226 protein-coding genes, 1 other RNA gene, 3 pseudogenes and 1 riboswitch (2 of these 231 cut by a window edge) are annotated in these 230,686 nt (G+C 43.1%); of the genes and pseudogenes, 218 read left to right on the forward strand and 12 right to left on the reverse strand.

Going from position 1 to position 230,686, the window contains the following annotated elements; all coding sequences use genetic code 11:
- The 5 genes from DWZ93_RS01815 to DWZ93_RS01835 all read left to right on the forward strand — a co-directional run.
- A protein-coding gene (locus DWZ93_RS01815; protein WP_118451837.1) for a homocysteine S-methyltransferase family protein crosses the window boundary here: on the forward strand, window positions 1–798 show its final stretch. It extends 1,608 nt beyond the left edge of the window; only the last 798 of its 2,406 coding nucleotides appear in the window; its start codon lies off the left edge, out of view; the stop codon is at window positions 796–798.
- A gap of 41 nt (window positions 799–839) precedes the next feature.
- Window positions 840–2,351, forward strand: a complete 1,512-nt coding sequence (locus tag DWZ93_RS01820) for a 4Fe-4S dicluster domain-containing protein (RefSeq protein ID WP_118451838.1) — start codon at window positions 840–842, stop codon at window positions 2,349–2,351.
- 65 nt (window positions 2,352–2,416) lie between these two features.
- Window positions 2,417–5,056, forward strand: coding sequence for an alanine--tRNA ligase (gene alaS / locus DWZ93_RS01825; RefSeq protein WP_118384286.1), 2,640 nt, complete (start codon window positions 2,417–2,419; stop codon window positions 5,054–5,056).
- 152 nt (window positions 5,057–5,208) lie between these two features.
- The gene (gene rpsU, locus DWZ93_RS01830) at window positions 5,209–5,385 is read left to right on the forward strand and encodes a 30S ribosomal protein S21 (protein ID WP_004054229.1); all 177 of its coding nucleotides are present in this window, start codon (window positions 5,209–5,211) and stop codon (window positions 5,383–5,385) included.
- 254 nt (window positions 5,386–5,639) lie between these two features.
- Window positions 5,640–6,881 (forward strand): aspartate aminotransferase family protein, encoded by a 1,242-nt coding sequence (locus DWZ93_RS01835; protein WP_118384285.1) that lies wholly within the window; start codon window positions 5,640–5,642, stop codon window positions 6,879–6,881.
- A gap of 38 nt (window positions 6,882–6,919) precedes the next feature.
- On the opposite strand, the gene DWZ93_RS01840 is transcribed toward DWZ93_RS01835, so the two are convergent.
- Complete coding sequence (locus DWZ93_RS01840) at window positions 6,920–7,483, reverse strand: Maf family protein (protein ID WP_118451839.1); 564 nt, start codon at window positions 7,481–7,483, stop codon at window positions 6,920–6,922.
- A 78-nt stretch (window positions 7,484–7,561) separates the two neighbouring features.
- On the opposite strand from DWZ93_RS01840, the gene DWZ93_RS01845 reads away from it, so the two are divergent.
- Window positions 7,562–8,104 (forward strand): prolyl-tRNA synthetase associated domain-containing protein, encoded by a 543-nt coding sequence (locus tag DWZ93_RS01845; protein WP_118384283.1) that lies wholly within the window; start codon window positions 7,562–7,564, stop codon window positions 8,102–8,104.
- A 53-nt stretch (window positions 8,105–8,157) separates the two neighbouring features.
- Window positions 8,158–8,850, forward strand: a complete 693-nt coding sequence (locus DWZ93_RS01850; RefSeq protein ID WP_330421719.1) for a pentapeptide repeat-containing protein — start codon at window positions 8,158–8,160, stop codon at window positions 8,848–8,850.
- 208 nt (window positions 8,851–9,058) lie between these two features.
- Here DWZ93_RS01850 and DWZ93_RS01855 read toward each other — a convergent pair whose 3' ends face one another.
- Window positions 9,059–10,183 (reverse strand): DUF4317 domain-containing protein, encoded by a 1,125-nt coding sequence (locus tag DWZ93_RS01855; RefSeq protein WP_118382619.1) that lies wholly within the window; start codon window positions 10,181–10,183, stop codon window positions 9,059–9,061.
- Between the two features lie 225 nt (window positions 10,184–10,408).
- Here DWZ93_RS01855 and DWZ93_RS01860 point away from each other — a divergent pair, with 225 nt between their 5' ends.
- The 18 genes from DWZ93_RS01860 (at window position 10,409) to rnpB (ending at window position 28,640) form a co-directional block, all read left to right on the forward strand.
- Complete coding sequence (locus tag DWZ93_RS01860) at window positions 10,409–11,560, forward strand: D-alanyl-D-alanine carboxypeptidase family protein (protein WP_243061063.1); 1,152 nt, start codon at window positions 10,409–10,411, stop codon at window positions 11,558–11,560.
- 66 nt (window positions 11,561–11,626) lie between these two features.
- On the forward strand, window positions 11,627–12,553 hold the full coding sequence (locus tag DWZ93_RS01865; RefSeq protein WP_147364650.1) for a metallophosphoesterase: 927 nt from the start codon (window positions 11,627–11,629) through the stop codon (window positions 12,551–12,553).
- A gap of 35 nt (window positions 12,554–12,588) precedes the next feature.
- Window positions 12,589–13,332, forward strand: a complete 744-nt coding sequence (locus tag DWZ93_RS01870) for a segregation and condensation protein A (RefSeq protein WP_118382622.1) — start codon at window positions 12,589–12,591, stop codon at window positions 13,330–13,332.
- A 16-nt stretch (window positions 13,333–13,348) separates the two neighbouring features.
- On the forward strand, window positions 13,349–13,921 hold the full coding sequence (scpB, locus tag DWZ93_RS01875; protein ID WP_118382623.1) for an SMC-Scp complex subunit ScpB: 573 nt from the start codon (window positions 13,349–13,351) through the stop codon (window positions 13,919–13,921).
- A gap of 77 nt (window positions 13,922–13,998) precedes the next feature.
- Entirely contained in the window at window positions 13,999–15,297 is a 1,299-nt protein-coding gene (locus tag DWZ93_RS01880; RefSeq protein WP_118451842.1) for a D-alanyl-D-alanine carboxypeptidase family protein, read from the forward strand.
- Between the two features lie 165 nt (window positions 15,298–15,462).
- Complete coding sequence (locus tag DWZ93_RS01885; RefSeq protein ID WP_118451843.1) at window positions 15,463–17,451, forward strand: 2-isopropylmalate synthase; 1,989 nt, start codon at window positions 15,463–15,465, stop codon at window positions 17,449–17,451.
- A 139-nt stretch (window positions 17,452–17,590) separates the two neighbouring features.
- Complete coding sequence (locus tag DWZ93_RS01890) at window positions 17,591–19,030, forward strand: acyl-CoA carboxylase subunit beta (RefSeq protein WP_118451844.1); 1,440 nt, start codon at window positions 17,591–17,593, stop codon at window positions 19,028–19,030.
- Between the two features lie 14 nt (window positions 19,031–19,044).
- Window positions 19,045–19,827 (forward strand): OadG family transporter subunit, encoded by a 783-nt coding sequence (locus DWZ93_RS01895; RefSeq protein ID WP_243007008.1) that lies wholly within the window; start codon window positions 19,045–19,047, stop codon window positions 19,825–19,827.
- A 13-nt stretch (window positions 19,828–19,840) separates the two neighbouring features.
- The gene (locus DWZ93_RS01900; RefSeq protein WP_118382627.1) at window positions 19,841–20,218 is read left to right on the forward strand and encodes a biotin/lipoyl-containing protein; all 378 of its coding nucleotides are present in this window, start codon (window positions 19,841–19,843) and stop codon (window positions 20,216–20,218) included.
- A 57-nt stretch (window positions 20,219–20,275) separates the two neighbouring features.
- Window positions 20,276–21,427 (forward strand): sodium ion-translocating decarboxylase subunit beta, encoded by a 1,152-nt coding sequence (locus DWZ93_RS01905; protein ID WP_118382628.1) that lies wholly within the window; start codon window positions 20,276–20,278, stop codon window positions 21,425–21,427.
- Between the two features lie 55 nt (window positions 21,428–21,482).
- The gene (locus DWZ93_RS01910) at window positions 21,483–22,898 is read left to right on the forward strand and encodes an oxaloacetate decarboxylase subunit alpha (RefSeq protein WP_118382629.1); all 1,416 of its coding nucleotides are present in this window, start codon (window positions 21,483–21,485) and stop codon (window positions 22,896–22,898) included.
- Between the two features lie 12 nt (window positions 22,899–22,910).
- Window positions 22,911–23,549, forward strand: a complete 639-nt coding sequence (locus DWZ93_RS01915) for an HAD family hydrolase (protein WP_118451845.1) — start codon at window positions 22,911–22,913, stop codon at window positions 23,547–23,549.
- 79 nt (window positions 23,550–23,628) lie between these two features.
- A complete protein-coding gene (gene spoIVA / locus DWZ93_RS01920) occupies window positions 23,629–25,101 on the forward strand; it encodes a stage IV sporulation protein A (protein ID WP_118451846.1) in 1,473 nt (490 codons plus the stop codon).
- Window positions 25,102–25,257: 156 nt separating this feature from the next.
- Window positions 25,258–26,406 carry an iron-containing alcohol dehydrogenase family protein gene (locus DWZ93_RS01925; protein ID WP_118382632.1) on the forward strand — a complete coding sequence of 383 codons (1,149 nt, stop codon included), beginning with the start codon at window positions 25,258–25,260 and terminating at the stop codon, window positions 26,404–26,406.
- Between the two features lie 140 nt (window positions 26,407–26,546).
- Entirely contained in the window at window positions 26,547–27,017 is a 471-nt protein-coding gene (locus DWZ93_RS01930) for a MogA/MoaB family molybdenum cofactor biosynthesis protein (protein ID WP_118382633.1), read from the forward strand.
- A gap of 16 nt (window positions 27,018–27,033) precedes the next feature.
- On the forward strand, window positions 27,034–27,711 hold the full coding sequence (locus DWZ93_RS01935) for an MBL fold metallo-hydrolase (RefSeq protein WP_118451847.1): 678 nt from the start codon (window positions 27,034–27,036) through the stop codon (window positions 27,709–27,711).
- Window positions 27,712–27,766: 55 nt separating this feature from the next.
- Complete coding sequence (gene rnhA / locus DWZ93_RS01940; protein ID WP_118451848.1) at window positions 27,767–28,240, forward strand: ribonuclease HI; 474 nt, start codon at window positions 27,767–27,769, stop codon at window positions 28,238–28,240.
- Window positions 28,241–28,287: 47 nt separating this feature from the next.
- Window positions 28,288–28,640: RNase P RNA component class A (gene rnpB, locus DWZ93_RS01945), an RNA gene on the forward strand.
- 68 nt (window positions 28,641–28,708) lie between these two features.
- Here the strand turns inward: rnpB and DWZ93_RS01950 are convergent.
- Both DWZ93_RS01950 and pyrB read right to left on the reverse strand, forming a co-directional pair.
- The gene (locus DWZ93_RS01950) at window positions 28,709–29,176 is read right to left on the reverse strand and encodes an aspartate carbamoyltransferase regulatory subunit (protein WP_118382636.1); all 468 of its coding nucleotides are present in this window, start codon (window positions 29,174–29,176) and stop codon (window positions 28,709–28,711) included.
- 10 nt (window positions 29,177–29,186) lie between these two features.
- A complete protein-coding gene (gene pyrB, locus DWZ93_RS01955) occupies window positions 29,187–30,104 on the reverse strand; it encodes an aspartate carbamoyltransferase (protein ID WP_118451849.1) in 918 nt (305 codons plus the stop codon).
- A 279-nt stretch (window positions 30,105–30,383) separates the two neighbouring features.
- Here pyrB and pheA point away from each other — a divergent pair, with 279 nt between their 5' ends.
- From pheA to DWZ93_RS01975, 3 genes and pseudogenes are all read left to right on the forward strand, one after another.
- Window positions 30,384–31,514 (forward strand): prephenate dehydratase, encoded by a 1,131-nt coding sequence (gene pheA / locus DWZ93_RS01960; RefSeq protein WP_118451850.1) that lies wholly within the window; start codon window positions 30,384–30,386, stop codon window positions 31,512–31,514.
- A gap of 26 nt (window positions 31,515–31,540) precedes the next feature.
- Window positions 31,541–32,833 carry an ATP-binding protein gene (locus DWZ93_RS01965; RefSeq protein WP_118451851.1) on the forward strand — a complete coding sequence of 431 codons (1,293 nt, stop codon included), beginning with the start codon at window positions 31,541–31,543 and terminating at the stop codon, window positions 32,831–32,833.
- Window positions 32,834–32,910: 77 nt separating this feature from the next.
- A pseudogene (locus tag DWZ93_RS01975) lies at window positions 32,911–33,033 on the forward strand (sulfite exporter TauE/SafE family protein); the annotation flags it as partial.
- 6 nt (window positions 33,034–33,039) lie between these two features.
- On the opposite strand, the gene DWZ93_RS01980 reads toward DWZ93_RS01975, so the two are convergent.
- The 3 genes from DWZ93_RS01980 to DWZ93_RS01990 are packed head-to-tail and all read right to left on the reverse strand — an operon-like array spanning window position 33,040 to window position 35,828.
- A complete protein-coding gene (locus DWZ93_RS01980) occupies window positions 33,040–33,369 on the reverse strand; it encodes a branched-chain amino acid transporter permease (protein ID WP_118451852.1) in 330 nt (109 codons plus the stop codon).
- Window positions 33,366–34,067 carry an AzlC family ABC transporter permease gene (locus DWZ93_RS01985; protein WP_118451853.1) on the reverse strand — a complete coding sequence of 234 codons (702 nt, stop codon included), beginning with the start codon at window positions 34,065–34,067 and terminating at the stop codon, window positions 33,366–33,368. The genes DWZ93_RS01980 and DWZ93_RS01985 overlap by 4 nt, the downstream gene beginning before the upstream one ends.
- Before the next feature lie 18 nt (window positions 34,068–34,085).
- Entirely contained in the window at window positions 34,086–35,828 is a 1,743-nt protein-coding gene (locus tag DWZ93_RS01990; protein WP_118452065.1) for an Rqc2 family fibronectin-binding protein, read from the reverse strand.
- A 158-nt stretch (window positions 35,829–35,986) separates the two neighbouring features.
- On the opposite strand from DWZ93_RS01990, the gene DWZ93_RS01995 reads away from it, so the two are divergent.
- From DWZ93_RS01995 to DWZ93_RS02175, 36 genes and pseudogenes are all read left to right on the forward strand, one after another.
- On the forward strand, window positions 35,987–36,868 hold the full coding sequence (locus DWZ93_RS01995) for a YicC/YloC family endoribonuclease (protein ID WP_118451854.1): 882 nt from the start codon (window positions 35,987–35,989) through the stop codon (window positions 36,866–36,868).
- An 11-nt stretch (window positions 36,869–36,879) separates the two neighbouring features.
- Window positions 36,880–37,500, forward strand: a complete 621-nt coding sequence (gmk, locus tag DWZ93_RS02000; protein ID WP_118382643.1) for a guanylate kinase — start codon at window positions 36,880–36,882, stop codon at window positions 37,498–37,500.
- Window positions 37,501–37,504: 4 nt separating this feature from the next.
- Window positions 37,505–37,750 (forward strand): DNA-directed RNA polymerase subunit omega, encoded by a 246-nt coding sequence (gene rpoZ, locus DWZ93_RS02005; protein ID WP_118382644.1) that lies wholly within the window; start codon window positions 37,505–37,507, stop codon window positions 37,748–37,750.
- Window positions 37,751–37,820: 70 nt separating this feature from the next.
- The gene (rimO, locus tag DWZ93_RS02010) at window positions 37,821–39,143 is read left to right on the forward strand and encodes a 30S ribosomal protein S12 methylthiotransferase RimO (RefSeq protein WP_118451855.1); all 1,323 of its coding nucleotides are present in this window, start codon (window positions 37,821–37,823) and stop codon (window positions 39,141–39,143) included.
- Window positions 39,143–39,685, forward strand: a complete 543-nt coding sequence (gene pgsA, locus DWZ93_RS02015; protein WP_118382645.1) for a CDP-diacylglycerol--glycerol-3-phosphate 3-phosphatidyltransferase — start codon at window positions 39,143–39,145, stop codon at window positions 39,683–39,685. The genes rimO and pgsA overlap by 1 nt, the downstream gene beginning before the upstream one ends.
- A gap of 10 nt (window positions 39,686–39,695) precedes the next feature.
- A pseudogene (locus DWZ93_RS02020) lies at window positions 39,696–40,181 on the forward strand (CinA family protein); the annotation flags it as partial.
- Window positions 40,172–41,605, forward strand: coding sequence for a GNAT family N-acetyltransferase (locus DWZ93_RS02025; protein WP_118451857.1), 1,434 nt, complete (start codon window positions 40,172–40,174; stop codon window positions 41,603–41,605). The pseudogene DWZ93_RS02020 and the gene DWZ93_RS02025, both read left to right, overlap by 10 nt.
- 104 nt (window positions 41,606–41,709) lie before the next feature.
- On the forward strand, window positions 41,710–42,402 hold the full coding sequence (locus DWZ93_RS02030) for an iron-sulfur cluster assembly scaffold protein (protein WP_118382648.1): 693 nt from the start codon (window positions 41,710–41,712) through the stop codon (window positions 42,400–42,402).
- 93 nt (window positions 42,403–42,495) lie between these two features.
- Window positions 42,496–43,506, forward strand: a complete 1,011-nt coding sequence (locus DWZ93_RS02035; RefSeq protein ID WP_118382649.1) for a GGGtGRT protein — start codon at window positions 42,496–42,498, stop codon at window positions 43,504–43,506.
- 190 nt (window positions 43,507–43,696) lie between these two features.
- Window positions 43,697–44,092 (forward strand): DUF6591 domain-containing protein, encoded by a 396-nt coding sequence (locus tag DWZ93_RS02040; RefSeq protein WP_118383773.1) that lies wholly within the window; start codon window positions 43,697–43,699, stop codon window positions 44,090–44,092.
- A 237-nt stretch (window positions 44,093–44,329) separates the two neighbouring features.
- The gene (locus DWZ93_RS02045) at window positions 44,330–45,814 is read left to right on the forward strand and encodes an AAA family ATPase (protein WP_118383772.1); all 1,485 of its coding nucleotides are present in this window, start codon (window positions 44,330–44,332) and stop codon (window positions 45,812–45,814) included.
- A gap of 152 nt (window positions 45,815–45,966) precedes the next feature.
- Window positions 45,967–46,734, forward strand: coding sequence for a hypothetical protein (locus DWZ93_RS02050; RefSeq protein WP_118383771.1), 768 nt, complete (start codon window positions 45,967–45,969; stop codon window positions 46,732–46,734).
- A 23-nt stretch (window positions 46,735–46,757) separates the two neighbouring features.
- The gene (locus DWZ93_RS02055) at window positions 46,758–47,477 is read left to right on the forward strand and encodes an ABC transporter ATP-binding protein (RefSeq protein ID WP_118383770.1); all 720 of its coding nucleotides are present in this window, start codon (window positions 46,758–46,760) and stop codon (window positions 47,475–47,477) included.
- A complete protein-coding gene (locus tag DWZ93_RS02060) occupies window positions 47,477–49,855 on the forward strand; it encodes an ABC transporter permease (protein WP_118451858.1) in 2,379 nt (792 codons plus the stop codon). The genes DWZ93_RS02055 and DWZ93_RS02060 overlap by 1 nt, the downstream gene beginning before the upstream one ends.
- A gap of 98 nt (window positions 49,856–49,953) precedes the next feature.
- Window positions 49,954–50,045, forward strand: a riboswitch (NiCo riboswitch).
- A 107-nt stretch (window positions 50,046–50,152) separates the two neighbouring features.
- Window positions 50,153–51,031 (forward strand): cation diffusion facilitator family transporter, encoded by an 879-nt coding sequence (locus DWZ93_RS02065; RefSeq protein ID WP_118383768.1) that lies wholly within the window; start codon window positions 50,153–50,155, stop codon window positions 51,029–51,031.
- Between the two features lie 269 nt (window positions 51,032–51,300).
- Entirely contained in the window at window positions 51,301–51,594 is a 294-nt protein-coding gene (locus tag DWZ93_RS02070; RefSeq protein WP_118383767.1) for a hypothetical protein, read from the forward strand.
- Window positions 51,595–51,597: 3 nt separating this feature from the next.
- Window positions 51,598–52,185 (forward strand): 2'-5' RNA ligase family protein, encoded by a 588-nt coding sequence (locus DWZ93_RS02075; RefSeq protein ID WP_118383766.1) that lies wholly within the window; start codon window positions 51,598–51,600, stop codon window positions 52,183–52,185.
- Complete coding sequence (locus tag DWZ93_RS02080) at window positions 52,176–52,583, forward strand: DUF3592 domain-containing protein (protein WP_118451859.1); 408 nt, start codon at window positions 52,176–52,178, stop codon at window positions 52,581–52,583. The genes DWZ93_RS02075 and DWZ93_RS02080 overlap by 10 nt, the downstream gene beginning before the upstream one ends.
- Before the next feature lie 131 nt (window positions 52,584–52,714).
- Complete coding sequence (locus tag DWZ93_RS02085) at window positions 52,715–52,927, forward strand: hypothetical protein (protein ID WP_118451860.1); 213 nt, start codon at window positions 52,715–52,717, stop codon at window positions 52,925–52,927.
- A 130-nt stretch (window positions 52,928–53,057) separates the two neighbouring features.
- Window positions 53,058–53,705, forward strand: coding sequence for a TetR/AcrR family transcriptional regulator (locus DWZ93_RS02090; protein WP_118451861.1), 648 nt, complete (start codon window positions 53,058–53,060; stop codon window positions 53,703–53,705).
- 92 nt (window positions 53,706–53,797) lie between these two features.
- Window positions 53,798–54,586 (forward strand): class I SAM-dependent methyltransferase, encoded by a 789-nt coding sequence (locus DWZ93_RS02095; RefSeq protein WP_118451862.1) that lies wholly within the window; start codon window positions 53,798–53,800, stop codon window positions 54,584–54,586.
- Window positions 54,587–54,700: 114 nt separating this feature from the next.
- Window positions 54,701–55,762, forward strand: a complete 1,062-nt coding sequence (locus DWZ93_RS02100; protein ID WP_118451863.1) for a helix-turn-helix domain-containing protein — start codon at window positions 54,701–54,703, stop codon at window positions 55,760–55,762.
- 81 nt (window positions 55,763–55,843) lie between these two features.
- Window positions 55,844–56,314 (forward strand): MATE family efflux transporter, encoded by a 471-nt coding sequence (locus DWZ93_RS14905; protein WP_243061065.1) that lies wholly within the window; start codon window positions 55,844–55,846, stop codon window positions 56,312–56,314.
- Between the two features lie 4 nt (window positions 56,315–56,318).
- Window positions 56,319–56,765 (forward strand): MATE family efflux transporter, encoded by a 447-nt coding sequence (locus DWZ93_RS14910; protein ID WP_243061067.1) that lies wholly within the window; start codon window positions 56,319–56,321, stop codon window positions 56,763–56,765.
- Between the two features lie 234 nt (window positions 56,766–56,999).
- Window positions 57,000–58,289: a phosphopyruvate hydratase gene (gene eno, locus DWZ93_RS02110; RefSeq protein WP_118452066.1), complete on the forward strand. Its 1,290-nt coding sequence runs from the start codon at window positions 57,000–57,002 to the stop codon at window positions 58,287–58,289.
- Between the two features lie 222 nt (window positions 58,290–58,511).
- Window positions 58,512–59,639 (forward strand): aldo/keto reductase, encoded by a 1,128-nt coding sequence (locus tag DWZ93_RS02115; protein ID WP_118451864.1) that lies wholly within the window; start codon window positions 58,512–58,514, stop codon window positions 59,637–59,639.
- 3 nt (window positions 59,640–59,642) lie between these two features.
- Window positions 59,643–61,445 (forward strand): ABC-F family ATP-binding cassette domain-containing protein, encoded by a 1,803-nt coding sequence (locus DWZ93_RS02120; protein ID WP_118383761.1) that lies wholly within the window; start codon window positions 59,643–59,645, stop codon window positions 61,443–61,445.
- Between the two features lie 119 nt (window positions 61,446–61,564).
- Entirely contained in the window at window positions 61,565–62,062 is a 498-nt protein-coding gene (gene ilvN, locus DWZ93_RS02125) for an acetolactate synthase small subunit (RefSeq protein WP_118383760.1), read from the forward strand.
- 95 nt (window positions 62,063–62,157) lie between these two features.
- Window positions 62,158–63,177, forward strand: a complete 1,020-nt coding sequence (ilvC, locus tag DWZ93_RS02130) for a ketol-acid reductoisomerase (protein WP_118383759.1) — start codon at window positions 62,158–62,160, stop codon at window positions 63,175–63,177.
- 99 nt (window positions 63,178–63,276) lie between these two features.
- Complete coding sequence (locus tag DWZ93_RS02135) at window positions 63,277–66,342, forward strand: glycoside hydrolase family 2 TIM barrel-domain containing protein (protein WP_118451865.1); 3,066 nt, start codon at window positions 63,277–63,279, stop codon at window positions 66,340–66,342.
- A gap of 13 nt (window positions 66,343–66,355) precedes the next feature.
- Complete coding sequence (locus DWZ93_RS02140; protein ID WP_118383758.1) at window positions 66,356–67,069, forward strand: response regulator transcription factor; 714 nt, start codon at window positions 66,356–66,358, stop codon at window positions 67,067–67,069.
- Window positions 67,053–68,207: a sensor histidine kinase gene (locus DWZ93_RS02145; RefSeq protein ID WP_118451866.1), complete on the forward strand. Its 1,155-nt coding sequence runs from the start codon at window positions 67,053–67,055 to the stop codon at window positions 68,205–68,207. The genes DWZ93_RS02140 and DWZ93_RS02145 overlap by 17 nt, the downstream gene beginning before the upstream one ends.
- A 75-nt stretch (window positions 68,208–68,282) precedes the next feature.
- Window positions 68,283–68,792 (forward strand): ABC transporter ATP-binding protein, encoded by a 510-nt coding sequence (locus tag DWZ93_RS02150; protein WP_118451867.1) that lies wholly within the window; start codon window positions 68,283–68,285, stop codon window positions 68,790–68,792.
- A gap of 804 nt (window positions 68,793–69,596) precedes the next feature.
- Window positions 69,597–70,907, forward strand: coding sequence for a hypothetical protein (locus DWZ93_RS02160; protein ID WP_118049210.1), 1,311 nt, complete (start codon window positions 69,597–69,599; stop codon window positions 70,905–70,907).
- Window positions 70,908–70,959: 52 nt separating this feature from the next.
- Window positions 70,960–71,586 (forward strand): hypothetical protein, encoded by a 627-nt coding sequence (locus DWZ93_RS14915; RefSeq protein ID WP_243008125.1) that lies wholly within the window; start codon window positions 70,960–70,962, stop codon window positions 71,584–71,586.
- Window positions 71,587–71,774: 188 nt separating this feature from the next.
- The gene (locus tag DWZ93_RS02175; RefSeq protein ID WP_118049211.1) at window positions 71,775–72,311 is read left to right on the forward strand and encodes a hypothetical protein; all 537 of its coding nucleotides are present in this window, start codon (window positions 71,775–71,777) and stop codon (window positions 72,309–72,311) included.
- 74 nt (window positions 72,312–72,385) lie between these two features.
- On the opposite strand, the gene DWZ93_RS02180 is transcribed toward DWZ93_RS02175, so the two are convergent.
- A complete protein-coding gene (locus tag DWZ93_RS02180; protein WP_044961784.1) occupies window positions 72,386–72,622 on the reverse strand; it encodes a helix-turn-helix domain-containing protein in 237 nt (78 codons plus the stop codon).
- A 118-nt stretch (window positions 72,623–72,740) separates the two neighbouring features.
- Between DWZ93_RS02180 and DWZ93_RS02185 the strand changes: the two genes are divergently transcribed.
- The 62 genes and pseudogenes from DWZ93_RS02185 to DWZ93_RS14820 all read left to right on the forward strand — a co-directional run bounded on the left by DWZ93_RS02185 (window position 72,741) and on the right by DWZ93_RS14820 (window position 134,165).
- Window positions 72,741–73,142: a hypothetical protein gene (locus tag DWZ93_RS02185; protein WP_118049212.1), complete on the forward strand. Its 402-nt coding sequence runs from the start codon at window positions 72,741–72,743 to the stop codon at window positions 73,140–73,142.
- A 60-nt stretch (window positions 73,143–73,202) separates the two neighbouring features.
- Window positions 73,203–73,520 (forward strand): DUF5720 family protein, encoded by a 318-nt coding sequence (locus DWZ93_RS02190; protein ID WP_118049213.1) that lies wholly within the window; start codon window positions 73,203–73,205, stop codon window positions 73,518–73,520.
- Between the two features lie 110 nt (window positions 73,521–73,630).
- Window positions 73,631–74,539, forward strand: coding sequence for a ParM/StbA family protein (locus DWZ93_RS02195; RefSeq protein WP_118049214.1), 909 nt, complete (start codon window positions 73,631–73,633; stop codon window positions 74,537–74,539).
- Complete coding sequence (locus DWZ93_RS02200; protein ID WP_118049215.1) at window positions 74,536–74,811, forward strand: hypothetical protein; 276 nt, start codon at window positions 74,536–74,538, stop codon at window positions 74,809–74,811. The genes DWZ93_RS02195 and DWZ93_RS02200 overlap by 4 nt, the downstream gene beginning before the upstream one ends.
- 155 nt (window positions 74,812–74,966) lie before the next feature.
- Window positions 74,967–75,518 carry a hypothetical protein gene (locus DWZ93_RS02205; RefSeq protein ID WP_118049216.1) on the forward strand — a complete coding sequence of 184 codons (552 nt, stop codon included), beginning with the start codon at window positions 74,967–74,969 and terminating at the stop codon, window positions 75,516–75,518.
- Window positions 75,519–75,598: 80 nt separating this feature from the next.
- Window positions 75,599–76,888, forward strand: a complete 1,290-nt coding sequence (gene dcm / locus DWZ93_RS02210; protein WP_330417412.1) for a DNA (cytosine-5-)-methyltransferase — start codon at window positions 75,599–75,601, stop codon at window positions 76,886–76,888.
- 6 nt (window positions 76,889–76,894) lie between these two features.
- A complete protein-coding gene (locus DWZ93_RS02215) occupies window positions 76,895–77,854 on the forward strand; it encodes an amidoligase family protein (protein ID WP_118049218.1) in 960 nt (319 codons plus the stop codon).
- Window positions 77,855–77,863: 9 nt separating this feature from the next.
- On the forward strand, window positions 77,864–78,361 hold the full coding sequence (locus DWZ93_RS02220; RefSeq protein ID WP_118049219.1) for a gamma-glutamylcyclotransferase family protein: 498 nt from the start codon (window positions 77,864–77,866) through the stop codon (window positions 78,359–78,361).
- Between the two features lie 54 nt (window positions 78,362–78,415).
- Window positions 78,416–82,801: a SpaA isopeptide-forming pilin-related protein gene (locus tag DWZ93_RS02225; RefSeq protein WP_118049220.1), complete on the forward strand. Its 4,386-nt coding sequence runs from the start codon at window positions 78,416–78,418 to the stop codon at window positions 82,799–82,801.
- Entirely contained in the window at window positions 82,779–83,561 is a 783-nt protein-coding gene (locus tag DWZ93_RS02230) for a class B sortase (protein WP_055214687.1), read from the forward strand. Before DWZ93_RS02225 ends, DWZ93_RS02230 begins: the two co-directional genes overlap by 23 nt.
- Before the next feature lie 602 nt (window positions 83,562–84,163).
- Window positions 84,164–84,466 carry a type II toxin-antitoxin system RelB/DinJ family antitoxin gene (locus tag DWZ93_RS02235; RefSeq protein WP_009248024.1) on the forward strand — a complete coding sequence of 101 codons (303 nt, stop codon included), beginning with the start codon at window positions 84,164–84,166 and terminating at the stop codon, window positions 84,464–84,466.
- A 1-nt stretch (window position 84,467) separates the two neighbouring features.
- Window positions 84,468–84,782, forward strand: coding sequence for a type II toxin-antitoxin system RelE/ParE family toxin (locus tag DWZ93_RS02240; RefSeq protein ID WP_009248023.1), 315 nt, complete (start codon window positions 84,468–84,470; stop codon window positions 84,780–84,782).
- 98 nt (window positions 84,783–84,880) lie between these two features.
- Window positions 84,881–86,041, forward strand: coding sequence for a methionine adenosyltransferase (gene metK / locus DWZ93_RS02245; protein ID WP_118049221.1), 1,161 nt, complete (start codon window positions 84,881–84,883; stop codon window positions 86,039–86,041).
- On the forward strand, window positions 86,041–87,012 hold the full coding sequence (locus DWZ93_RS02250; protein ID WP_009248021.1) for a DUF3991 and TOPRIM domain-containing protein: 972 nt from the start codon (window positions 86,041–86,043) through the stop codon (window positions 87,010–87,012). Before metK ends, DWZ93_RS02250 begins: the two co-directional genes overlap by 1 nt.
- A gap of 5 nt (window positions 87,013–87,017) precedes the next feature.
- Entirely contained in the window at window positions 87,018–87,815 is a 798-nt protein-coding gene (locus tag DWZ93_RS02255) for a hypothetical protein (RefSeq protein ID WP_044961791.1), read from the forward strand.
- A 99-nt stretch (window positions 87,816–87,914) separates the two neighbouring features.
- Window positions 87,915–88,949, forward strand: a complete 1,035-nt coding sequence (locus tag DWZ93_RS14920) for a hypothetical protein (RefSeq protein ID WP_227080768.1) — start codon at window positions 87,915–87,917, stop codon at window positions 88,947–88,949.
- 18 nt (window positions 88,950–88,967) lie between these two features.
- On the forward strand, window positions 88,968–89,774 hold the full coding sequence (locus DWZ93_RS02265; RefSeq protein WP_009248018.1) for a DNA-methyltransferase: 807 nt from the start codon (window positions 88,968–88,970) through the stop codon (window positions 89,772–89,774).
- An 81-nt stretch (window positions 89,775–89,855) separates the two neighbouring features.
- A complete protein-coding gene (locus DWZ93_RS02270) occupies window positions 89,856–90,182 on the forward strand; it encodes a DUF7768 domain-containing protein (protein WP_009248017.1) in 327 nt (108 codons plus the stop codon).
- 126 nt (window positions 90,183–90,308) lie between these two features.
- Entirely contained in the window at window positions 90,309–90,686 is a 378-nt protein-coding gene (locus tag DWZ93_RS02275; protein WP_118049222.1) for a DUF3789 domain-containing protein, read from the forward strand.
- Between the two features lie 8 nt (window positions 90,687–90,694).
- Window positions 90,695–91,003 carry a plasmid mobilization protein gene (locus tag DWZ93_RS02280; protein ID WP_118049223.1) on the forward strand — a complete coding sequence of 103 codons (309 nt, stop codon included), beginning with the start codon at window positions 90,695–90,697 and terminating at the stop codon, window positions 91,001–91,003.
- Window positions 91,004–92,278 (forward strand): relaxase/mobilization nuclease domain-containing protein, encoded by a 1,275-nt coding sequence (locus tag DWZ93_RS02285; protein WP_118049224.1) that lies wholly within the window; start codon window positions 91,004–91,006, stop codon window positions 92,276–92,278.
- A gap of 14 nt (window positions 92,279–92,292) precedes the next feature.
- Window positions 92,293–93,093, forward strand: coding sequence for a PcfB family protein (locus DWZ93_RS02290; RefSeq protein ID WP_118049225.1), 801 nt, complete (start codon window positions 92,293–92,295; stop codon window positions 93,091–93,093).
- A 66-nt stretch (window positions 93,094–93,159) separates the two neighbouring features.
- Window positions 93,160–94,050 carry an ArdC-like ssDNA-binding domain-containing protein gene (locus tag DWZ93_RS02295; RefSeq protein ID WP_243008136.1) on the forward strand — a complete coding sequence of 297 codons (891 nt, stop codon included), beginning with the start codon at window positions 93,160–93,162 and terminating at the stop codon, window positions 94,048–94,050.
- Between the two features lie 81 nt (window positions 94,051–94,131).
- Window positions 94,132–94,443 carry a hypothetical protein gene (locus DWZ93_RS02300; RefSeq protein WP_118049226.1) on the forward strand — a complete coding sequence of 104 codons (312 nt, stop codon included), beginning with the start codon at window positions 94,132–94,134 and terminating at the stop codon, window positions 94,441–94,443.
- Between the two features lie 18 nt (window positions 94,444–94,461).
- The gene (locus DWZ93_RS02305; protein ID WP_118049227.1) at window positions 94,462–94,740 is read left to right on the forward strand and encodes a DUF4314 domain-containing protein; all 279 of its coding nucleotides are present in this window, start codon (window positions 94,462–94,464) and stop codon (window positions 94,738–94,740) included.
- Between the two features lie 32 nt (window positions 94,741–94,772).
- Complete coding sequence (locus tag DWZ93_RS02310) at window positions 94,773–95,456, forward strand: type IV secretory system conjugative DNA transfer family protein (RefSeq protein ID WP_330417414.1); 684 nt, start codon at window positions 94,773–94,775, stop codon at window positions 95,454–95,456.
- A 677-nt stretch (window positions 95,457–96,133) separates the two neighbouring features.
- On the forward strand, window positions 96,134–98,041 hold the full coding sequence (gene ltrA / locus DWZ93_RS02315; RefSeq protein WP_118049228.1) for a group II intron reverse transcriptase/maturase: 1,908 nt from the start codon (window positions 96,134–96,136) through the stop codon (window positions 98,039–98,041).
- A gap of 101 nt (window positions 98,042–98,142) precedes the next feature.
- Window positions 98,143–99,234 (forward strand): VirD4-like conjugal transfer protein, CD1115 family, encoded by a 1,092-nt coding sequence (locus DWZ93_RS02325; RefSeq protein WP_330421704.1) that lies wholly within the window; start codon window positions 98,143–98,145, stop codon window positions 99,232–99,234.
- Window positions 99,235–99,242: 8 nt separating this feature from the next.
- Window positions 99,243–99,611: a hypothetical protein gene (locus DWZ93_RS02330; RefSeq protein ID WP_055056439.1), complete on the forward strand. Its 369-nt coding sequence runs from the start codon at window positions 99,243–99,245 to the stop codon at window positions 99,609–99,611.
- A gap of 63 nt (window positions 99,612–99,674) precedes the next feature.
- On the forward strand, window positions 99,675–100,514 hold the full coding sequence (locus DWZ93_RS02335; RefSeq protein ID WP_025655176.1) for a hypothetical protein: 840 nt from the start codon (window positions 99,675–99,677) through the stop codon (window positions 100,512–100,514).
- A 14-nt stretch (window positions 100,515–100,528) separates the two neighbouring features.
- Window positions 100,529–100,999, forward strand: coding sequence for a DUF4313 domain-containing protein (locus DWZ93_RS02340; RefSeq protein WP_118049231.1), 471 nt, complete (start codon window positions 100,529–100,531; stop codon window positions 100,997–100,999).
- A gap of 6 nt (window positions 101,000–101,005) precedes the next feature.
- The gene (locus DWZ93_RS02345; RefSeq protein ID WP_118049232.1) at window positions 101,006–101,452 is read left to right on the forward strand and encodes a PrgI family protein; all 447 of its coding nucleotides are present in this window, start codon (window positions 101,006–101,008) and stop codon (window positions 101,450–101,452) included.
- The gene (locus tag DWZ93_RS02350) at window positions 101,445–103,775 is read left to right on the forward strand and encodes a VirB4-like conjugal transfer ATPase, CD1110 family (protein WP_330417415.1); all 2,331 of its coding nucleotides are present in this window, start codon (window positions 101,445–101,447) and stop codon (window positions 103,773–103,775) included. The genes DWZ93_RS02345 and DWZ93_RS02350 overlap by 8 nt, the downstream gene beginning before the upstream one ends.
- 70 nt (window positions 103,776–103,845) lie before the next feature.
- Entirely contained in the window at window positions 103,846–104,646 is an 801-nt protein-coding gene (locus DWZ93_RS02355) for a DUF6674 family protein (RefSeq protein WP_118049234.1), read from the forward strand.
- 30 nt (window positions 104,647–104,676) lie between these two features.
- Window positions 104,677–105,024 carry a hypothetical protein gene (locus DWZ93_RS02360; protein ID WP_118049235.1) on the forward strand — a complete coding sequence of 116 codons (348 nt, stop codon included), beginning with the start codon at window positions 104,677–104,679 and terminating at the stop codon, window positions 105,022–105,024.
- Between the two features lie 27 nt (window positions 105,025–105,051).
- A complete protein-coding gene (locus DWZ93_RS02365; protein WP_118049236.1) occupies window positions 105,052–106,761 on the forward strand; it encodes a lysozyme family protein in 1,710 nt (569 codons plus the stop codon).
- A gap of 155 nt (window positions 106,762–106,916) precedes the next feature.
- Window positions 106,917–107,279, forward strand: a complete 363-nt coding sequence (locus DWZ93_RS02375; RefSeq protein ID WP_182001913.1) for an MmcQ/YjbR family DNA-binding protein — start codon at window positions 106,917–106,919, stop codon at window positions 107,277–107,279.
- Window positions 107,280–107,320: 41 nt separating this feature from the next.
- Window positions 107,321–109,120, forward strand: coding sequence for a DNA/RNA helicase domain-containing protein (locus DWZ93_RS02380; RefSeq protein WP_118451868.1), 1,800 nt, complete (start codon window positions 107,321–107,323; stop codon window positions 109,118–109,120).
- Window positions 109,121–109,380: 260 nt separating this feature from the next.
- Window positions 109,381–110,070: a response regulator transcription factor gene (locus DWZ93_RS02385; protein ID WP_118049240.1), complete on the forward strand. Its 690-nt coding sequence runs from the start codon at window positions 109,381–109,383 to the stop codon at window positions 110,068–110,070.
- Entirely contained in the window at window positions 110,067–111,095 is a 1,029-nt protein-coding gene (locus tag DWZ93_RS02390) for a sensor histidine kinase (RefSeq protein ID WP_118049241.1), read from the forward strand. The genes DWZ93_RS02385 and DWZ93_RS02390 overlap by 4 nt, the downstream gene beginning before the upstream one ends.
- Before the next feature lie 20 nt (window positions 111,096–111,115).
- The gene (locus DWZ93_RS02395; RefSeq protein WP_118049242.1) at window positions 111,116–111,793 is read left to right on the forward strand and encodes an ABC transporter ATP-binding protein; all 678 of its coding nucleotides are present in this window, start codon (window positions 111,116–111,118) and stop codon (window positions 111,791–111,793) included.
- Window positions 111,780–114,377 (forward strand): ABC transporter permease, encoded by a 2,598-nt coding sequence (locus tag DWZ93_RS02400; protein WP_118049243.1) that lies wholly within the window; start codon window positions 111,780–111,782, stop codon window positions 114,375–114,377. Before DWZ93_RS02395 ends, DWZ93_RS02400 begins: the two co-directional genes overlap by 14 nt.
- Window positions 114,378–114,391: 14 nt before the next feature.
- Entirely contained in the window at window positions 114,392–114,568 is a 177-nt protein-coding gene (locus DWZ93_RS14815) for a hypothetical protein (RefSeq protein WP_173895385.1), read from the forward strand.
- Window positions 114,569–114,712: 144 nt separating this feature from the next.
- A pseudogene (tnpA, locus tag DWZ93_RS02405) lies at window positions 114,713–115,140 on the forward strand (IS200/IS605 family transposase).
- Window positions 115,141–115,444: 304 nt separating this feature from the next.
- On the forward strand, window positions 115,445–116,110 hold the full coding sequence (locus DWZ93_RS02410) for an ABC transporter ATP-binding protein (RefSeq protein WP_055214763.1): 666 nt from the start codon (window positions 115,445–115,447) through the stop codon (window positions 116,108–116,110).
- A 14-nt stretch (window positions 116,111–116,124) separates the two neighbouring features.
- Window positions 116,125–118,506, forward strand: coding sequence for an ABC transporter permease (locus tag DWZ93_RS02415; RefSeq protein ID WP_118049244.1), 2,382 nt, complete (start codon window positions 116,125–116,127; stop codon window positions 118,504–118,506).
- A 206-nt stretch (window positions 118,507–118,712) separates the two neighbouring features.
- Complete coding sequence (locus tag DWZ93_RS02420; RefSeq protein WP_118049290.1) at window positions 118,713–119,402, forward strand: response regulator transcription factor; 690 nt, start codon at window positions 118,713–118,715, stop codon at window positions 119,400–119,402.
- Window positions 119,399–120,430: a sensor histidine kinase gene (locus DWZ93_RS02425; RefSeq protein WP_118049245.1), complete on the forward strand. Its 1,032-nt coding sequence runs from the start codon at window positions 119,399–119,401 to the stop codon at window positions 120,428–120,430. The genes DWZ93_RS02420 and DWZ93_RS02425 overlap by 4 nt, the downstream gene beginning before the upstream one ends.
- A gap of 125 nt (window positions 120,431–120,555) precedes the next feature.
- Window positions 120,556–121,221, forward strand: a complete 666-nt coding sequence (locus DWZ93_RS02430) for an ABC transporter ATP-binding protein (RefSeq protein WP_018595836.1) — start codon at window positions 120,556–120,558, stop codon at window positions 121,219–121,221.
- Between the two features lie 11 nt (window positions 121,222–121,232).
- Window positions 121,233–121,643 carry a hypothetical protein gene (locus DWZ93_RS14925; protein ID WP_243008129.1) on the forward strand — a complete coding sequence of 137 codons (411 nt, stop codon included), beginning with the start codon at window positions 121,233–121,235 and terminating at the stop codon, window positions 121,641–121,643.
- 14 nt (window positions 121,644–121,657) lie between these two features.
- Window positions 121,658–123,628: an ABC transporter permease gene (locus DWZ93_RS02435; protein ID WP_243008130.1), complete on the forward strand. Its 1,971-nt coding sequence runs from the start codon at window positions 121,658–121,660 to the stop codon at window positions 123,626–123,628.
- A 5-nt stretch (window positions 123,629–123,633) separates the two neighbouring features.
- A complete protein-coding gene (locus DWZ93_RS02440) occupies window positions 123,634–126,018 on the forward strand; it encodes an ABC transporter permease (RefSeq protein ID WP_118049246.1) in 2,385 nt (794 codons plus the stop codon).
- Between the two features lie 253 nt (window positions 126,019–126,271).
- Window positions 126,272–127,180: a hypothetical protein gene (locus tag DWZ93_RS02445; RefSeq protein WP_055055119.1), complete on the forward strand. Its 909-nt coding sequence runs from the start codon at window positions 126,272–126,274 to the stop codon at window positions 127,178–127,180.
- 89 nt (window positions 127,181–127,269) lie between these two features.
- Window positions 127,270–127,686, forward strand: coding sequence for a DUF523 domain-containing protein (locus DWZ93_RS02450; protein ID WP_118049247.1), 417 nt, complete (start codon window positions 127,270–127,272; stop codon window positions 127,684–127,686).
- A gap of 210 nt (window positions 127,687–127,896) precedes the next feature.
- A complete protein-coding gene (locus DWZ93_RS02455) occupies window positions 127,897–128,592 on the forward strand; it encodes a response regulator transcription factor (RefSeq protein WP_055055120.1) in 696 nt (231 codons plus the stop codon).
- A gap of 5 nt (window positions 128,593–128,597) precedes the next feature.
- Window positions 128,598–129,515, forward strand: a complete 918-nt coding sequence (locus DWZ93_RS02460; RefSeq protein ID WP_055172819.1) for a sensor histidine kinase — start codon at window positions 128,598–128,600, stop codon at window positions 129,513–129,515.
- A gap of 134 nt (window positions 129,516–129,649) precedes the next feature.
- A complete protein-coding gene (locus DWZ93_RS02465) occupies window positions 129,650–130,576 on the forward strand; it encodes an ABC transporter ATP-binding protein (protein ID WP_055055122.1) in 927 nt (308 codons plus the stop codon).
- On the forward strand, window positions 130,569–131,378 hold the full coding sequence (locus tag DWZ93_RS02470) for an ABC transporter permease (protein ID WP_055055123.1): 810 nt from the start codon (window positions 130,569–130,571) through the stop codon (window positions 131,376–131,378). The genes DWZ93_RS02465 and DWZ93_RS02470 overlap by 8 nt, the downstream gene beginning before the upstream one ends.
- Window positions 131,379–131,383: 5 nt before the next feature.
- Window positions 131,384–132,157, forward strand: a complete 774-nt coding sequence (locus DWZ93_RS02475; RefSeq protein WP_055055124.1) for an ABC transporter permease — start codon at window positions 131,384–131,386, stop codon at window positions 132,155–132,157.
- A gap of 374 nt (window positions 132,158–132,531) precedes the next feature.
- On the forward strand, window positions 132,532–132,714 hold the full coding sequence (locus DWZ93_RS02480) for a hypothetical protein (protein ID WP_118451869.1): 183 nt from the start codon (window positions 132,532–132,534) through the stop codon (window positions 132,712–132,714).
- 50 nt (window positions 132,715–132,764) lie between these two features.
- Window positions 132,765–133,442 carry a hypothetical protein gene (locus DWZ93_RS02485; protein WP_207643087.1) on the forward strand — a complete coding sequence of 226 codons (678 nt, stop codon included), beginning with the start codon at window positions 132,765–132,767 and terminating at the stop codon, window positions 133,440–133,442.
- 24 nt (window positions 133,443–133,466) lie between these two features.
- On the forward strand, window positions 133,467–134,165 hold the full coding sequence (locus DWZ93_RS14820; protein ID WP_173895375.1) for a response regulator transcription factor: 699 nt from the start codon (window positions 133,467–133,469) through the stop codon (window positions 134,163–134,165).
- 51 nt (window positions 134,166–134,216) lie between these two features.
- On the opposite strand, the gene DWZ93_RS02495 is transcribed toward DWZ93_RS14820, so the two are convergent.
- A complete protein-coding gene (locus DWZ93_RS02495) occupies window positions 134,217–134,540 on the reverse strand; it encodes a winged helix-turn-helix transcriptional regulator (RefSeq protein ID WP_055055126.1) in 324 nt (107 codons plus the stop codon).
- Window positions 134,541–134,666: 126 nt separating this feature from the next.
- Between DWZ93_RS02495 and DWZ93_RS02500 the strand changes: the two genes are divergently transcribed.
- The 12 genes from DWZ93_RS02500 to DWZ93_RS02560 all read left to right on the forward strand — a co-directional run bounded on the left by DWZ93_RS02500 (window position 134,667) and on the right by DWZ93_RS02560 (window position 148,933).
- Entirely contained in the window at window positions 134,667–135,185 is a 519-nt protein-coding gene (locus DWZ93_RS02500) for a nitroreductase family protein (RefSeq protein WP_055055127.1), read from the forward strand.
- A 327-nt stretch (window positions 135,186–135,512) separates the two neighbouring features.
- On the forward strand, window positions 135,513–135,944 hold the full coding sequence (locus DWZ93_RS02510; protein WP_055172821.1) for a sigma factor-like helix-turn-helix DNA-binding protein: 432 nt from the start codon (window positions 135,513–135,515) through the stop codon (window positions 135,942–135,944).
- A 578-nt stretch (window positions 135,945–136,522) separates the two neighbouring features.
- On the forward strand, window positions 136,523–138,496 hold the full coding sequence (locus DWZ93_RS02515) for an ATP-dependent DNA helicase (protein WP_118049249.1): 1,974 nt from the start codon (window positions 136,523–136,525) through the stop codon (window positions 138,494–138,496).
- A 178-nt stretch (window positions 138,497–138,674) separates the two neighbouring features.
- Window positions 138,675–139,790 (forward strand): tyrosine-type recombinase/integrase, encoded by a 1,116-nt coding sequence (locus DWZ93_RS02520; protein ID WP_118049291.1) that lies wholly within the window; start codon window positions 138,675–138,677, stop codon window positions 139,788–139,790.
- 12 nt (window positions 139,791–139,802) lie between these two features.
- On the forward strand, window positions 139,803–141,548 hold the full coding sequence (locus DWZ93_RS02525) for a tyrosine-type recombinase/integrase (RefSeq protein ID WP_118049250.1): 1,746 nt from the start codon (window positions 139,803–139,805) through the stop codon (window positions 141,546–141,548).
- A complete protein-coding gene (locus DWZ93_RS02530) occupies window positions 141,541–143,037 on the forward strand; it encodes a tyrosine-type recombinase/integrase (RefSeq protein ID WP_118049251.1) in 1,497 nt (498 codons plus the stop codon). The genes DWZ93_RS02525 and DWZ93_RS02530 overlap by 8 nt, the downstream gene beginning before the upstream one ends.
- Window positions 143,024–143,407 (forward strand): DUF6262 family protein, encoded by a 384-nt coding sequence (locus DWZ93_RS02535; RefSeq protein ID WP_118049252.1) that lies wholly within the window; start codon window positions 143,024–143,026, stop codon window positions 143,405–143,407. Before DWZ93_RS02530 ends, DWZ93_RS02535 begins: the two co-directional genes overlap by 14 nt.
- Window positions 143,408–143,569: 162 nt before the next feature.
- The gene (locus DWZ93_RS02540; RefSeq protein ID WP_055214789.1) at window positions 143,570–144,928 is read left to right on the forward strand and encodes a KAP family P-loop NTPase fold protein; all 1,359 of its coding nucleotides are present in this window, start codon (window positions 143,570–143,572) and stop codon (window positions 144,926–144,928) included.
- 81 nt (window positions 144,929–145,009) lie between these two features.
- A complete protein-coding gene (locus DWZ93_RS02545) occupies window positions 145,010–145,237 on the forward strand; it encodes a hypothetical protein (RefSeq protein ID WP_118451870.1) in 228 nt (75 codons plus the stop codon).
- Window positions 145,234–147,636 carry an FtsX-like permease family protein gene (locus DWZ93_RS02550; protein WP_118451871.1) on the forward strand — a complete coding sequence of 801 codons (2,403 nt, stop codon included), beginning with the start codon at window positions 145,234–145,236 and terminating at the stop codon, window positions 147,634–147,636. Before DWZ93_RS02545 ends, DWZ93_RS02550 begins: the two co-directional genes overlap by 4 nt.
- Window positions 147,637–147,652: 16 nt before the next feature.
- Complete coding sequence (locus DWZ93_RS02555; RefSeq protein WP_147364651.1) at window positions 147,653–148,252, forward strand: hypothetical protein; 600 nt, start codon at window positions 147,653–147,655, stop codon at window positions 148,250–148,252.
- Between the two features lie 213 nt (window positions 148,253–148,465).
- Window positions 148,466–148,933, forward strand: a complete 468-nt coding sequence (locus DWZ93_RS02560; protein WP_118451873.1) for a hypothetical protein — start codon at window positions 148,466–148,468, stop codon at window positions 148,931–148,933.
- A gap of 158 nt (window positions 148,934–149,091) precedes the next feature.
- On the opposite strand, the gene rpsT is transcribed toward DWZ93_RS02560, so the two are convergent.
- Window positions 149,092–149,355, reverse strand: coding sequence for a 30S ribosomal protein S20 (gene rpsT / locus DWZ93_RS02565; RefSeq protein WP_118383749.1), 264 nt, complete (start codon window positions 149,353–149,355; stop codon window positions 149,092–149,094).
- Between the two features lie 181 nt (window positions 149,356–149,536).
- Between rpsT and gpr the strand changes: the two genes are divergently transcribed.
- The 45 genes from gpr to rnfB all read left to right on the forward strand — a co-directional run bounded on the left by gpr (window position 149,537) and on the right by rnfB (window position 196,867).
- Window positions 149,537–150,502 (forward strand): GPR endopeptidase, encoded by a 966-nt coding sequence (gene gpr, locus DWZ93_RS02570; protein ID WP_118383748.1) that lies wholly within the window; start codon window positions 149,537–149,539, stop codon window positions 150,500–150,502.
- An 80-nt stretch (window positions 150,503–150,582) separates the two neighbouring features.
- Entirely contained in the window at window positions 150,583–151,761 is a 1,179-nt protein-coding gene (locus tag DWZ93_RS02575; RefSeq protein ID WP_243061069.1) for a stage II sporulation protein P, read from the forward strand.
- Window positions 151,762–151,864: 103 nt separating this feature from the next.
- A complete protein-coding gene (locus DWZ93_RS02580) occupies window positions 151,865–153,787 on the forward strand; it encodes a DNA gyrase/topoisomerase IV subunit B (RefSeq protein WP_118451874.1) in 1,923 nt (640 codons plus the stop codon).
- A gap of 17 nt (window positions 153,788–153,804) precedes the next feature.
- Window positions 153,805–156,045 (forward strand): DNA gyrase/topoisomerase IV subunit A, encoded by a 2,241-nt coding sequence (locus tag DWZ93_RS02585; RefSeq protein ID WP_118451875.1) that lies wholly within the window; start codon window positions 153,805–153,807, stop codon window positions 156,043–156,045.
- A 239-nt stretch (window positions 156,046–156,284) separates the two neighbouring features.
- Complete coding sequence (gene rimP, locus DWZ93_RS02590) at window positions 156,285–156,752, forward strand: ribosome maturation factor RimP (protein ID WP_118383745.1); 468 nt, start codon at window positions 156,285–156,287, stop codon at window positions 156,750–156,752.
- 24 nt (window positions 156,753–156,776) lie between these two features.
- The gene (gene nusA / locus DWZ93_RS02595) at window positions 156,777–157,985 is read left to right on the forward strand and encodes a transcription termination factor NusA (protein WP_118383744.1); all 1,209 of its coding nucleotides are present in this window, start codon (window positions 156,777–156,779) and stop codon (window positions 157,983–157,985) included.
- Window positions 157,986–158,024: 39 nt separating this feature from the next.
- On the forward strand, window positions 158,025–158,285 hold the full coding sequence (rnpM, locus tag DWZ93_RS02600; protein WP_118451876.1) for an RNase P modulator RnpM: 261 nt from the start codon (window positions 158,025–158,027) through the stop codon (window positions 158,283–158,285).
- Window positions 158,272–158,583, forward strand: coding sequence for a YlxQ family RNA-binding protein (locus DWZ93_RS02605; RefSeq protein ID WP_118383742.1), 312 nt, complete (start codon window positions 158,272–158,274; stop codon window positions 158,581–158,583). The genes rnpM and DWZ93_RS02605 overlap by 14 nt, the downstream gene beginning before the upstream one ends.
- Before the next feature lie 29 nt (window positions 158,584–158,612).
- A complete protein-coding gene (gene infB, locus DWZ93_RS02610) occupies window positions 158,613–161,459 on the forward strand; it encodes a translation initiation factor IF-2 (RefSeq protein ID WP_118451877.1) in 2,847 nt (948 codons plus the stop codon).
- A gap of 50 nt (window positions 161,460–161,509) precedes the next feature.
- Window positions 161,510–161,893 carry a 30S ribosome-binding factor RbfA gene (rbfA, locus tag DWZ93_RS02615; RefSeq protein ID WP_118383740.1) on the forward strand — a complete coding sequence of 128 codons (384 nt, stop codon included), beginning with the start codon at window positions 161,510–161,512 and terminating at the stop codon, window positions 161,891–161,893.
- Entirely contained in the window at window positions 161,871–162,833 is a 963-nt protein-coding gene (locus DWZ93_RS02620; protein ID WP_243061071.1) for a DHH family phosphoesterase, read from the forward strand. Before rbfA ends, DWZ93_RS02620 begins: the two co-directional genes overlap by 23 nt.
- Window positions 162,834–162,836: 3 nt before the next feature.
- Window positions 162,837–163,736 (forward strand): tRNA pseudouridine(55) synthase TruB, encoded by a 900-nt coding sequence (truB, locus tag DWZ93_RS02625; protein WP_118451878.1) that lies wholly within the window; start codon window positions 162,837–162,839, stop codon window positions 163,734–163,736.
- Between the two features lie 15 nt (window positions 163,737–163,751).
- Entirely contained in the window at window positions 163,752–164,684 is a 933-nt protein-coding gene (locus DWZ93_RS02630) for a bifunctional riboflavin kinase/FAD synthetase (RefSeq protein ID WP_118451879.1), read from the forward strand.
- 105 nt (window positions 164,685–164,789) lie between these two features.
- Window positions 164,790–165,698, forward strand: a complete 909-nt coding sequence (rbsK, locus tag DWZ93_RS02635) for a ribokinase (protein ID WP_118451880.1) — start codon at window positions 164,790–164,792, stop codon at window positions 165,696–165,698.
- Window positions 165,698–166,675 (forward strand): LacI family DNA-binding transcriptional regulator, encoded by a 978-nt coding sequence (locus tag DWZ93_RS02640; protein ID WP_118451881.1) that lies wholly within the window; start codon window positions 165,698–165,700, stop codon window positions 166,673–166,675. The genes rbsK and DWZ93_RS02640 overlap by 1 nt, the downstream gene beginning before the upstream one ends.
- Window positions 166,676–166,839: 164 nt before the next feature.
- The gene (locus tag DWZ93_RS02645; RefSeq protein ID WP_158574271.1) at window positions 166,840–167,829 is read left to right on the forward strand and encodes a Gfo/Idh/MocA family protein; all 990 of its coding nucleotides are present in this window, start codon (window positions 166,840–166,842) and stop codon (window positions 167,827–167,829) included.
- A gap of 37 nt (window positions 167,830–167,866) precedes the next feature.
- Entirely contained in the window at window positions 167,867–168,862 is a 996-nt protein-coding gene (locus DWZ93_RS02650; protein WP_118451883.1) for a VOC family protein, read from the forward strand.
- A gap of 199 nt (window positions 168,863–169,061) precedes the next feature.
- Window positions 169,062–170,066 (forward strand): LacI family DNA-binding transcriptional regulator, encoded by a 1,005-nt coding sequence (locus tag DWZ93_RS02655; protein WP_118383733.1) that lies wholly within the window; start codon window positions 169,062–169,064, stop codon window positions 170,064–170,066.
- Window positions 170,067–170,218: 152 nt separating this feature from the next.
- Window positions 170,219–172,522: a glycyl radical protein gene (locus DWZ93_RS02660; protein WP_118451884.1), complete on the forward strand. Its 2,304-nt coding sequence runs from the start codon at window positions 170,219–170,221 to the stop codon at window positions 172,520–172,522.
- Between the two features lie 10 nt (window positions 172,523–172,532).
- Complete coding sequence (locus tag DWZ93_RS15130) at window positions 172,533–172,703, forward strand: glycine radical domain-containing protein (RefSeq protein ID WP_118451885.1); 171 nt, start codon at window positions 172,533–172,535, stop codon at window positions 172,701–172,703.
- 36 nt (window positions 172,704–172,739) lie between these two features.
- A complete protein-coding gene (locus tag DWZ93_RS02670) occupies window positions 172,740–173,687 on the forward strand; it encodes a glycyl-radical enzyme activating protein (RefSeq protein WP_118383730.1) in 948 nt (315 codons plus the stop codon).
- A 143-nt stretch (window positions 173,688–173,830) separates the two neighbouring features.
- Complete coding sequence (locus DWZ93_RS02675) at window positions 173,831–174,895, forward strand: autoinducer 2 ABC transporter substrate-binding protein (protein WP_243061072.1); 1,065 nt, start codon at window positions 173,831–173,833, stop codon at window positions 174,893–174,895.
- A 113-nt stretch (window positions 174,896–175,008) separates the two neighbouring features.
- Window positions 175,009–176,502, forward strand: a complete 1,494-nt coding sequence (locus DWZ93_RS02680) for a sugar ABC transporter ATP-binding protein (protein ID WP_118383729.1) — start codon at window positions 175,009–175,011, stop codon at window positions 176,500–176,502.
- Entirely contained in the window at window positions 176,502–177,503 is a 1,002-nt protein-coding gene (locus DWZ93_RS02685; RefSeq protein WP_118383728.1) for an ABC transporter permease, read from the forward strand. Before DWZ93_RS02680 ends, DWZ93_RS02685 begins: the two co-directional genes overlap by 1 nt.
- A 15-nt stretch (window positions 177,504–177,518) precedes the next feature.
- Window positions 177,519–178,502, forward strand: coding sequence for an ABC transporter permease (locus DWZ93_RS02690; RefSeq protein WP_118383727.1), 984 nt, complete (start codon window positions 177,519–177,521; stop codon window positions 178,500–178,502).
- 15 nt (window positions 178,503–178,517) lie between these two features.
- A complete protein-coding gene (locus DWZ93_RS02695; RefSeq protein ID WP_118383726.1) occupies window positions 178,518–179,528 on the forward strand; it encodes a dihydroxyacetone kinase subunit DhaK in 1,011 nt (336 codons plus the stop codon).
- Window positions 179,529–179,546: 18 nt separating this feature from the next.
- Complete coding sequence (locus tag DWZ93_RS02700) at window positions 179,547–180,170, forward strand: dihydroxyacetone kinase subunit L (RefSeq protein WP_118451886.1); 624 nt, start codon at window positions 179,547–179,549, stop codon at window positions 180,168–180,170.
- A 77-nt stretch (window positions 180,171–180,247) separates the two neighbouring features.
- A complete protein-coding gene (locus DWZ93_RS02705; RefSeq protein ID WP_118383724.1) occupies window positions 180,248–180,712 on the forward strand; it encodes an ureidoglycolate lyase in 465 nt (154 codons plus the stop codon).
- Between the two features lie 19 nt (window positions 180,713–180,731).
- Entirely contained in the window at window positions 180,732–182,282 is a 1,551-nt protein-coding gene (locus tag DWZ93_RS02710; RefSeq protein ID WP_118383723.1) for an FGGY-family carbohydrate kinase, read from the forward strand.
- 56 nt (window positions 182,283–182,338) lie between these two features.
- Window positions 182,339–182,986: a ribulose-phosphate 3-epimerase gene (gene rpe, locus DWZ93_RS02715; RefSeq protein ID WP_158567113.1), complete on the forward strand. Its 648-nt coding sequence runs from the start codon at window positions 182,339–182,341 to the stop codon at window positions 182,984–182,986.
- Window positions 182,987–183,124: 138 nt separating this feature from the next.
- Window positions 183,125–183,391: a 30S ribosomal protein S15 gene (gene rpsO, locus DWZ93_RS02720; protein ID WP_118383721.1), complete on the forward strand. Its 267-nt coding sequence runs from the start codon at window positions 183,125–183,127 to the stop codon at window positions 183,389–183,391.
- 264 nt (window positions 183,392–183,655) lie between these two features.
- Complete coding sequence (locus DWZ93_RS02725) at window positions 183,656–185,743, forward strand: polyribonucleotide nucleotidyltransferase (protein WP_118451888.1); 2,088 nt, start codon at window positions 183,656–183,658, stop codon at window positions 185,741–185,743.
- A gap of 246 nt (window positions 185,744–185,989) precedes the next feature.
- Window positions 185,990–186,148, forward strand: a complete 159-nt coding sequence (locus DWZ93_RS14825; RefSeq protein WP_199665564.1) for a hypothetical protein — start codon at window positions 185,990–185,992, stop codon at window positions 186,146–186,148.
- Between the two features lie 173 nt (window positions 186,149–186,321).
- Entirely contained in the window at window positions 186,322–186,825 is a 504-nt protein-coding gene (locus tag DWZ93_RS02730) for an SEC-C metal-binding domain-containing protein (protein ID WP_118383720.1), read from the forward strand.
- A 57-nt stretch (window positions 186,826–186,882) separates the two neighbouring features.
- Window positions 186,883–187,803 (forward strand): MurR/RpiR family transcriptional regulator, encoded by a 921-nt coding sequence (locus DWZ93_RS02735; RefSeq protein WP_118383719.1) that lies wholly within the window; start codon window positions 186,883–186,885, stop codon window positions 187,801–187,803.
- 2 nt (window positions 187,804–187,805) lie between these two features.
- A complete protein-coding gene (locus DWZ93_RS02740) occupies window positions 187,806–189,035 on the forward strand; it encodes an NAD(P)/FAD-dependent oxidoreductase (RefSeq protein ID WP_118451889.1) in 1,230 nt (409 codons plus the stop codon).
- A gap of 14 nt (window positions 189,036–189,049) precedes the next feature.
- On the forward strand, window positions 189,050–189,727 hold the full coding sequence (gene cmk, locus DWZ93_RS02745; protein WP_118383717.1) for a (d)CMP kinase: 678 nt from the start codon (window positions 189,050–189,052) through the stop codon (window positions 189,725–189,727).
- Entirely contained in the window at window positions 189,724–190,578 is an 855-nt protein-coding gene (gene ispH, locus DWZ93_RS02750; protein WP_118383716.1) for a 4-hydroxy-3-methylbut-2-enyl diphosphate reductase, read from the forward strand. Before cmk ends, ispH begins: the two co-directional genes overlap by 4 nt.
- Window positions 190,559–191,641 (forward strand): 30S ribosomal protein S1, encoded by a 1,083-nt coding sequence (rpsA, locus tag DWZ93_RS02755; protein ID WP_118383715.1) that lies wholly within the window; start codon window positions 190,559–190,561, stop codon window positions 191,639–191,641. The genes ispH and rpsA overlap by 20 nt, the downstream gene beginning before the upstream one ends.
- A gap of 217 nt (window positions 191,642–191,858) precedes the next feature.
- Entirely contained in the window at window positions 191,859–193,181 is a 1,323-nt protein-coding gene (rsxC, locus tag DWZ93_RS02760) for an electron transport complex subunit RsxC (RefSeq protein ID WP_118452070.1), read from the forward strand.
- Window positions 193,182–193,205: 24 nt separating this feature from the next.
- Entirely contained in the window at window positions 193,206–194,159 is a 954-nt protein-coding gene (locus DWZ93_RS02765; RefSeq protein WP_118383713.1) for an RnfABCDGE type electron transport complex subunit D, read from the forward strand.
- A complete protein-coding gene (locus DWZ93_RS02770) occupies window positions 194,159–194,743 on the forward strand; it encodes an RnfABCDGE type electron transport complex subunit G (protein WP_118383712.1) in 585 nt (194 codons plus the stop codon). Before DWZ93_RS02765 ends, DWZ93_RS02770 begins: the two co-directional genes overlap by 1 nt.
- 16 nt (window positions 194,744–194,759) lie before the next feature.
- Complete coding sequence (gene rsxE / locus DWZ93_RS02775; RefSeq protein WP_118383711.1) at window positions 194,760–195,476, forward strand: electron transport complex subunit RsxE; 717 nt, start codon at window positions 194,760–194,762, stop codon at window positions 195,474–195,476.
- Window positions 195,477–195,481: 5 nt separating this feature from the next.
- Complete coding sequence (locus DWZ93_RS02780) at window positions 195,482–196,057, forward strand: electron transport complex protein RnfA (RefSeq protein WP_118383710.1); 576 nt, start codon at window positions 195,482–195,484, stop codon at window positions 196,055–196,057.
- Between the two features lie 12 nt (window positions 196,058–196,069).
- Entirely contained in the window at window positions 196,070–196,867 is a 798-nt protein-coding gene (gene rnfB, locus DWZ93_RS02785) for an RnfABCDGE type electron transport complex subunit B (RefSeq protein WP_118383709.1), read from the forward strand.
- A gap of 172 nt (window positions 196,868–197,039) precedes the next feature.
- On the opposite strand, the gene DWZ93_RS02790 is transcribed toward rnfB, so the two are convergent.
- The gene (locus tag DWZ93_RS02790; protein ID WP_118451890.1) at window positions 197,040–198,029 is read right to left on the reverse strand and encodes an FAD:protein FMN transferase; all 990 of its coding nucleotides are present in this window, start codon (window positions 198,027–198,029) and stop codon (window positions 197,040–197,042) included.
- Window positions 198,030–198,202: 173 nt separating this feature from the next.
- Here DWZ93_RS02790 and DWZ93_RS02795 point away from each other — a divergent pair, with 173 nt between their 5' ends.
- From DWZ93_RS02795 to DWZ93_RS02885, 20 genes are all read left to right on the forward strand, one after another.
- Window positions 198,203–198,568, forward strand: a complete 366-nt coding sequence (locus tag DWZ93_RS02795; protein ID WP_243061074.1) for a NusG domain II-containing protein — start codon at window positions 198,203–198,205, stop codon at window positions 198,566–198,568.
- A gap of 9 nt (window positions 198,569–198,577) precedes the next feature.
- Window positions 198,578–199,072, forward strand: a complete 495-nt coding sequence (locus DWZ93_RS02800; protein WP_118383707.1) for a Gx transporter family protein — start codon at window positions 198,578–198,580, stop codon at window positions 199,070–199,072.
- Window positions 199,073–199,104: 32 nt separating this feature from the next.
- The gene (ruvA, locus tag DWZ93_RS02805) at window positions 199,105–199,713 is read left to right on the forward strand and encodes a Holliday junction branch migration protein RuvA (RefSeq protein WP_118451892.1); all 609 of its coding nucleotides are present in this window, start codon (window positions 199,105–199,107) and stop codon (window positions 199,711–199,713) included.
- A gap of 15 nt (window positions 199,714–199,728) precedes the next feature.
- Window positions 199,729–200,727: a Holliday junction branch migration DNA helicase RuvB gene (gene ruvB / locus DWZ93_RS02810; RefSeq protein ID WP_118383705.1), complete on the forward strand. Its 999-nt coding sequence runs from the start codon at window positions 199,729–199,731 to the stop codon at window positions 200,725–200,727.
- Between the two features lie 86 nt (window positions 200,728–200,813).
- Complete coding sequence (gene zapA, locus DWZ93_RS02815) at window positions 200,814–201,227, forward strand: cell division protein ZapA (RefSeq protein ID WP_118383704.1); 414 nt, start codon at window positions 200,814–200,816, stop codon at window positions 201,225–201,227.
- Window positions 201,228–201,312: 85 nt separating this feature from the next.
- Window positions 201,313–203,457 carry a U32 family peptidase gene (locus tag DWZ93_RS02820; RefSeq protein ID WP_118451893.1) on the forward strand — a complete coding sequence of 715 codons (2,145 nt, stop codon included), beginning with the start codon at window positions 201,313–201,315 and terminating at the stop codon, window positions 203,455–203,457.
- A gap of 7 nt (window positions 203,458–203,464) precedes the next feature.
- Window positions 203,465–204,949, forward strand: a complete 1,485-nt coding sequence (locus DWZ93_RS02825) for an FtsW/RodA/SpoVE family cell cycle protein (RefSeq protein ID WP_118383702.1) — start codon at window positions 203,465–203,467, stop codon at window positions 204,947–204,949.
- 37 nt (window positions 204,950–204,986) lie between these two features.
- On the forward strand, window positions 204,987–206,324 hold the full coding sequence (locus DWZ93_RS02830; protein WP_199665880.1) for a peptidoglycan D,D-transpeptidase FtsI family protein: 1,338 nt from the start codon (window positions 204,987–204,989) through the stop codon (window positions 206,322–206,324).
- A gap of 12 nt (window positions 206,325–206,336) precedes the next feature.
- Window positions 206,337–206,660, forward strand: coding sequence for a hypothetical protein (locus DWZ93_RS02835; RefSeq protein WP_118451895.1), 324 nt, complete (start codon window positions 206,337–206,339; stop codon window positions 206,658–206,660).
- Between the two features lies 1 nt (window position 206,661).
- Window positions 206,662–207,621 (forward strand): DUF2953 domain-containing protein, encoded by a 960-nt coding sequence (locus tag DWZ93_RS02840; protein ID WP_158574272.1) that lies wholly within the window; start codon window positions 206,662–206,664, stop codon window positions 207,619–207,621.
- 18 nt (window positions 207,622–207,639) lie between these two features.
- Window positions 207,640–208,029: a GerW family sporulation protein gene (locus DWZ93_RS02845; RefSeq protein ID WP_118383698.1), complete on the forward strand. Its 390-nt coding sequence runs from the start codon at window positions 207,640–207,642 to the stop codon at window positions 208,027–208,029.
- A gap of 269 nt (window positions 208,030–208,298) precedes the next feature.
- A complete protein-coding gene (locus DWZ93_RS14830; RefSeq protein ID WP_199665563.1) occupies window positions 208,299–208,439 on the forward strand; it encodes a hypothetical protein in 141 nt (46 codons plus the stop codon).
- Window positions 208,440–208,568: 129 nt separating this feature from the next.
- Complete coding sequence (gene rpmB / locus DWZ93_RS02850; protein WP_118383697.1) at window positions 208,569–208,757, forward strand: 50S ribosomal protein L28; 189 nt, start codon at window positions 208,569–208,571, stop codon at window positions 208,755–208,757.
- Window positions 208,758–208,927: 170 nt separating this feature from the next.
- On the forward strand, window positions 208,928–209,287 hold the full coding sequence (locus tag DWZ93_RS02855; RefSeq protein WP_118383696.1) for an Asp23/Gls24 family envelope stress response protein: 360 nt from the start codon (window positions 208,928–208,930) through the stop codon (window positions 209,285–209,287).
- Window positions 209,288–209,302: 15 nt separating this feature from the next.
- Window positions 209,303–210,964 carry a DAK2 domain-containing protein gene (locus tag DWZ93_RS02860; protein ID WP_118451897.1) on the forward strand — a complete coding sequence of 554 codons (1,662 nt, stop codon included), beginning with the start codon at window positions 209,303–209,305 and terminating at the stop codon, window positions 210,962–210,964.
- 4 nt (window positions 210,965–210,968) lie between these two features.
- Complete coding sequence (gene recG, locus DWZ93_RS02865; RefSeq protein WP_118451898.1) at window positions 210,969–212,999, forward strand: ATP-dependent DNA helicase RecG; 2,031 nt, start codon at window positions 210,969–210,971, stop codon at window positions 212,997–212,999.
- A gap of 78 nt (window positions 213,000–213,077) precedes the next feature.
- Window positions 213,078–213,284: an alpha/beta-type small acid-soluble spore protein gene (locus tag DWZ93_RS02870; RefSeq protein ID WP_118383694.1), complete on the forward strand. Its 207-nt coding sequence runs from the start codon at window positions 213,078–213,080 to the stop codon at window positions 213,282–213,284.
- A 93-nt stretch (window positions 213,285–213,377) separates the two neighbouring features.
- Window positions 213,378–213,977, forward strand: a complete 600-nt coding sequence (rsmD, locus tag DWZ93_RS02875; protein WP_278337069.1) for a 16S rRNA (guanine(966)-N(2))-methyltransferase RsmD — start codon at window positions 213,378–213,380, stop codon at window positions 213,975–213,977.
- A gap of 29 nt (window positions 213,978–214,006) precedes the next feature.
- Window positions 214,007–214,492: a pantetheine-phosphate adenylyltransferase gene (gene coaD, locus DWZ93_RS02880; protein ID WP_118383692.1), complete on the forward strand. Its 486-nt coding sequence runs from the start codon at window positions 214,007–214,009 to the stop codon at window positions 214,490–214,492.
- 3 nt (window positions 214,493–214,495) lie between these two features.
- Window positions 214,496–215,110: an ATPase gene (locus tag DWZ93_RS02885; RefSeq protein ID WP_118383691.1), complete on the forward strand. Its 615-nt coding sequence runs from the start codon at window positions 214,496–214,498 to the stop codon at window positions 215,108–215,110.
- Here the strand turns inward: DWZ93_RS02885 and DWZ93_RS02890 are convergent.
- Complete coding sequence (locus DWZ93_RS02890; protein ID WP_118451899.1) at window positions 215,104–216,060, reverse strand: transporter; 957 nt, start codon at window positions 216,058–216,060, stop codon at window positions 215,104–215,106. The two genes, DWZ93_RS02885 and DWZ93_RS02890, sit on opposite strands and share 7 nt — an antisense overlap.
- Before the next feature lie 118 nt (window positions 216,061–216,178).
- On the opposite strand from DWZ93_RS02890, the gene DWZ93_RS02895 reads away from it, so the two are divergent.
- From DWZ93_RS02895 to DWZ93_RS02965, 15 genes are all read left to right on the forward strand, one after another.
- Entirely contained in the window at window positions 216,179–217,615 is a 1,437-nt protein-coding gene (locus tag DWZ93_RS02895) for an aminoacyl-histidine dipeptidase (RefSeq protein WP_118451900.1), read from the forward strand.
- Window positions 217,616–217,669: 54 nt separating this feature from the next.
- On the forward strand, window positions 217,670–218,359 hold the full coding sequence (locus tag DWZ93_RS02900; protein ID WP_118383687.1) for a M23 family metallopeptidase: 690 nt from the start codon (window positions 217,670–217,672) through the stop codon (window positions 218,357–218,359).
- Window positions 218,360–218,429: 70 nt separating this feature from the next.
- Window positions 218,430–219,824, forward strand: a complete 1,395-nt coding sequence (locus DWZ93_RS02905) for an RsmF rRNA methyltransferase first C-terminal domain-containing protein (protein WP_118451901.1) — start codon at window positions 218,430–218,432, stop codon at window positions 219,822–219,824.
- 32 nt (window positions 219,825–219,856) lie between these two features.
- The gene (locus tag DWZ93_RS02910) at window positions 219,857–220,567 is read left to right on the forward strand and encodes a pseudouridine synthase (protein ID WP_118451902.1); all 711 of its coding nucleotides are present in this window, start codon (window positions 219,857–219,859) and stop codon (window positions 220,565–220,567) included.
- Window positions 220,564–221,238, forward strand: coding sequence for an HAD family hydrolase (locus DWZ93_RS02915; protein WP_118451903.1), 675 nt, complete (start codon window positions 220,564–220,566; stop codon window positions 221,236–221,238). Before DWZ93_RS02910 ends, DWZ93_RS02915 begins: the two co-directional genes overlap by 4 nt.
- A gap of 2 nt (window positions 221,239–221,240) precedes the next feature.
- Window positions 221,241–223,145, forward strand: a complete 1,905-nt coding sequence (locus DWZ93_RS02920; protein WP_118451904.1) for a YgiQ family radical SAM protein — start codon at window positions 221,241–221,243, stop codon at window positions 223,143–223,145.
- Window positions 223,146–223,186: 41 nt separating this feature from the next.
- Window positions 223,187–223,765 carry a hypothetical protein gene (locus DWZ93_RS02925; RefSeq protein ID WP_118451905.1) on the forward strand — a complete coding sequence of 193 codons (579 nt, stop codon included), beginning with the start codon at window positions 223,187–223,189 and terminating at the stop codon, window positions 223,763–223,765.
- Window positions 223,766–223,820: 55 nt separating this feature from the next.
- A complete protein-coding gene (locus tag DWZ93_RS02930) occupies window positions 223,821–224,795 on the forward strand; it encodes an RluA family pseudouridine synthase (protein WP_118451906.1) in 975 nt (324 codons plus the stop codon).
- A 26-nt stretch (window positions 224,796–224,821) separates the two neighbouring features.
- Window positions 224,822–225,364 (forward strand): Holliday junction resolvase RecU, encoded by a 543-nt coding sequence (locus DWZ93_RS02935; protein WP_118383681.1) that lies wholly within the window; start codon window positions 224,822–224,824, stop codon window positions 225,362–225,364.
- Between the two features lie 75 nt (window positions 225,365–225,439).
- Entirely contained in the window at window positions 225,440–226,690 is a 1,251-nt protein-coding gene (hisZ, locus tag DWZ93_RS02940; protein ID WP_118383680.1) for an ATP phosphoribosyltransferase regulatory subunit, read from the forward strand.
- A gap of 28 nt (window positions 226,691–226,718) precedes the next feature.
- A complete protein-coding gene (gene hisG / locus DWZ93_RS02945) occupies window positions 226,719–227,354 on the forward strand; it encodes an ATP phosphoribosyltransferase (RefSeq protein ID WP_118383679.1) in 636 nt (211 codons plus the stop codon).
- A 45-nt stretch (window positions 227,355–227,399) separates the two neighbouring features.
- Window positions 227,400–228,698, forward strand: coding sequence for a histidinol dehydrogenase (hisD, locus tag DWZ93_RS02950; protein WP_118383678.1), 1,299 nt, complete (start codon window positions 227,400–227,402; stop codon window positions 228,696–228,698).
- Window positions 228,699–228,731: 33 nt separating this feature from the next.
- Window positions 228,732–229,319: an imidazoleglycerol-phosphate dehydratase HisB gene (hisB, locus tag DWZ93_RS02955; RefSeq protein ID WP_118451907.1), complete on the forward strand. Its 588-nt coding sequence runs from the start codon at window positions 228,732–228,734 to the stop codon at window positions 229,317–229,319.
- An 11-nt stretch (window positions 229,320–229,330) separates the two neighbouring features.
- Complete coding sequence (gene hisIE / locus DWZ93_RS02960) at window positions 229,331–230,614, forward strand: bifunctional phosphoribosyl-AMP cyclohydrolase/phosphoribosyl-ATP diphosphatase HisIE (protein WP_118451908.1); 1,284 nt, start codon at window positions 229,331–229,333, stop codon at window positions 230,612–230,614.
- A 67-nt stretch (window positions 230,615–230,681) separates the two neighbouring features.
- Window positions 230,682–230,686, forward strand: partial view of a hypothetical protein gene (locus tag DWZ93_RS02965; protein WP_118383675.1) — the 5' portion only. It continues 301 nt past the right edge of the window; only the first 5 of its 306 coding nucleotides appear in the window; it begins with the start codon at window positions 230,682–230,684; its stop codon lies off the right edge, out of view.

The following is a 230,686-nucleotide window of genomic DNA, read 5'->3' on the forward strand; positions in this document are numbered from 1 at the left end:
AATGGACTGAGTGCAGGTATTGTAAATCCATCGTCTGAGGATATGATGCGATCTTATTATTCTTATTGTGCATTGATGGGATATGATGAGAATTTTGAAACATACATTGGAAAATACGGTAATCGTACCGCAGAAGCAACCGCGCAGTCAACATCGCAGAGTGCAGAAATTACCCTGTCTTCTGCGATTGAAAAAGGATTAAAGGAAGAGGCACACCTGATTACAGCGCGTATGATCGGAGAGGGACAGAAGCCGCTTGATATTATTAATCAGGAACTGATCCCAGCACTTGATAAAGTAGGAAAAGGCTTTGAAAAAGGTACCGTATTCCTGCCACAGCTGTTGATGAGTGCGGATGCTGCAAAGATTGCATTTTCGGTGATCAAAGACAGTATGAGCGGTGACGAAGTGATGGAGGAAGCGCAGGATAAAGTCATCCTTGCGACCGTAAAAGGTGATATCCATGATATCGGCAAGAATATTGTAAAGGTATTGTTAGAAAATTACAGTTTCGATGTGCTGGATCTTGGTAAAGATGTACCGCCGGAGAAGATTGTTGAGACCGCGATCGAGGAAGACGTAAAGTTGGTCGGATTGAGTGCATTGATGACAACAACGGTAATCAGTATGGAAGAGACTATCAGACAACTTCGAGAAAAGAAGCCGGACTGCAAAGTAATGGTAGGAGGTGCCGTACTGAATCAGGAGTATGCGGATATGATCGGAGCAGATTTCTACGGTAAGGATGCAATGCAGTCGGTATATTATGCACAGTCAGTATTTGGAAGAGAAAGTTAAAAATAATATCAATATACATATGAGAACGAGGAGGCAATAATATGATCAGAGGACTAGACACAACCGTTAAACGATTGAGACACCAGGTATTTACAGAGGTAGCTAATCTCGGATTCAATGTGAATCCGGATACGCTGAATGATGATATGGAAGCAATTCCGTATAAAATGGTGAATGAAGACACACCGAGATACAGAGAGAACATATACAGAGCCCGTTCTATTGTCAGAGAACGTCTGCGTCTGGCAATGGGACTGTCGCTCAGACCGGAGGATAAACCGGTGCATCTGACTGCCGGCGTGGAAGCAAGTAATATTTCTGAAAAATATTATGAGCCGCCGCTTATGCAGGTGATTCCGTCAGCCTGTGAAGCATGTGAGGCAAAGGGATACGAGGTCAGCAATATGTGTAAAGGATGTCTGGCACATCCTTGCATGGAAGTCTGTCCGAAGGGCGCAATTTCCTTTGTGAAGGGAAAGTCCTTTATTGATCAGAGCAAATGTATTAAGTGTGGTAAATGTAAATCTGCATGTCCGTACGATGCGATTGCTAAAAAAGAGCGCCCATGTGCGATGGCATGTGGCGTAGGGGCAATCGGTTCCGATAAGATGGGACGTGCCAAGATTGATAATGACAAATGTGTATCCTGTGGCATGTGTATGGTAAATTGCCCATTTGGAGCAATTTCTGACAAGTCACAGATTTTCCAGCTTGCGCGTGCACTGTCTGAAGGAGAAGAAATTATTGCAGAACTGGCACCGGCTTATATCGGACAGTTTGGTGACAATGTAACACAGAGAAATATGAAAGAAGCTCTGAAAAAACTTGGATTCAAGGAAATTTATGAGGTGGCGCTCGGAGCAGATATCGGTGCGATCGCAGAAGCACACCATTACGTAGAGAAAGTAGCAACCGGAGAATTACCATTCCTGCTGACTTCCTGCTGTCCATCCTGGGCAATGCTTGCAAAAAAGCAGTTCCCGGATATGGTGGATCAGGTGTCTCAGGAGCTGACACCGATGGTAGCAACCGCACGTACCATTAAGCAAAAGCATCCGGATGCACGTGTGGTATTTATCGGACCTTGTGCTGCCAAGAAGCTGGAAGCCAGCCGCAGAACCGTGCGGAGTGATGTGGACTTTGTTATTACATTTGAAGAATTGCAGGCAATGTTTGATGCGAAGAAGATTGTACCGTCAGAATGCGGTGGCAATTCTTCCCTGCACAATGCGACTGGAGCAGGCCGTGGATATGCGGTAGCAGGCGGTGTGGCAGAAGCCATTGAAAAATGTATTAACGAATACTATCCGGGCGTTCCTGTACACATCGAGCATGCCGAAGGACTTGCAGAATGTAAGAAGGCACTGATGCTTGCCAAGGCCGGACGTATGAATGGATGTCTGATTGAGGGCATGGGCTGTCCGGGCGGTTGTGTTGCAGGAGCAGGAACGAATATTTCGATTCCGAAAGCGCAGAAAGAGGTTAAGAGTCTTGTAAAGAACTCCAGCAAAGCACTTCCGGGAAAAGAACTGGTAGAGATACAATTGGATTAGCTGCTGTTTGACAAAATACGGAGAGCTGATTATAATTAAGACTAGCGATTTTTTAGGAGGACGATATGCAGAAGTACGGAGTAAACGAACTGAGAAAGATGTTTCTGGAGTTCTTTGAGAGCAAGGGACATCTTGCAATGAAGAGTTTTTCACTGGTGCCTCATAATGATAAGAGTCTGCTTCTTATCAATTCTGGTATGGCACCGCTTAAACCATATTTTACAGGACAGGAGATCCCACCGAGAACAAGAGTAACTACATGTCAAAAATGTATTCGTACCGGAGATATTGAGAATGTAGGTAAGACTGCACGACACGGTACATTTTTCGAGATGCTGGGTAACTTTTCGTTTGGTGATTACTTTAAGAATGAAGCAATCCACTGGACATGGGAATTCCTGACAGAAGTAGTAGGTCTGGATGCTGACAGACTGTATCCATCTATCTATTTAGAGGATGATGAGGCATTTGAGATCTGGAACAAGCAGATTGGTATTCCGGAGGAACGTATCTTCCGTTTTGGTAAAGAAGATAACTTCTGGGAGCACGGTTCAGGTCCATGCGGTCCGTGTTCAGAGGTATATTATGACCGTGGTGAGAAATACGGCTGCGGCAAGCCTGGATGTACGGTAGGTTGTGAATGTGACCGTTACATGGAGATCTGGAACAACGTATTTACCCAGTTCGACAATGACGGTCATGGTAATTATACAGAGTTAGAGCAGAAGAACATTGATACCGGTATGGGACTGGAGCGTCTGGCATGTATCGTGCAGGATGTAGATTCTATGTTTGATATTGATACGTTATTCGCACTGCGTCAGCATGTATGTAGTATGGCTGGTGTTGAATACGGCAAGGATGATCAGACAGATGTGTCTATTCGTGTTATTACAGACCATATCCGTTCTGTAACATTTATGATTTCAGATGGTATTCTGCCTTCCAACAGTGGACGTGGATACGTTCTTAGAAGATTGCTCAGAAGAGCATGTCGCCATGGAAGACTGCTTGGTATCAAAGGAGCATTCCTTGTGGAACTGGCAGAGACCGTTATTGAAGGTTCCAAGGATGGATATCCGGAACTGGAAGAGAAGAAAGACTTTATCTTCAAGGTAATCACCAAGGAAGAAGAGCAGTTCAATAAGACCATCGATCAGGGGCTTTCTATTCTTGCAGGAATGGAAGCAGAGATGGCAAAGAAGGGCGAGACAGTACTTGCCGGAGAAGAGGCGTTCCGTCTGTATGACACTTATGGATTCCCTGTAGATCTGACCAAGGAGATCCTGGAAGAAAAGGGAATGCAGATTGATGAAGAAGGCTTTAAGAAAGCTATGGAGGCTCAGCGTGAGACTGCCAAAGGTACGTTCGGTGAGCATAACTATATGGGAGCAGATGTGACGATTTACGAATCTATTGATCCATCTGTAACGACAGAGTTTGTGGGATATGATCATACAGAGTATGAGTCTCCGGTAACGGTTCTGACTACCGAAGATGAGATTGTAGATGCATTGTCTGATGGTGACAGGGGAACAATCTTCGTAGAGAAGACTCCATTTTACGCTACCAGCGGTGGACAGCAGGCAGATACCGGTGTAATCCGCACAGCAGATTTTGAATTCCAGGTAGAGGATGTGAAGAAACTTCTGGGTGGCAAGATCGCTCATGTCGGACATGTTGCCAGGGGTATGGTAAAAGTTGGTGATACAGTAACACTTGAGATTGACAAAGAGAAGAGAGCACTGTCTGGAAGAAACCACAGCGCTACCCATCTGTTACAGAGAGCACTGCGTAATGTGCTTGGCAACCATGTAGAACAGGCCGGTTCTTATGTGGATGAGCACAGACTGCGTTTCGACTTTACACATTTTTCAGCGATGACACCAGAAGAACTGGAGAAAGTAGAGCAGATCGTCAATGAACAGATCCGCGCACATCTTCCGGTTAAGGTTGAAAATATGCCAATCGAAGAGGCAAGAAAAACAGGGGCAGCTGCATTGTTCGGCGAGAAATATGGTGATATTGTACGTGTTGTAAGCATGGGTGATTTCTCTATCGAATTCTGTGGCGGTACTCATGTGGAGAATACAGGTGTGATCAATGCATTCAAGATCATTTCCGAAACAGGTGTAGCAGCAGGCGTGCGTCGTATTGAAGCACTGACATCTGACGGACTGCTGGCTTACTATGATGAGACAGAGAAGAAGCTTGAGGAAGCAGCTAAGATCCTGAAGACAACGCCGGATCAGTTGGCAGAGAAGCTGACTCACCTTCTTGCGGAGAATAAGTCACTGAAGTCTGAATTGGAAAGTGCTAAGAGCCAGCTTGCAAAGAACGCTCTTGGTGATGTTATGGATCAGGTTGTCGAAGTAAATGGCGTGAAGTTCCTGGCTGCTCATATTTCAGGAGTCGATATGAATGAATTGCGTGAACAGGGCGACCAGTTGAAAGAAAAGCTTGGAGAAGGTGTACTCCTTCTGGCATCTGATGTAAATGGTAAGGTTAATCTGGTAGCTATGGCAACAGACGGAGCCATGGCTAAAGGAGCACATGCAGGCAAGCTGATCAAAGAAGTCGCAGCTGTAGTAGGCGGTGGCGGCGGTGGCCGTCCGAATATGGCGCAGGCCGGTGGTAAGAATCCGGCAGGAATTACTGACGCACTTAGCAAAGCGAAGGCAGTTCTGGAGAGTCAGCTTGCATAGATTGCACAGAATGGCAAGCTTTTAGCAGAAAAATCCAGAAAGTTATTGACGAAGCGAAAATATATGCTATAATCTAATGTAGTGCAAAAAATATACCCGAACAGTCATATATTGCACAATTTACGGCTGGAGGGGAGGTTAGGTGTGAGACTATGTCAAATGTAATCGTTAAAGAAAACGAGACGTTAGATAGTGCTTTACGCAGATTCAAAAGAAACTGCGCAAAGGCTGGAATCCAGCAGGAGATTCGTAAAAGAGAGCATTACGAGAAGCCAAGCGTAAGACGTAAAAAGAAATCTGAAGCAGCTAGAAAACGTAAGTATAACTAATATGTGCAAATAAAAGCAGAGTATCGTATGGTACTCTGCTTTTTTATCCAACGATGCTTGGAATATGACTTTGAGCGAGTTTGCGTTAAGACGCGCTTAAATTTTTTTGAAAAAGTACTTGACGAATTTTAGACTGAGGTCTATAATGCAATCAAACGAAAGGCAAAGGCGCCATGCATGATATATGCGTGGTGCCTTTTTCTTTTATAAAATTATAATTATTCAGACTTGGGAAATGAAATGGAGGAATTAACATGAAGTTAAAGGACACAGGACTTACAGCACAGGAATTGAAAGATATGGTCAACAAATATATGATCGAGACCTATGCGAGATATGATTTTATTGCAGAGCGTGCAGAAGGAATGTACCTTTATGATGAGAACGGAACACCATATCTTGATTTTTACGGCGGCGTAGCAGTTAATAGCCCTGGCAACAGAAATCCAAAGGTTGTAGCAGCAGTCAAGGATCAGGTAGACGATATCATGCATACCTTTAACTATCCATATACAGTACCACAGGCATTACTTGCTAAGAAGATCTGCGATACCATCGGAATGGATAAGATCTTTTATCAGAACTCTGGTACAGAAGCAAATGAATGTATGATCAAGATGGTCCGTAAATACGGCATTGAGAAATTTGGACCAAACAGATATGAGATCATCACAGCAAAAGAAGGATTCCATGGAAGAACAATGGGAGCTGTAGCAGCAACAGGACAGCCTGATTCAGCAATCCAGAAAGATTTTGGACCAATGCTTCCTGGATTCTCCTATGCAGAATATAATAACCTGGAAGATTTCGCTTCTAAGGTAACACCAAATACCATCGGCATTATGATTGAGCCTGTACAGGGCGAGGGTGGTGTACATCCTGCAACACAGGAATTTATCGAAGGTCTTCGCAAGCTGTGCGATGAGAAGGACATCGTGCTGATGTTTGATGAGGTACAGACTGGATGGGGACGTACCGGAGCACCAATGGCATACATGGGATACGGAGTAAAGCCTGATATCGTATCTATGGCAAAGGCTATGGGAGGCGGAATGCCGATCGCAGCATGCTGTACAACAAAAGAAATCGCAGAGGCATTTGGCTCAGGAACACATGGTTCTACATATGGCGGACATCCGGTAGCATGTGCAGCTGCACTGGCATCTATCTCAGAGATTCTTGACAAAGATCTGAGCGGCAATGCAAAGGTTGTCGGAGAGTATATGGTAGAGCAGATGGCAAAACTTCCTCATGTAAAAGAAGCAAGAGGACGCGGACTTCTGGTAGGATGCGAATATGATCTGCCGATCGCTCTGGAAGTAAAATGGGGTTGCATGAGACGCCATGCGCTGATTACAGCAATCGGTTCAAGTGTAAACCGTATGATTCCACCGCTTATTGCTACAAAAGAAGATGTAGATAAACTGATGGGAATCATGGAAGAATCTATTAACGAAGCAGTAGAAAAGTATCAGAAATTAACAAAAGCTGCATAGCATAAAACAAACTCCTAATATAAAGGATATGCCGGGTATTAAACCAGCATATCCTTTTTAAGTTCCTGATAAAGTCTTGCTACAGGAAGTCCGACTACATTATTATAGTCGCCGTGTATTTCTTTTACATGGATAGCAAAAGTTCCCTGAATACCATAAGCGCCGGCTTTGTCCATTGGATCACCGGAAGCGATATAGCGAAGCAGATCCTGGCGGTCTACCGGGTAAAATGTGACATCTGTACGCTCACAAAAAGTCTTCATAGAAGTGCCATGAATGATGGCAACGCCGGTATATACCTGATGGGTGCGGTCAGCTAACATCGACAGCATATTCAGAGCTTCTTCTTCATCCTCGGGCTTACCGAGAATTTCGTCGCGGTATACAACGATGGTATCTGCGCCGATCACTACATCGCCATTCTTGGCATGATTTTTCCAGACATCCATTGCCTTCTGGCGGGCAAGCTCCATAACGATATCGGGTGGTGCTTCGCCTGTGATTTTTTCTTCAATCCCAGATGGAATAATATCAAAGTAAATGCCGCATTTTGCAAGGAGTTCCCGGCGTCTTGGGGATGCCGAGGCAAGGATATAGTTCATGCTGATAACCTCTTTTCTTTTAGATTCTGTTGAATTATAATTGTATTATAACGGAAAAATGAACAGGAGGGAATACCAATGTACATCAGTGAAATCGTAACTACAGTTCCAGAAAATGTGAAAGAAAGAGCTTCTCTTGAACAGAAAGTGTATCAGGTGTTTCAAAAGCTGGGAATCCCATTTGAAAGAGTAGATAATGATCCGGCCGCATCTATGGAAGAGTGCAGAGGGATTGGTGAAGTGTTTGGTTCACCGGTAAGAAAAGATGTTTTTTTATGTAATCAGAAAAAGACGAGCTTCTTTTTGTTAGTTATGCCGGAGGAAAAAGCATTTGATACATCAGCCTTTAGTAAAAAACTGGGAGTGTCGCATATGTCATTTGCTTCACCGGAACTTATGTGGGAGCATCTTGGTACAAGACCAGGATCAGCTAGTGTTGTAGGTTTGCTGAATGATGAAGATGACTATGTGCAGTTAATCCTGGATAAAGAAGTAGCAGAATCAGAGTATTTTGTATGCAATACAGGGATTAATACGACACATCTGAAGATCCGGACACAGGATCTGATTAAGAAGTTTCTTCCGTATACACATCACAGACCGAGAATTGTAGATTTGTAGACTACATAATATAGATTTGGGGATATGGTAAGGGATGTGGTTTTGTGCGAAAAATGGAGTATGAAGAACTGGAACAAATACTAAATGAACGCAAAGATAATGAGAAACTGGAACTTAGAGATCTGGAATTTGATGATATGGATCTGTCAGACAGAGACCTTCACAATATAGACTTTGAGGTATGCATGTTCTGCAATGTCAAGTTAGATGGAGCAGATCTGTCAGAGTCCAGTGTGAAGAATGCACAGTTGGACGGATGCTCGTTACGTAGTGTTAATTTTCAAAATGCTGAGATGTGGGGAGCCTGTATGCGTGGGTGTGATATGACAGGTTGCAATATCTGTGGCGCAAATCTGTATGCAGCGGTATTGGAGAATGCAATTCTGACAGATGTTAAGGCAGATGAGAATACCAAGTGGTATCGTCTGCGATGTCCGGAGACAGGAGCGTTTGTTGCATACAAAAAATGTGTATATGACCGGATTGTGCAACTGCTGGTTCCGGCGGACGCCAAACGCACTTCATCTACGTATCCGGCCTGCCGGTGTAATAAGGCGAAAGTGCTTACGATCAAAAGCTTTGATGAAACAGAAGAATTTGATGAAGCGTGGTCTTTGGTAGATGAGAATTTTGTCTATCGTAAAGGTCAGTGGGTAGAGGTGAAAGATTTTAACGAAGATCGGTGGTTCGATTCTACTACAGGAATTCATTTCTGGATGAACAGGGAAGAAGCGATGAAATATTAAAAAATATTAAAAGAAAAGCCAGAGCTTTCAAGATGTATATCAGCTGGGAGTCAATCCCCCAGCTGATATAGCCTCCGGCAGGATTGCAGAGGTGCGCAGTAGAAGTATGTCATGCAATTGCATGACGCGCACCTCGCAGCAAGAATGCCGAGGCATTCTTGAACAAAAATCACCTGAAAGTTCTGGCTCATTTATTATGTGAGATCTATTATTTTGCATTTACAGCGATACCGTTGACTTCGACCTCTTCATCGATCGGAATGACCAGACATTTTCTGCCGTCAATGACCTGAATATCCACCAGATCAGCACGATCCGGGTTGACATTCACCACAATCTCAGGTGTTTTGACGCTGAACTTGCGGGTTTCGGCAATGTTCGATGCAAGCAGGGTGGTCTGTCTGCCGATGGTTTCATCGTAATCTTTGTCAAAGCTTTCCATCTTTTCTTCCGGTACGCCGCTGGCGGTGAAGAGGCGTTTGACTTCCTGCTTGCCGAGAGTCAGCGGTTCCGGTGCATCCTTGGTCTCCTCAATCATTTCATTTAGATTTTCGTGAATCGTGCGGACAACCGAATAATCGCAGTCATCCTTTAAGGTGCTGACGAGAATATCCTGGAAAGATTCTTTCTGCGTGCCGGCACTTATGGCTTCGCTGCAGCCTAAGACATTTGCCACAAAGTAATCCTGCAGTTCTTCCGGCTTCTTAGAATAGAACATCAGGTGATGCAGGTCGGTGCTGCGGTCATTAAACGCCGGGAAGAGGAATGCATTGGCAGGCATGCCCACTACCCAGTCGCGGACACGGTCTTCAATACTGTTATTGACAGCGTTGTAGCAGAGCCCAGGCTTAGACATGGCTACCGGACAGATGCAGCAGAGAATGTGCTCATAGACCTCATCGGAAGCGTCAAACATTTCCATGCCGTCAGTAGACTTGCCAGGGATATCATATACCGCATGGATCAGCAGGATCAGATAATGTTCGCCAAAATCATAGAATTCAATGACCTTATCATAGAATTCTTCCAACAGAATATCATCTTGTAATTTACTTTCTTTCAGGCGAAGCAGAGACTCCTGTGTACCGCCTGCAAGCTCCTGCTCCAGGGGAAATTCCATGTGGATCAGGTTCTTGCCGATCGTGCCGGACAGGGCTTTTTTGAAAATGTCAAAGTATTTGAAGGATTCTTCTTCCGGAAGTGACAGGAACGCTTCTTTGAATTCCATTTTTTTCTCCTTGTCACCATCTACATAACAGCCGCAGATGCGGGTGATCGCACAGTTCTCCGGGGAAAACTGTTTGCGTATTTCAAGTATTTCTTTCTTATTCATATTGATCTCTCCATTCCGCCGCAGAGTACGGCACAAAGTAAAATCTATTTTAGCACAAAAGAAGAGAAGAGTGCAAATAATCTGGATTAAGATATGAGTGAATAAATCACAAGTTCTATTTATGACATTTGCGGCTTACAATAGTAATAAATACTCAGGGTGTGGTATATAATGCGTAAAATTCTGATTTATCCACTAACTATATTATTACTATTGTCAGGAGTAATGTTGCAGCTGGCAAACGTATTTACGTTACAGGCAGAAGGACAGCAGACATCCGGACCGGAGATTACTTCTCCCTCTGCGATATTGATGGAAGCTGCTGGTGGTAATGTGATCTGGGAGAAAGATGCGGATACCAAACGTGCTCCTGCAAGTGTGACGAAAGTTATGACGTTACTGTTGATCTTTGATGCACTGGAGGAAGGAAAGATTGCATTAGAGGATGACGTGCAGACGTCGGAGTATGCGGCGTCCATGGGTGGATCACAGGTGTTTTTGGAGCCGGGTGAGACACAGACGGTAGATACGTTGATTAAATGCATTGCCGTGGCAAGTGCGAATGACGCTTGTGTTGCTATGGCTGAGTATATCAGTGGCAGTGAGGAAGCATTTGTGGAGCAGATGAATCAGCGGGCCGAGGGACTTGGTATGGTGAATACGCATTTTGTAAATTGTAATGGTCTGGACACAGATGGACATGAGACGACAGCCAGAGACATTGCACTGATGTCAAGAGAACTGATCATTCATTATCCGAAGATTCATGAGTATTCCATGATATGGATGGATACAATCACACATGTGACCAGAAAAGGGACATCAGAATTTGGGCTTACAAATACCAATAAGCTGATCAGACAGTATGCTTATGCAACCGGACTTAAGACAGGATCTACAAGCAATGCGGGATTCTGCGTGTCGGCTACGGCTGAAAAGGATGGTGTGGAATTGATTGCAGTGATCATGGGGGCGGACAATTCCAAAGACCGCTTTCAGGATGCTGTAAAGCTTCTGGATTATGGATTTGGGAAATGTACTTTTTACGTGGATGATGCGGTAAAAAATGTGGCGGAAGTTCCAGTGACAGGGGGTATACAGGAAGAAGTGTCCGCACATATGGCTGGGGAGTTTCATTACGTGGATACCACAGGAGCAGATCTGAGTCAGATACGCCGGAAGGTGGAAGTCAGGAAAGGACTTCGGGCGCCGGTGGGAAAAGGTGATCCGGCAGGAGAGATGGTCTACTATCTGAACGGCAAGGAGATTGGCAGGCAGAAGCTTGTAGCGTCAGAAAATGTGGGACGTATGCGGTATACCGATGCACTGGAACGGACCATGGATCGGTTTTTCCTTGAAAATGCAAAACATCAATGATAAGCTGAAAGTATCTGTAATAAACATATCGGAGGAATATCAGTGAAAAAGTTGAAGAGGAAATCTTTGAAAATACGAAAGAATATCAAAGAGGCTGCTCTTGCTGCAATTACAGCGGGCAGTCTTTCTGTTGTTATGGAACTTCGCCGGGAGTTGAGTGAATTTTTAATAAGGAGATATCGGATCTGTGTGCCTGACCCAAGAGGGATAGGGCAGGATAGCCAGACGACAGTGAAACTTGTCTTTTTATCAGACCTTCATGGCAAACGCTATGGAACAGGTAATCAGGAGCTGATTCGCGCAGTGAAGCATGAGAAGCCTGATTATATCCTGGTCGGCGGTGATCTGGTGACTAGGTCGAACCCAAAGACAGATGCGATAGCACTGGAACTCATCAGGCAATTGGTAAAGATCTGCCCAGTCTATCTCGCTAATGGCAACCATGAACAGAAGATGCGCATTTGCACAGAAGAATACGGAGACCGGTATGAGAAATATATGGCTGCAGTGCAGGAAGCAGGTGTCCATGTGCTGGAAAGTGCATCCGAAGAAGTGTCTATGAAGGGCGTGCCGGTGCAGATAAGCGGACTGGAGCTCCCAGTCAAATGTTACGCCCGATTCTTTGCACAGAAATTGCAGATTCAGGATGTGAGAGATGCAATCGGAGAACCGAAAGAAGGATGCTATCAGATCCTGCTTGCACACACACCGGTATTTATGCCGGTATATCAGAAGTGGGGGGCGGATATGACATTATCCGGGCATCTGCATGGAGGGATAATCGGACTTCCCGGAATCGGAGGACTGATTACACCGCAGGCAGTACTATTTCCTAAATATGCGGGCGGTATTTACAGAGAAGGAAAGCATGTTGGTATTGTCAGCCGTGGACTTGGAACCCATACGGTGAATCTCAGATTCTGTAATCCGGCAGAACTGGTGTCTGTATCATTAGAATTCCACTCTTGTGAAAATGTGGATAATCCAGTATAATAGTAGAGTTAATGACTATGAAGAGAGGATAAGCTATGGGAATACCGGTAAAGCTTCAGGTGTTTGAGGGACCGCTGGATCTGCTCTTGCATCTGATTGATAAAAATAAAATAGATATCTACGATATTCCTATTGTGGAGATCACCAGCCAGTATATGGATTATATCCGGGCAATGGAAGAGGAAGATCTGAACATTATGAGTGAATTTCTCCTGATGGCGGCTACACTGTTGGATATTAAGTGCCGGATGCTTCTTCCGAAAGAAGTGAATGAAGATGGCGAGGAAGAAGACCCAAGACAGGAACTGGTGGAACAGCTGCTTCAATATAAGATGTACAAGTATATGTCTTATGAACTGAAGGACCGTCAGCTTGATGGGGAACGCTATCTGTACCGCGGACCAGACATTCCGGATGAAGTGGCAGATTACGTGGAGCCAGTGAACCTGGACGAGCTTCTTGGCGATCTGACACTTGGCAAGCTTCATAGTATTTTTAAAGAAGTAATGAAACGGCAGACAGATAAGATCGATCCTGTGCGAAGTAAGTTTGGTAAGATCGAGAAGGAAGAGATAACGGTCGAGGTGAAGATGACCGAAGTAGAGGCATATGCGCTGATGCATGAGAGATTCAGCTTCCGGGATCTTCTGACCAGCCAGAGCTCCAAGACACAGATCGTGGTGACATTTCTGGTAATCCTGGAAATGATGAAAGCAGGTAAGATTTCAATCGAACAGGAACAGCCGTTTGACGATATTGTTATTACATCGCAGATGTAATACAGGAGGATATATAGTGGAAATCAACAGATTAGAAGGAATTATTGAGTCCATTTTATTTACCATGGGTGATTCAGTGGAACTGTCTAAGATTGCACTGGCGATAGGACATGATGAGGACACCACAAGAAGGATCATCCATTGTATGATGGATAAGATCAATGGCGCAGAAGAGCGTGGCGTGAAGATTATCGAACTGGAAGACTCCTTTCAAATGTGTACCAAGGCAGAAAGTTATGAATATCTGATACGCATTGCAAAACAGCCTCGCAAATACACGCTGACAGACGTACAGCTAGAGACACTTTCGATTATTGCATACAAACAACCGGTAACAAAGCTTGAGATTGAGAAGATCCGTGGTGTGAAGTCTGACCATGCAGTGAACCGCCTTGTGGAGTATAATCTGGTCTGTGAGGTTGGCAGGATGAATGTGCCGGGAAAGCCAATTCTGTTTGGTACGACAGAAGAATTCCTGCGCAGATTTGGCATCCAGTCGCTGGATGATCTGCCGAGCATGAACCCAGAGCAGATTGAGAACTTCAAAACAGAAGCGGAGGAAGAAGCACAGTTAAAGCTGGATATTTAAATCAGTCAGGTATTTCATGGAATGGATAGCGCAGTGGATACATACATATAGATTGAGAATCGGCTGCGGAGGAACATATGAAGCGTATCTGGAAGAACAGATATAAGAGATATATCGCAGTGATGGTAATGTTCATAAACAGTGTTGTATTTTTTATAGCTGGAACTGTAACGCATGGAGCAGAATCAGTGAAAGCGGAGCAGACTGCGGAATTGTCAGAACCTGAGGAAGCGGAACAAAACGTGCTTGCAGGACTTCATGCGAGATATGCGGTATTGCTGGATGGTGACAGTGGAAGAGTACTGCTTGAAAAGGATGGAGATGTAAAACGCCCCATGGCAAGCACTACGAAGATCATGACCTGCATTCTGGCTTTGGAACATATGAAGAGTGAACAGGAAATAGTGACAGCGTCAGCCGAAGCTGCATCGCAGCCAAAGGTCAGGCTGGGAGTCCGGGAAGGACAGCAGTTTTATCTGCGAGACCTTCTCTATTCTCTGATGCTGGAATCACACAATGACAGTGCAGTTATGATAGCGGAGCATATCGGAGGAAGTGTCCGGGGCTTCGCTTCTCTTATGAATAAAAAAGCGGCAGAGATTGGTTGTGAAGATACTTATTATATTACGCCTAACGGACTGGATGCATCGGATGAACAGGGAACACACTCGACTACGGCAAGAGAATTGGCGCTTGTGATGAGGTATTGTCTGATGGAGTCGCCGAAGAGTCAGGAGTTTCGGGAGATTACCGGCGCAGCAACGCAACAGTTCCGGGATGTGGAGGGCAGACAGTCATTTTCCTGCACCAATCATAATGCATTTCTGACTATGATGAATGGGGCGGTGTCGGGGAAAACCGGATTTACCGCAGATGCCGGATACTGCTATGTGGGTGCACTTCAACGGGACAGCAGAACATTTATTGTTGCACTTCTGGCATGTGGCTGGCCGAATCACAAGACGTATAAATGGCAGGACACCAGAGCGCTAATGGAGTATGGTCTGAAGTATTATAAGAAACAGAGATATGATGGCAATGTGGGTCTGCCACAGCTAAGTGTGGCAGACGGTATTCCGGAAAATGGTGCACTGAGCGGTGTGTCTACGGTGAAGCTTCAGATCAGAGACAGAGAGAAAACAGATATTCTTCTTCGAGAGGATGAAGAACCGGCATACCGCACTCTGTTGGCAGATACATTAAAAGCAGCAGTAAAGGCGGGAACAGATGCCGGGACAGTGCAGCTTGTACTGGATAATCAGGTTCTGGCAGAATGGAAAGTGGAGACAGCAGAGAGTATTGCAAAACGCGATTACATATGGTGTTTGTGCCAATTGATGATGCAATTTACACATATGAATAAAATAAATCAATAAAAGTGATTAAAAACGTCACTATTATTTTCGGTAAACCTGTGATAGACTAAGTGACAGTTAAAAAAGGACAAAGAAATTGATGATTATTTATCTGGGTCCTGTGAAATACAATATGATTTTCTAAGCGATCAGATTGCTTTGGATTACATAGAAGGGAAGGATATTATGAAGAACAGCAGTAAATATGAGAGACAGTATTTTATGCCGTCAGAGGTCACCTATGACTGGGTAAAGAAGGAGTATATTCAGGCACCGCCAGTATGGTGCAGTGTAGACTTGCGTGATGGTAATCAGTCACTGATCGAGCCTATGAATCTGGATGAGAAGCTGGAGTTCTTTCAGTTGTTAGTAGATGTTGGATTCAAGGAGATTGAGGTTGGATTCCCGGCTGCTTCTGATACAGAATATCAGTTTATGCGTACATTGATCGAGAAGGATATGATTCCGGACGATGTAACCGTTCAGGTGCTGACACAGGCCAGAGAGCATATCATTAAGAAGACATTTGAAGCTGTAAAGGGCGCTCCGCATGCAGTTGTTCATCTGTACAACTCAACATCTGTTGCGCAGAGAGAACAGGTGTTTAAGAAAGATAAAGAGCAGATCCTGAAGATTGCGGTAGATGGTGCGAAGCTGTTGAAGACGCTGGCAGATGAGACAGAAGGCAACTTTACATTTGAATACAGTCCGGAGAGTTTTTCAGGAACTGAGGTAGAATACGCAGTAGAGGTATGTAATGCAGTATTAAATGTGTGGGAGCCAACAGCTGACAATAAGGCAATCATCAATATCCCTACAACGGTTGAAAATGCAATGCCGCATGTATTTGCCACACAGCTTGAATATGTACATAAGCATCTGGCACACAGAGACAATGTAGTGTTAAGCCTTCACCCGCATAATGACCGTGGATGTGGTGTGGCTACAGCAGAGCTTGGTATGCTGGCAGGCGCAGATCGTATCGAAGGTACATTGTTCGGTAACGGTGAGCGTACTGGTAACGTAGATATTATTACACTTGCTATGAACATGTTCTCTCATGGCGTAGATCCGAAGCTTGATTTCTCTGACATGAAGAAGATCCGTGAGACATACGAGCGCCTTACAAGAATGCATGTATATGAAAGACAGCCATATTCAGGAGATCTGGTATTTACTGCATTCTCCGGTTCTCATCAGGATGCGATCGCCAAAGGTATGGCATGGAGAGACGCAGGTAAGAGCGAGAAATGGACCGTTCCGTATCTGCCGATCGATCCGCAGGATGTGGGAAGACAGTATGATTCGGATGTTATCCGTATCAACAGCCAGTCTGGTAAGGGTGGCGTGAACTACATCCTGAAACAGAGCTATGGTATCAACCTTCCAGAGAAGATGCGTGAGGAAGTAGGATACCTTGTAAAGGGTGTATCTGACAGAGCACACAAAGAGCTGACACCGGAATGGGTATATCAGATCTTTAACGATAACTATGTCAATGCAAAGAGCGTATTTGCTATTGATGAGTGCCATTTCAAACAGACTGACGGTATTATCGCAGACGCAACGATCCAGCATGGCAGTGACACAAGAATTGTGACAGCTTCCGGTAACGGACGTCTGGATGCAGTAAGTAATGCGATCAAGCAGTATTTCAATATCAGCTATGAGCTGAGATATTACGAGGAGCATTCATTGACACGCGGTTCTTCCTCTAAGGCAGTTGCATACGTAGGTATCGTATGCCAGGGTAAGACCTACTGGGGTGTTGGTATTGATGCTGATATCATCAAAGCTTCTATCGAGGCATTGATCGTAGCGGTTAATAAACTGGATCAGATTAATACAGCAGATACAGTCAATGATCCGCGTATGATTGAAATCATGAATTATATTCAGGCTAATTACATTGATGTGACACTGGATGACCTGGCAGAGAAGTTCTACCTTTCTAAGCCGTATCTGTCCAAGTACATCAAGGAGAAATCCGGAGTAACATTTGGGGAACTGGTTAAAAAAGTACGTATGAAAAAAGCACGTGCAATGCTGAAGAGCAGCAGTATGACTGTTGAAAATATTGCATTGACCGTAGGATACCAGAACGTGGAACACTTCAACCGTCTGTTTAAGAAAGCATACAATATGACGCCGGTTCAGTTCCGTAATCAGAAATAATATAAAAGAAGGGGTGTTATCTGTAAAAAAAGCAGATAATACCTCTTTTTTTTATCCAAAGATTGAAATTAGGAAAAATAACGGATATAATGTAGGATGTTAAAGTATTAAAATAAGGAAATGAATGGAGGGCTGTTTTATGAATAGTGTTACAGCAGATAGCACAGCCGTAATGAGAATAGCTGCGTTGCTGGATGAAGGCAGTTTTGTGGAGATTGGTGGAGCAATCACGGCAAGATCTACAGATTTTAATCTGCAGAATGCCCCGACACCGGGAGATGGTGTCCTTACAGGATATGGTCTGATTGATGGTAATCTGGTTTATGTGTACTGTCAGAATCCGGAAGTGCTGCATGGAACGATCGGTGAGATGCATGCAAAAAAGATAGCCAATGTATATGATATGGCAATGAAAATGGGAGCACCGGTGATTGGATTGATCGATTGTGCAGGTATGCGTCTGCAGGAGGCTACGGATGCATTGTATGGATTTGGTAATCTTTACCTGAAACAGACTATGGCATCAGGAGTGATTCCACAGATTACAGCTGTGTTTGGTGCATGTGGTGGCGGACTTTCTGTAGCAGCAGGTTTGTCTGATTTTACATTTATGGAAGCAGAGAAGGCAAAATTGTTTGTGAATTCTCCAAATGCGATTCCTGGAAATTGTGAAAGCAAGTGTGACACAGCTTCAGCAGAGTACCAGAGCAGTCAGTCTGGGTTAGTCGATGGAACCGGAAGTGAAGCAGAGATTCTTGGAAAGATCCGAGAACTGATCTGTATGCTCCCGGCTAATAATGAAGACGAATCACCTTATGCAGAATGTGCAGATGATCCGAACCGCATTTGTGCTGATCTTGCAGGAACTGTTGCAGATACGGGACTTCTTCTTGCGAAGATTGCAGATCAGCAGTATTTTCTAGAATTAAAAGAAGATTATGCGAAAGATATGGTGACAGGTTTCCTTCATTTGAATGGTCAGACGGTGGGAGCGGTTGCAAACCGTTCTGTTATCTATGACATAGAAGGTAATGCAGAGAATGTATCAGATGGAGGACTCAGTGTAGAAGGAGCAGAGAAAGCAGCAAGATTTGTGGAATTCTGTGACGCATTTCATATCCCGGTGCTGACAGTGACCAATATAAATGGCTTCAAAGCATCGGAAGAAAGTGAACGGAGACTTGCAAAAGCTTCTGCAAGACTGGTATATACATTTGCCAATGCAACTGTACCGAAGGTCAATGTGATTGCCGGAAAAGCATATGGAAGTGCAGGGGTTGTGATGAACAGTAAGTCGGTCGGCGCAGATATGGTATATGCATGGCCAGAGGCTGAGATTGGTATGATGGATGCGGAGCTTGCAGCAAAGATCATGTATGCAGATGAGACAGCACAGGTGCAGAGAAAAAAGGCAGAAGAATACAGGGAGCTTCAGTCAAGTCCTGTATCAGCAGCCAGAAGAGGCTATGTGGATACCTTGATCCAGCCGGAGAATACAAGAAAATATGTGATCGGAGCGTTTGAAATGCTTGCTACCAAGCGGGAAGAGCGTCCGTTTAAGAAGCATGGAACAGTATAGAGAGGTGAAGCAGAGTGAAGAATAAGATTCGTGTTTTAACAGGAATGTTGATTATGATCCTTCTGCTTACAGCGGGTTGTGGTAAGAAGGAGACGCTTGCTTATGATCAGCAGACTATCACGCAGATTACGGAATTTATGATCGATTACAGTTCCAGTGCGGATGAGCAGACGGTAGAACAGCTTAAGGCAATGAGAGAGTCCACTTTTGAAGATCAGCTTGCCAATATGAACTTATCCATTACTCCGGATAATTTTGTGAGCGTGGTTGAGGCGTGGAAAGTCGGTGAAAAAGAATGTGGTGCGTATGTGGATCATGGTGCTTATACAATCGAAGCAACTGCGGATGAACTGCATGTGACTACAGAAGCGAAGTTCCAGAATCGTGATGCGGAATTGGAATTTGTGTTTGATAAGAACCTGTATCTGGAAAGCCTGACTGTAGGTGCCCATTATTCAATGGGAGAGATTCTGGAAAAAGCCGGAATGAATACACTTCTGGGAATGGGAACGGTATTTGTGGTACTGATATTGATCTCCGTGATTATTTCATTATTCAAATATATACCGGCAATGCAGGAGCGTATGAAGAATAAGAAGTCTAAAAAGAAAGATGTCACAGCCGGTACAGAAGAGACCGCTCAGGCAGATATTACAGAAGCTGCGGACAATGTGACGGAGGATGAAGAGCTTGTAGCAGTCATTGCGGCAGCAATTGCAGCGGCAGAGGGTACTACAACAGATGGCTTTGTGGTAAGAAGTATTCGAAGAAGACCATCAAACAAATGGAATCGATAATGGAGGAATAAGGATGAAGAGCTATACAATTACAGTAAATGGAAATGTATATGATGTAACAGTAGAAGAAAAGGGTGGTGTGACACCGGCAGCAGCACCGGCACCTCAGGCAGCACCTGTAATGGCACAGGCTCCACAGGCAGCACCGGCACCGGCTGCAAAATCCACAGGAGCAGGATCTGTTCAGGTGAAGGCAGGAGCAGCAGGCAAGGTATTTAAGATTGAAGCCGGTGTGGGACAGACAGTAAAGCGCGGAGATGCGGTGGTAATTATTGAGGCAATGAAGATGGAGATCCCGGTTGTGGCACCAGAAGACGGAACAGTAGCAAGCATTGATGTGGCAGTAGGAGATGCTGTAGAAGCAGGCCATGTACTTGCAACCATGAATTAATATGACAGGAAATGGCATAACAGATGTTATGTAATAGACACAACTGGAGGTTATAAAATGGAATATATTTCAACAACATTACAGAACCTCGTGCATCAGACAGCGTTTATGAATCTGACGGGAGGCAATCTGGTCATGATCGGAGTCGCCTGCTTTTTCCTGTATCTTGCTATCCGGCACGAGTTTGAGCCGTTACTTCTGCTTCCGATTGCATTTGGTATGCTGCTTGTTAATATCTATCCGGATATTATGCTGCATGCGGAAGATTCTGCAAACGGAACCGGAGGACTGCTCTATTATTTCTATATTCTGGATGAATGGGCAATTCTGCCGTCGCTGATCTTCATGGGCGTAGGTGCGATGACAGACTTTGGACCGCTGATCGCTAATCCTAAGAGCTTTCTTCTTGGAGCAGCAGCGCAGTTTGGTATCTTTGCGGCATATCTGGGAGCAATGGCAATGGGATTCTCAGATAAAGCAGCAGCTGCTGTATCTATTATCGGTGGAGCTGATGGACCGACATCCATTTTCCTGGCAGGTAAATTACAACAGACAGGTATTTTGGGACCAATCGCGGTAGCAGCGTATTCTTATATGTCATTGGTGCCGATCATTCAGCCACCGATCATGAAGCTTCTGACAACGGAGGAAGAGCGTAAGATCAAGATGGAGCAGCTGAGGCCGGTATCGAAGCTTGAGAGAATCCTGTTCCCGATCATTGTAACGATCGTGGTATGTATGATTCTCCCGACAACAGCACCGTTGGTTGGTATGCTGATGCTTGGTAATCTGTTCCGCGAGTCGGGTGTGGTAAGACAGTTACAAGAGACAGCTTCCAATGCGATGATGTATATTGTAGTTATTCTTCTTGGAACTTCGGTAGGAGCAACTACCAGTGCAGAGGCATTTCTGAACTGGGATACATTGAAAATTGTGGCACTGGGACTGATCGCATTTGCATTTGGTACAGCAGCCGGAGTCCTTTTCGGTAAACTTATGTGCAAAGTAACGCATGGTAAGGTGAATCCACTCATAGGATCGGCAGGAGTATCAGCAGTACCAATGGCAGCCAGAGTATCACAGAAAGTAGGAGCGGAGGCAGATCCGACTAACTTCCTGCTGATGCATGCCATGGGACCGAATGTGGCAGGTGTAATCGGAACTGCGGTAGCAGCCGGAACATTTATGGCGATATTCGGAGTATTCTAAGATGTCCCGGACATCAGAATCATTAGGAAGAAATGGACGTTAGGAGGAATAACGAATGGCAGAGATAGAAAAGAAACCAGTAAAAATAACAGAAACCATCCTGCGCGATGCGCATCAGTCTCTGATTGCAACCCGTATGACAACAGAGCAGATGCTGCCGATTGTAGAGAAGATGGATCAGGTGGGATATCATTCCGTAGAATGCTGGGGAGGTGCAACGTTTGATGCATCCCTCAGATTCTTGAAGGAAGACCCATGGGACAGACTTCGTAAATTCCGTGACGGATTTAAGCATACCAAGCTTCAGATGTTGTTCCGTGGACAGAATATTCTGGGATACCGCCCTTATGCGGACGATGTGGTAGAGTATTTTGTAGAGAAATCCGTGGCCAATGGTATCGATATTATACGTATATTTGACTGCCTCAATGACCTGCGTAATCTGCAGACAGCAGTATCAGCAGCGAATAAAGAAAAAGCAGAGGCACAGGTGGCACTTTCCTACACACTGGGAGATGCCTATACGTTGGATTACTGGGTAGACATTGCAAAGCGGATTGAAGATATGGGTGCAAATTCTATCTGTATCAAGGATATGGCAGGACTTCTGCTTCCTTATCAGGCAACCGAACTGATCGGAGCATTGAAAGATGCTGTAGATCTTCCGATTCAGCTGCATACACATTATACATCAGGAGTAGCCTCTATGACTTATCTGAAAGCAGTGGAAGCCGGCGTAGATGTTATCGATACAGCAATTTCACCATTTGCGCTTGGTACTTCACAGCCGGCAACAGAAGTTATGGTAGAGACATTTAAGGGAACTCCGTACGATACCGGACTGGATCAGAAATTGTTGGCGGAGATTGCAGATTATTTCCGCCCGATCCGCGATGAGGCACTGGCAAGTGGACTGTTAAATCCGAAGAATCTTGGTGTCAATATCAAGACACTTCTGTATCAGGTACCAGGCGGCATGCTGTCTAACCTGACTTCTCAGTTAAAAGAGCAGAATGCAGAAGATAAATACTATGAAGTGTTGGAAGAAGTTCCGAGAGTACGAAAGGATCTGGGTGAACCGCCGCTTGTTACACCGTCTTCACAGATCGTGGGTACACAAGCTGTATTCAATGTGCTGATGGGTGAGCGCTATAAGGTTGCAACCAAAGAGACGAAAGATATTTTGCGCGGTAAATACGGAGCAACGGTAAAACCTTTTAATGAAGAAGTAAAGAAAAAAGTCTTGGGAGATGATCCGGATACCATTACCTGCAGACCTGCAGATTTGATTCCGGATGAATTAGATACCCTGCGTAAGGAATGTGAACAGTGGATCCAGCAGGATGAAGATGTACTGACATATGCGTTGTTCCCGCAGGTTGCAGTGGATTTCTTTAAATACCGGGAAGCACAGCAGACGAAGATAGATCCGGATAAGGCTGATAAAGAAACAGGCAGCTATCCGGTGTAGTGAGAGGTATTAATGATTAAAAATGTGATATTTGACGTGGGTCGTGTATTGGCGGCCTACGATTATCAGAGCTATCTGAATCGTAAAAATTATAGTGAGGAAGAACAGAAGATCATTAAAAAAGCCATGTTTGAGAGTCAGACATGGCTTTTGGCAGATCGCGGCGAGGTACCGGAAGGGAAACTCCTGGAATTGTTTGTAAATAATGATCTGGAGCATGAAGAACTGATCCGGGATGCTTATGAGCATATGGAGGAAGTGATTTGGTTATTTCCGTATACTATGCAGTGGGTTAAGGATCTCAAAGAGCAAGAGTACAAGATCTATGTGTTGTCTAATTATGGAGAGGAATTACTTACGCGGACAAAAAGTAAACTTGAATTTCTTCCATATATGGACGGAGTTGTATTTTCATATGAGAGTCATTTTCTGAAACCGGAGGCAGACAGCTATCATTATCTGTGCCGCAAATATAATATCTGTCCGGCAGACAGTGTATTCTTAGATGACCGTCCGGAAAATGTGGAAGGTGCCAGAGTATACGGCATACATGGCATTTTATTTGAAAGCTATGGACAGGCAGATCAGAAACTAAAGGAATTGATTCGTTTGTATGAGGAAGATGACCGCATGTCATATTGTATGGAGTAATCTTGCATAAACTCTGCTTCTAAATGTCCCATTTTCTGCATATACTCTAACAGCACATACGGAGAGGGGCAGAAAGCAGATGGATGCGAATCATTTATACAAGGACATACAGGCAAGGACGAATGGTGAGATCTACATAGGAGTTGTGGGACCGGTACGCACCGGCAAATCCACCTTTATCAAGAGATTTATGGAGATTCTTGTGCTGCCGCATATGACAGATGAACCGGATAAGGCGAGAACCAGAGATGAACTTCCACAATCAGCGTCAGGGAAGACAATTATGACCACAGAACCCAAATTCATCCCTAAAGAGGCGGCAGAGATCCGTCTGATGGATGATGTGGCGGTGAAGGTGCGGTTAATTGACTGTGTAGGTTATATGGTGGATGGTGCTTCCGGATATATTGAAGAAGGGGAAGAACGTCAGGTAAAGACGCCCTGGTTTGATCAGGAGATCCCGTTTACCAAGGCAGCCAGCATTGGTACTCGCAAGGTGATCCATGAACATGCGACAATAGGTGTTGTGGTAACAACCGATGGAAGCATCGGCGAACTGGGGAGAGAACAGTACCTGGAAGCAGAAGAGAAGACAATCCGGGAACTGCAGAGTATCGGGAAACCATTTGTGGTGGTAGTGAATTCAGAGAAACCTTACAGTCCGGAAGCAAGGAAGATTGCGGAAGAAATTGAAAAGACCTGGCAGGTACATGCAATTCCGGTTAACTGCGAGCAATTGAAAGAAGAGGATATTCAGAGGATACTGGAAGCAGTACTTGCTACATTTCCGGTATCTGAGATTGCGTTTTATATTCCCAAATGGGTGGAAATGCTACCGCTGGATCATAAAATCCGGCAGGATATGACGACACATATCCGCAATCTGATGGATCAGGTTGGTGAAATGGGTGATGCATCTACAGGAATCAGCAAACCTGACAGTCCGTACATTACTGATCTTAGGGTAGAGAAGATTGCCATGGACAGCGGACGGATCCAGATTCGGATTGATGTAGACGAAGCATTTTATTATGAGATGCTCAGTGAAATGACAGGATCACAGATTGACGGAGAATACAGTCTGATCACAGAATTGAAAGAATTGTCAAAGCTTAAAAACGAGTATGAGAGCGTGCGCGATGCATTTACCAGTGTGAAAATGAAAGGCTATGGCGTAGTCAGCCCGACCAGAGATGAGATAACACTGGATGAACCGGTGGTTATCCGTCAAGGCAATAAATACGGCGTGAAGATTCATTCATCGGCACCGTCAATTCATCTGATCAAGGCAAATATTGAGACGGAGATCGCACCGATTGTAGGAGATGAAAAGCAGGCAGAGGATCTGATCACTTATATTCATCAGATGGCGAGTGAGGAAGATGGTATTTGGAATACCAATATCTTTGGTAAATCGGTGGAAGATCTGGTGATGGATGGTATGCGGAATAAAATGGCAGTGATCAATGATGAGAGCCAGACCAAGCTGCAGGATACGATGCAGAAGATTGTCAATGACAGTAATGGCGGACTGGTGTGTATAATTATCTGAAATTCGGGTTGCTTTTTTAAAGCGTAGGTGTATAATAAACACAGAAAAAGATGACAAAGATGTCAGAATCGTACGGATAGTGCGTATTCTGGCATCTTTTTTGCGCAAAGAGCGTTTTAAAAGTGGCTCTGAAGAAAAGAAAAAGGAGAAGAGGTTATGAAAGAATTTTCGTTTAAGGTACCGCAGAATATTGTATTTGGGGAGGGAAGCATCCGTAAGCTTCCGGAACTTCTGAAGGAAAGCGGCTGTACAAATGTATTGATCATTTCCGGCCCGCGTCTTCGAAAGATGGGAAAGGTAGATGAAGTCGCAGGATACGTAAAAGAATCAGGAATTGGCTGTGATATGTTCACTGATGTAGAAGGTAATCCGTCCGTAGATACTGTAGACAAGGCAGCAGCAAAATATCGTGAAATGAAAGCAGATGGAATCGTGGCATTCGGTGGTGGAAGTCCGATGGATGTGGCTAAGGCTGTAGCTCTTGTGGCGAAATATGGCGGCTCTATCACAGAATACGAAGGCGGCGATAAAGTACCTGGACCGGTAGATACGATTATTGCTATTCCGACTACTGCAGGAACAGGAAGTGAAGTGACAACATTCTCTGTAATTACAGATCATACCAGAAATTATAAACTGTCTGTATTCAGTTTTGATCTGCTTCCAAAATATGCGATCCTGGATCCGGAACTTCTTACATCTATGCCGGCATCTGTTGCTGCATCCTGTGGAATTGATGCGATGATCCATGCACTGGAGTCTTATTTGTCAAGAGCAGCATCTCCGTTCTCAGATGCGATGGCAGAAAAGGCACTGGAACTGATCGGAGGAAATATCAGACGTTTTGTTGCTAACAGAGAAGACATTGAGGCAGCAAGTGCAATGTTGACAGGAAGTATGTTCGCAGGAATTGCATTTTCGTGGGCAAGACTGGGAAATGTACATGCTATGTCTCACCCGGTCAGTGCATTTTTTGATGTGCCGCATGGGGTTGCGAACGCCATTTTGCTGCCGGTTATCGTAGAGTACAATGAATTGGCTGATCAGGGACGTTACGCAAAGTTATATCAGTTCATTTCAGAAGATCATAAGATTCCGGAAGACTTCCATGCTTCTATGCTGACAGAAGAAATCCGCAGGCTGAACAAATCTCTTGGTATTCCTGCAGGTCTTGCTGAGGCAGGCGTGACAGAAGATAAGATTCCGGAAATGGCTGCAGATGCCATGAAGAGTGGTAATATTCTTGTTAATCCACGTCAGAGTACATTAAAAGATATTGAAATGCTCTATCACAAAGCAATGTAAGATATTGCGCGTGTAAGGTGATATGCGTGTGGCAGATGGTAAAATGTGAGAATGCTGTGATGTGGTGAAAAGCTTGCAAATACAGTGAATAGTTGTTATTATTATGGATAGGAACAAATGAAGATATTTGGAGGTACATCATGAGAGTTGCAGTTATTACGGCAAGTACGCCGATTTACAGAGGACAGGAAGAGGATGCCAGCGGCAAGGTGATCCGTCATATTTTAGAGGAAGCCGGACACGATATCGTATTTCAAAAAGCACTTCCATGTGACAAGACTGTACTTTCTACAGTAATGCAGAGAATGGTAGATGGAGAACTCGCAGATCTGATTCTTACAACAGGAGGAGCAGGATGCGCAGCCGGTGATTGTATGCCGGAAGCTACCATGGAGATTGTGGACAGACCGGTACCGGGTATCCCGGAGGCTATGCGTGCATATACATCTCAGATGACAAAACGTGCAATGCTGAACAGAAGCGCAGCAGGTATCAGAGGAAATGTACTGATTGTGAATCTTCCGGGTAAGCCAGGGGCAGCAAAGCATTGTCTGGAGTATATTCTTCCGGAGATCACACATGCAGTTAAGCTGATCCAGAAGCAGGTATAAGTGGGAGAGACTACATATGAACGTTACCTATATACAGCACAGTGGATTTTCCGTGGATTTTGCAGATATGATGCTTGTGTTTGATTACTGGATGGGAGAGATTACGATTCCAGAGGACAAGCCGGTTTATGTATTTGTAAGTCACGCACATCATGATCATTTTAATGAAGAGATCTTTGAGTGGGAAAGAAGCGGTGTGGATATTCGTTACATTCTGTCGGATGATATCAACGCAGATCCGGCAGAGAACCGGATCTTGTTAGTTCCGGATGAGTTCTGTGACCTGGGTAATATAAAGATAAAGACGCTTCGCTCTACAGATGAGGGCGTAGCGTTCTTTGTTTCTATACAGACATCAGAATCAGCCCAGGAGGTTCATATCTATCATGCAGGGGATCTGAACTGGTGGCATTGGGAAGAAGAGGGCACAGAGTATAATCAGCAGATGAAAGAAGATTATCAGAATGCCCTGCGGTTAATGGAAGGGGAACATGTTGACGTGGCGTTTGTCCCGGTAGATCCAAGACTCGAGGATGCATATTACTGGGGAATTGACTGGTATATGCGCCACACGGATACGGAACGAGTGTATCCGATGCATATGTGGGGGCAGTATGAGATCCAGGATCGTCTGCTGTGCCAGCCGGAGACAGCACCATATCGTGAACGGATTGTGAAAGTGATGGCATCATGATATTGGATGAATCAGCAGATGATGCAATGGATTATAAAAGCGAGAGGTTAAAGTAATGAAAGTTAAGATTTATACAGATGGAGCGGCACGGGGGAATCCGGATGGTCCAGGAGGGTATGGTACCGTTCTGGAGTATGTGGATACAAAGGGAGAACTCCATACCAGGGAACTGTCCCAGGGATATATTAAGACAACCAATAACAGAATGGAACTTATGGCAGTCATTGCGGGGTTTGAAGCTTTAAACCGTCCATGTGAGATTGAATTGTATTCAGATTCCCAGTATGTGGTAAATGCATTTAATCAGCACTGGATTGACGGATGGATCAAAAAGGGCTGGAAACGTGGTAAGAATGAACCGGTGAAGAATGTAGATCTCTGGAAGAGATTGCTGCAGGCAAAAGAACCGCACATGGTGACATTTAACTGGGTCAAAGGCCATGCAGGACATCCGCAGAATGAGCGATGCGATGAGCTCGCTACAACAGCGGCAGATGGCAAGGATCTGATTGCAGATGAAGGGATCTAATCTTGCATGGAAACGTAAGATGTGATAAAATGAAGAACCGTGAGATTCAAGTATGACAAGTAATCGCGGCTGCGAATGCCGAAAGGCTGCAGGTGAGGAAAGTCCGGGCTTCACAGGGCAGGATGCCGGATAACGTCCGGTGGAGGTGACTCCAAGGCCAGTGCAACAGAAATATACCGCCTGATCTTTGGATCAGGTAAGGGTGGAAAGGCAGCGTAAGAGACTACCGCCCTGCTGGTAACAGCAGGGGCACATGTAAACCCCATCCGAAGCAAGACCGAAAAGAGAAGATACGGCGGCCCGTCGGTTCTCAGGTAGGTTGCTTGAGCCTGTTGGCAACAGCAGGTCTAGATAGATGATTACTCAACGACATAACCCGGCTTATCGTTGTGCTTGAACCCACTTGAATGTAAAAAAGATTGCGCATTTCGCGCAATCTTTTTAGTTACATCGGGTCAGCCCCGGTCTTTATTTTGCTTTTATTTTCTTAGAACGGAGACGACCGTCATACTTTTCTTCGCAGTATTTACAACGATAAGTTTCCGTCTCAGGATCTGTCAGCACAAAAATATGAGACAGTCCATGTTCGATGGAAGTAATACATCTCGGATTCTTGCAGCGAATCACATTGCAGATCTGTTTAGGCAGATGCAGAGCTTTTTTCTCAACAATCTTCTGATCTTTGATGATGTTGACTGTAATATTGTGATCAATGAAGCCAAGGATATCAAGATCCATAAAGTCAATCGGGCATTCAATCTTCATAATGTCTTTTTTACCCATTTTACCGCTTCGTGCATTCTTAATAATAGCAACACAGCAGTCTAATTTGTCCAGATTCAGATATTTATAAATTTCCATGCTTTTACCGGCCTCAATATGATCCAGTACGAAACCTTCCGAGATACGACCGACGCTTAATGTATTTTCTACCATAATGAGCCTCCTATACTTCAATATTTAACAGTGTCAGAATCAGAGCCATACGTGCATATACACCGTATTGAACCTGCTTGAAATATGCAGCACGCGGATCTTTGTCTACCTCTACTGCAATTTCGTTAACACGAGGAAGCGGATGGAGAACCAGCATATCTGATTTGGCAAGTTCCATCTTCTGGGCATCCAGAATGTAGAAGTCTTTCATACGTACATAATCTTCCTCATTGAAGAAACGCTCCTTCTGTACGCGGGTCATATAGAGAAGATCCAGTTCCGGCAGTGCGTCTTCCATGCGGACTACTTCTTCATATGGAATGTTGTTCTTATCCAGTACATCCTGTCGCATGTAACTTGGAAGACGAAGTTCTTCCGGAGAAATAAGGACGAATTCGATTCCCGGATAGCGCACCAGTGCATGGATCAGTGAATGTACGGTACGTCCGAATTTCAAGTCGCCGCAGAGACCGATCTTCATGTGGTCCAGTCTGCCTTTCAGAGAGCGGATTGTCATAAGGTCTGTCAGCGTCTGGGTAGGATGCTGATGACCACCGTCTCCGGCATTGATTACAGGAATGGAAGAATATTCACTGGCTACGAGTGCTGCACCTTCCTTAGGATGACGCATTGCACAGATGTCGGCGAAGCAGCTGATCATGCGAATCGTATCGGCTACCGTCTCACCCTTTGTAGCAGAGCTTGATGCGGCAGAAGAAAAGCCAAGTACGCTGCCTCCCAGATTCAGCATTGCTGCTTCATGACTGAGGCGGGTGCGGGTGCTCGGCTCGTAAAATAAGGTAGCTAACTTCTTACCTTCACATGCATGTGCGTATTTGTCTGGATGTGCCTCAATATCACTGGCAAGATCCAATAATTTGTCAATTTCTTCCACTGTGAAATCCAGCGGACTCATCAAATGTCTCATAATAACCTCCTTGGTAAAATTAAAAAAAGAAGTCCTTCGGGAAAGTATCTGTGTGCGGTTAGCCTCCTTCCTGAACAACTTCTTGCATTTAATGATCTCTAGTTCTTTAATATAATATACTAATCCAGATCAATTTTCAATGAAAAGATATATATTTTTTTAAAAGGCGTCGTCTGGATTTTGAAAAAAAGCTGTTGTATAATAGTCGATAGTATGTGTTTGTTACACGAGATAATAAAGTTTCAAGAACTTTGAATAAGTAGGATAAAGGAGAACGATATGAGATCGTTAGAGGAACTGAGAAATGAACTGGATCGTATTGATTCACAGATCATACAGCTGTACGAAGAAAGAATGTCGGTCTGCGAAGAAGTAGGCGAGATTAAGATAGAAGAAGGAAGGAAGGTTTTCGATCGGAACCGGGAGCAACAGAAGTTAGCGCAGGTGACAAGGGAGGCTAAGGATCCATTTTATAAAAAAGGACTGACCGAGCTGTTTGAACAGCTGATGAGTCAGAGTCGGAAGTTACAGTATCAGTTGCTGACCAAGAAGGGAGCGCTCGGAAGACTTCCGTTTATCGGAGTGGAAGAGTTGGATTGGAAGAATTCCCGGGTGGTATTCCAGGGGACAGATGGAGCATATTCACAGGCTGCAATGCATAAGTTCTTTTCCAAGGATGTGAACAGTTTTCATGTGCAGACATTCCGGGATGCCATGGAAGCAATCGAGGAAGGATCCGCAGATTTTGCAGTTCTTCCGATTGAAAATTCATCTGCGGGTATGGTCAGTGAAATGTATGACCTGTTGGAGGAATTTGAAAATTATATCGTTGGTGAAGTGATCCTGCCGATCAATCATTATCTGGTGGGTACAGAGAATACGACACTGGAAAGCATCGAGCGTGTGTATTCACATCCGCAGGCACTGATGCAGTGCTCCAAATTCCTGGACCGTCATGGAAGCTGGCAGCAGATCGGTGCGGCCAATACAGCAGTAGCAGCAAAGAAAATCCTGAATGAAAATGATCCGACACAGGCGGCAATCTGCAGTGAACACGCAGCGGAGATCTATGGACTTAAGATTCTGGAAGAGAAGATCAATCACAATCACAACAATTCTACCAGATTTATTGTGGTAACCAATCAGAAGATTTTCCTGAAGAAGGCCCAGAAGATCAGTATCTGCTTTGAAGTGGCTCATGAAAGCGGATCTCTGTATCATCTATTATCCCATTTTATTTATAATGATCTGAATATGACCAAGATTGAGTCACGTCCGATCGAGGGAAAGACATGGGAATATCGTTTTTTTGTAGATTTTGAAGGGAATATGGGTGACGCGGCAGTCAAGAATGCGATCCGCGGACTGCGGGAAGAGTCTAAGAGTTTGAAGATACTTGGCAACTATTAGAGAAAGTATAGAAAGAAGTGTAGAATATGAGAGTAAATGAACTGATGTTGTATCGCCATATGGAACAAGGGCAGGTACTGAATGATATGGCTTTCCTGATGGAAAACTACGACAATGAATATTATAACAAAGAGGACTTAAGAGGTCTGTTATTTGACAGTGTGAATGAGATCCTGGAGCTTGCCGTAAGTCACGGACTTACCGGTAATCTCTGGCATGATTATCTGACTTATCTGCTGGCAAGTGATGAGAATGCCTACAGCACTTCCTGTGAGATCGTGGGAGCGATTGACGGAAGCATGAATCAGGTAGCAATGCATGATTTTGCGATTTTTAAGGAACTGTATGATTATGATTTTACAGAACTTGAAAAAGCTCTTGGCGTAGACTGTATGTCTATGCTGAAGGGATTTGAAGCAGATGGCGCACATGGCAGCGTATTTAACAAGCGAATCCGTGACCGTATCTGTGAATTGAGTATTCATCTGGCGAAGTCAGAGAATATCGAGGAATTTAAGGCAGTTCTTACCCAGTTTTATAAAGAATTCGGTGTGGGTAAATTCGGTCTGCACAAAGCATTCCGTATTGAACATACAGATCTTGGTGCAGAGATCGTACCGATCACCAAGATCGCACATGTACATCTGGATGATCTGGTGGGATATGAGATGGCAAAGAAGAAGCTGATCGAAAATACAGAGGCATTTGTGAAAGGTAAGAAAGCCAATAACTGCCTGCTGTTTGGAGATGCCGGAACAGGCAAATCTACTTCCATTAAAGCAATTCTGAATCAGTATTATGATCAGGGACTGCGTATGATCGAAGTCTATAAGCATCAGTTCCAGGATTTGAATGATGTGATTGCTCAGATCAAGAACCGTAATTATAAGTTCATTATCTATATGGACGACCTGTCATTTGAAGAATTTGAGATTGAGTATAAATATCTAAAAGCCGTAATCGAAGGCGGATTGGAGAAGAAGCCGGACAATGTGTTGATCTATGCGACATCTAACCGCAGACATCTGATCAAAGAGACATTCAAGGACAAGGAAGACAGAGACGAAGAACTGCATACCAATGACACCGTACAGGAGAAGCTGTCGCTGGTAGCAAGATTCGGCGTGACGATCTTCTTTGGCAAACCGGATAAAAAGCAGTTCCAGGAGATCGTGCGTCAGCTTGCGTCAAGAACAGAGCTTGAGATTACAGAAGAAGAACTGATGTTAGAAGCCAATAAATGGGAACTGTCACATGGCGGTATGTCCGGAAGGGCAGCACAACAGTTCGTGGATTATCTGCTGGGAACAAGATTATAAAAATTAATATTAAGAAGAAGGTGAATTATATCCGGAGGAGCATTGCCTGAAAGCGCCGGAACTGCTGAGAGAAGCCGGTGTGGGCGAGAATAGCAGCAGTGATTGCCAATAAGGCAACGCCGAAAGCCTTGAACAGAATGACTGGTGTAATCCTGGTGGTACTTGGAATTGTCATTATGCTGTTCAATGTTCTGACGTAAAAGAATTTATACAAAGACAAAATGAAGCAGGAGCAAGTAACATATCGTGCCTCCTGCGATGGATATCAGCATGTTGCGTTTCCAACAATGAAGCATGCCTGTGACGAGGATAGCGATTCCTTCTGGGAGTCCGTGGGTTCCGTGGAACAGACTTACATTCTTCAGACAATAGATAACGAGCATGCCGAATACGGCTGATGGGAGGAATTTTCCGAGATATTGTACGAATTCGGGAGTCCTCCTTTTTTCATTAAATATTATAAACGGAAGAAAGCGGGTAGCCATGGTTCCGAGTACGCACATGGCAATGGTGATAATCTGTTGTGTGAGTGTCATGGTGAATCCTCCTGTTCTTTCTTATCGAGTCGCGGCTTTAACAGTGCCAGTAGCACAACGATCAGAATCATAGTTGGGATAAGAAATGCGTCAGCACCGAAGCAAATCAGACAAATAACGGAAATCAGTAGCCCAAGAATGGAGGCTGTGTGATTCGTTTCTTTCATCCATTGCTCCAGAAAGATTACAACAAACATGGCTGTCATGACGAAGCTGATTCCTTCAGTATTTATATGAAGAAGCGATCCGGCAAGGGCTCCAAGTGTTGCGGAACCGGCCCAGTAGAGTTGATTTAACAGTGTGACGAAGAACATGAACCATCCGCTGTCGACACCTTCAGGGATGTCTACCGAGCAGTTGATGGAAAATGTCTCATCGCACATACCGAAGATCAGGTAGTATTTCTTCCAGCCGAGTCCTTTGAATTTATCCAACATAGAAAGACCATAGAACAGATGCCTTGCCTGGATCAACAGAGCCATAATCAGTACCTGTACCGGTGCGAATGGACTTAAGAGCATTTCTACGGTTACAAATTCCAGAGAACCACCATAGATCAGCAGACTCATGAACATCGGATATAAAAATGAAAAGCCGGAAGCATTGGCGTAAATGCCGTATGCCATGCCTAAGAACCAGAATCCGGTAAAGATCGGGAGAGTATAGGGAAATGCGGCTTTTAAAGCTTTGTATCTCATAGCTAAGTCTCCTTCACATTATGATTCCAGCAGAGTCAGTCCTGAGATGTCTGAGTCGATGACCAGCGAATAGTTGGTGTGATAGATGACGAAGCCCGGTCTGGCACCGTTTACTTTTTTTACATGTTTCTTTTCGATATAATCAATCTCGACCTTATCATTACCGCGATTCTTGGAGTAGTAGGCCGCAAGCTTTCCGGCTTCTTCAAATACTCGGTCAGGCATCTCGCCGTCCTGAGATTTGACGATGACGTGGGAACCAGGCGTGCCCTTGGCATGGAACCACCAGTCTCCACCATTGGCAAAATGGAAAGTCAGTTCTTCGTTTTGAAAATTATTTTTTCCTACATAAATATGATAGCCGTCGCTGGACAGATAGTGGAATGGCTGGCTCTTAAGCTTTACTTTTTTCTTCGTGAATTTACGGCGTATATATCCACTCTGAGTCAGTTCCTCCTTAATCTGTGCCAGGTCATCCTCACTAAGTGCGATATCTAAGGCATTGTTGACAGATTCCAGATATAGAATGTCGTCTTGCGTTTCTTTGATAAATTCGCTTAGTGCCTCGTAAGTACGTTTTAACTTATTATAACGTGCAAAGTAACGCTGTGAATTCTCCTGTGCTGTCTTATTCGGATCCAACGGTATCTTGACGAGTTTATTATTATCGTAGTAATTCTCTGCTTCCAATACTTTGGCATCTGGTTCCAGATTGTAACCGTAGACATTGATCAGTTCACCGTAGATCTTATATTTTTCGCGGCCTTCGGTGTCACGGAGCTGTCTGGACTGGAGATCGTATTTCTTGCGGGCACGTTCCAGTGCGGTCTGTACAATCCGGCGCAGATCGGAAGACTTCTGGCGGATACGTGTGATCAGATTCTTCTCTGCATAATAGCCGACCAGGAGCTTAGAGACGGAATCGAAGCAGGTCTTAGTATAGGTGCTGTAATGAGATAGCGGCAGGCAGGAAAAATCTTTTGGATTGCCATTATCATAATAAATGACTGGCTGAAATTGTCCTTCGCGCACTTGATCTATATAGATTTCGAACTGATTGTACAGATGGTGCATGATATCATCTGACAGATCAGAGGCAGTCATCGAGGAATTAATGCCGGATATGGTACAGATTTCCTCCGCTACAACAGGGCTGATGCCTGTAAAACCGGAGTAAAGTGCCTTGCTAACCGGCATTGGTTTGGAACGGAGCATTTCAGCAAATGCTTCTGGGTCTGCACTCAGCGGATCCAGCTTATGCATGGTGTCCGGGATAAAGTAATCTCTGCCTGGAAGTACCTCTCTGACAGAGCTCATCTGCGCAGACACATGCTTGATGCTGTCCAGGATCCGCCCGGACTCATCGCAGAAAATGATATTGCTGTGCTTGCCCATGATCTCAATGATCAGTGTCTTCTGGCGGATATCACCGAGTTCATCCAGATGCTCAAGCTGAATGTTGATTATACGCTCTAAGCGCGGTTGTGAGATGCCGACAATGCGTGCATTGCCAATATGTTTTCTGAGGAGCATACAAAAATTCGGTGCCGTCATAGGGCTTGGTTTATTTTCATCGGTCAGATAGACGAGTGGGAGAGAAGCACTTGCAGAAATATATAAGCGTCTCTGTCCCTGTGGTGTCTTGATCGTGATTAGAAGTTCATCGGATTCCGGCTGTGCAATCTTGCTGATGCGGCCGCCGTCCAGTGTATTTTTCAGTTCCTGCGTTAACGCAGCAACGGTAATTCCATCGAATGCCATAATAAGTAGTCCTTTCATTTATATCTATCCTATGATAACACAGATTTGTTGACGGAACAAATAAAATGCTTTATAATGCTACATGGAAAACTGGGACTGCATCACAGGAGAATGGACAGACAGTCCTGATTTTTAATAATGAAAGGTAAGAGAATATTATGATTAAGAGTATGACGGGTTTCGGACGCTGTGAAGTGTCAGAGGGCGACCGTAAATTCACGGTAGAAATGAAAGGTGTTAATCACCGTTATCTGGATGCGAATATCCGTATGCCAAAGAAGCTGAATTTCTTTGACAGTGCAATCCGCACCGTATTGAAGCAGTATGTGACCAGAGGAAAGGTCGATATCTTTATTACATATGAAGATTTTACAGAGAATCAGGTAGCCCTGAAGTACAATGAGTCTCTGGCGAAGGAATACCTGGACGCATTTAAGAAAATGGAAGAGACCTTTGGCCTGGAGAATGATATCCGTGTATCTACCGTATCCAGATGTCCGGAGGTTCTTACGATGGAAGAACAGTCTGCGGATGAGGATGAGCTGTGGAAAGGATTGAAGAAGGCACTGGAAGGTGCACTGAAGCAGTTTGTAGAGACCAGAGGTATTGAGGGTGAGAATCTGAAGAATGATATCATTGCCAAGTTAGACGGTATGTCTGAGAAAGTGGCATGCATTGAAGTTCGTTCACCGGAGATTGTGGCAGAGTATCGTGCCAAGTTAGAGGAAAAGGTCAAAGAACTTCTTGCTGATACCCAGATGGACGAAGGACGTATTGCGGCAGAGGTTGTAATCTTCGCAGATAAGATCTGTACCGATGAGGAAGTGGTACGTCTGAAAAGCCACATTGCTCATATGAAGGAGACATTTGCAACAGAAGAAAATGGAATCGGCCGCAAGCTTGACTTTATTGCACAGGAGATGAACCGTGAGGCGAATACAATCCTGTCTAAGGCTAATGATATCGAAGTATCGAACTACGCAATCGACTTAAAGACAGAGATTGAGAAAGTACGTGAACAGATTCAGAATATCGAATAAGGAGACCGGTTATGAATACACATGGAATATTAATCGTTGTTTCCGGTTTCTCGGGTTCCGGAAAAGGAACGATCATGAAAGAACTTCTGAAAAGATATGACAACTATGCCCTGTCCATTTCAGCAACTACCAGAGCTCCAAGAGAAGGCGAGACAGACGGTCGGGAATATTTTTTCAAAACCAGGGAAGAATTTGAAAAAATGATTGCGAAAGAAGAATTGATAGAGTATGCTGAGTATGTGAATAATTACTATGGGACACCAAGAGCTTATGTGGAGGAACAGCTTACAGCGGGAAAGGATGTCATTCTTGAGATTGAGATCCAGGGTGCGTTGAAAGTTAAGAAAAAGTTCCCGGATACATTGCTCTTATTTGTGACTCCGCCGTCAGCAGAAGAACTTAGAAAGCGGTTGATCGGACGTGGTACAGAGACCATGGAAGTTATAGAACAGCGGATGCAGAGAGCCATCGAAGAATCCGATGGGATGGAATCGTATGATTATTATGTGATCAATGATGATCTGGATACCTGTGTAGATGAAGTGCATCGGATCATTCAGGCAGAGCACAATCGCAGTACGAGAAATCATGCATTTGCAGACAAGATTAAGAGAGATTTGAAAGGAGAATAATGATATGTTACATCCATCTTATACAGATTTGATGAAAGAAGTGAACAAAGGAGCAGAAGACGGTGAGACAAGAGTAGTCAGCAGCCGTTATTCTATCGTGATGGCTACATCGAAGAGAGCCAGACAGCTGATCGACGGAGCACTTCCATTAGTAGATACCAAGCCTGGTGACAAGCCGCTGTCTATCGCAGTTGATGAGTTGAACAGTGGTAAAATCACTATCATCGGTGAGGAAGAAGACGCCGAATAATTAAGGAACAAGAGGCAGGTGCCGGATGGTATCTGCCTTTTCAAGAAATATGTAACAAGGGAGAATAAGAATGAATATTTTATTTATTTCACTGGGGTGTGACAAGAATCTGGTGGATTCGGAAGTCATGCTCGGGCTTCTTGATTCCCGCGGATATCAGATTGTAGATGATGAGACGATCGCAGATGTGATCGTGGTCAATACCTGTTGCTTTATTCATGATGCCAAGGAAGAAAGTATTCAGACAATCCTGGAGATGGCTGAGTATAAGAAGACAGGACGCTTAAAAGCACTGGTTGTGACAGGATGTCTTGCACAGCGTTACCAGCAGGAGATCATTGATGAGATTCCGGAAGTGGATGCTGTGCTTGGTACAGCTTCTTATGATAAGATTGCAGAAGCAATCGATGAAGCACTGGACGGTCATACAGAGATGTATCTGGAAGATATTGACAGACTTCCACAGGTGTCCTCCAAGAGACTGGTGACAACCGGAGGTCATTACGCATATCTGAAGATTGCAGAAGGGTGTGACAAGCATTGTACCTACTGCATTATTCCGAAAGTTCGCGGTAATTACCGGAGCGTTCCGATGGAGCAGCTTCTGAAAGAAGCAAAGGAACTGGCGGAAGGCGGCGTTAAGGAACTGATTCTTGTAGCGCAGGAGACTACCGTTTACGGACAGGATATCTATGGAGAGAAGTCATTACATCGTCTGCTTAGGGAACTTTGTAAGATTGATGGTATCCAGTGGATCCGTCTGCTGTACTGTTATCCGGAAGAGATCGATGCGAATCTGATTCGGGTGATGAAGGAAGAACCGAAGATCTGTCATTATCTGGATCTTCCGATCCAGCATGCAAGTGATGCAATCCTCAAAAAGATGGGCAGAAGAACATCAAAGGCACAGCTTGTGGATACGATCCGTACACTGCGGGAAGAGATTCCGGATATCACACTTCGTACAACCCTGATCACGGGATTCCCGGGAGAGACAGAGGAGCAGCATCAGGAGCTGGTAGAATTTGTGGATGAGATGGAATTTGACCGCCTTGGCGTATTTACTTATTCACCGGAAGAGAATACACCTGCAGCGGAGATGCCGGATCAGATTCCGGAGGAAGTGAAAGAAGACCGACAGGCAGAACTGATGGAACTTCAGCAGGAGATTGCATTTGATCTTGCAGAAGATATGATCGATCGGGAAGTTCTGGTGATGATCGAGGGGAAAGTCGCTGATGAGAATGCATATGTAGGCAGGACTTACCGGGATGCACCGAATGTAGACGGTCTGATATTTATCAATACAGATGAAGAGCTGATGTCCGGAGATTTTGCCAAGGTAAAAGTAACCGGAGCAATGGAATATGATTTGATAGGAGAGTTGATGTAATGAATTTACCTAATAAACTGACAGTACTTAGAATGATTATGGTTCCGTTTTTTGTATTATTTATGCTGACAGATATCGGAGGCCCTGCGAATAAATGGATCACACTGGTCATCTTCTGTGTGGCAAGTCTGACAGATATGCTGGACGGTAAGATTGCGAGAGCACGTAACCTGGTAACGAACTTTGGAAAGTTTATGGATCCACTGGCAGATAAGATGCTGGTATGTTCCGCAATGATCTGTTTTATTCCACTTGGCAAGCTGACTGCATGGTATGTTATCATCATTATTGCAAGAGAATTTATTATCAGCGGGTTCCGTCTGGTAGCATCTGATAATAATGTGGTCATCGCTGCAAGCTACTGGGGCAAATTCAAAACGGTATCACAGATGTTTATGATTATCCTTCTGATCGCTGATCTGGGAGGCGTTTTCAATACGATTGCGGCAATTCTGGTATGGGTATCACTTGCTCTGACTGTAATCTCACTGGTAGATTATATCGGAAAGAATATTCAGGTCCTCACAAAGGGAGGCATGTAGGATGAATGCGACCGAAGAGGATATTACACTGGAAGAAGCGGTTGTTGATATTCTTAAGGAAAAGAAGCTGACAGTTACAACGGTAGAATCCTGTACAGCAGGTCTTCTGGCAGGAAGATTGATGAATGTGCCGGGAGCATCTGCGGTATTTAATGAAGGATATATTACCTATTCAAATGCTGCAAAAGAAAAAATCGTGGGTGTATCTCACGAGACTCTTGAGAAATACACTGCCGTAAGCAAAGAAACAGCAGCAGAGATGGCAGCCGGAGCAGCCAGGGTATCCGGAGCAGATGTGGCAGTATCGGTAACAGGTATTGCGGGACCAGATGGAGGCACTAAAGATCAGCCGGTCGGTCTGGTATATATTGGATGCTACGCCAAGGGAAAAGTCCGTGTAGAGGAATTTCATTTTACCGGTAACCGACAGAAAAACAGAGATTATGCAGTTGTACGTGCACTTACCCTGTTGAGGGAGGAGATTATATGTTTGTAAGACCATTGAATCCGGATGAGGTATTGTCTGCACTTCACCTGATCTGGGAAGTATATGCTTCGGATGTGGCTCCACTTCAGAATCCGGAAGCTGTTGCCGGATTCAGGGAACTGATCCGATATGAGCATATTATGCCGCGTATACAGAATAAAGAGGTCATCCTCTTTGGTGCATGGGAAGGAACTGAACTCTGCGGAGTCGGCGGCATTGATAATCGCGGCAATGTTCTGTTTCTGTATGTGCGAAAAGAATGGAAGAGAAAAGGTGTGGCAAGACAGCTTATGCAGGGAATGTATCAGTTCTGCGCACAGGTGCTTGTGATTACCAGAATGACGGTACGTGCTGTGCCGGCTTCTGTTACAGTATTTAACCATCTGGGATTTCGGGAAGTGGCACCGGTTCAGAATGTCGGAGCAGAAATATTTGTTCCGATGGAACTGCTGATCGCACCGGGTAGTATGCCGGCAAAGAAACCGAAGAAGAGGATCGCATTGATCATTGTCGGGGTTTGTCTGCTTATTGCACTTTTGATTTGCATGGTGGTCAAAGAAGCAGCATCCATTGTGCAGGAATCCGATACATATGCGGAAGAACAGGAGAACCCATTTGGAGATTATGGCAATGGAGATTCGGGTGAGTATGATTTTGGAATGGGAGATGGATCGGAGAATGAGCAGCAGTCCGGTCTGGATCAGATTCCGGAATATGAGGCAGAAGATCTTCCATTTGAAGTGAAAGATGAGACCTATAATTATTCACCGGAGAATCAGTCTTCCGTAACGCAGCAGTTTGAAATTTATTATCCACAGCTTGATGGCATGGAGAATCAGGATATTCAGGCAAAAGTGAATGACGAACTGAAGAACTGCGCGATGGAGACCGTAGACCGGATTTATGAGAATCCGGATAATGAGATCAGAAACCGGGTATTGGAAGCAGAAAGCCCGGTAATCGCAGATTTTGTGAAATATAAAGTGACTTATCTGACACAGGATTATATCTGTGTGGCATATGAGGATTACAGTTATGAGGGCAATTCAGAATATTCTTATGTGGGACTTCGTACTAAGAATATCAATCTGAAAGATGGTACAGTCTACGATGTGAAAGATATTGTAAATACAGATAAGACCTTCGTAAATAAATGGCTGAAAGAGATGCAGAGTGAAGCAGATGACAAATCTCTGCTTGCAGATCAGGATACAGACAGTCTTGCCAAAGTTCTGTCCGGCGAAGATACACAGAATGGCACATTTACACCAGTGTTCTTCATGGATAAGGACGGCATTGAAATAGGATTATCATTCCATTATGACAAAGAAGATGAAAATGCACCAGATTACGGCTGGGTGACAGCACCATTCCAGCTTAATGACCTGAAGGACAGCAAGACTGACAGCACGTTTTGGGATTTGGTAAAATAGTTGACGAATCCTGTAAATTATGAGAAAATAACTACGCCTGGTGTTAAATAAGTAACATATACCATGCGTCAGAAAATCATGCACATGTTGAAAGGAGTTTTAAAATGATTTATTCACACGAAGTAGAAATGATGTGTCCAGTAGCACAGGGTGCTAATCACGGACCAGCTCCGATTCCGGAAGAAGCAAAATGGGTAAAAGCAAAAGAAATTACAGATATTTCAGGTTTTACACATGGTATCGGCTGGTGCGCACCACAGCAGGGAGCCTGTAAGCTGACTCTTAATGTAAAAGATGGTATTATCCAGGAAGCACTTGTTGAGACAATCGGATGTTCAGGAATGACTCACTCAGCTGCTATGGCATCTGAGATCCTTCCAGGAAAGACTATTCTTGAAGCACTTAATACAGACCTTGTCTGTGATGCTATCAATACAGCTATGAGAGAACTGTTCCTCCAGATCGTATACGGAAGAACTCAGAGTGCTTTCTCTGAGGACGGACTTGCAATCGGAGCAGGACTGGAAGACCTTGGAAAGGGACTTCGTTCTCAGGTAGGTACAATGTATGGTACATTGGCAAAAGGTCCTCGTTACCTTGAAATGGCAGAAGGTTATGTAACAGGTATCGCTCTGGATGAGCACGATGAGATCATCGGATACCAGTTCGTATCTCTTGGTAAAATGACAGACTTCATCAAATCTGGTGACACACCGACAGAAGCTTGGGAGAAAGCAAAAGGACAGTACGGACGTGTTGCAGATGCAGCTAAGATCATCGACCCAAGAAAAGAGTAGTTGCGATAGGCGGACAGAGACAGGCGTTGAACTTAGTTCAAGTTGAGTCCGCGTTATTTCAAGAAACGTAAATATAGTAGGAGGACATTATAAATGGCTTTATTTGAATCATATGAAAGAAGAATTGATAAAATCAATGAAGTATTAGGAAGCTATGGCATTGCTTCCATCGAAGAAGCAGAAAAGATCACAAAGGATGCCGGACTTGATGTATATAATCAGATCAAAGGCATTCAGCCAATCTGTTTCGAGAACGCTTGCTGGGCATACATTGTAGGTGCAGCAATCGCGATCAAGAAAGACTGCAGAAAAGCAGCAGACGCAGCAGCAGCAATCGGAGAAGGACTTCAGGCATTCTGTATTCCGGGATCTGTAGCTGATCAGCGTAAAGTAGGTCTTGGACATGGTAACCTTGGAAAGATGCTTCTGGAAGAGGATACAGACTGTTTCGCATTCCTAGCTGGACATGAGTCATTCGCAGCAGCTGAGGGTGCTATCGGTATCGCAGAGAAGGCTAACAAGGTACGTAAAAAACCTCTGCGTGTTATCTTGAATGGTCTTGGAAAAGACGCTGCTAAGATCATCTCAAGAATTAACGGATTTACATACGTTCAGACTGAGTACGATTACTACACAGGAGAACTGAAAGAAGTACAGAGAACATCTTACTCTGACGGACTTCGTTCTAAGGTTAACTGCTACGGTGCTAACGACGTACGTGAAGGTGTAGCTATCATGTGGAAAGAGGGCGTAGACGTATCTATCACAGGTAACTCTACTAACCCGACACGTTTCCAGCACCCAGTTGCAGGTACATACAAGAAAGAGTGTGTAGAAGCAGGAAAGAAATACTTCTCAGTAGCATCAGGTGGTGGTACAGGACGTACACTTCACCCAGATAACATGGCTGCAGGTCCGGCTTCTTACGGTATGACAGATACACTCGGACGTATGCACTCTGATGCACAGTTCGCTGGATCTTCATCTGTACCGGCTCACGTAGAAATGATGGGTCTGATCGGTGCAGGTAACAACCCGATGGTTGGTATGACAGTAGCTGTAGCTGTTTCTGTAGAAGAAGCTGCAAAGGCTGGCAAATTCTAACAATGATTTTATGAAAAGAGCTTTCACAGTTGGTAAAACTACTGTGATAGTTCTTTTTTATTGTTAAAAAATACCCAAACTGATATAAAAATGAAAATTTTTCTGTTTCCTTTGCTAATTGTTGTTGAATGTAGGATGTTATATAATGCAAACATCGATAGGAAAAGAGTTCTAATGGAGGAATGGAAATATGAAAAAGAAATTATTAGTAACATTAGCAGTGGTTTTGGTACTTGGTGGATTTGCAGTTGGACAGGGAAGAGCAGAGGAGACAAATAATCTCACGGCAGATCCCTCCGGATATACGGAAATGAGCTGGCCGGATACAGACATGGCACATTCAGTTCCAACACCGGTATCATCTACAGGAAGCATGTATGCAACTGAAAAAACAGTTGTTGCAGATGTTGCTAACACATCAGAAGATTCTTACAACGCATATGTAGAGAAATGCAAAAATGCTGGATATGATAACAATGCTGTAACAGAGGATGGAATGTATGCAGCAGATAACGGAGTATATACATTAGTGTTATCTATGGCTGATGATAATGTAATGAACATTTCAATGAATGTAGTTGAATAAACAGAGTATAGATAAATATTAGGAAAGCCTGGGTCATAACAATGATCTGGGCTTTTTTGATATCAGACTATAAGCTACAATGCAGGGATTGATAAAAAATAATATAAAAATAGAGACGAATTAGAAGTGAAATATATAGCCTGTTACGAAGGAATGATGTATAATAACTGAGAATGTTTTTTGAAATGTATGATTGAACAATGCTTTAAATAAATATATTGCATAAGGAGTAGAAGAATGCCAGTATTTGATTTTAATAATACACCGGATACAAAAGAACCGGTGAAGTGTACCTATACAACATTTGCATCAGATGCGGATCATGCATCAGCGGAGCAGCCGATTCTGATTCTGGATAACAGCAAGAAGGAATGGAAGCATCATTCCTGCGGTGTGTTTGCTAATCAGAATAAGCAGACTGCATTTGAATTTGATGAGGAAGGCGGAAAAGTAAGTGCAGATATTCTCCGCGTGGATTCACGGTTTGTGAGTTTGTTGAAATGGCTGGGTGAGAATCGGATCAATGTACGTCTGTCCGGAGTAAATAATTCAGAAGGTTACTGTGTATACCGCATTCGCGAGATTGCGTTTGGCGGCGGTACAAAGCTTTCCGCTGAAGATGGATTCCTGCAGTTTATGATTGAAAGATTATTTGCAAGTGATGCGCCGGAAGAAGAGATAGATGATGAAGATCAGGAAGAGTCTGGTGACGATATGAAACTTACCAGTATTCAGAGTATCACAGATTTTCTGAACTGTGCGGGACGGACATTACCGGATAATATCCGACTCTGGGCGAGAAGAAACCTTGCGGTAGCACGTTCGCATGAAGTGTCTCCGGAGGAACGCCGCCATGCACAGAGAGCACTGTCTATGATGTTAAACATTCAGTGGAAAAAGGATTATTTTGAAGCAATTGATCCTGCGGAAGCGAGACGTATTCTGGATGAAGAATTATATGGCATGGAGCGTGTAAAGCAGAGAATCATTGAGACGATCATTCAGATTAACCGTACTCATACATTGCCTGCATATGGACTGTTGTTGATCGGTCCGGCAGGTACAGGTAAGTCACAGATTGCATATGCGGTGGCTCGTATTTTGAAGCTTCCTTGGAGCACACTGGATATGAGTTCCATCAATGATCCCGAACAGCTTACCGGAAGTTCCAGAATCTATTCTAATGCGAAGCCAGGTATTATCATGGAAGCCTTTGGTATGGCAGAGTCTTCTAATCTGGTATTTATTATTAATGAGCTGGATAAAGCAGCATCAGGAAAAGGGAATGGTAACCCGGCAGATGTACTGCTGACACTCCTTGATAATCTTGGATTTACAGATAACTATATGGAATGTATGATTCCTACATCTGGTGTATATCCGATTGCAACAGCCAATGACAGAGATCAGATCAGTGCACCGTTGATGTCACGTTTTGCAGTCATTGATATTCCGGATTATACGGCTGAAGAAAAGAAAGTAATCTTTTCCAAATTTGCATTGCCTAAGATTCTGAAGAGAATCGGTCTGTCTGCGGATGAATGCATTATGACGGATGAAGCCTTGGATACAGTTATTGAACTGTATTCTAATACCAGCGGTATCCGTGATCTGGAACAGGCTGCAGAGCATCTTGCAGCACATGCGTTGTATAAGATAGAAGTAGAGCATGTAAAAGAAGTGGTATACGATGCGGAAAGCGTAAGAGAATTACTGAGTTAGAGTGTCATACAAAATGAGGATTGTTATGCCATGCATTTCTTGACACGTAAGAGATGCATGGTATAATTTTGAATATAAGTTAGCGTAAACTAACGAACGTAAGCTATGACGAATATAACGTTGGCAGCGAGGCAGTGAAAGAAGGTTTGATTATGCTTTTTAAGACGATAGGAAATAAGTCCAATCCGGCAATATTATTTTTCCATGCAATGGGTGTGACGGGTGCAAGCAGTATACCTGTGGCGGAATATCTACAGGAAACATATTATTGTATTATGCCGACATCGACGGTGTATTGTGAAGGACAGAGATACGAAAGTAAGACAGAAGAGATAAAGCAGATCAGGAAGTTTCTTGAAGGACAGCAGATTGACCGATTGGCACTCGTGGTGGCGTCTTCTATCGGGGCAGATCTTGCAATGACATTCCTGACAAAATCAGGAGTTGAAGTAGAGCATGCGTTTTTTGACGGCGGACAATTTGCACAGATTGCTAAAATGACGCGCCGGATCATGGCTCCGTTTTTATATCTGGCGATTAAGAGTCTGTACTGGTCAAACGGAAAAACGCTGAAAAAGATTCTGTGGTGCGATGATGAAGCGATTAAACCTTATTTTATCGCGGCGGGAAAAGCACTGACCTATGGTAATATACGGAGACAGCTTGCAGACAGTCTGGAAGATAAACCATTTCCGGCACTGTCAGAGGAGTTACAGAGGCAGACTGTGTTTGAATTTGGAAGTATAGAAGATCATTTGAAATACCGTGAAGCGGTCATGCGGGTGTATCCGTATGGTCAGTATCCGGTATTTGAAGGATGTAATCATATGCAATATCAGATCCGTGATCCGAAAGGATTTGCTAAGATGTTGGATACGTTGATAGAAAAAGGTGTGCCTGTACAGATAAAAGAGAGATAAAACAGACACCGGGAGGACGGTATATGAGCAGTAAAGAGGGACAGACAGTCATTGAATTTCGGGATGTAGTACGTACTTATGGTGAGGAGGAAGCCTTACAGTATGCGGTCAACCATATTAATTTTACGATTGATAAGGGTGAATTTGTGGTAATCCTTGGACAGTCGGGCGCGGGCAAGTCTACTGTGCTGAATATGCTTGGCGGCATGGATCAGCCTACGGAAGGCGAAGTGATCATTGATGGGGCGACGATATCCAATATGAAGGATAAACAGTTATCCGATTACCGGGCAGAGAAGATTGGATTTATTTTTCAGTTTTATAACCTGATCCCAACACTGACGGCATATGAAAATGTGGCATTGACGAAGAGTATTGTCAAGAATGCGGCGAGTGCGGATGAGATGCTGGCAGCAGTAGGTCTTGCGGATCACAAGGATAAATTTCCATCGCAGTTATCGGGAGGTGAACAGCAGAGAGTGTCTATCGCCAGAGCATTAGCTAAGAAACCGCAGATCATCCTTGGTGATGAGCCAACCGGCGCACTGGATTCCGAGACGGGTGTGATTGTGCTCGAGCTTCTTCAGAAGCTTGGAAAAGAGCATGGTAATACGGTAGTCATTGTTACCCATAATGCGGATATTGCCAAGTGTGCGGATAAGGTGATTCGTATGAAAAATGGTAAGATATCCGAGATCGTTATCAATGAGAATCCGCTTCCGGTAAGGGAGGTGGAGTGGTAATGCTGTTTCGCAAAATGCTGCGTGATTTTAGGAAAAATTTTGGAGCATTTTTCTCAGTATTTCTGTTATCGGCACTGGCAATGACATTATTCTGCACCTTTGAAGGACATGTATTATCGCAGAATGTTGCCAGAGAGGCATATCGTAAGGAGTGCAATCTGTCCGATGTATGGGTATATGGAGAAGGATTTTCAGAAGAACAGTTAGAGAAAGTACGGGATCTTGATTTCGTCCAGTTGGTTCAGCTTCGGACTGCTATTACAGGCACGGCTCCAGACTGCGATGGGGCACAGGTGGATATCTTCCTGGAAAATGAAAATACGGTCAATACACCATATTATATTTCAGGTGAGAAGTTTGATCCTTCGGATAAAGATGGTGTCTGGATTGCCAATGCATTTGCCGAGAGGCGGAATCTTCATGTGGGTGATCGATTTACCATGGAGTATGACGGAGTAATATTTACTAAGACGATAAAAGGACTGACTGAGAGCGCGGAATATGAATATCGTCAGGCAGACGGAGATGCAGATACTTATCTGGAAAATATCGCAATCGTGTATATGTCTATGGATGGATTTCCGGCAGAGGAGTATGTACAGCATCTCTTTACACAGGGAAAGATTAGTATTGTGGATGTGATCGCAGGACTGGCATCTTCGGATCAGTCTGATTCCATGCCGTATACGCAGATGATCATCCGTACCAAAGATAATGGAGCACTGGAGCATGAGGATGAAATCGCTGAGGCATTGGATCATGATTATTCGGCAATGATCGATCGTAAATCGGTGCCTGGACTTGCAAGACTTGACAGTGAGCTTGACCAGCATCAGTCATTTTCTTATGTGTTTGTTGTGATATTTGTGGGTATTGCGGTGTTGGTAATTGCAACTACAATGAACCGTATGGTGGCAAAACAGCGGACACAGATCGGTACATTGAATGCGCTGGGTATGAAGAAATGGAAGGTACTGCTTCATTATGTAAGCTTCAGCCTTGTAGTATCGGTGCTTGGTGTGAGCGCTGGCCTGTTGCTTGGGATTTTATGGGGATGCCCGACAATCATGAGTATGTTTGGAGCGTGGTACATTGTACCGGATCTACATTCCGTTTTCCATCCGATGTATCTGGTGATTTCTCTGGTAGTCGTGTTGGCATGTGTATTATCAGCATATCTGAGCTGCAGAAAGATTCTGCGGATACGCCCGGCGGAAGCACTTCGCCCGGCGCCGCCGAGACAGGGCAAAAGGTGTTTGTTTGAAAAGTTGCCATTCTGGAAGAAACTGTCATTTAACAGCCAGTATAATCTGCGCGACATATCGCGGGCGAAGTTAAGAGCATTTATGTGTATTGTCGGAACGGCAGTCGGAATGCTTATGATGATGTACGGAACCGGATGCGGCTCATTAGTTAGCACGATGGTGGATCTGAATTTTGAGCGGACAGCAGTAGCAGAATATCAGACAAAACTATCGTCAGATGCTAAACTATCGGACGTGGATGCACTGGCAGACAGTGTGGACGGAGAACTGGTGATGCAGGATGCAGTGGAAATCTCAAAGGTGAAAAATGCATCCTCAAAAGAGAAGAAGAAAGAGACCATTACGGTTCTGGAAGGAGAACATCTCTATAATATTCTGGATCTGAATAATAAAGTAACAGATCTTGTGCCGGGTACGGTTGGCTTAAGCCGGAAACTGGCAGAAGATATGGATATTAAGGTTGGAGATACTATATACTGGCATTTGTATTCAAAGAATACCTGGTATAAAGCAAAAGTCGGCATGATCTATCGGTGTTCGGATACACAGGGAATTGCGATGCTCAGAGAAGATTATGAAGAGACAGGCGCAGAATATACACCGACCCTGCTGATGAGTAATCAGAAACCAGAGAATACGAAAGATAAAGACTATATTATCAGCGTATCCAGTAAACCGGATATGGAAAAGGCATATGAGAACAGTATGTCAATGGTTAATCTTATGGTATATATGATGATCGGATTTTCTTCCATTATGATCATCGTTGTATTATACAATTCTGGTTCGTTGTCGTTTAATGAACGAATCAAGGAACTGGCAACACTGAAGGTTATGGGCTTCCGTTCCGGTAGGATCCGCCAGCTTCTCAGCGTGCAGAATCTGTGGTTGTCACTGGTCGGAATTGTGATCGGTATCCCGCTTGGCAATGTGTCATTGAATGCGATGATGAACAGTAATGGCGAGAATTTTGACTATATGCTGAAATTACCGATGATCGACTACGTGCTGTCCGGAATACTCGTTATGGCGGTATCTATGCTGGTAAGTTTCATGTTCTCCAAACGTATCCGTAAACTGGATATGGTGGAGGTACTGAAAGGGTGCGAATAAGTGAGAATTCGGATAATTGAAAAAATCGAAAAATGTCTTGCATTTTTCATGACTTCTGTGTATTATATTATAAACTCTTTGCACTGCATATATTAACTACAGTACAAACTGAACAGGCCGGGGAAACCTGGGGCCGGGTCACAGAAGTGACAGTGGAGAATAAGACGATATGTACATCCACGGGACAGTAGATTTACTGAAACGTGGGTGTATTTTTATGCCCATGTACATAACAGCAGACAGAATGTCTGATTATGAAAGAGCAGGAGTGCTTGTCAATGAATGGAGGTTATGGACATGGAAAATGAATTTGAAAAGACAGCAATTAGAGTTTCGTTAGTGAGTGTAGTATGGAATCTGATCCTATCAGTATTTAAGCTGATTGCAGGTTTTGTAGCACATTCAGGAGCAATGATCAGTGATGCGGTACATTCGGCATCGGATGTATTCAGCAGTATTATCGTTATGATCGGTGTGCGGATATCCGGGAAAGCATCAGATAAGGATCATCCGTATGGACACGAGAGAATGGAATGTGTGGCAGCCATTGTACTGGCTACGGTACTTGCAGGGACAGGTGTTGGTATTGGCTATGCCGCAGTCAAGACATTACTTGACGGTGAATATGCATCTGAGATACCGGGAATGCTGGCACTGATCGCAGCAGTCGTATCAATCTTGGTAAAAGAAGCAATGTTCTGGTATACCAGATATTATGCGAAGAAGATTGATTCCAGTGCAGTGATGGCAGATGCATGGCACCATCGTTCTGATGCGTTATCATCGGTAGGCGCGCTGATCGGTATCGGTGGCGCGAGACTTGGTTTCCCAATCATGGAGCCAATCGCAAGTATAGTGATCTGTGTATTTATTGAGAAAGCAGCATTTGATATTTTCAAAGATGCTATTGATAAGATGGTAGATAAGGCATGTGATGAGCAGACCGAGAAAGCTTTGAGAAACTGCGCATTGAATACCAAAGGCGTAGAGCAGGTGGATCTTTTGAAGACCCGTATTTTTGGCAACAAGGTTTATGTGGAGATGGAAATCGGGGCAGACGAGAATCTGTCGTTAAAAGACAGCCATGCGATCGCAGAGAACGTACATGATGCGATTGAACAGGGCTGGCCGAAGATCAAACATATCCTGATTCATGTGAATCCGGTAAGAATGTAATGATGCCAGGAGTGCATAGCACGGAACAATCAGCAGGCATCATAGTTGGGAGCTTTTGACCCCAACATCATGTAATTAGATAGAGAAATGTTATAGAAAAGTATTCAGGCGTTCCGTATGACGGAGCGCCTTTTAGGTTATTCTTCCTTCAAGATAATTAATACACTCCATTGATTATTCAAATGCTATTATGGCATTGAATCACAGAGCTGGTTATACTAAAATAGTAATGAAATTTTAAATGAATGAATTACAGGAGGACAGAATAGATGGAAAATGTACATAGCATTGACGTAGAGGATGATCAGTTTGCATATCGTTATGACACGCAGTTATTAATCGACCGCAGGGACGATGATCTGGATGAGGATGAGATTTCCGATTACATCTCAGAGCATCTTGAAGGAAACTGTCTGATCGCAGTAGGTGACGAAGACCTGATCAAGATTCATTTTCATACCAATGAGCCGTGGAAAGTGCTCGAATACTGCAACAGTATCGGCGAGATATATGATATCGTAGTGGAAGATATGATCCGTCAGTCAGCAGGTTTGAAAGGTTAACCTATGTATTTGATATCTTTATACTTTGATGATGTGATAAATGAAAGAATCCAGTCGTATATGAATCAGATTGCAAAACGCACGGGGAATGAAGTGATGCTTGCAGATAAGGTTCCGCCACATATTACGTTGTCAGCATTTGAGACAACGCAGGAGTCAGAAGCAGTGGCAGTGTTTGAAGATCTGGCAAAGGAATTTATCTGCGGTGAGATCATGTGGTGTTCGGTAGGGATATTTTTTCCACACACGATCTATCTGCTGCCGGTTATGAATCACTACCTGTTTCAAATGTCAGAACAGGCATATCAGTATATAAGCCAGATTCGTCAGGTGAAGATTCATCAGCGGTATCAGCCATTTTCCTGGATACCGCACAGTACGATTGGAAAGCAGCTGTCGCAGACAGAATTAAAAGAGGCATTTGTAGTGATGCAGGAGCAGTTTGGCATGTTCCGTGGAACTGCGGTCGGCATCGGTCTTGCAAAGACGAATCCGTATATGGATATCTGTCGGGTGTGGTATGACCCTATGACAGGAAAATGCATACAAAACGATAAGAAGGCAATGCAGGAGAGTAAGCAATGGAAATAGGATTAGTATTGACATTATGCGGCCTTGGAATTGCATTTTGGATTCCAGCCTTTATACTGGGCATGATTTCAGGTAATAAAATGCGCAAATGCACAGCTGATGCAACAGCCACAGTAGTACGCATCAATGTGAGGAATTCCGGTGATAATGGTTTGTCGTATCATCCGATATATGAATATTATGCTGGAGGGAGTTATTATACATCAGAAGGCGCTTATATAAGCAGACGTGTGCCGCCAGTTGGTGCAAAAGTCCAGATTAAGTATAATCCAGACAAACCAAAGCAGTCTTACATACCGGGATATGATAATAAAGTATATAAGATATTGACGATTGTATTTGTAATTGTCGGAGCGATACCGATACTTGTATGCATCGGAATCTTATTATTTGTGTAGACAAGAATTTTAATAGTTATTGATAGTGACAGGAGAAAATAGCATGATCAGACATATATTATTTTGGAATTATACGGAAAAAGGTAAAAGCAGAGCAGTTAATTGCGGTACAGGACTGGCGCAGGCATAATGTGCAGAATTATGTATATGGCATACTTAAGATCTTTGTAGAATGCAGAGTGATTGGTGGCAAGTTCGAGGATAATATTGAAACTACAGAGATCCGATATTTTGGAAAAGAAGAATTACCAGATAAGCTGGCGGTCGAGAAGACGACAAAAGAACAGATACTGATGTGCTTTCAGGCACATGAAGCGGAACACTGGAAAGTAATTGTGGATTAGAATGTAAAGACGGTAGCAGAGGCTGGTTGAATATCGATTACTGGGAACAGGTACTTGGAACATACAAAGTGATTTTTGAGAGACACGTATAAAGGCAGAACAAATTCATAACATGGTATAGGAAGCTGGATTGACAAGCGAGTTAGTCTATGCTAACATAACAAGTATGATGGAAGATGAGCGCAGAAAACAAACGGAACAAAAATTAATAGAGTCTGGCAAAGCAGAATTTCTAAAAAAAGGCTATGTGAAAGCTAATCTACGGGATCTTTGTAAAACAGCCGGGGTCACGACCGGAGCATTTTATTTCTCATTTGCGAATAAAGAAGCATTGCTGGCTGCAATCCTTGATCCCGTGATCGCGGATTATGAGCGGATGTGCAGTATGTTTGCGCAGAGAGAAGAGGAAGATCCGGGGACGGCGGATGATAATGAACGGCAGATGATGGAATATCTGTCGGCACATCGAACCGAGGCAGTCATCCTCATGGATCAGTGTGCCGGAAGCCGGTATGAGATGTTCAGAGCACAGATTAAATTACAGATGCAGGCAGCATTTACCAGTTATTTTACGAAATTTATGGGTAGAAAGCCTGACGCAGAGCTTATCAGAATCTTAGTGTCTATGAGACTTCAGGGATATATGGAGTTGATAAAAGGAGATTACACGGTGGATGAAAGAGTACGGATGTCGCGGGAAATCGGCATTCATGCCGATGCCGGGACAGCGGCATTAATTAAATATCTGAATCAGGAACATGAAGCCTGTCGCAAATAATGCGGCGGGCTTTTCCATTGCCAAACATAACATTTTGCGGCTTTGTTATGTGCTCGAAATGAGTAAAAATATATTTCTAAGGAGGAACTAACATGAGAGAAAAGACAAATTACGGGAACTGGGTGCCGGAGAAAGCATTGTATATGCTGTTTGGTGGCGCAGCGATCTTACTTGTAGCGGCAATTGTATCAGGAGTAATGGGAGTGGTGCCGGTTATTACATGGATAGCAGGCGTGATCGGTGTGCTGATGCTTGTGATGGCTGTGTATATGCTGATCTGCCATGAGGAATTTGCATTTGGAAAAGGAAATATGATGGCTGGCGTACATCAGCATCTGGTTGACCATCTTGACTGGGACGGCAAAGGCGAGCTGCTTGATATCGGATGCGGAGCGGCAGCACTGACAGTCCGCTGTGCGAAGGCTTTTCTGGAGGCAGAGATTACCGCGATGGACTACTGGGGAGCCGAGTGGAATTATGCCAAAGAGCAGTGTGAGAACAATGCGCGTCTGGAAGGTGTTGCGAACAGGATAACATTTCAGAAGGGTGATGCTGCAAAGATGGAATTTGAGACGGAAACATTTGATGCAGCGGTCAGCAATTTTGTATTTCATGAAGTGCGCACTGCAAAGGATAAGAGGGATGTGGTAAAAGAAGCACTTCGGGTGGTAAAGAAAGGTGGCGTATTTTCTTTTCAGGATATGTTCTCTCAGAAGGCATTATATGGAGATATGAATGAATTTGTCAGAGAACTGAAAGCAGAAGGCATTTCAGAGGTTCACTATATCGGTAATCTGGAAAAGAAGCTGGATTTTATTCCTGGATATGTGAAGACTCCGTGGATGATAAGCGGTATGGGCATTCTGTATGGCAGGAAATAGGAGGTAAATGATTCGTAGATTGACAAAACAGCCTGTCTGCTTCTATGCTAAAGCTGTAAAAACGTTTCGCAGATAGAAAAGCGGAGCGGGAACAGCAGGAGGAAATGACAAGACGTGGAGGCGAAACAGTTCGGGCAGTTTATTGCCGGGATACGAAAAGAGAAAAAGATGACGCAGGCAGAACTTGCAGAAAAAATCAATGTGACAGATAAGGCGGTCAGCCGGTGGGAGCGGGGGCTTGGATTTCCGGATATTCAGACACTGGAGCCACTGGCGCAGGCACTTGGAATCTCTGTGCTGGAATTGATGCGTTCTAAAAAGAAGGAATCCACAGGAGATGTGGATATAACGGAAACCCAATATACCCGCCAGGAGGTGGCTGAGATGCTTCAAAATGCAGATGATATTTCGAAACAACAGAAAAAACAGGATAAGAATGCCAATATCATTGCCGGAATCCTGGTGATCGGTGTGGCGGCAGCGGCGTGGGCTGCGAAGATTGCCAATGTCGGAGGCGGACTTGTGCTTGGTGGACTGGCAGCAACTGTGTTTGTGTCTTTGTGGTATTTTTTCCAGAATATAGATGATGAAGAAAGCCGCAGGATATATGGCGTGGCATCAGCATTATCTATTGGAATTGTAGCAGCGCTGGTCAATTATGTTTGGGGAGACCGGATTGCAGAATGGATTCCGGGCGGTGTGGAACGAAAGGAACAGATTTTCTGGACACTCTGGTATCTGTTTGTGATTGCAATGCTTATGCTCGGGACGATCAGAGGTGTCCGTCAGCAGAGACAGAAAAAAGTAAAGAAGTATAAAACGGTTCTCTTTACAGGAATTATGGCAGTATTTATGTTTGTCACGCTCTGGCAGTATCAGAATACGATGCAGAGACAGAGACGGAATATAGGAATCTGGAGTGGAGCACAACAGTATGCCGAGACATTGCTCAAAAAAGACAAACATCTTGAAAATGACTGGTTAATTGGTGATGAGTCATGGCAGGACGGGAAAAATACTTATCAGATCCGTCTTACCTACTATGCTGATTCCGATGCCGAGAAAGAAGGAAAAGAGAGTGAATATCAGTACACGATTCATTTTGATGAAACAGAGGGCTATCTGATTAAATCGGAGGGTGTACCGGAGAAAGAAAAGGATCTCACAGGGGAATAATCTATTTGACACAGAGCCCACTTTCGTGTATAAAAGTGTGTGAATTATTTTGACAACATGCGTTACACGAAGGAGGTTTTTATGGCTGGAAGAAAAGAGATGGATCTGACAACAGGCAGACCGTTTGGTTCATTGCTCAGATTTGCGGTCCCTGTAATACTTGGCAATTTGTTTCAGCTTTTTTATACACTGGCGGATTCTGTGATCGTAGGGAAGACACTAGGAGCAGATTCTCTTGCGGCGGTAGGGTCAACCAGCATTATTATTTATTTTGTGCTCTGTTTTATCAATGGATTTACTGGTGGCTTTGGTATCTGTCTGGGACAGCGTTGCGGTGCGAGAGACGAGCGTGGAATGCGAAAGAGCATTGCAGTTTCAATGATTCTCGGTGTTATATTTGCGGTAGTGTTGACTACATTGTGCTGTGTGCTTTCCCATCAGATCATTCGCTGGATGAAGATTCCGGCGGATATTGCAGTGGAGGCATATGCATATATGTTTGTCGTGCTTCTCGGTACAGGTGCGACCGTATTTTACAATATGATCTTCTAATTATGTGGCACAGAACTTTGGTGCAGGCAAGAGGGAACGGATTTGTCAGGGTGTTCGTGCCAGCCTGATCCAGACAGAGACGTTCAATGTGTTGATGTGTGCGGGCATTATATTACTGAAGCATCCGATTGTAGAACTTTTCATGTCCAATCCGACAAAGGAGATCTATCATTATTCGGATGCATATCTGACGATCGTGGCACCGTTTTATGTGATACTGGGACTGCTTGCTGTGTATCGTACTACTATTCAGAGTATGCAGAATGGCTGGGCACCATTTGCAGCGTGTATGATCGAGCTGGTAATGAGGATATCAGCAACAGTTGGACTTGTTGGAATGCTTGGCTATACATCAGTATGCATTGCAAGTCCTATGGCGTGGTTTGGAGCATGTGCATTACTGATTCCATGCTATTACCGGATGATGAAAGTGTGGAAAAAAGATAAATAGAATATGCTAAATTGAGAAAAACAGTCCATTATACTGCGAAAATGATAGTCGTTTTCACTTGAAAAAATCAAAATGATGCGATACACTATATGAGAAGTTAGAGAAAACTAACTCGCGTGAATAAATCATTTTGAAACTCCCTTTTCAATGTATGACTGGAGTGCTTACAGTCAGAAACTGCGGTCTGATGTGCTGACAGACCGCGGTAAATGGGAGCGGGAAGGAGCTAATAATATGGACTATTTACAGATTGAAAAAGTAATTGGAAGAGAAATTCTGGATTCAAGAGGTAATCCGACCGTAGAGGCAGAAGTGTATCTGATAGATGGAACAGTCGGCAGAGGTACTGCACCAAGCGGCGCATCTACCGGAGAGTTTGAAGCGCTGGAGCTTCGTGACGGAGATAAGGACAGATATCTTGGAAAAGGTGTGCAGAAAGCTGTGGAGAATATTAACACTGTAATCAATGACACGCTGATTGATATGGATGCATCCGACATTTATGCAATTGATAAAGCAATGATTGATGCAGATGGAACAAAGGATAAATCCAAACTTGGAGCAAATGCAATTCTTGCAGTATCTATCGCGTGTTGCAGAGCGGCAGCGACTGCATTAGATATTCCGCTTTACCGTTTCCTTGGAGGTGTATCCGGTAACCGTCTTCCGGTACCGATGATGAACATCCTGAACGGTGGCGCACACGCTGCAAATACCGTAGATGTACAGGAATTTATGATCATGCCGGTAGGAGCAGTGTCATTTAAAGAAGCGCTCCGCTGGTGTGCAGAAGTATTCCATGCACTTGCAAAACTGCTGAAGAGCAAAGGGCTTGCTACATCCGTAGGTGATGAAGGTGGATTTGCACCGGATCTCGCAAGTGACGAAGAAGCAATCCAGTACATTCTGGATGCAGTAAAACAGGCTGGATACGAGCCGGGCAAAGACTTTATGATTGCTATGGACGCAGCTTCCAGTGAGTGGAAAGGCGAGAAGAAGGGCGAATATGTACTTCCGAAGGCAGGAACTAAGTATACATCTGCAGAACTGATCGAGCACTGGAAAGGTCTCGTAGAGAAATATCCGATCATTTCTATCGAGGATGCATTGGATGAAGAAGATTGGGAAGGGTGGCAGTTGCTTACCAAAGAACTTGGCGATAAGGTACAGTTAGTAGGTGACGATCTCTTTGTAACGAATACAGAACGTCTTGCTAAGGGTATCAGCCTTGGATGCGGTAACTCTGTACTGATCAAGCTGAATCAGATCGGATCTGTATCTGAGACTCTGGAAGCAATTAAGATGGCACATAAAGCAGGTTATACAGCAGTTACCTCCCATCGTTCCGGTGAGACGGAGGATACAACCATCGCTGACCTCGCAGTAGCATTGAACACCTGCCAGATCAAGACAGGAGCACCTTCAAGATCTGAGCGTGTGGCTAAATACAATCAGCTTCTCCGTATCGAAGAAGAACTGGGAAGTGCCGCAGTATATCCGGGAAGAGAAGCATTTAACGTATAAATGCAACATACATTACATGAATCAGTCCTTAAGTATCTTTTAACTTCATAAACAAGATGAGAATCCGCCGTGTGCAGACGCACTTAGGCGGATTCCGTCTTTTGCGCGATAATCCACTATGTAGAAATTGTACTTGCACGAATTTCTGATGGTTCATACAGTTGTATCAGAATCCAACATCTGGTAAGATAAATAGCAGTAATGATGAGAGGAGGAAGTACAATGTTTGAAGGAAAGAAGCTTGGATTCGGACTGATGCGTCTGCCGCTTACAGATGCAAATGACAAGGGAAGCATTGATATAGAAGCGTTAAAAGAGATGGTGGATACATTTATGGAGCAGGGCTTTACCTATTTTGACACGGCGTGGATGTATTGTGCATTTAAGAGTGAAAATGCGGTAAAAGAAGCATTGACAGACCGCTATCCGAGAGATAGATATACGCTGACCACAAAGCTGCATGCATCTTATCTGAAGACGAAAGAAGATAGGGATCGTATTTTCGAAGAACAGAGACAGAAGACGGGTGTGGATTATTTTGATTATTATCTGATTCATGCAATTGATCAGGAATTATATTCGATCTACAACGAGATGGACTGCTTTAACTGGCTGATTGAAAAGAAGAAGCAGGGATTTGTAAAACATATTGGATTTTCATACCACGACAGTGCAGAATTTCTGGATCAGGTGCTGACAGAACATCCGGAGATGGAATTTGTTCAGCTTCAGATGAATTATCTGGATTGGGAAAGTGCAGAAGTGCAGTCGCGTAAATGTTATGAAGTGGCGTCAAAACATGGCAAACCGGTCATTGTTATGGAACCTGTAAAAGGAGGAACCCTTGCTGATGTACCTGCGGAGGTACGTGAGAGTTTTACTGCATATCATCCTGATCTTTCTGTGCCATCATGGGCAATCCGGTTTGTGGCAAGTCTGGATAATGTAGCGATGGTACTGAGCGGCATGAGCAATATGGAGCAGCTTATGGATAACATATCCTATATGAAAGAATTTGTGCCAATGAATGCCGAAGAAACCGAACTGGTACATAAGGCTGCTGAAATGATCAAAGACAGTATAGCGATTCCGTGTACAGGATGTTCTTATTGTACAGAAGGCTGTCCGATGCAGATTGCAATTCCAGATCTGTTTCGTGTCTATAACAAGAGTAAACGTGGCGAAATTACTGACGTTGAAGCTAACGAGGAGTATCGGCAACTGACAGAGTCTGGAGGAAAAGCCAGGGAATGTCTGGCGTGTGGACAATGCCAGGTGGCCTGTCCGCAACATCTTGAGATCATTAATTATCTCAAGGATGTGGCAAAATGTATGGAAAAGCAGGATTAGAACATGAACATAGTTAATATCGAGAACATTAGTAAAATATACGGAGAGAAGGTTATCTTTGACGAGACTTCTTTTGGTATCCAGCAGGGAGATAAGATCGGTATCGTTGGAATCAACGGAACCGGTAAGACTACACTCCTTCGGATGGTCAGCGGAGAGGAAGTTCCTGACAGCGGACAGATCGTCAGACAGAACGGATTAAAGATTGCGTTTGTAGTGCAGAATCCGCCGTATGATCCAGAGGAGACGGTTGATGCCTATGCATTATCGGGAAATTCGGATACGGACTGGAAGGTACAGAGTTATCTGAACCAGCTTGGGATTGCGGATGGCACACAGAAGATGAAAGAGCTGTCCGGAGGACAGAGAAGACGCGCAGCTATGGCGAAAGTACTTGCAGGAGACTTTGATCTGCTGCTTCTGGATGAGCCGACGAACCATCTGGACGAGGAAATGATCAGCTGGCTGGAAGATTATCTGCGAAGCTTTCGTGGAACGATCCTGATGGTTACTCATGACCGGTATTTTCTGGATCGCGTGACGAATCGTATTCTGGAGATCAGTCATGGGAAACTCTATGGTTATCAGACTGCATATTCGGGATTCCTGGAACTGAAAGCGGAACGGGAAGAGATGGAGCTTGCATCCGAGCGCAAGAGGCAGAGCATCCTGCGCATTGAACTGGAGTGGGCGAAGCGCGGATGCCGTGCGAGAACCACCAAGCAGAAAGCGCGTCTGGAACGTCTGGAAGGTCTGAAAAATGGATCTGCTCCGGTATCAGACCAGACGGTGGAACTGGATAGCATTGAGACTCGCATGGGCAAGAAGACGATCGAACTGCATCATATTGCCAAGGCATTTGGCGATCGGGTGATTCTGAGAGATTTTGACTATATCTTTTTGAAGAACCAGAATGTTGGTATTGTGGGTCCGAATGGCTGCGGTAAGTCTACCCTGCTTCGGATGATCGCAGGAGAAACAGAACCGGATCAGGGAAGCGTCGAAGTGGGCGAGACCATCCGCATTGGTTATTTTGCGCAGGAAGAACAGGAGATGGACGACCGTCAGAGAGTCATCGATTACGTAAAGGACATTGCGGAATATATCAACACCAGAGAGGGACGCATCAGTGCATCTGCCATGCTGGAGCGGTTCCTATTTACCCCGGATATGCAGTATGCGCCGATCGGCAAGCTGTCCGGCGGTGAGAAGCGGAGACTGTATCTGCTTGGCGTGCTCTGCCAGGAGGCAAATGTGCTGATCCTTGATGAGCCGGGCAATAATCTTGATATACCGACATTGACAATTCTCGAAGATTTTCTTAATTCTTTTGTAGGAATTGTGATCACCGTATCCCATGACCGATATTTTCTGGATAATGTGGCAGACCGCATTTTCGCATTTGACGGACATGGCGGACTTACCCAGTATGAGGGCGGTTATACCGATTATCTCGAAGCATCCGGCGGCGGACATATGGCGAATGCCGTGACCGCACCGCAGATCAGTAAAGCAGATCCGGCACAGAAAGAAGATGCGAAGAAGAGCTGGAAGCAGAACCGTCCGCAGAAGCTCAAATTCAGTTACAAAGAGCAGAAAGAATTCGAGACGATCGATGAAGATATTGCGAAGCTGGAAGCGAAGACCGAGCAGTTGGATGAAGAGATGGCGCGCAATGCAACTAATTCTGTAAAACTGTCGGAGCTGATTGCGGAGAAGGAAAAAACGGAAGCAGAGCTGGAGGAAAAGATGGATCGCTGGGTATATCTGAATGACCTGAAAGAGCGCATTCAGAACGGAGAATAAAATAGATCAATAATTAATTCAAAAAGATGATTAGGATACTTGACAAACAGTAGGTATATTGCTATTATAAAAAAACAGAACGCACTCTGTTTTTAAAAAGTAAGATCAGGAGGTGCACAATGAAAAGAGTATTATCATTATTAGTAGATGATAATCCTGGAGTTCTGAGCAGAATATCAGGATTATTCAGCAGAAGATGTTATAACGTAGACAGTATCACAGCAGGTGTGACTGCCGATCCAAGATTTACAAGAATTACAATTGTAACGAGCGGAGATGAGCTGATTCTGTCACAGATTGAGAAGCAGGTCAGAAAGTTGGAAGACGTTGTTGAGATTAAGGTGCTTGCTCCGGAAGAGTCCGTATTTCGTGAACTGATCATGGTGAAGATTCGTGCCAATGCAGCACAGAGATCAGAAGTCAGCGCGATCGCAGATATTTTCCGTGCCAAGGTTGTAGACGCAGGCAAGGAGTCGCTGATCATCGAACTTACAGGCAATCAGTCCAAGCTTGGCGCATTCTTAAATCTTCTGGACGGCTATGAGATACTGGAACTTGCAAGAACCGGTATTACAGGGCTTTCAAGAGGAAGCGATAATGTAACGATTATCGAATAGTTATACCAGCAGAGATAACGATGGTCTCTAAATGCGGTGTGAAGAGCATCAGCATTTGACAATATATTTTATTATTCATTAGGAGGATGATACATATGTCAGCAAGAATTTTTTACCAGGAAGATTGTAATTTAGCTGAATTGGAGGGAAAGAAGATCGCTATTATCGGTTATGGCAGCCAGGGACATGCACATGCCCTGAACCTGAAGGAATCAGGATGCGATGTAATCGTAGGTCTTTACGAAGGAAGTAAGTCATGGGCAAAAGCAGAAGCTCAGGGACTGAAGGTTTATACAGCAGCAGAGGCTGCTAAGCAGGCAGACATCATCATGATTTTGATCAACGATGAGAAACAGGCTGCACTTTACAAGAATGATATCGAGCCAAACCTTGAAGAAGGTAACATGCTGATGTTCGCTCATGGTTTCAACATTCACTTCAATCAGATTGTACCGCCGAAGTATGTTGATGTTACTATGATCGCACCTAAGGCACCAGGACACACAGTAAGAAGCGAGTATCAGGCTGGTAAGGGAACACCTTGTCTGGTAGCTGTAGAGCAGGATTACACAGGAAAGGCTCTTGACAGAGCACTTGCTTATGGTCTTGGAATCGGCGGAGCAAGAGCTGGTATCCTTGAGACAACATTCAGAACAGAGACAGAGACTGACCTCTTCGGCGAGCAGGCTGTACTTTGCGGTGGTGTTTGTGCTCTTATGCAGTGTGGATTTGAGACACTGGTTGAAGCTGGATATGATCCGAGAAATGCTTACTTCGAGTGTATCCACGAGATGAAGCTGATTGTTGATCTGATCTACGAATCAGGATTCGCAGGAATGAGATACTCTATCTCTAACACAGCTGAGTACGGTGATTACATCACAGGACCTAAGGTAGTAACAGCTGAGACAAAGAAAGCTATGAAGCAGATCCTGAAAGACATCCAGGATGGTTCATTTGCAAAAGAATTCCTGTTAGACATGTCAGCAGCAGGTGGACAGGCTCACTTCAAAGCAATGAGAAAGCTTGCTTCTGAGCATCCGTCAGAGAAGGTTGGCGAGGAGATCAGAAAGCTGTACAGCTGGAGTGATTCTAACAAGCTGATCAACAACTAATCTAAATATTGAATAACAGAGATTACCGAGACCGTTGCGTATGCAGCGGTCTCTTTGCTATACTGAAAACAAGAATCGGGGACACAAGGAGGAAGACCTATGATCATACCACATTACTACGAAGACCCTCATATGCTGCACGAGAATACCATGCCGAACCGGGCATACTATGTTCCGGCATCAAAGCGGATGGACAATCTGATCGAACACAGAGAACAGTCAGATCGTCTGCAATCGTTAAATGGTAACTGGAAGTTCCTTTATTATAAGAGCATCTATGATCTGCAGGATGAATTTTACAAGACAGATTATCCAGTAGAAGAATATGATACGGTTCCGGTACCGGGCGTATGGCAGAATTACGGTTATGAGCCTCATCAGTATATCGAATCCGATTATCCATTTCCGGTGGACCCTCCTTATGTACCGTTAGATAACCCGTGCGGGGCATACATTCATAAGTTTCCGTACAAAACGAATGCAGATGCGCCAAAAGTGTATCTGGAATTTGAAGGCGTGGATTCCTGCTTTTATGTGTGGCTGAACGGAACATACGTGGGTTATGGTCAGGTGTCGCATTCTTTGAATGAATTTGATATCACAGATCAGATCGCAGAAGGAGAAAATACGCTGGCTGTTCTGGTGTTGAAATGGTGTGACGGAAGTTATCTAGAAGATCAGGACAAGTTCCGTATGTCGGGAATCTTTCGGGATGTGTATTTATTAGAACGCCCGAAGCAGTGCATTTACGATTACACGATCCATGCAGTGCCGGAAGCAGATGGTCGAAAGGGGAAGATACAGATTCAGACCAGTTATCTGGATCAGGTGATTCCTGTAACTGCAAGAGTATACACGGCAGATAACTGTCTGATTCACGAAATAACATTTGAAAATGAGATTGAGCTGGTAATCGATGATCCTGTGTTGTGGAACAGTGAACAGCCGTATCTCTACACCCTGGTTCTGGAGACGGAACATGAGGTGATCGCAGAATATATTGGAATCCGGGAGATCCATGTCGAGAACAGCATCGTCTATATCAATGGGGCACCTGTGAAGTTCCGCGGTGTGAACCGCCATGATTCCGATCCGGTAACAGGATTTGCCATCAGCGTGTACCAGATGAAGAAGGATCTGGAGCTGATGAAGCAGCATAATATCAATGCAATCCGCACCAGCCACTATCCGAATGCACCGATGTTTTATCAGATGTGTGATAAATACGGATTTTTCGTGATCGATGAAGCAGATTATGAGAGTCATGGAACGATGAATCTGTATTATAAAAATGACACCCGTGAGGAGCGGACGAGCAGATGGAATGAGCTGATTACGGATAATCCGGAATATGAAGAAGCAGTGTTGGACAGAGTGAAGAAAATGATAGAGCGTGATAAAAACAGACCATGCGTAGTTATCTGGTCGATGGGCAATGAAAGCGGTTACGGCTGTACAACCGAGAAAGCGCTTGCATGGACGAAAGCGTATGATCCAGGTCGACTTACACATTATGAAGGTGCTTTGCACAAAGGGAAAAAGCGCAGATATGATTATTCCAATCTGGATCTCTACAGCAGAATGTATCCGCTCTATGAGCAGGTGGAAGAATACTGTGAATCTGAACCTGATAAGCCGATGATCCTGTGCGAATACTGCCACTCTATGGGAAATGGAGCCGGAGATTACGAAGATTATTTTGAAATGATTGAGACATACGACTGTCTCTGTGGCGGATTTATCTGGGAATGGTGCGATCATGCTATTTACAAAGGAACGGCGGAGAATGGAAAGGAGATTTACTACTACGGCGGTGATCATGGTGAATATCCGAATGACGGTAATTTCTGTATGGACGGAATGATATATCCTGACCGTACACCACACACGGGACTTTTAGAATATAAGAATGTGCACAGACCTGTCCGTGTGGTGGAATATAACCAGACGGAAGGGATAGTGCTCCTGAAAAATGAGATGAATTATCTGAGTCTTCAGGAGTATGTGGACGTAGTATATGAGGTGAGTTGCGATGGGACACTCGTTGAATCCGGACAACTGGATCTGACAGATGTTCCGGCAATCCGTCCGCATCAGACAGGAAACGTACAGTTACCTGTCAATGTGCCGGAGAAGGGCAGGGTTTATTTAAAATTGACCTATCAATTGAAACATGCAGATGCATTCCGCAGTCAGGGGTATGAACTCGGATTTGACGAGATATTACTGGAAAATGTAGATGGAAACAATCGAAGAGTTACAGACTGGCTTAACAGTAATATAGAAAATGCCGAAGCGATAGAAGTGGAAGAAACAGAGTGGCAGCTGATCGTGAAAGGTGCGCGTTTCTGTTATACCTACGATAAGCTTCACGGAATCTTTGAGCAACTGGAGGCGGATGGCAAAGTATTACTGGATCGACCAACGGAAGTGAATGTATGGCGGGCACCGACGGACAACGATCGGATTATCCGCGTAGAATGGCAGAAAGCAAGGTATCATCAGACAACAACGAGAGCCTACACCACGGAGTATGCAGTGACCGATGCCGGAGTAGAAATCCACAGTAAGATGGCACTGCTTGCAATCACAGTACAGAGACTCATGGATATCGATACAGTCTGGAAAATCGATGTGGATGGAAGAATATCGGTAAAAATGGATGTCGTGAAGAATCCGGAGCTGCCGGAACTTCCGAGATTTGGTCTGCGTCTGTTCCTGAAAAAGGATATGGATCAGTTGGAATATTACGGCGTAGGACCAGAGGAAAGTTATATCGATAAATGCAAAGCAGGCAGTCATGGAATTTATACGGGCAGCATAACGGATCAGCATGAGGATTATATCCGTCCACAGGAAAACGGAAGCCATGCAGACTGCGATTACGTGATCGTGAAAGGAAGCGTACTTGGAATTGTTGCATATGGTGCACAGTCATTCGCATTTAACGTATCTGAGTATACGCAGGAAGAACTGACGGAAAAAGCGCATAATTATGAGCTTGTACCATGCGGAAGTACCGTGTTGTGTCTGGACTATAAACAGAATGGAATCGGATCGCAGAGCTGTGGACCGAGACTGAAAGAGAAGTATCGGTTCGATGAAGAGAGATTTACATTTGAAATGAATCTGAATCCATTGTATGGTACAATGATAGAAAAGTAGTGGAGGACGACTGATGCGGGATACTATTCTGATCGTAGAAGATGATGAAATGATCTGTCAGGGAATTGTGGATGCACTGCAGCTACGTAACTGGAAAACGGATGTGGCAGCGACCTGTGAAGAGGCAGAGAAGAAGATAAAAGAGTATACGTATATGTTGTATATTCTGGATATGAAGCTGCCGGATGGCAACGGGATTTCTCTTTGCCGGAAAATCAGAACCGCTACGGAGAATCCGGTTTTGTTTCTATCAGCGTATGACAATGAAAGCTATATTGTCGAAGGACTTGAAGCAGGCGGTGATGACTATGTGGTGAAGCCGTTTCGGACATTGGAGCTGCTTGCACGCATCAAATCCCTGCTGAAGCATTCGAATCAAACTCAGCAGATGAGACCAGAAGGTATCCGGAGCGGACATATTTTTCTGGATTTGAACAGCCACACCGTGTATGTGAATGACCGCGCGGCAGACCTGACGCTGACGGAATACCGCATTTTATATAGTTTGATAAATAATGCTCCTGGTCTGGTCACACGGGGGAAACTTTTGGATCTGATTTGGGAGAACAATGATCATGACGTGGATGATAATGCATTGTCAGTGTATATGAACCGGATTCGCAGCAAGTTGACAGTCGATTCAGAGCCTGTGCCGATAGAGACCAGACGAGGACTTGGATATCGGTGGACAGACAGAACCGAGGTTGTGTATGGATCATTTTTCTAAAAAAGACATGTTAAAAATCACAGGAAAATGGCTCGTTATCTTTGGAACGATAATGATTATTTTCTGTGCATATCAGTATCGTCTGGGAAGTATGTATACTTCCCGGATGATATCGCTTGTTGGCAGCCTGGAACATCAGACAGATGTTGAGACTGCCATTTTTGGTGAATTTCAGGAGGAAGATTATCAGAGCGGATTGCAGAGCATACGGGATGCAGGACTTGAAAAGACAGGTGAGGATAACCTTTACCAGACGATTATATCTTATGGTAGAAATTGGTATGTTGTGATGACAGTAATGCTCTGTCTGACAGGAATGGCATATGATTGTTACCGGTGCAGGAAAAATGCTGTGAGAGCCGAAAAATATGCAGAACAGATACGGGAAGAAGAGCGGACCAGATTGCAGGAAGAAAAAGATTACGTGATAAAAGAACGTGAGAAGATGGGAGCCTATATGGAGAATATTGCTCATCAGTTGAAAACTCCGACGGCAGGAATGATGCTTGGACTAGAGTATCTGCAGGATATGGAAGCAGATGAGCAGAGACAGAGAAGACTGGGGCAATGCATTAACCAGCTGGAGCGTATGTCAGACATGACGGCATCACTGCTCCGGCTTGCGCAAATTGATTCCGGAAAGATATGGATGAAAAAGAAGAAAGAGAATCTGTCGGAACTTCTTAATGAGTCAGTAGATGCAGTAGAGCCACTGAGGGCGGCGAAAAGTATCGATTTTCAACAGGAAATCCCTGAAGAAACTATGTTATCATGTGATGCATTCTGGATCAGGGAGGCATTTAAAAACTTATTGAAAAATGCCACAGAGCATACACCGGAAAACGGGCAGATACGTATGACGCTGGACGTTTCAAACGGGCAATATGATATCCGTATCTATAACAGCGGAGCAGAGATAACGATGGATCAGCGTGAAGAGATATTTGACCGTTTTTATCAGACCGATGGAGATAAAAAAGACAGTTTTGGCATTGGACTCCATCTGTCGCGTGAAATCTTTCGTATGCATCAGGGAACCGTACGCGTATTAGAATCGGATGAGACAGGAACGACATTTCAGATTCTGCTGCCTATATTTACAGCGAAAGACGCCGGCAGCAATCTTACAGAATTGTAAGATAAGATTAAGAGAACAGTAAGATACGTGCTTTATAATCTGAGTCAGAAGGACAGATCAGGGAGGTGTGGATATATGGATACAATAATTCGAATGGAACATGTAAGCAAGAGTTATCAGCTTGGACTAAAGAGCATTCAGGCATTGAAAGATCTTGATTTTACTGCGGAGCGTGGAGAGTTTGTGGCAATCATGGGACGAAGCGGATCGGGTAAATCCACCTTTCTGAAAATTGCAGGAACACTGGAAGATGCAGATGAAGGAAAAGTGTGGATCGGAGAGAAGGAGATCCAGACACTTTCCATGCAGGAGCGGTGTAAGATGCGCCAGGGTTCTATCGGCTTTGTATTTCAGAAATATCAGCTTCTTCCGGAATATACGATCTGGGATAATGTCTGCATGCCACTGTATATCGCACATCAAAATCCGGACAGGGATTATATTCAGCAGATTCTGGAGCGGGCAGGACTGTGGGAGAGACGCATGGATTATCCGGAAGAACTGTCTGGCGGTGAACAGCAGCGAGTGGCAATTGCAAGAGCAATGGCAGCGAAACCGGAGATCATCCTCGCTGATGTAAACTGAACCCCATGTGCTTACTGTACATAGAGTGTACACAGTAGGATTATATGACAATATAGGTACATGATACACAAGTAATGAGAAAAAATGTGTATGGAGTAGGAAGAAAGTATTAATATCTGGTATGAGGAAAGACATCCTTGTAGCAGGTTTTTTATTGTCAATAATAGATAGATTTATAAGAGATATTTTGTTGGTATGTGTGAATAGCTTTTATAGATGGGAAAGGTATACTGATGTGGGAGGTAATTGGATGACGTATCACTATAATGGAAAAGCCTATGAAACGATAAAAGAATTGGCGGAGGAATACGGGGTGGATCGTCAGAAAAATTATTCTTTTCGATGCCGAGCTAGTTGTTAGAAAATGCAATGCGCATAAGTCTGAGAAGGCTTGTTATTAGTTTTACAATCAGATTGCTTGGTGTATAATTGTAATTAATGAGATTGAATCTGAGGAGAAAATATAATGAAAATTAATTTGCCATAAAATTCCCATTTAAGACCAAATTTATTTATAGAAAAGATTTTTCGTTTAAAGCTAATTTGTGGAACTTATATTCGTATGGAAGATTTAAGATTAATTCAATAGTAAGATAAAATGCCCTGCAAATATGATATACTTTATGTAATAGTTGTATTGCACATATATTAATAGTGCAGACAAACGTAATTTTTTGTGATGAGAGTGGTGTTTGATTTTATCAGAATAGTAAAATTATTAGTCAAGATGTGGGTGTTGTAAAGGTATATATAATAGAAAAGATATGATATTTGAAAGCGTATGTGAAGAATGGAGCGGAAATAATGGAGGGAAATTTTAGACTTTTATCTGACAAAGAATTGAAAAAACGCAGAGAAGATAATGAATTTCAACTAAAAAAAGTTTTGTATGAGGAATATGAAAATTTTAAGAGGTATGTTGGTGTTCAAGGATTACCAGAAATAAAAGAAATTCAGATACTATATATGAAAGGTATTGATGCTTGTGTAAAGACGGATTTAAGTAATATACAAATAAAGATTAATCAGAAGTTTTTAGGGAAAAAACTGCCAGATTATTTGAAAGTAATCCTGTTTCATGAGTTTACTCATATTTGGGATACTACAGTAAATTATGGCTTGGGGGCAAAGTGTCTAACTGAATATCATGCTATTCAGATTGCATTCGCTAAAAACCTTGGACAGATTGATGGGCTAAAGTGGAATGATTTTTCTGAGAAAAAATCACTTTGGCATTACGATAAATATATTACTGTAAAAGAGTATATTAAGAAATTGTTTGAAAATTATTCTTATATGATGGAATACAATTATTATAACGAATCAGAAGAACGAACTTATAGATTTATGTATGATTTGTGTCAGTGGATTGGTTATAGTGTTATTATGGAAAAATATTGCTTGGAATGGAATGGAATACGTAAAGAAGAGGTTTTTATACCTGATGAGATTTCGGATGAGATAGAACAATTGTATGTGAGTTTGAGAGATAAACGTGATATGAAAGAAATAGTAAAGCTTTATCTTGAAATTTCCATGAAGTTTTCTCTATTAAATAAAGTACAAATAGGGAGAAAAGAAAACTTTTTTCTTAGTTCAGGAGAAAATGGAAATGATTTGTCACATGATTTGAAAGAAAGATGTGTTGCTATAGAAGAAATATATATCAAAATGAAAAGGAAACATACGGATCAATATAAATTTACAAGGCCTTATTTGAATAGAAGCTTTGTATTTAAATATTTTGAACAAATATATTTTGATATGATGAAGCAAAAGGAGTTATCAAATATTTTTAAGATATACATGGAACATTATGTTTTGCAATATCCAAACAACGAAAAAGAGTTGTTAAATACTATAGAAAGAATAAAAACTATATTTGAAACTGTACGGTATTTTGAAGTAGTAATAAATAGGTTTAAAAGTTTAGATACAGTAGAAATATGTAGAGATATAAATGGCAAAGAATATTATTTGGTTAATAATGTAGAAATGTTTATTAAAGAACTAGGCTATACAACAGCATTTCTTTCTGCAATATTAAAGGGAATTGCTGATGCAGGGTATACTGTTGAATTTATAGATGACACAATGATAATTAAAATGGGGTAACAAATTAGAAAAATCTTAACATAGAATTTATGTTAATAGGAGCGAGCAAACTATGAAGAATGAAGAATATATGAAGGAATTGGAAAAGAGATTGACAGATTTTCGCAGTGCCAGACAAAATATGAAAGAATTGGCAGTAGCAATTATTGGAGATGTTTTGTACAAAGAAGATTTATTTTTTACGTCAGCGATTGATCGAAGTATGGGATTATTGGATGGAATGATAGAAATGCTGAAACAGAGAAATTTGACTTGTGCAGGAATTTTAGTCCGAACACAAGTAGATAATTGTATGAGAGTTTTTGCTGCATTTATTGCGGAGGATCGCACTGAATTCATAGATGCATTTTTGAAAGGAGAAAAGATAAGAAATATTAAGGATAACCAAGGGAGAAAGATGAAGGATGTAGTATTGAAAGAAAGATTGGCAGAATACGATAAGTATCTAAAAAATGTATATGATAATTCTTCGGGATACATTCATTTGTCCAGTAAAGCTTTTCATGCTAGTGCTACAGCATCTGAAGCTGATAATTATCATGTTGAATTTACAATAGGACTTCCGTTGAATGAAAAAGCAAATGTAATTTTATTAGAAGCAGCGGATGCATTTCTTCATTATCTGCAGCTTCAAAATAGTCTTTTAATAAAAGTTGCTGACTCTAAACGTGCTACTTAAAATAAGGAAATTTGATATGCGCCCCATTTATTGTATATCTGGTAAAGGAGCACATATCAGAATACAGGCTTTTCTAAAGTATTTTTATGCTGATGTTGAAGAGAGGGTATATTTAGGTGAAGCGTTTTGTAAACAAGGTATTTGTTGTAATCTTTAGTAAATAATTATAGAAATGGAGATGAAACAAAATGATATTATATCATGGAACAACATTAGAACATGCAGAGAAGATTTTTCAAGAAGGGAAAATAAAGTGCCGAATTGAAAGAAATTATAAGGGCTATGGAGATGTTATCGACGGAACAACAGATGGTTTTGTCTATCTGACACGAAATTTACATACTGCATATTTTTATGGGAATATTGCACTCTCAGATGTAGCGGATAAGAAATCATATGTTTATATATTCAAAATAGATTTACCAGATGAAGGCGGATTTGAACCCGATTATGATGAATTAAAAGTGTGGGGAATAAGAGATACTGAAAATATTACTGCAGAAGAATCTTTAGAACGGTGTGGTGCTGTAAGAATAAGTAAAGATATTAATATTGCAGGAATGGAATATACTAAATTGCCAGGAACATTCAATTTTATTGAAGATAGAGATGCTGTGAATCTTTGCCGTGATTTGTCTGCAATACAAGTTAATAAAGGGAACGGCGATAGAGCGTTGGAAGAAGAAATAGAAAATCGTTGGAAATGGAAAAAGATTGATAAATAAAGTAAATTTATAAGTATGAAAAATCCATTAGTAGATAAAATTGGTAGAAAATAGGGTCATTTATCCTTTCCATTTTAGAGAAGCCCGGAAAAGAATGCATTGATATCGGTGTGGAAGATTTTAGCAAGGGCAACAAGTTCCGATATCTTGATATTCATGCGGTTGGTTTCCAGTTTGGCATAGGTGCTTTTGGACATAGAAATTCCCATCAGGTTCAATTTTGCAATGACCTGATCCTGAGTGAGTTTATTCGCATAACGGATGGATTGTATATTTTTACCGATATCCATATCTGGTCTGATTTTCTGCATGATAAAGTCCTTTCATTTCTTGAATGTTTCGTAATAAAGAAACTTTATATTGATTTTACTGGTTTCACTTTTTATAATGTTTCGTAATAAGGAATTATTTACAAGAAGGGTGATGGGTATGCACCAAAAGGATATGGAGCAGTTTGCTTTCCTGTTTTTATGCGGAAAGCGTGACAGGGAAATCTTATTGGGAAAAGAAAAGATGACATTTTCAGACTTGGACAGGCTGACGTATGTGACAGATTTTTTAGGGCTAAACTTGTATAACCTGGAAATCTGGAATGAATATGCAGGGCAGTTTGGTGAACAGTTTCAACAGTTGGAATTGCTATATGATGAAACTTGCAGCATCGTGTCCTGGGAGCCTACAGAAGCAGATGAGCATTTGCATGAGCAATGGCTCCAGGAATTTTGCACCCAGGTATCGGATAAGGAAGTTCGGAAACAGCTGGAACAAATTATAAAACAACAGTATCAGGAACAAGGGATGGTAGATCCCACGGAGACAGACATCGTGTAGGTGCCTGTCTTTTTTTCGCAGAAAATTTGAAAAAGACTTCGAAGGGAGGTGATAGGAAACGTGAGTATCAGTATTTATGAATTACTGGCAGTCGCCAGGGAATCGGAAGGTGTGAAGGCAGTGAAGGGAGATGACATCCTGTGTGAGAAACGCTTTGCACCGGATACCCGATATATGGTGGAGTTTTTGATGTTAGAGCAAAAGGAAGGGTTCGGGGAAAAGGGAGAGTATCATCGCTATTTTTTGACCAAGGAAGCGTATCGTGAATTGATCGATCTGCAGAATCAGGGAGTCCTGCGCTTTCAAAAGCAGGCGCTCGTTTTAGAGGGGACGCTGCATTATCTTCCAGCCCAGGCATTTGTCCGGGACCGGGAGTAGGAAGCTTAAAAGGCTGGAAAAGAAAAAGTCTTTGCAGGAGCATGGCTCCGAGTCCGGGAGCTCTTTCACCGGAAATTTTTATAGAACGAGAAAGAAGGGAGTGGTAAGCGATGATCATTGGAATCGACCATGGGTATTATGCCATGAAAACAAAACAGGTGTGTTTCCCGACAGGACTGATGCGATACACCTATGAACCTTATACCATGCAGAATGTTCTCCAATACGGAGGCACTTATTATGTGTGTGGAACTGGGCGGCAGACTTTAGTGAAGGATAAGACTGCCAATGACAATTATTATCTTTTGACGCTGGTTGCACTGGCACAAGAGATTCGGAAGCGGAAAGGGGAGAGAACTGCCAAGGTTGTTCTTGCAGCCGGGCTTCCCCTTGCTGGGTTTGGAAGGGAAAAACAGAAATTTAAGGAATATCTGTTTCGGAAGGAACAGCCTGTCCGCTTTTTCTACGAAGGGGAACGCTATGAAATCCAGATTGAGGATGTGAAACTGTTCCCCCAGGGATACTCGGCTCTGGCTCTTTACCCGGAATACTTAAAAGATGAACCCTCTGTTCTTCTTGTGGATATCGGGGGATGGACGGTGGACTTGATGCGCCTTGATAACGCTGTTCCCAATGCAGCTACCTGCAGGAGTCTGGAACTGGGTGTCATTCGCTGTATGGATGAGATTCTGGAACAGGTGCGCAGAAACACCGGGCTGTCCATAACAGAGACACAGGTTGAGCGCATCTTACAGGGGAAGTCCTGCAGCATGCCTGCGGAAGTGGTGTCTTTGATCGAGAAACAGGGCAGGCTTTACATTGAAAAGATATTGTCTGCGATCACCGAGGCAGGCTTTGATCTGCGGGCAGTTCCTTCCATTTTCATGGGAGGCGGGGCTGCTATTTTTCAGCACCGTGTAAGCACCCAGGACCGCCTGTGCCGCCCGATTTACCTCACAGACATCCATGCCAACGCAGCCGGATATGAACGGATTGTGGGGCAGATGAGGGCGCTGTGAGCCGCCCGGTCTTTTCCTTTCGCCCAAACCTTAAGAACCCGGAGCATGAAAAAGCGTGGCGGATTTTGATGGAAGTTCCGGCAGGACAGAGGAATCAGTATCTGGTAGATGTGATTTTAGAAAAAGACGAACGGGAAACCTTACGGAAATTGATTCAGGAGACTGTTCGGGAAGAACTGAAAAGTGGCGGTATGGAACGAATGCCAGCATGTGAAAAGGAAGAAATTCCCGGTCAGATGCTGGATTTTTTATTTCAGATGGAGCAGGAGTAAAGGGGGTGAGGCCTATGGACAAAGAAAATATGGCATTGTTGGATCTGCTTGGGTTTTCCATACATTTGACATGGATTCTTTAGTGGGTATTGTGAATAGCTTTCTTTCAAACTTTGGAGTATGTTGTGTATAACAAAACGAAAGGAGAAACGCAGATGGCAGAGATGAAGAACATATGCGGAAAGATCCCGGTGGAATTACATGAGAAGGTAAGAGCCGAGATCGAAGAGAAAGAAACGAGTACACAGATATTCATCCGGCAGGTGATTGAAGAACACTTTAACAGACTGGAAGGCAAAGGAGAAGAGAGCATGGAAAAAAGAACATTAGCAGTACAGGTTACAGAGGAATTATTCCAGAGAGTCAAATGGGTAGTCGCGAAGGAAGGCATCAAACAGAAAGATTTTATCATCCGCATCATCGAGAAAGCGGTGGAAGAGGTAGAAACCAAATGGCAGGAGCTAGAGCAGCAGGAAGAAACCCCAGAAGCAGACAGAATGGAAGAGTCTACAGAAGAGACTGCTGAGGAAGAGATTACCGAAGAGGGAATCGAAGAGATGGAAACTGCGGAGGAAGAACCTGACGATGAGAGCTTCGAAGCATCCACAGAACTGGACGAGGAAGAACCAGATCCAGAACTTCCCGAAGATGCAGATGAAGAAGAGGAACTGCCAGAAGTCGAGGAAGAAACCGGAGAAATCGCATAATGCCAAAGAAATAGAACCATAAAACTTGCAGGCGGTGTGGAAAAGAAACCATGCCGCCTGCTTTTTCTCAGCAAAGGAGGTTGATAGCCGCAACCATTCGATTTTTTGATTTATTCAGCGGAATCGGAGGATTCCGGGAAGGGTTAAGACGTGCAGGCGGTTTTACCTGTGTGGGACACTGCGAGGTGGATGCTTATGCGGATAAGAACTACCGATTGCTGTTCGACACAGAAGGGGAGTGGTTTTGTAATGACGCAAGAACAATCGAAACAGACCGAATGCCAGACTTTGATCTTTTGTGTGCAGGATTTCCTTGCCAGGCATTCTCTATCGCTGGAAAGCGGGAAGGATTTGCAGATGCCAGAGGAACTCTGTTCTTCGAGATTGCCAGACTGGTTGCAGACAAGCGACCTGCGTATTTCATCCTTGAAAATGTTCCCGGACTGCTTTCGCATGACAAAGGCAGGACGTTTCACACCATCCTCAGTACGTTATCTGAGCTGGGGTATGGTGTGGAATGGAAAGTGCTTAACAGCAAGGATTTTGGAGTCCCCCAATCCAGAAAGCGGGTGTATCTTGTCGGATATCTTGATCGAAGATGTGCCGGAAAAATATTACCTTTCCCAACAGCAAATGGAACGCCTCTTGTTCAAGTCCAGACGGGCAGACAGGGGGAACGGATCTACAAAGCCGAAGGGTTAAGTTGTACCCTGACTTCCGGAGCGGGAGGTGTTGGTGGAAAAACCGGATTATATGAGGTAGGTGTGCCTATCAAAGAGAATACCAAGCAGGGTTATAAGATGGCGTATCTGGGAGACAGCATTGACTTAGGATATGCAGGCATGAACACCCGGAGAGGGCGTGTGGGGCATCAGATTGCCCATACCCTGACCACCGGAATCCAGCAGGGGACACTACATTTTGTAGATCTGTCGCCGCCGCCTCTTGTCACGGAGCATTGCAGATGTCTGAATACCAGACAGTCCGGCATCCATAATCACAAAGGGGAATGTTCCGGTGTCCTAAAAGAGGAAGGAGCCAGGGCAGTACTGACTCCGGGAAGGGAAGAAACCCGGCAGAATAGCCGGAGGATGAAGGAACCGGAAGAACCGATGTTCACAATTACTGCCACAGACCGCCATGGAGTTGCCTATCGGGGCAGAATCCGAAAACTGGTGCCAAGGGAATGTTTGAGACTGCAAGGCTTTTATGATTGGCAGATTGACCGTATCGAACAGGATACTTCGGACAGCCAGCTTTATAAACAGGCGGGAAATGGAGTGACCGTCAACGTGATCGAAGCCATCGGAACACTTCTTCAGCAGGCAGATGAGGAAATTCGGGCAGAGGATGAAAAGACAAAGAGGTAAGGCAGTATGGCACTTGGAATTCAGGATCAGTACTTCGGTACAGAGATTGAGATGACAGGCATTACCAGGCAGAGGGCTGCAGAGGTAGTCGCGGAGATGTTTGGAACACGGGCAGTTTGTGATGGTGGGTATTATGGAGTCTGGTCTGTGACAGATCAAGAAGGGAAGAAGTGGAAGTTTATGTATGATGGCAGTATCTATACGGAACGCAGGGAGCGTGGACGCATGGTTCGTGCCGGAAGTGAATACAGTACCGAAATGGTCAGTCCCAAACTTTCCTATGGAGAGATGGGGAAGCTGCAGGAAGTAGTGCGGTGTTTGAGGCATCATGGGGCAAAGGTAAATGCGTCCTGCGGGCAGCATGTTCATGTGGACGCTTTCAACCACACCCCAAGAAGCCTCAAAAATGCTATGACTATCATGTATTCCAAAGAGGATATTCTGTTTAAGGCATTGAAAGTGCAGACTTCCAGAGAAAGCAACTATTGTCAGAAAGTACGCCCCACTGTGTTGGAAAAAATCCGTAGAATGCCAAACAACACCATTTCCATGGAAAAACTGAAACAGATCTGGTATGGAGGCAGGGATGGAAGCCATGATCATTATGACGATACCCGGTACTATGCGTTGAACCTTCATGCAGTATTTTCCAAAGGAACTTTGGAGTGGAGATGTTTTGAGAGTACCCTCCATGCAGGAAAAGTACGGGCAAATATCACGCTGGCTCTTGCCATTTCCGCTCAGGCCATCAATCAGAAATGTACCCAGATGCGGAAAACAGAGATTACCGAGAATCCTGCGTTTACATTCCGTACCTTTTTACTGCGGTTGGGGCTTATCGGACCGGAATATAAAAATGTCCGAGAACATCTGCTTGTCAACCTGGAAGGGGATCGGGCGTGGAGATATGACCGCAGTCAGTATGAATGTTTGAATAGAAATCATCGGGCAGAGGATGTCCGATAGGAGGTAGAGATGAAAGAAACATATTATTTTGCCTATGGCAGTAACATGAATTTAGACCAGATGGCGTACCGCTGTCCGGCAGCTTCTGTTGTGGAGAATGTCAAGCTGGACGGGTATCGCCTGACGTTCTGTGGCAGGGGAAAGGGAAGCGGTGTTGCTACTATTCTGCCGGAAGAGGGAAGCCAGGTAGAAGGAGTGCTTTGGAAACTCACACCGGAGTGTGAAAAAAGCCTGGACTTTTATGAAGGATATCCCCATCTGTATGGGAAGGAGCCTGTTCTTGTTCAGGGAAAGGATGGTGTGAAACGGGAAGTCATGGCATATACCATGAATGCACCCTATAAGGATCAGCCTGCTATCCCCTCGGATCTTTATTTTATGGGGATCGTGGAAGGCTGTCATCAAAATGGGATTTCCAGCCGCTCGGTGACCGATGCGTTAAAGCGTGTCCGGGAGGAAGTGGGCAGACAGAAACCCAGCCAAAAGAAAACAGAAGTCAGCAGATAACAAAGCCGCAGGGGAAAGCCTCTGCGGTATTTTTAACGAAAAAAGGAGAATGCAATGAAGAGCAGAAATATCAAAACAAGACTTGCAGCCTTCGGGCTCGCATTGCTCATGGGCCTTAGTCCGCTTGGAAATTTGGCGGATGTCCATGCGGCAGAACGTGAAATTTCACAGAATGCTGTGACAGAAAAAGAAAGTAAGACAGAATCGGAGCATCCGGTGTCGGAAATTTCTGAGCAGACAGTGACTGCAGAGGATATCACCAAAGATGTTTCCGACAAGGAATTTATGGCAGAGACCTGCATGGAAGGGATTCAGTATGATCCAGAAAAAGAGGATGTGACTTTGGAACGTATCGAAGCAGAGGATGGCAGTGCGTATCATCCAGACCAGGCAGGTACTTATGTTGCAACTTACTGGGTTGTGCCAAAAGATGCGCGTGACAGCTATTCCGTTACTCGTAAGATTATCCTGACGGATACGGAAGGACAGGCCCATGCAGAAGAAAACGGTGGGCAGAAACAGAAAGAGGATACGAAATCCGAAGAAGATTCGGAGACGCCTGTGCAGGAGATCCTGGATGTGGAAGTAACGGTATCCGGGGAAGATGCAGATGCACAGGCAGCAAGGGAACTGGAAGAAAAGATTGAGGATGGGGAAGTGATGATGTTTTCCGGTGCAGAGAATACCTTTACTGCAAGAGAAACGGTACATCTGGAAAAAGGAGAGACCATTTACTATCCAAGTTATATTGGAAATTATCTGACCTGCTGGTTTACGGTGAATGGAAAGATTGCCTATTGTCTGGAATCCCATCGTTCTTCACCGCCGAGTGGAGATTATGTAGCACAGGTGCTTGACAGCAATAAGAACCTGCAGAAAGTGCTGTATTATGGTTATGGCGGCGCCGGGGATATTACAGGTAGTTACCTGTCCGGGAAAAGTGCGGAAGAGAAATATGTATATACCCATATCGCAGCCAGTTATGCTTACGCAGGTGAGGCAGGATTTACGGGATGCAAGTATGAGGACCTGGTAAAAGCAGGGGTGATCGCTTATATTGACCATCTGTTTGCTATGGAAGAACCGCCGAAAGGAGAGATTTCTCTTTCTAAAACATCCGTAAAAGCAGTCCGTGATGGAAATGTGCAGAAAACACCGGATATCACATTGTCCGGGGATCATCGAAATTATATTTCCGTTACCGTACCAAAAGATATCACCATTTATAACAAGACAAAGGGAACTTCCGCAGAGAATGGTGTGTTAAAAATCTATGGCGGGGATACCTTTTATCTGACTGCCCCAATGCTTCATACCGGAACCTATTCCTCCGGGGAGCTGCATGGTTCTGTGGGAGAGACTTGGAGAACACTGGTGTTATCCACAGGAAACAGCAATCAGGATATTGGAGTCTTTGAATCGGAGAAAGCCAATCCGGTAAGTTTTACCGTAGACTGGCTGGAGATGACAAGGATTGAACTTCTCAAAAAAGATGCAGATACCAAGAACTCATTGGATGGTGCAGTCTATGGCATTTATACAGACAGCAAATGTGAGCATCTGTTGATGGAAATGCCGGCCACCGGGGAGGATGGAAAGGCAGTCAGTGATTACTTTGAGGCAGCCATTAAAACCGTATATGTGAAGGAAATCAAGGCTCCGGACAAGTATGCACAGAGTGATGTGATCCATAAGGTGGATGTGGAAGCCGGAAAGACGGTTACGATCACTGCAACCGATGAGAGGGTAAAAGGCGCTGTCCATATCAAAAAGATTGATAAGGAGACGCAGAACTTTCTCTCACAGGGAGACAGCTCCCTTGCAGGAGCCGTGTATGGTCTGTATGCCAGAGAGGATATTGTCCACCCGGACGGAAAGACGGGAGTTCTGTTTAAAAAAGACAGTCTCATCGCGCAGGATGTGATCAAGGAAGATGCTACTTTAGATTTTTCTGAACTGTATCTGGGAAAAATGTATGTGAAAGAGATTACTCCGCCGGAAGGTTATACGGCAGATCCTACAGAATATAACGTGGATCTTACCTATGAAGGTCAGGAAGTAGCAGAGGTAACTAGAGATCTGACTGTACAGGAGCAGGTGAAGAAACAGGCGTTCCAGCTCATCAAGATCAGCGAAGATGGAGACCAGACAGAAACAGAGCTTGTGGAAGGTGCAGGATTTAAAGTGTATTTAGTCAGCAGCCTGTCCAAAGTAAAGAGCGGGGAACTACAGCCATCCCATGGAGATCAGTTTACTGCGGAAGATTTCCGTGGGTATGATTTTAGCAAAGAAGAGGTGGCAGTGACCTATGTGGATGGCAAGGCTGTCCCGGTGCCGGAACTTCTTACCGATAAAAAGGGATATGCCCTTAGCCCGGAACTTCCGTATGGTCTTTATGTAGTAGAGGAAAGCACCGTACCGGAGAATTTGAAAGCCATTGATCCGTTTTTGGTGAAGGTTGATGAGGACAGCAGAGAACCAATGGTATGGCGTGTGTTCGATGACCGTCCGTTTGAATTTTTATTAAAGATTGTGAAAAAGGATGCACAGACAGGAAATCCGGTTTTAAAAGCAGGCGCTTCCTATAAAATCTTTGATATGGAAAAAGAGGAATATGTAGAGCAGACCGTATTCTATCCGAAGAAAGAAACGATTAGCATTTTTAAGACCAATGAGGAAGGCTATCTGGTCACACCGGAAGAACTGAAATGTTCCACCTACCGGATTGAAGAAGTGAAAGCGCCGGAAGGATTTGTAAGACAGGGGTATGAAATGTCCTTGTATGAAGGGAAAACTGTAATTTCTCCACTAGAAGTGACCGAAAAAGGCAGTTACAAAGAAAATGCCAAAGAGGGAATCGTGATTACCGTTTCTTCTGATACTGCCCATCAGATCGATCCGGATACCGGAGCAGTCATTGTGGAAGTCGAGCAGTCAAACGATGAGCAGGTGGGAAGCCTGACACTAACGAAAACCGGAGAACAGCCAGTAGAAGTGAAGGGAGATTCCCTGCTTGCAAAGGCAAAAAGACTGGCAGGAAAGATCAAAGATGCAGTAACCGGAGAGGATACTGATACCGGGGTGTTCCATGACTTTGTATATGAAGAATCCGGTGTGGAAGGGGCAACTTTTGAACTGTACGCAAAGGATACGATTTATTCTCCAGACGGAGCAAAGGATGAACAGGGAAATCCGATCATCCGTTATGAAAAAGATGATCTGGTAGCAACCCTGGTGACAGATAAAGAAGGAAAAGCAGTAGTGAACAATCTTCCATTGGGTTCTTATTATCTGAAAGAAACGGTGGCAGGCGACCATTTCGTACTGAATCCGGAACAGAAGGAATTTACCCTGACTGCAAAGGATGATACGCAGGCTGTCGTTTATGAAGGCGTTGCCTATAAAAATGAAAGACAGAAGATTTCCATTTCTGTAGAGAAAAAAGATGCAGTCACAGAAGAAAAACTGGAAGGTGTGATTTTCGGACTGTACGCAAAAGAAGATATTCTGTCTCAGCAGGGTGAGGTTCTTGTAGAAAAAGATACGCTTTTGGAGAAGAAAGCAACGGATGAAAACGGGCAGCTTACCTTTGACAGCGACCTGTATCATGGAAAATATTATGTAAAAGAGGAAGTGAGAAAACCGGGATATCTTCCAAATGAAGAAATCTGGGAGATGGATGCCTCTTACACAGACCAGAACCTTGCAGAAATCAAGCTGACAAAAGAAGTGGAAAACCAGCCGACTGAGAGCCAATTTACGAAAACTGATGCAACAACCGGGGAAGAACTGGAAGGCGCGAAGCTTCAGATCATCGATAAAGAGGGCAACATCGTAGAAGAGTGGATCAGTACAAAAGAACCGCACGTAGTCTATGGATTGCCAGAAGGAACGTATATCCTTCACGAAGAACTGCCGCCTTATGTAGAGGGCTATGTATCTGCAGAAGATATCGAGTTTGAAGTAAAAGAAGATGGCAGTGTGACCAAGGTGGAGATGAAGGATGATTATTCTAAAGTAGAAATTTCCAAGACGGATATTACCACAGGCGAAGAACTGAAAGGTGCCAAGCTGCAGATCTTAAATAAAGAGGGTGAGATTCTGGAAGAGTGGGTAACGGATGGAAAGCCTCATCTGGTAGAGAAACTTCCGGTAGGGGAAGAACTGACTTTGCGCGAGATCACAGCGCCGGAAGGCTATGAGATTGCAGAAGATGTGAAATTCACATTGGAAGATACCATGGAAATCCAGAAGGTGGAAATGAAAGATGCAAGAACACCGGAAACACCGGGTGTACCGCAGACAGGGGATGACCACTGGAAACCAATCCTGCTGTTTGTTCTTCTGGGAGCATCAGCAGCCGGACTCATGGCAACCATGATTTATAAGAAGAAACATGGAAAGACAGAAAAAGCAGATGAAACGAAAAAAGAAGAGTAGGCTGTGGATGTTGCAGGTGATGTTGTGTGCCATTTGCATGATGAGTGCAGCGTTGCTTTATTATGATTTTGTTATCATCCCCCGGCAGAACCGGGAACTGGTGGAGGACTTAAAATCCCACTTCCCGGAGGTATTTCCTCCGGGCGGGGGCTCTCCAACACAAAAAGAGGAACAGGCTGGAAGAGAACCGGAAGTGTCTGCCGTTGACCTCCGCTTCCTACAGAGTCAGTATCCGGATGTTCGGGGTTGGCTTACAATCCCGGAGAGTGGCATCGATTATCCGGTATTGCAGAGCAGCCCGGAAGAACCGGAGTATTATCTGCGGAGGGATTACCAGGGAAACTACGACATCAATGGAAGTTTGTTCCTCCAGGCAGACTGTATTCTGGGAGAATCGGGGAATCTGACCATCTACGGTCACAACATGAACAGCGGGGCAATGTTCGGGAATCTGGATCAGTACTCCTCCTATGAGTATTGGAAAGCACATCCCAGGGTGTTCTTTCAGACACCGGAAGGAATGGAGGAGTACCGGATAGCGGCAGTTTTGAAAGCCGATGTGTCCATGTTCGACTTTCAGAGGACATCTTTTCAGAGTCCACAGGAATTGGAGGCTTATGTACAGCAGGCAAAAGAGGTAGCATTGTTTGAAACAGGGGTAGATGGCATAGGTTGTGAGGAAACTCTGACGCTGGTGACCTGCTCTTATGAGTGGAAGCAAGCCCGGAATATTCTTGTGGCAGTAAAAGCGGGGTCTTAAAGGGGAAAAATGTTCAAAGACGGGAACTTTCTTCCGGTCTCTGGATATCTCCAGTACGCTTCGAAGTCAGTAGTGTCAGGAAGTGTTCAAAAGTACCCCAAAAGTGCAGAATGTGAGACAAGTTGCAGGTAAGAAGCGGCACTACGGAACAAAAAGTGTTCGAAGTTAAGGGATGTGCAACGGATCGTGGCGGCTTGTGTAGTCTTGTAGTGTTGGGAAAGTGTTCGAAGATGGGCGCTTTTCCAGCTCTTTGGTGGCTTTTTGGAACTGAAGCTGCCGGGAAGTGTTTGAAAGCACACGAAAAGTGCAGAATGTGAGACGAGGCTGCATGAAAAAGACAGTACCATCATACACAAAAGTGTTCGAGGATGTAGGATGTGCAACGAAATGTGGCGTGATGTAGTGTCAGAAAGTGTTTAAAGACTGGGACTTTTGCAGCTATCTGGATGTATCTGCCATCTATCTGGAATGTGTTTTTTAAGCGAAAATCTGAGAGTATAATGAAAATGTAAAATCGGATATAAAACTTAGAAAATGTGAGAAATAGTGCTTGAATTGTAACGACAAAAGCGTTACAATATAAGAAACAAGGAGGTGTGATCATGGAAAAAACAGCAACATTAAACTTAAGAGTAAACCCAACTGTCAAAGAGCGGGCAGAAAAAGTATTGTCTCAGTTAGGTGTTCCTATGTCAACAGCGATTGATATGTATTTGAATCAAATTTCTCTTACAGGTGGAATTCCATTTTCTGTTTCTTTACCAAAAGCACCAGTATCGATTCATGCAGATGCCATGACAACAGAAGAAATCCATCAGAAATTGGAAAAAGGTTACAATGATATAGCTGCAGGAAGAGTGCAAAATGCAGCAGAAGCGTTCGCAAAATTCAGGGAGAATCATTGATATGAAACACTATACGGTTGAGATTACAAATGAAGCATTGGCTGATATGGAGCAGTTATATAATCACATCGCTTATGTTCTTCAGGCACCAGAAAATGCGATGGATCAATACAACCGGATTGCAGACGCTATTTTAACATTGGATACTATGGCTGAGAGAATCCGTATTATGGAATCAGAGCCGGAACGAAGCAAAGAGATGAGAAGATTGTTGGTAGACAATTATTCGGTCTTTTTTGTAATCCAGGGAGATAAAGTGATTGTAACAGATGTATTATATAGTGCATCAGATATTGAAAGCCGATTAAAAGGTTAGATGATAAAATCAAAAGAAAATATGAAACGTCAGGCAGGATATGTTCCCGTAAAAAGGAAGGTATCCTGCCTTTTTTGCATGAAAGAGAGGAAATTCATATGAGAAAATTTTATACAGCAGAAGCAGTAACAGAAGGACACCCGGACAAATTGTGTGACCAGATTGCAGATGCAATCTTGGATGTGTGTCTGAAACAGGATGAACAGTCCAGAGTAGCATGTGAGGTGCTTGCTACGAAAGGAACGATCATTGTGGCAGGGGAAATCACCAGCACCTATGAACCGGATGTGTTTGCAGTTGTGCGAAAAGTACTGTCTGACGTGGGTTATTCCAGTGAAGGGATTGCAATGGACACTTTTGTCCATCGACAGAGTCCCGATATTGCAGGGGCAGTCGATACTTCAAAAGAACGAAGGGAAGGAGTGTCTGACAATCAGATAGACTGGTTCCAAGGGGCAGGGGATCAGGGTGTGATGATCGGATATGCCTGTGATGAAACGAAGCAGCTCATGCCTATGCCTGTGGTGCTGGCCAATCGGATTGTCCGGGAATTATCTGCCTGCAGACAAAGCTCTTATATTCAGGGGATCTTACCGGATGGGAAAGCCCAGGTGACCGTAGAATATGAAAATGGGAAGCCTGTCCGACTGGATAGTGTGGTAGTGTCCTGCCAGCATACGGAAGAAAAAGATTTGAAAAAGCTGGAAGCGGAGATCCGAAACAAGGTGTTATTGCCGGCGCTTCGTCCCCTGCCACCGGATGAGGAAACCAAGATTTATATCAATCCATCGGGGCGTTTTGTCTGTGGAGGACTGGATGCAGATACGGGGCTGACTGGAAGGAAGCTGATGGTAGACAGTTATGGAAGCATGGTTCCCCATGGCGGTGGTGCATTTTCCGGAAAGGATTGTTCAAAAGTGGATCGTTCAGCAGCCTATATGGCTAGATATATCGCCAAGAATATCGTAGCTGCGGGGCTTGCCAGCAAGTGTCAAGTGTCTTTGGCTTATGCAATCGGAGTGGCACAGCCAGTTATGGTGCAGGTGGACACGTTTGGTACGGGAAACGTGTGTGCGGATGACTGTCTGGAGCTGGCAATCCCGCTGGTGTTTGGGCTGACTCCGAAGCAGATCGTGGATACCCTGCGCCTTACCCGTCCTATTTTCCGACAGACTGCAGCCTTCGGGCATTTCGGAAGAAAAGAGTTTCCGTGGGAGCGCACCGATAAGGTCGAGGCTCTTCGCAATGCAGTGATCTGATGGCTTGGGTTACTGAAGAAGAATATCAGGCAGCCAAGCAGGTGAGAGCCTACGAGTATCTGCAGACATACCAGCCGGGGAGATTGAAAAAAACACGGACAAGAAATGAATGGCAGCTTCAGGACCATGACAGTTTCAAAATCAATGAGATTACCAGCAAATGGCATTGGAAGTCCAGGGGTATTGGTGGAATGTCGGCTCTCCGGTTTTTGATGCAGGTAGATGGCATGGGATATACGGAAGCAGTAAAAATCTTGTGTGAGCAGACGCCTGTGTATGTTTCCAGAGCAGAACCAGCCCCCAGGAAGAAGCCCTTTTCCCTGCCTTTCCCCAACGACAGTTTTTACCGGGTACGGAGATATTTGAACCAAAGGGGAATCCGGGATGAGGTACTGGATTATTGTGTGCAGCTGGGAATCCTGTATGAGAGCGCCCCCTACCATAACGCTGTTTTTGTTGGCATGGATGAACAGGGAGAAGCAAAGTATGCGTTTCTGCGTGGGATTTATGACAGCCGGGGAAAGAGCTTTCGAATGGAACAGGAAGGAAGCAACAAACAGTATAGCTTTTGTGTTCCGCCTTTGGGGAAAAGCCATCGGGTAGCGGTGTATGAAGCCTGTATTGATGCCCTTGCCCATATGACGCTGGAAGATGGACGAACCGATAAGTATCGCCTGTCTCTGGGTGGAATCGCAGCGCCGAAAGAAGGCGCGGAACGAGCAACAAAAAAGATGAAGCGCCCGGATGCATTGGAATATTTTCTGAAAGAGCATCCGGAGGTAACAGAAATTGAGCTCTGCACCGATAACGATTTTGCCGGGCGATGGGCATGTGCGCAGTTAAAAGAGCAGTATGAGGAAAAATATACCGTAGTTTGTAACTTACCACAGATGGAAGGTGCAGACTATGGAGACCTGGCAAAACAGGCGGTGGAAAAACAGAAGAAACAGCAAAAGGAAAGAGGCAGGTGAGGCAAATGGAAGATACGATCAAAATAGAATTATTGACACCGCTGACAGGAACCTTTCTTCCCAATGAGATGGAACAAGATTGGGAAGAAGAGGATTACAATGACTTTGAAGAAGAGCAGGTATTTTTTGAAGGAGATGATTTAACGGAGTATGCTTCTGTGATTCAGGAAAAGATTGCAGAATACAACCGTGTCGGACATGACGATGATAGGACCGATAATCTGATGGATTATTTTGACGGAAGTGCTGCCATTAAAGAAAAAGTAGTGTCCGCAGTTCCATCGGTGAAAGAATCGGATGGTGTGTTATATGGCTGTACAACTTTAGAATTGAAAGAGTATCTGGAGGCGGAAGAATTATCGGAACTGTGTGAATATCTCACCGGACAATATAGTGATGGATGGGGAGAAGGCTTTGAACAGCAGGAGATTCCGGTAGAGGGTGGTGAACTGTGTATACACTTTTGGCGCCCAATAGATTTTGAATTTCAACAGGCAAAATCAGAAGTCTCAAAAGAAAAGTCGGAGAAACAAGAAAATCCGGTAAATGTTCCGAAACGCCTGAAAATGCAGCTTTTGGGAATGGATGGAAATGTGTTTGCGGTTATGGCCAGGGCAAGTAAACTGCTTCAGGAAAATGGGCAGGGACAAGAGGCAAAAGAAATGATTGCACGTGTCCAGAAATCAGAGAACTATTATCAGGCACTTCATATCATCAGTGAATATGTGGAAACAGAACTGAGTGCATCTTCTCAGAATGATACCAAGCCCCCAAAGAAACGTGGGAAGGAAGAATGCCGATGAAGTTATCTTTTGTCACATCAAAGGAGATGTGGGAAGAAAAAATAGCAGAAACAGATTGAAAAGAGAATAAACAGCCAGAACACTGACAAGGGAGGTCTTATGGAAAAAAGATTGCAATTATGGAGTCCTGTGTGGGGATGGCTTGCCACAAAAGAAGGGGAATCTGTAGATTTGAAGGGACAGGATCTTGTTCTTTATGAAACTGCCATCCAAGAGGCACTGGAGCAGGAAAAATTGTATTACAGAAAAAAGTCGGCACCATTCAATCTGATGGATTACTATGATGCGGATGATTCTGTAAAGGAGAAAGTGCAGAACCTCGATATCCAGGTGAAAAAAGAACAAGATGGTTTGTATGTTTGTGCCAGCCTTGCATTAATAGAGCCTCTTACACAGCAGGAACTGGAAGCGATCCAGAACTTTCTCAGCAGGCAGTACGAAGGGGGAATTTTTGATACCTCACGTATTCGTACCTATTCCGTAGAGGAAGGAGAAGTCGTTTTTGATTTTTCAGTAGATACAAAAGAAAAGTTCTCTCAAAAAGAAGTCCAATGCGAAACGCAGAAGAAATATGAAATCACTTCCATAGCCCATCCACAATTTCCATGGCTGCATAGAATCCGAGCATTGGTAGACGTAAATGAAGCGGTTCCCAAAGGAACCTTGGGTGGCTTTGTAGAATATGAGCAAAATCTTTCCCAGGAAGGATCATGCTGGATTTATGACCAGGCTATCTGCTGTGAACGTGCGGTAGTGGAAAGGAGTGCAGGACTGTTCCAAGAAGCGATTGCCAAGGGTGATGCCCTTCTTACGGGAACTGCAGTGATGTATCAAACGAGTATTGCAGAGGAATCCTGCCGTATTCTAGCTGGAGAGGTTTGGAATATGGCACACATTCGAGGATTTGCCAAGATTACTGCGGCAAAGGAAACAGGAGATGCACCTTTGATTCTCGGAAATAGCTTGGTTTTTGGAAATGTATGCGGGAAAGTATTGGTGAGAGGAAATGTTCTGCCAAGCCGGAATGTGGAGAATCAGACACAGGAGCTGTTAGTTTTCAGGGGAGGTGATTCAATTCATAAAGTGAATGAAAGCAAGAAAAAAACAAAAAGTAAAAAACAGCCGGAGCGCTGATAAGAAAGGATGATGCCTATGGAAAATACCCTGCAGTTAGGGAACTTATTGAAAGAAGGAACATACCCGGAGGAATATACCGGAGGGAAAAACTGGACAATTTTACATGGAGATACGCTGAAACTGGTGAAAGCATTTCAGCCGGGGATCTTTGATGCAGTGATTACCGATCCGCCTTATGCGTCTGGGGGAACAAAACAGAATGAGCGAAACCGCACGACTAATCAGAAATACAGCAGTATGAAGGCAGAGAATGCACTGCCGGATTTTGATGGGGATAACAAGGATCAGCGTTCCTGGACCCATTGGATGGCAGAGTGGCTCTACGATGCGCGGAAAGCCTGTAAAGTTGGTGCGCCAATCTGCCTGTTTATTGACTGGAGACAATATCCCTCTATTACCGATGCACTCCAGTGGGCAGGCTGGATCTGGAGAGGAACTGCGGTTTGGGATAAGGGAAACTCTCGTCCGCAGAAAGGACGTTTTCGCCAGCAGGCTGAGTATATTGTGTGGGGCAGTAATGGCCCGATGCCAATCAACCGCCCGGTTTCCTGTCTTCCCGGTGTGTTCCGTTATGGAAATCCCCAGAACCGTATTCATGTGACAGAGAAACCGTTGCAGCTGATGAAAGATGTCATTCAGATTTGTGAGCCGGGTGGTAGAATCTTAGATCCCTTTGCCGGAGCAGGAACAACCATCCTTGCGGCGGTGGAAGAAGGCTATGAGACAGTAGGCATTGAAGTGACCGATGCTTATTATAAGCTGGGCAGTGACCGTGTAAAGTTTGCATTGGAAGCAAAGGAAAAAGAAGAGAGCGAGAAATAGCAAGGGCATCCACATGGATGTCCAACTTTGTTTCAGAAGAAGAAAAGTGCATCCACCTGGATGCAGGAAAGGGGTGAGGCGATGGAACAGGCGATGGCCTATGTGTGTTGTCCGGCAGAAGAAAGCAGAGTGAAGGTGCAGCGATATTGCCGGAAGATTTATGAGTTGGGATATGTTCCCATTTGTCCGAGGTTTGGATTTCTTCCTTTTCTGGATGAAGGGGAAGCTGAGGATTTGCAGGCATACAACCGGATGTCCCACTTGATCTTAAAGCGGTGTCGGATGGTGGTGGTCTGTGGAAAAGAAGTCACCGGAACGATGAACACAGATATTAGTACCGCAGACCGATTGCATATCATTTGTACCACATTAGATGGATTGATCAAGATCAAAGAAAAGGAAGCATAATCGATTCTGCATGGGGGAGTCGATGGAAATCGGTGGAACTGGTTTTGCAAGCATAGCGTTTGGATATCCAAACGCACTTTGGGGAGAACCCCAATCCCCCGGCAGTCGAGAAAGGAGAAAGTGAAAATGTTTTTTGCAGGAATGGTTCTTGGAGCAATGACAGGCGCAGCCTTTGGTATTGGACTGATGTGCTGTGTGGTTGCTGGAAAGAGAGAAGATCAGCAGATGGAGCAGATGCGGATACGCAGACAGAAACAGGGAGAACCAAAACAGATCCAGTTCCGAGATATGGAAGGGTCGGAACGGTTCTCCCTTTTGGATGGGGAAAGTCTTTGCATGATGGCGGAGGACGGAACGAAGGAGATTGGGATCTGCCGCTTTGTGGATGAAAAGCAGGTAGATGTGAATGGGCAGATCTGGGAAATCGGGGAATTCCTCTGGCAGATGGAGCGTAGAGGAATCCAGGTGTATCCCTTAGAGACAGCAGAAAAGAAGAAAAGGTAGGTGGTCGAATGAGAAAACGAAACCATGTGGTTCCGGTACGGTTGAATGCAAAGGAGTTTCGGCATCTGGATGGGCAGGTAGCCAAGAGTGGGTTAAACAGGGAGGAGTTCTTACGTTCCCTGATCTTAGGCGCACAACTGCAGACGAAGCCCTGTGAGCATCATGCAGAACTTCTTCGAAAGATTGCGGGGCTTTGCAACAATGCGAACCAGCTGGCTCATGTCGCCAATGGAACAGGGATGGCAGGGGAAGCCAGCGTACAGGAAATGCTTCGGATTTCCAAAGAGACCTGGCGTCTGGTGAAAGAGGAATGGTAGATGGCATATACCAGCGTTCTCCCCGTCCACCGCCTGGACCGTTCCATTGACTATGTGAAAGACCGGGCAAAGACCACCAAGAATGCCGGCTCCCTGGAAGAAGCCATCGATTATGCATTAAACAGGGAAAAGACGGAACAGACCATTTTTGAGGATGCCATTGGGTGTACCTGTGAAAATGCTTACGTGGACATGGTAAAGACAAAAGAGCGTTTCCATAAAAAAGAAGGGGTACAGGGATACCATCTGGTACAGAGTTTTGCGGAAGGGGAAGTATCTCCGGAACTGGCCCATCTCATTGGACAGGAACTGGCAGAGCAGCTTTTGAAAGGGCAGTATGAGGTGGTGATCACTACCCACTTGAATACGAAGCATTACCATAATCATCTGGTGTGGAATTCAGTGAGTATGGTAGATGGGAGAAAATACCACAGCAATGCCAAAAGTTATTTTACCGAGGTGCGTCAGATTTCCGATCAATTATGCAGAAAATATGGTCTTTCGGTGATCCAGACGAATCAGGGAAAAGCCATGCATTATGCCCAGTGGAAAGCAGAAGCAGAAGGGAAGCCCACTTGGAGGACTGCCATCCGCATGGATATCCGGGATGCCATTGGCGTGAGTTTTTCCTGGAGTCAGTTTGTCAAAGAAATGGAGAAACGAGGCTATGCGTGGAAATTAAATCGGAAGTACCCATCATTAAAGACACCGGGGATGGAGCGGTATATTCGTCTGCGTTCCTTGGGAAAAGGATATGGGGAGGCAGAAATCCGTGAGAAGATCCTGCGTCCAAAGATCCGGCAGGTGTATGGAAACACGCAGATGCAGTCTCCGAGACGGAAACTCACCGGACTTCAGAGACTTTATTATTCTTATTTATATCAGATGGGGGTATTTCCGAAGAAGCCCAAGCGGATTCCCTATGCAGTGCGTTCCGATATTCGGAGGCTGGACCAAAGGATTTGCCAGATGGAGTTTTTGCAAAAAGAAGAGATTACCACCAGGGAAGAGCTGGCAGCATACCGGAAACCCTTAGAAGAACAGGTACTTTCTTTGATGAAAGAGCGCAGAGAATTATACCGGAAAAAACCGGGCGGTATGCGCATTCAGGAAATCAATGGGGAGTTAAAAGAACTTCGTAAGAAAATCCGTTTAAGCCAGCAGATTGAAAAGCAGTCCTTGGAAATGGAAGAGCGGTTAAGGCAGGCAAAAGAACAGGAGCAGGTACAGGAAGTGTCAGGGAAACAGCGAAGAGAGGCAGAATGGAATCGGTAAGGAGGTGAGAGCGTATGAACTATGGCGGTGATGCGGCGGATCAGATTGTCCGGTATTCCATGGAAGGCATGGAACATACCTTACGGATTAGTGGAAGCATTGCAAAAAATCTGGCGGTGCTGATTGTAGCGGTGATGAAGGATCAGAAAAAGACCAGGGGAAAGACCAACCTGCTTCGGATGTTAAAGGAACAGCGGGCAATGAAGTTTTTCACCATTCCCCATGACAGGTTACGGGAGTTTGCCGGGGAAGCAAAATCCAGAGGGCTGTTGTATGTGGTCATCCGGGATAAGAAAAATCCCAAGTCAGCAGAAATCATGGTGTTTGCCGATGATGCAGCAAAGGTAAACCGGGTGCTGGACAAGATGAATCTGGACTTTGTAAAATCCGAAGCCGGGGAAGCGGTTGTAGAACAAGCGCCAGTACGGGAAGCAGACCGTGTGATCGATGCAGAGTTTACCGAGAAAACAGAAGGGAAAGAGGAACTTCCGGTGAAGACCGAAAAGGTGGTGCTGCCGGAAGGGACCATTGAATTTGAACTGAATGAAGAAGAGCATCTGTTTGATGTAGGGGAAGTTTCTCCTTCGGGGGGAAATTTTACCCAGGCGGAGAAGGCAGAGAATCTGTCCGAACCTTCCTCGCACAACAGCGCTTCTTTTTCCGGGCAGGAAACTAGCTGGAAAGGGGACAAGCCCTCTGTCCGGCAGGAACTAAAGAAGATTGAAGCCGAGCAGAAACAGCGCAGGCAGACACAGAAGAGTCGGAGAAAACCGAGAAACCAACAGAGAAAAAAGAAAAAAGTGAAAGGCAGGTAAGGCGATATGGATTTAACGAGTATGATTCCCAATGGAGCAGGGGAAGAACAGGCGGTAGAGTAGCGTCTGTCAAAAGAAGAGTATGCAGCCATGAAAAAACAGCAGAGGGAAGAAGTGTGGGCAGAGGTTGACGCCCAGGCACAGGCGGTGTTCCAAAATGGAGAATCTTTAAAAGGATTCTTGGATTTTATGGCACAGTGCAACACTCAGAAAACGCCCAACCTTCTGCTAATCTACGGACAGAATCCACAGGCAACCGTGGTAAAGTCTTATGATTACTGGAAGGCAGAGAACCGTTCTCCAAAATCCGGGGTGCGTGGATACACTTATATGGTCAGCACCGAATATGAAAAAGACGGAGAGATGCGGACAGGCTATACCATCAGTAAGGGCTTTGACATCAGCCAGATGAGTGGGAAACCGTTGGAAGAACGTCCGCAGCGTTCTATGGAAGAACTGATACAGGCCGTACTAAAGGATCAGCCAGTGCGTATGCAGATCGCAGACAATCTGCCGGAGGGCATCCAGGCACAGTATATCCCGAAACAGCGTACCGTATATGTGCGCAATGGCATGGATGAGAATACAACGTTCCATGCAGTGAACCGGGAACTGGCGTGTGCAGCATTAGATCAGCATGATGGGAATTATGTCAGGAAGAAAGTCAATGCCCAGGCATACTGCGCCGCCTATGTGATTGGTAAGCGGTATGGAGCAGAGGTGTCCGGTTTCCAGTTTGGAAAAGTGGCAGAGATGCAGGCGAATGGGCAGAAAGATCCCCAGGAATTGCGTGGCTTTTTAAATGATGTGCGTCAGGCAGCCTATACCATCCGCAACCATATGGAACGGAACTTCGGGGAACAGGAGCAGACTTTTACGAAGGATGATTTTTCCTTTGAGGAACCGCCAAAGCAGACACCGAAGAAGGAGAAAAAAGAGAAACAGCCGGAGCGGTAAGTTCTGAAAGAAGTTCCGTCTTTGGGATAGCTATTGTGGGGGTCTTGTGGTATGTTGGGTGTAACAAAGGAGGTGCCGAAGATGGCAGATTACTATTTGAAAACAGACAACATCATGAAAAACATGTTTACGGTGGCACTCAAAGATGAGTTAGCAGCCCAGAGTCAGATGGGAAAGGTTCGCCCTGCGACAGAGTCAATGCTGCAGAAAGTCCGTTCCTATGAACTTTCCGAGAAAAGGCTTCCCATCACCATAGAGGAACAACGGGAACTCCGCAATGCCCTCAATCGGCTGCGGGACAAGTATTTGGCCATGGGCAGATACAGCGATGGCATTGACAGCGTGATCTTAAAGGTCATGAAACCAAACACCAGCAGGCGCTTCTTCTGGTAGCAGAAGGGAGGGATGTCTATGAGGATGTATAATCAAAAACAAGTGGAACAATTACGAAGGCGGTATCCGAAAGGAACAAGGCTCTGCCTGGACTTTATGGATGAGGCAGGGATGCCGCCGGGATTGCAGGGAACGGTAGCATTTATCGATGATGCCGGACAGATTCACATGCATTGGGAGAATGGGCGGAGTCTTGCCATTGTTCCCGGTGTGGATTCTTTTCATAGGGTAGACGGACCAGCAAACGAAGTGCCAAAAGACGAAAAAGCGAAGAAGGAGCGAAGCCTGCAGAGGTAGCATGCAAACGTTCTGACTTTTGGGTATGGCTGTTGTTCCTGCCTGTTGTCTGGTGGGCAGGCGCAATCACTGCCTGTGCTATCGAGCCGGATACCAATCTGTTACAAATCTTACAAGTGCTGACCGAAAAACTGGATCAGCCATTTTCTATCACCTATACACCGTACACACTGCGGTGTGTGTTCACATTCACTATCGCCTATGTGTTAGGCATCGGTATTTATTATTCCCAGAAGAGAAATTATCGAAGAGGGGTGGAGCATGGCTCTGCCAAGTGGGGCGATGCAGCTTCCATCTGCAAGCGTTATCGGGACAAGCGGTACACCCAAAATCTCATTTTAACCCAGAACTTCCGTATGGGGCTGGACTGTTATAAACACAAACGGAATTTAAATGTATTGGTCGTGGGTGGCTCCGGCGCGGGAAAAAGCCGGGCATACGCCGTAGTCAACATTATGCAGTGCAACTGTTCCATGGTGATCACCGATCCCAAAGGAGAACTTCTGCGGAAAACCGGAGGGCTGCTGGAACGGGAAGGGTATGAAGTGCGGGTGTTTGACCTGATCAACCCGGAAACATCCTTTTGTTATAATCCCTTTGCTTATGTGCGGGATGATAAGGATGTGCTAAAGCTCATCAACAACCTGATTCGAAACACCACCCCGAAGGGAGCGCAGAGTTCGGATCCGTTTTGGGAGAGTGCGACTTGTTCGTAGGCGGTTAAAAGTCTACGCACAATCGTAAAAATATGATTGTGAACTGATAATTTGATAAGTGGAATGATGGGGTAACGCCCTGAAACGCTTACACTTGGTGGGCATGCAGTTTCTGTAAAGGAGATTGTATGAAGCCCCACGACAAAGACTGAGAGTAACCGTAGCAGCTTGCCAATAAAGTTGCCGAAAGCAGTCCAGAGGTGGATTGTGTTACCTATAGGTCGAGTGTCTATAAAATATCTATGGTTAGAATGTCTGCTCTGGCGTGCAGACTGACGAATCTGCGAAGGTACGGTTCTAAAAGAAGACCATATAGAAATGTATGGGTGCGTTAAAGCGCAGTCAGTGTGGTTTAGTAGAAATTTTCCCTACGAACGACCATGATATGTTACAGGCATATCCAAACTGACAGGACTATAGCAGAAACCTAAGGATATATATGCACAGATAGAATTGTCGGAACAAGGAAAGGTACCAGGTCTCTTTTCAGAGATTTTCTGACGAAGAATATAAGCAGATTTACTGGTGCTGAAAGGTGGAGATCGAACCGTTGAGAACTCCTGTAATGGGAGAAGGAGGAATGGTCTCCAGCCGATTGTGAAAAATCAGATATTATTCAGTCCAACATAAGGATTCGAGTAAGACCAAAAGGGTCACTTTCAAGGAGGTGATGCCTTATGCCAAAGAAAAGCAAAAGCCTATGTGTAGATGACCTTCGGCATGCAGAATATTATGATATGCAGACTACTTTTGATACATTATATCAAAAGAGCATGGACGGTGAAAAATTCGAGCATCTCATGGAGCTGATACTAAGCCGGGACAATATACTGCTTGCATATAGAAATATAAAAGCCAACAAGGGAAGCTATACAGCAGGAACAGACAATCAGAATATCACAGTAATCGGGAGAATGACACCCGATATGGTAGTGAAGAAAGTGAGGTTTATTGTCACAGAAAGTCAGCATGGTTACAGACCCAAACCTGTAAGGCGAAAAGATATCCCAAAGCCAAATGGAAAAACACGTCCATTAGGGATTCCCTGTATATGGGACAGGCTGGTACAGCAATGTGTGAAACAGATTTTAGAACCAATATGTGAAGCAAAGTTTTATAACAACAGCTATGGGTTTAGACCTAATCGGTCTGTAGAACATGCAATATCAAAAACCTATACGATGTTACAGCGAATGAATTTACATTATGTCATTGAATTTGACATAAAAGGGTTCTTTGATAATGTGAATCACAGCAAGCTGATAAAGCAGATGTGGGCAATGGGAATACAGGATAAGCAGCTGCTATTTGTAATCCGGCGAATTCTGAGCGCACCTATACGAATGCAGGACGGTTCCACGATTATCCCTGACAAGGGAACACCGCAGGGAGGAATTATTTCCCCTTTGCTGGCAAATATCGTACTGAATGAACTTGACTGGTGGGTAGCGAGCCAGTGGGAAGAAAATCCTCTGGCACTAAAGAAAGCGAAGTATCGGATTATCCGCACATCCCCAGTTCTGGACAAAGGCAGTGGATACAATATGATGCGCAAAACAAGATTAAAAGAAATGCACATCATTCGATATGCGGATGATTTTAGAATTTTCTGTAAAACCAAGGAAGATGCCGTAAAAACAAAAGAAGCTGTTACAAGGTGGATTGAAGAACGACTGAGGCTTGAAGTATCCCCAGAGAAAACAAGGATTGTAAACACCCGTAAAAGGTGGTCGGAGTTTTTGGGATTCAAGATAAGAGTTATTCAGAAAAACCACAGATATATCGTGAAGTCAGCAATTTGTGACAAAAAGGCTAAAATTGAAAAAGAGAAGTTAGTGGAACAGGCAAAACATATCGCCAAGCCAAGGGAGAAAATGACTTGTTTAAATGAGATAAGATTATACAACTCCATGGTGTTAGGCATACAGAATTATTATCAGATTGCAACCTGTATCAGTATTGATTGCAGGGGATTCCACAGACAGGTGATGACGGTACTGACCAATCGGATGAACACTGAAAAAGGAAGTATGCTGAAACGGGAAGGTGGGACAATGACAAAAAACGAACAGGAAAGGTTTGGAAAATCGAAAATGGTTCGTTATGTTGCTGGAATTGACCAAATGATATACCCAATCGCATATGTGAAATATAAAGTGGCTATGCCGAAAAGAATCAAAGTATGCAGTTATACAGCGGAGGGCAGAGAGCCAATCCATACAGAATTAAGCCTAAATAAGGCAGTTCTGTATGGATTGAAAACAAAGAAACCTCAAGAAGATAGCATAGAAGTTCTGGACAGCAGTCTGTCACTATTTTCTGCACAGAAAGGGAAATGTGCTATCAGCGGGGAAAAATTTACAACTGCCCAAAGCATTGCTTGTTGGTATAAAAAGCCAAAAGAGCAAGGTGGTTTGGAACGCTACAAAAATATGACTCTGATTCATGACAGATATTTACCGTTATTACAGAAAACATCTCTGGAACAATTAAAAGCCTTAGCCAAAACATTGAAAGTAACTACGAAAATGATGTCTAAGATAAACAGTCTGCGAAAGCTGTCTGGACTTCCTACAATAGGATAATGTGAAAATTTGGAAACTGATTAAATATCTGAGAAAAGCAATCGGTGGGGCGCCGGATGCGGTGAAAGTCGCATGTCCGGTGCTAGTCGGGGGAAAAGCTGGTGATTACATCAAAGGCTTACCTATCGACACAAAGCGAAACCGCGCTGTTGCAGGCACTGATGCTGTATCTGTTACATGAAGCGCCGCCGGAGGAACAAAACTTCTCCATGATTATGGAAATGTTAGGTTCTGCCCAGGTGAAAGAGGACGATGAGGAATACCAGTCGCCTTTGGATATTCTGTTTGAACGACTGGAGATGCGCAATCCGGAAAGTATTGCGGTCAAGCAGTATGCCATTTACAAACAGGCGGCTGGAAAAACTGCCAAGTCTATCCTGATTTCCGTAGGTGTCCGTCTGGCAGCGTTCAACTTAAAACAGATTGCCAATTTAACCTGTACCGATGAACTGGATCTTTACAGCATCGGGGAGAAAAAAGTGGCGCTGTTTTGTTGTATCCCGGATGCGGATACCAGCCTCAATTATCTGGTGGGGATGATCTACAGCAACCTGTTTCAGACCCTTTATTATGTGGCAGACCGGAAATACCATGGGAAACTGCCGATCCCGGTACACTGCATCATGGATGAGTGGCCCAATGTGGCATTGCCGGATGATTTTGACAAACTTCTGGCAACCATGCGGTCGCGCGCAATTTCCTGCAGTATCATCATTCAGAATATTGCACAGATGAAAGCCTTGTTTAAGGATAGCTGGGAAAGTCTCATCGGGAATTGCGATGAATTTTTATACCTGGGCGGGAATGAAAAAGAGGGGCATAAATATGTCTCAGAACTACTGGGAAAAGAAACGCTGGATACCAATACCTACGGGCAGACCAAGGGAAGAAGCGGAAGTTATTCTGTGAATTTCCAACAGTCTGGAAGGGAACTTCTTACCCCGGATGAAGTGCGGCTTTTGGATAACCGGAAAGCGGTGCTGCTGGTGCGTGGGGAGCGTCCCATTTTGGATGAGAAATATGATCTGCATAAGCATGTGAATGTGAAATATACCGAGGATGGCGGTGCGCCTCCCTATGATTATGCGAAAGCACCGCTGTCCCATGAAGATGTAACCATTGATACCAGGAGACTGGATGATTATGAACTGCTCTCAGCTGAGGAAATCCTCGGAGGGGAGCAGTCTTTTTGATTGGAGGAATGCCATTGAAGAAAACAAATGAAATGCCAAAGAATCAAACAGGAAACCATGCCACTGTACCGAAACTTATGGGAAAAGGACCAAAATATCCCTTTGCCTTTTATGTGGCGCTGGTGCTGTCTATGACCGTAGGGGCAGTCCCGGTGCTTGCTGCCGGAGATCCGCTGGCGGTCATTAATAACCTGTCCACCTTTATCTTTTCCCTGATCCGAGCCATCGGTCTGATCTTATTGGGATTTGGTGTGGTACAGGTAGGCTTGAGCCTCAAGAGCCACGATCCCAGCCAGAGAGCCAACGGGTTTCTGACGCTGGCAGGCGGCGTCATCATCACCTTCGCAAAAGAGATCCTGGACCTGATCGTTGGGTAGCAGGAAGAAATGGAAAGGGGCGGGGAGAGATTCTTCCGGCCCCGGCAAAGGAGGTGAAGCTGTTTGAGTGATAACTGGATCGTGCAGAACTTAAACTCTGCACTGAACACCTGGAATGAGAAACTGGCAGAAATCTGGACACTGCTTACCCAAAGCCCGGAATCTTTTAAGGGGGGAGATATTTGGAGTGTCATCACAGGAATCAACGGAGCGCTGACTGCCATTGGATATGGATTGTTGGTCTTGTTTTTTGCTGCCGGGATTGTAAAGACCTGTGGCAGCTTTACGGATATGAAGAAGCCGGAGCATGCCCTCAAAGCCTTTATCCGGTTTGCTCTGGCACAAGGCGCCATTATGTATGGCATGGAACTGATGACAGCGCTGTTTTCCATTGTGCAGGGGATTGTGTCCACCATCATGGCACAGTCAGGTATGACAAACGGGGGTGTGACAGAACTTCCGGCAGAGATTGTGGAAAAGATTGAAGCGGTGGGAATGCTGGAATCCATTCCCTTGTGGATTGTGACCTTGCTTGGAAGCCTTTTGATTACGGTGCTGTCCTTCATTATGATCCTTACGGTATATGGAAGGATGTTCAAGCTGTATATGTACACTGCCATTGCACCCATCCCCATTTCCACTTTTGCGGGCGAACCCTCTCAGTCGGTGGGAAAGAATTTTATCAAGTCTTATGCCGGAGTGTGTCTGGAAGGGGCGATCATTGCACTGGCCTGCATTATCTTTTCCGTGTATTCTGCCAGTCCCCCGGCCATTGGGGATACGTCCTTAAGTGCGGTGACCATTGTGTGGAATTATATCGGAGAGCTGGTGTTTAACTTATTGGTACTGGTAGGGGCGGTAAAAGCATCCGACCGGATTGTGAAAGAAATGATGGGATTATAGGAGGAAGTAAAACCATGAATGAGAAGAACAACGAAACTAGAAACGAAAGAAAGACTTTGCCATTCCCTTGGGAATACGGGCAGGAAGAAATTACTTTGAAGGTATCCAGTTATGCTTATGGAAACGGGCTTGCGATTTTGATGTACCGCCAGGAAGAAGGGGAGTTGGAATTGTTTGATGATCTGACGGTAAATCTTCCGGGTGGGTATGGTCTGGAACCCCAAGAGGCATTTATAAGCGGTGATTTTACGAAGGACAAGCTGGCATTCATCGAAAAGAACAGGCTGGGAAACATACTGCCGGGACAGGCGCGGTCAGGCTTTGCTACCTACACCCCGGTGGCATTTGACCTTGCAAGGCTTGCCCAGTATGACCGGGAAGGTGTGGAAGAATTTTGCAGACAATGGGGGCTGGATGTGCCAAAAGAATCGGAAAAAGACCAAGGGAAACTTACAGGCAAAAAGAAAAGAGAAAGAGAGAGATAGAAGTATATGGAAGTAAAAATGAATAAAGAAATCCGTAACTATCAAGAGTCCATGTTTATGGGGCTGAATTTGCGCCAGTGTATCTTTTCCCTACTTGCCATCGCTGTGGCAGTAGGGATTTATTTTGGTCTGGGAGACTATGTGGGGCAGGAAATGACTGGGTGGCTGTGTATCTTAGGAGCTGCTCCTTTCGCAGCCTGCGGGTTCTTCCAGTATCATGGCATGAATGCGGAGCAGTTTGCCTGGGCATATATCAAGTCCGAGTTTTTATACCCCAAGCGATTGTTGTTTCAAAGCGAGGATCTGTACCATGCCTGCATGGAAGAAACTATGAGTCTTGGAGAAAAGACCAGGGGAGATGGTGCTGACCTTTTGAAAAAGCGGGAACAGCGGGCAAGGAAAAAACAGATGAAGCAGAAAAAGAAGGCAGGAAGGAGTGGTGCGTTTGATTAAAACCTTACAGCAGGCATTAAAAATGGACCGGGAGAAGTTTAAAGTCCCAAGGTCTGTCCAGCAGGCAATTCCCATCCAGCGGATCTGGCCGGATGGGGTGTTCCAGTCCGGGACGAAATTTTCCAAATCCTTTCGGTTTTCGGATATCAACTATGCCATTGCAAGTAAAGAAGATAAAACGGAAATGTTCTTAGATTACAGTGAGTTGTTAAATGCTTTGGATTCCGGCGCATCTGCTAAGATCACCCTGAACAACAGAAGAATCAATAAGGAAGAGTTTGAAGCCTCCCTGCTGTTGCCGGTGAAAGAGGACGGGCTGGATGAATACCGGAAGGAATACAACGAAATGCTGTTATCCAAGGTCAGCGGCACCAACAACAGCATTTATCAGGAACGGTATCTGACGGTCAGTGTCCATAAGAAGAACATTGATGAGGCAAGAACCTATTTTGCCCGTGTGGGAACGGATATCATCACCCATCTGAGCAAGCTGTCCTCCATTGGGGAAGAACTGGATGCGGAACAGCGCCTGCAGATTTTCCGGGATTTCTTCCAGGCAGATGAACCCCAGTGCTTTCCCTTTGATATGAAAGCCTTTGCCAAAAAAGGGAGCAGTTTCAAAGACTGGATTTGTCCCCAGTCCATGGAGTTTTCCAAAGACTGTTTCAAGATCAATGAGCGGTACGGACGGGTGCTGTATATGCAGGATTATGCCAGTTATGTAAAGGATGACATGATTTCGGAGTTATGTGATTTGAGCCGGGATCTGATGCTGTCCATCGACATTCTCCCAGTGCCAACAGACGAAGCAGTGCGTGAGATCCAAAACCGTCTGCTCGGTGTGGAGACGAACGTGACCAATTGGCAGAGACGCCAGAATGCTAACAATAACTTTTCCGCCATTGTGCCCTATGATATGGAACTACAGAGAAAGGAAACCAAAGAGATGCTGGATGACCTGACCACAAGGGATCAGCGGATGATGTTCGGCATCCTTACCATGGTGCATATGGCAGACAGCAAGAAACAGTTGGATTCGGATACGGAAAGCATCTTATCCGTGGCAAGAAAGCATTTGTGCCAGATGGCAACTTTGAAGTGGCAGCAAGTGGATGGCTTGAATACGGTACTGCCTTATGGCATCCGAAAGATCAATGCCCTTCGTACCTTGACCACAGAGTCCACTGCAGTATTGATCCCGTTCCATACCCAGGAGATCATGCAGCCGGGTGGTATTTACTATGGGCAGAATGCGGTGAGCAAAAATATGCTGGTGGCAGATCGGAGAAAACTTCTGAACGGAAATTCTTTCCGTCTGGGTGTCAGCGGTTCGGGAAAAAGTTTCTCGGCAAAAGAAGAGATTGTGGATCTTGCCCTGTCTACGGAAGATGACATCCTCATCTTAGATCCGGAGTCCGAGTTCGGTTCTTTGGTAGAAGCGCTGCATGGGGAAGTGATTACGATTTCCGCTACATCCAACACCCATCTGAATGCACTGGATATGGATTCTGCCTATGGCAATGATAAGAATCCGCTGATTGAAAAGTCGGAATTTATCCTGTCTTTGTTTGAGCAGTTAGTAGGGGCAGGAAATCTGTCTGCCAAGGAGAAATCCATCCTGGACCGCTGTACGGCAGATGTGTACCGGGACTATATCCGGAGCGGTTACCAAAGCGAAGCGCCCACCTTGAAAGACTTGTACCGCCAGCTCATGCTCCAGCCGGAAGAAGAGGCCAGAGGACTTGCATTGTCTTCGGAACTGTTTATCAATGGAAGTCTCAATACCTTTGCACAGAAAACCAATGTGGATACGAAGAACCGTATCATTGCCTATGATATCCGGGAACTGGGAGAGCAGCTCATGCCCCTGGGGATGCTGGTTACTTTGGACAGTATTTTCAACCGTGTGATCCAGAACTGGAAGAGAGGAAAGACTACCTGGATCTTTGCTGATGAGTTTTATCTATTGTTCCGGTACCAATATAGCGCTGACTTTTTCTACCGCCTCTACAAGAGGATTCGTAAATACCAGGGATTTGTCACAGGTTTAACGCAGAACGTAGAAGAACTGTTAAAATCCGATACCGCAAGGCTGATGCTGGCAAACAGTGAATTCCTGATTCTTTTAAATCAGGCAACCACAGACCGGGATGAACTGGCTTCCCTTTTGAATATTTCCGAGAACCAGTTATCCTACATCACCAATGTAGGCGCAGGAAAGGGACTGATCCGGTGTTCCGGAAATCTGGTGCCATTTGAGAACAGCTTCCCGAAGAATACGAAGCTGTACCGCTTGATGACAACGAAACCGGGAGAGTGTTAGTCGAAAAGATATTTTTAGGGTGCTGTTGGAATTTCTTCGGCAGCATCCTTTTGGGAAGGAGGGAATGTAAATGGAAGAAGGACAAACAGTAGAAATCCAGGAAACGAGAGAACCGCTTCGGGAGCAGGGCAGTATCCGGGCATTGCTGGAACTTTTGGAACAACAGGGCATGAATCAGGAAAAAGGGGATGTGCTCCGTATGGCAGACTATATTGATTCTATGGAAATGCAGCTGGGAACTGTCCTAAAGGAATTGGGAGAGGTGAAGAAGCAATTGGGTGTGATGCAGGAAAGCAAGGTCAAACTCTTTGCGGTGAACACAATCCAGAAGGCGGAACATCAGGTGCAAACACTTCGTTTTCAGGTGGGAGAATTTAAGACAAAGTTTGTGAAACGTGCAGAGCAGGCAGTTGTTGATTTTAAAGAAAAGGGGAAAGATGCCCTTGCCTCTGCGGTAAAGGGAATGCACCTTACGCAGGGATTACAAATACTTCAGTCTTCTCTGCACAGCATGATGCTGTCGATGGATCAAAAGATTGACCGTCTGGGAAGTATGGCGGAAGAACTGCATGTTGCCAAAGGGCATCTGCGGAATGCATTTCTGGAAGCGGGTGGAAAAGAGGTGCGAAAGCTCACAGAACGCAATCCCGAACAGGGAATCATCTTTCAAACCCAGAAGGTGTTATTCCAATCCATGCGGAGTATCCATAAGCTGGAACAGAAAACGGAGCGATTGCAACAGCAGATAGGGAAGCTGGAAGCAAGAGAAGGAAAACAACCGTCTGTGAAGGATACCCTGCAGAAACTGAGACAGGAACCACACCCTTTGAAGTTTGGTAAAGAAGAAAAACAGAAGTCTGCGGTTCGATAAAGAGAAGTTTTTCAAAGGGAGGTGAAATCCATGAAAGAAAAAACAACCATTACGTTTCTTGCAGCGGAGTGCGGGGAGTTCCATGGGATGGGGGAATGTATCGAATGTACATCTTTAAAAGAAGCATTCCGGCATTACCAGAGATTTTGCAAACGTTCCCCTCAGATGCTCCCGTCTTTGGAATTTTCCCTGCACCATGCAGAGGATCCTCTGTATAACGAGGGAGAATATCCATTAGTTACCGGGGAGAAGGGAAAAGAGTTATTATCCTATGTTCCCTATTATGCCAATCATCCGCTGGTGCAGGAAGCGGTAAGGGAACTGGAACAGCTGGAGAGTCAGCAGAAGAAAACAAAAAAACGGGGAAGGGAACGTTAGAAAGTACAAAAGATGGGAGGTGTGTGATTGAAAGAGATCAAAGAAAAAGTGCGGGATCAAAGTCCGAAGATCCGTAATCCTGCCTCCCGGCTTCCAAAGGAACTGGTGCGTTCTGCGATGCTGGAAGCAAAAGAAAAGTCCAGCATCATGACAGATAAGCTCGGAAGAGAAACGGGAGAGGAATCCCCGGTAGAATATGCCGGAAACCGCATCCAGCGTGTGGAACAGCGCATGGGAAGGGAAAGTGCTTCGGCAGCCTATCGTGGCGGTAAGAAGCTGGTGGTAAAAACTTATGAGAAGTTAAAGGAGCAGAAACAAAAGCAGAGAGAAGCTGCGACAGCCCCTTTGGACGGAGAAACAGGAACAGGTGGCACATCCGCCCAGGCAGGGCAGACAAAGGCAAAGAAAGGGCGAACAGAAGCCAAAAGAAGCATTAAGGTCAAGCCGGAAGCCGAAAAAACAATAAAAGAAGCTGGAAATCGGACGGTAAAAACAGCGCCCCGTGTGGTGAAAGCCTCTCCGGTTTCTTCCCAAAAGGTGAAAACCCAGGCAGTCTTACAGAAGAAACAAGCACTCAAATCCATGAAAGCAGCCAGGGAAGCGAAACGAGCCGCCATGCACTCGGTTCAGACTGCCAAGCAAAGTGCAAAGACTGCAAAGGCAACCGGAAGAGGATTGAAAGCCATGGCAGAAGCCGCCGCTCATGCAGTGAAAGCTGCATTTGCAGCACTGATGGCAGGTGGAGGCGCAGTGTTTGTCGTTCTGATTCTGATTGTGGGGATCATTGGGGGTGCAGCCTTTTTGGGAAAATCCCAGAGCAGTGAGGCATTAAGCGCAGAAGTGCTGGCACATACACCTGCCATTCAAAAGTATGCCAGTGAATTTGGAATCCCGGAATATGTCCCAGCAATCCAAGCCATTATGATGCAGGAAAGCGGAGGCAGGGGAACCGATCCCATGCAGGCCAGTGAGTGTCCTTATAACACCCAGTATCCCAATACCCCCGGTGCGATTCAGGATGCTGACTATTCCATCAAGGTGGGGATACAGTATTATGCAGATTGTGTCCGGGAATCCGGATGCCAAAGCCCACAGGATATGGACAAGCTGAAACTCAGTTGGCAGGGGTATAATTATGGGAATGGATATATCTCGTGGGCGTTGGAAAAGTTTGGCGGTTATAGTGAAGCCAATGCGCTGCAGTTTTCCCAGGAACAGGCAGCCGCCCATGGCTGGTCTGGGTATGGGGATCCGGAGTATGTGCCTCATGTGATGCGGTATTATTCCGGCGGAGGTTGGTTTACCGGACTTTTTGGAAACGGACAGCTTGTCACCATTGCAAAAAGTCAGCTTGGAAATGAAGGCGGAGAGAAGTTCTGGTCATGGTATGGATTTGACAGCCGGGAGGAATGGTGTGCCTGCTTTGTCAGCTGGTGTGCTGATCAGGCAGGGTTGATTCAGAAAGGAGCAGTACCAAAGTTCTCCCTTTGTACTGCAGGCGTAGATTGGTTTCAGGAGAAAGGAAAATGGCAGAGTGGCGGGAATGTTCCGACACCAGGGACTATCATCTTTTTTGATTGGAATCATGATGGATCCAGCGATCATGTGGGAATCGTAGAAAGCTGCGATGGAACTACGGTACATACGATTGAGGGAAACAGCGGAGATGCGGTAAAGCAGAACAGCTATACGGTGAATTCCCAGTCGATTCTGGGGTATGGGCTGGTAGCTTATTAAAAAGTGAGAAAAAATCAAAGAACGGATTGCATTGTAGGAGTAGAGGAACAATGCTATAATAGGAAAGGCGGGCAGGGCGCACGTCCTGCTTGCTGATAAATATGAAAAGTACAATCATGAGATTGATAAAATAGAGTCATTGGGGAGTGGAATATTTGAAACGGGAAGAGATTTTTGAATATGTAAAAAAGCAATATGGAACAGTTCCGGAATATCTTTGGAATAGTTCTCCAGAGAGTGCAATCCTCCGGCATAAGAATGGAAAATGGTATGCAGCTATTCTGCGAGTTGAAAAATCAAAACTGGGTTTGAAAGAGGAAGGAACCGTAGATATCATCAATGTGAAATGTGAACCGGATATGGTTGGACTTCTGACACAGACCTACGGTTTTCTGCCAGGGTATCACATGAATAAGAAGTATTGGATCACCATGTTGTTAGATGGAAGTGTAAGTGAGGCGAAAATCTTAGACTTTTTGGATATGAGTTATGATTTGATAGATGGGAAGAAATATTGATTTGTAAATAAATTTGAATGATATGCAGAGGATGAGGAAATATGAAAGCAATAAATATATATACATATTCAAGGATACAAGAGGATATGGCTACTGAATACGAAAATATTTTGTCACAAAGATCAAAAAAATTAAATGTAAAAGTACAGGAGTTTGTTGCGATAAAAACTCTTGTTGATTTACTACTGGATATAGATATAGAGACAAAGCATTTTGAGAATTTTTTCGCTTCTTTTACGATAGAACAGATTGGAAAAGAATTTGATCTGATAAAACTTGATAAGGGTAAACTCGTTTTGAATATTGAGTTAAAAAGTGAAGATGTAGGAGTAGATGTTATTCAAAATCAGTTAGAAAAGAACCGTTATTACTTAAAACATCTAGCCCCAGATGTACGCTTGTATACGTTTGTGGAATCTACAAAAGAATTATATAAATATACCTCTAAAGGAGTCAAAATTGTTGAATTAGAAGATTTAAAAGATACTATGGAGTTGCTTCAAAAGAGCCTTGGAGAAAACATTGAATCATTGTTTCAGGCAAATAATTACCTTATTTCACCTTTAAATACACCGAGTAAATTTATGACTGGTGATTATTTTTTGACGAATCAACAACATGATATAAAGAAAAAAATAGTCGATTTGATTCTATTAGATGATAAGGAACATATTTTAGGGATAACAGGAAAAGCGGGAACAGGTAAAACACTTTTGTTATATGATATTATAAAGACGGTTGCAGAACAAGGTCTAAAATGTTGTTTAATCCATAGTGGTATTTTATGTAATGGGCATAAGACCCTAAATACGCAGTGGGAAAATGTAAACATTTTCTCGGCAAAAGAATTAAATGGTGATGGAGCGGAAAGATTAAAAAAGTATCAATATATATTTGTGGATGAATCTCAAAGAATTTATATATCAGCATTCAAAAAAATATTAGAAGAAGTGATTTCTGAATCTAAAACGGTCATTTTTGCATATGATTATGTACAATCTTTATCAAAAGCAGAGGTGAATCGAAATATTCCAGCCAAGTTAAAAGAAGTTGATGGATTTATAGAGTATATGTTGTCGGATAAAATAAGAACGAGTAAGGAGATTGCTTCTTTCACAAGAACTATGATGAATTTGAATAATCGTGCAAGGGGATATATGGATTATTCTGATATTGATGTGTTATTTGCAAATAACACAGAAGAGGCAATGCAGTTAATTGACTTGTATAACGAAAAAGGATATACATTTATATCCTATATACAATCAATGTATTATTCGAATTCTATTGATTTGTATCCAAATACTTATGATACACATCACGTTATAGGGCAGGAATATGATAAAGTTATGATTATGATGGATGAAAACTTTAGATATGACCGAGAGAGAAGGATACAGGGAAAGGAACATCCCAACCCAGATTTATTATTTTATAAATTATTGTATCAAGCTATTTCTCGTGCAAGAGAGAAATTGTGTGTGTTAGTAGTAGAGAATTATAAATTATTTTCTGCTATTCTAAATATAAAATTCGATATGTTATCTAGATATCAGTATAAAGAGAATCGTACAAATGTAACCCTATCAGTTAAAAAGTTAAATCGATTTACAAAACAGATTAAGGATAAGCTTCCAGGGTTAGAGAAGAATGATGCGATTACAATTTCAGAAACAGTAGATATGATAAATGATGAATTGATGGGAGCTGAATTGAAGAAAAAGGTTGTACGAAATGGTCTAAAACTATTGAATTTAATGCAGGAAAAATTGGAATGTGAAGAAATTTACGAATTGATATCAAATTATTGTGAGTATGTAGAAGCAATTAGCATTCCATAAACATATAACAGCAGTTCTAACTCGGAAGAAAAAGTAGAACATAACGATATCTTGATGATAAAATTGGATTTGTAATTTAATGTTTTAAAAGCTGAAAGAAGATGTGTTTTATAGATACATCTTCTTTTTTGCGTTCCAAAAGATTTTTAAGATTTCAAAAAGAAAATCATAAATTTTTCAATCTGTAACATTTCTAGGACATTTCTGTTGTAAAATAAGAATTGGAATGATAGCAAAATGATCGTAAAGGATGAAAAGGAATGAAACAGATTTTAATCGTAGAAGATGATGAACTTTTGAATAAAATGTTGGTTTACAACCTACACTCAGAATCCTATGGGATTGTTTCGGTGGAAACGGTAAAAGAAGCCATGGAAGTATTAAAAAGCCAACCGTTTGATCTGGTACTATTGGATATTAATCTTCCTGATGGAAATGGATATGAAATTGCAAAAACAATCCGGGATAAATATAGTGATACCATTGTAATCTTTTTGACCGCAAATGACCGGGAAAGTGATGAGATCCGAGGATATGAACTTGGAGCAGTAGATTATATTACAAAACCTTTTTCCATCCATTCCCTGCAGAGAAAAGTAGAAAATGTACTGCGTATGATGCGGCATCATGTAGCTATGCAGGATGTCTTTGATGATGGCAGGCTGTTTTTAAATTTTGCAGAGCAGACAGCTATGCTGGGTGGGAAGCCATTAACCTTATCGACTTTGGAATTACGGATGCTGAACCTGTTCTGCCAGAACCGCAATCGTGTATTAACAAGAAAGCAGTTGTTGGAAAAAATATGGGACTGCACAGAAAATTATGTGGACGAGCATACGTTAACGACAACGTTAAGCCGCATCCGGGGAAAGATTGAGACAGATGGAACGGTATATATCAAAACCGTATATGGCATGGGGTATAAATGGACCGGGGGTGAAACAGCATGATAGGAAAGAAAACCTCTGTAAAAAAGATGTTTTTTTGGATGACTGCCGGCATGGTATTCTCAATGACAGCAATCATATTGCTCTCCTTCTTTCTGACCAAAAATATCGCAGTGTTATGGGTTGGGCTGGCATTAACAGTCTGCGCAGCACTGTGGATGCTTTTTATGGTACAACTGTTGGGAATGAGACTGTCAAATTTTACTTCTGAACTGTGCCAGATCTTGGATGACATGATGAACCGCAGTCAGGAACCCGAAAATGTATCCGACAGAGAGACGATTTTTGCCCGTATCCATCACCGCCTGGTACGTCTGTATAATATCCTGCAGGAAAGCAACCGGAAGGTAGAAGCAGAGAGGCAGGAATTACAGTCCCTGGTGTCAGATATTTCCCATCAGGTCAGGACTCCGGTGAGCAACATGAAAATGATTGTAGATACACTTTTGACAAAATCCCTGGAAGAACAGGAGCAAAATGAGTTCTTGAAAAGTGTAAGAGGACAGATCAATAAGCTGGATTTTTTAATACAGGCATTGGTGAAAACCTCCCGTTTGGAAACCGGGGTGATTCAATTAGAAAAAGAAGATCACTTTATATATGATACGTTAGCGCAGGCTATGAGCGGAATCTTATATTCCGCAGAGCAAAAAAAGATCCATGTATCAGTGGAATGTCCGGAGGATGTGTGTGTGTCCCATGACAGTAAGTGGACAGAAGAAGCGATTTTTAATCTGTTGGACAATGCGGTAAAATATACCCCGACAGGGGGAAGAATCCATGTGTTTGTAGCGCAATGGGAAATGTATGTGGAGATAAAAGTATCCGATACTGGAAAAGGAATTTCAGAAAGCCATCAGGCATCTATTTTCAAGAGGTTTTACCGGGAAGAAGAGATTCATAATCAACCGGGTGTTGGAATCGGTCTTTATCTGACCAGGGAAATTGTGACACAGCAGGGCGGCTACGTTACGGTGGAATCACAGGTGGGAAAGGGATCGGCATTTTCTATTTTTCTGCCGAGATAAAGAAATATATGGAGGATACTATGGCAGCTGTAAAATTGGTTTCACTTACAAAAGAATATCGAAATGGAGAAAATTATATAAGAGCAGTTGATGATGTATCATTTTCCATAAAAGAAGGAGAGTTTATTGCAGTCATTGGTGCTTCCGGAAGCGGAAAGTCAACTCTGATAAATTTAATCAGCGGATTGGAAAAGCCCACCCATGGATGTGTTTATGTGCATGATGTAAATTTGACACAATTATCTTTAGAAGAACAGATTTCTTTTCGCAGATGGCATATTGGAGTTATTTTTCAAAAATATAATCTGATTCCTGCCATGAATGTGTTTGAGAATATCGTGCTTCCGGCAAAATTACTGGAGAGGACAGTAGATGAAAAAGAGGTTTTCCGTTTGGCAAAAACTCTGGGAATCGAAGAGAAGCTCTTTCAGATGCCGGATGAGTTATCTGGAGGACAACAACAAAGAGCTGCCATTGCCAGAGCTGTCTACACCCATCCTACCATTCTGTTAGGGGATGAGTTGACGGGAAATCTGGACTCCAGAACCAGCGCCTCTGTTATGGAACTGTTAAAAAAGATCTGCAGGCAATATCAGCAGACCATGCTTGTGGTTACCCATGATGAAAAAGTCGCTGCCATGGCAGATCGGATCATCCGCATGAAAGACGGAAGGGTGGTGGAAGATGAAAAACTATGATTATCATCGTCCGGCAGAAAAAGTGCTTTTGGATTCTTACCGAAAGCAGAACCGGAACAAAAACCGTCTTTTGTTTCTGGCAGTTGCACTTACCGTTGGAGCGCTTTTCTGTATGATAAGCTTTGCCTATGGGAAAATCCAGGTGGATATCCAGAAACATATCCGGACAGATGGAATGACGGTGTCAACGTATATTGAAAATGGTACAGAAGAGATGGCAGGACAGCTGCATACGCTCTCCTACATAGCAGAGACGGGAAAAGAAAAATTTGCCGGAAAACTATGCAATCAAACTATAAAATATTGCGACTGTGTTGTGGCAGATGAAACAGCATTTGAAACCATGCTCTGTCCGGCCTATACACAGATCGTGGGAACATATCCCAAACAAGAAAACGAAATCATGCTTTCTACCAAAACCTTAGAGTATCTGGGAATTTCGGAACCAAAGGTGGGAATGGAATTAAATCTGGATTTTTATTGGAATGACCTTTTTCAAACAAAAGGAACCGGACAGCAGACGTTTCAGCTTTCTGGATATTTTACAGAATATCAGAATCAAGGGGCAAGTTCTTCCATTGCATTTTTATCCGAGAAGAAACTGAATGAAAGTGGAGCTGGATGGGATCCCAGCAGGATACTGCTGAAACCGGAAAATGATTCTGTCAGTGGTATGCAGATGGAACAACAGTTGCAGGAAGATATCCGGTTGGAAGAAGGACAGCGGATTGTCAGCATGGATTCGGCTACATACCGGGCAGTAGAAGGAATGCTGGGAAGTTATGGATTTGCAGCTTTATTTTCTTTTCTGATTCTGTTGTGTATGTTTTTGTTCATCTATAATATTTTGAATTTATCATTGGAAAAAGACTTACAGCAATATGGTCTGATGGAAGTAGTCGGGGTACAGCAACATCAGATTATACAAGTGATGTTCCGGCAGATGCTGGAAGTTGTCTTGAAGGGAAGTCTTGCAGGCGTTGCCATAGGCAGTCTGGTGGTACTTGGAATCCTGCCCTCTGTCATTGGAAAACTGTATCTTGGACAGACAGAAGAACTGGAGGGGATTTCTTTCTACCAGCCTGTGTTCTTTTTGATAGCCATTCTGCCAGTGGCAGTGACTTTGGGTGTTGTGATAATTCTGGTAAGGCAAAAAATCAAAGTTTTGAGTCCTCTGGAGTGTATGAACTATGGAACTGGGGCTGTTGCAGAGAAGAAACAAACAAAGAAAAAGAAAGCAGTTTTCCGGAGTTTTGGAAACAAGCCGGAAGTTTATCTGGCCAGGAGATATCTGTTTTACAATAAAAAGGCTTTTTTCATCACCATGATTTCTCTGACTATAGGTTGCGGCTTAGCGCTTGGATCTTCGGTGATTGTAAAGGGAGTAGATCTGCAAAACCAGTTTATGAAAGAACCTGATTTTCAAATCCGCATCACGCAGGAAGCCTGCAGAACACTGATGGAAACTTCCCCGGATACAGAAAATATGGTCTTTTTCCCGAAAGAATTCTTGGCGAACATCAAGCAGACTGCCGGAAATAGTCTGCAGGATGAAACAAAGATCCAGGGATTTTACCCTATTATCGGGAAACAAGGTCGGGATAGCATTAAGTTATTAAATGACGGGGAAACCATTCCGACTGTGATCCAAAAAATTTCTTCTTCTGAAAAAGAAAAACTTCAGGAATTTTTGAAAGAGCAGGAGATAACAACAGACTGGGAAACATTTGCACACGAAAACGGAACGATTCTTCTCCATGACCACAGAGTATCAGAATATGCAGAAGAGCAGGCATTGGAGCAGCTTGGAAATACAATAGAAGTGTATGATCTGGTTCCGGTGGGAACGGATATGTCTGTTCGGATTCCAGAGACACTGGTAAATTGTGGGTATCTGGATATTACAAAAGAAGGATTTCCGGAATTAGAGTTGTGCTGGGATGGCAGAAATACCAATCTTCTTCTTGTAACAGAGGAAACCTTTGAAAACCTGTCAGAGAATCTGACCCCACAGACCTTTGAAATGAGCTTTTCTGTAGAAAAGGAACAGGAATCCGGCTGCAAAAACAGGTTAAAGGGAATGATCCAAACAGAAAATATGGAATTTCAGTCTGAAAACGGATATGCGGGGCAATTAAATTTATTCCAGATGGAGAGTCGGTCAGACCTTTTATTAAAAGAACAGGAGTATATTCAGACCAGCAGGCTGTTGCTTCTGGCAATCAGCGGATGCCTGATTTTTATCGGGATTATGAATTTTTTAAATGTAAGGGTAACGGATATGTTACTTCGGAAAAAAGAATGTGCCATTATGAATCGTGTGGGAATGACCAGAAAGCAGTTGCAGCGGATGTTCCTTGCGGAAGGAATGTTTACCTGGCTGTTGCTGAGTGTTCTTCTGGTAACAACGGGAACGCTGTTGATAGGCGGGATTGGATGGTACATGAAAACAAAGATTTCTTATTTTGTATTCTATTATCCGCTGAAAGAAATGGTTGCTCTACTGATGATTTTACTTGCAGGCAGTATTCTGGTACCAGAAATTTTCTTTAAAAGGTTCTATGGAAAAGCGGATACTAAATAATTGGAGGAAATTGAATGATGTATCAAACTGTATTAATAGAAAATATTACTACTGAAAATGTAACTGAAAAAATAAATGCTAAACTTATGGAAATGGAAAAACAAAGCTACAAACTTGTAACTATGTCATTTTGGGGAGCTGAAAAAGCTATCTTGGTTTTCAAGAAGGGATTGAAAGGCAGTTTGCTGTGATGTTTTAAATGAAAGTCCTAATCCCCCAGCTATGCTGGGGAGAATGGAGTAAGCGGAAGCGATGAGGATATCACTGAAAAACCTCCTATGATATAATGAAAATGGTGTCGCAAGCCAAATTCAAAATCATAGGAGGTGGTCCGAATGGACAACAGAAGCATATCACATACTCGCTGGAAATGCCAGTACCATATCGTATTCATACCCAAATACCGAAAAAGGTATTATATGGAAAGATACGGGAGGATGTAAAAGAAATAATCAGCACATTATGTAAATATAAGGATGTAGATATTATAGCAGGAGCAGTATGTATAGACCATGTGCATTTAAGCGTAGCAATACCCCCAAAATATAGCGTATCAAATTTTATGAGATACTTAAAAGGAAAAAGTACACGAATACTATATGATAGGCATACAGAAATGCAAAGCAAATGGGATAAGGCATTTTGGGCAAGAGGATATTATGTAGAAACAATTGGTAATATCACCGATGAAGCAGTACAAAAATATATAAAAGAGCAGGCAGAAGAATCAAGAAAAGAAGATTCCAGAGGTACCGCTTTGTAAGCGGCCCAGTAGTAATGCTTGCGACACCGCCCTGTGGGGCGAGCAGTGATAATAGCCCTTTTGAGGGCTAATAGCAAACCACCAGTTGAATGGTGGTTGCTGACTTAGAATTTTAGTCACAGATAAAATCAAGAACAGCAGAATATCATATTTGGTATCTTTTGTAATTTTTTTGAAATGTCCGAGATTTGTAACAATTCAGGCTGAAATTCCTTGAATTTTGTTCTTTTCTCGGACATTTCTGTGACATTTGTATTTTATAATAGAGTCATCATAAAGAAAGGCAGAAAGGAGCTTATAGAATATGAGTATTTTACAGACAATCGATTTAAAAAAATATTATGGTACAGAACCGAATATTACAAAGGCACTGGATGGTGTGAATTTTTCAGTGGAAGAAGGTGAATTTGTAGCGGTAGTAGGCACTTCAGGTTCCGGAAAATCCACGATGCTTCATATGATGGGAGGTCTGGACACGCCTACCAGCGGAAGAGTTATTGTACGTGGAGAAGAACTGGCAAAGAAAAACGATGAAGAGCTGACGATTTTCAGGAGAAGAAATATTGGTTTCATTTTCCAAAATTATAATCTGGTTCCGATTTTGAATGTTTATGAGAATATTGTCCTTCCGGTAGAACTGGATGGAGATACGGTAGATCAGGGATTTATGGACGAGGTGGTTCATATGCTGGCTCTGGAAGATAAACTAAAGAATATGCCGAATAATCTCTCTGGAGGACAGCAGCAGAGAGTTGCGATTGCAAGGGCTCTGGTTGCGAAACCTGCCATTGTGCTGGCCGATGAACCTACAGGTAACCTCGATTCGAAAACCAGTGCAGATGTTATGGGATTGATCAAACGGACCAGTTATGAGTTTCACCAGACGGTTGTAATGATTACACATAACAATGAGATCGCCCGACTTGCGGATCGGATTGTCCGTATTGAGGATGGTAGGATCGTGGAATAAGGAGGTGGCAGGCTATGACTTGGCCTTTTGAAAATAATACAAATGGAATTGTCAAGAATCTGGCGAAGAGGAATTTAAAAAGCGAAAAACGAAGAAATGTCATGGTAATAATATCAGTAGTTTTAGCTGCTTTTTTAATCAGTCTTTCCGGTTTGGCTGGAGTTTCACTGATGCAAACAGAAAAGAAGAAAGTGATAGATACTTATGAAGCAACTTATGTACAGGTAGATGAAACGCATATAGAAGAGTTAAGAGAAGTGCCGGAATTTGCACGTGTAGGAGAATACTATATGTACGGTGAGGAAGTTTCTACACAAGGATTTAAGGGATTCTTTGCTTATACGGATAAGGAAACCCTGTATATGGCACGTTCCCAGATGAATTTGGTAGATGGAGACTTACCGGAAGAGAAAAATGAGATTGTAGTAAGTAAAGAATGGCTTTCAAAATTCTTCCCTGATTGTCATATCGGTGATTCAGTTACCTTGGATACGGAAAGTTTTTCAGGTGAATATACTATTTCAGGCATTTTAGATACAACAGGGCAAGAGAAACAAAATATTTACTCTTTTCTTATTTCAAAAGAAATGCTGGAGCAGTGTACGAAGTATGAACCTGACGGATACTTTGCCTATGTACATCTGAATCATGTAAATCAGTTAGACGGAGAACTTATCAAATCTTACGTTCAGAAGATTAAAGAGGAGTTGCAGATACCTGGAGTCGGATTTCATGATGCTTATTTCCGTTATATTGACGGAGACATTTCCATGGAGAATGTTTTGCTGCTTATGGCTTTTGCAGGTATTGTTTTGGTAGGTGGCTGTGTTGTAATTCAAAGTATTTTCCGTATTTCCATTATTGATAAAATAAAAAGCTATGGTCAGCTCCGGACTGTTGGTGCTACCAAAAAGCAGATTATGCGTATTGTAAAAAAAGAGGGACACTCTTTGGGATGGAAAGGCATGTCTATCGGGATTTTACTTGGTTTAGGAGTGACACTTTTGTTATTTCCCAAAGGTTTTTCTCTTTCAGGCTATCTTTTAGTGATTGGATGTACAGTATTGATCTGCTGGACCATGATTTGTCTGTCTATCCGAAAACCTGTGAAATTAGCCGCAAATATCTCACCAGTTGAAGCAGTTCGTTTTACTTCCCTTCAAAAGAAGATAAAAAATCGGGCGAAGAGAAAAAAGATTAGCCCTTGTTCTCTCGGAATGCTGAACTTTCGCAGGGATTGGAAGAAAACAGTCAGTATTGTGTTTTCGCTAAGTTTGGGCGGGATTCTGCTTTTGGCTGTTAGTTCTTTGTTGCTTCTGCAATCCCCAGAAAAAATGGCAAGACAGCATTTCAAAAATGGGGATTATAAGATTTACATTGATTCGGATCGGGAACATATTGATCTTCTCAAACAGGGAAATCCATTGAATGAAGAATTGAAACAGGAAGTTCTGGGGATTGATGGAGTAGAAGATATTCTGGTTACAAGGAAATCTGCAAGTTATGGAGCTACTTTTGGTGGAATTACTGCTCACGGTACTTGCGACATGATTACTAACGAAAATAAGGAACTTCTGGCACAAGCTGTTGTAGAAGGAAGTATGCCGGGCGACAATAGTATTTTATTGAAAGACGATTATCGTGATTTTGATGGGAAAGAGAAATTGGGGGAAACCATAGAACTTTCATTGGGAGAGAAAACAATTCCTGTAACCATATCAGGATTTTTTGATGGGGAAAAAACTGATTTTGCCAGTGGACATGGTCCAATCGGAGTGGATGGACCAATGATGTTTTTGTCGGAAGAACTGTTTCAGGAATTAATACCAGATGTAACTAATTTTGATTACTCTTGGGACATTGTCTGCGATCCGGAGAAATCCGAAAAAGTGGGAAAGGCTTTGGAGAATCTTGTTGTTTCGCATACCGATATTGGCTTAGATACCTTTGAGGATAAGGTAGATAGTTATGGGTATATGGATGTAGCATATGGTGTAATGCAGGTGATTTCATGGTTCATCTTTTTGTTTGGTGTGATCAACCTTATCAATACCACACTTTCCAATCAATATTCGCGCAGACAAGAAAATAGCGTGTTGCGCTCGATTGGGTTAGCGCCGAAACAATTAGCGCAAATGACGGTATGGGAAGGAATGGTGTATGTGGTTAGCAGTATTTTGCTTATGCTTGCCATTGGACTGCCAATTACGTTTCTGGTATGGAGAAAATTCAGTATCAGTGCTTACGCTGGACGAATCCTTCCTTACGAATTTCCTTGGTTGCAGATGGGAGTATATGTAGTAGTACTTGTGACAGTAGAGCTTATTTTATCCGTTTGGACAATCCGCAGGCAGAAAAAACACTCCCTGATTGAACAAATGCGGGCTATGGAATAAGAGAAAAATGCTTTTGCTGAAAAGTGTGGAATATTTCGGCAAAAGCATTTTTTTATGGAAAACATTTTTTCTTGAAAGAAAATAGGATATAATCAATCTATGCTTTTGAATGACGAACATCAGAAAAACAATATTTAGGATATTTCTGCAACATTTGAGGTTTAAAATGGCGACAAGTTTAGAAGATGGGAAAGGAAGAAACTGGATTGAGGAAAATTTTAATTGTAGAAGATGACAAAGTATTAAATAAAACGCTGGCTTATAATCTTACTGCAGATGGTTATGGAGTAACCTCTGCATACAGTTTTCAGGATGCAGTAGAACGATTGAAAAAGAGTGAATTTGATATTGCTCTGTTGGATATTAATCTGCCGGATGGAAACGGTCTGCATTTATGTGATGAGATCAGAGGAAGAGGGCAGCATACCTATATTATGTTTATCACAGCAAATGATAAAGAAGGCGATATGTTGAAAGGCTATGAAGCTGGATGCACAGATTATATTACAAAACCATTTTCAGTGATGGTTCTCTGCAAAAAGGTAGCCGCTGTTTTTGCAAATATGGAATTGCGGACACCAAAGCATGATGTATTTGAGGATGAAGTTTTGAAAATTGACTTCTCCGAGCAGAGTGCAGTTTTGGAGGGAAAGGTGATAGAGTTTACACCAAAAGAGTACCGTACCTTATTTTTATTTGTAAAAAATCCGCACATTATATTAACAAAGCGGCAACTGATTGAGAAATTGTGGGATATTGATGGGGATTTTATCGATGAGCATACGCTTACTACGATCATCAGCCGCATTCGCAAAAAGATTGAAGCGGATGAGCGAAAATACATTAAAACTGCTTACGGAATGGGGTATCAATGGATAGGCGGTGAATCACGATGAAATTACAGAATTTATCAACCAGAACTTTTGTGCGGCTGATCGTGGAAGGCGCTTCTCTGACCACGATTCTTTTGTTGTTCCTCCTTTATGTTTTCACAAAAGATATAAGGGTGATACTTGGTGGTTTCAGTGTAATGATTCTTCTATTTTTCTGGGGTGTAATCTTTTTGCATTATTTTCAAAAGAAACTATCGGTATTTACAGATGGGCTATGCCGGACATTAGATGAAATGATGGATAGTACCGTTCGGCCGCAAATAAATTATGAAGCGGAAACGCTGTTAGCACGCATCAGCCATCGTCTGGAAAGACTATATCATGTGATGCAGGAAACCCGGCATAAAGTAGAAGAAGAAAAAGCAGAATTACAGTCTTTGGTATCGGATATTTCTCATCAGACCAAAACACCGATAGCAAATCTAAAAATGCTCAATGACACGATGCTGGCCAGAAATATTTCTGAAGAGACACGTGAGGAATTTTTACATGCTACTGCCAGTCAGTTAGATAAACTGGATTTTTTGATTCAGGGAATGGTGAAAACATCACGATTAGAGACGGGTGTGATTACCCTGGAAAAGAAAGAAACAGTTATTGCGGATACACTTGTCGATGCGATCAATGGGGTTCTTGCTCCTATGGAAAGAAAACATCTTCATTTATCTGTAGACTGTCCTGAAAATTTAACAGTTTCACATGACAGCCGCTGGACTTCGGAGGCATTGTTTAATCTTTTAGATAATGCAGTAAAATATACACCGGAAGGCGGTGATATTCACGTAACGGTACAGGACTGGGAGATGTATTTGGAAATTGCCGTAACGGATACGGGAAGAGGTATTCCGGAAAGTGTCCAGGCAACTATTTTCAAACGATTTTATCGGGAAGAAGCTGTACATGATGTGGATGGGATTGGAATAGGATTATACCTGGCACGTGAGATTATCACTATGCAAGGTGGCTACATCACAGTTGAATCAGAGATGGGAAAAGGATCAACGTTCTCCATATTTCTTCCCCAACAATAACAATAGGGCGGTCTGTTTATCAGGCTGCCTTTTTAAAAATATTTTAGAAAAAAAGAATTTTGGGACATTTCTGCAACATTTGACCTTTACTATATACTCATCAACAAAGAAAGGAAGTAGTGATTATGACAATTTTACAGACAAAGGATTTAAAAAAATATTATGGCACAGAACCGAACATTACTCGTGCTTTAGATGGTGTAAATTTTTCTGTTGAGCAAGGAGAATTTGTAGCAGTGGTAGGAACTTCGGGTTCCGGAAAATCCACGTTACTTCATATGATGGGAGGCTTGGATACTCCAACATCAGGAAGTGTGGTCGTAGCAGGGAAGGAACTGGCTAAGATGAATGATGAGCAACTCACTATTTTTCGTAGGAGAAATATCGGTTTTATCTTCCAAAATTACAATTTGGTTCCGATTTTAAATGTTTATGAAAACATTGTTCTTCCAGTAGAGTTAGATGGAGATACCGTAGATCAGAAATTTATGGATGAGGTGGTTACTATGTTGGGATTGGAAGATAAGCTAAAAAGTATGCCGAATAATCTTTCCGGCGGTCAGCAGCAGAGAGTGGCGATTGCAAGAGCCTTGGTTGCTAAACCTGCAATTGTGCTGGCCGATGAACCTACAGGTAATCTTGATTCTAAAACCAGTGCGGATGTTTTGGGATTGCTTCAGAGAACCAGCAGGGAGTTTGATCAGACGTTGGTAATGATTACGCATAACAATGCTATTGCGCAGCTTGCTGACCGCATTGTGAGGATTGAAGATGGAAAAATAGTAGGATAGGGGTGATTTATATGACTTTACCTTTTGAAAATGATACAACAGAAATAATTCGTAAAATCGTTTTTGCACAATTAAAACATGATAAATTAAAAAAATATCTCTCTATTTTTGCAATTTCTCTTGCAACATTTTTAATGACAGCAGTATTATTGCTCGTTTCGGGAATCATAGAAGTGAATACAAATGGTGGAAACAGTATTACAGGTTCTTATCATGCCCTTGTTTCTGGTCTTACAAAGCAGCAGTATGAAAAATTATCTGCGGATGAACGAATAGAAAAATTAGGATTTAATGTATTAGTAAAAAGTGCTTCTTCCGATGGCTTACAACTAAATATTTCTTGTTCCAATGAAGATAGTTTAGTGTTAAATGGATTATCTGTTTCTGAGGGGAACATGCACAGAAGAAAAATGAAATTTTAGTTGAAAAAGACTATTTGTCAAAACAGGGTATTGATGCGAAAATTGGCGATAAAATTGTTTTGCCGGGAGAAAACAATCAAGAAAGACAAGAGTTTGTTATTTCCGGTTATATAAAAACTTCTGCGAAGGGAACAGATCGTTCTTTGTACGCTGCTATTGTTTCTATGGAATATTTTCTTGATATAGATGGCTGGAATACATTGTCACCAATGGCGATGTTCCGTTTAAAATCCCAATATGCTTCTGAAAGTGAACAGATTCAAAATGAGATTACGGAAATCTGTAAAGAAGCGGGTATTTTGCAGTCGCCATCTATCAATCATGCTTATTTGGAATTGAGCCAGCCATCTGTTTTATTGGTGATAGCAGGAATTGCCGGATTAGCAATTGTTATTATGGCAGGAGTTTTGGTTATTTACTGCATATTTTATATCTCTATTATCAATTCTATTCGTGAATATGGTCAGCTTCGTACCATAGGCATGACAGAAAAACAGATTAAGAGATTAGTGTACAAAGAAGGAACTTCTTTATCTTTAATAGCAATACCGATAGGTCTTATAATGGGAACATTTTTATCTTATTTTTTGGTTCCGCAGGGATTCCAATTTAAAAATTTACTTTGGGCATATCCTATTGCTATATTGTTTTCTTATCTGACAGTACGGTTATCTATTAGAAAACCAGCAGTTATTGCAGCAAGTGTATCTCCTATAGAAGCGTATCGATATGAGACAGGTTCAAATTATGGGGATAAATATAAAGGGAAAAAGATAACTCCTATTTCATTGGCAAAAGAGCAGATTATACGAGACAAGAAAAAGAATGTTCTAACGATTACATCTTTGGTTTTAACAGGAGTATTGTTGTTTGGAACATCTTCGATACTTTCCTCTATTAACGCAAGGGATATGGCGTTGTCTGGATTTTCATTAGGACAATTTTATATTCGAATACAGGATCAGGAATTAAGAGAAAATGCTTTAGAAACTGTTGAGAGTAATAGCCCATTTACAGAAGAATCATATAACGCACTCGGTCAAGTGAGTGGTGTAAAACAAATAACAACAATTACCAATCTTCCGGTATCTAATGACTTAAATGCAAAAGAATCAAATGGGGCAATCGTTGGATTTGACGAAACTGATATGGATTTAATCGAAGAATGTAATTTAGGCAAACCTATTCCGAAATATCAAGAAATAGCATCTAAAAATCAGATTATTATTGGGCGCCCAAGTGATTTCGAAGAATATTTTGGAATACAGCCGGAAGTTGGAAATTCTATAAAATTAAAAGTGTTTGACGGCACAGAGACGAAAGAGATGGAGTTCTCAATTGCAGCCGTATTGGATGAAAATAAAATCGGAAATAATGGAGATAAAATTGATATGCTGTTACTTCCAAATGATTCTATGAAAAAAATTGTCTCATCTAATATGACATATCAGTGGGTGATTCGCGTGGACGAAAAAATGGAGCAACAGGCAGAAAAAGAGATTAAACAGATTCTGGTGACAAATCCACGATTAGCTGTTACTACATTATCTGGAGCTATTGCCCAAAATGAGAATTTCTTACAAGGAATGATTTTGGCACTTGCTGTGATTATTATATTTATCAGTTGCTTTGCAATTATGAATTTACTAAACACCATTTTTACTGGTGTAATTGTTAGACAAAAAGAATTTGCACTCATGCGTTCCGTAGGAATGACACAAAAACAGCTTACAATTATGGTATGTTGCGAAGGGCTGCTTATTGTTTCGGTTGGATTGATTTTATCTTTGATTGTTGGTGGTTTTATCGGTTATCTTCTTTGTGCTTTATTAAAAAATGGGTTGATGACGTACTTAAATTATCAGTTTCCATTTAGTGTGACATTGGTTTATTGCATGCTAGTTGTAATTTGTTCTTTGTTGGTATCAGAGATTGCATTAAGGCATCAAAAAAATATGTCTCTTATAGAACTCTTAAGGAGGTGACACATATGACACTACCTTTTGAAAATGATACAAGAACCATAATAAAACGTATTTCGAGCAGGAATATATCGGCAAATCGAAAAAGAAATATCTTTATTGTTTTGACGATTGCACTTGCCAGTGCATTACTATCTGCCATTGTCCTTTATGGATTTGGAGTGCCGCAGGAAACACAAAAACTTAATCAAAAGACAGCGCAGATCGTATATCATGCTATTTCTGAACAGCAGGGGAAGGAATTGTACAATCAAAAAGAAATTGCGTGGGTGGGAGAGTTTTTTCATGCATTTTCTGAACAGGTAAATCATTCAACCGTTAATTTTACTTACGCAAATGCAGATATGCTAAAATCGCAAAGTATGCCCTATTCAGGAGATTTGCCAACTTTGGAAGATGAAATTGTAGTGCAGGAATCCTTTTTGGATAGCTTGGGCTATTCCAATGAATTAGGACAGACAATCAACATTCCGTTTTCGGATGGCACTACCCACGATTTCAAATTAACAGGAATCTTAAATGTGAAAACTGGAGATATTGGACGCTATACCGCCATTATATCAAAAGAACTGGCAGAGCAGCAGTATGGAAATAATATAGGGATGGACTATTATATCGGCTTAAAGAACGCCCAAAATATGAGTGAAGAAGAAGCCACCAGCTATGCAAACACTCTGGCACAGCAATTAGAAATTTCCGACGAGAATGTGATTGTCCGTTCCACATATTTCAACTTAAAGGACGAAAATCGAGGAAGTGATATGCTGTTTTATTTCTTGATTGGCTTTATAACTTTCGTTGGTTCCGGTATTGTTATCTATTCGATTTTTTATATTTCAGTAGCAAGCAGTATTCGTAACTACGGGCAGCTTCGCACAATCGGAACTACAAAACGACAGATTAAAAAGATGGTTTACCGCGAAGGAAAATCACTTGCCGCGATTGCTATTCCTATTGGTTTGATTATCGGAAATGTAATCGGATACTTTTTAGTTCCTGCTGGCTGGTACTGGCTGACTGCTTTATGTGTGACGGTTGGAGTTGGACTTTTTGCTTTTATCATTGTAATGATTTCCATTCGTACACCCGTAAAAAAAGCTGCGGCTGTCTCACCGATGGAAGCATTGCGATATTCCGATTATAAAGGGAAGATGAAAGAAAGCTCCGTGCTGCACCGTAAAATAACCCCTGCTTCACTTGCTAAAATGAATCTGTCCAGACAAAAGACAAAATCCATTTTAACAATACTTTCTCTTTCGCTTGGCGGAGTGTTAGTTGTATTGATTTCAACCATGTTGGTTTCTTATGATGGTGTTGCAGAGGCACGAGGAAGGGAGTTCCCCACTGGTGAATTTAACATTCAGCTCAATGCAAATCAATCTTGGGATACTGCCGATGTTTCTTTGGCTGGATTACAGCAAAAGAATTTACTAAATTCTGATTTTGTAAATGCAGTAGAGTCTATTGATGGCGTTACAGGAACGAAACGCTGGTATTACACAGACGCAGAATATCGTGTAAATGATTATGATGATAACTGGATTTATGGATTTGCCAAAGAAGATGTTTCCGTATTGGAGGAAAACTTGATTGCCGGAACCGTTGATTACGATGAATTGGTATCAAAAAATGGCATAATTCTTATAAATGATACAGCGGAAAATCTATCGCTATCTGCACAGCTCGGTGATGATGTCGAAGTTGATTTTCTAACGAAATCAGGACAAACGATAACCCAGAGCTATACGATTATGGGAATTGTCAGCAATTTCAGTCACCCGGCGTTTAATATGTGTTTTGCTATGCCCATGGAGCTTATGAATGAAGCGTGCGGAATGGATTGTTCGGGAACTGTATCGGTAATGACTGAAACGAATAAATCTGATACGATTGAAGCTTCCTTAAATCAGCTGATAGACGGAAATAGTGATTTGGTTATGGATACCATAGAAGAAAGTATCACTTATTATAGTAGGAATCAGCAACTTACCTTTGGAGCATTATTGATAGTAGCTATTATTGTCGTGGTTTTTTCCTTCATCAACCTTGTCAATACAACAATCACAAACTTTCTGTCCAGGAGACAGGAAATAGGGATGTTACAGGCGATTGGTTTAAGTAAAAAGCAACTGATCAAAATGCTGTGTTATGAGGGGATGCTTTATTCCGTTTTTGCTACGCTTGTAACATTGGTTTTGGGGGCTGGACTTGGTTTCCTATGCGTACAGACAGTTGCGAAAACAATAAACCCATACTTCTATTATTCATTCCCATGGCTGGTTATATTGATATATTTGGCAATCCTTCTGATTGTACAGTTTATCTTGATTTCTTATACAACTGGAAATTTGAAAAAACAATCTCTTGTTGAGCAAATCAGAGCGATGGAATAACTGCATTCAGAGTTTTGTCTACGCTGAACGAGGATGCAGACAGAGTATTTTTTGATACACTTATTGAGGAGTTTTGTAACGAGACACCGGGGACTACATTCTTAAGTTTTTTGTGATATGGCATAGGAGAAGATAATACTATAAATTTTTGAAAAAACGATCATTAATCAATAAATATAATAATTTGTGTGATTTAGGACATTTCTGTGACATTTGTATTTTACAATATGACTATAGAAAGTAGGTGTCCTTTATGAAAAAGAATCACGAGGTTGTTGGATTGGTTATTGATGCAATTCAACAAAACGATACGCTGAGGTTTTTATCAGCAATAACAGGGTGTACAATTAAAGATTTTGATAAGATAACTTACAATGGAAGCAGAACAGTAGGAGATTATCTATCTATTCTTCCCATATTTCAAAATGATGTATTTTCGATGCAGGCAATGTTGGAACTGGCAGGTTTGGAAACAAAAGAGAATTATCGAATTGAAGAATTGACAATTGGTGAGAAGAAATTACTACTATTGATAACTCTTATTGTTGATACATCAAAACAATATCTACTTCAAAATTTATTTCAGAATATGCAGGTGTCAGAAGTGAAATGTGCTACTGAATTGCTTATAGAAATGTCAACATATATGGATATCATTTTGATTAGCCCATCAACGTATGGATATGAAATTTGTGACAAAACGATTTACTGGCCTGATAATAACACAATAGATAATCGCGAATTCCATATCTCACGAAATAAGATCAAAGAAATGTGTATCATGCCTACCTTTATTATGAAGGAAATTATAAAGGTGATAAAAGAAAATGAAACTACAGATATTGCAATACCACTTTGGAATGTAGTTCCGGGAGAATATGAAGAATACGCATATCAGGTATTAAATTCAAATGCAGATAAGGAAAAATTTAATTATCCATATATATCGCACAGACCTTTCCGATACGGTGATGTTTATTGGATTATGGAGCATCAATTACAGGAATTGGAAATAAATGGTAGCAGGTGCTTTGAAGAAGCTCATTTTATACCAGACGAAGCAATAATTCATGTGAAGTGCAGCGAATATTTTTTCAGGTGTTGTAAAGAAGCGGAAAGAATTTTTTATGACTATGCAAAAAATGATGTGGAGGAATTATAAATATAACGAAAAACGGAAAAAAGAGGAAGTTGTTCATTGTTGAATAACTGATAGTTTCTGAATTCAGGATGAAAAAAGTGGGGATAAATATGAAAGTATTGGTTAGTGCCTGTATTATGGGATCGAACTGTAAATACAATGGGAAAAACAACGTAAATATAAGAGCTATCAATTTCTTGAAAGATAAAGAAGTTATTTCTATCTGCCCGGAAGTATTAGCAGGTATGAAAATTCCTAGACCTTGTGCAGAAATTGTGAATGGAAGAGTAGTTGATGAAACCGGAAATGACGTTAGTTTAGAATATGATAAAGCAGTATCAATCGCATTATCGAAAATTCAAAATGAAAATATTGACCTCGTTATATTGCAATCCAGAAGTCCGACTTGTGGGGTCAATCAGATATATGATGGTAGCTTTACTGGGAAACTAATTGGGGGAATGGGATTGTTTGCAAAAGAACTAAAACAAAGGGGATATAAGGTTATTGATGTCGAAGAAATATAAGTTTTCCGTTTCTTGTTGATCCAAATAACGAATTCGAATTTTTTAATTGTATAATATCATTTGGAAAGATAGAAAAATTTCATAAAGAATCATAAAAAGCAGGTTTCTGAATGGGAACTTGCTTTTTAACAATCTGATTTTATTTCTTGTGTCCTTTAAAATATAGAATTATAATGAAATGGAATCTCATTTTGGAAGGAGAAGTAATAGATGCACAATGTTTTGATAATTGATGATGATCGAGAACTTTGTCTTCTGATTAAACGCAGTGTTCTATTAGAAGATATAGAAGCAGATTTTTGTAATACAGGAAAAGCAGGATTACAAAAATTAAAAGAAAAGCAATATCAGCTTGTTATACTAGATGTAATGATGCCTGGAATGGATGGTTTTGAAACATTGGAAAAGATTAGGAAAGAGAGCAGTCTGCCTATTTTAATGTTTACCTCTAAAAATGACAGTGCTTCAAAAGTGCGGGGGTTACGGGCTGGAGCAGATGATTATTTAACAAAGCCTTTTGATATGGATGAACTGATTGCCCGTATTGTTTCTTTGATCCGCCGCTATACTCGCTTTAATCAGCAGGATGGAACAGCACAACAGAAACTCGAATTTGATGGGCTGCAAATTGACCTTGAAAATCGTTCTGTTACTACGGAAAATGGCACTTTTGAACTTCCGCCAAAGGAATTTGATCTGCTCTTGTACTGTGTAAAACATCAGGGGAAAATTTTGACAAAACAGCAGATTTATGAGGAAGTATGGGGTGAAGAATATTTCTATGATGACAGTAATATTATGGCGATTATCAGCCGACTTCGTAAAAAATTGGAAGTCAATACTTCAAATCCAAAGTATATCCAAACGGTCAAAGGGATTGGCTACCGTTTTAATAAGGAGGTATAGCTGGTATGGAAATTATCGTTTTCTTGTCCATTGTGATTGCTGTTTTGGCTGTGCTAACATCCATCGTTCTCATTCGACGCATAAAAAAGCAAATAGCAGAAATGACCGATGCTCTGATTGATGTAAAAAATGGAAATGGCAATCGGCGTATTTTGTCTGCAACAAATGAACTGGTAGCCCCTCTTGCCTATGAAATCAATGAGATTGTTGTGTCCTATGAAATCAAACTTTCGATTGTCCGACAGACAGAAGAAACCAACCGCCAGCTTATGACGAGCCTTTCCCACGATGTTCGGACGCCCCTTACCACTCTGATCGGGTATCTGGATGCTGCACACAAAGGGCTTGTCACAGGAAAAGACCGGGAGGACTATATCGAAACTGCCCGTCGGAAAGCCCACGATCTGAAAGAATATATTGATGTACTCTTTGATTGGTTCAAGTTAAATTCCAACGAGTTTGCTTTGGAAATCCAGAGCGTTGAGGCCGCAGAGCTGACAAGAAATATCCTGATCGATTGGATACCTATTTTTGAGGATAAACAGGTCGATTATGACATTGATATTCCCGAACAGCCTATCCGGGTAAGACTGGATGTGGATAGCTATATGAGGATCATCAATAATCTCATTCAAAATGTAATCGCTCACAGTTATGCGGACAAAATTAAAATTTCCCTATCGAAGAAGGAAAACAACATGGAGCTGCTGCTGGCGGATAATGGAGTGGGAATTGAGAAAGAAGATTTGAAACACATTTTTGAACGGCTTTATAAGTGTGATAAAGGACGGTCTGAAAAAGGCAGCGGACTTGGTCTTTCTATTGTCCATCAGCTTGTAGAAAAGATGGGTGGAAGCATAACAGTTGAAAGTGTACCGGAAAAAGGAACTGAATTTATATTGCTTTTTCCCTTGGAGATTTAAGCGGGTTCCCGTCCTTATGGCGGGAACCTTTGTCATTTTGCCGGAATTCAAATTGCAAGGTTAATGCAAGGTTGCGGCAAGGTTAATGCAAGACTGGCGTGATAGAATACCTTATAGAACAGGAGGTTTTGAATATGGATACAAATTACATCATTGAAACAAAAAATCTGACGAAGCAATACGGCTCACAAAAGAGTGTGGCTGACTTAAATATCCATGTGAAGCGTGGGAGAATTTATGGTCTGCTGGGCAGAAACGGAGCCGGAAAAACCACTACCATGAAAATGCTGTTGGGCTTAACGAAGCCGACTTCCGGGGAGGTCAAAATCTGGGGAAAGCCTTTGCAGGGGAATGAAAAGAAGTTGCTGCCCCGTATCGGCAGCCTGATTGAGTCCCCCGGCTTTTATCCCAATCTGACCGGCACAGAGAACCTGCGTATCTTTGCTACCCTGCGGGGTGTACCAAACAATCATGCCATCAAAGACGCTCTGGATTTGGTAGAACTGCCCTATAAAGATAAAAAGCTCTTTTCGCAGTATTCCCTTGGCATGAAGCAGCGTCTTGCCATTGCCCTTGCCGTCATGCACGATCCGGAGCTTTTGATTTTGGATGAGCCAATCAACGGGCTTGATCCCATCGGCATTGCAGAGGTGCGCTCCTTTATTCGGGAACTTTGCAACGCAAAAGGAAAAACGATTCTGATTTCCAGTCACATTCTTTCAGAGATTTCCCTGTTGGCTGACGATATTGGAATTATCGACCACGGTGTATTGCTGGAAGAAGAAAGCCTTGCCGAGTTGGAGCAAAAAAGCAGTAAGCATATTCGTTTTACGCTCTCTGATACTGCACAGGCGGCAAGAATTTTGGAATGCAATTTCCATGAAAACCATTTCTCTATACAGGACGACCACAATCTGCGCCTGCACAACCTTGATCTGCCTGTGGGGAAAATAGTAACTGCCTTTGTAGAAAACGGATTGGAGGTATCGGAGGCGCATACCTGTGAAGAAAGCCTTGAAGATTACTTCAAGCGTGTGACGGGAGGCGAGGGAATTGCTTAAACTGATTAAATGCGAATTTTGGAAATTAAAGCGGAAAAGATTATTATACGCACTGATGTCATTATCGTTATTTTTTCCGTTGATTTTGGCATATATGGCCAAGGCGGGAACAGGTGCAGATACAACGGAACATTATCTTCAAACCCGATTTGATTATGTTTATACAATGATGTTGGGATATGGCTTGGTTTTTTTGCTTCCATGTCTAATTGGTATCATTGCCGCTATTTTGTTTTTTATAGAAAGAGATTGCGATACTTCCAAAAACCTTAGAACAATTCCTGTTACAAATACACAACTCATTATGGCAAAAATTTCTATGCTCTTTATTTTTAGCATTGCGTTTTGTCTGACAAGCACATTATCTGTTGCGTTGTTTTGTAAACTGTTTCATGTAGGAATAGTTTACGGTATGACTTATAAGATATTTATGAGCCTTATTTTTGGAGTTCTTATCGTAGCAGCTTCTTTGCCGATTGTATTTTTAATTATTTGTTTTAACAAAAGTTTTTTGCTTTCTATCCTGCTTGCGTTTTTTTATTCTATTTTTAACTGGGGCATACTGGGGACGGTTGGAACATCTATAAGTGCTGCAAAAATTGCTTTCTTAAATTCTTTCCCAGTTATATGTGTTATGAACTGGACAAGCGGCTTAATGATGGATCATTTGCAAAAAGACAATCTTTTGCCGGAAGCCTATGCAATTGTACCAACTACTTGCCATACAATTTTTATTCTGACAATTACTGTTATACTTTCGTTGTGGTTGATCATTCGCTTTTATAAAAAATGGACGAGGTAAAAGATATGGGAAATATAATAAAAACTGAATTTATAAAACTAAAACGCTATTCCGTAATAAAAGCCGGAATTATTATGACAGTGCTTTCGCCGCTGCTGTCACTGTTTTATTCCACAGCCAACGGTGGACAGACATGGACATTTGACTATTTTATGCAGCAAGTTATGATTAGTAACTGTACCTTGTTTTTTCCGATTATCATTGCACTGATAGCAGGTTATATTATAACAAGGGAATATACAGACGATACGATGAAGAATATATCAACAATTCCTATCCCATATAAACAGTTGCTTTCTGGAAAACTACTGGTTCTATTGTTGTTGACAATCATCTTTAGCCTTATAGGTTGTGTGGTAGCATTAGTAATCAACATTATTGCTGGATTTCCGGGAGCGCATTTTGGCAATCTGTTTAATCTGTTTATTCGTGTTACTGGGGCGAATATAGGGATTTATATTTCAGTCTTGCCGATTATTTTGCTATTTTGTTGTTCGGCAAATAATTTTTTGGGTGGGGTTGCACTAGCTTTTGTGTATGGATATTTCGGAACTTTTGAAGGAACACTGTTAAATTATTATCCAATTAAAGCAAGCATGATTTTAGTAGACCCTACTTGTGGTGCGGAATATGGTTATACTTATCATATTTTCCCTGCTTTCATCACAATAGTTTTGACTTTCTTGATTTCTGTGATTATTCTTGCAAATAAAAAGAAAGAACCCAGCACATTGACTGTTGTTAAAAAGAAAAAAGCAGTTAGAAAAAAGGGCTGGTGATGTGATGGGCGATTATAACAAAAAAATTTTAGCAGTTATAGATTTGAAAAAATCTTATGTTACAAAAGGAAATACCTACCCTGGTTTACAAGGAATCAATATGTAGGTTAATCAGGGGGAGTTTATCACTGTCATGGGACCATCAGGCAGTAGAAAGACAATCTGCTTAATAGTATATCCGGTTTTCTTTCTGCTGGCAGTAGGAGCTTGCTTGCTGGCAACAGCAATTCCGTTGCGTAGAATCTCAAAGATCAACATTGTGGATTCGATTGAAATGATTTGAATTGTAAGTATTATAATATATTTTTTGTTTTAGGACATTTCTGTGACATTTGTGTTTTACAATTAAGCTATAGAAAAGAGGTGTTCTTATAATGAAAAGAAAGTATGAAGTTATTGGTATTGTGATCGATACAGAAAAAGAAGCAGAGAAATGTTCATTTTTATCCGCTGTATTGGACTGTAAAATTGAAAACTTTGCAAAAATTACTGATTTTTTTTTGGGGGGGGGGGGGATAGAAAGGAAAGGGAATATTTTTCTAATCTTCCCACATTAAAAAATGATCCATTTTCAATTCAAGCGATGTTGGAACTTGCTGGTTTGGAAATGAAAGAAAATTGTCAAATAGAAGAATTAACATTGGGAGAGAAAAAATTACTGCTTTTGATAAAACTTGTTGCTGATACCTCAAAACAATATATATTTCAAAGTTTGTTTCAAGATATGGAAGAAAACGAGGTTCAAAGCGCCGTAAGATTAATAGTAGAAATGTCAACTTATATGAATGTAATTCTGCTCAGTTCATCCTCAGAAGGGTATGAAATCTGTGATAGAGTGATTCAGTGGTCTGGGAATGATGGAAGAGGACACATTGCGCGCAGTAAAATCAAAGATATGTGCATCATGCCGCCTTTTGTTATGTGCGATATATTGAAAGTGATAAGGGCAAGTGAAACTGCTGAAGCTGTAATTCCCTTATGGGAAGCGATTCCTGGAGAGTATGAGGAATATGCACATCAGGTCTTAAATTCGAATGCAGGAAAGAAAGGATTTTCTTACCGTTATATTTCTCATAGACCATTTAGAAGTGGAGATATTTATTGGATTATGGAGCATCAATTGCAGGAGCTGGAAGTTGATGGCAGACCATGTTTTGAAAAAGTGAGCCTTATGACAGATGAGGCAACCATTCATGTAACGTGTAGTGAATATTTCTTCCGGTGTTGTAAAGAACTGGAAACTATTTTTTATCATTATTCGGAAAATCATGTGGAGGAATTGTAATATGAGAAACAGAGAGATGGGGGTGTGAAGAAAAACAGAATTATAGTAATTGCGGATGAAGGAGAAGTGCTATGGGAAAGCTTGGTTTTACCGGAACAGCAGACAGAGATTTATCGGGCAAAAAATATTCAGGATGCCCTTTCTCATTTGACAGTGTTCTCGTATCATTTGATTTTAATTGCAGTAAAGCAAGAACCGGAAATCATATGCCAACTTGTAGAAACCATCCGAAAGATGGTGATAACACCTGTGATTGTTTTATTACCGGCTCATTCTGAAATGCGAAATAAGATCATTCAGGCCGGAGCGGATGTAGTATTGACGCAACTGTGTACAGAAGAAATCAGCCTGCAGGCATATGCATTGATCCGCCGCTATACAGAGTGGAAATCGGAAAGAAAAGAAGAAGTTCCTGTCATAGTTGGGAAACTGGAAATCCTTCCACTTCAAAGAACAGTAGAATGGGAGCATAAAAGAATCCCCGTTGTAAAAAGGGAGTTTGATTTCCTATATCTGTTAGCGTCTACACCGGGAAGAGTATATACATACAGTCAGATCTATCAGCTGGTATGGCAGGAGTACCCACATGGGGATATTGCAAATATTATTTACTGTATGGTACATCGATTGAAACGGAAATTGAAAAAAGTAGATGTAAATGCAGAACATATAATCATCAGTGTAAAAGAGGTTGGATATTCTTTAAAAACAGATCAGGAATAAAAGAGCAAGTCCTAAAGTGTAATAGGGGCTTGCTTTTTTTAAAAGAAGTATTTATTTTCTTAGCAAATAATTTTCACCCCATTTACAGAGTTCATCAAGAATAGGGGTTAAAGTTTTTCCAAATGCGGTTAAGGAATATTCTGTTTTGGGTGGTACAACCGGATAAACCTTACGGTTAATCAAGCCATCTTTTTCTAATTCACGAAGCTGTTGGGCTAACATTTTATCGGTTGCTTTTGGAATGAGTTTATGAAGCTCATTGTATCGCAATGTTTTATCCATTAAGTGCCATAAAATGACAGCTTTGTATTTTCCACCGATGAGTTGAATAGTTGCCTCAACGGGACAACTAAAACTACAAGGAGTAATTTCCATAATATTTTTCTCACTTTCTTTTTGGGTAGTATATTACAAAATAGTGCGTTCTTGTCTAATATACTATTACAGATATAATTATAGTATAGGTTGACCTAATTCACAAGAGTAAAAGGAGATTGAAACATGAATGTATTAGATACTGCAAAGAAAAGATATTCTGTTAGAACATATGAGGATAAACCTGTAGAAAAGGAAAAGCTGGACAAGATACTTGCTTCTGCCCATGTTGCACCAACTGCGGCAAATTTACAGCCTGTTAAATTATTAGTGGTACAGGATAAAAAACGTTTGGATTGTATCGCAAAAGCAGGAAACATATATCATGCTCCATTGGCAATTATTGTTTGCGCAGACCATGAAAAAGCGTGGACTAGACCTTTTGATAACAAACAGACAACAGATATTGATGCTGCTATTTTGACAGATCACATGATGTTACAGGCAACGGAATTGGGACTGGGAACAGTTTGGGTATGTTTCTTTAGGCCGGATGTAATCAAACAAGAATTTCAGTTACCAGACAATTTAGAACCGATCAACATATTGGTCATTGGCTATGGAAAAGAAACGCCAGCAGATCCAGAACGTCATTCTGTTACTCGTATTCCTATGGAAGAGTTAGTTTCATATAATTATTTATAATTCAAGAGTAAGTTTTAAAAACTGACAGTTATTTGACAGACAACTGACAGTCTGTTGACAGACTGATTTTGTATACTACTTCTTTATGTAAAGAATGGGATTCATTCCATGACATAAAGGAGCAGTGTATGTGCCGGAAAGAGCTACAAAAGGGAAAAACCTAATTTCATATACAGCGTTTGGTGGTGTCGCAATTCAAAACAGGATTGCGGCATCTTTCTTTTTGTGGAGAAAACTCCGGTTCATACAGTCTTTTGCCTGTGAGAAGGCAAGGTCACCGCCACTCCGATTTGATTTCAAAAAAATTCAGATCGGAGGAAAAGAAAGGTGACATTTCATAAAGCAAAAGAAGAATATAAATGGAAACAGTGGAAGGAGCAGGAGGAACGGATTTTGCGAAAATCCGGTGTCAGTGAAGAGGTAATCCAAAGACTTCGTGAATTAGACTGGCAGGACTTTAATGCAGAGCGGAGATTCTGGGAACATTTTTCTTCTAATCAAGAAGAATTATACACCAGGGAATTGGAAGAACCATCTTCAGTGGTGCTTAATATTCAACAGTTACTTGACAGTGTGGAGAATGAGCAGCTATTACAGGTTCTTTTGGAGTCGGATAAGAAAACACTGCAGATTTTACTTCTGAAGATGTGGGGATTTTCTGTTCGTGAGATTGCAGGCCAGATGGGACTAGCGGAAAAGACCATTTATACACGGATTGAGCGATTGAAGAAAAAAATTAAAAAAGTTTTGAAGAAGTGAAGAAAAATGGGGTATCTCATCGGCTCTATATATGAAAGGGGTAATTGCCCCTCGTTCCTTGACAACCACATACCAGCATTACAGGTACGTTCCCAAAGATAGAAGCGTGACAGCATAAGCGCCAGGACGGATGGGAACAAGCACTGCAGGATTGTTATGGAAAGGTCTGTCCAAAGACTATGGCGGATCATTTCGTGAAAAAACTGTCGGTGCCTGTTCTCATTCTGAGCGACTCCTTATAGCTGTGAATGGACTTTCGCAGGTCTTTCGCCAGGATCATCGGAGGGGGATAATGATACGAAATTCTTCTCAAAAAAGAAGAGGATGGACTCTAAGTTGTAATCAGCAAGACTTTCAGGAAATCTGCGAGCGGTGCCAAGCGAGGCATCCGCCTGTAATGTTCCCTACCATAGATGTGGTGTGGCAGCCGGGGAGTCGAGGACAAATACGGTACCAAAGAAAATAAGAAACGATAAGAAATCAAAAAAGAGTGTGTCGTTGATATCAGATACATGCGGCTGTGGGAAAATGTCACAGCCGTATTCTTGTGGTATTAACGCCATGCGGAAAGAAGTACTATGTTTTATAAAGTTGAATATCAAAAAAGAGCGCATCAGGAAGTGGAGAAGATCTTCCGGGTGCTATTTCCGGAACAGGGACTGGCAGTCCGGGAAGAGCAGATCCGTCTATGCCATGAAATGCTGGATACTCTGCTGGGAGAACAGATTGCCTTGTGTGATGCAGGGGTAGGAATTGGGAAGACCTATGCCTATCTGGTAGCCTGCGTATTATTGCGGAAGTATTCCATGCTGACAGGGAGAGGGAATCCATTGGAACAGCGCCCGGTGGTGGTGTCCACCTCCAGCATTGCATTGCAGAAAGCTATATTGACGGAATATATTCCCTTTTTGTCCAGGGTGCTGCTGGAGCAAGGAATCATTCAGTCCCCGCTTCGGGCAGTGGTGCGAAAAGGGAAAGAACATTTTGTCTGCGACAACAGGCTGGAACAGCGAATCGAAGCAATCCGCCATAAACAGAAGAATGCTGCCCAAAAAGAAGCACTGCTGTCATTGCGAAAACAGTATGATATGGATAGCGTAAAGAATCTAAGCGGATTTGACAGAAGGCTGGTCTGTGTGCCGAAATTCTGTCCAAGAGAATGTCCGGGCAGGCAGATGTGCCGCTATCAGAGATATCTGGAAGAATCCAGGAAACAGGATGTGTTCATTCAAATCTGTAATCATAATTATTTACTGGCAGATGCATATCACAGAGCAGAAGGATACAAGCCTTTATTGTCTGATTATCGGACGTTGATTGTAGATGAAGCCCATAAGCTACCGGAAGCGGCAAGGCAGATGTTTGGAAAAAACCTGTGTATGGATGATATCCGAGAAATAGCATATTATCTGGAACGGGAGCATCAGAAAGAAGAGGCAAGAATCCTGCGGACAGTGATGTGTGACGCATTGCATGTGGTTGGTGCAGAACACCGAATTGGGAAAGGAATCCGGGAAACGTTCCGTCATACAACAAATAGTGTGGTTTCTCTGTGGGAAGGCGTAGAGATGCTGGAATTTCTTTTAGAAAAGCTGGGGCGAAGTGTTCCAAAGTGGATATGGAATCGGCTGGAAGAAGCAAAGGATGTGCTGGAGTGTTTTTGCAGCAGCGATGGGAATTATGTCCGCTATCTGCGTCTGGATACAGAACAGCTTCCCATTTTGTGTGCAGCCAGCCGGGAAATCCCAGAATTACTTCGGAAGATGTTATGGAATCGGGAAGAAGGTGTGTCTGCCATCTTAACCAGCGGAACGCTAAAGGCAGGCGCAGGCTTTTTGCGCACCCGGCAGATCACCGGGCTGGAAGGAAGGGCAGGAGTGCAAGAATATGTGGCAGAATCCCCGTTTTCTTATGAAAAAAATTGTCTGCTATACCTGCCAAAGACGCTGGAACATTGCAGGAGAGGAAGCAGAGAAGAGGCGGTGATGGTGGCAAACCATATCCATTCCCTAATCTGTTCCACTTATGGGCATACGCTGGTACTGTTTACTTCTTATACACTGATGGGAAGTGTGTACCAGCTTTTAAGAGACAGCTTGCCGTTCCCCATGGTGGAAGTATGGAGACACTCCCAGGAAGAAATCCTGCGCTTTAAGACCATGGAGAATGGGGTACTGTTTGCAGCAGGCTCTTGTTGGGAAGGAGTAGATTTTCCGGGAGATATGGTGTCTTCCCTTATCATTGTGAAACTGCCCTTTGCAGTGCCGGATCCCATCAGTGAAGCAGAGAAGGAAACCTATGATTCCCTGGAAACCTATATTCAGTCCATCATTGTGCCGGATATGCAGAAGAAACTGCGCCAGGGATTTGGGAGAGCCATTCGTACAGAAACTGATACTTGTGTGGTGTCTATTTTAGATATTCGGGCGGTAAAAGGCGGCAAGTATCACGAAGATGTGATGTGTGCGCTTCCGTCCTGCCGGATAGCAGAAGAGTTGAAAGAGGTACAGGATTTCATCCGCAGCCGGAAAGGTGTGGAGTATTATTTGTAATAGGCAAAATTCTCTTTCCAGCCTTGTTGCTTGTGCTTATTTTCCAGACGCTTTTAGGGGAAAAGTTTAGTACAGTTTTTGGGGCGGTTTTGGAGAGATTGTTGGTATTGATGAATAGCTATTTGAACATGAAGTGGGTATAATGTGTATAGCGTTATAGGAAAGGACGGTGAGCAAAATGGCACGATATGCAGTGGAACATATCTGGGAAGGAAAACAGGAATATTTTTTAATCCGGGATCATCAGAACTGGCAGATGGTGCTGCTCCCGTCCAAGTATCTGACGCATTTGATCCGAGCAAACCGTTCCCCGAATACCGTTGGCCGCAGGGCAAAATCCATCCGGTTCTATCTGGAATATCTGGATGAGAAAGAGATGGAACTGTCCCAGGTGGCGGAACTGGAATTCCAGGAACAGTATGAACATTATGTGGGATTTCTCCACTGGCTGAAAGCCGGAAACCATTTGCATGAAAAGAAAGAGAAACTGCCAAGCAATAAAACCTGCAATGCGTACTTAAAAGACGTGTTCAGGTTTTTCTGTTTTTTAGAGCTGGAAGCAGATATGGAAAGGCTGAAAGTGCTATATTATGACAGCTTTACCACCCATGATTCCATCGGTGTAAAACGGAAGCTGCGGTTCCGGTCATTCAATGGCTATCTGAAAGAGGAAGAACGAAATGTCCGTCCGGCAGAGCATCAGGAGATTTTGGAACTTTTAAAGCAGTGTACCAACTGCAGGGACCAGCTTCTGATTATGCTGCTGGCAGAGACCGGATACCGGATCGGCGAGATTTTAGGTGTAAATTATACCAGAGATATTGATTATGAAAGACATACCATCCGGGTATTCTTCCGGGATGACAATGAGAACAAGGCAAGGGCGAAGAATGCGGCGTACCGAAGATCCAAAGTCAGTGATGCCACCTTCCAGTTTTTACTGTTTTATCTGTCCAAGTACCGGGAATTTCTGCAACACCAGCCGATGCTGTTTGTAAACATCGAAGGAGAGACGAAAGGAAAGGCACTGCAGGTGGATGCAGTTTACCGGATGCTGGAGCGGATGGAGAAAAAGACAGGCATCCATACGACGCCCCATATGTTACGGAGATACTTCGGAAATATGAGGCGGGATGCCGGATGGCCACTGGAAATGATCAGTGAGGCATATGGACATAAGCATATCGACACAACCATCAAATATCTGAACATTGTAGATGACCAGCTTATGGAAGCCAGCGACCAATATTATGCAAAACATTCTGCCCTTTATGATGTGGAGAAACTCCTGTAGGAGGTGAAGAACATGCCCGCTTATCAATTACATATTTATGAACAGCAGGAAGAGCGGGAAGCACTGGAACAAAAAATCTGTGAACAGGTGGATGCCTGCACAGAGATAAATGGGAAAATACGAAACAGGGTAAAGAAATTCCTGATAGAAGAGGGGATTACCGACATTTCGGAAATGGACGTAGCCCTAAGGCTCCGATACGAAGAATATCTGGAAAAGAACGAAACCGTCCATGCACCGATTACCTGCCTGCGGGGATTTGACAGAATTTTCCTTCATCAGATGAAAGAAGAGATGCAGACACTGGCAGGGCGAAGAAACTATACTACCGAGTATCGTGATCAATGGATGTGCCTCACCTATTATCCGGAGATTGAGATAGCAGAATCTTTTCTGACCAGCAAAGATGGAAAGGAACTGCTATGGGATTTTACACTGGAGTGTCCCCCAAATTTGAAGATGCAGATTTTTACAGTGCTGAAAGAGGTGATCCATACCTACAAAGGCCGTTACAGAAAAGAGAAACTGCTGGCACTGCAAAGGCTCTATCAATTTTGTGCGAAGCAACAAGTAGCTGATATTGAGATAATGACACTGGCCAAAGAACAGCAATTTGAGCAGGAACTCTCAGAACATTTTAGAGGGGAAAAGAAAAGTGCTGTGTTTGGTATCCTGCGGATGAGCAGAAAAATCCTATTTTTACAGGCACCGGAAATTCATTGGAATGCGAATGTGTGGTTTTTGGAACGTTTCCATTTTTCCAGAGAACGAATGAATCCAAGCAAGCCCGTGGAATGGGTATCCTTTAAAGAGGTGAACAACCTGGAAAATCAAAAGATTTTGCAAAAATATCTGCGGTACCTGTTTGGAATCACAGATTTATCTATCAGTACCATCCGAATCAAGCTGCTGGAACTTCGTACATTCCTGGTACATTTCAATGGAGAAGAAAAGCCAATCTATGAAGTGGAAGCAGAGAAGATTCAGAGATATCTGGAATCCGTTCAGAGACAGGATACCCGTGAAAAGACAGCAAATGGAAGAATCTTTATGATTTTGCAGTTTTACAACTTTCTTGTAGTAAAAGGATATCTGAAGAAGATTCCCTTCCGGCATGAGTATTATTTGCAGAAAGAAGTGCATGGCCACAATGACCGCAGCGTACCAGAAAGAGTATATGTGGAAATTTTATCTAAGCTGGCAGAGTTTCCGGAACATCTGCGGTTGATGTTCCTGCACTTATGGTGTACGGGAATTCGGGGAAGCGAAGTGTGTACCCTGACAGGTGGTGATTATGAAGAGAAGAATGGTGATTACTGGCTGAAAGTATATCAGGTGAAAATGAAAACGTATAAGCGGATTCCCATTCCGGAAGCATTGTACAAGCTGGTACAGGTGTACAAAAAGAAATATCAGATTGGACCGGAAGAATATCTGTTTAAAAGCAAAAAAGGTGGAGCATTCCAGTATGCTACATTACGGTATCAAATGTTGAAATACTGTGAGAAAAATAAGATTGCAGACGGGGAGTACATTTTCAGATCTCATGATTACCGACATAACCTGGCTACGCTTTATTATGATAACGGTATTTCCCTCCAGGCGGTACGGGATTACCTGGGGCATGAATACGAAGAAATGACCAGACAGTACGTGGACTATATGCCGAAGAAACTGGAAAAAGCCAGTGAAGCATATTTTCAGGAAGAAACCCACAGCTTTGCGGCGGAACTGATGAAAGGAGAGTTCCATGGATAAAAAATTATATCTAATCGATTTGGACTGCTATGCGAGAGCAGAGGAGAAACAGAAAAAGAATGTAAAGGAATCCCATTGCTTTGATTTCGGATTGCTTCCAACAAAGGGGCTTCAAAAAGAATTCCGTTCCTTTATTGAGGACCGAAGCCGACAATGTGCATTGGCAACGATGATACAGGAACGAGTGATCTATCAGAGATTTTGTAGAATGGTAAAGGATAAGCACATCCGGGTAGAGAGCCTGCAGGAACTGGAGTGGGAACAATGGCTGCTAAAAATCCGAAGCTGGCTTCTGGAACATGGGCAGAAACTGACCATGCAGGGAACTAGCGTATATGGGAAAGAAAAGACAGTGCCATCGAGACTCATTACTTATGTGCGGAAGGCATATCGATTTACAGAAGCCAAAGAGGAACGGGATGAGATTGAGAAAGATATCTGGACATTAGAGAATCTGGACATTGCCTATAAAAAGAATCCGATTAAAAATGTGCAAACTTTGAATTTTACAGCGATTATCCAGGATGACTTACGGGAAGAGACAAAAAAGGCAGTTTATGAACATTTACATCATGAAGCGATTGCAACGATTATCAAAGAACTGACCGCCATCCGGAGATTATCCAAATATCTGAAAGAAACATATCCCGATATCCATTCGGCAGAAGAACTGAATCGGGAGTTGCTGGAAGAATATCTGACGTACCTTGCAACGGAAGCGGAGGGCGTGAATAATTACCGAATGGATTTGACAAGACTCCGGGGACTGTTGGAAACCATTGGAAAATTATATGGGTATCCACATTTAGAAATTTTATTCCTGGCCAGCGACTTGCCCAGACAGGTGCAGCCGAAAATAAAATCTTATTCAGACAGTGAGCTGATTCGTTTTAATGCAGCGCTTGCGAAACTGGATGAACAGATGGAGCGGCTTATGGTCATCCACCAGATGTTAGGAACAAGGATATCTGATACCCTTACCCTGCAGACAGACTGCCTGTATCGGCAGGACGGACATCCTATGATCCAGATCCGGCAGATGAAAACAACTACATTTGTGAAGCCTATCAGTGCAGAACTGGAACTGCTGATTGAAAAAGCAATGGAATATACCAAGAAAAGGTATGGAGATACGGTTTACATTTTTGTGGATGAGAAAAATAGCAAGAGACCTATGCAGTATAATACCGTTCAAAACAAAGTGATGGATCTGATCCAGAAAAAAGATTTGCGGGACGATCATGGAGAATTGTTTGGATTTGGAACGCATATGTTCCGCCATGTATATGGTATCCGCTTAACAGAACTGCATCTGGATGACTGGACCATCGCAAAACTACTGGGGCATACATCCGTAAAGAATGTGAAATTTTACCGGAAGATGAGCCTCCAGATCATCGCAGATGAAACAAGAGAAATCAGAGCAGAGATGAGCCGGATGATCCGGGCGAATCTGGCCGGATGGGGGAAAGAATATGAGAAAATATGACAAGATGCTGGAAGTAAACCATAAGCAGAGCGTGGAGAAAATCCAGCGGGCAAAACTGGCAATCCAGGAAATGATCGAAGAAGAGGATAAAGTGACCGTTCCCAAACTGATGCAAAAGACCGGACTGTCCAGAGGATTTTTCTATAAGAACCCGGAAGTGCGAAAGGCAGTAGATCGTGCCTTGCAGCTACAGGCTGGCATGGTAGATAAGAGAAGAAAGATTTTAGATATGGCAATGGACAACCGTATCCTGCAGCTGGAGCAACAGGTAGCGAAACTGAAAAGAGAGAATGAAACATTACGAAAAGAAAGTGAAGCAATGCGGAAGGCATTGAATAAAAGAGACTTGAATCTGATTAAGAATTTCTAATGAAGAAGAAAATAATCAGCGACTGGCAGGGGCGTGAAGAACGTGCCTGCTGGTGGTTGTGGGGATAAAAGGGTATTGTTGATGTTTAGATTGTGTGAGACAATAAAGCTGTTAATTATATTCAGCCATAATAGGTACTCACGATAAAGGAGAATGCAATATATGAAAAAATATGTTCAGGAAGCAACGGATGAAAATATTTGGACATCTATAAAAAACAATACTTTTGGAAGAAATAAAGATATAAAAGATTTTATAGATGGTTTAGAACTCATAGATGAGAGTGCTTGCATCAGTTTGGATGCGAAATGGGGAGATGGAAAGACATTTTTTGTCCGACAGATTGAAGAAGTGTTAAAATATGTGTTGGCAAATCAACGGGCAGATGAAGAAAATCCGATTGAGAAACTTCCATCTTATGAATATTTGAAGGACAATGAAATGATGGCTAAAATAGATTTGAAGCATTCTTATTTGCCAATCTATTATAATGCATGGATGTATGATAATCATAGCGATCCACTTATGTCCCTGTTGTTAGTCATGACAAAGACTTGCAGGGGAGTTTATGATACGAAAATAGATTCCGAAAAGATAAGTAAAAAGCTAGTAGAGGCATTGGCAACATTGCCCATATCACTAGGGGAGTTTAAAGCAAATCCATTCACCGCAATTGAAAAGTTGCAAGGGAAAAGTATGGACATTTTATCGCTTGTACAAACAGAAGAAGAGATTCGGGAGAGAGTAAAAGGAATCTTCAATGACATTATCGTAGAAAGAGCGCAGAAACTGGTTATATTTATTGATGAATTGGATCGCTGCAGACCATCTTTTGCCATAGAAATGTTGGAGAGAATCAAACACTATTTTGATGATGAGCGTGTGATTTTCGTGGTGTCCCTTAATAAGGAGCAGTTAATACATACCATAACAAATTATTATGGAAGTGGGTTTGATGCAACCAGATATTTGAATAAGTTTTTTGATGTGAATATAAATCTTCCAGCAATGGATAAATATCAAAAACAGACCTTAGAATTTTCTGAACAACAAACAGAAGGAAAATTTTGGTTGTATAAATTAGCTGAAGAGCTAAGTGATTATTATCATTTATCTTTAAGAGATAAACTAATTTACAAAAGTCGTATTGAAGCAGTACCAGCTACTACAGGAACATACACGAGTTTAGAATCATATTTTGTATTGCTGTTCGTAGCAAGTATTATATTACTGGACATTATTGATATTCAAGAAAAGAAAAAATTTTTAGAAGGTAAAAGTGAGTTTGTTACAAATGTGTTGCCAGAACTGAAAATTTACAAGAGATTTATTAATAGATTGATTGGAGATGGAAGCAGAACAGTTGAAGAGGAACAATTTAAAAGTAACTGCGAAGAAGTTGTGAAAGTATATAAATATGCATTTGAAACAGAATCAGATGAATATTATGAACGGTTCGAAATAGGACGCGAATTGAAACAAAAATGTATTGTTGCATGCAACGGAAATAGGTATCATTAAGAGTATAAAAGCAAGTGGGAAATTCTAGAAAAAAAGACCTGCTTGCTTTTATCGTAGAAGGAAAGTGTACACAGTACACAAGTGTGCATACAGTTAAAGCCCCTATTTTCAAGGCATAAAGGGATAGGGGTACAGTTTACTGATGAGCCGACCGGGAATCTGGATTACCGCACCGGACAGGAAATTATGCGGATGCTCCGGGCATCCAGAGAAATGTATCTGCAGACGATTGTGATGGTGACGCACGACATGGAAAGTGCCAATTACGCAGACCGTATCGTGATACTGGAGGATGGGAAGCTGCGATGAGAGAAAACTATGGGATAAGGCATATTGAATGGAATATTAGTTTACAATGGATGAAACGCCAGAAAAAGTATTGCCTGATGGTAGTGTGTGTTACCATTCTCGCGTGTATGCTGATGCAGACCGGCTTTCTTATTACAGATGGGATAATCAGTGCAGTGAAGAACCAGCGTAAGAACATCTATGGTGAATGGGAATATGGACTGGTAAACATGGATGCAGATTCACAGACCTTGATAGAAGATCATCCATTTATCGAATCCAAAGGGAAGATTCAGATATATGGCGTGCTGGCTGGCTCTTATATGGACAATAAGCAAGCGAATATTGGAACGATGGATCAGACTGCGTGGAATATCGGACATTTGCAGATGTTAAAAGGGCATCTTCCGGAAAATGAACAGGAGATTGCTATGGAATCCGGCATGCTTACTGCGCTTGGCTACCAGGGAGAGCCGGGGGAGAAGATTACGTTAAATATCGTTACTACGACTGCGTATCAGAATGATATGGTCGGAAAGGCTTATACCTATACATTGTGTGGTGTCATCAAGGACTATCAGGTCAACTGGGACATATGTAATCGGAATCGGTTTCCGACAGGAATTGTGACAAAAGCAGGAGCAGAGCGGATTGGTAGTCCATTGGAGTCTCATATGCTGATTCGGGCAGACAAGGGAGACTCGGTTTATGAAGATTTGAAGAAAAGCGATAAGCTGACCTGCGGTATGGAAGAAAATGCAAAATGGAATCAGGATGTGGTGAAGCAAATGCCATATATCGGATTTCTTCAGGCAATCCGTGTGGTAATCGCAGTAGCGGCAGCCTGTGTGTTGTATCTGATGGTGTCGCACTCTGTTCAGAAACGTCAGGAGATGTGGAAGATTCTGGATGCACTTGGAATGGAGAAGAAGCAGATGTACCAGATACTGATCTTTGAAGCCTGTGCGTGTTATCTGATTGCGTCTATAACCGGAATGGGTCTCGGTACATTGACGTACCTGGCAGCTATGAAAGGATGGGAGAAGATACTTGGCTATCCGTTAGTTGCAAAAGTGACCGGAAAAGCATATGCAGGAACACTATTATACAGCTTTTTCGTATTTTCATTTAGTTATTTCTTTTCATGCATGAAATTAAATAAATTCAGGAAAGGAGGTACAGACCGCCAGAAAATTAAATTATCAAAAAGAAAAAATCAGATTACCAGACTGACACCTCTTTCTATGGTGCTGTGTGACTGGAATTACAGAAAACTGCGTAAAGGCATACAGATTCTGCTGATAGCAAGCGTATTAGTGATGTGCGGTACGGGGTATATGGAGATACGGTCGGACTGGGAAGAACTTGCAAGAGACCGTCAGTATACAGGCAATGGATATATGTTAAATGTGCAGCCGGATTCAAACACACAAGGGATTAGTAAACTTACAGTTCAGACATTGTCTCAGATTGAAGGTGTGGAATCGGCAGAAGCATATTATTCTACAGATAGTGACGAACGTAATGAAACAGAATATACCATTGATTTGTCGGAGTATAAACAAAGCCCATATATTGAAAAAATACTGGAGACAGAGCAGCTTTTTAAGGAAAATGTGAATGCTCATAACATTTCTTTTCATGCACTGGGAGTCACGCGCTGGGAAGATCTGCAGAGATTCCTGGCAGATGTTCAGGAAGGAACCGTTATACGAGAAGAATTTGAAAGCGGCAACTTCTGCATCCTTGTATTAAGTCCACTTCGAGAGCAGGACGGTATGTATCTGCCATGGAATACGAAAGAAATGGTGAAAGACAGCGATATTCAGGAATCACAGATCAAAGCAGGTGATCAGTTATCGGTTACCTGCCATGGAGAAAAAGAAGCACAGACGAAACAGATACAGGTTGATGCAATCCTGCGCACATCTTCCGAAAAAAATATACACCCACCTTATCCGGGCGGCACCGGCATCTGTGCGGTCACAGGAAAGAATTTCTGGAAACAATATGGCATAAATACCGTGGATGATTATTGTGAGAAGGTACGGATATTGTTAGATGATACAGCGGATGCTTACGATGCAGAGACGCATATACTAAGCTGTGTGAAAAAGGCTGGCAATATCGACCTGATCAATTACCATGAAGAGTATGCAGGCAGACAGCAGACCTACTATTCCGTTACAGGCACATTCATTATCTTTGGAATATTTTATCTTATCATGGTGGTTATCGTGGTAAGCCAGCTGTTGGCAGCGGAACGCCAGGACAAGGCGAGAAATCATCAGATATTATATGCGCTTGGAATGGAAGAAGCATTTTTTAAGAAAATGAGATGCATTGAAGTGGTTCTTGAATGCGGGATTGCGCTGGTATTAGGTGTGGTTGGAACAATACTATTTTACATAATTAGATAAGGCGCGATGATGGGAAATGATGGGAAATGATGTAAATAAAAGAACAATAATTCTGGCATTAAGTGTAATCACCGTTCTTGGTGTATGTGGGTATCATAATAAAACGGATTCTGAATTGGGGAGAGTGAATCCAACATTACAGCTGCAATTAAAAGAAGTTGTAACTATTTTTGAAACTTCATCTGGAGACATTATTGGTTGTGAAGTCCTGATTCTGTATGATTGGTTTGTTACACCGGGAGCATGTGGGGAAGACTTGATTAGCTTGAATTGGGATTATGGATATTTTACACTTACTGATTTTAATTCGTATGCTACAGTGAAAAATATATCTACAGGAAAAACGGAATACTTTGATTTTATCACAACACCTCATACTGCACAGAATGGTGAGATTGGCTGGTATACAAAGCTGCGTAGCTCAGATATAAGTCCTAAAATTCAAAGCAATCCTGCCGGATACGCAATTGCATATTTTGAACCATCTCGTCCGCTAAGAAATAATGATAACCTTGTAAAGGATTTTGATGTGATATATGTTCATGATAAATGTCCAGGCAAAACATTGATTGATGTTTCAGATATTATATATCAGATGGAAGATGATCAGCTATGAAAAAGGAAAATTATTTCACATGGCTCAATAATTATGGATTCTTCCCTAAAGTGACGGAAATAGAGATAGAGTATGTTTTTGATAATGTCAAAAGTGTAGAGAATCTGGAAGTTCAAGTTGGAGTGGTAAGAAGATGACGAATGATGCCTAAACTCGTTGTGATGACGGGGTTGGGCGTGCTGTGTATTCTTAAATGGAAAGGGGAAATGGTATATGAAGCGTAATATACGAATAATTGTGATGGGAGCTTTTGTGATAAATGCGTTAATTGGCTGTTCTAAACAGAATGAAGTTCCTGATTCTACTACAAAATTATTACATGCTATCGTGGAATCTCCGAATGAAGAGTTATATCATGCTCAGCCTACTGAAATAGGAATAGGAACAGGTGTACCAGATGAAGAGGAAATAGATGCAACACAGAAAGCAGTGGAAGAAGAGAAAAATGCCTGGGATGAGACAGTGGGAGACTGCTTTGCAAAAGGAATGTTTGATACATTCTTGAACAGTCAGGAACGGATTTATTTTCTGGGAGCTTCTGATGTGAATGGCTGTCAGACATCTGTAAAAAAGATTGAACTTGTTGAGAAAAATGATAATATACAGCACATAAAAGTGACAGTGCAGGCAGAGACAAGTGATTATAAGGAGGCTGAGACGAAAGACTTCGAGACGGAGTGAAGAGTTATCTATGATAAGGATGATCCGGAACTGATACAGACGATAGAACTAACAGATGATGACGGGTTCTGGGAGTGGAATGTAAAAAATTAAACAAAAAAGACATCCATCATGACGGTAATGGATGTCTTTTGTTTCGTTTACTTTATTCAAATAAATTAAGCGATTTCGTTTACAGCTTTTGATAAACGTGCAATCTTTCTTGAGCAAGTGTTCTTGTGGTAAACTCCCTTAGAACCAGCTTTGTTGATCTCAGAAATAGCAACCTTCAGTGCGTCCTGAGCAGCAGCAGCGTCTTTCTTTGCTACAGCAGTCTCAACTTTCTTTACGCAAGTCTTAACCTTAGATTTGATCGCTTTATTTCTTGCAGCCTTTGTCTCGTTTACTAAAATTCTTTTCTTTGCAGATTTGATGTTAGCCAATTTGTCCACCTCCGATATCATGGATTAATTATAATTTCATTCATGTTTATCAGAACAGACACGGACGCTCTGATAAAACGTACTTAATTATATTAGAATAATTAGGTGTGCTTGTCAATACATATTTTGACAAAAGCTGTAAAAACTAATGGAAAATGAGTATGAAGGAGAGAGACTAGGTATGATCGACAAGTTCAATGTGCGTACGGATCTTGCATTGGAGGAAAAGGAACGGTTTGAATCGGATGATGTAGAGATATCAGGCGTGGTGTTGGAGGAACATTATGATGAGCAGAAGGAGATCCGCATCACGATGGTGAAGATTGAGACAGAGAAGGGGGCAAGAACCATGGGGAAGCCTGTAGGGAATTACCTGACGCTGGAGGCACCGGGGATGGCGGATGATAACGAAGAGATCCACCGGGATATTTCGGATGAACTGGAGAAGCTGCTCAGACGCATTTTGAAAGATCATAAGGGAAAGCAGGAGTCGGTGCTGGTAGTGGGACTTGGCAACCGGATGGTGACACCGGATGCACTGGGACCGTACGTGGCAGATCATCTGAATATCACACGTCATGTGATCCGTGAGTACGGCAGGTATGCATTACATGACCAGCGGATGCGTCTGGTCAGCGCGATTGTGCCGGGAGTGATGGGACAGACCGGCATGGAGACGGTAGAAATCGTGAAGGGAATTGTGAAAGAGACGAAGCCGGATCTTGTAATCGCGATTGATGCGTTGGCTGCGCGGAATACGAAGCGACTGAACCGCACGATCCAGGTGGCAGATACGGGAATCCAGCCGGGATCCGGCGTTGGGAATCACCGCAGTGCGATCTGTCAGGAGACATTGGGGATTCCTGTAATCGCAATCGGTGTGCCAACAGTGGTAGATGCAGCGACAATCGTCAATGATTCCATGGAGAATCTGATTCAGGCACTGGAGACTTCGGAGGCGTTGCGTGGTGTCGGACTGGTATTACAGGGATATAATGCAGCGGAAAAATACGAACTGGTGAAAGAACTCATTTCCCCACATTTGAATGGAATGTTCGTGACGCCAAAGGATATCGATGATACCGTGAGGCGGATCAGTCGGATTGTCTGCGATGCGATCAATCAATTGTGTGTATGTGTGGAATAAATGCAGATGTATTGGCATATTTTGCACCGGGACGGCATAGGATAACAGCAGTACGGCAGACTGCCGGAGGTGAGTGAACGATGCGGAGTGGACATGTAAAGATCAATCGTTGCCTGATTCTGATGCTGTCAGTGATCTTGGGGGCATATATATTGTGGAATACAGGTGTATTTTCCTGGAATATGATCTGGGAGGAGATTACCGATATGCTGGTCAGGCAGTCGGCGGAATGTTATCTGCCCGGAATGGTATATGTGGCAGAGGATAAAAATGGTGACTGGAAGGAGTGGCTGGAAGGAAAGGCAGCCGAGCTGATACCGTTAGGTACGTATTTGGATGAAAAATCAGAATGGGAGACTGAAGTGGAGGATGCCGAGACAATTGCAAGGATTCTGGCGGAACAGGCGTCAGATGAGAATGCGGTGGATGCGAATGGGGCGTTAATCGGCGAGGATGATTCAGCTAAGACGGAAGGAGTGGGCACAGGTATTGATGTATCTCCGGAGAAAATGGGAGATTTTAACTATCTACTGAGCCATTTCTATACGGTAGACAGCTCCACGATGATCCGCAGTGATGAACTGAATGGGACAGAGCTTATGAGCAAGGATCTTCATATTAATCAAGAGACAGCAGGACCGAAGATTCTGATCTATCATACCCATTCCCAGGAAATGTTTGCGGATTCGGTACCTGGAGATCCGTCTACATCGATTGTAGGCATCGGAGATTATCTGACGGACCTGTTGAATCAGACATATCATATAGAAACAATGCATCATACAGGTGTCTACGATCTGATCAATGGAGAATTGGATCGAAGCAAAGCATATGATCTGGCGAAACCGGAGATCGCAGAGATTCTGAAAAATAACCCATCCATTGAGGTGGTGATTGACTTGCACAGGGATGGCGTGGGTGAGGGAACCCATTTGGTGACGGAGATCAATGGAAAGCCAACAGCCCAGATTATGTTTTTTAACGGACTAAGTAAGACCAGGTCAAACGGTGAGATTGATTATCTTGCCAATCCTTACATACAGGATAATCTTGCATTTTCTCTGCAGATGCAGGTGGCGGCAAGTGAGAAGTATCCGGATTTTGCCAGACGGATCTATCTGCGAGGATACCGTTATAACATGCATCTGATGCCGAAGAGTCTGCTGATTGAGGCGGGTGCGCAGACGAATACCGTACAGGAAATGAAAAATGCGATGGATATCTTAGCGGAGCTGCTGGATCAGGTGCTGGTAAAGTGATTGGTAACGATCACTAAAATAAATTCTTTGCGAAAAAGAAACATTTGTGATATTCTAATACAACATGGGTAAGTATGCGAAATAGTAGAAAGGACTAATTAACATGGCGAATAAAGCTACATATGATGCGGACAGTATCTCGGTGCTGGAGGGGCTGGAGGCAGTCCGTAAGAGACCGGGTATGTATATCGGAAGTACCTCAACGAAAGGTCTGAATCATCTGATCTATGAGATCGTGGATAATGCAGTGGATGAGCATCTGGCGGGATTCTGTTCCGAGATTCATGTGACATTGGAAAAAGACGGATCGGCAACCGTGGTGGATAACGGACGAGGCGTGCCTGTCGGCATGCATGCAAAGGGCATGTCTGCTGCCAGACTGGTGTACACGACACTGCATGCGGGCGGTAAATTCGATGACTCGGCCTATAAGACCAGCGGTGGTCTGCACGGTGTGGGTTCTTCTGTAGTCAATGCGCTGTCTGCATGGATGGACGTGGAGATCAGCAGAGACGGATATGTGCATCATGACCGCTATGAGCGTGGTGTTCCGGTAATTGAATTGGAAGATGGACTGCTGCCGAAGATAAGTAAGACAAGAAAGACAGGAACGAAGGTCAGCTTCCTGCCGGATGATACGATCTTTGAGAAGACAAAGTTCCGCGGGGAAGAGATCAAGAGCCGTATGCATGAGACGGCTTATCTGAATCCGAACTTAACAATTATATATGAAGACAAACGTGGAGAAGAGACCGAACATATCGAATATCACGAGCCGGACGGTATCATTGGCTTCATTCGTGATCTGAATGCCAAGAAAGAAGTCATCCATGAACCGGTGTATTATCAGGGAACAGCAGAAGGCGTTGAGGTCGAGGTCGCGTTCCAGTATGTCAATGAGTTCCATGAAAATGTACTTGGCTTCTGTAATAATATCTATAACGCAGAGGGCGGAACCCATCTGACCGGATTTAAGACAACATTTACCACAGTGATGAATCAGTATGCCAGAGAACTGGGTATCCTGAAGGATAAGGATGCGAACTTTACCGGAGCGGATATCCGTAATGGTATGACAGCCATCGTATCGATTAAACATTCGGATCCTAGATTCGAGGGACAGACAAAGACAAAGCTAGATAACCCGGATGCTGCCAAAGCGACAGGAAAGGTAACCGGTGAGGAAGTTGTACGCTATTTTGACCGCAATCTGGATACCTTAAAGAAGGTGCTTGCCTGCGCAGAAAAGGCAGCCAAGATCCGTAAGACAGAGGAACGCGCAAAGACGAATCTGCTGACCAAGCAGAAGTATTCCTTTGACAGTAACGGCAAGCTTGCTAACTGTGAGAGTAGGGATGCGTCCAAATGCGAGATCTTTATCGTGGAGGGAGATTCTGCGGGAGGTTCTGCCAAGACAGCCAGAGATCGTATGTATCAGGCAATCCTGCCGATCCGCGGTAAAATCCTGAATGTAGAAAAAGCAAGTATCGACAAGATTCTTGCCAATGCGGAGATCAAGACAATGATTAATGCATTCGGATGCGGTTTCTCCGAAGGATACGGCAATGACTTTGACATTACCAAACTGCGGTATGACAAGATTATTATCATGGCAGATGCAGATGTGGATGGAGCACATATTTCCACCCTGCTGTTAACTTTATTTTATCGTTTCATGCCGGAACTGATTTACGAAGGACATGTATATATCGCGATGCCTCCACTCTATAAGGCAATGCCAAAGAAGGGTGAGGAAGAATATCTCTATGATGACAAGGCATTAGAACGTTATCGTAAGACCCACGAGGGACCATTTATCTTACAGAGATACAAAGGTCTGGGCGAGATGGACGCAGAGCAGCTCTGGGAGACGACGTTGAACCCGGAGACTCGTGTAATGAAATTAGTAGAGATCGAGGATGCCAGAATGGCATCCAGTGTGACGGAGATGCTGATGGGGACAGAAGTGCCGCCGCGCCGTGCATTTATCTACGACAATGCGACAGAGGCAGAGCTTGATATCTAGGGAGGAGCAGATAAAATATGAGTGAAGCACAGATTATTCGTACCGAATATTCGGACGTGATGAAGAAATCATATATTGATTATGCCATGAGTGTTATCGTGGCAAGAGCCCTTCCGGATGTGAGGGATGGGCTGAAACCGGTACAGCGGCGTACACTGTATGATATGCATGAGCTTGGTATCCGGTGGGACAAACCTTACCGTAAATGCGCCCGTATTGTGGGTGACACTATGGGTAAATACCATCCGCATGGTGACAGTTCTATCTATGAAGCACTGGTTGTGATGGCACAGGACTTTAAGAAAGGGAAGATTCTGGTGGACGGACATGGTAACTTCGGCTCTATTGAAGGAGACGGAGCAGCAGCCATGCGATACACGGAAGCGAGACTTGCAAAGTTTACCCAGGATATCTTTCTTGCGGATCTGGACAAAGATATTGTGAATTTTGTTCCAAACTTTGATGAGACAGAAAAAGAGCCGGAGGTGCTGCCGGTACGTGTGCCGAATCTGTTGGTCAATGGTGCAGAAGGCATTGCAGTTGGTATGGCGACCAGTATTCCTACCCATAATCTGGGTGAGGTGATCGATGCAGTCATCGCGTATATGAAAGATAATACACTGACGACAAAGCAGTTAATGAAATATATCAAAGGACCGGATTTCCCGACCGGCGGTATTGTGGTCAATCAGGACGACCTGCTGTCAATCTACGAGAGTGGAACCGGTAAGATCAAGATCCGCGGTAAAGTAGAGACAGAAGATATGAAGAGCGGTAAAAAACGTCTTGTTATTACCGAGATTCCTTATACGATGATCGGAGCAGGCATTGGTAAATTCTTAAATGATGTCTGCAATTTGGTGGAGACCAAGAAAACATCGGATATCGTAGACATTTCCAACCAGTCCTCTAAGGAAGGTATCCGCATTGTGATCGAATTGAAGAAGGGCGCGGATGTAGAGAATCTTACGAATATGCTCTATAAGAAGACACGTCTGGAAGACACCTTTGGCGTAAATATGTTGGCGGTAGCAGACGGCAGGCCGGAGACCATGGGCTTAAAAAAGATTATTGAACACCATGTGGATTTCCAGTTTGAGCTGGCGACCAGAAAGTATCGTACACTGCTTGCAAAAGAACAGGACAAGAAAGAGATTCAGGAAGGACTGATCAAAGCCTGTGATGTGATTGATTTGATCATTGAAATTCTCAGAGGCAGTAAGAACATCAAAGATGCGAAAGCATGTCTGACGAATGGTGTGACTGAGAATATTAAATTCAAGAGTAAGATTTCACAGAAGATGGCGGCGATGTTACGCTTTACGGAGCGCCAGGCTACAGCAATCCTGGAAATGCGTCTGTATAAGCTGATCGGCCTGGAAATTGAGGCATTACAGAAAGAGCACGAGGAGACGTTGGAGAAGATTGCACGCTACGAGGATATCCTGAATCATTATGAGTCAATGTCCAGTGTGATCATCGAAGAGCTGGAACAGTTCCGTAAGGAATTTGCAGGAGCCCGTCGTACCGTGATCATGAATGCAGAAGAGGCGGTATTTGAAGAAAAGAAGATTGAGGAGCAGGAAGTGGTGTTCCTGATGGACCGCTTTGGTTACGCACGGACCGTAGATCCGTCAGTATATGAGAGAAATAAAGAGGCAGCAGACAGTGAGAACAAATACATTGTCTCCTGCATGAATACCGGCAAATTGTGTCTGTTTACCAATACCGGCAAGATGCATCAGATCAAGCTACAGGATCTTCCGTATGGAAAGTTCCGTGATAAAGGCATTCCGATAGATAATGTGAGTAATTTTGACAGCTCCGGTGAACAGATCGTTTACCTGTGTGATGGCGAGCAGATGCGTTATGCATGGCTGATGTTTGCGACGAAGCAGGGCATGATCAAGAAGGTGGAGGGTGCTGAATTCCAGGTGATCAAACGTACCATCGTGGCGGCGAAGCTGCAGGACGAGGATGAACTGATCAGCGTTCAATTGATCCATCCAAATCAGCAGGTGGTATTACAGACCAAAGAAGGATATTTTCTGAAGTTCGCTGCAGATGAAGTGGCAGAGAAAAAGAAGGCAGCAGTCGGTGTCCGGGGAATCAAGCTTAAGAAGAATGACGAACTGGAACAGGTATATCTGATCGGAGAAGGTCAGGAGAGTACGATACGTTACGGTGAAAGGGATCTGTATCTGAACCGATTAAAACTGGCTAAGCGTGGTGGAATGGGTACCAAAGCACGGAGTTAGCAATTTGTATCAAAAATAGAAAAAACCTTTGCAAAATATGGGAAATCCCTTGATTTTACAAAAAACAGGTGCTATACTGTATATAGTTACATAGTAGATTGAGGCAAGAGTGAACGAAAGTTCACTCTTCTTTGTTGTAAAAAAGCATATATGATGCCAGTGGGAGTGCAAAGCACGAAACAATCCGTAGGCATCATAATTGGGGCTTGAAAAATTTAAGAAAGAAGGGAATAACTGCATTGTCTAAGAGAGAAAGTTATGAACAGAGAACAGAAGCAATTCTGCTCCCAATCCTTGAGAAGCATGGATTCTCACTGTGGGATGTGGAATATGTGAAGGAAGGCGGTAACTGGTATCTGCGTGCTTACATTGATAAGCCGGATGGAATCGGAGTGAATGACTGTGAGGTTGTAAGCCGTGAATTGTCAGATATCCTGGATGAGGAAGATTATATTGAAGGATCTTATATTCTGGAGGTCAGTTCACCGGGACTTGGAAGACCGCTGAAGAAGGACAGAGATTTTGAGAGAAGTATGGGAGAAGAGGTGGAGATCCGTACTTATCGGATGATCGACCGTACCAAAGAATTCCGTGGAATTCTGAAAGCATACGACAAAGACAGTGTGACCATTGAGATGGAAGATTCCCGGGAAAAGACATTTGAAAAAAGTGAAATAGCATTGGTTCGGCTTGCTTTTGATTTTTAGATTTATCAGTAGGAGGAAAAGAAAATGAATACAGAATTATTAGAAGCGTTGACAATATTAGAGAAAGAAAAAGACATCAGCAAAGAGACACTCTTAGATGCCATTGAGAATTCTCTGATCAATGCATGTAAGAACCATTTTGGAAAAGCGGATAATATCAAAGTTATCATGGATCGTGAGACCTGCGATTATCAGTTGATCCAGGAGAAGACAGTAGTAGATGAAGTGATGGATGATGTAGAAGAGATCAGCCTGGAAGATGCTAAGAACATCGATAAGAAATATGAAATTGGTGACATCGTACAGATTCCGGTAGAGTCTAAATCATTCGGACGTATCGCAACACAGAATGCAAAGAATCTGATCCTTCAGAAGATTCGTGAAGAAGAGCGTAAAGTGATTTACGATCAGTATTTTGAAAAAGAAAAAGATATCGTAACTGGTATCGTACAGCGTTATGTTGGACGTAATATCAGCGTAAACCTTGGTAAGGTGGATGCTATGCTGACAGAAAATGAGCAGGTAAAGGGTGAGGTGTTCCAGCCGACAGAGCGTATTAAGCTGTACGTTGTAGAAGTTAAGAATACAACCAAGGGACCTAAGATTCTGGTATCCAGAACCCATCCGGAACTGGTAAAACGTCTGTTTGAAGCAGAGGTTACTGAAGTAAGAGACGGCGTCGTAGAGATCCGCAGTATTGCAAGAGAAGCAGGAAGCAGAACGAAGATCGCTGTATGGTCTAATGATCCTGATGTAGATCCGGTAGGAGCATGTGTAGGTATGAACGGTGCACGTGTCAACACGATTGTTAATGAGTTGCGCGGCGAGAAGATCGATATCATCAACTGGAGTGATAATCCGGGTATTCTGATTGAGAATGCACTGAGCCCGGCAAAGGTTATTTCTGTAATGGCTGATCCGGATGAGAAGACTGCAAGCGTTATTGTGCCGGATTACCAGCTTTCACTGGCTATCGGTAAAGAGGGACAGAATGCAAGACTGGCAGCGAGACTGACCGGATACAAGATAGATATTAAGAGCGAGAGCCAGGCAATTGAGTCAGGAGAGCTTCCGGAGAACTATATGGAACTGATGGAAGGTGTATACGAAGAAGAGATGTACGAGGACGGCTACGATGAAGAGGTGGCAGATGAAGCTTACGAGACATCTGAAGAAGCATCTGAGGAGACAGCACCGGAAGACGAGATTCAGTTCGAAGAAGTAGAAGAATAAGAGTAGAAATCAGGTGATTGTTTGAGTGGAAATAAAAAGATGCCTGTGCGTATGTGCGTAGGCTGTCAGGAAATGAAGAATAAAAAAGAGATGATCCGGGTGATCAAGACACCGGAAGGTACATTTATGTTGGATGCGACCGGCAAGAAGAATGGCAGAGGGGCATATGTATGTCCAAGTGAAGAATGTTTGCAGCTTGCCCGTAAGAACAAGGGACTGGAAAGGTCATTCAAACAGGCTATCCCGGCAGAAGTCTATGAATCGCTGGAAAAGGAGATGGAAGCACTTGAAACCAGATAAAGCATTGTCAATGCTCGGCCTTGCGGCAAGAGCGGGAAGAATCGTCAGCGGAGAATTTACCGTCGAGAAGGAAGTGAAGAGCGGCAGAGCATATCTGGTGTTGATCGCAGAAGATGCATCTGAGAATACCAGAAAAAAATTTCAGAATATGTGTGAATTCTATGAAGTACCAATGCGCCTGTGTTATGACAGAGAGAGGCTTGGACATTTTATCGGCAAAGACTTTCGCGCATCCGTTGCAATATTGGATGAGGGATTCGCAGATAACATTCTGAAACATTTAAACAGTCAGATATAGATACAATTGCATAGAGGAGGTTAGTTTGTATGTCAAAAGTAAAAGTATATGAACTTGCAAAGGAACTTGGCAAGGACAGCAAAGACGTTGTGAAGTTCCTGGAAGGAAAGAATATAGAAGTAAAGAATCATATGAGCACGATTTCAGAGGATGAAGCCGCTATGGTGAAGAAAGCACTTGGCGGAAGCAAAGCCCCTGCATCAGGGGATGAGGCTAAGGCAGCACCGAAGAAGAAAAATATCGTGCATGTATTCCGCCCGCAGAATACCAGAGACGGTTCCAGAAATGGCAGACGTCAGGCCGGGCGTCCTGCCGGTGGAGCAAAGGCACCGCAGAATGCAAAGCCGATGCAGGTACAGAACGGAAGACCGGCACCGGGAAGCAAGCCGGCAGTAAAACCTGTCACTAAGCCAGCAGTTAAGCCTGTAGCAGAGAAGCCGGCAGAAGCAGTAAAGCCTGCAGAGGTGAAACCAGAAGTAAATGCAGAGACAGTACAGTCTAAGAAGCCGGAAAGTACTCCGGTACAGCCGCAGAGTGTGGCGAAGCAGACAGAAAAAGTTCAGGAGAAGAATACGTCAGTGGAAAAACCAGTTAAGAACAGAGAAGAACAGAATAGAAATTCTCAATCCCAGGAAGGACGCAGAGAGCGTTCACAGGGGGGATATAACAGAGACCGACAGGGAAGAAATGACAGAAATAATGACCGCGGTGACAGAAACGGTCGCCCACAGGGAGACAGAAGAGATAATAACCGCGGAAGAAACGACAGAAATAACGATAGAAATGATCGCCCGCAGGGAGACAGAAGAGATAATAACCGCGGAAGAAATGATAGAAATGATCGTCAGGGCGGATTCAACAACAGAGACCGACAGGGAAGAAACGGAAATGACCGTTTCCAGAACAACGATCACCGCAAGAAGAATAATAATCCTGCAATTCCTGCACCGGCTTTGGAAGGACAGAAGCCACAGCAGAGAAAGAATAAGGGCAAGGAAGACTTCAAGAAGAAAGATTACCGCAAGGATGACGAAGACAGAATGCCTAAGGGAAGAAAGCAGAAGAATGATCAGAAGCAGCAGATGCAGAAGCCACAGCAGAAGGAACAGAAGGTAGAAGAGACAATCAAGTCAATCGTAATTCCAGAGGTCCTTACAATCAAAGAACTGGCAGATAAGATGAAGATTGTACCATCTGTTATTGTTAAGAAGCTCTTTATGCAGGGCAAGATCGTAACCGTTAATCAGGAGATTGATTATGATACAGCAGAAGAGATCGCGCTTGAGTTTGATGTACTCTGCGAGAAAGAAGAAGTTGTAGATGTAATTGAAGAACTCCTGAAAGAGGAAGAAGAAGACGAAAAGAAGATGAAGAAACGTCCGCCGGTTGTATGTGTTATGGGACACGTTGACCATGGTAAGACTTCTCTTCTGGACGCAATCCGCCATACAAATGTGATCGACCGTGAGGCCGGTGGTATTACACAGCACATTGGTGCTTCTGTTGTTACAGTAAATGGTGAGAAGATTACATTCCTGGATACACCGGGACATGAGGCTTTTACTGCAATGCGTATGCGTGGTGCGAACTCTACTGATATTGCGATTCTTGTAGTTGCCGCTGATGATGGTGTAATGCCGCAGACAGTTGAGGCGATCAACCATGCGAAAGCTGCAGGTATTGAAATTGTAGTTGCGATTAACAAGATTGATAAGCCAAGTGCAAATATCGATCGTGTAAAACAGGAACTGTCTGAGTACGAACTGATTCCGGAAGACTGGGGTGGAAGCACAATCTTCGTACCGGTATCTGCTAAGACCGGAGAAGGTATTCAGGATCTGATGGAAATGCTGCTTCTGACAGCAGAAGTATCTGAACTTAAGGCTAATCCGAACAGAAGAGCAAGAGGTCTTGTAATCGAGGCTCAGCTTGACAAAGGTAAGGGACCGGTTGCTACTGTTCTGGTACAGAAGGGTACACTGCGTATCGGAGATGCGATAGCTGCAGGTTCCGCTTACGGTAAAGTAAGAGCGATGATGGATGATAAGGGACGCCGTGTAAAAGAGGCCGGTCCGTCTACTCCGGTAGAGATTCTTGGTCTGAATGACGTGCCGAATGCCGGTGAAGTATTTGTCGGATGCAAGAATGACAAAGATGCAAGAAGTTTTGCTGAGACATTTATCTCGCAGAACAAAGCTAAACTTCTGGAAGATACTAAGGGTAAACTTTCTCTGGATGATCTGTTTACACAGATCAAGGAAGGTAATCTGAAGGAACTGAATATTGTAGTTAAAGCAGACGTACAGGGATCTGTAGAGGCAATCAAGCAGAGTCTCCTGAAGCTGTCTAACGAAGAAGTTGTAGTTAAGATCATTCATGGCGGTGTTGGTGCGATCAATGAATCTGACGTCAGCCTGGCATCTGCATCCAATGCGATCATCATCGGATTTAACGTTCGTCCGGATGCGACCGCAAAAGAGACAGCAGAGCGTGAAGGTGTAGATGTACGTCTGTATCGTGTTATTTACAACGCTATCGAAGATGTACAGGCAGCGATGAAGGGTATGCTGGATCCGGTATTTGAGGAGAAAGTGCTTGGTCATGCCGAAGTACGTCAGACATTCAAGGCTTCCGGAGTGGGTACAATTGCCGGATCTTATGTGTTGGATGGTACATTCGAAAGAGATTGTCAGGCAAGGATCGTACGTGACGGTATCGTTATTTATGATGGCAAGCTTGCTTCTCTGAGAAGATTTAAGGATGATGTAAAAGAAGTACGTGCCGGATATGAATGTGGTTTCGTATTTGAAAATTATAATGATGTAAAAGAAGGCGACCAGGTAGAGGCGTTCAAGATGGTTGAGATCCCTAGATAATAGCGGGGATCTGACGCCCCACCCGGGGAGTCTTGGTAAGGAGAATAGAATTGAGAAAAAACAGTATTAAGAATACCAGGGTGAATACAGAAGTTCAGAGAGAACTGAGTAATATTATCCGTGCAGGGATCAAAGATCCGAGGGTGGCACCATGGACATCTGTTGTTGCAGTACAGGTAGCTCCTGATCTGAAGACCTGCAAGGCTTATATCAGTGTGCTTGGCGATGAGAAAGCACAGGCAGACACAGTAGTCGGACTTAAGAGTGCGGAAGGATATATCAGAAGACAGCTTGCACATAATCTGAATATGCGCAACACTCCAGAGATTACATTTGTGCTGGATCAGTCAATTGAGTATGGTGTAACTATGTCTAAGAAGATTGATGATGTAACCAAGGATTTGGATACGGATGGTGAAGAAGATGCTGAATAAAATGCTTCAGAAAGCACAGACGGTTGCCATTGGCGGACATGAGCGTCCGGATGGCGACTGCATTGGTTCCTGCATGGGAATGTATCGATATATTAAGAATAATTACCCGGAGATCCAGGTGGATCTCTATCTGGAACCGATTGCGGATAAATTTCGCTTTATCCGTGGAACAGAGGATATTTTAAGTGAGATTGACGAAGAGAAACGCTATGATCTTTTTATCAGTCTGGACTGCGGAGACCGGGCGCGTCTCGGATTCTCTGAGCCGCTGTTCTGCAGTGCGGCACACACATTGTGTATTGATCATCATGTGAGTAATGGTTCTTTTGCAGAAGAGAATTATATATTCCCGGATGCAAGTTCTGCGTCAGAGCTAGTATACGAACTACTGGATAAGGACAAGATTACAAAGGAGATTGCGGAGTCCCTGTATATGGGAATTGCACATGATACGGGAATCTTCCGCTACTCCTGTGCATCACCGAAGACATATCGCGTGGCGGCAGATCTGCTGGAATATGGATTTGATGCTCCGGCACTTCTGGATTCTACATTCAGCGAAAAGACATATGCACAGAATCAGGTGATGGGACGAGCATTGTTAGAGAGTATTCTGTTCATGGATGGTAAATGCATAGCATCGTCCTTTAAAAAGGAGCAGATGGACTATTATGGCGTGACACCAAAGGATTTAGATGGCATTGTGTCACAGCTTCGCCTGACGAAGGGTGTGGAGGTCGCGATATTTGCCTATGAATTGACGGCAGATGTGTACAAAGTCAGCCTGCGGTCCAAGAGTTATGTGGATGTGAATAAAGTAGCCAGCTATTTTGGCGGAGGCGGTCACGTGAGAGCGGCCGGCTGTACTATGCCTGGTACGATCTATGATGTGCTGAACAATCTGTCCGGACGGATTGAGATGCAGATGGAGCAGGAATAAATCATGATTCATGGAATTATCAATGTATATAAAGAGAAGGGATATACTTCTCATGATGTAGTAGCAAAACTCAGAGGTATTGCTGGTCAGAAGAAGATTGGCCACACAGGAACCCTAGATCCGGATGCGGAAGGGGTTCTTCCGGTATGCCTGGGAAAGGCGACGAAGGTATGTGAACTTCTGACAGACAAGGATAAAACATACCGAGCAGTGCTTTTTCTGGGACAGACAACAGATACCCAGGATGCTTCAGGCACAGTGCTTGAGACTTCAGATATTTCGAATCTGAATGAAGCGCAGGTGACAGAAGCTGTCCAGAGCTTTGTGGGAGAATATGCACAGATACCGCCAATGTATTCAGCTCTCAAGGTGGGTGGTAAGAAACTTTATGAACTTGCGCGTGAAGGAAAAACAGTAGAACGCAAAGCAAGAAATGTGATGATTCACAGTATTAAGATTCTTTGTGTAGATCTTCCGAGAGTAGAAATGGAAGTTTCCTGCTCAAAAGGAACTTATATCCGTACGTTATGCCATGATATCGGTGAAAAGCTCGGTGTCGGTGGATGTATGGAGTCGCTGCTCCGGGTGCAGGTAGGACGCTTTGTGCTGGCAGACAGCCTACGCCTTAGTGAGATACAGAAGGCGAAAGAGGATGGGAATCTGGAAAAGATTCTTCAACCGATCGACAGTGTGTTTGAACAATACAGAGCAGTTCAGATCCATCCGGATCAGGAAAAGAGACTGCAGAATGGTAATTCGTTCCGTAAGCCTGACAGATCACAGAACTATGATGATCAGGAAATGGTAAGAGTTTATGATTCGAATGGACATTTTGCTGCAGTTTATCGGTATGTAGAAAAGGATCATGAATTCCGAATTGTGAAAATGTTTCTGCAGCCGTAGAACAAGAGGAGAAACATGCAATATATTAAAGGCTTGAAAGATTACCACGATGACAGTCAGACTGCTGTTACGCTCGGAAAGTTTGATGGTGTACATCGTGGCCATGAAAAACTTGTTGAAAAAGTAATAGAATATGCAGATACTGCGGGTGTAAAAAGTGTTGTGTGTGCATTCGATATGCTGGCATTTTCGAAAAAGCATGTGGATGAACGCTGTATTTTGATGACCAAAGAGGAAAGGGAAGACAGACTTCACGACCGGGTGGATTATCTGGTCGACTGTCCATTTACCAGAGAGTTCAGTCAGGTGAAGGCTGAAGATTTTATCCGGGATGTGCTGGTGGAGACATTCCATGCATCTTATGTGGTGGTTGGAACAGATTTTACGTTTGGCTATAAGAAACGCGGTGATATTCACATGTTGAAAGAGTATGAAAAGGTATATGGATATCATTTAGTTGTGATCGAGAAAGAACGGTACCATGACCGGGAAATCAGCAGTACTTATATACGTGAAGTGCTGAACGCAGGGGATATTCCGCTGGCTAATACATTACTTGGATATCCGTATCGGGTTATAGGGTGTGTGGAGCACGGAAAACGACTTGGCAGAACACTGGGATTTCCAACTTTGAATGTGGCTCCAAATCCAAATAAGCTGATGCCGCCAAATGGTGTATATGCAGTGCAGGTAAAGATGGACGGGAAGGTCTACGGAGGTATTGCCAATGTAGGCGTGAAGCCGACAGTGACGAATGAAAATCGGATGCTGGTGGAAGCGTTTTTGTATAATTACTCTGGTAATGCATATGGTAAAGAAGTAGAGATTGAGTTTTGTGAATATCATAGACCGGAACAGAAGTTTCATGGTGTTGATGAGCTGAAAGCGTGTGTGGAGACAGATATTTTATACGGAAAAGAGTATTTTAAACAAAAGTCTAGGAGATAATCCAAAAATGTTGTATAATATGTACAAAGGTGTTGGGGGTGTAGAATGTTCTGCGCAGCGATGATCCTTTGACATCAAAATACATGTATTATGGAGGATTCTAGTATGAAAAAGATATTGGTAGTCGGAAGTCTGAATATGGATACTGTTATTGAGACTCCAAGAATTCCGGTTCCGGGCGAAACGATTATGGGAAATGGTATTAAGCATGTGCCAGGCGGTAAAGGTGCTAATCAGGTTTATACGATTGGTAAGCTTGGTGGAGATGTAAGCATGATTGGTGCAGTTGGTGATGACAGTTTTGGTGATGCAATGTTAGAAAATCTCAAAAGTGTTAATGTCAATGTAGAAGGTATTGAGCGAATTCCGGGGGGAACAACCGGGCAGGCATTTATACCGGTTGATGCTAATGGCGAGAATTCAATTATCGTAGTTGGTGGAACAAATAGTCTGGTAGATGAGGACCTTTTGAAAAAATATGAGTATCTGATGGATGAGGCCGATATTGTGGTAATGCAGCAGGAGATTCCACTTGATACCGTTATGAAGGCAAAAGAGATGGCACTTGCCAAAGGTAAGACGATCATTGTAGATCCGGCTCCTGCGGCAGCTATGCCAGAAGAATTTTGGAAAGATATTGACTATATTAAGCCGAATGAGACGGAACTTGGTATTCTGATCGGCAGAGAATTACATAGCAAAGAGGAGTATAAAGAAGCAGCACACGAGATGCTGAAAAAAGGCGTCAAACATCTGCTTGTTACTCTGGGAAGCAAAGGATGTCTCCTGATGTCAGAAGAAGGAGAGGAATTTCTTCCGGCTAATAAGGTGAAAGCAGTAGATACTACGGCTGCGGGAGATTGCTTTACAGGAGCGTTTGCAGTGGCAATCAGTCAGGGGAAATCAGAAAAAGATGCGATTGCATTTGCACAGAAAGCGTCTGCAATTGCAGTTACAAGATCAGGTGCACAGTCTTCCGTGCCATCATTGGAAGAGGTGCTTGAAAGTTTATAATGCCAACCATTAAAGATGTGGCAGAGAAAGCCGGTGTCGGCATTGCGACGGTGTCCAGAGCAATGAATGGCACCGGCTATGTTTCTGCCCGTTCCAGGGAGAAAATTGAAAAAGCAATCCGGGAACTTCATTATATTCCCAATGAACGTGCACGTAATCTGTCCAGAAAGCAGACTGGAATTATCGGTGTGCTGATTCCGGATTTTCAGACGCCATTTTACGCATCGTTTTTGCGACAGGTTGAAATGGAATTATATAATTATGGCTATCGTACGATGGTGTGTAATACGGTAAAACACAGTGACAGAGAAGCGGCATATGTGGAAATGCTAGATCGTAATATGTTGGATGGTTTGATTACCTGCGCATGGTCTGCTGAGGCAGAAGTGTATCGGCATATGGATAAACCAATAGTCAGCATGGATCATAATCTGGGAGAAGGTATTCCACTCATTCATTCCGATCATAAGACCGGAGGAAGAATTGCAGCAGAACATCTATTGGAAAAGGGATGCAAAAGAGTGCTGCAGCTTGGAGACTATTTTCCAGTATATACGCCATCGAATGACAGGTACCGGGAATTTCATCGGATTATGGATGAAGCAGGCGTGGAGGTACGTCAGCTTGATCTGGAGTGGAATCGCCTGGATTATGAATATTATGAAAAATATCTATCAGAACATCTGAGGGATGTGAAGTGGTCGGATGCAGTGTTTGCTTCTGATATGGGGGCAATTGCCTGTTATCGTTTTGTGACAGAGAGGGGGATTCAGGTTCCGGATCATATGAAGATTATGGCGTATGATGGAACAGATTTTACCCGGATGATGATGCCTGTTATGACAGCAGTGCGCCAGGACATTACAAAGCTTGCATCAAGCTGTGCCGATACTGTAGTCCGGCTGGTACAGCGCAAAGAGCCTGTGCGTATGCATCGGATTATTGATGTGGAATTTCAAAAAGGTGGAACAACATAACGTTTCTGTATGTGCAATATGCATATATGGAAACGTTTTTATAATGTATAAATGTACTGAATATACAAAAATGACGGGTTCTTTTCTTGACTTTCTAGATAACGCTGATGATAATGATAGATAGAAAGACAGCTGTGAATGTAGAATGGAAAGGAAGGAACCGTATGAAAGAGACAAGATGGGCAATTGTGGGAACCGGATATATTGCTAATGAATTTGCAAAGGGCATGCAGGAGGCGGCTGCAGCAGAACTTGTTGCGGTGGTTTCCAGAAGCGAGGAAAATGGAAAGACATTTGCACAGAGATATGGTTGTAATACGGTCTATACAGAGCTAGCAGAGATGCTTCGGAATGCGAGACCAGACATTGTATATATTGCAATTCCAAATGACTGCCATTTCAGTTATATTATGACAGTGCTGGAGGCAGGCATTCCTGTTCTTTCGGAAAAGCCGATGGTTGATAATCGCAGACAACTTGATGCAGTGCTTGCAAAAGCAAGAGAAAAAGATGTTTTTCTTATGGAAGGTATGTGGACCAGATGTTTTCCGGCGGTGAGACAGGCAAGAAGCTGGATCGCAGAAGGTAAGATCGGAAAGCCACTTACAGTGAAGTCTGGATTTGACATTAAACCGGATGTCAGTGACTGGCAGCCGTGGAAAGGCGGTATTAGTCATGCGGGTGGTGCACTTCGTGATGTGGGAATTTATGCATTAGCCATGGCGCAGATGGTATTTCCGGAGTCTCCGAAAGAGGCACATGCTACGATGAAGTCCAACGGTGAAGTGGATGAAAGTTTTCATATGCTGGCAACTTATACAGATGGAAGAGCGGCATTCTTAAGTGGTGCATTTAATCAGGTCAGTACACCTGTGACAGAGATTGTAGGCGAGCTTGGACGAATTCTGATTGGACCGGAATTCTGGCATCCTACTACTGCAGAGCTTGTGATGAATGATGGAACCAGACAGACCTTTGAAAAAGCATATCCGGCAAGTGGTTTTCAATATGAGATAGAAGCGATACAGGAATGCCTGGAAAAAGGAGAAAAGGAGTGTCCATATTTTACGTTAACAGACACAGAGATTATCGCAGACTGGATTGAAACCACCAGAAAAGAATGGGGTATTGTATACAAAGCGGATAGTGAATAAACAGTTAAGCATTTGTGAATAAAGGGAGGATGAGACGATGAAAGGTAAAATCAAGCAGATTTGTGTGTTGGTAGATGATGTGCAGAAAGCGATGAAAGAATATTGGGAGAAATTCGGTATTGGGCCATGGGATATCCGACATTTTACACCGGACACGGTGCATGATTTGTATGTGCGTGGCGAAGCAGTGACTGAAGGATTTGACTTTATCTGTGCTGTCTGCTGGGCAGGTGATATGGAATTTGAATTAATTCAACCGATCAAAGGTCCAAATATTTACTGGGAATTTTTAGAAAAATACGGCAGCGGACTTCACCATTTTAAAATTGTAATTCCTGATGATGAAGAATTGAGGGCGTATGTAGACGAATTACAGGCGAAGGGCCTTAAAGTAATACAGACAGGCTGGATTGATAATGATGTACATTATTATCTGGATTCGTATGAGCAGCTTGGACTGACATTGGAACTTGGAAATGGCGGTAAGATTGGACCAGCACCAGAGGTTTATCCGGTGGAAGGTGCGATTCGGTCAATAAACCACATTCCGAATATCAGACAGCTTGCAATTGTCGTTGACGATGCGGAAAAATACATGAAGAATTATGCATATTATCTCGGAATCGATGGATGGGATGTGCGCCATTTTACGCCGGATAAGGTAAAGAGCCTGAAAGTAGGCGGTCATGAAGTGAAAGAGGAATTTGATTTTATCTGTGCAGTGAAATGGGCGGGAGATATGGAGATTGAAATTATTCAGCCGGTCAAAGGACCGAATATTTACTGGGAATTTCTGGAGAAACAGGGACCGGGATTTCATCATATTAAAGATGTATTTTCAGACGAAGAGATTGCAGAAGAATGTGATCGCCTGAAAGCGTATGATGTGGAGATTATGCAGACCGGATGGATTGATGGAGACAGTCACTACTATATGAGTACGCAAAAATTTCTTAATATGATCATAGAGTTTGGAAATGGTGGTAAGATCGGACCACCGGATTATGTGTTTGCAGATGGAAAACGGAAGTAACCTGCAATATATATCAGCTGGGAGTCAATCCCCCAGCTGATATGGCCTCCGGCAGGATTGCAGAGGCATTCTTGAACTTTTATCTCCAACATTGTATCTATATTGAACAATCAGTATTGACAATTATATGTTGTGCAATATATAATAGAAAAAGTGGCTTAAAACGATTAAAAGTAGCAAAATACACAGGAGATAAGAAGTGCGCGCAACAATTAAAGATGTGGCGAAGCTTGCTGGTGTATCGACGGCGACGGTATCTAATGTGCTGACTGGACGTAAGAATGTCAGTGAATCATTACGCCGCCGGGTGAATGAAGCAAGTGCCGAATTGGACTATAAACCAAATAGTATAGCGAGAAGCCTGAAGACGAATCAGAGTCACACGATTGGTGTGATCGTACCGGATATCCTGAATCCTTTCTTCGCGGAAGTGCTGAAACATATTGGCTATGAGGCATCCAGAAAGGATTATCAGGTCGTGATGTATGAATCAGGTGAAAGCGTCAGACAGGAGAAAAAGCTGCTTCAGCAATTAATGGAAAGTGGAGTTGATGGAATTATTGATATTACATCGCGCCTGGATCGTGAAGAGTTAAAAGCAGGTTTTTCAGTGCCGCTTGTGCTTGGAGATCGTGTAGCATTTGACAGTGTGGGCAATGTGGCATTTGCACATACAGATAATCATGCCAGCGGACGAATTGCTGCAGATCACCTGATTGAGCGTGGGTATCGGAAGTTTGCATGTATTGCCGGACCTGTAGATGCAACTTCTGCTGCAAGAAGACGACTGGAAGGATTCCGGGAAGGACTGCAGGAACACGGCTTTACAGAACAGGATTTACTTGTTTTTTTGTGTAAATTTTCGTTTGATGACGGATATCGAATGATGAACCATTTTCTGGATATTTATAATCAAGAAGAAAATTGTGCCGTATTTGCCAGTAGTGATATTATGGCTTGGGGGGCAGTGGAAGCATGCAAGAGTAGAGGCATCCGTATTCCGGAACAGATCGCAATAATTGGAAATGATAATATCTGGTGTAGTAAATATATTGAACAAGGACTTACGACCGTGGAGTATCCAGCGAAAGAGTTGGGCATCAGAACCATGGGAATGCTTCTGGAAGCACTGAATCATGGTGGGGTATTCCAGGAACGGGAAGTCATCTTACAACCTAGTCTATGTTTAAGGAATACAACATAGAGAATCCTGATTTATATGAGATTCTTCGGAATCTCATATAAATTACAACAAAAGTTAATCGTTTAACTACGCGAAAAAGAACATACTTGAAGATGTTTTGGAAAAGGACAGAGTGGAACGATTACTAATACACTATAAAAGGAGAGTGTGTGATGAAGTATTGTTATGAAGAAGGACAGAAAAGAACCGGACATATGTTTATGGGCGAAGAGATTACGCGAAGTGCCCGCATTGAGACGCTGCGAGATACACTTCTGGAGGCAGTGCCACAGATATCAGCAGATAGAGCGATGATCGTGACGGAAGCTTATCAGAGGTATAACAGTGAAACTATCTATATTAAGCGTGCAAAAACACTTGCAGAGCTTCTGGAAAAACTGCCAATTACGATTCTTGACGGTGAATTGATCGTAGGAAGTGTTAGCGACAAACTTTGCTGCGCACATATTTTTCCGGAATTCGGTCTGGACTGGCTGATTGAAGAACTGGATGGGAATCCAGTCAGACCAGAGAAACGCCCGGGTGATCGTTATGAGATTGCGGAAGCGGATGAGAATAAACTCCGCGAGATTATGGACTATTGGCGTAATAATAATCATGAGTATCGATGTAAGGCAGTACTGCCGGAAGAGACACATTTGATTCGTGAGATGGGTGTGACGGATTCTTACTGGTTGATGATCGGGGGTGAAGGACACCTGACAGTGAATCTGAAACGTGTTGTCAAAGAGGGACTTGGTAACTATATGAAAAGGGCAAAGGAACGGATGGAGAATCTGGATCTGTCGGAACCATCTGAGGCGGAGCAGAAGCCATTCCTGGAGTCAGTGCTGATTACCTGTGATGCAGTGATAAAATATGCAGGAAGATATGCGGCGCTTGCTGAAAAACAGGCGGAAGAGACGGAAAATCCAGTGCGGCGGAAGGAACTTCAACATATAGCGGATATCTGCAGACGTGTTCCGGCAGAACCTGCGAGAGATTTCCATGAGGCCTTGCAGTCAATATGGTTTATTAATCTCTGTATCCAGCTGGAAAACAATGGCCATTCCATATCGCTGGGACGTCTGGATCAGAATCTTTTTCCTTATTATAAAGAAGATATTAATTCCGGTGTAATGCGTGATGAAGATGCATTGGAATTGTTGGAATGCCTGTATCTTAAGCTGTTTCAGCTTCACAAAATTACAAGCTGGGGTAATACGAAATCGTTCAGTGGTTATCAATTATTCCAAAATATTACGATCGGCGGGCAGGATATGAATGGAAAAGATGCAACGAATGAGCTTTCATATTTAATCCTGGGTGCTCAGGCGGCGATAAAATTACATACACCATCCATTTCACTGCGCTATCATGACCGTATTTCAGAGAAGATGATGTATGCGGCTATGGATGTTGTGCGTCTTGGCGGTGGGCAGCCTGCAATCTACAGCGATGAAGTCTATATTCCGGCACTGGTTAACAGGGGGATCAGATGGGATGATGCAGTGGAATATTCCATTGTAGGATGTGTAGAAGCAATTGTGGAAGGCAAACAGACCGGAAGACCTAATGGAGCGGGATTCATTAACCTGCAGAAGATCATGGAACTTGCATTATATGGTGGGAAAGATCCGAATACCGATATCTGCCTGCATCCGGGAAAGGGCAGTCTCGCAGATTTTGCCTCATATGAAGAACTTTATGAAGCATTCAAAGAACAGATTCGTTATTATTTCAAGTATCAGGTAATTACGGATAATATGATCGATATGGTAACCGAAAAAGGAATTGCAGATCCATTTGTGTCTTGTCTTGTGGATGATTGCATTGACAGAGGTAAGACCATGAAAGAGGGTGGTGCGGTCTATGACTACTGTGGACCATTATACGTAGGAATGGCGAATGTGGGCAACACTCTGGCTGCGTTAAAGAAATTGGTTTATGATGAGCGTATTCTTACAGGTGTACAGGTGATGCATGCGATACAGACAAATTATGAAGATCTTACTACTGTACCATCTGGACCGGATATCCGTAAAATGCTTCTGGATGCGCCAAAATATGGTAATGACGATGACTATGTGGATGATATTATGGTAGATTATTTCCGGTTTATCTGTGAAGAAACAGCAAAGTATAAGACTACACGGAGCGGACGTGGACCGATCGGATGTATCTGGCAGCCGTCTACCAGTTCCGTGTCATCAAATGTGCCTTGCGGTGAATGTGTAGGAGCGACTCCGGATGGAAGAAAAGCGGGAGAGGCATTGGCTGATACAGCATCTCCGACACATGGTACAGATACAAAAGGTATTACTGCCTCTCTTAAATCTGTAGGTAAACTTCCGACGGTTCTGGTATCCGGCGGACAACTGGTTAATGTTAAAGTGATGCCTGCAATGCTAGACGGTATGATGACAAGAAAAATGGTACAGGTACTGCGTACATATCTGGGTAATTATACTGGGTAATTATAAAGGAATGCATGTTCAGATTAATTGTGTATCTGCAGATACACTGAAAGCAGCACAGGTGCATCCGGAAGAATATAAGGATCTGATGGTACGCGTTGCAGGTTATAGTGCATTATTTACTCCTTTAGATAAAGCACTGCAGGATGATATCATTGCAAGGACAGAGCACAGCGCATAAGAGAATACATAGCATGGCGTATCATAACGAAGGTAGGTGAATAGTGTGTTTGGTTCCGATTATAGGGAGATAGAAGAGACTACAAATGGAATCGTATTCAACATAGAACATTTCCATGTACATGATGGAGAAGGAATCCGAACCAATGTATTTCTGAAGGGATGTAATCTGCATTGCCCGTGGTGCTGCAATCCTGAGTCCATCAGTCCGGATCCACAGATTGCATTTTATAAAAAATTCTGCACCGGATGTGGGAAGTGCCAGAATATTTGCCCGCAGCACTGTATAGAAATAACTGGAGATGGGAAAAGCAGAACAGATCGTTCGAGGTGTATTGCATGTGGGGCGTGTGAAAAGGTGTGTCCGCATGGTGCCAGAGAGCTGTTTGGTCATCGAATGAATGTGGCGGAAGTGATGGAGGATGTGGAGAAAGACAGCTTTTATTTTATGAATTCAGATGGCGGAATGACATTGTCAGGAGGTGAAACCTGTCTTCAACCGGAATTTGCGAGAGCACTTATTGAAGCAGCACACCGCAGATATATTCCCGTAGCGTTGGAAACCGCCGGAGCTGTCAGATGGGAAAGCCTTTGGAAAGTTGCTGAATTGGCGGATGAGATACTATTTGATTTGAAAACAACAAAAACTGAGCATTTTGCACAAGTGGGAAATATTTTTTTAAAAAAAGTGTTAAACAACTTGCACAATTTAACTGTGAATGGTAAAATAATAACTGTGAGATGTCCCATAATACCAAATTTTAATGACACGGCAGAACATCTGGAGAATGTAGCGAAGATTGCGACAGATTTTGGAATAAAGAAGATTGATCTGTTACCGTTTCATCAGTTTGGAAGACACAAGTATGAAGCAATCGAACGTGCTTATTGTTTGAAAGAATATCCGGAGATGGAACGCAGTAAGGTAGAAGAGATGGCGGATTGTCTGAGAAAAAGGGGATTTCAAGTGTCAGTCGGTGGTTGATAACTGACAAATGATCAGATATCAATATTCCATTTTGGTGGTTGATGAGATGGAATGTGGATATATACTTTTGCAATATGCGAAAGTTATAATGGCATGAAGCAGCCAGAATGCTTCCAAATTGTACAAGGAGGATGTGTAACATGAAAAAGAGGATTTTAAGTGCAGTACTGGGCATCGCTATGGTAGCGACACTGCTCGTTGGATGTGGCTCTGGCTCATCTGATGACAGCTCAAAGAAAGACACCAAGACAGAGGACACCGCGAAGGATGATTCCGGTGAAAAGACAGCAGCTGATTACAAGATTGCTGTAGTTCCTAAGATGACAAACCTTGCATGGTTTGAGCGTATGGAACAGGGTGTTGATGACTATAACGAAGCTAACGGAACAAGCGTTGAGTACTGCGGATCTCCGGAAGGTGACGGACAGGCAGCATTCGTTGAGGGACTGATCTCTCAGGGATACGATGCAATCTGTGTAGTTCCGTTCGATGTAGAAGCTCTTGACCCTGTTCTTGCAAAAGCTAAAGAGGCAGGCATCGTAGTTATCTGCCACGAGGCATCTACAGTAGAGAACATGGACTATGACGTTGAAGCATTTGATACATTAGAGTATGGTGCTCACCTGATGGAAAAGATTAACGAACTCTCTGACGGAAAAGGACGTGTAATCCAGACAGTTGGTGCTCTGACATCTCAGTCTCACGTTGAGGAAGCTCAGGGTGGTAAAGAATGGGCTGAGAAGAATGCTCCAGATCTTAAAGTAGATGATCAGCCAATCGTTTCTGATGACAATCAGGACACAGCATACAGCAAAGTTAAAGAAGCACTTACAGCTGATACAAAACACGAGATCGTTGGTATCCAGTGTGCAGCTATGTCAGAGACTCCGGGTGCAGCTCAGGCAGTTGAGGAACTTGGACTTCAGGGCAAAGTACATATCGCAGGTACATCTCTTATGTCAGTTTGTGGCGAGTACGTTGAAGACGGAACAGTTGAGCTTATGAGCTTCTGGGATCCGGCACTTGCAGGTCAGGCAATGATCGAACTTGCTGTTGCAACTCTGAATGGAACAGTTGGCGAAGATACACTTTCACTTCCGGTAGAAGGATATGAGAACCTGACACTTGAAGGCAAAGTATACACAGGTAGTGCTTGGATCGATGTTGATAAAGATAACTGCAACGACGAAGCATACGATTTCTAAATACATTTTGACATCTAAAATGTTTTAACTGAATGAGCCTTAAGCCTCATAGGGAATTGCAATAAGGGCATTCTCTATGAGGCTTTATTTGATGAAGAAACGAGGGATTCTATATGGGAGAAGTATTTCTTAAATTAGAGAATATTAAGAAATCGTTTGGTGGTGTGCAGGCTTTAAAAGGCGTTGATCTCGAAATTAGAAAAGGAGAAATCCTGGCACTTGCCGGACAGAATGGATGTGGTAAATCCACATTGATCAAAGTGATTTCCGGAGTTCATGAACAGACATCCGGTGATTATTATCTTGAAGGTAAAAAAGTCGAAAAACTGACACCTATCGATGCGATTCGAGCAGGTGTACAGGTTATATATCAGGATTTTGCAGTATTTCCTAACTTAACAGTTGCAGAGAATATTGCAATGAACAATTCACTCATGACAGGTACTAAGGTCATGAACTGGAAGAAAGCAAGAGAACTTGCTATCGAAGCTATGGAGCAGGTAGGTGCTCACATGGATCCGGATATTCTTGTAGAAAGGCTGACTGTTGCTAATAAGCAAATGGTTGCTATATGCCGGGCCATTATTAATGATGCAAAATTTCTGATTCTCGACGAACCTACTACTGCGCTGACTAAAAAAGAAGTTGAGAATCTGTTTAAGATCATCCGTCGCTTAAAAGAAAAAGGTATTGCGATTATGATCGTTAACCATAAGCTGGATGAGATATATGAAATTGCTGACAGACTTACGATTATCCGAAATGGAGAATATATCTCCAGCGGAGATATCAAAGAGTATGACAGAGCGAGATTTATCCATGATATCACCGGTCGTGATATTGTTGAATCTGTATATGTTCCAGAGAAAAGTGATGGAACAGAGATTTTGAAAGTTGAAAATATTTCCAGAGAAGGTGCATTTGAAAACGTATCGTTCTCACTTGAAAAAGGCGATGTGCTGGGGATTACAGGACTTCTTGGCTCAGGACGTGGAGAACTTGGTGATGCATTATTCGGGCTTGCACCGGCTACGAGTGGAAAAATCACTTTGAATGGAAAAGAGATTGAGATCCACAACATTGAAGATGCAATCAAGAATAAGATCGCATATGTTCCGGAAGACCGACTGACACAGGGATTGTTCCTTGACAGAAGTATTCAGGATAATATGGTGGCTGCGTCTATTGGCAAGTATTTCCATGGTGGCAAACTGGATCATAAAAAGATCGCAGAAGATACTACAGAATGGATTGGTAATCTCTCTGTAAAAATCGGTAAACAGACAGATGCAATCCGTACATTATCCGGTGGTAATGCACAGAAGGTTGTTATTGCAAAATGGCTGAATACGGATCCTGAGCTGATTGTTCTGAACGGACCTACAGTGGGTGTGGATATCGGATCAAAGAGTGAGATTTTCGAAATTTTGCACAAGCTTGCAAAGGATGGTGTTGGAGTAATCGTTATTTCTGATGACTTGTCTGAGCTGGTTCAGAACTGTAACAAGATCCTTGTTATGAGAAATGGTAAAGCTGTTGCTCATATCGATGAAGAGATCAGCGAGAATGAACTGTACAAGCTGTTCAGCGAAGGAGGAGAGAGTTAATGAAACAATCAAAATGGAAAGAGATTCTGACTTCGAATCAGATGTTTATTGTTTATATTATTGTTGTCCTTTGCATTGCGATTAGCATGAAGACACCAGCGTTTGCAGAGGTTTCGACAATTATTACACTTGCCAGAGCACTTCTGGTAACACTGTGTTTTGCTATCTGTGAGATGGTGGTTATTATTTCGGGAGGTATCGATGTTTCTTTCCCGGCAATTGCGTGTGCATCTCTTTATATTCCAATCTGTGTATTTAAAGAGAACGATATTGACAATGTAGTTCTTGCGTTTGTATTTGCGGCAGCTATCGGGCTGGTGATTGGTATTATCAATGCGGTACTGATTTCATTGCTTCAGATTCCGCCGTTGATTGCTACTCTTGGTGTGAGCAGTATTACACAGGGCATGCTTCTTACGTTCTTTGGCACCAGACAGATCTCAAGACTGCCAAGTACGATTGCAGCACTCAATAAAGTTTATTTGTTTACGTATCAGAGTAAAGCGGGTAATAACTATAGTATGACCGCATTGATTCTGGTTCCGATTATTCTTTATATTGTTATATATATTGTTTTGAAATATACAATGCTTGGACGTGGAATCTATGCAATCGGCGGAGATGCCAATGCAGCTCGTATTGCCGGATTTAACGTAGTAAGACTTCAGTTTATTGTGTACATGTTCTCGGGCGTTATGGCTGGTATCGCCGGAATGATTTATTGTGTACTTAATAAGGCGGCGAACCCATTGAATCTTATGGGAAGTGAAATGATGATCATCGCTGCTGTTGTTGTAGGCGGAACCCGCATGAGTGGCGGACATGGTACAGTGCTCGGAACGATTCTCGGTGTTGTGCTGATCGGTCTGATCCAGAACAACCTGATCATGCTTGGCGTACCTACATATTGGCAGACGTTCGTAGTCGGTGCTGTAATCGTAGTTGGTACAGCAATCACTTCGCTGAAAGAACTTGCTGTTCAGAAGAATCAAAAGGTATAAAGGGAGGAATGTACAATGAAGCTTTTGAAGAAAATAGACCATAACATTCTTTCTTTATTAGGAATGTATGCAGTCGTATTAATTGCGATGGCGATTTTGAACCCGTCAACCTATTATTCAACATTGAATATCAAATCATGGTTTTACCTGTTTCCGGAATACGGTATCCTTACATTTGGCATGATGCTGTGTATGATCTCCGGAGGAATCGATCTGTCTCTGGTTGGTATTGCCAATCTCGTAGGTGTTGTAGCATCGTATATGATGGTTAATATCGGCGGTGGAAAAGAATGCGGTATGGGTATGATTATTGGTGCGATCATTGTGGGTCTGATCATCGGTGTGCTGTGTGGCGCGTTTAACGGTTTCCTGATTGGATTTCTGCACATTCCACCGATGCTGGTTACACTTTGTGGTCTGCAACTTTACACAGGTATTGCTATGATCGTTACAACAGGTCCTGGTATCACTGGCGTACCACAGTCATACATTAATATTGCAAATGGAACGATTGCAGGTATACCTCATACATTGCCTATGTTCATTATTGTTACACTGGTGATGTCATTCCTGTTGAAGTCTACTACATATGGACAGAAAGTATATTTCCTTGGAAGTAATGAAGTCGCATCTAAGTATTCAGGAATCAACAACTTTAAAGTTATCATGACAACATATATGATTTCCGGTTTCCTGGGAGCAATCAGCGGTATTCTGACATCTTCACATTATGGATCCGGTAAATCTAACTACAATACATCTTATACACTGCTTTCACTGCTGATCGTAGTATTGGGTGGCGTTCATCCAGATGGTGGTAAAGGTAAGGTGATAGGAGTTACACTTGCAATCGTATTATTACAGCTAATTTCTTCTGCATTCAGTGTCCTTCGTATCGATACGGTTATTACAGACCTCGTATACGGACTGATTCTGATCGCAGTACTGGTTATTACAAACATTGCAGCTAAAAGAGCAACTAAGGTGAAAACAAAATAAAGGGAGGACTTAGTTATGAAAAAAATCATTAACAAACCGGAAAATTATGTAGATGAGATGCTGGAAGGTCTTTATGCAGCGCATCCTGATTATATTACTTATACAGCGGATGACCTGCGTTGCCTTGTAACATCTAATAAGGTCGCTGGAAAGGTTGGTATCGTTACAGGTGGCGGTTCAGGACATTTGCCATTATTCCTGGGATATGTAGGAAAAGGTATGCTGGATGGCTGCTGTGTAGGCGGTGTGTTCCAGTCACCAAGCCCGGAACAGGTATTTAATGTTACAAAAGAAGTAGATGACGGAGCAGGTGTTCTGTATATTTACGGTAATTATAACGGAGATATTCTTAACTTTGACATGGGCGCAGAAATGGCTGATTTTGAAGAAGATATCCGTGTTGAGACGGTTGTTGCAGGTGAAGATGTAGCTTCTGCTGCACCGGCTGGCCCTGGAGAACCAAATCACAGACGAGGCGTAGCTGGTATTGTATTTGTATATAAATGTGCAGGTGCTGCAGCAGCTCAGATGAAAGATCTGGATGAAGTTAAGAGAATTGCTGAGAAAGCGGCAGCTAATGTAAGAACAATGGGTGTGGCTCTGACGCCGTGTACAATTCCGGAAGTTGGTAAACCGGGATTTACAATTGCTGACGATGAGATGGCTATTGGTATGGGTATCCATGGTGAGGCTGGTATTCGTAATGGTAAAATTGAGCCTGCAGATGCTATTGTCGATGAGATGTTAGAAAAGATTCTTCCAGATATTCCGTATGTAAAAGGCGATGAAGTAGCTGTTATGGTAAATGGATTGGGAGCTACTCCTCTGGATGAGCAGTATATTGTAACACGCCATATTGACAAGAGATTAAAAGAAGAAGGTATCAAAGTACATCGTTACTATGTAGGTGAGTTTGCTACAGCGATGGAAATGGCAGGATTCTCAATTTCCCTGTTCAAACTGGATGATGAGTTGAAGGAACTTCTTGATGCTCCGGCAGCAACACCATTCTTTAAACAGCTTTAATATTAGGAGGAAATCATAATGAATTCATCATATATTGTAAAAATGCTGGCTGAGATCAGCGCAATCATGAATGAGAACAAAGATCGATTGATCGAGTTGGACAGTGTAGTAGGAGATGGAGACCTTGGACTTACAATGACTAAGGGATTTGCGGCAGCGTCTGAATTTGCAGCAGGATCTGATGAAACGGATGCTGGCAAGATGCTTTACGGCGCTGGAAAAGCAATGTCAAGTGCGGCGCCATCTACTATGGGTACGCTGATGTCTATTGGACTTATGCAGGGAGGAAAGGTTCTGAAGGGTAAGACAGAACTGAGCAACGAAGATGTTGTAGAATTTCTTGCTGCATATGAGAATGGAATTATGACAAAGGGTAAAGCAAAACTTGGAGAGAAGACATTCTTAGATGGATTTGATCCGGGAGTTCAGGCACTGAAGGTTGCTGTGGAAGCTGGCGAGGATCTTGCGGCAGCGACTGCAAAAGCAGCTGTGGCTGCGGAAGAAGGATTCAACGCAGCTACTAATATGAAGGCTGTACATGGTAAACCAGCAGTAAAGGGCGATGCTTCCATCGGTATGGTTGATCCGGGAGCATGCGTTGCAATGCTGATTTTTAAAGCAATTGCAAAAGCCTCTGTATAACAGTAAATAATTAGATCTGATTACACTTATTCGGCAAGGCCTAATAAGTGTAATCTTTTAAGAAAGAAGGATTTGTTATGAAGAAGATTAAAGTAGAGCAGCTTACAAAAGAAGCATTTGCAGAATTTGGCGAAGTATTATCTTATGAAGGAAGAGAAGACTGTGGAGCAAAAGGCTCTCATACATGGTATCCACAGGTTGTAGTCAGAGACACTCCTACATCCATCAATTTGATGGAAGTGTTCCGTAAGCCATTTACAGTGAAGAAATTTGAAGCACATGATCATACGGAGGAGAATTTATTTGCAATGACTGGCGGTATTATCGTTCCATTTGCACCGGCTGGCAAACCGGATCCGGACAAGGTTCGTGCATTCTATATTCCAAAGGGAATGGGAATCAGCTGTAAACCTGGCGTATGGCACTGGGCTCCGAATACACTGGACGATTCCGTACATTGCCTGGTTATTTTCAAGAATAACACAAGCCATGAAGATATATACTTCGATGAACTTCCTGAGGAGATTGGACTCGAACTTTAATAAAACGGAGGAAAATAAGATGCGTAAAATAGATTGTGTATTAGGTGTTGATATGGGTACTGGCGGAGCCAGGGTTGGTATTTTTGATCTGAAAGGTAATCCAATTGTATTTTGTGAGGAACCATATCCATTGTATACGCCAGCTTCCGGTCGCGCAGAGCAGAAGCCAAGCGAATGGTGGGATTCTATCTGCAAGGCATCAAAGAGAGCGATGGCAGAAAGCGATATTGACCCTGCTTGCATCAAAGGTATGAGCGTAGATACAACATGCTGTACTGTTGTCCTGTCAGGGGATGATATGGAGCCTCTTCGTGATGCGATTATGTGGATGGATGTGCGCGCTTCCGAACAGGCAAAGCGTATCTACGAATCCGGACATGATGCATTGAAGTACAATGGATACGGAATGGTATCTGCAGAATGTCTTCCGGCTAAGGCTCTTTGGTTAAAAGAAAATGAACCAGAGACTTATAATAAGGCTACAAGATTTTATGAATGTACAGATTGGCTGATGTATAAATTGACAGGCGAATATACAGCAAGTATTAACTGTGCATCCGTTCGCTGGTATTATAACAATGAAGAAGGTGGATACCCGGTTGACTTCTATAACACGATCGGACTGGATGATCTGGTTGAAAAGCTTCCGGAGAGGGTGTTGCCGTTAGGAGAACTTGTTGGAGGATTGACAGAAAAGGCTGCTGAGGATATGGGGCTTATTCCAGGTATTCCGGTTGGCGAAGGAGGTGCCGATGCGTTTGTTGGCGTTATCGGACTGAATGCACACCAGCCTGGCAAGCTGACATTAATTACCGGATCTTCCCATTTGCATGTTGCCCAGTTTAAAGACCCTATTCACAGAAAAGGAATGTGGGGAGCGTATCCGGATGCTATTGTTCCTGGACTTCGTATGGTTGAAGGCGGACAGACATCGACAGGTTCAATTGTTAACTGGTTCAAAAATCAATTATGTGGTACAGTGAAAATGCAGGCAGAAAAAGAAGGCTGCAGTGTATATGATATTCTAAACCGTGAGGCTGCAAAGCTTCCGATAGGAGCAGAAGGTCTGGTAGCACTAGATTTCTTCCAGGGCAATCGTACACCGCATGTAGATCCGGATGTCAGAGGTATGTTTTACGGATTGTCTTTGGGACATACACCGGCGCATATGTATCGTGCGATTATTGAGAGTATCTGCTATGGTACAGAAGCAATTCTCGAAGTATTCCGCGAAGCTGGATTTGTACCGAAAGCAATGGTTGTATCAGGTGGAGCAGCAAAGAGTGATTTCTGGCTTCAGGCTCATGCAGATGTAAGCAATTGTCCGGTTGTTGTACCGAAATGCAGCGAAGGTCCTGTGCTTGGTTCAGCAATCCTTGGTGCTGTAGCTGGTGGAGTATATCCGGATATTGATACTGCCGCAGAGGCTATGACGGATGTAGAATATACGGTTGAGCCTAATCAGGAAAGACATGAAGAGTATATGTTCTACTTTGAAAAATATAAAGAGATTTATGCAATTGCAAAAGATTGGATGCATTCAGTGACAAATCATGTAACACAGAAATAAAGGATATTCAGGTGGGTATGGTGACATGCCCACTTGCTTATAACAGGAGGAAAACTATGGCAAAGGTATCAGCATCAATCCTTGCGTGTGATCACACAAAGATTGGGGAACAGGTATTAGAAGCAGAAAAGGCAGGCGCGGATATTGTACATATTGATGTAATGGACGGTGTTTATGTGGAGAATGTTACTTTTGGACCACAGCTTGTAGCGGATCTGAAGAAAATTACGAAGCTTCCGCTTTCTGTACATATGGAACTTGTCAGACCTGAGACATTTCTTCCAATGTTTGCAAAAGCAGGTGCGGATATCATTACATTTCAACTGGATGCATGTCCGAACCCGCTTCATATGCTGCGCGAAGTAAAGAAAGCTGGTATTAAGGCGGGACTAGGCATAGGACCGTCTTATGATGTGGAAAGACTTCGTTACCTGCTTCCGCATATCGATGGGTTGATTCTTATGAGTGTAGAACCGGGATATGGAGGACAGCCGTTTGAAGAGAGTATCTATGAAAAGGTGAAAAGATCAGTAGAAATCATGGATGAAACTGGAATACATGTTCCGATCAGCATAGATGGCGGTGTGAATACGGTGACAGGCAAGAAGCTTGTAGAAGCCGGAGCGGATATACTGATCGCGGGAAGTTCTGTATTTGGTGCAGACTCCATTACAGATGCTGTTAAGAGCTTGAAAGCTTTATAGAAAGATACAAAAGGGGGTTTACATGGACCTCCCTTTTGTGTTATACTACGATTCGTGTAAAACAACCGGTGTTCGGTAGCTGGAGGACTCCAACCGCTACTTAATGTCGGCAGTGTAAAGAATAAGGAGGAAAAAGACATGATAACAAAAGAGCAGAAAAGTCAGATTATCGCAGAGTATGGAAGAGGAGAAGGAGATACAGGTTCTCCGGAAGTTCAGGTTGCTATCCTGACAGCAAGAATCAATGACCTGACAGATCATTTCAAAGCTAATCCGAAAGATCACCACTCAAGAAGAGGACTTCTTAAGATGGTAGGTCAGAGAAGAGGACTTCTTGCATACCTGAAAGAGAAAGATATCGAAAGATATCGTGCACTGATTGAGAAACTTGGACTGCGTAAATAATTATCGCATTTTGAGGATTGAAGAAGTGAAACAAGAGCATCGGGATAACCGGTGCTCTTATTTTGATGCTGTTAAAAAGAAAAATAAAAGATAGCCTTTTTATATAATGTATGCTATAATAAACAAGATTGCGAACAGAGACATATATTCCGAGACCACTGAAAAGTGTATTTTGCGAAATATGTTTTTCAGTAGTTTCGGTGGTTTCTGATTGCGCATAGTTGAAATAAGTTTAAGAGATGAATTTGAGAAAGGAATACTACCATGTTTAAACAATTTGAAATGGAATTGGCTGGCAGAACACTGCGAGTTGATGTAGGAAGAGTTGCAAAACAGGCAAATGGTGCAGTATTAATGCACTATGGTGATACAACTGTGCTGTGTACAGCAACAGCATCCGAGAAACCGAGAGAAGGAATTGATTTCTTTCCGTTAAGCGTAGAATATAATGAAAGAATGTACGCTGTGGGTAAGATTCCGGGAGGATTTAACAAGCGTGAAGGTAAGGCATCTGAGAATGCTGTTCTGACAGACCGTGTTATCGACCGTCCGATGCGTCCGCTGTTCCCGAAGGATTATCGTAATGATGTTACATTGGAGAATCTTGTACTTTCTGTAGATCAGGATTGTTCGCCGGAACTTACAGCAATGCTTGGTTCTGCAATTGCAACTACAATTTCTGACATCCCGTTTGACGGACCGATCTCTACTACTCAGGTAGGTCTGGTTGATGGCGAATTTGTATTTAACCCGACAGCTGTTCAGAAGGAAGTGTCTGACATGGCTTTGACAGTTGCGTCTACACGAGAGAAGGTTATCATGATCGAAGCTGGAGCTAATGAAGTTCCGGAAGCACAGATGATCGAAGCGATTTATGCTGCTCACGAAGTAAACCAGAAGGTTATCGCATTTGTAGATACAATTGTTGCAGAGTGTGGCAAGCCAAAGCATGATTATCAGAGATTTGCAGTTCCGGAAGAACTTTTTGCAGCTATTAAAGAGATTGTTCCGCCGGAAGAGATGGAAAAAGCAGTATTTACTGATGAAAAGCAGGTTCGTGAGGAGAATATCCGCCAGGTAACAGAGAAGCTGGAGGAAGCTTTTGCTGATAATGAAGAATGGCTTGCTGTACTTGGAGAGGCTGTATATCAGTATCAGAAGAAGACGGTACGTAAGATGATTCTGAAAGATCACAAGCGCCCGGATGGAAGAGCAATTGAACAGATTCGTCCGCTTGCGGCAGAAGTAGACCTGATCCCACGTGTACACGGTTCTGCTATGTTCACCAGAGGACAGACACAGATCTGTAATGTCTGCACACTGGCACCACTGTCGGAGGCACAGAGACTTGATGGATTAGATGAGAAAGAGACTACGAAGCGTTATATGCATCACTATAACTTCCCTTCATACTCTGTAGGTGAGACAAGACCATCCAGAGGACCGGGACGTCGTGAGATTGGACACGGAGCTCTTGCGGAGCGCGCACTTGTACCAGTTCTTCCAAGTGAATCTGAATTCCCATATGCGATCCGTACTGTATCAGAGACATTTGAGTCTAATGGATCTACATCTATGGCTTCTACCTGTGCATCTTGTATGTCTCTTATGGCTGCAGGTGTTCCGATTAAAGCTATGGTTGCAGGTATCTCATGCGGACTCGTGACCGGAGATACAGATGATGATTATCTGGTACTTACTGATATTCAGGGCCTTGAAGATTTCTTTGGAGACATGGACTTTAAGGTAACCGGTACAAAGAAGGGTATCACGGCAATCCAGATGGATATCAAGATCCACGGACTTACAAGACCGATCGTTGAAGAAGCAATCGCACGTACAAGACAGGCTCGTCTGTTTATTATGGATGAGTGTATGTCAAAGGCAATTGCAGAGCCTAGAACAGAGGTTGGAGAATTTGCACCTAAGATCATTCAGATGCAGATTGATCCACAGAAGATTGGCGATGTAGTTGGTCAGCGTGGAAAGACAATCAATGCGATCATTGAAGAGACAGGCGTTAAGATCGATATTACAGATGATGGCGCTGTATCTATCTGTGGTACTGATGCAGCTGGAATGGCTCGCGCAAAACAGTTGATCGAGATTATTGTAACTGACTTTGAAGCGGGACAGGTTCTGGAAGGAAAGGTTGTCAGCATCAAAGAGTTCGGTGCATTCCTTGAATTTGCACCTGGAAAAGAGGGAATGGTGCACATTTCTAAGATTTCTAAAGAAAGAATCAAACAGGTTGAGGATGTACTTACCCTGGGTGATGTGGTTAAGGTTGTATGCCTTGGCAAGGATAAGATGGGACGTCTTTCATTCAGCATGAAGGATGTAGCTGAATAGGATATAATATTAAGGGACCGGATTTTCTGGTCCTTTTTTATTAAAGCAAACTTAAGATTCAGGTTATTAATTCTTTAGATTCTATACACATCCATGTCACATATCTCCGTTATGCTAAATATAGTTGGAAAGGAAAGCCGGAATTAGTCATATTGCAGGGGGAGACGCAATATAATAATAAAGTCGGCAATCCAATCAAACTTACAGATGAGTATAATTGAAACAGAAAGATAGGAGGAGATTTGCATGGATAAGGGGACATACAGAGATAACTATCAGGAAGTTATATCGATGGAAGAGTATCTGCTCAGAAGGCAGCGTATCCGGGAAGCCGGACGTAAGAACCAGCAGTCTGACGTTGTGGAAAATAGTCCCGCCTGGTTCATGGCAGAACTTTATATTTAACCCACATACATAAGAATTTTAAAGAAAGAGCTGCACGGAACAATCTGTGTGGCTCTTTTGCAAATAAATAAAGTAAAGACTTTGAAAAAAAGTATTAAATGGTATATAATATTGTGAGCGGATTAGGCATGCCTGCCGTCTGCAATATTTTAACAGACAAAGGAGAAACAAAAATGGCTGGATTATTAGATCAGTGGCGTAAAATCGCATATAACGAACAGGCAGACAGAACCGAGCTTCAGAATTTCTGGGCTAATTATTTTAATATTGAAAAGGACATTTATGAGCAGCTGTTATCGGATCCGGATACAGAAGTACGCGGAACTGTAAAGGAACTGGCTGAAAAGTATGGTCAGGATGTTATGACTATGGTTGGATTTCTGGATGGAATCAACGAGAGTCTGAAAGAAGAGAACCCGATCGAAGATCTGTCAGAAGATACACAGGTGAACCTGGTATTTGATAAGGCCCTTCTGTATAAGAATATGGTGGCTGCCAAGGCTGACTGGCTGTATGAACTGCCGCAGTGGAAAGAAATCTTCTCTGAGGAAGAATTAAAGGCGCTTTACAAGGAGCAGAGAGATTCCGGTACAGTTCGTAAACCAAAGAAAATCGGAAGAAATGATCCATGTCCATGTGGAAGTGGCAAGAAGTACAAGAAGTGCTGTGGTAGATAATAATTCTCTGTTTGTATGATCATATGACAGGGGAATGGAAAAGGAAATGGAACTGTTATGGGAATAAATAATGAACTGCTCCAGAAGATTGATGAGAAGTATCCCAGATTAAGCAAGGGGCAGAAGAAGCTTGCCGATTACATCCGGCAGGAATACGATAAGGCTGCGTTTCTTACAGCCGCTAAAATGGGAGAAGTGGTAGGTGTCAGTGAATCGACGGTTGTTCGTTTTGCTATGACTCTTGGATATAAAGGGTATCCGGAATTTCAGAAAGCATTGGAAGAACTGGTGCGGACCAAGTTGAATTCTATACAGCGGATGGAAGTGACCTATGGAAGGATCAGTCAGGGAGAGATCCTGACGTCGGTTCTGCAGGCTGATATTGAAAAGATTAAGCTTACCATGGGAAGTATGGATCAGGAAGCGTTTGAGATGGCGGTGGATACGATTCTGAAAGCAAAGAGAATCTATGTGATCGGTATTCGGAGCTGTGCTCCGTTAGCCAGCTTTCTGAGTTATTATCTGCAGTTGATCTGTGAAGATGTGACGCTTGTTAATACCAACAGTTCCAGTGAAATATTTGAACAGTTGATTCGTATCGGACAGGATGATGTAGTGATTGGTATCAGTTTTCCACGTTATTCCATGAGGACTTTAAAAGCACTTGAATTTGCGAATAATCGCAATGCCAAGGTGATTACATTGACGGACAGTGTTCATTCACCGATGAATCTGTATTCGTCCTGCAATCTGATTGCACGAAGTGATATGGCGTCTATTGTAGACTCTCTGGTGGCACCTTTGAGTGTGATCAATGCGCTAGTAGTAGCTCTTTGCATGAAGAAGCAGAAAGAAGTAGTGGCAACACTCGAAACACTCGAGAAGATCTGGGACGAGTATCAGGTATACAGTAAGGATGAACTGAATATGGTTACGGATAAGGTGGAATTTTCGAATCTTGGCGGAGATGATATTTAGTTATGAGTAAAGTGATTATTATAGGAGGCGGTGCTGCAGGCATGTTTGCGGCAGTACATGCGTCTGATAAAGGGCATGAAGTACATCTTTTTGAAAAGAATGAGAAGCTTGGTAAAAAGTTATATATTACCGGAAAGGGAAGATGCAATATTACCAACGCCTGTGATGTGGAGGAACTTTTTCAGGCAGTAATCGGCAATCCGAAGTTCCTTTACAGCAGTTTTTATACGTACACGAATCAGAATGTGATTGATTTTTTTGAAAATGAAGGCCTTGCTACGAAGATTGAGCGAGGCAACAGAGTATTTCCGGTATCTGATCACTCTTCGGATGTAATCCGTACTTTGTCAGAGGCTATGAGGAAACGTGGTGTTCAGATACACTTGAATCAGAAAGTAGAAAAAGTGCTGCAGAAAGATGGAACGTTTGATGGGATTGTTCTGGAGGATGGTAAGACAGTAAAGGGCGACAGCTGCATTATCGCGACAGGAGGTCTTTCCTATCCATCTACTGGTTCCACCGGCGATGGATACAGATGGGCAGAAGCACTTGGACATAAGGTGACGGAGCGGAGTCCAGGCCTGGTTCCGCTTGAGACAAAAGAGCCATGGGTAAAAACACTTCAGGGATTGTCGCTTAGAAATGTTAATGTCACTGTTTTAGATGGACGTAAGAAATATTACGAAGAGTTTGGTGAACTTTTGTTTACACATTTTGGCGTGAGTGGTCCGACTGTGATCAGTGCCAGCAGTATCGTAGGACAGATGTTGAAAAAGAAAGAACTCACACTGACAATTGATCTGAAACCGGCACTTTCTGAGGAACAGCTTGATAAGAGGTTGCTGAGAGATTTTGAAGAACAAAAAAATAAACAGTTCAAAAATGCACTTGGCGGTTTGTTTCCTTCCAAACTGATCCCGGTTATGGTAGAACTCAGTGGGATTTTGCCGGAGAAGCAGGTAAATGCTATTTCTAAAGAAGAACGCCACAGTCTAGTACGTTTGATCAAGAATTTTGCAATGACACTTACTGGAATTCGTGGATATAATGAGGCAATCATAACCAGAGGTGGTGTATCAGTCCGGGAGATTGATCCTGGTACTATGGAGTCAAAGAAAGTTAAAAATCTTTATTTTGCAGGTGAAGTTCTGGATCTGGATGCAGTAACAGGAGGATATAATCTGCAGATTGCCTGGTCTACCGGATACATGGCAGCACAGGAAATACGATAGAAAAGGTGAAAAATATGGGATTTAATATAGCAATTGATGGACCGGCAGGTGCCGGAAAAAGTACAATAGCCAAGTTGGTGGCGGCCAGACAGAATTGCATCTATGTGGATACGGGCGCAATGTACCGTGGCCTTGCAGTACATTTTCTCGGAAAACAGATTGATCCATCAGATATCAATGCGGTAATTGATGCCTGCCGGGATGCGGATGTAAGTATCCGTTACGAAGACGGTATGCAGCAGGTGTATTTAAATGGAACGAATATTACCGGACAGCTTCGAAGTGAAGAAGTCGGCGATATGGCGTCTAAGACATCTGCGATTCCTGAAGTTCGCACAAAACTTCTGGAACTGCAGCGCACTATGGCAAGAGAACATGATGTAGTGATGGATGGAAGAGATATCGGAACCAATATCCTGCCAGATGCAGATGTGAAGATATATCTGACTGCAAGTGTGGAAACTCGTGCTAAGCGGAGATTTGATGAGCTTCAGGCAAAAGGACAGGAATGTGATCTGACTAAGATTCAGGAAGACATCAGAGCGCGGGATCACAGGGATATGACGCGAGAGACTGCGCCGCTCAAACAGGCAGACGATGCAGTGCTGGTGGACAGTTCTGATATGAATATAGAAGAAGTAACAGATGCGATTCTTGCGATATGTGCAGATAAGCAGAAGGAGACGGTATGAAAGTTCTGTTAGCTAAGACTGCCGGTTTTTGCTTTGGAGTGAAACGTGCGGTTGATACCGTATACCAACAGGTAGAAGAGAATAAAGACTGTAAGATCTATACGTTTGGTCCGATCATTCATAACGATGAAGTGATCAAGGATATGCAGGCGAAAGGTGTGACTGTACTGGAGGGAGAAGAAGATCTTCCAAAGGCAAAGAACGGGATTGTGATCATACGATCCCACGGAGTGCCGAAACGCATCTGTGACCGAATGGATGAACTGGGGATTCAGTACGTCGATGCGACCTGTCCATTTGTGAAAAAGATTCATAAAATTGCAATGGAAAAAGCAGAAGAGGGCGCATTTCTTGTGGTGATAGGCAATCCGGTACACCCGGAGGTAGAAGGCATTATGGGCTGGGCTGGGGAAGATGCGGCTGTTATTTCTACGGCAGAGGAAGCGGAGCATCTGACGGTGCCAGAGGACAGGAAAATATGTGTTGTTGCACAAACGACATTTAATTACAATAAATTCAAAGAATTGGTTGAAATTATTTCGAAAAGGCGTTATGATATAAGTGTTTTGAATACGATTTGCAGTGCGACGAAAGAGCGGCAGACTGAAACCGCCCGTATTGCAGACAGGGTCGATGCGATGATCGTTATTGGAGATAAACGAAGTTCCAATACCCAGAAGCTATTCGAGATATGCAAGAATGCATGTAACAATACGTACTATATACAGACACTTGACGATTTGAATGTGAATCAATTAAGGTCCGTGGAAACAGTAGGTATTACAGCAGGGGCATCCACGCCCAATAATATAATTGAGGAGGTTCAAAATTATGTCAGAATTAACTTTTGAACAAATGCTAGAAGATTCGTTGAAAACAATTCACAACGGAGAGGTGGTTGACGGTACGGTCATTGACGTTAAGCCAGATGAAATTATTTTAAATATAGGTTACAAGGCTGACGGAATCATTACAAAGAGTGAGTACACGAATGAGGCCGGTGCAGATCTTACAACTATGGTATCAGTTGGAGATTCAATGACAGTTAAAGTATTAAAGGTAAATGATGGCGAAGGTCAGGTATTATTGACATACAAGAGACTGCTTGCTGAAAGAGGAAATGAAAGACTGAAAGAAGCTTTCGAGAACAAAGAAGTACTGAAAGCACCAGTTGTTCAGATCCTTGGTGGTGGATTAAGTGTTGTTGTTGATGAAGCAAGAGTATTTATCCCGGCAAGTCTGGTATCTGATACTTATGAAAAAGATCTCAGCAAATATCAGGGACAGGAAATTGAGTTCGTAATCAGTGAGTTCAATCCTAGAAGAAACCGTGTGATTGGTGACAGAAGACAGCTTCTGGTTGCTGAGAGAGCAGAAAAGCAGAAAGAACTTTTCGCAAATCTTCATGTTGGAGATACAGTAGAAGGTGTTGTAAAGAATGTTACAGATTTTGGCGCATTCATCGATCTTGGTGGAGTAGATGGTCTGTTACATATTTCAGAGATGTCCTGGGGACGTGTTGAGAATCCTAAGAAAGTATTCCAGGTTGGCGAAAAGCTGAAAGTACTCGTGAAAGATATTCACGATACTAAGATCGCACTCAGCCTGAAATTCCCAGAGACTAATCCATGGGCTAATGCTGCAGAAGATTATGCAGTAGGTAAAGAGATCACAGGTAAGGTTGCAAGAATGACAGATTTTGGTGCATTCGTTGAACTCGCTCCTGGAGTAGATGCTCTGCTTCATGTTTCACAGATTTCTCGCGCACATGTTGAAAAACCATCTGACGTACTTTCAGTTGGACAGGAGATTACTGCTAAGATTGTAGATCTGAACGAAGCTGAGAAGAAGATCAGCCTGAGCATGAAAGCACTTGAGAAACCGGAAGAGGCATCTGAAGGTGAAGAGGCTTAATTACTGATAAGAACAGACTTGATATATATGAAAAAGATAGCAAAGATAGGGACACGAAAGTGCCTCTATCTTTCTGTGTTGTTATGCCTAAAATGTTAAATAATAGGCAAGCTGTATTGAAAAATGTACAACGAAACATCCTACATTTATGGAAAATTAGGAGATTTTTTTGTATATTATATATAATAAACTAAAAGGAAGGAAGGAAGGAAAAGGAATGGCACTGTTAACATTTAAGGGTGGTATTCATCCGGATGACGGCAAGAGTCTGGCAAAAGATAAGGCGATTGTTGATGTGAAGCCAAAAGGAGATCTTGTATATCCGCTTTCGCAGCATATCGGTGCTCCGGCAACTCCAATTGTTGCCAAGGGAGATCACGTGCTGAGAGGACAGAAGATTGCGGAAGCTGGCGGATTTGTTTCTGCTCCGATTTATGCATCAGTATCCGGAACGGTAAAAGCAATTGAACCTCATTTTAATCCTACTGGGGCAAAGGTGAACTGCATCGTAGTAGAGAATGACGGAGAGTACAAGGAAGTTGAATATGCTCCAGTAAAACCGTTGGAGGAAATGACAAAAGAAGAGATATTGAATGCGATCGGTGAGGCCGGTGTTGTAGGTATGGGTGGAGCTGGATTCCCTACTAAGGTGAAGCTTTCTCCAAAAGAGCCGGAGAAGATTGACTATATTATAGCAAACTGTGCGGAGTGTGAGCCATATATCACTGCCGATTACAGACGTATGATGGAGACGCCGGAACGCCTTGTTGGTGGTATGAAGGTTGTCCTTTCACTGTTTGAACATGCAAAAGGTATTTTTGGCGTGGAAGATAATAAGCCAGATTGTATCGAGAAGCTGAAAGAACTTACAAAAGATGAGCCTCGTATGGAAGTTATGGCATTAAAGACCAAATACCCTCAGGGTGGTGAGCGTCAGCTGATCTATGCTACAACCGGGCGAGCAATCAACTCTACTATGCTTCCGGCAGATGCGGGATGTGTTGTAGATAACGTTGAGACTATGATCAATATTTACCAGGCAGTTGTAGAAGGAAAGCCTTCTATTGAACGTATTGTTACTGTCAGTGGTGATGCGATCAATGAGCCTGGTAACTTCCGCGCACCATTTGGTATGAATCAGATGGAACTTGTAGAGCAGGCTGGTGGATTTAAGGAAGAACCAGAAAAGGTGATTTCCGGTGGTCCGATGATGGGATTTGCCATGTTTACTGTAGATGTACCTGTTACGAAAACATCTTCTTCAGTTCTGGCATTTGTAAAAGATCCGGTTAAGAGACTGGAAGAGACCGCATGTATCAACTGTGGACGTTGTGTGGATGCCTGTCCAAGCCGTATTATTCCGTCTCGTCTGGCTGATTATGCACAGCATCATGATGCGGAGACATTTGAAAAAATGAACGGTATGGAATGCGTAGAGTGTGGATCATGTAGTTACGTCTGTCCAGCTAAGAGACCGTTGAAACAGTCAATCGGTTCCATGAGAAAGATTGTTCTGGCTAATCGCAGAAAGAAAAAATAACAAGAGAGGAAGAGGTGAACAAAAGTGGAGAATCAGTTAAATATTTCATCTTCACCACATATACGTTCCAAAGTTACTTCCAGCAATATTATGCTCATGGTAACAATTGCTCTGTTGCCGGCATCTGCATTTGGAGTATATAATTTTGGAATGGATGCACTGCTGATGCTGATCGTTACGACTGCAACAGCTGTGCTTACAGAGTTTATTTATGAAAAGCTTATGCACAAGAAGATCACAATCGGTGATTTCAGTGCTGTTGTAACAGGACTTCTGCTTGGACTTAATATGCCACCTACAGCACCGTTGTGGATGGGAGCACTTGGTAGTGTATTTGCTATCCTGATTGTCAAGCAGCTGTTCGGAGGTCTGGGACAGAACTTCATGAACCCGGCACTTGGAGCAAGATGTTTTCTGTTGATTTCTTTTGCAGGACAGATGACCAAGTTCGTTTATGATGGAGAGACAGGACCGACACCACTGGCATATCTGAAGGAAGGAGCACTGTCAAGTGTGAATTCTATGGACATGCTGATCGGACGTATTCCAGGTACGATTGGTGAGACATCTGTGATCGCAATCATTATTGGCGCGATTTTCCTGATTATGTTGGGAATTATTGATCTTCGTATTCCTGGTACATATATTGTAACATTTGTATTGTTTATTGGTATCTTCGGACAGTTCTCTGATGCAAATGTAGGATTTTTTGATCCTCAGTTCATCACTGCAGAGTTGTGTGGAGGTGGTCTGATGTTAGGTGCATGGTTCATGGCAACTGACTACGTTACATCACCGATCACCAAATCCGGTCAGATCGTATACGGTATTGTACTTGGACTTCTGACTGGTCTGTTCCGTCTGTTCGGTGGATCATCAGAAGGTGTATCCTATGCGATCATCATCAGTAACCTTTTAGTTCCACTTATTGAGAAGGTTACTCTTCCGAAACCATTTGGCAAAGGAGGAGAAAAATAATGAACAAGATTATTAAAAATACAGCGATCCTTACAGCAATCACTCTGATTGCAGGACTTTTGCTGGGACTGGTATATGAAGTAACTAAGACTCCGATTGCTCAGACTCAGGAAGCGGCTAAGAGAGAAGCCTGGTTACAGGTATTCCCTGAAGCAAGTGAGGATGATTTTGAAGCAGTGGATGTAGATCAGAAGGTTGCTGATCAGGTAATCAAAGAACTCGGCATCAAGGGAAGCATTGATGAGGTATGTTCCGTAAAAGGCGGAGAGGCCGGATATGTTATCACAGCTACCGATGGCGAAGGTTATGGCGGTGATATCCAGATCACAGTAGGTATTACAGCAGATGGAACAATCAGTGGAGTTGCATTCCTGAGTATCAGCGAGACAGCAGGACTTGGTATGAAAGCAACTAACAGTTCTTTCTATTCACAGTATGTGGGTAAGCAGACAGATAAATTCTATGTATCAAAGGATGGCGGCGAAGGTGAGCCGATCGATGCCATCAGTGGTGCAAGCTTTACATCACGAGCTGTAACAGGTGCCGTGAATGCAGCACTTGCATATTTTCACAGTGCATTTTAGTCAGGAGGTAGTGTAGATGAATTCATGTGGAGAAAGACTGAAAAATGGTCTTATTGATGAAAATCCGATTTTCGTCCTGATGCTTGGTATGTGTCCGACACTTGCGGTAACTACTTCGGCTATGAACGGTATCGGTATGGGACTTTCAACAACGGCGGTACTTGTAATGTCCAACATGTTGATTTCCATGTTACGTAAGATTATACCGGATTCTGTCAGAATGCCGGCATTTATCGTGGTTGTTGCGTCATTCGTAACAATCGTTGACTTCCTTATGGAAGGATATACACCGTCACTTTATGATTCACTTGGAATTTATATTCCACTGATCGTTGTTAACTGTATTATTCTTGGCCGTGCAGAGAGCTATGCTTCTAAGAACCCGGTTCTTCCGTCTATTTTTGACGGACTTGGTATGGGACTTGGATTTACCGTAGGTCTTCTTGCAATCGGTGCTGTACGTGAGATCATTGGAGCAGGACAGATCTTTGGTAAACAGATTCTTCCGCTCGCTGATTCTACAATGGGCAAGGCAGGATATACACCAATTACAATCTTTATTCTGGCACCTGGAGCATTCCTGGTACTTGCAGGTCTTGCAGCAATCCAGAATAAGGTAAAGATTAACATGGAGAAGAAAGGCAAGGATGCATCTAAGATTCAGTCAGGATGTGGTTCTGATTGTGCAACCTGTGCCGGATGTGCTTCTACAGCAGATAAAGGAAAGGAATAGGAAAGATGGGAAATTTGATTTTAATCGCAGTCGGTTCTGCGCTTGTAAGTAACGTCGTACTTAGTCAGTTCCTCGGTATCTGTTCTTTCCTGGGTGTTTCCAAGAAGACAGAGACAGCTGCCGGAATGGGCGGAGCCGTTATTTTCGTAATCACTCTGGCATCATTAGTTGCCGGAATATTACATCAGTTTATTCTCAAACCACTGGGATTTGAGTACTTGAACACAATCGTATTTATCCTTGTAATCGCAGCACTTGTACAGATTGTAGAAATGTTCTTGAAAAAGTTCGTGCCTTCATTGTACAATGCTCTTGGAGTATACCTTCCACTGATCACAACAAACTGTGCAGTGCTTGGTGTAGCTCTGAATAATGTACAGGATGATTACAATATTCTCGAAGGCGTAGTGAATGGTTTTGCAACAGGTGTTGGTTATCTGATCGCCATTGTACTGCTTGCCGGTATCAGAGAAAAGATGGAATATAATGACATTCCGGAATCCTTCAAAGGTATGCCGATCGTACTGCTGACATCAGCACTCATGTCAATCGCATTCTTTGGATTCTCAGGACTTATTTAGGAGGAAGACAATATGAGTATGACAGGAATTATTTTGGCTACAGTCATTGTAGGCGGTACCGGATTATTCATTGGTATTTTCCTCGGGCTGGCAGACAAAAAGTTTGCAGTTGAAGTAGATGAAAAGGAAGAAGCTATTCTGGGTGTTCTTCCAGGTAATAACTGTGGTGGTTGTGGTTATCCGGGATGTTCCGGACTTGCAGCCGCAATTGCAGCCGGCGAAGCTCCGGTCAATGCCTGTCCGGTCGGTGGTGCACCAGTAGGTGCTAAGGTAGCCGAGATTATGGGACAGGAAGCAACAGAGCAGGTGCATGAAGTTGCATATGTAAAATGTGCAGGTACCTGTGATAAAGCTAAGACTGATTATGAATATCAGGGAGTTTCTGACTGTATTATGATCAATATGATGCAGAATGGTGGACCAAAGACATGTAACTATGGATGTATCGGTGAGGGTACCTGTGTGAAAGCCTGTCCGTTTGATGCAATCCATATTGTGGACGGAGTTGCAGTAGTAGATAAGGAAAAATGTAAGGCATGTGGTAAATGTATCGCAGTATGTCCAAGACATTTGATCGAACTGATTCCATATGAACAGAAACATATGGTACAGTGCAGCTCACAGGATAAAGGTAAGGATGTAATGGCAGCTTGTGCCGTTGGTTGTATAGGATGCAGAATGTGTGCGAAAGTATGCCCTGCAGAAGCAATAACCGTAGAAAACAATATTGCACATATTGACTCCACGAAATGTGTAAATTGCGGCGCCTGCGCTGAGAAGTGTCCGAAGAAGATTATCCGGATTCAATAGTTACCAATCTTCTCAACCAACTGTTAATTAAGGAGATCTTGGTCGAGATATAGATCGGACATTACATCATACAAGATATGTTGACTCAATGCATAACATTGGGATCCGCGGAAACGGAAGGTGAAAACGACAGGGGTGATTACGAAAGTAATCACCCCTGTCGTTTTGTATATTATTTTGGAAAATTATCTGAGTAAGTCAGATTATTATCTGTATCGATGAATACGGCTTCTACGCCATCCAGACTGTTGATTAAATCCATTCCCTTATCCGGACCAAGAAGAAAAGTTGTGGTACTCAGTGCATCTGCTGTGAGAGAAGAATCAGTGAGAATCGTAACACTGTTCAGCCCATTGTTGCACGGCATACCATCGGAAGGTTGTAATATGTGATGGTAGAAATCACCGTCTTTTTCAAAGTATCTCTGGTATGTACCAGAAGTAACAGCGGCCTGATCATTCAATTCTATGGATGCGATTGGCTCACCACGGTCGTCAAAAGGTTTCTGAATGCCGATCAGAAAACTGCTTCCATCTGGCTTGTCTCCGATAGCAAGGACATTACCGCCAAGATCAATCAGTGCGTGTTCTACGCCTTCGCTTTTCAGATATTCTTTTAATTTATCAGCAATAAATCCTTTGGCAATGGCTCCGAGATCTATTTTAGATTCGGGATCGGAGAGGCGTACCAGATTACCGTCAATTTCTACATTGTGATAATCGACGTGTGTCACGGCCTCTGCAAGAACTGAGGCATCCGGTACCTGTGGATCATCGGATTTGAAATCCCACAGCTCAGTGACAGTCCCAATGGTAATGTCGAAAGCTCCATCAGATAATTTGCTGTAATGCAATCCTTCCTGGATTAGTTTGAGAGTATCATCAGAGACTTCGGTATAAGCGCCTTCTGCGTGGTTAATCTGCCAGATCTCACTGCCTTCTCTGGTACGTGACAGCCTGGCTTCATAATCGTCGCAGATCTTCTGACATTTAGTTAGAAGATTATTATCCTGTGAATCGTAAATCTTAATATTAATTACGGTGTCAAGTGCTGTCCCGGTATAGGAAATGGGCTCTGTGTTGGCAGAACTCCCGGAACATCCGGTAAGACCAAGCAGCAGAGACGCTGTGCCAAGTATAGCTAGTTGTCTATGCCATTTCATAAGTGTACTCCTTTATCAATAACTGCAATGGCAGTTAGTATTTTAAACAGATTCAGTATAGCACAGAGAAACAAAGGGTTTCAACCTTTATCGAACGTGTGGTTGCGATGGAGGAGTGGTTGTGATAGAATAGGTAGGAATTATAAAAGACTGGAAAGTGCAGAAGTGTGAAGATGGGATTAAAGAAAAAAGATCTGGTGTTAATGGGGATAATTCTCTGTATTGCTGCAGTGTGCAGCCTGGTACATCATTTTACCGGAGAAGCGGGGAAAGGCATAGTGGCAATCAAAGTAGATGGAGTGACAGAAGGGACATATGTACTGACGGAAGATCGCAGGATAGAGATTAATCATGGAACCAATATACTTGAGATTAAGAATGGAGAGGCTTCTATGATTGAAGCTGACTGTCCGGATCAGATATGTGTGCATGAGAAAGCAATATCTGCCGATGGCGAGTCAATTATCTGCCTTCCTAATAAAATCGTAGTTGAGGTGGAGTCTGATAAAGAGAGTGAACTGGATGCAGTAATGAAGTAGGAGGCAGTTGTGAAGAACCGAGTAGCATATTTTGGTGTGTTTGTTGCGCTGGCATTGATATTCAGCTATGTTGAAACAATGATTCCGTTTCAGATTGGTATTCCCGGTGTTAAGCTGGGACTGGCAAACCTGATCGTAGTTATAGCATTGTACAAAACGGATGTAAAAGAGGCGCTGCTGTTATCAGTAACAAGAGTGGTTTTATCCGGATTTATATTTGGTAATCTGGCAAGTATTCTATATAGTCTTGCCGGAGGACTGGTGAGTCTTGCGGTAATGGCATTGCTGAAAAAGTATGCGGATCTGAGCATTATCGGAGTCAGTGTGGCCGGTGGTGTATTTCACAATATAGGACAGCTTGTAGTGGCAGCTATTGTGGTTGAGACTTATAGCGTAACCGGATATCTGCCGGTACTTCTGGTGGCAGGACTGATTACAGGATTTGTGATCGGTACGGTGGCAACGGAAATGATACGACGGCTGAGAAACATAGATCTGCGTTAAAATCAATCTGGAATAGAAGGGGGACAGACGGAATGATTGCATATATAAAAGGCGAACTTGTAATACTGGAAGAAGACAGGGTGATCGTTGATGTCGGTGGCGTGGGATATGGCATCTATATGCCGGGAAGAGCGATGTCTGCGCTTCCGCCGATAGGTTCGGAAGTGCTTATTCATACATATCTGAATGTAAAGGAAGATGCGATGCAGCTTTACGGATTTCTTACGAGAGACGACCTTGCAGTGTTTCGCAAAGTGATCACAGTCAGTGGAATCGGGCCAAGAGGAGGACTCAGCATTTTGTCTCAGCTTTCGGCAGATGATCTGAGATTTGCTGTTATGTCAGGTGATGCCAAGGCAATTTCGGCTGCACAGGGAATCGGGAAAAAGACGGCCGAGAAGCTGATTCTGGAATTAAAAGACAAACTCAGTATGCCGGATCTGGATCGTTATGCGGCTTTAGAAGATACATCTGCTGTATCGGCTGCGACAGGTGGAATCCAGCAGGATGCGGTATCGGCACTGGTGGCACTTGGCTATGGCAATACAGAAGCTTTGAAGGCAGTACGTCGGGTAGAACTTACAGAAGGCATGAATGTAGAAGATGTGCTGAAACAGGCTTTGAAATATATGATGTTTTAGTAGCAGAGGGGTATCATGGGAAGAAGAATTATCACAACAGAGAATCTGGAAGAAGATCAGAAAATAGAGAACCATCTCAGACCGCAGACACTGGATGACTATGTGGGTCAGGAAAAAGCGAAAGAGATGTTGAAAATATATATATCTGCGGCAAAGGACCGAGGAGAGCCGTTAGACCATGTATTGTTTTATGGGCCGCCGGGACTTGGTAAGACAACACTTGCCGGGATTATTGCCAATGAGATGGGCGTGAATTTAAAGGTTACATCCGGTCCGGCAATTGAAAAGCCGGGAGATATGGCGGCAATATTGAACAGTCTGCAGGAGGGAGATGTACTTTTTGTGGATGAGATCCATCGCTTGAACCGTCAGGTGGAAGAGGTACTTTACCCGGCTATGGAGGATTTTGCCATTGACATTATGATTGGTAAGGGTGCAAGTGCCAGATCGATACGTCTGGATCTTCCTAAGTTTACACTGGTCGGAGCAACCACCAGAGCGGGTATGCTGACAGCTCCGCTTCGTGACCGTTTTGGCGTGATTAATCGCCTGGAGTTTTATACGGTAGAAGAGCTGCAGACGATCATACAGAGATCAGCAACAGTTCTGGGTGTGGAGATTGATGAACGTGGTTCTGCGGAACTTGCAAGAAGATCCAGAGGTACGCCGCGTCTTGCCAATCGTTTGCTGAAACGGGTACGTGACTTTGCACAGGTGAAGTTCGATGGCGTGATTACAGGAGACGTAGCAGATTTTGCACTGGATCTCTTAGATGTAGATAAATATGGTCTGGATCATGTCGACAGGAATCTTCTGTCTACAATGATCACAAGATTTGCCGGGGGACCAGTTGGTCTGGAGACACTTGCAGCATCTATAGGTGAAGATGCCGGAACGATAGAGGATGTCTATGAACCGTATCTTTTGAAGAATGGATTCCTGCTCAGAACACCGAGAGGAAGGGTCGCAACAGAGCTGGCATATGGACATTTGGGAATTTCCCTTTCAAAATAGTGAAAAACTGTTGGTTTTTATGGAACTATCGTTTATAATATATCTATATTGTTTATGTATGAATTTAGGAAATGTTGGAGGTTGCAATGGCATCATCAAAGAATTTTACAGAAGTATTAATTGGTGGAAAGGTATTTACTCTGAGTGGATTTGAGAGTGAAGAATATCTGCAGAGAGTGTCTACATATCTGAATCATAAATTAGAAGAGTGCTCCAGCAGTGATGGCTACAGAAAGCAGAGTGCAGAGACGAGAAGTATCCTTCTTGCGCTGAATATTGCAGATGACTATTTCAAGGCTAAGAAGCAGGGCGGTACATTAGAAAGTGATATCGAAGCAAAAGATAAAGAGATGTATGATCTCAAGCATGAGTTGATTTCAGTACAGATTAAGCTGGAGAACGCGGACAAAGCACTGGACAAGCTGAAAGAAGAGAATAAAGCATTGCAGATGAAGATTGTACAGTTAGAAACTGAGATGAAGAATAAAAAGAGTAAATAGGCTGTCATATGACAGCCTATCTGCTTTATATGATCGTTTATATAAACAGAATTCGGAATGAATGGATATTTTCAAAGGAGTTTAGATGGAACGAATGCCAGAAATTCTTGCACCGGCAGGTGATTTTGCTACACTGAAAGCAGCTGTATCAGCCGGAGCAGATGCAATATATCTTGGCGGGGAGCAATTTGGAGCTCGCGCCTTTGCAAAAAATTTTACAGAAGAAGAACTGTGCTCAGCAATTGATTATGCACATCTGCATGGCAGAAAGATATATTTGACAGTTAATACGCTGGTCAAGGAACGTGAATTTGATCAGTTATATGGATATCTTCTCCCATACTATAAGCAGGGGCTGGATGCAGTAATTGTACAGGATATGGGTGTGATGGAATATATTCGTCGCCAGTTTCCTGAGATGGATATCCATGCCAGTACGCAGATGACGGTTACGAATGCAATTTCAGCAGAATGGCTGGAGAAGCAGGGCGTGGTACGAGTGGTTCCGGCAAGAGAGCTTTCGCTTCCGGAGATTAAGGAAATACGTGACAGGACCAATCTTGAGATTGAGTGTTTTGTACATGGAGCTCTTTGTTATTGCTATTCCGGACAGTGTCTGCTCAGCAGTCTGATTGGGGGACGAAGCGGTAATCGCGGACAGTGTGCGCAGCCATGCAGACTGCCTTATCGGGTGAATGGAAAGAAGCCGTCGGATATTATGAGTCTGAAAGATTTGTGTACGATTGAGTATATTCCTGATCTGATTGAACATGGAATTGATTCCTTTAAGATTGAAGGACGGATGAAGCAGCCTGCTTATGTAGCAACAGTGACTGATGCATATCGCAGATACCGGGATTACTATCTGGAAAAAGGAAGAGAAAATTATCGCGTTAAGAAAGATGATCTAAACCGGCTTATGCAGGCTTATCAGAGAAGAGGATATTGTAACGGTTATTACTATGTTCATAATGGAAAGAATATGATATCTCTGGAGCGCCCAAAAGCGGAAATGCAGTCAGAGGATACACCCAATATGGTCTGTCAGGAAAAAATTACAGGTGTGTTAAGGGCTGTATGTGGAAAACCGGCAGAATTTTCAGTAAGTAGTGGTGAGACAGAAGTATGTGTGGAAGGTGCAGATGTACAGCGTGCTGAAAAAGTTCCGATGAGCAGGGATCGTCTGGAGAAGCAGATGAAGAAGACCGGCAATACGCCATTTGTGTTTGAGCAGCTGGATATTCAGATGGATGAGGATATCTTTCTCCCGGTGCAGGCATTGAATGAACTTCGCCGTCAGGCGTTGGGGATGCTGGAAGCAAAACTTCTGGAATCAGGAAAAAGAGAAGAACCGGAGCGGTTAGCCATTTGCCCAGACACAGAAAATACAGCAGATACGAATAAGGAAAAGGCATCGGAGCTTACTGTGTCGGTTGAGACTATCGAACAGTTTGAAACAGCAGCTGGATTTACAGGAATTGCACGTATTTATGTTGAAGATACCCTTTGGGATGGGCAGAATGCAGACCGAATGAAACAGATCATTCGAATTGCACGAGAGAATGGAACAGATGTATATTTCGCTATGGCACGGATTTACAGAGAAGAGTCAAAGTTATATTATAATAAGCACCTGGAAGAATTGATGGAGACCTTTGATGGCGTACTGGTACGGAATCTGGAGAGCCTGCTTCTTATACGTAAAAAGAGTGCGGATTATCCGGTGGTTACGGATAGCAGTATATATCTGTGGAATCATAGGGCTAAGAATTTCTTGCGGCAGTTTAATCTTAAGGCAGGGACTGCACCTGTAGAACTAAACAGCTGGGAATTAGAGGAACTGGGCATACAGGAGATGGAACTTGTAGTATATGGATATCTCCCGGTTATGGTATCGGCGGGATGTGTGCGTAAGAATACATCCGGTTGTACAGGAAAACCAGGGGAACTTATCCTGACAGATAGACAGAAGAAGAATATGACAGTAAAAAATGTCTGCAGATACTGCTATAATGTAATGTATAATACATCTCCATTATTGCTGGCAGATCAGCAGATGAAGATTATGCGTCTCCATCCGCGTGCACTGCGCCTGGCGTTTACGACAGAAAATGGAGAGGATATGCAGAAGATACTTTGCATGTTCAGAAATATCTATGTAGAGAATACAGAATGTCCGATCCCAAAGATGGATTATACAAGAGGACATTTTAAACGAGGAGTAAAGTAGGTGGAAAATGGTTAATATCATAGTTGAGCTTTCAAAATATCTGATCATCACGATCATTATCATGTATACCTATTTGTGTTTCCGTATCTTCGGATATCAGGATGCCGAGAAAAAGCAGCGTATGCTGAAGCGGCAGAATACATTAATGTTTATGCTTCAGCTTATTGCCTTTATGGTATTATATCTGGAAATGGATGACATTAAGATACTGGGACTGTATCTTGCACAGATGGCACTTTTTCTGGCAACAATCCTGTTGTATACGCACATTTACCCGAGAGTATCAAGACTTGTGGTAAATAATATGTGTATGCTGCTGTGTATTGGTCTGATCATGCAGACCAGACTGTCTTACAGTAAGGCGATGAAACAGTTTGTGATCGCTGCCTGTGCGATAGCATTGAGTCTAGTGATTCCGATTATTATCCGCAAGTGTAAATTTTTGTCAGAGTGGAGAAGAATCTATGCGATCATAGGTTTGATTTCGCTTGGAGTGGTAGTAGTCATCGGTCAGGTATCCTACGGCGCCATGCTTGGGTTTACGATCGCGGGAATTAATATCCAGCCATCAGAGCTGGTGAAGATTGTATTTGTATTTTATGTGGCGGCGAGTCTGAAAGTATCCAGGGAATTTAAAGATATTGTGGTTACGACAGCCATTGCCGCGTTCCATGTGCTGATACTGGTAGTCTCTAAAGACCTTGGAGCTGCACTTATTATTTTTGTAGTATATCTGGTCATGCTGTACGTGGCGACCAGACAGCCGTTATATATACTGGCCGGGCTTGGAGCCGGAAGTGTGGCATCGGTAGTAGCATATTATTTGTTTGGTCATGTACGTACAAGAGTTATCGCATGGAAGGATCCATTTGCAGTATATGACAGTGGCGGTTATCAGTTGGCACAGTCTTTATTTGCGATAGGAACCGGCGGCTGGCTCGGAATGGGACTTTGTCAGGGACAGCCGGATAAGATTCCGGTAGCGGCTGAAGATTTTATTTTTTCGGCAATTGCGGAAGAACTTGGAATCGTATTTGCCATGTGTCTGATTTTAATCTGCCTGAGCTGCTATATTATGTTTCTTAATATAGCCATGCAGCTTCGCAATCAATTCTATAAGCTGGTTGCATTGGGACTGGGAACCTGTTATATTTTCCAGGTATTCCTGACAATTGGCGGAGTGACCAAGTTTATTCCATCTACAGGAGTTACGCTGCCACTGGTTAGCTATGGAGGAAGTTCCCTTTTAAGTACTTTAATTATGTTTGCAATTATTCAGGGGCTCTATATCCTGAGAGAAGATGAGGAAGAGATCATTGAAAGAAAGAAGAAAGAACAGCAAATACGACAGTTACGAGCTGAAAGAAGCAGAAAACAGAGAACGCAGGAAGCGAGAAAGAGAGCAGTTAAGCCGGAAAGAGCGCCGGAGCGCCAAAAAAGAAGACAAGCACCTGGAAAAGAAAAAGCGCGCCCGCAACAAAGAGTTCGCTAGAGTTACGTATGTATTTGTTGCGCTGTTTCTGGTTATGATGGGATATATCGGATATTTTACAGTGGTCAAGAGCAAAGACATTATCAGCAGTCCATATAATCCGCGTCTGGATTCCATGGCAGACCGTGTGGTACGAGGTAAGATCCTGGACAAAAGTGGTAATGTATTGGCTGAGACAGATACAGCTGATGATGGCAGTGAGTATCGATACTATCCATACGGTGAAATATTTGCTCATGTGGTAGGTTATTCTTCCCAGGGTAAATCCGGTCTGGAATCTACACAGAACTTCAATCTGCTGACATCAGATGCATTTATTCTGGAAAAACTGGTAAAGGAATTTCAGGATCAGAAAAATATCGGTGATAATGTGGTGACTACTCTGGATGTAGATCTTCAGAGCGCTGCATATAATGCACTTGGCGATAACAAGGGTGCGGTAGTGATCATGGAGCCAAGTACTGGAAAGGTGCTCGCTATGGTATCAAAGCCGTCCTTTGATCCGAATTCGGTTGCGGCAAATTGGGATGCGTTGAATTCCGATGAGAACAGCGTTTTGCTTAACCGCGCAACACAAGGGCTGTATGCACCGGGATCTACATTTAAAATTGTAACTACACTGGAATATATGCGTGAGCATCCGGAAGATTATAATTCCTATAGTTATAACTGTACCGGATCGATCACTTATGGGGATACAACGATTCCGTGTGCGAATCATGCAGTGCATGGGGCAGAGGATCTCGCATCTTCCTTTGCAAATTCCTGCAACTCTTCATTCTGTAATATCGGTATGAGTCTGGATGTAAAAAAATATCAGGAGACTGCCGAGAATCTGCTGATCGGCTCAAAGCTTCCGGGTGATTTTGCAACTGGCAAGAGTGAATTTCAACTGACAGAAAATGATTCTACGGCAGAGAAAATGATGACTGCGATGGGACAGGGCAAAACACAGGTGAGTCCTTATCAGATGGCACTGATTACATCAGCAATTGCTAATGGCGGAACTCTGATGCGTCCATATCTGGTAGATTCAGTGACAAATTATACAGGAACGATTATTTCTGAGACGACACCGGAAAAATATAAAGATCTGATGACATCTGCGGAGGCTTCACAGCTTAAAACATATATGGAAGGTGTAGTCAGCTACGGAACAGGTTCCGTGCTGAGTGGTCAGTCTTATAGTGTGGCAGGAAAGACAGGTACGGCAGAATATAGTATGGATTCTTCCAGCCAGAATCATTCCTGGTTTGTAGGATTCAGTAATGTAGATAATCCGGAACTTGTAGTCAGTGTAATCGTAGAACAGTCAGACGGTAATACAAAGGCGGTTAATGTAGCCAAATCAATATTTGACAGTTATTACTATTAAAGAGGTGTGCCGGTGAAATATTATAGCAATCTGTATGTTTCAGAAGGACTTGAAAAAAAGAAAGATAAAGTGATCGCCAGATTGGAACGAAGAAAGATCCAGCCGGATCTGCATGTGATCCTGTTACCGGAATGCGACCATAATCAGTTGGAGATTGTAAATGCAATGTATCTGCTGCAGCCTGGTTATCCGAGAGAAGGCCGGATGGTAGTGGGGATCGCAAAAGGGTTTGAGGAAGCGGTAGAACTGGTAGAGGAGATCAGCCGGGAAGTGTATGATGCGACCGGAGATCTGGAGCTTAGAGACTATATTCAGGCAAAGGAACAGGAAGATTGACATGCTACATATTCTTTTTCTGATATTAAAAATAATAGGGATTATATTGGCAGTGATATTGGGACTGATTCTTTTGGTAATCTGTATTGTCCTCTTTGTGCCAATTTGCTATAAAGCTGATCTGCATGGGAGCGGAAATGCAAGAGAACTGACGGTACATGCAAAAGTAAGCTGGCTGTTTGGATTGATAAAGGCAGTATTTGCTCTGGAAAATGGCAAAACAGATTTATCAGTACGAATTGCCTGGAAAAAGTTTGGGGATAGCGATCCGGTTGAGGATAAAGCCGAGGATAGGGTTGAAGAAAAGCCAAAGCCGGAAAAGAAAGCAGTAATGCAGGAGAAACAGGCCATACAGAAGGAGGAGCAGCAGGATGAAACGCCGAATCGAATTACAGATAAAGCGGTTGAAGATGAGACTGAAAAGATTGAAAAGACTGAACAGTCTGCAAAGATTTATCCGGAGAGCACTGAAAAGAAACAGCGCAAGAAGAAAGAGCGAAAAGAAGATTCGGATTCAGCTTCAAAGATTGAACAGATTACGGAAAAGATAAAATGTACATACCACAAATTCTGTGATAAAATAAATCAAATCACAGAAAAAAAAGATAAGATCAGTGATTTTCTTGCGGATGAGACGCATAAGAATGCTTTTCTTAAATTAAAAAACGAAGCGTTTCATCTACTTAAAATACTTAAGCCAAAGAAGATACAGGGGGAGATTACATTTGGATTTGAAGATCCGTCACTGACTGGCAGGATTCTGGCATGGATCAGTATGATTTATCCATGGATTGGTGAACACACAGATATTACGCCGGATTTTGAACATCGTACGTTAAGTGGTGATTTGAGTATACGTGGCAGACTGTATGTGATAACGTTGGTGGTGACAGCCATTCGTCTGATCTTGAGTAAAGCGGTACGCAGATCATTTAAAGATATCAGAAATTTTAAATTATAAAGCAGGAGGTTTGCAGTTATGGGAGAGAATAACAAGCTGAAAGGGACAGTAGAAGAGCTGTTTCGCGGAATGGATGGAGTGATTTCTTCCAAGACCGTTGTAGGAGATGCGATTCATATTGGAGATACGATCATACTTCCGTTAATTGACGTGTCATTTGGTATGGGAGCGGGCTCATTCAGTGGTGAAAAGAAAGAAAAAGGTGGTGGAGGTCTCGGTGGTAAGATGACTCCATGTGCGGTTCTGGTAATCCAGAATGGTAATACCAAACTTGTTAATATCAAGAATCAGGATACGATCACTAAGATTCTTGATATGGTTCCAGATGTGGTTGATCGTTTTGCATCACGTGGTGAAACGAAAATGACTGAAGAAGATGTGGTAGACATTCTTAATGAATCAGAATAAAATCAGGATAATACGTAACCATGCAGGTATTGCCGCATATAATATCATGATGTTGGGGTCAAAAGCCCCAACTATGATGCCTGCGGATTGTTCCGTGCTATGCACTCCCACAATCCTCCCAATTATTCGCATATCGTGGGATTAACATCCCACTTTTAGGCTCATATTGGGGCGGGTCCCAAGGTCTTTCATCCACTTATGAGCGAGCTCATGTGGATTTAGACCTTTTGACCCTGGCATCATATCATAAGGTTATATGCGGAGGCAGTATGAGAAGAGTAACAGGATTTATATTATTTTGGATGGCAATGGGCATGATCGTTAACATGTTATTACCGAATCTTTTTGTCCAGATCTTGTGCATCTGCCTGTGTATTCTGATCGGGTATGAATTGTATCGTTGTGACTAAAAGAAAACGTTAAAATAAAATGATAAGAAATTCATAAATAATACTTGCATTTGCTTTATTCTTCTGATACAATAACTATTGTTGTGAGTCTGTATAGCAGACTATATCGGAGCGTTAGGAGGTGCAGTCATGGCTAAATGTGCTATTTGTGATAAGGGTGCTCACTTTGGAAATCATGTAAGTCACTCACATAGAAAAACACCAAAAATGTGGAAATCAAATGTAAAGTCAGTTCGTGTAAAGACTGAGAGTGGAGCTACAGAAAGAATGTATGTATGTACTTCTTGCTTAAGATCCGGAAAAGTTGAGCGTGCATAATAATGGTAACACTAAAACCTGGATTCAGAAGAATCCGGGTTTTTTTGTGTCACGACTAGCCGTCGAAAAATTTTGTTGTAAATAAAAAAGAAACAGAGTATAATACATTTGTTAAATTATGTTTTGTAACATGAAAGACAACATTCATATAAGAATTGGAGGATATAACTATGAAGGGAAGTATGAGTACGGATCTCGGAACAATTACAGTCAGCTCTGATGTTATTGCCAAATATGCAGGTACTGTAGCTGTAGAATGCTTCGGCATTGTCGGAATGGCGGCTGTTAATATGAAAGATGGAATCTACCGTCTTCTCAAGAAGGAGAATCTTACGCATGGTATTCAGGTTACTATTTCAGAAGATAATCGCATTAAGATTGATTTTCATGTAATCGTAGCTTTCGGTGTAAGTATTTCTGCTGTTACAGAGAATTTGATCAGCAATGTTAAGTATAAAGTGGAAGAATTTACCAGAATGCCGGTCGATAAGATTAATATTTACATCGAAGGCGTCAGAGTGATTGATTAAGGAGGAACTTCGAAAGTGGCTACAAAGACTATTAATGTAGATATGCTTGCCAAAATGTTCCTGGCAGGTGCACAGAATATTGAAGCAAGAAAAGAGTATATTAATGAATTGAACGTATTTCCGGTTCCGGATGGAGATACAGGTACGAACATGTCTATGACGATCATGTCAGCGGCAAAAGAAGTAACAGCACTGGATCATCCGGATATGAAGACCCTGGCTAAAGCTATTTCTTCCGGATCACTGCGTGGAGCCAGAGGTAACTCCGGTGTTATTCTTTCACAGCTTCTCAGAGGATTTACAAAGGTTGTGAAGGAACAGAAAGAGATTGATGTGACGGTTCTTGCTGCAGCATGTATCCGTGCGAAAGAGACTGCATACAAGGCAGTTATGAAGCCGAAGGAGGGTACGATCCTTACAGTTGCCAAGGGGATTGCAGAAAAAGCAGCGGAGATGGAACTGGAGACAGATGATCTGGAAGTATTTATACCAGCTGTTATTGAATATGCAGAAGAAGTTCTGGCGAAAACACCAGAGATGCTTCCTGTATTAAAAGAAGCCGGTGTTGTGGATTCCGGCGGACAGGGACTGTTAGAGGTTTTGAAGGGCGGATATGATGCATTCCAGGGCAAAGAGATTGATTATTCTGCAATTACTCCAAGTGAAAGCAGTGCAGTAACTAAAATTTCAGCAGAAGCAACGGCAGATATTAAATTTGGGTACTGTACAGAGTTTATCATTCTTACAGATCGCGAATTTACAGAGAAGGACGAGCAGGAATTTAAAGCATATCTGGAGTCTATCGGTGACTCTATCGTATGCGTAGCGGATGATGATGTGGTTAAGACACATGTTCACACCAATGATCCGGGACTTGCGATCCAGAAGGCTCTTACTTATGGGCAGTTATCTCGCATGAAGATTGATAATATGCGTGAAGAACACCAGGAGAAGCTGATCAAAGATGCTGAGAAGATGGCTCGCGCTCAGGAAGAAAAAAAGAAAGAAGAGCCGGCGAAGCCTATGGGATTCATTACCGTATCGATTGGTGATGGATTGAATGATATTTTCCGTGAACTTGGCGCTGATTATATTATCGAAGGCGGACAGACCATGAACCCAAGTACAGAAGATATGCTGAATGCGATCGATAAGGTCAATGCAGAGACTGTATTTATCCTTCCGAATAACAAAAATATTGTTCTTGCGGCTAATCAGGCTAAGGCACTGGTTGAAGATAAGAAGATCGTGGTTATTCCAACCAAGACAGTACCGCAGGGCATTACAGCAATCATCAACTTCATGCCAGATGCAGATGCAGCGGCTAATGAAGAGGCAATGTTGGAAGCTATCCAGAATGTAAAAACCGGACAGGTTACTTATGCAGTCCGTGATACTAAGATTGACGATAAAGAGATCCATGAGGGAGACATCATGGGTATCGGTGATGCAGGCATTATAGCTGTTGGTACAGATATCCAGAATACAGCTAAGGAGATGCTTGCAGCTATGGTAGATGAAGATTCCGAGCTTATCAGTCTGTACTATGGTGAAGAGATTTCAGCTGAGGATGCGGAAAGCTTTGCAGCAGAGATTGCAGAGTTGTATCCGGATATGGATATTGATGCGCAGTTTGGCGGTCAGCCGATCTATTATTATGTAATGGCGGTAGAGTAAATAAATGAATGAGAGAACAGGTATTGGCGAATTAAAGGGCATTGGAGAAAAGACAGAAAAGCTTTTCCATAGGCTTGGTGTCTATACGGTAGGAGATCTTCTGAGACATTATCCGAGAGGATATGACATATATGAAGCACCCGTACCGATTGATGATCTTACAGAAGGCAGGATCCAGACAGTATCCGGTTTATTATCCGGATCTGTTCAGGTATCACCGAATCGCAAAATGCCGGTTACAACTGTAAAAGTAAAGGATGCATCCGGGACTATAAAAGCAATATGGTTCCGGATGCCTTTTTTAAGGAGCACATTGGCGGCAGGTGGATCAATCATTCTGCGTGGACATGTGGTGCGAAGAAAAGATGGTCTGATACTGGAGCATCCTGAGATCTTTTATCCGGCAGATTCTTATCAGCAGAAAATGGGTACACTGCAGCCGCAGTATCCGCTGACGACAGGACTTTCCAATAATCTTACGGTAAAGGCGGTCCGTCAGGCTGTAGAACAGCTGAATCTGACGACAGACAGGCTGCCAGAAGAACTCCGTATGAAATACGAACTGGCGGAGTACAATTATGCAATTCGCGGTATACACTTTCCAGAGGATAAAGAAGTATACTGTCGAGCAAGAGAGCGGCTGGTGTTTGAAGAATTCCTGGAATTTATTCTGTCTATCCGAAAGCTGAAAGAAAATAATGAACGTATGAAAAATGATTTCGATATCATGCCAAGGAAAGAGACAGACAGACTGCTCCGGTCATTGCCGTATGAACTGACAGGTGCACAGATGCGTGTGTGGAAGGAAATAATGCAGGATATGCAGGGGGAATACGTGATGTCGAGACTGGTACAGGGAGATGTGGGGTCCGGTAAGACGATCGTAGCGGCACTTGCTCTTCTCACTGTTGTAATGAACGGATACCAGGGAGCGATGATGGCTCCGACAGAAGTGCTCGCGAAGCAGCATTTTGAATCATTAACAGAACTTTTTGACACCTGTCATATTTCGATAAAAACAGAGCTCTTGACTGGATCTATGAAAGCAAAAGAGAAGCGGGAAGCGTATGCAAGAATTGCATCTGGAGAATCACAGATTATTCTTGGTACGCACGCATTGATTCAGGATAAGGTCGACTATCATAACCTGGCACTAGTGGTGACTGATGAGCAACATCGATTTGGTGTACGCCAGCGGGAGATATTTGCGGAAAAAGGAACAAATCCACATATTCTCGTTATGAGTGCAACACCGATTCCACGGACACTGGCAATTATTCTGTATGGTGATCTGGATATTTCAATCATTGATGAGCTTCCATCCAATCGTCTGCCGATCAAGAACTGCGTGGTAGACACCGGATATCGTGATACTGCATATCGATTTATTAAGAATCAAATTATTGAAGGACGGCAATGTTATATAGTGTGCCCGATGGTAGAAGAAAGTGAACATCTGGAAGTTGAAAATGTAACGGATTATGCGGTAATGCTTCAGCACGAACTGGGCAATGCGGTTAAGGTAGATTATCTTCATGGAAAAATGAAACAGTCTGAAAAGGATGAGATCATGAATCGTTTTGCGGCAAACGAGATTCAGGTACTGGTATCAACAACGGTAATCGAAGTGGGGATAAATGTACCAAATGCCACAGTGATGATGGTGGAAAATGCTGAACGCTTTGGTCTTGCGCAGCTGCATCAGCTTCGTGGACGTGTGGGGCGCGGTAAATATCAGTCATATTGCATTTTTATGAGTGGTTCAAAATCAAAAGATACGAAAAAAAGATTGGAAATTCTGAATAATACCAATGACGGATTTAAAATTGCGAGTGAAGATCTGAAGCTTCGTGGTCCGGGAGATCTGTTTGGTATCCGGCAGAGCGGACTGATGGATTTTAAGCTTGGAGATATTTATCAGGATGCAAAGCTTCTGCAATATGCATCGGAAGCAGCTGAATGGATTATGACCAATCACCAAGACTGGATACAGGATCTGGAAAAGAACGAAAAAAATACCAGTGTAATATTATAAAACCTCCATATACTATGGGTGTAACTTAAGACAGGGTTACAGACAAACAGTAAAAGGATACAAAAGGAGGAAAATAAAATGGCAAGTCGTTCAACAAACAGAACAGCAGTACCTGAGGCAAAGGGCGCACTGGACAAATTTAAATACGAGGTAGCAAGTGAATTGGGAGTACCGCTTTCAGATGGCTACAATGGAGATTTAACATCCAGACAGAACGGATCTGTAGGTGGATATATGGTAAAAAAGATGATCGAAGAACAGGAAAAGCAGATGGCAAATAAATAATCAGACAAATGCTGAAAGAGACCTCGGAAAAATCCGGGGTTTCTTTGTATTTTCTGGGATTCCGTGTTGACATTTTTGCTACTTATTTATATAATTAACAAGGTAAAGTATTATGTATACAAGAGGAGAAAGAATATGCGTGTTATCGGAGGACGGGCAAAGCGGTTACAGTTGAAGACACTGGAAGGGATGGATACCAGACCGACGACAGATCGTATTAAGGAGACACTTTTTAATATGATCGATCCGTGGATTGCTGACTGTGACTTTCTGGATCTGTTTGCCGGAAGCGGCGGAATCGGGATTGAGGCTGCCAGCCGGGGAGCGAAGGAAGTAGTATTTGTAGAGAAGAATCCTGCTGCTATGATGATTATCCGGGAGAATCTGAAGCACACAAGCCTGGAAGATGCAGCTGTTACGATGCAGTCTGATGTGATGACTGCAATCCGTTCACTGGATGGACGAAAGCAGTTTGATTACATTTTCATGGATCCACCATATGATCACAGCCTGGAACGTCAGGTGCTGGAGCTTCTCAGAGAACATCGTATCCTGCGTGATGATGGCATGGTGATCGTAGAGGCATCGCTTGATACATCCTTTACATATCTGGAGGAATGTGGATTCCGCCTGGTAAAAGAAAAGATATATAAGACTAATAAGCACATGTTTATTGAGTATCAGCAAGATTAGATGAGACATAGATTACAGGAGGATTTTTTATGAGAGCGATTTATCCGGGAAGTTTTGATCCGGTTACATTTGGACATCTTGATATTATCTGCCGTTCATCAAAGATTGCGGACGAGTTAATTATCGGAGTATTGAAGAATAATGCAAAAAGTCCGTTGTTTTCCTTAGAAGAACGTGTTAAAATGTTGGAAGAGGTCACAAAAGATTATCATAATGTGAAGGTTGTTCCCTTTGAGGGATTATTGGTAGATTTTGCAAAGAATATGAAGGCAGATATTGTCGTCCGGGGATTGCGGGCGATCACAGACTTCGAGTATGAGTTGCAGATGGCGCAGACCAACCATAAGCTGGAAGAGAATGTTGAGACGATATTCCTTTCCACCAGACTGGAGTACTCTTATCTGAGTTCTACAATTGTAAAAGAAGTGGCGTCTTTTAATGGGGATATATCTCAGTTTGTACCGAAAGTGGTAGAACAGAGAATACGGGAGAAAATACAAAAAAGGAGAGTGTAAATTATGAGCAGCCGTATTGAACAGATTATTGAAGAGATTGAAGAGTATATTGATTCCTGTAAGTTTCAGCCTTTATCTACAACTAAGATCATTGTAAATAAAGATCAGCTGGATGAACTTCTTCGCGAACTGCGTATGAAGACACCGGATGAGATTAAGAGATATCAGAAGATCATTGCGAATAAAGATGCGATTCTGGCAGATGCACAGGCAAAGGCAGATAATATGATTGAAGAGGCACACATTCAGACGAATGAACTGGTCAGCGAGCATGAGATCATGCAGCAGGCATATGCGCAGGCCAATGATATTGTTACTGCGGCTACTGAGCAGGCGCAGCAGATTCTGGATAATGCAACACGTGATGCTAATGATATCCGTATCGGCGCTATGCAGTATACAGATGATCTCCTTGCTAACGCAGAAAGCATTATTGGTCATACACTGGACAGTTATACAGCGAAGTATGATGGACTGATCAATTCACTTCAGGAGTGTTTTGATATGGTACGTAATAATCGTTCTGAACTTGAGATTCCAGAACAGCCACAGCCGGATGCCAACGAATATGTTGAGCCGGAAGAGGACGATTTCCTTGACACGGAATTGGATCAGTAATTAATTATAATAAGATATAGATATGCCAACAGGCTGGTTACCGTCATGGTAACCAGCTTTTCAGCTATATATGGGATCATTTTAAGTCCGGATCTTTGAACCATGGACATGGTCTGCAGAATGGAAGAGATTCCACCAAACGAGGTCAGCGCGAGCATAATCAGATAACGGATGTTTCGCGAAATAGCAAGACCAGACAGCAGTTCAAGACCTGTAGTAATCTCAAAAGCGGACAACAGGATAGTCTTACCAACACTGTCTGTAAGAATAATCTGATCTAACATATGCATCCATATGGATGCAAGCATCATATAAAGCGCTACCCGTATGATGGCATCGGCACTTTCGGTAATGCTGGTATTTAAGATTGTGCCAAAGGAATGACTTGCGGGTTGCACGGATGACCCGATTGCGCAAGTCCGATATTCTTCAGAATGTATCCTGGGCTTGTGGGTATAATAGAGTCTGAACATCTGGCTGCAGAGCAGCGGAGAACCTGTTAATATCAGGAAAAATGGAAGATGCAGGGCATGTTCGGGAATATAATTGCGAAAAAGCACACCCAGAATAAACATGGGACTCATATTATTACAAAAAGAGAGCAGAAATGCACCCTCATCTGGGCTGATACGTTCGCTGACAGTCAGGTCTGCGGTCACCTTGGCACCCATCGGATAACCGCACAGGAAACCGGCGATGACTGCAAAAGAGCCATATCCCGATACGCCTGGAAAAAGACGCATGAAAGATTCTGTAATCCGGCTGACAAGATACACAGTGTCTGTCTGCATCATCATCTGTGTCAGGATCATAAATGGGAGAAGCGTGGGAAGCACATAGAGGTACCACAATACAAGTCCTTCCAAAGCACCGGAAATGACTGCATTTCTGTAAAACAAAAAGAGAAAAAAGACAGATAACAGCAGTGCAGAAAGAATCTTTCGCTTCATAGTATCACCTGATATATAAGTTATAATTAATGTACGCGTCCGGTTGCTTTTTCATGTGGAATATGACAAAATAAATGATGTTGGAGATAAAATAATGAAGAGAGGATAGCGAGAAGATATGTCAGTATTAAGTGAATTGGAACCAAAGAAAGTATTTCATTATTTTGAAGAACTGTGTAAAATTCCGCATGGCTCTTACAATACAAAAGCGATCAGCGACTATTGTATGCAATTTGCAGCAGATAGAGGGTTGGAAGCAGAACAGGATGATACTAATAATGTGATTATCCGCAAGAATGGAACGGCAGGTTATGAGGAATCTGCGCCGGTTATTATTCAGGGCCATCTGGATATGGTATGTGAGAAGATGCCTGAAGTAGAGCATGATTTTGAAAAAGATCCATTGGATCTTCAGATTGAGGATGGATTTGTTACTGCCAACGGAACCACTCTTGGTGGAGATGATGGAATTGCGATCGCCATGGCACTGGCGGTTCTGGACAGCGATAATATTTCACATCCACCGATTGAGGCGGTATTTACCACAGAAGAAGAGGTAGGCATGGAAGGTGCCCGTAATCTTGATTTCTCTAAGATTAAAGGTAATATGGTGATTAATATTGATTCCGAAGAAGAAGGCATTCTGACTGTAGGATGTGCCGGTGGTTTTCGTTTTGATGCGATGCTTCCGGTTGCATATGAGCCGGTCAATGGAACGGTGTTATCCGTTCACATCCATGGATTATCCGGCGGACATTCCGGAGCGATGATCCATCTGCAGCGTGGAAATGCTAATAAGCTGATGGGACGTCTGTTAAATCACATTCGTCTGCAGCAGTCTGTACGTCTCGTAGAGCTTGGCGGCGGTAATAAGGACAATGTAATTTCTGCTGATCATACAGCTAAGATCGCAGTGACGGATGCAGAAGCAGTGAAAGCACTGATCTGTGAGATGGAACAGATCTGGAAACAGGAATTTGGCAAGGATGAACCGGGACTTACAGTAGATATCACAGAGACCGCTGCGGATCAGATGATGGATGAGACGAGTACAGACCGCGTGATCGCGTATCTGGATCTGATGCCGGACGGAGTGGCTGCGTTTGAGCGTGAGATTGAAGGTCAGGTTGAGACTTCTCTGAATGCCGGTGTCGTGAAGACAGAGGCAGAGCAGGTTGTGGTAACACATCTGGTAAGAAGTTCTGTAGAGTCGAAGAAAGCAGAATTAAAGGAACGTCTGTACCGTCTGGTACGTATGCTGGGTGCAGACGGAATCGATCGCGATGAGTATCCGGCATGGGCTTACAAGGCAGACAGTGTACTCCGTAGACGGATGGTTGAAGTATTCAAAGAAGTATACGGCAAAGAGCCACAGGTAGTAACTATCCACGCAGGACTGGAGTGTGGTATTTTCATGGGCAAGCGTCCGGAACTGGACTGTGTATCGATCGGACCGGATCTGTTCGATATTCATTCCTATAATGAACGCATGGATATTAAATCAGTAGAACGCACTTACAAATATCTGCTGGAAGTTCTGAAAGCAATGAAATAATGCATAGGATAATAAAAAAGGCTGGACATCGGATTGAGAAAAAGGAACTTGAAGATGTTCAGGATTCTGTTGATCCTGGCATTTGTCTGTACGAACGGGGCGCATGCCCTGTATGAAAAAAGTAAGATCAATACAAGAGAAAATCTGGGAATAGAAGACGCAGAGTATCGGCGTGAATTCTGTTCTCCGGGGATGAAAGAGGACAGGGATGAATGGTCAGATTCCTGTCTTTCTTTTTTGGAAAAAGTAGAACGCGACAGTGTTTATTTTCCGATACCGGAGTCTGTGGCCGATCAGACGCTGACCGTATCATACGTTGATTCCTGGATGGCCAACAGAGAATATAAGGGTAAGAGCAGGCATGAAGGCACGGACATTATGGCAGATAAGAATGAGCGGGGACTCTATCCGGTGATCAGTATCTCGGATGGTATGATCACGAACCTTGGATGGCTGGAGAAGGGCGGATACCGGATCGGGATCACATCGCCTTCCGGTGTCTACTATTATTATGCGCATCTGGAATCCTATGCGGAGATTAAAGAGGGGGATCAGGTACAGGCAGGAGAAATGCTTGGATTTATGGGTGATTCCGGTTATGGAGAAGAAGGAACTACGGGACAGTTTCCGGTACATCTGCATCTTGGGATTTATGCCTTTGAAAATGGGAAAGAGATCAGCGTGAATCCCTATTACCTTCTACGTGCGCTGGAAGACAAAACGTTGAAATATTACTACATATAGAGTATAATATGACGGTATATACAAAGGATGCCGTATCATGTATTTCACCGGCATCTGAATGGAGGAAACGATGTATTTACCGGAAAAGTTTGAAAGAAAAATGCAAGATATCCTGGGAGATGAATACCAGGAATATGTAGATTGTTATGAAGCACCCCGCTATTATGGGCTGCGTGTGAATACGAAGAAGATATCAGTGGAGGACTTTGTCCGGATCTGTCCATTTGAAATCCGTCCGATACCATGGATTGAGAATGGATTTTATTACGATGGAGCACAGATCTCGCCGGCAAAGCATCCATATTATGCAGCGGGATTATATTATCTGCAGGAGCCAAGTGCTATGACTCCGGCGAACCGTCTGCCGGTCGAACCGGGTGACCGTGTATTGGATGTATGTGCAGCACCGGGAGGTAAAGCGACGGAACTTGGAGCAAAGCTTCAGGGACAGGGAGTACTGGTGGCCAATGATATCAGCAGTTCCAGAGCAAAGGGACTATTAAAAAATATAGAAATGTTTGGGATTGGCAATGTACTGGTACTCAGTGAAGAACCAGGCAGACTTGTAGAGTATTTCAGAGGATATTTTGATAAGATCCTGATCGATGCGCCATGCTCCGGTGAGGGGATGTTCCGAAAAGATAAAAAGATGGTCAAAGCCTGGGAAGAACACGGACCGGAGTTTTTCAGCAAATTACAGCGCAGTATTATTACGCAGGCTGCTGAGATGTTACGACCTGGCGGAATGTTGCTTTATTCCACCTGTACCTTTGACGGATTGGAGAATGAAGGAACGATCGGTTACCTGTTAGAACAGTATCCGGAGTTTACAATCGAAGAGATTCGCCCATATGAGGGATTCTGTGCGGGAATGCCGGGACTCTGGAAGAAGGATATTCCGGATCTTAAGAAGACAGTCCGTATCTTTCCACATAAGATGAAGGGCGAAGGTCATTATATTGCGCTGCTGAGAAAGAATGGGGAACATGAGATGATGTCTGGCGGCAGTAAGAAACGACCGAAGAAACTAGCCGAAGAGTTGGAAGCATTTCTGGCACAGGTGAACTGGGAAAAAGCAGGCATTGATTTTAAGCGGGAACAGTTAGAATTTCATGGCGAGCGCGTGTACTATATGCCGGAGAATCTGCCGGATATGGCAGGGATCCGTTTCTTACGTACCGGGCTTCTTATGGGTGAACTTAAGAAAAATCGCTTTGAGCCGAGCCAGGCACTGGCAATGTGTCTGAATATGGATGCGTATGGAGACTGCATTTCGCTTCCGGTGGATGATGACCGTGTGGTGCGTTACCTGAAAGGCGAGACACTGGATGTGGAAGATGTAACCGGAATGAAGAAAAAGGGATGGCATCTGTTCTGCGTGGACGGTTATCCGTTAGGTTGGGGCAAGCTTGCATCCGGGACGCTTAAGAATAAATATCTGCCGGGCTGGAGATGGCAGTCCTGACAGAGAGATAAGTAAGATAAGGATGGAATCCGATGATAAGACTGGATAAATATCTGGCAGACATGGGGATCGGTACCCGTTCTGCGGTAAAGCAAATGATCCGGAAAGGGCAGGTGCAGGTCAATCAGGAGACTGCTGCCAGACCGGAGTTAAAGATTGATGAACAGAATGACAAAGTGCAGGTAAACGGACAGACGATAGGCTATGCAGCCTTTGAATACTATATGCTTCATAAGCCTGCAGGAGTTGTGTCCGCAACAGAAGATAAGCGTGATAAGACGGTCATTGATCTGATTGAGAGCCGGAAGCGGAAAGACCTGTTCCCAGTAGGGAGACTGGACAAAGATACAGAAGGGCTGCTTCTGATTACCAATGATGGTGCTCTAGCACACCAGCTTTTGGCACCGAAGAAGCATGTAGACAAAGTCTACTATGCAAAAGTGCATGGATGGGTTACGGAGGATACGGTCAGTCAGTTCGCAAAAGGACTGAATATTGGCACTGACGATGCAGAGGAATGGACAAGACCAGCAAAGCTTGTAATTGTACAGGCCGGTGATGATTCGGAGATTCGACTGACGATCCAGGAAGGCAAATTTCATCAGGTGAAACGTATGTTTCAGGCAGTTGGCATGGAAGTAACCTATCTGAAACGGGAGTCTATGGGAAGCCTTGTGTTGGATGAGACATTAAAGCCTGGTGAATATCGGGAGCTTACAACAAAAGAACTGGAGAATTTATGAATAAATACGAAGAGATTATGAAAAATACAGATGCCGTGCTGTTTGATATGGATGGAACACTGATTGATTCCATGTGGGTATGGGCTGCAGTAGATGAAGAATTTTATGAGAGATACGGTCTGACAGAGCCGGACGACTTCTATGAGCAGATGGAAGGCAAGAGTTTTACAGAAGTTGCAAAGCTTTATCTGGACGCATTTCCGGAGATACCATTTACACTGGAAGAACTGCAGCAAGAATGGACCAGGATGGCATATGAAAAATACACAACTGAAGTGCCGTTGAAAGAAGGCGTGAGAGAATTTATCACCTCGCTGAAAGAACGGAACGTCAAGCTTGGAATCGGTACAAGCAATGGAAGAGAGCTTGTAGATGCAACGCTTCAGGCGTTGGATATTGAGCAGTATTTTGATTCCGTACATACATCCTGTGAAGTGGAGACAGGAAAACCATCGCCGGACATCTATCTGCTGGTGGCAGAGGATCTGGGTGTGGATCCGTCAAGATGTCTGGTGTTTGAGGATGTGCCGAACGGAATTCTTGCAGGAAAGAACGCAGGCATGCGTACCTGTGCAGTTTATGATCAATATTCCCGTGATCAGGAAGATAAGAAAAAAGAAATGGCCGATTATTATATTGATAGTTACATGGAACTTGGGAGTGCAGAGTAGTTATGGAACAGGGATTTTTACCGATTTGTAAAGAAGATATGGAAAAACGTGGCTGGACACAATTGGATTTTGTCTATGTGTCTGGTGATGCTTATGTTGATCATCCATCTTTTGGACCTGCGATCATCACCCGTATACTGGAATCCTATGGCTATAAGGTTGGCATTATCGCGCAGCCGGACTGGAAGGATAAGAACAGTGTGACGATCCTTGGAGAGCCGAGACTTGGTTTTTTAGTTTCTGCCGGCAATATGGATTCTATGGTAAATCATTACTCTGTATCCAAGAAGCGGAGAAGAACGGATGCATATACGCCAGGTGGCGTGGCCGGCCACAGACCGGATTATGCGGCTGTAGTCTACGGCAATCTGATCCGTCAGACATACAAGCATACGCCGATCATCCTGGGCGGAATCGAAGCAAGTCTCCGGAGAATGGCACACTATGATTACTGGTCCAACAAATTAAAACGCTCCATATTGCTGGATTCCGGTGCGGATATCATTTCGTATGGGATGGGAGAACGGTCTATCATTGCAATCGCAGAAGCTCTGGATGCAGGACTGGATGTAAAAGATATCACCTATATTGATGGCACCGTGTGTAAAGTGAAGGATCTGGACAGTGTCTATGATTATATCAGGCTTCCGTCTTATGAAGATCTGAAGACAGATAAGTTGGAATATGCCAGAAGCTTTTATACACAATATTGCAATACAGATCCGTTTTCTGGAAAACGTCTGGTAGAACCATATAACGATCACCTGTATGTAGTGCAGAATCCGCCGTCCAAGCCGTTAACTATGGAGGAAATGGATCAGGTCTACAGCTATCCATATATGCGGACATGGCATCCGTCTTATGATGCAGCAGGTGGAGTTCCTGCGATTCAGGAAGTAAAGTTCAGCCTGATCAGCAACCGTGGCTGCTTTGGCGGCTGTAGTTTCTGTGCATTGACGTTCCATCAGGGACGGATTATTCAGACCAGAAGCCACGAATCACTGGTCGAAGAAGCGAAGATGATGACGCAGGATAAGGATTTTAAAGGATATATCCATGATGTCGGAGGACCGACTGCTAATTTCCGTGCACCATCCTGTCAGAAGCAGTTGACAAAGGGGGTGTGTCCGAATAAGCAGTGTCTCTTTCCGAAACCATGTAAAAATCTCCGCGCAGACCACAGAGATTACATAAAATTATTACGTAAACTTAGAAAAATTGACGGAGTGAAGAAAGTATTTATCCGGTCAGGAATCCGATTCGATTATGTGCTGGCAGATCCGGATGATACATTTTTAAGAGAGCTATGTGAATATCATGTCAGCGGACAGTTAAAGGTAGCACCGGAGCATGTGTCTGATCCGGTATTGCAGAAAATGGGAAAACCGGAATACAGCGTGTATCAGAAGTTTGTGGAGAAATACAATCAGATGAATAAAAAGCTTCGCAAAGATCAGTATCTGGTACCGTATCTGATGTCATCGCATCCAGGTTCTACATTAAAAGAAGCAGTAAATCTGGCAGAGCATCTGCGGGACTTTGGCTATATGCCGGAGCAGGTACAGGATTTTTATCCGACACCGTCCACTCTTTCTACCTGTATGTATTACACAGGCGTGGATCCGCGGAACATGCAGCCGGTATATGTGCCGAAGAATCCTCATGAAAAGGCAATGCAGCGAGCGCTGATCCAGTATCGTGACCCGAAGAATTATGATCTGGTCATGGAAGCACTAAAAAAGACCGGACGCATGGATCTGGTAGGATATGACAAACGCTGTCTGATCCGTCCGGAAAAGGGGAAATCCAACAGTTGGTCAGAGAAGGGCAAGTCAGGAAAGAATGCGCGTGATAACACACGGAAGAAAAAGCATATTCGTAATGTGCATAAACGCAAAAAGAAATAACATAGCAAATAACAGAATCAATCAGGGAGTGACAGGGGAATATGAAGAAAGTAACAAAAGGAAAAGCAGGATATCTGGCTGAAAAGAAAAAAAGATTAGGATTGCAGGCACTGGCGGAATTTGCCGTGGTTGCGTTGATCCTGATCATTGGATATGTAATTACAAAAACAAGACTGAATATATTTACGGTAGTTGCAATCGTAGGCTGTCTTCCGGCAGCGCGTGTGCTGGTGGAGTTTATCGCGATGTTTCCTTATAGAAGCATTGAGGGAAAAGTACAGCGTGAAATAGATGCGAAAGGAGCACTGCTTACCAGAGTGTATGATATGGTGATTACAGATGGAGAGCATATCATGCCGGTCAGTGCAGTAGCAATCTCCAATCACAAGGTATTTGGTTATGCGCCAAATCCAAAGACAGATCCTGAGATGGCTGCGGCGTATATCAAACAGATCCTGAAAAATACAGGTCTGGAACCATCCACAGTAAAAGTATTTGCTGAATATGTGCCGTTTCTTTCCAGAGTAGAAGGCCTGAACAGCATGATGGAGATCAGCCAGTCAGCAGACCAGCAACTGGAGAGACGTATCCGCCGCAAGATACTGAATGTATCCATGTAATGAAAACACTGCTTTTGAAACAGTATTAGAATATCAGAATCATGACAGGTGACGAATGAGAGAATTAATCATATCGAAAAATGAAGCGAATCAGAGACTGGACAAGTATCTTGCCAAATATCTGAATCAGGCTCCGACAAGCTTTATCTATAAAATGTTAAGGAAAAAGAATATCGTTCTGAATGGTAAGAAAGCTGCCGGAAAGGAAAAGCTGCAGGCAGGAGATTCAGTAAAATTATTTCTTGCGGAAGATACGATTGAGAAATTTATCGAGCAGAAACCTACTGCGCGGAAGCGACTTCCGGGACATATGCCGGAAGTGATCTATGAGGATGCGGACATTTTGCTGTTAAATAAGCCTGCAGGTATGCTGTCACAAAAAGCGAATCCATCCGATGTGTCGGTAGTGGATTATATTACGGAATATCTGCTACGGAGCGGACAGGTTACTGAAACAGATCTTCATACGTTTCATCCGGGAATCTGTAACCGGCTGGACCGGAATACATCCGGACTTATTGCAGCGGGTAAGAGTCTTGCAGGTTTGCAGGAGTTAAGTCTTGGCTTTCACGACCGGACATTCCGCAAGTATTACCATTGTCTGGTAAAAGGAAAGGTAGATAAGCAGATCCATCTGAACGGCTATCTGAAGAAAGATCACCGGACGAATCGGGTTACGGTAATACAAGAGTCTGAAACGGATGCACAGCCAATCGAAACAGAGTATCGACCACTGGAATCTAATGGAAAGTATACGCTTCTGGAAGTACACCTCATCACGGGTAAGACCCATCAGATCCGTGCACATCTTGCATCGGCAGGACATCCACTTATCGGTGATTATAAATATGGAGATCGGCTATTGAATGACCGGTTTCGTGAAAAATATGGGTTAAAATCACAGTTGCTACATGCATATCGTCTGGAATTTCCAGAGCTTGACGGGGCATTAAAAGAAGTCTCAGGCAGAGCTTTTATTGCAGAAGAACCGATATTATTCCAGAAAATTGCAAAAGACTGTATCAGATAAAATGACAGATAAGGATTATATAAATAATGGGAACATGGCATACTAGGGGGCTCAGAGGCTCCACACTGGAAGATATGGTTAACCGGACAAATGAGAGATATCTGGAACAGGAGCTGGCATTGATCCAGAAGATTCCCACACCGATCACGCCGGTGCGCATGGACAAGGAACATCGTCAGATTACATTGGCGTATTTCGAACAGCGCAGTACGGTGGATTACATCGGTGCCGTACAGGGAATTCCAGTCTGCTTTGATGCAAAAGAGTGCAATGCAGATACATTTCCATTGCAGAACATACATGAGCATCAGATCATATTTATGGAAAATCTGGAGAAACAGCAGGGGATTTCTTTCCTGTTAATCTATTATACTGCAAGAAATGAAATGTATTATATGCGTTTTGAAGAGGTGGCGAAGTTCTGGAACCGTGCAATGACCGGCGGACGCAAGAGCATTCGTCTTGAAGAACTTGATCCACGATTTTTCTTTGATATCCGTTCAGGCTGTTTTGTGCCATATCTGGATATGATTAATCTGGATCTGGAACTCCGGGATGAGAGGTCTTGACAGGTTCGGAAAAAATTCGTATAATTCAAAAATAGATTTTAACGTATTAGCAAGCTAAAGTGTAAGGAGATCAATATGAAGAAATTACAGCATACTCCGGAAGGTGTCCGGGACATATACAATATCGAATGCGGCAAGAAACTCTCACTGGAGAGCCGTCTGCATAAAGTTCTGCAAATGTACGGATATCACGACATCCAGACTCCTACGTTTGAGTTCTTTGAAGTGTTCCGCAAAGAAATCGGAACCATTCCATCCAAAGAATTATATAAGTTTTTTGATAAAGAAGGAAATACTCTGGTTCTTCGACCGGATATTACACCATCCATTGCAAGGGCAGCGGCTACGCTGTTCCCGGATAATGATATGCCGATCCGGCTTTGCTATACCGGTAATACTTTTGTGAATTATCCGCAGAGTTATCAGGGCCGTCTTCGTGAGAATACACAGATGGGTGCGGAATTGATCGGTGTAGAGTCTATTGAGGCGGACGCTGAGATGCTGGCACTGGTAGTGGATTGTCTTACGACAATCGGTCTGCGTGAATTCCAGATCAGTGTGGGTAATGTTGACTATTTCCAGAGCCTGATTGAAGATGCAGGACTGGGAGAAGAGTCAGAAGCAAGAGTACGTGAACTGATCGGTAATCGTAATTTTCCGGGTGTGGAAGAATATCTGGACAGTATCGAAGTGCGTCGTAGCTCCAGAGAGGCATTGGTAGCACTGGAAGATCTCTACGGTGGAGAAGAGGTGCTGGATCAGGCAGAAAATATTGCACCAAACTCCAAAGCCATCATGGCAGTCCGCAGACTGAAGCGGATCTATGAAGTGCTGAAGATCTATGGCGTAGAAAAATACATTAACTTTGATCTGAGTATGACGGGGTTATATGGATACTATACAGGAATTATTTTCAGAGGATATACCTTTGGAACAGGCGATGCTATTGTAAAGGGTGGTCGTTATGACCATCTGTTGGAGAAATTTGGTAAAAAATCACCATCTATTGGGTTTGCGATCATAATTGACCAACTGATGAATGCATTGACCAGACAGCATATCCGTATTTCCTATACTCGTAAGAACACACTGATCCTTTATGATGACGGACGTCAGAAAGAGGCAATCAGCCTGGCAAAAGAATTTCGTGAAAAATGCAAAAATACAGAACTGGTGAAACGTGCTCCGGGTAAGACGCTGGAGGATTATATCAGCTACGGTAAAGAAAACTATGCCGGCAATATGCTCTATATTCAGAGCGATAATCAGATTATTATGATCAATCTGGTAACCGGTGAGAAGAAAATGATCCATTCAGACAATTAGTTTAGAAATATTAAGATAGGAGCCTGCCATGAGATATCTTACATTTGCCCTGGGAAAGGGGCGTCTTGCCAGCCAGACGCTGGAATTATTTGAAAAAATAGGAATTACCTGTGAAGAAATGAAGGACAAAAAGTCCAGAAAACTGATATTTGTAAATGAGGAACTGAAGCTTCGCTTTTTCCTGTCCAAGGGTCCGGATGTACCGACTTATGTGGAATACGGTGCGGCTGATATCGGTATCGTAGGAAGAGATACCATTCTGGAAGAGGGAAGAAAGGTGCACGAAGTGCTGGATCTTGGTTATGGTAAATGTCGTATGTGTATCTGCGGACCGAAAGAAGCGGAAGATCTGCTGAAACATCATGAACTGATCCGCGTCGCAACCAAATATCCAAATATTGCAAAAGATTATTTTTACAATGTCAAGCATCAGACAGTAGAGATCATCAAGTTAAATGGTTCTATCGAACTTGCTCCGATTGTGGGACTTTCAGAGGTAATCTGTGATATAGTAGAGACAGGATCCACACTGCGCGAGAATGGTCTGACCGTACTGGAAGAGGTATGTCCGCTGTCGGCACGCATGATTGTGAATCCGGTGAGTATGAGAATGGAAAGTGAACGGATCAAGGATCTGATCCAGAGACTGAGAACTGTGATATAAATATTGCATGATAAATAGAGATACAGACAGAAAGGATTGATCAGGATGAGAATACAGCATTTGGATTCCAGCACAAAAAAGAATCTTCTCGAAGATCTGCTACAGCGCAGTCCATCCAGCTATGGGCAGTATGAGCAGGCGGTGGCAGAGATTCTAAACAATGTTAAGATTGAAAAAGATAAAGCATTATTTGCATATACAGAGCAATTTGACCATGCCCATATTGACGCTTCTAATGTACGTGTAACAATGGAAGAGATTCAGGCGGCTTATGAAGAAGTTGGCGAGGAATTACTGCGTGTGATCCGCGGGTCATTAGAGAGTATTAAGTCTTATCATGAGAAACAACGTCAGTTCAGCTGGTTTGACAGTAAGCCTGACGGAACAATCCTTGGACAGAAGGTAACTGCGCTTCAGCGGGTAGGTGTCTATGTACCGGGCGGCAAAGCAGCTTATCCATCCTCTGTATTGATGAATATAGTTCCTGCACGTGTGGCCGGAGTGGATGAAATCATTATGGTTACACCTCCGGGAGCGGATGGGCGTGTCAATGCTAACACTCTGGTGGCAGCCTGTGAAGCAGGTGCAACAGCTATTTATAAAGTAGGTGGAGCACAGGCAATCGGAGCACTGGCATACGGGACAGAAAGTATTCCAAAGGTAGACAAGATTGTAGGACCTGGTAATATCTATGTGGCATTGGCGAAGAAAGCGGTGTACGGACATGTAAGCATTGATGCTATTGCCGGACCAAGTGAGATTATGGTAGTAGCGGATGAGACTGCTAATCCACGATATGTGGCGGCAGATCTGTTGTCTCAGGCGGAACATGATGAGATGGCGTCAGCGATTCTGGTTACGACCAGTGAAAAGCTCGCAAGAGAAGTATCTGATCAGATCGATGGCTTCTTAAAGGAACTGTCCAGAGCAGATATTATTCAGAAATCCTTAGATAATTATGGTTATATTCTGATCGCAGATACGATGGATGAAGTGATCGATACAGCAAATGAAATTGCGTCGGAACATCTTGAGATTATGACAAAGAATCCGTATGACACCATGACTCGTATCCGTAATGCAGGAGCTATTTTTATCGGTGAGTATGCAAGTGAGCCATTGGGCGATTATTATGCGGGACCGAACCATGTTCTTCCGACCAATGGAACAGCGAAATTCTTCTCACCGCTTTCGGTGGATGATTTTATTAAAAAGTCCAGCATTATCGGCTATTCCAGAGAAGCACTGGAACGTGTACACAAGGATATTGAAGCATTTGCGGAAGCAGAACATCTGACCGCGCATGCGAATTCAATTAAAGTCAGATTTGAAGAAAACAGATAGCAATATAATTAAATCAGATAAGGAGGTCTGTCTATGAGTAGAACTGCTTCTTGCACCCGCAAGACAAAGGAGACAGATATTACCCTGTCACTGAATCTGGATGGACAGGGAAAGAATGATATACATACCGGCATAGGATTTTTTGATCATATGTTAGATGGATTCGCAAGACATGGACTGTTTGATCTGGAGCTTCATGTGAGTGGAGATCTGGATGTGGACTGTCATCATACCATAGAGGATGTAGGAATTGTATTAGGTGGTGCAATCCGTAAGGCATTGGGAGATAAGGCTGGCATTAAGCGATATGGAAGTTTTCTGCTTCCGATGGATGAGACGCTCGCCATGTGTGCCATTGATCTCTCTGGCAGACCATATCTGAATTATCAGGCAGAGTTTACCTGCGAGAGACTTGGAACGATGGATACAGAGATGATCCGTGAATTTTTCTATGCGGTATCTTATGGCGCAATGATGAATCTACATCTGAAGATTCTGGATGCAGGCAATAACCACCATATGGCGGAAGCTTTGTTTAAGAGCTTCGGAAAGGCGCTGGATATGGCGACCGGAATGGAGCCTCGTATCAAAGAGGCGTGGACAACAAAAGGCAAATTATAAGGGGAGCAGATATGAGTTATAAAAGAGTAATACCATGTATATTTATCGATTCGGGAAAGGCAGTGCGCTGGTATGATGACCGGACGGTGATCAGTAAAGATGTAGTCTCGCTGGCGCGTTACTATAGTGAAAATGGTGCAGATGAACTGTTGGTATTTGACCTGTCCGAGTCAGATGAAGACCACGAAGAAGCTATCAACCTGATGCGCAAGATCAACCGTGTGATCCGGATTCCAATGGTTGCGGGAGGGAATATCAAGCGTCAGGAAGATGTAAAGAAGATTCTTTATGCAGGAGCAAAACGCGCCATGCTGAACTTTTCCAAAAAGGACAGTATTGAAATGATGGAAGCGGCAGCACTTCGCTTTGGCAAAGAGAAGATCGCAGTATCATTAAATGATTTTGATTCACTCTTCAAACAGCAGCATGTGATTAATGAAAACTGCAGTGAGATTGTATTTATGCACCGACTGGATCTGGATTCAGTGATGAATATTACCGATATTCCGTGTGTGATCGTGACCGATTCTATGGAAGAACCGGAACTTATCAATATATTAAAGTGTCCGGGAGTAAAAGGACTGTCAGGGCGCTATGTAAGCCAGACAGATATGAAATTCAGTGAATTTAAGAAACGTTGTGAAGACGAAGAGATTAAGATGACTTCATTTGAGAGCATCATGGAATTCTCAGAATTTAAGCTGAATGAAAATGGACTGATTCCGGTTGTCGTACAGGATTATAAGACACAGGAAGTTCTGATGGTTGCATATATGAACGAAGAGGCATTCTATAATACGATCAAGACCGGACGGATGACCTATTACAGCAGAAGCCGCAAGTGCCAGTGGGTGAAAGGTGAAACCAGCGGACATTTCCAGTATGTGAAGTCACTGACCATTGACTGTGACAAGGATACTTTGCTTGCCAAAGTAGAACAGATCGGAGCAGCCTGCCATACAGGAAATAAGACCTGTTTCTATCAACCGCTTGTTGGAACAGATTATGATGAGAAGAATCCGCTTCAGGTATTTGAATCTGTGTATGCGGTAATCGAGGATCGTAAAGCAAATCCAAAAGAAGGCTCATATACAAATTACCTGTTTGATAAAGGAATTGATAAGATTCTTAAGAAGGTTGGAGAGGAAGCCGCAGAGATCATTATTGCAGCAAAGAATCCAAATCCGGAAGAGGTAAAATACGAAATGGCTGATTTTATTTATCATGCTATGGTATTGATGGTAGAAAAGGGACTTACCTGGGATGATATTGTGGGTGAGCTTGCCGACAGATAAAATCAGGGATATATAGCAGATGAATTTCATAGACTGATATAAGAACGATAATGGAGAGGTTCAGTCTGTGAA

It is taken from the genome of Dorea sp. AF36-15AT (assembly GCF_003477705.1).
GTDB classification, from domain to species: domain Bacteria; phylum Bacillota; class Clostridia; order Lachnospirales; family Lachnospiraceae; genus Claveliimonas; species Claveliimonas ammoniilytica.

Excerpts from the sequence above, each read along its gene's own strand:
- DWZ93_RS01820 (WP_118451838.1), top strand. The coding sequence starts at position 840 with ATGATCAGAGGACTAGACACAACCGTTAAACGATTGAGACACCAGGTA.
- alaS (WP_118384286.1), top strand. The coding sequence starts at position 2,417 with ATGCAGAAGTACGGAGTAAACGAACTGAGAAAGATGTTTCTGGAGTTC.
- rpsU (WP_004054229.1), top strand. The coding sequence starts at position 5,209 with ATGTCAAATGTAATCGTTAAAGAAAACGAGACGTTAGATAGTGCTTTA.
- DWZ93_RS01835 (WP_118384285.1), top strand. The coding sequence starts at position 5,640 with ATGAAGTTAAAGGACACAGGACTTACAGCACAGGAATTGAAAGATATG.
- DWZ93_RS01840 (WP_118451839.1), bottom strand. The coding sequence starts at position 7,483 with ATGAACTATATCCTTGCCTCGGCATCCCCAAGACGCCGGGAACTCCTT.
- DWZ93_RS01845 (WP_118384283.1), top strand. The coding sequence starts at position 7,562 with ATGTACATCAGTGAAATCGTAACTACAGTTCCAGAAAATGTGAAAGAA.
- DWZ93_RS01850 (WP_330421719.1), top strand. The coding sequence starts at position 8,158 with ATGGAGTATGAAGAACTGGAACAAATACTAAATGAACGCAAAGATAAT.
- DWZ93_RS01855 (WP_118382619.1), bottom strand. The coding sequence starts at position 10,183 with ATGAATAAGAAAGAAATACTTGAAATACGCAAACAGTTTTCCCCGGAG.
- DWZ93_RS01860 (WP_243061063.1), top strand. The coding sequence starts at position 10,409 with ATGTTGCAGCTGGCAAACGTATTTACGTTACAGGCAGAAGGACAGCAG.
- DWZ93_RS01870 (WP_118382622.1), top strand. The coding sequence starts at position 12,589 with ATGGGAATACCGGTAAAGCTTCAGGTGTTTGAGGGACCGCTGGATCTG.
- DWZ93_RS01880 (WP_118451842.1), top strand. The coding sequence starts at position 13,999 with ATGAAGCGTATCTGGAAGAACAGATATAAGAGATATATCGCAGTGATG.
- DWZ93_RS01885 (WP_118451843.1), top strand. The coding sequence starts at position 15,463 with ATGAAGAACAGCAGTAAATATGAGAGACAGTATTTTATGCCGTCAGAG.
- DWZ93_RS01890 (WP_118451844.1), top strand. The coding sequence starts at position 17,591 with ATGAATAGTGTTACAGCAGATAGCACAGCCGTAATGAGAATAGCTGCG.
- DWZ93_RS01900 (WP_118382627.1), top strand. The coding sequence starts at position 19,841 with ATGAAGAGCTATACAATTACAGTAAATGGAAATGTATATGATGTAACA.
- DWZ93_RS01905 (WP_118382628.1), top strand. The coding sequence starts at position 20,276 with ATGGAATATATTTCAACAACATTACAGAACCTCGTGCATCAGACAGCG.
- DWZ93_RS01910 (WP_118382629.1), top strand. The coding sequence starts at position 21,483 with ATGGCAGAGATAGAAAAGAAACCAGTAAAAATAACAGAAACCATCCTG.
- DWZ93_RS01915 (WP_118451845.1), top strand. The coding sequence starts at position 22,911 with ATGATTAAAAATGTGATATTTGACGTGGGTCGTGTATTGGCGGCCTAC.
- spoIVA (WP_118451846.1), top strand. The coding sequence starts at position 23,629 with ATGGATGCGAATCATTTATACAAGGACATACAGGCAAGGACGAATGGT.
- DWZ93_RS01925 (WP_118382632.1), top strand. The coding sequence starts at position 25,258 with ATGAAAGAATTTTCGTTTAAGGTACCGCAGAATATTGTATTTGGGGAG.
- DWZ93_RS01930 (WP_118382633.1), top strand. The coding sequence starts at position 26,547 with ATGAGAGTTGCAGTTATTACGGCAAGTACGCCGATTTACAGAGGACAG.
- DWZ93_RS01935 (WP_118451847.1), top strand. The coding sequence starts at position 27,034 with ATGAACGTTACCTATATACAGCACAGTGGATTTTCCGTGGATTTTGCA.
- rnhA (WP_118451848.1), top strand. The coding sequence starts at position 27,767 with ATGAAAGTTAAGATTTATACAGATGGAGCGGCACGGGGGAATCCGGAT.
- DWZ93_RS01950 (WP_118382636.1), bottom strand. The coding sequence starts at position 29,176 with ATGGTAGAAAATACATTAAGCGTCGGTCGTATCTCGGAAGGTTTCGTA.
- pyrB (WP_118451849.1), bottom strand. The coding sequence starts at position 30,104 with ATGAGACATTTGATGAGTCCGCTGGATTTCACAGTGGAAGAAATTGAC.
- pheA (WP_118451850.1), top strand. The coding sequence starts at position 30,384 with ATGAGATCGTTAGAGGAACTGAGAAATGAACTGGATCGTATTGATTCA.
- DWZ93_RS01965 (WP_118451851.1), top strand. The coding sequence starts at position 31,541 with ATGAGAGTAAATGAACTGATGTTGTATCGCCATATGGAACAAGGGCAG.
- DWZ93_RS01980 (WP_118451852.1), bottom strand. The coding sequence starts at position 33,369 with ATGACACTCACACAACAGATTATCACCATTGCCATGTGCGTACTCGGA.
- DWZ93_RS01985 (WP_118451853.1), bottom strand. The coding sequence starts at position 34,067 with ATGAGATACAAAGCTTTAAAAGCCGCATTTCCCTATACTCTCCCGATC.
- DWZ93_RS01990 (WP_118452065.1), bottom strand. The coding sequence starts at position 35,828 with ATGGCATTCGATGGAATTACCGTTGCTGCGTTAACGCAGGAACTGAAA.
- DWZ93_RS01995 (WP_118451854.1), top strand. The coding sequence starts at position 35,987 with ATGATTAAGAGTATGACGGGTTTCGGACGCTGTGAAGTGTCAGAGGGC.
- gmk (WP_118382643.1), top strand. The coding sequence starts at position 36,880 with ATGAATACACATGGAATATTAATCGTTGTTTCCGGTTTCTCGGGTTCC.
- rpoZ (WP_118382644.1), top strand. The coding sequence starts at position 37,505 with ATGTTACATCCATCTTATACAGATTTGATGAAAGAAGTGAACAAAGGA.
- rimO (WP_118451855.1), top strand. The coding sequence starts at position 37,821 with ATGAATATTTTATTTATTTCACTGGGGTGTGACAAGAATCTGGTGGAT.
- pgsA (WP_118382645.1), top strand. The coding sequence starts at position 39,143 with ATGAATTTACCTAATAAACTGACAGTACTTAGAATGATTATGGTTCCG.
- DWZ93_RS02025 (WP_118451857.1), top strand. The coding sequence starts at position 40,172 with ATGTTTGTAAGACCATTGAATCCGGATGAGGTATTGTCTGCACTTCAC.
- DWZ93_RS02030 (WP_118382648.1), top strand. The coding sequence starts at position 41,710 with ATGATTTATTCACACGAAGTAGAAATGATGTGTCCAGTAGCACAGGGT.
- DWZ93_RS02035 (WP_118382649.1), top strand. The coding sequence starts at position 42,496 with ATGGCTTTATTTGAATCATATGAAAGAAGAATTGATAAAATCAATGAA.
- DWZ93_RS02040 (WP_118383773.1), top strand. The coding sequence starts at position 43,697 with ATGAAAAAGAAATTATTAGTAACATTAGCAGTGGTTTTGGTACTTGGT.
- DWZ93_RS02045 (WP_118383772.1), top strand. The coding sequence starts at position 44,330 with ATGCCAGTATTTGATTTTAATAATACACCGGATACAAAAGAACCGGTG.
- DWZ93_RS02050 (WP_118383771.1), top strand. The coding sequence starts at position 45,967 with ATGCTTTTTAAGACGATAGGAAATAAGTCCAATCCGGCAATATTATTT.
- DWZ93_RS02055 (WP_118383770.1), top strand. The coding sequence starts at position 46,758 with ATGAGCAGTAAAGAGGGACAGACAGTCATTGAATTTCGGGATGTAGTA.
- DWZ93_RS02060 (WP_118451858.1), top strand. The coding sequence starts at position 47,477 with ATGCTGTTTCGCAAAATGCTGCGTGATTTTAGGAAAAATTTTGGAGCA.
- DWZ93_RS02065 (WP_118383768.1), top strand. The coding sequence starts at position 50,153 with ATGGAAAATGAATTTGAAAAGACAGCAATTAGAGTTTCGTTAGTGAGT.
- DWZ93_RS02070 (WP_118383767.1), top strand. The coding sequence starts at position 51,301 with ATGGAAAATGTACATAGCATTGACGTAGAGGATGATCAGTTTGCATAT.
- DWZ93_RS02075 (WP_118383766.1), top strand. The coding sequence starts at position 51,598 with ATGTATTTGATATCTTTATACTTTGATGATGTGATAAATGAAAGAATC.
- DWZ93_RS02080 (WP_118451859.1), top strand. The coding sequence starts at position 52,176 with ATGGAAATAGGATTAGTATTGACATTATGCGGCCTTGGAATTGCATTT.
- DWZ93_RS02095 (WP_118451862.1), top strand. The coding sequence starts at position 53,798 with ATGAGAGAAAAGACAAATTACGGGAACTGGGTGCCGGAGAAAGCATTG.
- DWZ93_RS14905 (WP_243061065.1), top strand. The coding sequence starts at position 55,844 with ATGGCTGGAAGAAAAGAGATGGATCTGACAACAGGCAGACCGTTTGGT.
- eno (WP_118452066.1), top strand. The coding sequence starts at position 57,000 with ATGGACTATTTACAGATTGAAAAAGTAATTGGAAGAGAAATTCTGGAT.
- DWZ93_RS02115 (WP_118451864.1), top strand. The coding sequence starts at position 58,512 with ATGTTTGAAGGAAAGAAGCTTGGATTCGGACTGATGCGTCTGCCGCTT.
- DWZ93_RS02120 (WP_118383761.1), top strand. The coding sequence starts at position 59,643 with ATGAACATAGTTAATATCGAGAACATTAGTAAAATATACGGAGAGAAG.
- ilvN (WP_118383760.1), top strand. The coding sequence starts at position 61,565 with ATGAAAAGAGTATTATCATTATTAGTAGATGATAATCCTGGAGTTCTG.
- ilvC (WP_118383759.1), top strand. The coding sequence starts at position 62,158 with ATGTCAGCAAGAATTTTTTACCAGGAAGATTGTAATTTAGCTGAATTG.
- DWZ93_RS02135 (WP_118451865.1), top strand. The coding sequence starts at position 63,277 with ATGATCATACCACATTACTACGAAGACCCTCATATGCTGCACGAGAAT.
- DWZ93_RS02140 (WP_118383758.1), top strand. The coding sequence starts at position 66,356 with ATGCGGGATACTATTCTGATCGTAGAAGATGATGAAATGATCTGTCAG.
- DWZ93_RS02145 (WP_118451866.1), top strand. The coding sequence starts at position 67,053 with ATGGATCATTTTTCTAAAAAAGACATGTTAAAAATCACAGGAAAATGG.
- DWZ93_RS02150 (WP_118451867.1), top strand. The coding sequence starts at position 68,283 with ATGGATACAATAATTCGAATGGAACATGTAAGCAAGAGTTATCAGCTT.
- DWZ93_RS02160 (WP_118049210.1), top strand. The coding sequence starts at position 69,597 with ATGGAGGGAAATTTTAGACTTTTATCTGACAAAGAATTGAAAAAACGC.
- DWZ93_RS14915 (WP_243008125.1), top strand. The coding sequence starts at position 70,960 with ATGAAGAATGAAGAATATATGAAGGAATTGGAAAAGAGATTGACAGAT.
- DWZ93_RS02175 (WP_118049211.1), top strand. The coding sequence starts at position 71,775 with ATGATATTATATCATGGAACAACATTAGAACATGCAGAGAAGATTTTT.
- DWZ93_RS02180 (WP_044961784.1), bottom strand. The coding sequence starts at position 72,622 with ATGCAGAAAATCAGACCAGATATGGATATCGGTAAAAATATACAATCC.
- DWZ93_RS02185 (WP_118049212.1), top strand. The coding sequence starts at position 72,741 with ATGCACCAAAAGGATATGGAGCAGTTTGCTTTCCTGTTTTTATGCGGA.
- DWZ93_RS02195 (WP_118049214.1), top strand. The coding sequence starts at position 73,631 with ATGATCATTGGAATCGACCATGGGTATTATGCCATGAAAACAAAACAG.
- DWZ93_RS02205 (WP_118049216.1), top strand. The coding sequence starts at position 74,967 with ATGGCAGAGATGAAGAACATATGCGGAAAGATCCCGGTGGAATTACAT.
- DWZ93_RS02215 (WP_118049218.1), top strand. The coding sequence starts at position 76,895 with ATGGCACTTGGAATTCAGGATCAGTACTTCGGTACAGAGATTGAGATG.
- DWZ93_RS02220 (WP_118049219.1), top strand. The coding sequence starts at position 77,864 with ATGAAAGAAACATATTATTTTGCCTATGGCAGTAACATGAATTTAGAC.
- DWZ93_RS02225 (WP_118049220.1), top strand. The coding sequence starts at position 78,416 with ATGAAGAGCAGAAATATCAAAACAAGACTTGCAGCCTTCGGGCTCGCA.
- DWZ93_RS02230 (WP_055214687.1), top strand. The coding sequence starts at position 82,779 with ATGAAACGAAAAAAGAAGAGTAGGCTGTGGATGTTGCAGGTGATGTTG.
- DWZ93_RS02235 (WP_009248024.1), top strand. The coding sequence starts at position 84,164 with ATGGAAAAAACAGCAACATTAAACTTAAGAGTAAACCCAACTGTCAAA.
- DWZ93_RS02240 (WP_009248023.1), top strand. The coding sequence starts at position 84,468 with ATGAAACACTATACGGTTGAGATTACAAATGAAGCATTGGCTGATATG.
- metK (WP_118049221.1), top strand. The coding sequence starts at position 84,881 with ATGAGAAAATTTTATACAGCAGAAGCAGTAACAGAAGGACACCCGGAC.
- DWZ93_RS02250 (WP_009248021.1), top strand. The coding sequence starts at position 86,041 with ATGGCTTGGGTTACTGAAGAAGAATATCAGGCAGCCAAGCAGGTGAGA.
- DWZ93_RS02255 (WP_044961791.1), top strand. The coding sequence starts at position 87,018 with ATGGAAGATACGATCAAAATAGAATTATTGACACCGCTGACAGGAACC.
- DWZ93_RS14920 (WP_227080768.1), top strand. The coding sequence starts at position 87,915 with ATGGAAAAAAGATTGCAATTATGGAGTCCTGTGTGGGGATGGCTTGCC.
- DWZ93_RS02265 (WP_009248018.1), top strand. The coding sequence starts at position 88,968 with ATGGAAAATACCCTGCAGTTAGGGAACTTATTGAAAGAAGGAACATAC.
- DWZ93_RS02270 (WP_009248017.1), top strand. The coding sequence starts at position 89,856 with ATGGAACAGGCGATGGCCTATGTGTGTTGTCCGGCAGAAGAAAGCAGA.
- DWZ93_RS02275 (WP_118049222.1), top strand. The coding sequence starts at position 90,309 with ATGTTTTTTGCAGGAATGGTTCTTGGAGCAATGACAGGCGCAGCCTTT.
- DWZ93_RS02280 (WP_118049223.1), top strand. The coding sequence starts at position 90,695 with ATGAGAAAACGAAACCATGTGGTTCCGGTACGGTTGAATGCAAAGGAG.
- DWZ93_RS02285 (WP_118049224.1), top strand. The coding sequence starts at position 91,004 with ATGGCATATACCAGCGTTCTCCCCGTCCACCGCCTGGACCGTTCCATT.
- DWZ93_RS02290 (WP_118049225.1), top strand. The coding sequence starts at position 92,293 with ATGAACTATGGCGGTGATGCGGCGGATCAGATTGTCCGGTATTCCATG.
- DWZ93_RS02300 (WP_118049226.1), top strand. The coding sequence starts at position 94,132 with ATGGCAGATTACTATTTGAAAACAGACAACATCATGAAAAACATGTTT.
- DWZ93_RS02305 (WP_118049227.1), top strand. The coding sequence starts at position 94,462 with ATGAGGATGTATAATCAAAAACAAGTGGAACAATTACGAAGGCGGTAT.
- ltrA (WP_118049228.1), top strand. The coding sequence starts at position 96,134 with ATGCCAAAGAAAAGCAAAAGCCTATGTGTAGATGACCTTCGGCATGCA.
- DWZ93_RS02330 (WP_055056439.1), top strand. The coding sequence starts at position 99,243 with ATGCCATTGAAGAAAACAAATGAAATGCCAAAGAATCAAACAGGAAAC.
- DWZ93_RS02340 (WP_118049231.1), top strand. The coding sequence starts at position 100,529 with ATGAATGAGAAGAACAACGAAACTAGAAACGAAAGAAAGACTTTGCCA.
- DWZ93_RS02345 (WP_118049232.1), top strand. The coding sequence starts at position 101,006 with ATGGAAGTAAAAATGAATAAAGAAATCCGTAACTATCAAGAGTCCATG.
- DWZ93_RS02355 (WP_118049234.1), top strand. The coding sequence starts at position 103,846 with ATGGAAGAAGGACAAACAGTAGAAATCCAGGAAACGAGAGAACCGCTT.
- DWZ93_RS02360 (WP_118049235.1), top strand. The coding sequence starts at position 104,677 with ATGAAAGAAAAAACAACCATTACGTTTCTTGCAGCGGAGTGCGGGGAG.
- DWZ93_RS02380 (WP_118451868.1), top strand. The coding sequence starts at position 107,321 with ATGAAAGCAATAAATATATATACATATTCAAGGATACAAGAGGATATG.
- DWZ93_RS02385 (WP_118049240.1), top strand. The coding sequence starts at position 109,381 with ATGAAACAGATTTTAATCGTAGAAGATGATGAACTTTTGAATAAAATG.
- DWZ93_RS02390 (WP_118049241.1), top strand. The coding sequence starts at position 110,067 with ATGATAGGAAAGAAAACCTCTGTAAAAAAGATGTTTTTTTGGATGACT.
- DWZ93_RS02395 (WP_118049242.1), top strand. The coding sequence starts at position 111,116 with ATGGCAGCTGTAAAATTGGTTTCACTTACAAAAGAATATCGAAATGGA.
- DWZ93_RS02400 (WP_118049243.1), top strand. The coding sequence starts at position 111,780 with ATGAAAAACTATGATTATCATCGTCCGGCAGAAAAAGTGCTTTTGGAT.
- DWZ93_RS14815 (WP_173895385.1), top strand. The coding sequence starts at position 114,392 with ATGATGTATCAAACTGTATTAATAGAAAATATTACTACTGAAAATGTA.
- DWZ93_RS02410 (WP_055214763.1), top strand. The coding sequence starts at position 115,445 with ATGAGTATTTTACAGACAATCGATTTAAAAAAATATTATGGTACAGAA.
- DWZ93_RS02415 (WP_118049244.1), top strand. The coding sequence starts at position 116,125 with ATGACTTGGCCTTTTGAAAATAATACAAATGGAATTGTCAAGAATCTG.
- DWZ93_RS02425 (WP_118049245.1), top strand. The coding sequence starts at position 119,399 with ATGAAATTACAGAATTTATCAACCAGAACTTTTGTGCGGCTGATCGTG.
- DWZ93_RS02430 (WP_018595836.1), top strand. The coding sequence starts at position 120,556 with ATGACAATTTTACAGACAAAGGATTTAAAAAAATATTATGGCACAGAA.
- DWZ93_RS14925 (WP_243008129.1), top strand. The coding sequence starts at position 121,233 with ATGACTTTACCTTTTGAAAATGATACAACAGAAATAATTCGTAAAATC.
- DWZ93_RS02440 (WP_118049246.1), top strand. The coding sequence starts at position 123,634 with ATGACACTACCTTTTGAAAATGATACAAGAACCATAATAAAACGTATT.
- DWZ93_RS02445 (WP_055055119.1), top strand. The coding sequence starts at position 126,272 with ATGAAAAAGAATCACGAGGTTGTTGGATTGGTTATTGATGCAATTCAA.
- DWZ93_RS02450 (WP_118049247.1), top strand. The coding sequence starts at position 127,270 with ATGAAAGTATTGGTTAGTGCCTGTATTATGGGATCGAACTGTAAATAC.
- DWZ93_RS02455 (WP_055055120.1), top strand. The coding sequence starts at position 127,897 with ATGCACAATGTTTTGATAATTGATGATGATCGAGAACTTTGTCTTCTG.
- DWZ93_RS02460 (WP_055172819.1), top strand. The coding sequence starts at position 128,598 with ATGGAAATTATCGTTTTCTTGTCCATTGTGATTGCTGTTTTGGCTGTG.
- DWZ93_RS02465 (WP_055055122.1), top strand. The coding sequence starts at position 129,650 with ATGGATACAAATTACATCATTGAAACAAAAAATCTGACGAAGCAATAC.
- DWZ93_RS02475 (WP_055055124.1), top strand. The coding sequence starts at position 131,384 with ATGGGAAATATAATAAAAACTGAATTTATAAAACTAAAACGCTATTCC.
- DWZ93_RS02480 (WP_118451869.1), top strand. The coding sequence starts at position 132,532 with ATGAAAAGAAAGTATGAAGTTATTGGTATTGTGATCGATACAGAAAAA.
- DWZ93_RS02485 (WP_207643087.1), top strand. The coding sequence starts at position 132,765 with ATGAAAGAAAATTGTCAAATAGAAGAATTAACATTGGGAGAGAAAAAA.
- DWZ93_RS02495 (WP_055055126.1), bottom strand. The coding sequence starts at position 134,540 with ATGGAAATTACTCCTTGTAGTTTTAGTTGTCCCGTTGAGGCAACTATT.
- DWZ93_RS02500 (WP_055055127.1), top strand. The coding sequence starts at position 134,667 with ATGAATGTATTAGATACTGCAAAGAAAAGATATTCTGTTAGAACATAT.
- DWZ93_RS02515 (WP_118049249.1), top strand. The coding sequence starts at position 136,523 with ATGTTTTATAAAGTTGAATATCAAAAAAGAGCGCATCAGGAAGTGGAG.
- DWZ93_RS02520 (WP_118049291.1), top strand. The coding sequence starts at position 138,675 with ATGGCACGATATGCAGTGGAACATATCTGGGAAGGAAAACAGGAATAT.
- DWZ93_RS02525 (WP_118049250.1), top strand. The coding sequence starts at position 139,803 with ATGCCCGCTTATCAATTACATATTTATGAACAGCAGGAAGAGCGGGAA.
- DWZ93_RS02530 (WP_118049251.1), top strand. The coding sequence starts at position 141,541 with ATGGATAAAAAATTATATCTAATCGATTTGGACTGCTATGCGAGAGCA.
- DWZ93_RS02535 (WP_118049252.1), top strand. The coding sequence starts at position 143,024 with ATGAGAAAATATGACAAGATGCTGGAAGTAAACCATAAGCAGAGCGTG.
- DWZ93_RS02540 (WP_055214789.1), top strand. The coding sequence starts at position 143,570 with ATGAAAAAATATGTTCAGGAAGCAACGGATGAAAATATTTGGACATCT.
- DWZ93_RS02550 (WP_118451871.1), top strand. The coding sequence starts at position 145,234 with ATGAGAGAAAACTATGGGATAAGGCATATTGAATGGAATATTAGTTTA.
- DWZ93_RS02555 (WP_147364651.1), top strand. The coding sequence starts at position 147,653 with ATGATGGGAAATGATGTAAATAAAAGAACAATAATTCTGGCATTAAGT.
- DWZ93_RS02560 (WP_118451873.1), top strand. The coding sequence starts at position 148,466 with ATGAAGCGTAATATACGAATAATTGTGATGGGAGCTTTTGTGATAAAT.
- gpr (WP_118383748.1), top strand. The coding sequence starts at position 149,537 with ATGATCGACAAGTTCAATGTGCGTACGGATCTTGCATTGGAGGAAAAG.
- DWZ93_RS02575 (WP_243061069.1), top strand. The coding sequence starts at position 150,583 with ATGCGGAGTGGACATGTAAAGATCAATCGTTGCCTGATTCTGATGCTG.
- DWZ93_RS02580 (WP_118451874.1), top strand. The coding sequence starts at position 151,865 with ATGGCGAATAAAGCTACATATGATGCGGACAGTATCTCGGTGCTGGAG.
- DWZ93_RS02585 (WP_118451875.1), top strand. The coding sequence starts at position 153,805 with ATGAGTGAAGCACAGATTATTCGTACCGAATATTCGGACGTGATGAAG.
- nusA (WP_118383744.1), top strand. The coding sequence starts at position 156,777 with ATGAATACAGAATTATTAGAAGCGTTGACAATATTAGAGAAAGAAAAA.
- rnpM (WP_118451876.1), top strand. The coding sequence starts at position 158,025 with ATGCCTGTGCGTATGTGCGTAGGCTGTCAGGAAATGAAGAATAAAAAA.
- infB (WP_118451877.1), top strand. The coding sequence starts at position 158,613 with ATGTCAAAAGTAAAAGTATATGAACTTGCAAAGGAACTTGGCAAGGAC.
- DWZ93_RS02620 (WP_243061071.1), top strand. The coding sequence starts at position 161,871 with ATGGTGAAGAAGATGCTGAATAAAATGCTTCAGAAAGCACAGACGGTT.
- truB (WP_118451878.1), top strand. The coding sequence starts at position 162,837 with ATGATTCATGGAATTATCAATGTATATAAAGAGAAGGGATATACTTCT.
- DWZ93_RS02630 (WP_118451879.1), top strand. The coding sequence starts at position 163,752 with ATGCAATATATTAAAGGCTTGAAAGATTACCACGATGACAGTCAGACT.
- rbsK (WP_118451880.1), top strand. The coding sequence starts at position 164,790 with ATGAAAAAGATATTGGTAGTCGGAAGTCTGAATATGGATACTGTTATT.
- DWZ93_RS02640 (WP_118451881.1), top strand. The coding sequence starts at position 165,698 with ATGCCAACCATTAAAGATGTGGCAGAGAAAGCCGGTGTCGGCATTGCG.
- DWZ93_RS02645 (WP_158574271.1), top strand. The coding sequence starts at position 166,840 with ATGAAAGAGACAAGATGGGCAATTGTGGGAACCGGATATATTGCTAAT.
- DWZ93_RS02650 (WP_118451883.1), top strand. The coding sequence starts at position 167,867 with ATGAAAGGTAAAATCAAGCAGATTTGTGTGTTGGTAGATGATGTGCAG.
- DWZ93_RS02660 (WP_118451884.1), top strand. The coding sequence starts at position 170,219 with ATGAAGTATTGTTATGAAGAAGGACAGAAAAGAACCGGACATATGTTT.
- DWZ93_RS15130 (WP_118451885.1), top strand. The coding sequence starts at position 172,533 with ATGCATGTTCAGATTAATTGTGTATCTGCAGATACACTGAAAGCAGCA.
- DWZ93_RS02675 (WP_243061072.1), top strand. The coding sequence starts at position 173,831 with ATGAAAAAGAGGATTTTAAGTGCAGTACTGGGCATCGCTATGGTAGCG.
- DWZ93_RS02680 (WP_118383729.1), top strand. The coding sequence starts at position 175,009 with ATGGGAGAAGTATTTCTTAAATTAGAGAATATTAAGAAATCGTTTGGT.
- DWZ93_RS02685 (WP_118383728.1), top strand. The coding sequence starts at position 176,502 with ATGAAACAATCAAAATGGAAAGAGATTCTGACTTCGAATCAGATGTTT.
- DWZ93_RS02690 (WP_118383727.1), top strand. The coding sequence starts at position 177,519 with ATGAAGCTTTTGAAGAAAATAGACCATAACATTCTTTCTTTATTAGGA.
- DWZ93_RS02695 (WP_118383726.1), top strand. The coding sequence starts at position 178,518 with ATGAAAAAAATCATTAACAAACCGGAAAATTATGTAGATGAGATGCTG.
- DWZ93_RS02700 (WP_118451886.1), top strand. The coding sequence starts at position 179,547 with ATGAATTCATCATATATTGTAAAAATGCTGGCTGAGATCAGCGCAATC.
- DWZ93_RS02705 (WP_118383724.1), top strand. The coding sequence starts at position 180,248 with ATGAAGAAGATTAAAGTAGAGCAGCTTACAAAAGAAGCATTTGCAGAA.
- DWZ93_RS02710 (WP_118383723.1), top strand. The coding sequence starts at position 180,732 with ATGCGTAAAATAGATTGTGTATTAGGTGTTGATATGGGTACTGGCGGA.
- rpe (WP_158567113.1), top strand. The coding sequence starts at position 182,339 with ATGGCAAAGGTATCAGCATCAATCCTTGCGTGTGATCACACAAAGATT.
- rpsO (WP_118383721.1), top strand. The coding sequence starts at position 183,125 with ATGATAACAAAAGAGCAGAAAAGTCAGATTATCGCAGAGTATGGAAGA.
- DWZ93_RS02725 (WP_118451888.1), top strand. The coding sequence starts at position 183,656 with ATGTTTAAACAATTTGAAATGGAATTGGCTGGCAGAACACTGCGAGTT.
- DWZ93_RS14825 (WP_199665564.1), top strand. The coding sequence starts at position 185,990 with ATGGATAAGGGGACATACAGAGATAACTATCAGGAAGTTATATCGATG.
- DWZ93_RS02730 (WP_118383720.1), top strand. The coding sequence starts at position 186,322 with ATGGCTGGATTATTAGATCAGTGGCGTAAAATCGCATATAACGAACAG.
- DWZ93_RS02735 (WP_118383719.1), top strand. The coding sequence starts at position 186,883 with ATGGGAATAAATAATGAACTGCTCCAGAAGATTGATGAGAAGTATCCC.
- DWZ93_RS02740 (WP_118451889.1), top strand. The coding sequence starts at position 187,806 with ATGAGTAAAGTGATTATTATAGGAGGCGGTGCTGCAGGCATGTTTGCG.
- cmk (WP_118383717.1), top strand. The coding sequence starts at position 189,050 with ATGGGATTTAATATAGCAATTGATGGACCGGCAGGTGCCGGAAAAAGT.
- ispH (WP_118383716.1), top strand. The coding sequence starts at position 189,724 with ATGAAAGTTCTGTTAGCTAAGACTGCCGGTTTTTGCTTTGGAGTGAAA.
- rpsA (WP_118383715.1), top strand. The coding sequence starts at position 190,559 with ATGTCAGAATTAACTTTTGAACAAATGCTAGAAGATTCGTTGAAAACA.
- rsxC (WP_118452070.1), top strand. The coding sequence starts at position 191,859 with ATGGCACTGTTAACATTTAAGGGTGGTATTCATCCGGATGACGGCAAG.
- DWZ93_RS02770 (WP_118383712.1), top strand. The coding sequence starts at position 194,159 with ATGAACAAGATTATTAAAAATACAGCGATCCTTACAGCAATCACTCTG.
- rsxE (WP_118383711.1), top strand. The coding sequence starts at position 194,760 with ATGAATTCATGTGGAGAAAGACTGAAAAATGGTCTTATTGATGAAAAT.
- DWZ93_RS02780 (WP_118383710.1), top strand. The coding sequence starts at position 195,482 with ATGGGAAATTTGATTTTAATCGCAGTCGGTTCTGCGCTTGTAAGTAAC.
- rnfB (WP_118383709.1), top strand. The coding sequence starts at position 196,070 with ATGAGTATGACAGGAATTATTTTGGCTACAGTCATTGTAGGCGGTACC.
- DWZ93_RS02790 (WP_118451890.1), bottom strand. The coding sequence starts at position 198,029 with ATGAAATGGCATAGACAACTAGCTATACTTGGCACAGCGTCTCTGCTG.
- DWZ93_RS02795 (WP_243061074.1), top strand. The coding sequence starts at position 198,203 with ATGGGATTAAAGAAAAAAGATCTGGTGTTAATGGGGATAATTCTCTGT.
- ruvA (WP_118451892.1), top strand. The coding sequence starts at position 199,105 with ATGATTGCATATATAAAAGGCGAACTTGTAATACTGGAAGAAGACAGG.
- ruvB (WP_118383705.1), top strand. The coding sequence starts at position 199,729 with ATGGGAAGAAGAATTATCACAACAGAGAATCTGGAAGAAGATCAGAAA.
- zapA (WP_118383704.1), top strand. The coding sequence starts at position 200,814 with ATGGCATCATCAAAGAATTTTACAGAAGTATTAATTGGTGGAAAGGTA.
- DWZ93_RS02820 (WP_118451893.1), top strand. The coding sequence starts at position 201,313 with ATGGAACGAATGCCAGAAATTCTTGCACCGGCAGGTGATTTTGCTACA.
- DWZ93_RS02825 (WP_118383702.1), top strand. The coding sequence starts at position 203,465 with ATGGTTAATATCATAGTTGAGCTTTCAAAATATCTGATCATCACGATC.
- DWZ93_RS02830 (WP_199665880.1), top strand. The coding sequence starts at position 204,987 with ATGGGATATATCGGATATTTTACAGTGGTCAAGAGCAAAGACATTATC.
- DWZ93_RS02840 (WP_158574272.1), top strand. The coding sequence starts at position 206,662 with ATGCTACATATTCTTTTTCTGATATTAAAAATAATAGGGATTATATTG.
- DWZ93_RS02845 (WP_118383698.1), top strand. The coding sequence starts at position 207,640 with ATGGGAGAGAATAACAAGCTGAAAGGGACAGTAGAAGAGCTGTTTCGC.
- DWZ93_RS14830 (WP_199665563.1), top strand. The coding sequence starts at position 208,299 with ATGAGAAGAGTAACAGGATTTATATTATTTTGGATGGCAATGGGCATG.
- rpmB (WP_118383697.1), top strand. The coding sequence starts at position 208,569 with ATGGCTAAATGTGCTATTTGTGATAAGGGTGCTCACTTTGGAAATCAT.
- DWZ93_RS02855 (WP_118383696.1), top strand. The coding sequence starts at position 208,928 with ATGAAGGGAAGTATGAGTACGGATCTCGGAACAATTACAGTCAGCTCT.
- recG (WP_118451898.1), top strand. The coding sequence starts at position 210,969 with ATGAATGAGAGAACAGGTATTGGCGAATTAAAGGGCATTGGAGAAAAG.
- DWZ93_RS02870 (WP_118383694.1), top strand. The coding sequence starts at position 213,078 with ATGGCAAGTCGTTCAACAAACAGAACAGCAGTACCTGAGGCAAAGGGC.
- coaD (WP_118383692.1), top strand. The coding sequence starts at position 214,007 with ATGAGAGCGATTTATCCGGGAAGTTTTGATCCGGTTACATTTGGACAT.
- DWZ93_RS02885 (WP_118383691.1), top strand. The coding sequence starts at position 214,496 with ATGAGCAGCCGTATTGAACAGATTATTGAAGAGATTGAAGAGTATATT.
- DWZ93_RS02890 (WP_118451899.1), bottom strand. The coding sequence starts at position 216,060 with ATGAAGCGAAAGATTCTTTCTGCACTGCTGTTATCTGTCTTTTTTCTC.
- DWZ93_RS02895 (WP_118451900.1), top strand. The coding sequence starts at position 216,179 with ATGTCAGTATTAAGTGAATTGGAACCAAAGAAAGTATTTCATTATTTT.
- DWZ93_RS02900 (WP_118383687.1), top strand. The coding sequence starts at position 217,670 with ATGTTCAGGATTCTGTTGATCCTGGCATTTGTCTGTACGAACGGGGCG.
- DWZ93_RS02905 (WP_118451901.1), top strand. The coding sequence starts at position 218,430 with ATGTATTTACCGGAAAAGTTTGAAAGAAAAATGCAAGATATCCTGGGA.
- DWZ93_RS02910 (WP_118451902.1), top strand. The coding sequence starts at position 219,857 with ATGATAAGACTGGATAAATATCTGGCAGACATGGGGATCGGTACCCGT.
- DWZ93_RS02915 (WP_118451903.1), top strand. The coding sequence starts at position 220,564 with ATGAATAAATACGAAGAGATTATGAAAAATACAGATGCCGTGCTGTTT.
- DWZ93_RS02920 (WP_118451904.1), top strand. The coding sequence starts at position 221,241 with ATGGAACAGGGATTTTTACCGATTTGTAAAGAAGATATGGAAAAACGT.
- DWZ93_RS02925 (WP_118451905.1), top strand. The coding sequence starts at position 223,187 with ATGAAGAAAGTAACAAAAGGAAAAGCAGGATATCTGGCTGAAAAGAAA.
- DWZ93_RS02930 (WP_118451906.1), top strand. The coding sequence starts at position 223,821 with ATGAGAGAATTAATCATATCGAAAAATGAAGCGAATCAGAGACTGGAC.
- DWZ93_RS02935 (WP_118383681.1), top strand. The coding sequence starts at position 224,822 with ATGGGAACATGGCATACTAGGGGGCTCAGAGGCTCCACACTGGAAGAT.
- hisZ (WP_118383680.1), top strand. The coding sequence starts at position 225,440 with ATGAAGAAATTACAGCATACTCCGGAAGGTGTCCGGGACATATACAAT.
- hisG (WP_118383679.1), top strand. The coding sequence starts at position 226,719 with ATGAGATATCTTACATTTGCCCTGGGAAAGGGGCGTCTTGCCAGCCAG.
- hisD (WP_118383678.1), top strand. The coding sequence starts at position 227,400 with ATGAGAATACAGCATTTGGATTCCAGCACAAAAAAGAATCTTCTCGAA.
- hisB (WP_118451907.1), top strand. The coding sequence starts at position 228,732 with ATGAGTAGAACTGCTTCTTGCACCCGCAAGACAAAGGAGACAGATATT.
- hisIE (WP_118451908.1), top strand. The coding sequence starts at position 229,331 with ATGAGTTATAAAAGAGTAATACCATGTATATTTATCGATTCGGGAAAG.